The following is a 230,686-nucleotide window of genomic DNA, read 5'->3' on the forward strand; positions in this document are numbered from 1 at the left end:
ACGCGAGTGGTGTAAGCCTTGGTGATGCCCAGGATGTAGTCCAGGAACATCGGGCCAACGCCCGAACCGGTCGCAACGCCGCCAGCGGTGGTGTTGGAGCTGGTCACGTACGGATAGGTACCGTGGTCGATGTCCAGCAACGAACCTTGGGCGCCTTCGAACATGATGTCCTTGCCAGCGCGACGCAGGTCGTGCAGCTCGGCTGTCACGTCCAGCATCAACGGCTTGAGCAGCTCGGCGTATTCCTTGCACTCGGCCAGGGTCTTGTCGAAGTCGATAGCCGGCTCTTTGTAGTAACCAACCAGCATGAAGTTGTGGTAATCCACCAGTTCACGCAGTTTGGCTTCAAAGCGCGGCATGTTCAGCAGGTCGCCAACACGCAGGCCACGACGGGCAACTTTGTCTTCGTAAGCCGGGCCGATACCGCGACCGGTCGTACCGATCTTCAGCTCGCCACGGGCTTTTTCACGGGCCTGGTCCAGCGCCACGTGGAACGACAGGATCAGCGGGCAGGACGGGCTGATACGCAGGCGCTCGCGCACCGGTACGCCTTTCTCTTCCAGCTTGATGATTTCACGCAGCAGGGCGTCGGGAGCAACCACGACACCGTTGCCGATCAGGCATTGCACGCCTTCGCGCAACACGCCCGACGGAATCAGGTGCAATACGGTTTTTTCGCCGTCGATTACCAGCGTGTGGCCAGCGTTGTGGCCACCTTGGTAACGCACTACAGCGGCAGCATGTTCGGTCAGCAGATCAACGATCTTGCCTTTGCCCTCATCACCCCATTGGGTGCCCAGGACTACGACATTCTTACCCATAACACTTGTCCTCATTCGCGCAAACTTGGTGCCGGCAGCCGCCGGCAGGAAAACTCAAGAAACCAGCGGCACTACTTGCCACAGGCCATTCTGCTGAATCAATTGGCGGTCGCAGTCTGCCTCCAGGGCACCAGCCTGCTGTTGCCCAGGCAACGCCTGAACCACACGCTGGCCTTCACTGCGAAGCTGGCAAACCTGCTGCCAGAGTGCCGCATCGGTGCTGTCTGGCATCCAGATACCACCAGACGGCAACTTGACTTCCGCACGCCCCAGGGTCACCAGGGTTTTCAAATCGGTCGAAAAGCCGGTTGCCGGCCGGGCACGCCCGAAAACAGCACCAATGTCGTCATAACGACCGCCTTGGGCGATGGAGTCCCCAACGCCCGGTACAAATACCGCAAACACTACACCTGTGTGGTAGTGATACCCACGCAACTCGCCCAGGTCAAAGTACAACGGCAACTGCGGGAAACGCACAGACAACCCTTCGGCAATCGCCACCAGGTCGTCCAGAGCTGCCAGCACTTGAGCCGGAGCCTTGGCCAGACGCTCGCGCGCAGCAGCCAGAACTTCGTGACCGCCACACAAACCAACCAAGGCCTGCAGCATGCCCGCCAAATCGGCCGGCAAGCCTTGGGTCAAGGCCGTTACTTCGTCGATCGCCTTGCGTTGCAGGGCGTCGAACAATTGTTGTTCCACTTCAACCGACAGGTTGGCCGCACGGGCCAGACCACGGTAAATACCAACATGCCCCAGGTCCATGTGCACATCCGGCACATCGGCCAGTTGCAGCATGGCCAGCATCAGGCTGATCACTTCAACATCGCTGCTCGGGCTTGCATCGCCATACAACTCGGCGCCCAGCTGGATCGGGCTGCGCGAGGATGACAGTGCACGCGGTTGAGCATGCAGCACGCTGCCGGCGTAGCACAGACGGCTCGGGCCTTCACGACGCAGGGTATGCGCATCGATACGCGCCACTTGCGGCGTGATGTCGGCACGAAAACCCATCTGGCGACCCGTTTGCGGGTCAATCACCTTGAAGGTACGCAAGTCGAGGTCCTGGCCAGCCCCTGTCAGCAGGGACTCCAGGTATTCGATATGCGGGGTCACGACGAACTCATAGCCCCAGCTCTGGAACAGATCCAACACCTGACGGCGCGCCACTTCAATGCGGGCAGCTTCAGGTGGAAGTACTTCTTCGATGCCATCTGGCAAAAGCCAGCGGTCTACCGTTGCCATTACGCCATTCCCCTGTGATCCGGGCGGCCAGCCAGCAGGCGAGCCTTGAGTAAAGCAGAACGTGGCTGCGTCTTGAACGCGCACAGCAAAAAAGCCTGAACGACAGGCTCGCACATTCCTCGAAAATTCTGCCGATGCTGTAACAGCCATTCGGACAATCAAACATGCAGACGCAAAAAAGCCGGGAATTTCCCGGCTGCCGCATCATACACCCGTTTTCTAAAAGGATCACCCTGCGAGGCCATTTGACCGCCAAGCGGAGTGAATCAGGGCCTGTGATGAACATGCCAACCCTTCTGAAAACAGTGTGGGAGCGGGCTTGCTCGCGATGGCATCAACTCGATTTAGCAGACAGACCGAGTTGCTTGCATCGCGAGCAAGCCTGCTCCCACAGGCTTGAAGCGCTTTTACTGCTGCGAAGGCTTGGATTTTTCCAGGTAGCGGAAGAAATCGCTGCTTGGGTCCAGAACCAGCACATCGTTCTTGCTCGCGAAGCTTTCGCGGTAAGCGCGCAGGCTGCGATAGAACTTGTAGAACTCCTGATCCTGGCCATAAGCCTTGGAGTAGATCGAAGCTGCCTGGGCATCGCCATCACCGCGTGCTTCTTCGGACTGACGATAAGCTTCAGCCAGCAGAACACGACGTTGACGGTCGGCGTCAGCACGAATGCCTTCTGCCAGTTCGTTACCCTTGGCCCGATGCTCGCGTGCTTCACGCTCACGTTCGGTGCTCATACGTTCGAAAACGCTGCGGTTTACTTCTTTTGGCAGGTCGATGGCCTTGACGCGAACGTCGACCACTTCAATGCCCAGCTCTTTTTCAGCCATTTTGTTCAACGATGCAGTGATGTCAGCCATCAACGCATCACGCTCACCCGACACTACTTCGTGCAGGGTGCGCTTGCCGAACTGGTCACGCAGACCGGATTCCAGACGACGCGACAGACGTTCGTCAGCAATCTGTTTCATGCCCGAAGTTGCGGTGTAGAAGCGCTCGGCATCTTTCACACGCCACTTGGCGAAGGCATCAACCATGACCGCTTTCTTTTCCAGCGTCAGGAAACGCTGAGTCGGCGCGTCCAGCGTCATCAGGCGGGCGTCGAACTTGCGCACCTGGTTGACGTAAGGAATCTTCACATGCAGGCCCGGCTGAACGTCAGCCTGGACCACACGGCCAAAGCGCAGCAGTACAGCACGCTCGGTTTGCGAGACGATGTAGAAGCTGTTCCAGGCAACGATCCCCACGACAACAGCAACAATAAGGGCAACCAGCGATTTATTGCTCATCAGCGGCTCTCCCTGGTGCGCGGTTGTGGCGGCAGATCCGTGCTGACGTGCGAGCCGGAATCAGTATTGCTCGCTGCGGCTGCCGAACCCGTTGCCGGGGTGCTGCCATTACGGCCTTCGATCATTTTGTCCAACGGCAAGTAAAGCAGGTTGCTCTGGCCGTTTTTGTTACCGGTCACGAGTACCTTGCTGGTGTTGCTGAAGACTTCCTGCATGGTGTCCAGATACAGACGGTCGCGGGTCACTTCAGGATTTTTGCGGTACTCGGCAACCAGTTTGGTAAAGCGGTCAGCCTCACCCTTGGCGCGGGAAACCACTTCATCACGGTAGCCGTTGGCATCTTCGATGATGCGCTGGGCCTGACCACGTGCTTCCGGTACAACGCCGTTGGCATAGCTTTCGGCCTGGTTGCGGGCACGCTGCTCGTCTTCTCGGGCACGGATCACGTCATCGAAGGCTTCCTGTACTTCACGCGGTGCGGCTGCGTTCTGTACGTTGACCTGGGTCACGGTGATACCGGTCTTGTAGGTATCGAGGAAACGCTGCAGGCGTTCCTTGATTTCCACGGCCATTTGCTCACGGCCTTCGGTCAGCACCTGATCCATCGACGTGGAACCCACGACGTGACGCAAGGCGCTGTCGGTCGCCTGCTGCAAGCTGACTTCCGGTTGATCAACATTCAGCACGAAGTCGCGCAGGTTGCTGATCTTGTACTGCACGGTCAGCGGCACTTCGACGATGTTTTCGTCTTCAGTCAGCATTTGACCCTGCTTGGTGTACGCACGCTCACGCGTCACGTTCTCCATGTACTTTTTGTCGAACGGCGGGAAGTAGATATTCAGGCCCGGCCCAACGGTGTCGTAGTACTTGCCCAGGCGCAGCACCACGGCTTGCTCCTGCTCATCGACTACATACACGGCGCTGTAAAGCCAGGCAGCCGCCAGCACGACGAGGCCGATGCCGAGCAGACCGTAGCCGGCGCCCTTGCCATTCGAACCACCCTCACTGCCGCTGCCGCCAGTACGTTTTTTCCCACCACCGAACAACCCATTCAGGCTTTCCTGCAGCTTTCGGAAGGCCTCGTCGAGATCTGGTGGCCCCTTGCGGTCGCCATTTTTAGGGCGTTTGCCACCCCAAGGATCTTGATTGTTCGAGTTGCCACCCGGCTCATTCCAAGCCATAGCGCTCTCCATCTGATAAAGCAAAGACGCGCCCACGGCGCGCCGACCAATGCTACAGAATGCCTATCACAGCGGCACGACCGCTTTGCGAGGCTTTTATTGCAAAGTGTGTTCTTCGATGAATTCCAGCGGCTGCATCCCTTCGCGGCTGACCAAGCGATTGAGCTCGGATCGCGGCAGGCGTACGTCCAACAGACTGGAGCCCTCATCGTCATGCTGTTCTTTTTGCACAACCCCCAGTTCGAAGAACTGTGCACGCAGTCGAGCAAAACGTTGCGGCAAGCGCAAGGTGCCCACGAACAAATCATTGCCCAGCAACTCGGCGATGGCCTGCTCAAGCAACTCCAGCCCTTGACCATCACGGGCCGACAACCAGACCCGCTGCGGCTTGCCATCGGCATCACGCTGGATCTGCGGCTCGACACCTTCAAGCAAATCGATTTTGTTGTAGACCTCGAGAATCGGCAAGTCCTGCGCACCGATTTCGCCCAGTACCACCATCACCTGCTCGATCTGCGCCATGCGCTCAGGCTCGTGCGCATCGATCACATGCAGCAGCAGATCGGAATTGCTCGACTCTTCGAGCGTAGACCGGAATGCTTCAACTAGCTTGTGCGGAAGATGACGAATAAAGCCCACGGTGTCGGCCAGCACGATCGGCCCCAGGTCACCCAGATCAAGGCGGCGCAGGGTCGGGTCTAGCGTGGCGAACAACTGGTCGGCGGCAAAGACGTCAGAGCCGGTGACCTTGTTGAACAGCGTGGATTTACCGGCGTTGGTATAGCCCACCAGCGACACTGTAGGAATATCGGCGCGTTGACGCCCTCTACGGGACTGCTCGCGTTGACTGCGGACTTTTTTCAGACGGGCTTTGATCTGGCTGATGCGCACACGCAACAGTCGGCGGTCGGTTTCGAGCTGGGTTTCACCCGGCCCGCGCATGCCAATGCCGCCACCTTGACGCTCAAGGTGAGTCCAGCCGCGTACAAGACGCGTGCTCATGTGGTCAAGCTGAGCCAGTTCGACTTGCAGCTTACCCTCATGGGTACGGGCGCGTTGAGCGAAGATATCGAGAATCAGCCCGGTACGGTCAAGCACGCGACACTCGAAAACACGTTCGAGGTTACGTTCCTGACTGGGCGTGAGTACGTGATTGAAAATCACGATGTCGACCTTCTCGGCCTTGACCAGATCGCGCAACTCCTCGACCTTGCCACTGCCAATCAGGTATTTGGCCGATGGCCGATGACGCGGCACGTTAAAAAACGCGACGGTATCGGCGCCAGCCGACACAGCTAACTCCTGGAACTCCTGCGGATCTTCGCGCGCCTCAGGGTCCTGTCCTTCCAAGTGAACGAGGATCGCTCGCTCACCACCACCGTGGCGCTCAAAGAACAAAGGATGCTCCTATTTAGGCATTACCTGGTTCAGCGTCTGCCAGATCCGATTCGGTTGCGCTAGGCAGACGAATTGGACGTACTGGTACGACTGTCGAAATTGCGTGCTTGTAAACCATTTGGCTGACGGTGTTTTTCAGCAGGATCACGAACTGGTCGAAAGACTCGATGGTCCCCTGCAGCTTGATCCCGTTGACCAGATAGATGGAAACGCCAACCTTCTCTTTACGCAAAGTATTCAAGTAAGGGTCTTGTAGCGAATGCCCTTTTGACATATGCCGCACTCCTGTAAGGATAAAAAATAGAAACAAAAATTAGATGACCGCTGTCGCCACATCCATAGGATAGACGGCATTTGCCAAGACTCAGCTCAATATGGAGACCGATTCCAGGTATTTCAAGGCTCGTGGCAGATTGTCGCAGTCCAGACTGTCAAGCCAATGCAAATCATTCCAGCTGCGCAACCAGGTGAACTGGCGCTTGGCCAACTGGCGCGTGGCTATGATGCCGCGCTCCTGCATCTCGGCCGCTGTCAGCTTGCCGTCGAGGTAGTCCCAGACTTGGCGGTAACCCACTGCACGTATAGACGGCAACCCGGCATGCAGGTCACTTCTGTTGCGCAGGTTTATGACCTCGTCAATGAACCCCTGTTCCAGCATCTGCCCGAATCTTAGTGCAATTCGCTCATGCAGCACCTGACGGTTCGCCGGAGCGATGGCCAGATTCGCGACAGTATAGGGCAATTGGCTGTGCCCAGAAGCCGCTGCTTTAGTCGTTTGTTCAGATTGTTTTTGCCGATGGGCCGTCACGCTCATGCCGCTGACCCGATAAACCTCAAGCGCCCGGGTCAGACGCTGCGGATCATTGGGGTGAATTCGCGCGGCAGACTCCGGATCTATGGCTGCCAACTGATCGTGCAGGGCCTGCCAGCCAAGGCGCTGCGCCTCTTCTTCAAGCTGCGCGCGCACCTCGGGGTCCGCCGGAGGCATGTCGGCCAGGCCGTCAATCAGTGCCTTGTAATAGAGCATGGTGCCGCCCACCAGCAGCGGGATATTGCCTCGCGCCGTGATCTCGGCCATGGCCTTGAGCGCATCGCGACGAAAATCGGCCGCCGAATAGCTCTCGGCCGGGTCGAGAATGTCGATCAACTGATGCGGGTGAGCCGCCAGAATTTCTTTCGACGGCTTGGCAGTGCCGATGTCCATGCCGCGATAGACCAGCGCCGAGTCAACACTGATCAGCTCGCACGGCAGCACCTTGCTCAGCTCGATGGCCAGGTCGGTCTTGCCGGCGGCCGTCGGCCCCATCAGGAAAATAGCCGGGGGTAAAGCGTTGGAACCTGTCATCAGCGACCGCGCAAAAAGAGTTTGTCCAAGTCGTCCAGGCCCATTTGGGTCCAGGTGGGACGACCATGATTGCACTGACCGCTGCGCTCGGTGTTTTCCATGTCACGCAACAGACCGTTCATTTCCGGGATCGCCAAACGGCGATTGGCGCGGATCGCACCGTGGCAGGCCATGGTGCCGAGCAACTCGTTGAGGTGCGCCTGGATCCGGTCACTGGTGCCGTATTCCATCAGGTCGGCCAGTACGTCGTGAACCAGTCGCTGGGCCTCGGCCTGCTTGAGCAGGGCCGGGATCTGGCGGATGGCCAGGGTTTCCGGGCCAAGGCGCTGCAACTCGAAGCCCAGGCGCTGGAACCACTCGGCGTGTTCTTCGGCGCAATCGGCTTCCCGCTGGCTGACCGCAATCGATTCCGGCACCAGCAGCGGCTGACCACTCAGGCCTTCACTGGCCATGGCGATTTTCAGACGCTCATACATGATCCGCTCATGGGCCGCGTGCATATCCACCAGCACCAACCCCTGGGCGTTTTCCGCGAGGATATAAATGCCCTTGAGCTGGGCCAGAGCAAAGCCGAGCGGCGGAATATCACCTTGCCCGTCCGGCAGAGGCGCGGCATTGGCCTCAGGCAATGGTGCGAAAAACTCGCGATAGGCATTGCGCGCTTCTTCAACGGGCACCGGGGGCGCGGAGGACTGCGGACGGTATTGGTACTGATAGCCCGCACCAGCGCCCGAACCTGCCACATGCGGTGACGGGGCCGACTGCGGCTGCTCCAGCACATTGGCCGCCAGACGCATTTCACCCTGCGGGCCGAATTCGCCAGCATCCAGCCCCGTCGGGCGCTCGGCCCCGGGCACCGGCGCTGGTGCGGCCAGTTGGTCTTCGGGACGAACGTCACCCAGAGCACGGTGCAAAGTGCCATAGAGGAAATCATGCACCATGCGCCCGTCACGGAAGCGTACTTCGTGCTTGGTCGGGTGTACGTTGACGTCGACCACCGAGGGGTCGACCTCAAAGAACAGCACAAAGGTCGGGTGGCGACCATTGAACAGCACATCGCGATACGCCTGGCGCACCGCATGGGCCACCAGTTTGTCGCGTACTGCGCGGCCATTGACATAGAAGTACTGCAAGTCCGCCTGACTGCGGGAAAAAGTCGGCAAACCGACCCAGCCCCACAGGTGCAAACCATTGCGTTCAACCTCGATGGGCATTGCCTGTTCCAGGAACGCGGAGCCGCACACGGCCGCCACACGCCGGGCGCGGGCAGTATCGTCGCGGGCTTCGTGCAGGTTGAGGATGGACTTGCCGTTGTGGCGCAAATTGAACGCCACATCAAAACGTGCCAGCGCCAGGCGCTTGATCACTTCCTGCAGGTGATCGAATTCGGTCTTTTCGGTTTTGAGAAATTTGCGCCGTGCCGGGGTGTTGAAAAACAGGTCGCGCACTTCAACCGAGGTGCCCACCGGATGCGCAGCCGGCTGAACCCGGGGCGCCATGTCGCGGCCTTCGGTCTCGACCTGCCAGGCCTGATCGGCACCACGGGTGCGCGAGGTCAGGGTCAGGCGCGCCACGGAACTGATGGAAGCCAGCGCCTCACCGCGAAAGCCCAGGCTCATCACCCGCTCAAGGTCTTCCAGATCACGAATCTTGCTGGTGGCGTGACGGGCCAGCGCCAACGGCAAGTCGTCGCTGGAAATTCCGCTGCCATCGTCACGTACCCGCAGCAGCTTGATCCCGGCCTGCTCCACGTCCACATCAATGCGCTTGGCACCCGAATCGAGGCTGTTTTCCAGCAGTTCCTTGATCACCGAAGCCGGGCGTTCAACTACTTCGCCCGCAGCGATCTGGTTGGCCAGGCGCGGGCTGAGCAATTCAATCCGCGCGCTGCTGCTCAATGCTTCATCACTCATTACTGTGCCGCCAGGGCAGTTGCCGGAATATTCAGGTTCTGGCCGACCTTCAGCTCATCGGTTTTCAGGCTGTTGCTCGAGCGCAATGTCGCCACGCCCACTTGATAGCGTACAGCGATCATCGCCAGGGTTTCGCCGGGGCGAACCGTGTGTTCGCGGGCACCCTGGGCGATTTTGCCGGTGTCACGCAGCCAGGCGATATAAGTGCCCGGCGGCGGATTTTGCTGGAAGAACTGGCGTACGCCGCTGCTGATCGAACGGGCCAGCGCTTGCTGGTGACTGCTCGAAGCCAGCTTGGACGCTTCGTTGGAGTTCGAGATAAACCCGGTCTCGACGAGAATCGACGGAATGTCCGGCGACTTCAGCACCATAAACCCGGCCTGCTCCACGCGCTGCTTGTGCAGCGGGGTGACCCGACCTATGTTGCTCAGCACTTTTTGCCCGACGTTGAGGCTGGAGGTCAGCGACGCGGTCATCGACAGGTCAAGCAATACACCCGCCAGCATGCGGTCCTTGTCATCGAGGCTGACGTTGCCTGCGCCACCGATCAGGTCGGAGCGGTTTTCGCTGTCGGCCAGCCAGCGCGCCGTCTCGGAAGTCGCGCCGCGTTCAGACAGGGCAAACACCGAAGCACCAAAGGCAGCCTTGGACGGTGCAGCATCGGCGTGGATCGAGACAAACAGGTCGGCGCCTTTCTTGCGGGCGATTTCGGTGCGGCCACGCAGCGGGATAAAGTAGTCGCCGGTACGCGTCAGCTCGGCCCTGAAGCCTTTCATGCCGTTGATCTGGCGCTGCAGTTCTTTGGCAATCGCCAACACCACATCTTTTTCACGCTGGCCAGCCGAGCCCGAGGCCCCCGGGTCTTCACCGCCGTGGCCGGCATCGATCACCACCACCACGCTGCGTTTACCGCTCGGGATCGGCGGCAATTTAACGTCGGGTTGCGCGGGCGTCACCGGCACCACCGGCACCGTTGCCACGTTGGTGGCCGGCAGGCTTGGCGCCAGATCGGCGCCCTGGTCATACAGGTCGACCACCAGGCGGTTGCCGTACTGGGCATTGGGCGCCAGAACGAAACTTTTCGGGGTCACGGCCTTTTTCAGGTCGATAACCACGCGCAGGTCGGTGGGGGTACGCTGCGCCGAGCGCATGCTGGTGATTGGCGTATTGGCTGTTTGCACATTCAGCGGCCCGCCCAGGGTCGCGCCATTGATGTCGATGACCAGACGATCAGGTGCGGTCAGCGTAAACACACTGTGCTGCACCGGCCCGGTAAGATCAAAAACCAGTCGAGTGTTATCCGGCGCCCGCCATAGACGCACGCTCTTGACCTGGGTTGCGGCCACAGCATTGAATGCCATGACACTGAGCAACACACCCACCACACTTGCTAACGCGCGAAAGCGCATACCAAACCCCATCATTATTTGTATTCCGGCGCCAATGCGGCACACCAAGACTCGCCACGAGAACCTTGGGGCGTCAGCGTCAGCAAACGCCCGGTGTTATGCGGCCTAATGGTAATGGTCAGGTCAGGCTTTGGCAAAAAGCCTGCACCTTTATCGGGCCACTCGATCAAGCATAGGGCGTCTTCGTCGAAATAATCGCGAATCCCCATATATTCCAGCTCTTCCGGGTCGACCAGCCGATACAGGTCAAAGTGGAAGGCCCGAATATCGCCAATCTCGTAGGGCTCGACCAATGTGAAGGTCGGGCTTTTGACCGAACCCGTGTGACCAAGGCCGCGAATCAGGCCACGTGACAGGGTGGTTTTACCCATACCCAGGTCGCCGTCGAGAAAAATCAGGCCGTGACCTTGAGTGACAGTGGCCAGGCGCGCGCCAAATGCGGTCATGGCCTCTTCGTCGGCCAGTTGTAGTGTTATTTCGTGCACGGTGCGTGTTCCTCCAACAACTGACGAATGACTGGAATCAAATCACTGGCCGCCAGCCCACGGCCCAATTGTCCTTGTTGCTCACCGGCGCGGGCATGCAGCCACACCGCCAGGCATGCGGCGTCATAAGCGCCCAACCCCTGAGCCAGCAGCGCGCCGATCACGCCTGCCAGCACATCCCCAAGACCGGCCGTAGCCATTGCCGGATGGCCGTGACTGCAAATGGCCAATTCACCATTGAGCCCTGCAATCAGACTGCCTGCACCTTTAAGGACGCACACTGCTGAGTATTTTTTAACCAACGCCCTGGCCGCAGCCGGTCGATCGGCCTGTACCTGCCCGGTGCTGATACCCAGCAAGCGTGCGGCTTCACCCGGGTGCGGGGTCATCACCGACCCTGGTGCCAGCGTGATGACTGCGTTGGACAACAAATTAAGCGCATCGGCATCCCACACCTGCGGCATTTTTGCCTGTGCCGCGGCCGACAACAGACTGCGCCCCCAGGGCGCCTGCCCCAAACCCGGTCCCACCACGACCACCGAAGCCTGCGCCAGTACGCCCATCAACTGGTTGGCCGACGATACGCCGAGCACCATCACCTCGGGCACCCGCACCAGCGCAGCAGGCACGTGCTCGGGGCGCGTGGCCAGGGATACCAGGCCAGCGCCACAGCGTAGTGCAGCCTGGGCGCTGAGGGTAATCGAGCCGCCAAATCCACGATCGCCACCCACCAGCAGCACATGCCCGAACTGGCCTTTATGGGCGCTCGGGGCTCGTCGAGGTAGTGGCGCCAGATTATCTGCGCTAAGGGCTTGGGGGTCGGCTAACAGGTGTTTGGTCTGCGGCATGCGTGTTTGGCTCCGATGTCTGGCAGAATTATACGCATCTCAGCTCCGGTTTCTCTTGTCCCATGCCTGCTATTACTGCCGACCTCCCCGCTCTCGCCCGATCCATCAAGGAATGGGGCCGCGAGTTGGGCTTTCAACAAGTCGCCATTGCCGGCCTCGACCTGGGAGAACACGAACACCATCTGCAACGCTGGCTGGAAGCCGGCTACCACGGCGACATGGACTACATGGCCGCCCACGGCAGCAAGCGTTCACACCCGCAAGAGCTGGTGCCCGGCACAGTGCGCGTGATTTCCCTGCGCATGGACTACCTGCCCGGTGACACTCATATGGCGCAGCTGCTGGCCCAACCGGAAAAAGCCTACGTTTCACGTTATGCCCTGGGCCGCGATTATCACAAGCTGATCCGCAAGCGCGTGCAACAACTGGCCGACCGCATCCAGAAGGACATTGGCCCGTTTGGCTTCCGCGCCTTTGTCGACAGCGCCCCGGTACTGGAAAAGGCCATCGCGCAACAGGCGGGTCTGGGCTGGATCGGCAAGAACACCCTGGTGCTCAATCGCAAGGCGGGCAGCTACTTCTTCCTGAGCGAGCTGTTTGTCGATTTGCCGCTACCGGTCGACGCCCCCCACGAAACCGAACACTGCGGGCGCTGCACCGCCTGCCTGGACATCTGCCCCACCAATGCCTTTGTCGGGCCTTATGTGCTGGATGCGCGCAAATGCATTTCGTACCTGACCATCGAGCTGAAAACCGCGATCCCTGAAGAATTGCGCTCGATGATCGGCAACCGGGTATTCGGCTGCGATGACTGCCAGATCGTCTGCCCCTGGAACCGTTTTGCCCGCACCACCGCAGAAGGGGACTTCAAGCCACGGCATAACCTGGACAATGCCGGCTTGGCCGAGCTGTTTATGTGGGATGAAGACACATTCCTGAGCAGCACCGAAGGTTCGCCGCTACGCCGGGCCGGGTACGAGCGCTGGCTGCGCAACCTGGCTGTGGGCCTGGGTAATGCGCCGTCGACGATCCCGGTGCTGGAAGCCCTGAATGCGCGGCGTGACTACCCGTCGGAGCTGGTGCGCGAGCATGTGGAGTGGGCGCTGACACAACACGCCAAGCGGGCCTGAGCCAAGCCCGCTGCCACAGTTGCTTAATGCTCGTCGTTATAAACGAACTTGGGCATTTCCCAGTTAAAGCGGATCGCCAGCAAACGCAGCAGCAGCCCGCCGAACAAGGTGACGAAAATCGCCTGTTCGTTGGGCATTTCCAGATAAGTACACAACAAGAAACACCACGCCGCAGCAAACGAAACGCTGGCATACAGCTCGCGACGGAAGATCAACGGAATGTCGTTGCAGAAGATGTCACGAAGGATGCCGCCAAAGACCCCGGTAATCACTCCGCTCACCGAAGCCACCAGCATGCCCTGGCCCATCTCCAGCGCGGTCATGCAGCCGATCAGGGTAAACGCTACCAGCCCCAGGGCATCAAGCACCAGAAACAGCGAGCGCAGATGACGCATCAAGGGCGCGATAAAGATCGTCACCAATGCAGCGAACGTGGTCAGTACCAGGTATTCCGGGTGTTTGACCCAGGTCAGCGGGTAGTGCCCCAACAGGACGTCACGCACCGAACCGCCGCCTAGCGCGGTGACGCAGGCAATCAGCACCACGCCGAACCAGTCCATGCCCCGACGCCCGGCAGACAGCGCGCCGGTCATGGCTTCGGCAGTAATGGCAACTAAATAAAGCATCAGCAACATGGCAGCGATCCTTGCAAGAAGGCGCGCAGTCTACTCTCAGTTGGCATTGGCACCAAAAGCGGGCAACAAATACTGTTCTTTGTGGGAGCGGGCTTGCTCGCGACGGCTTCGCTGCGGTTCGGTAGATGTACCGAGTCGCTTGCATCGCGAGCAAGCCCGCTGCCACAGGGGGATCAACGGCAGCTTAGAATTTGATGAAATGCTTGCGGTAGTGTTGCAGCTCGGCAATCGACTCGCGAATGTCGTCCAGCGCCAGATGCGTACCCTTTTTCACCAGGCTGTCGCGTACTTCCGGCGCCCAGCGTGCAACCAGTTCCTTGAGCGTCGAAACGTCCAGGTTGCGGTAGTGAAAGTAGCTCTCCAGGGCTTTCATGTGGGTGTACAGGAAGCGGCGGTCCTGGCAGATGCTGTTGCCGCAGATCGGCGATTTGCCTTTGGGTACCCACTGTTCAAGGAACGCGATGGTCTGCGCTTCGGCTTCGGCCATAGTGGTGGTGCTGTCCTTGACCCGCTGGGTCAGGCCGCTGCCGCCGTGGGTGCGGGTATTCCACTCGTCCATGCGCGCCAGCACGGCATCACTATGGTGGATGGCGATGACCGGGCCTTCGGCCAGGGTATTGAGGTTGCTGTCGGTAACGATGGTGGCCATTTCAATAATGACGTCGTTGTCAGGGTCCAGACCGGTCATTTCCAGGTCGATCCAGATCAGGTTCTGCGCGTTTTGCATAATGGCCTCCAGTGCTTAGGTGCGCAGTTTAGCTTAGGCACGCGGCCCTCGTGCTAAACTCCCCGGCGTTTTACCCTTCTTATCGTTTTATCAACACGGAACACCCATGGCCAAACGCCAGCTCAACCGTCGTCAGAATTGGCGCATCGAAAAGATCCAGGGCGAGCGCGCTGCCCGCGCCGCCAAACGCGAATCCAGTGCCGTCGAAGCGCTTGAAGGCGGCGATTTAGGCCCCGAGCAACTTGGCCTGGTGATCGCGCACTTTGGTGTGCAGGTCGAAGTCGAAGCCCAGGAAGGTGAGCTCAAAGGCCAGATGTTCCGTTGCCACCTGCGCGCCAACCTGCCCGCTCTGGTAACCGGTGACACGGTTGTGTGGCGCGCCGGCAATCAGGGCATCGGCGTTATCGTCGCCCAGTTGCCGCGCAAGACCGAGCTGTGCCGCCCTGACAGCCGTGGCCAGCTCAAGCCGGTTGCTGCCAACGTCGACATGATCGTGATTGTGTTCGCGCCCATGCCCGAGCCGCACGCCAACCTGATCGACCGCTATCTCGTCGCTGCCGAGCACGCCGGGATTCGCCCGCTGTTGCTGCTCAACAAGGCTGACCTGATCGACGAGCAGAACGCACCGGCGCTGAATGCGTTGCTGGGGGTTTATCGTCAACTGGGTTATCCGGTGCTGGAAGTGTCGGCCCATCACGGCGATGGCATGCAGCAGTTGCAAGCGCAACTGGACGGCCATATCAGTGTGTTTGTGGGTCAGTCGGGCGTTGGCAAGTCGTCCCTGGTCAACAGCCTGCTGCCTGAGGTCAACCTTCGGGTCGGGCCGCTCTCGGAGATTTCCGGCCAGGGTACGCACACCACGACCACGGCGCGCTTGTTCCACTTCCCGGGCGGCGGCGATCTGATCGACTCCCCGGGTATTCGTGAGTTCGGCCTGGGCCACGTCAGCCGTGCCGATGTCGAGGCGGGGTTCATCGAGTTCAACGACCTGATCGGCCGTTGCCGCTTCCGCGACTGCAAGCATGACCGCGAGCCGGGCTGTGCATTGCTGATGGCCCTGGAAGATGGCCGCGTGCAGCAACAGCGCATGAACAGCTATCGCTCGATCATTGCCAGCTTGCCTGAGTCGAGTTACTGATTCAGGCCAGAAGCCCCCTCACCCCAACCCTCTCCCGGAGGGAGAGGGGGCAAATTGTCAGTGCTCTTGAAGCCGCGTGCGCTCAGTCCCCTCTCCCTCTGGGAGAGGGTTAGGGTGAGGGCGGCGGGTCGTCAAACAGATTCAGCTTCTGCCGTTCTTCATGCATCGGCAGTGGCTGTTTGTCGGCGGGCAGCTTGATCGGGTCAACTGGCGCCTTGGGCAGTTCCTGGGGCTTGACTGACTCCGCACCCTGCTCGCCTTCAATCGCCTGCTGGGCCTTTTTGTTCAGCACCACAATGTCGATACGACGGTTGACCGGATTATTGGGGTTAGCCGTGTCGAACAGCACTGACGAGGCATAACCCACCACCCGCGCAATCTGCCCTTCCGGGTAGCTGCCCGCCACCAGCGCACGCCGCGCAGCATTGGCACGGTTGGCCGACAACTCCCAATTGCCGTAATCACCGCCCCCCGCATAAGGCATGGCATCGGTGTGGCCGCTGATGCTGACCTTGTTGGGTACTGCCTTGATGGTGTCGGCCATGGCCAGCAAAATATCTTCGAAGTACGGTTTGAGCCGTGCACTGCCCACGTCAAACATCGGCCGGTTTGCGGCATCCATGATCTGGATACGCAGGCCGTCCGGGGTGATTTCAAACAGCAACTGATCCTTGAACTTGCGCAGCTGCGGGTTTTCTTCGACCTTGTTCTGCAACTCCTGCAACAGCAGTTCGAGGCGCTCTTTCTCGACCTGCTCGGCCATGCTTTCAACCTGCTCGGCATCTACCTTGATCTTGTCGGGCTGGGGCTGCAGTTTTTCTTCAGGGTTGAGGGTGTTGTCCGGCGCCAAGGCCGGAGTGCCGCCCAGGTCGATGACGTAGGGCGTGCCGCTTTCGCTGAATCCGATCGGATCTTTGAAATAACCACCAATGGCGATCTTTTGCTCGGGCGTGGCCGCCGTCATCAGCCACATCACCAGAAAGAACGCCATCATCGCCGTGGCGAAGTCGGCAAAGGCGATTTTCCAGGCGCCACCGTGATGGCCTGCGGCGTAGCGCTTGACGCGCTTGATGATTATGGGCTGGTTGTTTTCCATAAATCAGCGACCACGAACCACTTGTTCCAGCTCGGAAAAACTGGGCCGGTGCTTGGGGTACAGGACCTTGCGACCAAACTCGACCGCCAGCGACGGCGGCATGCCTGAGGCCGAAGCCACCAGCGAGGCCTTGATCGATTCATACACGTTGAGTTCTTCCTTGGCATCGTGAGCCAAAGACGTCGCCAACGGACCGAAGAAACCATAGGCCGCCAAAATACCGAAGAAGGTACCTACCAGCGCGGCGCCAACGTGCATGCCGATGGCCGCCTGATCACCTTCGCCCAGCGAGGCCATGGTCACCACAATACCCAGTACCGCGGCGACGATACCGAAACCCGGCATGCCGTCGGCGATACCGGTAACGGCGTGGGAAGGATGCTCCAGCTCTTCCTTGAGGTTATACAGCTCCATGTCAAACAACCCCTCAAGCTCGTGGGGGGCCATGTTGCCCGAGGACATGATGCGCAGGTAATCGCAGATAAACGCGGTCATGCGCTCATCTTTAAGGACAGTGGGGTATTTGGCGAAGATAGGGCTGGCGGCCGCGTCTTCAATGTCGCTCTCGATGGCCATCATGCCTTCGCGACGACTTTTGTTGAGAATCTCGTAAACCAGGCCCAACACTTCAAGATAAAAAGCGTGGGAGAAACGCGAACCGAACATGCCCAGTGATTTTTTGATCACATGCATGGTCATGTAACCGGGGTTGGCTTGCAGGAACGCACCGAAGGCCGCACCGCCGATGATCAAAACCTCGAACGGCTGGATCAGCGCCCCGATTTTGCCGTGGGAAAGTACGTATCCGCCGAGCACACTCGCGAACACGACGATGATGCCGATAATTTTAGCCATAGATATAAAAGTACTTCTTGGGTCGGTTCAAGGTCATATTCCAGCGTAGCTAAAACTCTTCTTCTCCTTATCGGCGAATCTGCGCCAGACTATAGCCGGTAGAGCCGAAAAGCCATTCGACCCCCAGATTGGATGATCATCGCGTCCTCATTATGGCCAACGAAACCCGCGCACCGATATCAACACCCACCACCCTGGATGCCTGGGTTGCACACCTGGACGCCGTCGATCTGCCGATCCCGCAAACCAGCCATGCGCGGGTCTTCAAGACCCTCAACGACAGTCGCCGCTCGTTACGCGAAATTGCCGAGGTTATGCAGGACAGCCCGGCGCTGGCCCTCAGACTGATCCGCGAGGCCAACCAGCAAGCCCAAAGCAGCCTGAGCGAGCCGGCCGAGAGCCTTGAAGTGGCGATCAACCGCCTGGGCCTCAAACGCACCCAGATGCTGCTTGAACATGTGCCGGCGCTGGCGATCGAGGATATCCCGCTGGCCTACCGACAAATCCAGCTGATCAGCCAGCACGCCGCACAACAGGCCATTGGCCTGTTCGGCAATCGCCTGGCGCGGCTCTGGCAGGAAATCTACTGGAGCAGCCTGCTGTTTCTGTCACCGCTATGGGCCCTGGCACTGACCCACCCACTGCTGCTCGAAACCTGGGAACGGCGGGTGGTCGGGCACAATGAGTGCGCCAGTAAAGTCGAGCGCCAGCTTTTTGGTGTGCCACTGTTTGATATCTGCCGCAGCCTGGCCGAGCTGTGGCGTCTGCCGGGGTGGGTGATGCAAGGTTATACGGTGATCACCGAAGAGCGCCGCACCCTGGTCAGGGTGCTGCATATCGCCCGCGACACCCATCACCCCCTGCGTCAGCAACAACTGCTGGACGCCGACCCGGCCCTGCGGCGCTGGCTCAACCAGCCTGCCAACAGTGTGTTGCTGGCCAACTGCCTGGCGCTGTCAGCCCAGCAGGGCTGGGACACACCGCACAACCTGCGCTGGCAGTACGTCACCAGCCTTTACCTGCAAATGCCCCTGGACGAAGTTCAGCAGCAGGCACACCAGCAGGCCGCGAGCAGCGCGCGCTATCACTCCAGCCCCGACCTTTGGCATCCGGCCCAGGCATTGCTCTGGCCGTGGGACTCACGCCGCAACGGGGACAATTCGCAGGCAGCCCCGCCTCCCTCGGCCGAGGCACTCGTCGCCTGGCGCAAACATTGCGGGCAGCTGCTGGAGCAACCCAGCGCATTCAGCAACCCGATGCATCTGAGCACCTGTGCCCGCGAAGCCTTGCAGGCGTGCGGCATGCGCCGGGTGATGATACTCACCCCCGACAAGACCTCGACCAGCCTGAGCGTCAACCAGATTGCCGGCCTGGGCAGAACCGCCTTCGACCTGACCGTCAACATCAGTGACAGCACCGCGCTGCAACGCCTGATGATGCAACCTGCACAAGTGCGCCTGACGCCCGAAAACAACGCGGTGATCTCCGCAGTCTTGCCCTACAGCCTGCGCAGCCTGTTCCCCGGCGAGCATCTGCTGCTACGCTCGCTGAGCAATAACGGTCGCGTGGTCATGCTCATACTGGCAGACCAGGGCGGCGGGCCATTTTCCGAAACCAGCGTGCAAGCCTTTGGCAAAACGGCCCAATGCATCGAGAAAGCCTTGAATACCTTTAGTAGTCGCGGGCGCTAGCGCTACAATCCCCCCTTTTTGCTCTGGAGGCTTCCTATGCCTGGCTTCTCTGGCTTGCCATTAGTGATCGAGCCCGGCGACCTGCTCGCCCGGCTCGACGCACCCGAACTGATCCTGGTTGACCTGACCAGTGTTGCACGCTACGAGGCCGGGCATATTCCGGGCGCCCGTTTTGTCGACCCGAAACGCACGCAACTGGGCTTGCCACCGGCACCCGGCCTGCTGCCGTCGCAAGCGTCACTCGAAACCCTGTTCGGCGAGCTGGGGCACAATCCCGACGCGGTCTATGTGGTCTATGACGACGAAGGCGGCGGCTGGGCCGGGCGGTTTATCTGGCTGCTTGATGTAATCGGGCACAAGGCATACCACTATCTGGACGGGGGCATTCACGCCTGGATTGGCGAAGGCTATGCCCTCAGTCAGGACGTGCCTGCCGCCGTCAATGGCCCGGTGGCGCTGACCTTGCACGATGAACCTACTGCCACCCGCGAGTACCTGCAAAGCCGCCTGGGCGCCGCCGACCTGGCGATCTGGGATGCACGCAGTGCCGCCGAATACAGCGGCGAAAAAGTGCTGGCGGCCAAGGGCGGGCATATCCCCGGGGCCAAGCATCTTGAGTGGACCACCGGCATGGATAAAACCCGTAACCTGCGTATCCGCCCGGACATGGCGCAGATCCTCAAGGATCTGGGCATCACGCCAGACAAAGAAGTGATTACCCACTGCCAGACCCACCACCGTTCCGGCTTTACCTATCTCGTCGCCAAGGCGCTCGGTTACCCGCGCGTCAAAGGCTACGCCGGCTCCTGGGGCGAATGGGGCAACCACCCCGACACCCCCGTCGAGCTACCTGTAAAAAATTAAGGACCTTGAATGAAAAAGCGTTTGTTCCTCCTCAGTCAGTACCTGTTGCCGCATCACCTGCTGTCACGCCTGGCCGGCTGTATTGCCGAATGCCGCGTACGCTGGTTCAAGAATGCGTTCACCAGCTGGTTCGCCAAGCGTTATCAGGTAGACATGTCCCAGGCCCTGGTTGAAGACGTGACCGCCTACGAGCACTTCAACGCCTTCTTTACCCGCGCCCTGAAAGACGGCGCCCGCCCGCTGGATCAAACTCCGGGTGCGGTGCTAAGCCCTGCCGATGGCGCGGTCAGCCAGCTGGGCCCGATCGAACACGGCCGCGTGTTCCAGGCCAAGGGCCACAGCTACAGCGTGCTGGAGCTGGTGGGTGGCGATGCTGCAGTAGCAGCCCAGTTTATGGGCGGCGAATTTGCCACCATCTACCTGTCGCCCAAGGACTACCACCGCGTGCACATGCCACTGGCGGGCACCCTGCGTGAAATGATCTACGTGCCGGGGCGCCTGTTCTCGGTCAACCAGACCACCGCCGAAAACGTGCCGGAGCTGTTTGCCCGCAACGAGCGTGCGGTGTGCATTTTTGACACCGAGCGCGGCCCGATGGCCGTGGTATTGGTCGGTGCCATGATCGTGGCATCCATTGAAACCGTGTTTGCCGGTCTGGTTACCCCGCCGAAACGCGAGCTGAAAACCTTCCGTTACGACGAAGCTGCCCGTGCGCCGATCCACCTGGAAAAAGGTGCCGAGCTGGGTCGTTTCAAACTGGGTTCGACGGCGATCGTGCTGTTTGGCGCGGATCAGGTGAAATGGGCCGAAGGCCTGACGGCAGGAACGCCGGTGATGATGGGTCAGAAAATGGGTGCATCGGCGCACGCCGAATAACCCATAACCCTGTGGGAGCGGGCTTGCTCGCGATGCTGGCAACTCGGTGCATCTGATTCACCGAGGTGATGCAATCGCGGGCAAGCTCGCTCCCACAGGTCATTTACAGGGGGGCTCAGCCCTGGCTGTTACGGTCACGCTGACCGAGCAGGTACAGCACGCCATCCAGGCCCAAAGTCGAAATTGCGTGCTTGGCCGATTTCTTGACCAGCGGCTTGGCACGGAATGCCACACCCAGCCCGGCAATCGCCAGCATCGGCAAATCATTGGCGCCATCACCGACCGCAATGGTCTGCTCCAGGCTCAAGCCTTCCTTTTGTGCCAGTTCGCGCAGCAAATCTGCCTTGCGCTGGGCATCAACAATCGGTTCGACCGCAACACCGGTCACCTTGCCGTCCACCACTTCCAGTTCGTTGGCAAAGACATAGTCGATGCCCAGCCTGGCCTGCACTTGTTTGGCAAAGTAGGTGAAACCGCCTGACAGGATCGCAGTTTTGTAACCCAGACGCTTGAGCTCGGCGAACAGCACTTCAGCGCCCTCGGTCAGGCGCAACGAAGCACCGATGGCATCCAGCACGCCCACGTCCAGGCCCTTGAGCAGCGCCATGCGCTCCTTGAAACTGGCCTTGAAATCCAGTTCGCCAGCCATCGCGCGCTCGGTGATGGCCGCCACTTGATCCCCCACGCCTGCCGCCTTGGCCAGCTCGTCGATCACTTCAGCTTCGATCAGCGTCGAGTCCATGTCGAACACCGCCAGGCGGCGATTGCGACGGAACAGGGTGTCTTCCTGCAGGGCGATATCCACGCCCAGCTCCTGGGCCAGGTTGAAGAAATCGGCACGCAGCGCGTCAACATCCACAGGCTCGCCACACACACGCAGCTCGATGCAGCTTTTGCTCGACTCGGTCGACGCATCCAGCGGCACGCGACCGGACAGGCGATCCGTCTGCTCAATGTTCAAACCGTGCTGGCTGATCACCGATGTCACGCGCTGCAGCTCATGGGCGGTCACCTGGCGGCTCATCAGCGTGACCACATGCCGGGTCTGGCTTTGTTCGTGGACCCAGCGCTGGTAATGCTCTTCGCTGATCGGGTCGAAACGCAGCTGCAAACCTTCCTTCGCGATTAAGGGCTGCAGGTCCTTGAGCACTGCCGAAACCAGCTCGGCTTGTGGAATTTCGACCAGAAAACCCAATGACAAAACGCCATGGATGGCGGCCTGACCGATGTCGAGAATATTCACACCATTGCTGGCCAGTACACCGGTAATGGCCGCAGTGAGACCCGGACGGTCCTCACCTGTGATGTTTATCAGGACGATTTCGCGCAAGGCACACCCCCATTCGCTAAAAAAAACGCATTCTACCCACTTTCAGTGACCATCGGGCACCGCCAAGGCTTTGCCGCCCTCAGGCCGCTCGCTATACTGCGCACCAACTTAACGGACTAAGAGCCGCGCTCAGTGAACCGGCCATCGCCTGTCAAAACCGATAACTTCTTCCTGCTGATCTTCCGGGCCCTGCGCGATCGCCGCGTTCCGCTTGCTCTGCGTATCGCCAGCCATAACGTGATCCTGGTCGCCCTGGCACTGGTCATCTATGCCGTGGTCATGGGCCTGCAATTCAAGCAGGCCATGCACGAACAGGCCGACGCCCTGGGGCAGAGCCTGACCACGCAAACCGCCACCTCGGCGACCGAGCTGCTGGTGTCAAACGACATCCTCAGCCTCAACGTGCTGCTCAACAACCTGACCAAAAACCCGCTGGTGGCCCACGCGGCCATTTATAGCGTGGATAACCGTATCCTCGCCGAAGCCGGGCAACGTCCCAAAAATGGCCTGCTGGGCGAAACCGAGGGTGTGTATCAAACCAAGATCACCTTTCAGGATGTGACCGCTGGGCATCTGCGCATCAGCCTGGACATGCACCAGTTCGAGCAGCCGATGACCATCAGCCTGCAAAGCATGGGCATTTTGAGTGCCATCCTGCTGGCCCTTGCCCTGGCCTTAAGCTTGCGTCTGGGCCGTCATATCACCACGCCCCTGCTGCAACTGCGGGTATGGCTGCGCGAACCCGATCCTTACACCCCGGCCATCCAGCGCCAGGATGAGATCGGCGACCTGGCTCGTCAGCTCCACACCCGCCTGGCCCCTCCGGCACCAGAGCCTGAGCCAGAACCAGAAGAAGACGACTACGACGACAGCGACTACGAAGAGGCCGAAGACAACGAGCCGAGCTTTGAAGTGCGCAACCTGAGTGACCCGACGTTCGATGAGACTGCAGCGGCACCTGCGCCCAAGGCTGCACCTCGACAGTTGGTGAGCACCGAAGAAGACGAGAACGACGACGAAGACCCGTTTGCCGACCTGCGCGACACCAGCACGGCGAGTGCCGCGCCGGTTGCCCTGGCCAAACCAAAACCGGTCGCATCTGCGGCGCCGCAACCGAGTGCCGTACTCGCGGTGCAACTGGGGGCACAGGAGCAATTGCGCCGCCTGCCCCGCGCCCGATTGATGGAACTGCTGGAACGCTATCGTGATTGTCTGAACCAGGCAGCCTCGCTATACCAAAGCGAACTGCATACGCTGAACGATGGCAGCACACTGATGCTGTTCCACAGTGAAGACAGCGGCGACGACTACCTGACCAACGCCATTTGCTGCGGCGAGCTGCTGCGTGCATTGGGTCACGCCCTGCAAATCGAAGTGGCAGACAGCGGCATTACCCTGCAATTGCAACTGGGCCTGGTGCTGGGTGAAGGCCTGAGCGGCATGAGTCAGATTGACCTGCTGCTGACCGAAACGGCGCAGGATGCACTGGCCTTGTCGCAACACAGCCGCAACCTGTTGCTGGTAGAGCGCAAGATCAGCGATGACCCGCTGATCCGCCAGCGCGCCCGAATCCGCCCGATTGCCAGCCCGGAAGGCGCCTGCTGCGTAGAGCGCCTGATGGAGCCTTATCCTTCGATGCTGGAGCGCCAGCTGGCGCGGATGCATGAGAGTCGCGGGTAGCCAAAGCCAAGAGCACCCTCACCCTCTCCCGGAGGGAGAGGGAACTGATTGGGGGATGCTTGTGCTCTATTGCAGCCTGACTGATGGGCAGTGAATCCAAAAACCACATGATCAGTCCCCCCTCCCTACGGGAGAGGCGTGGTGAGGGGCTTTTGACCTGCCATAAAAAATCCCGCACATGTGCGGGATTTTTTTGTTTCTGGCCACAGCCTCAGAAGCGGAAGATTTCCATATCCGTGCGTATCGGTGAGGCCATCGGGATACGAGGTTTATCCGCACCCTGCTTGGGGGCTGCCTTGGACGGCGCCTTGGGCGCTTCCACCAGAGGCGGCTGGTTGGCCAGAGGCTTGAGTGCCACCGCCAATTGCTCGCTCAACTGTTGCAACAACTTGCCCTGAGCCTTGACCTGGTCCGCCGTACTGCCCCCGTGCGGCTGCTCCAGGTGCACGATGCGGTTGTCACGCACTTGCCCGCGACGGTCAATCAAGCGCCATTGTGCGTCCAGCACTGCAGGCAGATCCTTGCCCGAGTCCAGCCGAGTGATCGACAACAACACTTGCACATCCGGGCTGAAGCCCGCAGGTGCCGGGGCCTGGACCACACGCTGGCTGTCCAGGCGCCATGCCAGTTGGCGCACCAGCAGCTGGTCGATATCTGCCGACAGGCTACCCGCCCATCGTCCGTCAGTCGCAGCGCTCAAACTGCCATCAGGCTGGCGTTGCAGCAAGGTTTCGCGTTGCAGGTAGTCGGCCACGCTGATCGGGCCAAGTACCACAGCCATGCCGGCGCTTTGCGCGGGCTGGCCGGGGCTGCCGCTGTCCAGCTGGTACAAGGCCGCTGGCTGGTGCGTGCTGCACCCCGCCAGACCCAACACACCGGTCAGCAACGCAATTAAAGGAAGGCGTAGAACGTTCATCATTCCATCCAGGTGGCCGCCTCAGGGCGAGCCGCAGTGTAATTCTCGAAAGGCTCGCAAAGCACATTGCCATAAGCCGTGCCGCTAACGCGGCATATCATCCGCGAATATTGGGCATGACTCCAGCGCTGTCGCGCCGATCTGCGCTTAAAAACGCAGGCCGGGCGCACTAAACAGGCTTAATTGGGGGTTTCTACCAACAAGGCATCCACACGCTGGAACCCACGAGGCAGTTTGTTGCCACGACGGCCACGCTCACCTTTGTAGTGTTCCAGGTCATCCGCCTTGAGCGTCAAGGTACGCTTGCCCGCCTGCAATACCAATGCGGCATTGTCTGGAAGTACCGCGATGTCGGTCACGTACTCTTCGCGACTGGCCACGCGGTCGCCGGGTATGCCGATGATCTTGTTGCCCTTGCCCTTACCCAGCTGCGGCAGGTCGCTGACTTTGAAGATCAACAGGCGCCCTTCAGTGGTTACCGCCGCCAGCCAGTTGTGCTCGCGATCGGACACCGGCCGCGGCTGCATCACCTGCGCGCCTTTGGGCAGACTGAGCAGCGCTTTACCGGCCTTGTTCTTGGCTTGCAGGTCTTCACCCTTAACCACAAAACCATAACCGGCATCGGAGGCGATCACGTACAACGCGTCGTCTTCCGGCAACAGCACGCACTCGAATGTCGCGCCCGGAGGCGGGGTCAGACGACCGGTCAGCGGTTCGCCCTGACCACGGGCCGACGGCAAGGTGTGCGCAGCCACTGAGTAGCTGCGCCCCGTGGAGTCGATAAACACCGCAAACTGGTTGGAGCGCCCGGCAGCGGCGGTTTTGTAACCATCCCCCGCTTTATAGGACAGGCCGGTAGCGTCCAGATCGTGGCCTTTACCGCAACGTACCCAGCCTTTCTCCGAGAGCACCACCGTGACCGCTTCAGTCGGCACCAGCTCGTTTTCCGACAGGGCCTTGGCTTCTGCGCGGGCCACGATTGGCGAACGACGATCATCGCCGTAGGTTTTGGCGTCTTCCAGCAGTTCAGTGCGCACCAGCTTTTTCAGCTTGGCTTCGCTGCCCAGCAGGGCTTGCAGCTTGGCTTGCTCTTTACGCAGCGCATCCTGCTCGTCGCGCAGCTTCATCTCTTCCAGACGGGCCAGTTGGCGCAGGCGCGTATCAAGGATGTAATCAGCCTGGGTTTCACTCAGGGCAAAGCGTGCAATCAGCTCGGCCTTGGGGTGTTCCTCGGTGCGAATGATATGGATCACTTCATCGAGGTTCAGGTAAGCGGTGAGCAAACCGTCCAGCAGGTGCAGGCGGCGCTCGACTTTATCGAGGCGGAACTGCAGGCGGCGGCGCACGGTGTTGACGCGGAACTCCAGCCATTCAACCAGCAGGGCGCGCAGGTTTTTCAGCTGCGGCTTGCCGTCCAGGCCGATGATATTGATGTTGACCCGGAACGTGGACTCAAGCTCGGTGACAGCGAACAAGTGCTGCATCAGCTCGTCGAGATCGACCTTGTTGTTGCGCGGAATGATGACGATACGGCACGGGTTTTCATGATCGGACTCATCGCGCAGGTCGGTTACCATCGCCAGCTTGGTCGGCTTGGCCTGCATCAGCGCGGCGATCTGCTCCAACACCTTGGCACCCGACACCTGATGCGGCAGTGCAGTGACCACGATGTCGCCGTCTTCGATGTGATACACCGCACGCATGCGCACCGAACCACGGCCGGTCTGATAGATCTTCAGCAGGTCGGCGCGCGGGGTGATGATTTCAGCTTCGGTCGGGTAGTCCGGGCCTTGAATGTGTTCGCACAATTGCTCAACCGTGGCTTTCGGCTCGTCGAGCAAACGCACGCACGCCGCCGCCACTTCACGCAGGTTGTGCGGCGGCACATCGGTGGCCATGCCGACGGCGATGCCGGTGGTGCCATTGAGCAGGATATTGGGCAAACGTGCCGGTAAAACCGCAGGTTCGTCGAGGGTACCGTCAAAGTTCGGTACCCAGTCCGCCGTGCCCTGGCCCAATTCGCTGAGCAGGACCTCGGAGTAACGCGACAGGCGAGCTTCGGTGTAACGCATGGCGGCGAACGACTTGGGATCGTCCGGCGCACCCCAGTTGCCCTGGCCGTCGACCAGGGTGTAGCGATAGCTGAACGGCTGTGCCATCAGCACCATCGCTTCGTAGCAGGCCGAGTCCCCGTGAGGGTGGAATTTACCGAGCACGTCACCGACGGTACGCGCCGATTTCTTGTGCTTGGAGTCAGCGTCCAGGCCCAACTCGCTCATGGCGTAAACAATACGCCGCTGTACGGGCTTGAGGCCGTCGCCGATATGCGGCAAGGCCCGATCCATGATGACGTACATGGAGTAGTTGAGGTAGGCCTGTTCGGTGAAGTCGGCCAGTGACCGGCGTTCTACACCGTCCAGGCTGAGATCAAGGGAGTCGCTCATGCGGACCTCATTCAGTTCGTTGTCTGGCGCAGCAGCATGGTGCCGCCGCGCTGGGTAAATTCAAGTTTGTTCAGCGCACTCATGCCCAGCAGCACCTGCTCGCCGTCCAGCCCGGGGGCCGCTACAGCTCGCACATCGCGCAGCACAATGGCGCCCAGCTGCAGGCGATCGATGCGGGTCTGGTAGCCCTGGGTGCGGCCATTGGCGGTGCTCAGGGTCACCGGGAGGCCCTTGGGCAGTGCCAGTTGCCTGGCCAGATCCAGCGGTACTGCCACATCGGTGGCACCGGTATCGAGTAAAAATTCCACCGGCACGTTGTTGATCCGGCCACTGGCTACGAAATGGCCCTGCACGTTGCCGAGCAGTTTGACTTCGATATAACCCTCGCCTTGCTGCGAGGTCACTTCGGTATTGGGGTTTTGCTGACGCTGTTCCCAGCGCCCGAAAAACTGCGTGGCCAGGTACAGGCCCGCGCACCAGGCCACGATCATGAAGATACGCCCCACGCCTTTGCCCGGTGCTTGCTGGCTCATTGTTTGGCACTCCAGCCACCTTGCGGTGCAGCAAAGCGCCAGACGATGGGACGTTTTTCGCCATCGGCGCGTCTATGGCTGCCGTTGTCGACCCCGACCCAGGCGCCCTTGGCATCCAGGCTCAGGGCCTCGGTGTTGCCATAGCCGGTGTTGTAACGCCGGGCATCGGTTAGGGCATCATTGGCAAACGACCAACAGCGTTCGATCTCGCCCGTATTCGGGGTACGCCGGCAAATACGATAGGCCATGCGCTCAAGGGTAAACAGCTTGTCCTCAAACAGCGCCAGGTCGGCAAAGTCCTTTGCCTGGGCCTTGGCGTTGAGTTGCGTCGGCGGCTGTTCAAGACCGCCTTCGCTCATCAGCACGCAACCGTTTTCGCAGTCCCATACACTCTGTTTTTTGCGAATAGTCAGCAAGCCACGGCGCTCACGCTCGGCCGCCAGCCATATCTGATTACCCTGCGGGTTGACGGCAATCCCCTCAAACAGCGCATTGAAATGCAGCAACATGCCGCTGGCACGGGCCTGACGCACCAGCGCCGGGTCGATTTTAAGCCATGAAGGCGCCCCGGCCTGAGGGATTTGCAGTACCGCTGCATGGGACTCACTGACCACGAACCGGTTGCCCGCCTCATCGCAACTGATCCCTTCAAAGTCCAGCTCGCCGCCGCGCAACGGGCTGATGGCCTTGCCCATCATGCGCACGCCCCACGGCAAGCCGCTTTCCGGCGCTGGCGGCACATCGACAGGCAAGGCTTCGGCCTGCCACAGAGACTCGCGGGTATCGAGGCGATAAATCTGATCATCATCACGATCAGACACCGCCCACAGCTCACCCGAACATAATGCCAGCCCGGACAGATTGCCACCGCGCATGCCTTCAACCGGATGCTCTGACTGCAACGCCAGTTCTGGCCAGGTATCGGCCATGACCGGCGCAGCACCCAAACAGAACAAGCCCAGCAAGGCACTGCGCATCAGGCCAGCACCTGCGCCAGGTTGCCTTTGGATTCGAGCCAGGACTTGCGGTCACCGGCGCGTTTCTTGGCCAGCAGCATGTCCATCATTTCTGACGTGGCGGCGAAGTCTTCAAGAGTGAGTTGCACCAGGCGACGGGTGTTCGGATCCATCGTGGTTTCGCGCAGCTGTGGCGGGTTCATCTCACCCAGCCCCTTGAATCGTGTGACTTGCGGCTTGCCGCGTTTTTTCTCGGCGACAAGACGGTCAAGAATGCCGTCGCGCTCGGCTTCGTCCAGGGCGTAGAAGATCTCCTTGCCCAGGTCGATGCGGTACAGCGGCGGCATCGCCACATAGACGTGACCGGCATCCACCAGCGGGCGGAAGTGCTGCACAAACAATGCACAGAGCAAGGTAGCAATGTGCAGGCCGTCGGAGTCGGCGTCGGCAAGGATGCAGATCTTGCCGTAACGCAACTGGCTCATATCGGCCGCGCCCGGATCGACACCGATGGCCACAGCGATATTGTGCACTTCCTGGCTCGCCAGCACTTCGCTGCCGTCGACTTCCCAGGTGTTGAGGATCTTGCCGCGCAACGGCAGGATCGCCTGGAACTCCTTGTCCCGCGCCTGCTTGGCCGAGCCGCCTGCAGAATCACCTTCCACCAGGAACAGCTCGGAGCGCATCGGGTCTTGCCCGGCGCAGTCCGCCAGCTTGCCCGGCAAGGCCGGCCCCTGGGTAATGCGCTTGCGTTCGACCTTTTTACTGGCCTTGAGCCTGCGCCCGGCGTTGTTGATCGCCAGTTCGGCCAGTTGCATGCCCAACTCGGGGTTGGCGTTGAGCCACAGGCTGAAGGAGTCCTTGATCACGCCCGAGACAAATGCCGCCGCCTCACGGGATGAAAGACGCTCTTTGGTCTGACCCGAGAACTGGGGTTCCTGCATTTTCATCGACAGCACGAACGCAATGCGCTCCCACACATCTTCAGGCGCCAGCTTGACACCCCGCGGCAGCAGGCTGCGGAACTCGCAGAACTCGCGCATGGCATCGAGCAAGCCCTGGCGCAGGCCGTTGACGTGGGTACCGCCCTGGGCCGTAGGGATCAGGTTGACGTAGCTTTCCTGCACGCTGTCGCCGCCCTCGGGCAGCCACAGCAAGGCCCAGTCGATGGCTTCCTTGTTACCGGCCAGGCTGCCGCAGAACGGCTCGTCGGGCAGGCGTTCAAATTCGCTGACTGCATCGACCAGATACGAGCGCAGGCCGTCTTCGTAATGCCACTCGACCTTTTCGTTGGTGTTTTTGTCTTCGAACGTAACCAGCAGCCCCGGGCATAGCACGGCCTTGGCCTTGAGCACGTGCTTGAGGCGGCTGACGGAAAACTTGGGTGAATCGAAGTATTTCGGGTCCGGCGCGAAGTACACGCTGGTGCCGGTGTTGCGTTTGCCCACGGTGCCGATAATTTCCAGATCGGTGGCTTTATAGCCATCGGCAAAGGTCATCTGGTACTCGTTGCCGTCACGCTTGACCTTGACCCGCACCAGCGTCGACAGCGCGTTGACCACCGAGATGCCCACACCGTGCAGGCCACCGGAGAACTGGTAGTTCTTGTTGGAGAACTTGCCGCCCGCGTGGAGCTTGGTGAGGATCAGCTCGACGCCCGGCACACCCTCTTCAGGGTGGATGTCCACCGGCATGCCGCGCCCGTCATCGCTAACTTCCAGCGAATGATCGGCGTGCAGGATGACGTTGACCGACTTGGCGTGACCGGCCAGGGCCTCGTCGACGCTGTTGTCGATGACTTCCTGGGCCAGGTGGTTGGGCCGGCTGGTGTCGGTATACATGCCGGGGCGTTTGCGCACCGGGTCGAGGCCCGAGAGGACTTCGATGGCGTCGGCGTTATAAGAGCTAGCGCTGGGAGTGGCCATAGGGTCTCGTCGTTAGTCGTAAGTGAAAAAAAGGGCCATTCGACGGGCGCCTTAAAGGGCCGCGAAGTCGATGGTTTCAAACTGTTCGGCGCCGATCCCTGCAAAGTTCAGCAAGTCGGGCAGCTGCTGGGCAAAGCCCTGATAACTGTGATCACCGCCCGCCTCAATACGCAACGTACATGCCGCGTAGTACTGTTCAGCGTAGCGGTAGTCCAGGGTTTCATCGCCTGTCTGCAACCACACCTGACAACGCTGCGCGTCCTGAGGGGCTGGCACTTCAAGTTCTGCCAGCGCCTGCACGTGATCGAGGGTCAGTTCCCAGGTTTCGCCGCTGTAGTGATTGGTTTGCGTGCCCAGATAGCCGTCGAACATCCGGTGCGGGCTGACGGCCGGATTGATCAGCAAGGCCTTGAGGCCGTATTGGCGGGCCAGCCATGTCGCATAGTAGCCGCCGAGCGAGCTGCCGACCAGCAATGGGCTGCCAAGCTCACTGATTACGCCCTGCAATTGGGCAATGGCCTGGCGCGGATGATGGTGCAGGGCAGGCACCCGCAGTTGCCCGCCAAGGCCCATGCCGTGCATAGCCGACGTCAACTGCATGGCTTTCTTGGACTCGGGGGCACTGTTGAACCCGTGGATATACAAGATGGAACCTGACATGCGATGACCCCCGAAGACCCGTTAAGCTGAACACAGCAACAATAAAGGCGCGCAGTTTAGCCTGACTCAGGGGCAATGACTCGCTTCAAGATAATTCAGTAATTGTTGGCGCTGTAATCCGGCTCAAAGGTGAAATCCGCCAGGCGCGACACGCCGGTTTGCAGAGTGCCGTCCGGTTGCAAGCGCAGCCAGCGATAGCCCGGTGCCTCGCCGCTGACCTTGAAGTCTGGGCTGCCCACCGCGAACTGGATGCAGGTAGAGGGCGTGGCCAGCAATCGAACGTCGTTGCGCTGCTGGTCGAACGCCTGATGAACATGCCCCCACAGTACCGCCCGGGCCTGGGGATAACGGTCCATGACCGACCAGAATTCTTTGGCATTGCGCAGACCGATCGGCTCCAGCCACGGGCAGCCCACCGACACCGGGTGGTGATGCAGGCACACCAGGTGATGGCGATCGGGGGCTTCGCTCAAGGACTGGGCCAGCAATTGCAACTGATCGTCCTCCAGGTAACCGGGGGTGGAGTGGGGAACAGCCGAGTTGAGCAGCGTAATGCGCCAATTGCCAATATCGACCACCGGCTCCAGAAGACGGCTTTGCACGGCCGCTTCACGCATCTGCGCAACTTGATCGTGGTTGCCGGGGATCCAGCGGCCAAAGGGTGCCAACGGCGCGGTCAGTGTGCGAAAGCGTTGATAAGCCTCGACACTGCCGTCCTGGGTCAGATCACCAGTGGCCAGCAGGCCGTCAATATGCGGCTGCTCGGCCTGCACCAGATCAATCACTTGCTGCAGGCTTTGCGCGGTCTTGAGCCCCAGCAGCGAGCCATCCGCTTCTGCAAACAGGTGGCTGTCAGAGAGCTGCACCAGCAGCACCGGGTCTTCGGTGGTCAGCGTGGATACATTCGGCAAGGTGGCTCTCCCGGGGAGGGTCAGTGAATGGCGCGATTATGCCATTGAGTATGGCCATTATGGGAGTAAGCGCCTTGATCCAGAGGCCAGTTTTTTGGTGCGCTTGCCAGGATTTCAGCGCACATCTGCGTACTCATGGCCACAGGCCAGGCAATGACTTAGCCACTCACCCAAAAACACATTGAGCTGGGCCTTTTCGTCGGGCTGGTGCATGGCGATATTGGGGTAGGGATAAATGCTGCGAAAACGCCGCGCATGCTCGGCCGCGATCACTTCGGCCATGCGCGCATCGTGATACACCTGCACCTGCAATTGAGGCACCGGCAACCACGGCAAGCTGTGCTCCTGGCTGACACGCAAGGTGCTGGTGTACGGGCAATCGAGGATCACCTCCAGCGTCAGCACGCCCAGCATCTGATCGCCCTGGGTCACGGCAATCTGGCGCGGGCCGGGTTGCTCGCGCATTTCGGGCAACAAACGCATCAGACGCGCATAGTTGGCCTCGCAAGCGGCCTGCAGCCCGATCAGATCGACCCGATAACGATCGCGAACCCCATTTACGACCATAACCCCCTCACTTCAGCGCGATTAAGCGCCAGCCATTGCAGGGCAATAATGCTCGCTGCATTGGAAATACGCCCATCACGTACTGCTTGCAGCGCATCTTCGTACGCCCATACCGTTACACGAATATCTTCTGCCTCTTCCTCCAGACCATGCAAGCCCCCGACGCCCTCAGTGCTGCAACGCCCGAGATAGAGATGAACAAACTCGGTGCTGCCCCCCGGCGACGGGAAGTAGCGAGTGATCGGCCACAACGACGAGAACGTCAGCCCGGCCTCTTCCTCACCTTCACGGTGAGCCACTTCCTCGGGCACTTCAGCCTTGTCGATCAGCCCGGCAACCAGCTCGATCAGCCAGGGCGTGTCAGTCTTGCCCAGGGCGCCGACGCGGAACTGTTCGATCAGTACCACTTCATCACGCTGCGGGTCGTAGGGCAGCACACAGACTGCATCATGTCGTACAAACACCTCACGACTGATCTCGCGACTCATGCCTCCGGCAAAGAGTTCGTGTCGCAGATGCACCCGATCAAGCTTGTAAAAACCCTGATAACCGTTCTCGCGCTTTACGATCTCGACGGTGCTTGGCCTGGCCTTGGTGATGTCAGTCATTACAAACCCCTTGCTGGCGAATTTCACCGTGGGCGGACCCTCGGCATCGCGCATCCTAACGCGCCAGAGACTGCGGATGCAGCCTCTTTTCTAACACGGGGATAGACGGATCGCCTGCAAAACAACTCTAATTGGCTCTACATAAGCTTAGTGGCGAACCGATGCCCATGCTGGCAGTCGAACCACCATCACTCCCCCACTCTTCCGACGATGAAGGACGACCATGTCGCTTTTAAAGTTTGCTTCCATGACTTGCATCGCCCTGACCCTGGGCGCTTGCCAAAGCGTGTTCCAGCCTGCGGTGCAAAAGCCGTTGGCGTTTGCCAATGACGCTTCTGAGCAAGTCAAGGCAGGCTGCACCGGCCAGGAATGCCCGCTGGTGAACATCGATACACTGCATTTTCCCGACGCCCCCAAGCTCGATGCGCTGATCGAAAATCGCCTGTTGCGAATGACCGTCAATTCGCCTGAGGACAAACTGGCGCCCTCGCTCAACGCCTATCGCGAACACTTCCTGCGTACGGCCGACAGCCGTAACAGCACTTATTTGCAGGCCAAGGTACGCGAGCAGCATGACGGTCTGGTGATTGTCGAGCTTTCCAGCTACCTGGATACCGGGGGCGCCCATGGCATGCCGGGCCGCGGCTTTATCAACTACTCGCGCTCACAGCAAAAGGACGTGACCCTGCAGGACATGCTGCTGCCGGGCCAGGAACAGGCTTTCTGGGGTGCAGCCAAAGTGGCTCACAACAACTGGCTGATCAGCAGCCATTACGGCAGCGATCCGGAGTTCGTGAAAAACTGGCCGTTCGAGAAAACCCCGCATGTGGCGCTGCTCAAAGACAACGTAGTGCTCAAGTACGACGTGTACAGCATTGCGCCGTACTCTGAGGGCCATGTTGAGTTGAAGATTCCGTACTCGCGTTTGAACGGGATTTTAAAGCCAGAGTGGTTTCCGGGTCGCGGGTAACGCCAACCGCCCCTGTGGCAGCGGGCTAGCTCGCGATGGGATCGATACGGTTTCACTGGAAAACCGCGTCGCCAGCATCGCGAGCAAGCCCGCTCCCACAGTGTGCTAGGCCGTTTTTGACCCGCGCCCCAACAGCCACTGCAACCCGCCGGCCAGCAACAACGCGGGCAATGTTGCGCCTACATCCGGCAGCACGTTCGCCAGCAGGTGATAAGTCAGCACCCCGCCCAGCCAGGCCAGCAGCGTCGGCCAGCGCCACAACTCAGGCGCAACCCGGGCACTGCGCTGGCGCAGGATAAAGTGATCCACCAGCACCACGCCGAACAATGGCGCGAACACCGAACCAATCAGCAACAGAAAGTTCTGGTACTGCGCCAGCGGCGCAAAGCAGGCGATCAAGGTGCAGACCACGCCGATGGCCAGGGCCAGATGCTCGACTTTCAAACGCAACAGAATTCCGCCTGACACCGCCGCCGAGTGAATATCGGCAAATGCGTTTTCCGACTCATCGAGCAAAATCAGCAGCAGCGGAATCCCCAGCCCGGCCCCTGCCAGCGCCAACAGCAGCGCATTCACTTCACCACTCGGGGCGAATGCCAGGGTGTAAGCCACACCCAGGCTCATCAGCCAGAAGTTACCGATAAAGAAGCCCAAGGCCGTGCCGCCGAACACGTTTTGTGCACGCTTGCCGAAGCGTGAGTAATCCGCAATCAGCGGCAACCACGACAGCGGCATGGCAATGGCAATGTCAAAACCCACTGCGAACGGCAGCGAACCATCGCCTTTTTGCGCCCACAGCGCTGGCAGGTCAGCTTTGGCAAACAGGTTCCAGGTCAGCCATAGACAGGCCGCCAGCAGTAACCAGATACCCCATTTGCGCAGAATCTTGCGCACAAAGGTCAATGGCCCGCTCACCGCAAGCAAGGTGGCCAAGGCGCCGAACAACAGCGTCAGCAACAGGGGGTTGCTCAACAGGCTGCCTTCGCCAAAAGCCCGGACGCCAAGCAGGCTGGCCGCGTCGCGCATCACGATGATTTCAAACGAGCCCCAGCCGATCAATTGCAACACGTTGAGCATGGCCGGGAGCATGGCACCGCGACTGCCCAGGCTGAGCTTGAGCGCAGCCATGGACGAAAGGCCGGTATCGCTGCCAATCACACCGACCGAAGCCAATAGCGACACGCCTACCAGCGTGCCGAGAAAAATCGCCAGCAATGCCCCTGACAGTCCCAGCCCCGGCGCAAGCAACGCGCCGGTCTGCAACACCATCAGGCCAATGCCGAGGGAGAACCACAGGGAGAACAAATCGCGACCACCGAATGCACGCCGGTCCAAAGGAACAGCAAGGTCGGGAGAGTAAGTACCGGGTGTGTTCAAGGAATGAATCCCACAAAGAGAAAACCGCCTAAAACCTGTGGGAGCGGGCTTGCTCGCGATGCAATCAACTCGGTGCATCTGAATCACCGAGGTGCTGCAATCGCGAGCAAGCCCGCTCCCACAAGGGGACTGCTTACATCACACTTTTTTGTACAGCTGACTGCCTTCCTGCTTGAAGCGCTCGGCCTGTTCGGCCAGGCCTTTGGCCACATCCACGTCGATGGCATCTATGCGCTGGTTGGCGGCGTAGATACGAACTTCCTGGGTGATTTTCATCGAGCAGAACTTCGGCCCGCACATGGAGCAGAAATGTGCGACCTTGGCCGAATCCTTGGGCAAGGTTTCGTCGTGATAGGAGCGCGCCGTGTCCGGATCCAGGCCGAGGTTGAACTGATCTTCCCAACGGAACTCAAAACGCGCCTTGCTCAGGGCGTTGTCGCGGATCTGAGCGCCTGGATGACCCTTGGCAAGGTCGGCAGCATGGGCCGCGATCTTGTAGGTGATGATCCCGGTCTTCACATCATCCTTGTTCGGCAGGCCCAAGTGTTCCTTGGGCGTCACGTAGCAAAGCATGGCGCAACCGAACCAGCCGATCATCGCCGCACCAATGCCCGAGGTGATGTGGTCGTAACCCGGCGCAATGTCGGTGGTCAGCGGGCCGAGGGTGTAGAACGGCGCCTCGTCACAGCACTCCAGCTGCTTGTCCATGTTCTCCTTGATCAACTGCATCGGCACGTGGCCAGGGCCTTCGATCATGCACTGCACGTCGTGCTTCCAGGCGATCTTGGTCAGCTCGCCAAGGGTTTCCAGCTCGCCGAACTGCGCCGCGTCATTGGCGTCGGCAATCGATCCCGGACGCAAGCCATCGCCCAGCGAGAAGCTGACGTCGTAGGCTTTCATGATTTCGCAGATTTCGTCGAAGTGGGTGTAAAGGAAGTTTTCTTTGTGGTGCGCCAGGCACCACTTGGCCATGATCGAACCACCACGGGACACAATCCCGGTCACGCGCTTGGCGGTCAGCGGCACATAACGCAGCAGCACACCTGCGTGGATGGTGAAGTAGTCCACGCCCTGCTCGGCTTGCTCGATCAGGGTGTCGCGGAACAGCTCCCAGGTCAGGTCTTCGGCCACGCCGTTGACCTTTTCCAGCGCCTGGTAAATCGGCACCGTACCGATCGGCACCGGCGAGTTGCGGATGATCCACTCACGGGTTTCGTGAATGTGCTTGCCGGTGGACAGGTCCATGACCGTGTCCGATCCCCAGCGAATGCCCCAGGTCAGCTTGGCCACTTCTTCTTCAATTGAAGAGCCCAGCGCACTGTTGCCGATATTGCCGTTGATCTTCACCAGGAAGTTGCGACCGATGATCATCGGTTCCAGCTCAACGTGGTTGATGTTGGCCGGGATGATGGCGCGGCCGCGGGCGATTTCATCACGCACGAATTCGGCGGTGATTTCTTTCGGGATGCTGGCGCCAAAGCTGTGGCCCGGATGCTGCTGGTCAAGCAAACCGGCGGCGCGGGCTTCCTGCAGCTTCATGTTTTCGCGGATGGCGACGTATTCCATCTCGGCGGTGATGATGCCCTGACGCGCATAGTGCATCTGGCTGACGTTAGCACCGGCCTTGGCCCGACGCGGGTTCTTCACGTGGGCGAAGCGCAGTTTGGTCAACTCTGCATCTTCAAGGCGCATCTGCCCAAAGTTGGAGCTCAGGCCCGGCAGGCGCTCGGTGTCGTCACGGTCGTCAATCCACGCCGAGCGCACATCGCCCAGACCTTTGCGCACATCAATTTGCACCGACGGGTCGGTATACGGGCCCGAAGTGTCGTAGATCAATACCGGGGCGTTCACTTCACCGCCAAAATCGGTAGGTGTGACATCCAGGCTAACTTCACGCATCGGCACCAGAATGTCCGGGCGCGAACCCTGTACGTAGACTTTTTGCGAGCGGGTAAACGGCTTGACCGACTGCTCATCGACCTTGGCCGAATCACTGAGATTGATCGCGTTTTTTGGTTTTGTACTCATCACGGCTCTCCAGACTGCATCCAGGCGGATTGTCGGAGGGAGAACCTGAAAAATGTACGGATGCACCCAAGGACTGGGTGCTGAGTGACGGCCTCGAATGATTGATCATTTTTTGACCAATCAATCCCGGACAGCACTCAAGAGGACTCGCCGGGAGACGAGAAATCTTGTTCCCTACGCAGGCGTTAACCTGATCAGGTTCAACGGGATCCGAAATTATTCGATCTCAGCCTCATAGCAAGGCACCCCGACAAGAACGCGCCCAGTCTAGAGAAGAGTGAGGCAGAACGCCAACCCCTCAATCAATGGCGTGATAAAAGGCGCAAGAACGGCATTGTTGCAAGGTGCCACCACTACTACACTCGCTACTTCTTGAAACCGCGAGTCGGACTCGGGCTTTCATTTTTCGCATTCTTGAACTAGGGATCGCTCATGCTGCGCAAACTATCACTGGCTATCGCCGTGTCTTGGGCGTCCAGCGCAATGGCGCTGGAAACCACCGCCCCATTGTCCAGCCAAAACGGCCTGGTCAGCGTTTACCACGAAGCGGTCGACAACAACGCCGACCTGGCGGCGGCCCGCGCCGGTTACGAGGCGCAAAAGGAAGTGGTGCCCCAGGCCCGTGCTGGCTTGCTGCCCAACCTGTCAGGGGGGGCCGAGTCGAGCAACGTGCGCACGGCCATCGACCAGCCATCGCTGACCACCACCCGCAGCGCCGTGGTCTATCAGGCCACGCTGGCACAGCCGATTTTCCGGATTGACCGCTGGTTCCAGTTGAAAGCCGCCGAATCGATCAACGAACAGGCTGCACTGCAACTCTCGGCCACCGAGCAAAACCTGATTCTGCAAAGCGCCAATGCCTACTTCTCGGTACTGCGCGCCCAGGACACACTGGCGGCGACCAAGGCCGAAGAGGCCGCGTTCAAGCGCCAGCTGGACCAGTCCCGCGAGCGTTTTGACGTGGGTCTGTCGGACAAGACTGACGTGCTGCAATCCCAGGCCAGCTACGATACGGCGCGGGCCAACCGGATGCTGGCCCAGCGTCAGGTCGAAGACGCTTTTGAATCGCTGATCACCCTGACCAACCGCCAGTACAATGCGATTGAAGGCATGCGTCACACCTTGCCGATCCTGCCGCCGATGCCCAATGACGCCAAGTCATGGGTAGACACCGCCGCGCAGCAGAACCTCAACCTGCTGGCCAGCAATTACGCAGTAAACGCCGCCGAAGAAACCCTCAAGCAGCGCAAGGCTGGCCATGCGCCAACCCTCGATGCCGTGGCACAGTACAAAACCGGCGACAACGACGCTTTCGGTTTGAGCAACCCCAACGCCCTGAACCAGCGTTACGGCGGCGACGTGTCCCAGCGCAGCATCGGCGTGCAGTTGAATATCCCGATCTATAGCGGCGGGCTGACCAGCTCCCAGGTGCGCGAGTCGTACTCGCGCCTGGACCAGACCGAACAACAGCGTGAAGCCTTGCGCCGCCAGGTGGTGGAAAACACCCGCAACCTGCACCGTGCGGTCAATACCGACGTTGAACAGGTGCAGGCACGCAAACAGTCGATCATCTCCAACCAGAGCGCACTGGAAGCCACGGAAATCGGCTACCAGGTGGGCACACGCAATATCGTCGACGTGCTCGACGCCCAGCGCCAGCTGTACAACTCGGTACGTGATTACAACAACAGTCGCTACGACTACATCCTCGACAACCTGCGCCTCAAGCAGGCTGCAGGAACGTTGAACCCGGGGGATCTGGAAGCGCTGTCACATTATTTGAAAGCCGACTACAACCCGGACAAGGACTTTCTGCCACCGGACCTGGCCAAGGCCGCCGAAGCCAATCTGCGCTCGCCGGGCAACTGACTTTCGCGCAATTTGATTGGCTGACATATCCAGCTAACACCGTTCCTTGAACGCTCCAGAAGTTAATACGGCATCGGTCGTATGACCTTCTGGAACGCAACACAGGAACGCTCATGCCTACAGTCCCCTCGCCCTCCCTCGCCCTGCCCGAAAATGCCGTACGGGCACAGTTCGCCAACCCGCCCCCACTCACAACGGTCGCCCGGCAAATGCTCGCAGCGGCCATTGCACAGCGCTATCCCTCACTGCGAATCAGCCTCGAACGCACCCGCCTGGCCGTGCCCAGGCCCGGTGGAGGCTGGTCGCTGGAGCCGTTCATGCCCCGGGTGCTGGATTACCTGGGTAGCGGTGTCACGCTGGATTTAAGCCCCGTCAACACACAACCCTACTACCTGACCGATAACGCCCCCGACTGGCTCAAGCCCGATGACGGTGAGCTGGATATGCAGGTTATCGAAAGCCTGGTCAAGGAGCTCCCCTGGCGCCTGCCCGTCGGACTGCAGAATGCACTGCACCAGTGGTGGACAAAAAAAACCGATACCGGCACCAGCCGCTGGCGGTGGCTCAGCGATGTGATGCGGGACACCCTGACAATTGGTGCAATTCGGCAAACCGGTCTGAACCCGGCCGCCCTTGCTGCCATCAACCAGGTCATCACCACGCCTGACCTCGAAGAGCGTATCCGCCTGTATGGCGAGAACGCTGTGCGCGCCTATTGGCTCGAAGCCACCCTGCTGAATCCTGAGGTGGTTTACTCCGGGCTCAATACAAGGATTGCTCTGGTCACCCGAAACCAGGTGCTGATGTGCAAAGCTGACGGCGACACCCTCACCTTTAAAAGCATGGCCACACTGGGTCAGGCCTGGGCCAGGAAAATCATCAGCTCGTACACCGTAAAAGAAATTCGCATGAAGCAATTTGAGCTGGAGGGTAATTTTTTCGATGCCAGCGCCGCCGCCATTCTGAACCGGCAACTTGAACGCACAGCCACGCTAAAAGTGCCGTCCAGTATCGGCTGGCAGGCACTGCAAAGGGTTTACAGGTCCATCACGGATACCTCGGCATACTTTGCCGACGCGCCCAAAGCCACCTTGCAGAGCCTTACAACGGTCAAAAACCACTTGCCCGAATGGCTGAATAACGCGTCAGCGGCCAGCATCGCACGCTATCGCCATTACAGCCTTGCCCTGTATGCCGCCAAACAGGCCAGCGAAGGCAAGACCTACCTGTATGGCATCAGCGACATCCACACCTATGCCGCCGACGCGTTGCACTGGCAAATGCGCGCCGACCAGCGACAATTCGAGCAAGATATCCCCATGCAAGAGCGCATGGATCAGTTTGCACCCAATGATATCGAGCTGACTTTTCTGTCCGCCACCGGCCTGCCCGGGACCATCGGCATCGTGGAGAGCACCACCATGAGCCTGACCGAGCTGTCCCTGAAAAATCTGATCGGTCGGCCCGAAGGTGCACTCAGCCTGCGCCATCGCCTGGGGGAGCCACTGCCAGGATGGTTGACGCCCGACTACATCACCCGACGCGGCGGGCTGATCGAAAAGGTCGATATCGGCAGGGTGTACCCCAAGTATCTTGAAAACGCACTGTTGAGCAACACACCCGACGCCCTGGTGCGCGAAAGGTTTTTCGCCACTCAAACCAGCGTGCAACTGCCGATGGAAGCGCTGGAACTGAGCCTGAAAAAACAAAATGGCCTGACCCCGCTGGGCGCCCGCCATGTGGCCGCAGTGGTACACACCTGCGCCGCTGAGCAACAGGTCGAAGGACTGGCAGTGGTCATTCGTCATTTGGCCCTGCTACGCCACCCCGAAGCCCTGCCCGACATTGTGGGCAACATGTTTATCATCGAGCCGGCCAACGTCGAGTATGGGCCACATGTGCTGTACCGGCCTTTTTACTCGCCATCACTGCTGGAGTTCAGCACCCGCGACGCACTGCTGGACGCCATTGTCGAGCCCTCGCCTCTGCAAACCAGCGTACTGACCTGGTTGAGTGACATTGCCCGTCCGATCTACGACAACGGCGGCTTCAAGGAGCCACATTACCTGCGCTTCGGTTTGGGCAGTGAGTTCGCTCCGATTGAACGGCCGGGTCCTGCCAGGCTGGCCACCAACGGCAGCGACGAGTTACTGCAATTTCTACAGAACGGCCAGTTGATGCAGTACCTCTTTGGCTGTAATGCCAGGGCGCTGGTGGAGCAGGCGAACACAGATTCGGTGTCCAATACGGAAAGCCGCTGGGGGGTGCTACTGGAAGGTGGCAGCCTGATTTTCAACAGCCTGTTGCTGCTGCCGGGCTTGCCACCCCCCATCATGCTGACCGGCGGTTTGCTGAGTGTCGCGAAACTGGCCAGCCAGGACATCCCCGCTCTTGCCAGCAGTGACGCCGCGACTCGCGAGCTGGCAGCCGCCGATGTATTGCTTAACCTGGGCATGTTGCTGTTCCACCAGTCCCAGACGGCTCTGCAGAAACTCACACCACTTCCAGAAGGGTTAATGAGCAAGGCCTTGCGAGCGCAGGCGCCGGCCCGTATCGCCGAAATCTGGCCGGAGCCGGAGCCGCCCAAAATTGTCACGGGCATCGTGGCCCTGCCCGGCGAGTTGCCTGGTGCCCGCAGCACCGAGCTGGACTTGGGCATCGCCAGCGCCAGCGATCGCCTGACTGCCAGCAGACGCGAGCTGTTGGCCAGTTTCAAGGTGGCGCGACCCGAAACTTTACCGCCTCCGATACCCGACGGCCTGTTCAAGGGGCTTTATTTAATTGATCAGAAGTGGCACGCCTTGCTCGGTGAAGGGCTGTACCCCGTGCACATCGACAGCGAAGATAATGTCGCCATCTCTTCAAGCACCGATATCAATCGCATTGGCCCGAACCTGAGAACGGATGGTAAAGGTAATTGGTTTGTAGACACCCGCCTGCGTTTACAGGCTGGGGGCCTCTCCAGACGCATAGCGTCCCTGCAAGCGCAAAAAGCCCGGCGTAAAAGTGAACTGCAAACACAGCTGACTGACTTTTACCCCCTTGAAGCTCCGCGGCAGAAGGCCGTTGATATCACCCACAGCGCCCTGAGAAGTGCAATGGCAGACCCACGCTTCACTGCCGAGCAGCTCGCCGCTTTACGCGAGAGGCTCAAAACCGCACTGCACGCGGAGTTGAGCGGTTACCAGGCATTGCTGGCCACTGCTGAGGAACGCAGCAAGCTTGATATCCCCTTTCACGAAACGATCGTGATTTCCATGCTGGAGAAGTCCTTCGACAACCGGATCATCTCCCTGGTTGTCTCGGCAAACGAACAAAGAGCCCTGATCAACAAGTGGCCGCAGTTCAATGCAGAGGACGCTGATATCGAGGCCGCGGTACAGGCAGACCCCCAGGGGTATGCACAGTCAAACCGCGAGCAGGTGGCAATCAACGAGATCACGATAGAACGTATCGAGCAAAGAGACGGCTATCTGGAGCAGTTGTACAACTTCGGCGAAGCGGGCATCGCTGCCGCTACCGAACTGGCCCGTTCAATACCTGCGGCTGGACATACCAGCCTGACCCTCAAGGGTTTTCAGCTCGACTGCCTGAAACAGGCCAGCTCCACCCCCTCCGCAAGCAGTCTCACAGAAGAAAGCCTTGATAGCGCCATTGACCCGCTCAATGAGCACACCCACACCCATAACCAGCTCAATACTCTGGAAATCGACGCTGACAAACGCCTGGAGGTACTGGACAGCCTGGTGGAGAACTACGGCCAGGCGCTGGATGCCCTGGAAGGCATTGGCTTGATGTATGCCGATGAACTGGATCCCGAGTACTTCAAAAAACTTCGTCTGTTGCTGACAGAGCTCTATCAGGATGTCACCCGCCAACTGGCGGCCGAGATCAAGCCGCCCCCGCAGCCCCCCGCACAAAGACCTGGAAAGCGCACACCACCTGCCGCTGGCAGTCGCTCCAAAAAAGTGATTCATGTCCGTGGCAAGGGCAAATTGATCGGCGAACTCCGGCCCGCAGACAACGAATGGCTGAGTGATGTCATTGAAATCCGCTCAGACTATGACGAGCAATTACTGTCGACTTATTTGCAGCACGAGGACGAATGGATCGAGATTAAAACCGTGCGTACTGAATCACCGCGCACACGGGCACTGAATATCATCAAGGGTGATGCGCGCAAACTTTACGCCTTGTCCGAGTGGCATCTGCACAAGGCCACAGTGCACAGCATGAGTACCCGCTACCCGCAGGAAGTCGAGGAAGAACTCATTCGCGAAGCCAATAAGCTCGACAAGCTGGCCACTGAACTGCACTTGGCCCTGCAGACCCAAGCCGAGGATTCAAGGTCCCAGGACGATCAGACCCTGATCGACAGCATGCGCAGTGCTGCCCAAAAAATGATCAGGGAAGGCAGGGAGATGCGCATCAAGTTGAGCTTCGAACTGCCGCCGACCCATGGCAACCTGCAGTACCTGATTGATGAGAAACAGGTCCAGATAGCGGGGCTAGGCAAGCGCATCCCGTTAACCGGTGAGCGGCAGGATTACATGCAGGAGTACGCCGTCAACGACCGCCAGGGCAGCCCGCTGTGGTATGCCCATTTTCACTATGACGAGGCCCATACCCCGAAAGCGAACTACACGGCCGCTCACTTGAAGACAAAAGAGCAGCGAAAATTCAGCTACATCGTCCAGCTGGACAAGGCTAAAACTGCCCCTGCCATCGTAAACGTGCATCGCGGCCAGATTGGTAAAGACCTGGCCGAACGCTGGTTTCTGCCACTGGCCGACTAGCGCGACATCAACCGTCCCAGGCCATCGAGCAACCGCTGCAAGGCGCCCTGATTGCGCTGCATGACTTTAAGGCCCGCCTGGCCCATGCGCCGGGCGTCTTGCGGCAACTCGAACAAGCGCTGTACCGCCAGCGCCAGCCCTTGGGCGTCGTCCACTTCTTCCAGTGCTCCGGCGTCGCGCAGCATCGCGCTGATTTCCAGAAAGTTGAACAGATGTGGCCCGCTCAACACCGGTTTGGCCAGCGCCGCCGGTTCCAGCAGGTTGTGCCCGCCATTGGGAACCAGACTGCCCCCCACAAAAGCGGTGTCTGCCAGCGCGTACAAAAACAGCAATTCACCCATGGTATCACCCAGCATGACCTGGGTACTTGCGGTGACCGGCTCGCCACTGGAACGGCGCACCGTGGCAAACCCTTCGCGCTGGCACAGCTCGAATACCTGATTGAAGCGCTCCGGGTGCCGAGGCACCAGCATCAGCAACGCATTGGGGTAATGGCCAAGCAATTGCCGATGGGCCGCGAGCACAATCTCGTCCTCCCCCTCGTGGGTGCTGGCTGCAATCCATACCGGGCGAGCCAGAGCCTGCCACTGCTCACGCAGCTCCCGGGCATCGACCAGCAGCTGGGGGTCGATGGTCAGGTCAAACTTGATCGAGCCGGTGACCTCAACGCACTCAGGTCGTGCACCCAATTGACGAAAGCGCTCGGCTTCGGTTTCGGTCTGCACCGCAATCAGGCTCATTTCTTCCAGCATGGGCCGGGTCAGGCGGGCGAAGCGGCCATAGCCCTTGGCCGAGCGTGCCGACAAGCGGGCATTGGCGAGCGCCACCGGTATGCCGCGCTTGGCACACTGATGGATATGATTGGGCCACAACTCGGTTTCCATGATGACCGCGAGTTTGGGTTGCACGCGATTCAAAAAGCGCGCGGCCGCCCACGGCAAGTCGTAAGGCAGGTAGCAATGCTGAATACGCGGCTCATTCGCGAACAGCGCCTGGATCCGCTCGGACCCGGTGGGTGTCATACACGTCACTGTGATTGGCAGCTGTGGGTAACGTTTTAGCAGCTCACGAATCATCGGCGCGGCAGCGATGCTCTCGCCCACCGAGACCGCATGCACCCAGATCCCCCCCGGCTGCAGGGTCGGCAGATTCAAGGCGAAACGCTCACCAATACGCCGGGCATAAGCGGGCGCCTTGCGCGCCCGCAGCCACAATCGAATCGCCACCAGTGGCAGCCCCAGATGAAACAGCAAGGTGTAGAGAGTTCTATTCATGGGTGCGGAGTTTACTTGAAAAAGTATTCACGATGATGGCACCGAATACTCCCTACCCTGTCGCAACCAGAACGCACTACACACTTTCACAACTACTAGAATGCCTTGCTGCTAAATTGCCCCGCTCCACACTCAGGACTCCACCATGAACGCCTACTATTACCTGGCCATTGCCATTTGCGCCGAAGTCATCGCCACCGTCTCCATGAAAGCGATCAAGGGTTTCAGCACACCGCTGCCGCTGATCCTGGTGATTGCCGGTTACGCCACGGCATTCTGGATGCTGACCCTGGTGGTGCGAACCATTCCCGTGGGCGTGGCTTACGCGGTGTGGGCGGGTATGGGCATTGTGATGGTGAGTGTCGCAGCGCTGTTTATCTACGGGCAAAAACTCGACATCCCGGCCATGCTCGGCATGGGCCTGATTGTGCTGGGGGTGGTGGTGATTCAACTGTTCTCGAAAACAGCGGGGCATTGAATCCAGCAACGAAAACACCACACCTCGTTCCTTCGGCAGCTGCTACGCAGGTTTACAGGCTCAGGCCAGGTTGTGGATCAGGCTGTATACTTGCGGTCTTTGTCTTTAAACGCCGAGGTCGCCCATGCCATCTGTTATTTCCACCGACGTGCTGATTGTCGGCGCTGGGGTTGCCGGCCTTTGGCTCAATGCCCGCCTGCGTCGCCAGGGCTTCTCCACGATTGTGATCGAGCGTGAAAGCCTGGGGGGCGGGCAGAGTGTGAAATCTCAAGGCATCATTCATGGCGGCGCCAAATATGCGCTGCACGGTGCCCTGACCGGGGCGTCCGAAGCCATCGCCGATATGCCGCGCCGCTGGCGCGAAGCCCTGGCCGGCGACGGCGAACTCGACCTGAGTGGTGTGCGCCTTCTTTCCGAAGCCCATTACCTGTGGTCGCCGGGCACCCTCGCGGGCAACCTCACCAGCTTTTTTGCCAGCAAGGCCGTGCGTGGCCGGGTCGATCAGGTCAAGGGCGACCAGTTGCCCCCGGCCCTGCAAGATCCACGTTTCAAAGGCAAGGTGTATCGCCTGGCGGAGCTGGTAGTCGACGTCCCGAGCCTGATCGAGCGTCTGGCGGAGTTGGCGGGGGATGGCCTGCTGGCCGGGAAGGTGATTGAACCGCTGTTTGACAACGACGAACTGATTGGCCTGCGGGTCGACGGTCTGGAGATTCACGCCCAGCGTATTGTGTTCAGTGCAGGTGGCGGCAATGCCGAGCTGCTGGCCAGTGTCGGCATCAGCGTTCCGGCCCAGCAACTGCGCCCGCTGCATATGGTGCTGGTCAAGGGGCCCAGCCTCAAGCCGCTGTACGCCCACTGCCTGGGCGGTGGGCCCAAGCCACGCATTACGGTAACCACTCACCCCGCGGCCAATGGCGAGTGGGTGTGGTATCTGGGCGGTGATATCGCCGAAGCCGATGGCGTGGCCCGCGAACCTGCCGAGCAAATCGCCGTGGCGAAAAAAGAGCTGGGCAACCTGCTGCCCTGGGTTGACCTGAGCCAGGCGCAGTGGGCCACGTTGCGGGTCAACCGTGCCGAGCCTGCGCAGTCGGGGCTGGTACGCCCGGACAACGCTTTTCTCTCGGACCAGGGCCGTCTGCTGGTCGGCTGGCCGACCAAGCTGGCACTGGCACCGGACTTCTCTGACCGGGTGCTGCAAGCGCTGGAGCACGACGGAATCAAACCGGGCAATGCACCGGCCCTCCCTCCGCTGCCACGTCCACCCCTGGGAAAAACCGCGTGGGAGCAACTGTTGCCATGAGCCAGCCAACCCTGCACGACTTCCATCGCCCGCTGGGCAGTACCGGCCTGCTGGTTTCGCCACTGGGGCTGGGCACCGTCAAGCTGGGTCGCGACCAGGGGGTCAAGTACCCCAGCGGCTTCAAGATTCCGGATGATAACGAAGCGCAGATGCTGCTCAAGCTCAGCCGCGATCTGGGCATCAACCTGATCGACACCGCCCCCGCCTATGGCCGCAGTGAAGAACGCCTTGGCCCGCTATTGCGTGGTCAGCGCCAGGACTGGGTGATCGTCAGCAAGGTCGGCGAAGAGTTTGTCGACGGCCAGTCGAGTCATGATTTCAGCGCCGCACATACCCGGCGCTCGGTGGAACGCAGCCTGCAACGTCTTGAAACGGACTTTATCGATCTGGTGCTGGTGCACTCTGACGGCAATGACCTTGCGGTTCTCAATGAGTGCGAGGCCTACGAGACCCTGGCCGAACTCAAACGCGAGGGCAAGATTCGCGGTTTCGGCTTGTCGGGCAAAACCGTTGAAGGAGGGCTCAAGGCCTTGGAAACCGGTGATTGCGCGATGGTCACCTACAACCTCAATGAACAGGCCGAGCGGCCGGTGATCGATTACGCCGCGGCCCACGGCAAGGCCATTCTGGTTAAAAAGGCGCTGGCCAGCGGGCATGTGTGCTTGAGCCCTGGGGTCGATCCGGTGCGCGCCAGCTTCGAACTGGTGTTTGGCCATCACGGGGTTGCCAGTGCTATTGTCGGCACCATCAATCCGCTGCACTTGGCCCATAACGTGGCGACCGTTGCGCAGGTTCTGCGTAAAACCTGAAGCCGCCGACGCGGCCGACCCCGACGCAAGGAGGAGCCGACATGCCGCGCATGCTGATCCGCAAGAACCCCAGCGACTTCAAAACCCTGCCGTTATTTGTCGAAGCCACGCCAGAGGGCTTGAGCTATCAAAGCATCGGCATGCCGTTGAACTTCGCGCAGACCCTGCTAAAGCGCCGCCCGGTCAAGGTTGCCGATAATGAGCGTTTTTCGCTGGAGCTGGCCAACCTTGGCGTATCCGTGCGACTGACCATGAGTTGGCAAGGTCGCGACTACTGGGTGCTGGTACGTCAGCGTCGTCAGGATCGGGGCGATGTGGTGCTCAAGCTGATCTCTGGTTACGTGCCAGCCCACGAGGTCAGCCTGCCCCTGCACACAGCCATCCAGGAGATTGCCGAAGAGTGCCTGCTGGAAACCCCCGAAGGCTGGCTGAGCGGGCGGTTCAATGAAACATGGCTGCCTGCGCCCTACGCCGCCGCGCTGCATTACCGCGAGGCCATGCCCTTTCGCCTGACCCCCCTGTCCGGTGCGACACGGCCTGTAAGCTGTGGCAGCCAGCCCTTGCTGGAGCGGCCACGGACCTACGTGCACTTGCCGACAGCATCGCTGCAACTGATTTACGACCTGCGTCTGGAAGTGCCCAAAGAGGCCAAGTCCCTGAGCCTTTTCCATGTCGAAGAGCGGCTTGAAGGGGATCAACTGGTAGCGCGGCTGGACCGCAAGCGCCCGGATCTGTACCTGATCCCGCTCACGGAAGGCCGGCCCTGCGCCGAGTTATACACCCTGAGCAAAGACCGCCTGCAACCTGCCAGTACCCGTGGCGTGCGGCTGGCCGAGAGCTTTGCACCGCAGGACGGCTGGGTGGTCCATGACGAGCGGATTCGCTGGAAGGATTGGGTTCGGCAACAGGGTTTGACCCCGCCCAAACCCGAGTCACGGTTCAAGCGCCTGACCGGCAAGGCGCGGCAGATATTCAGGAAGGTGGTGAAAAAGTCTTAGATACAAATGTGGGAGCGGGCTTGCTCGCGATTCAGACAACTCGGTTTTTCAGTTAGACCAAGTCGACCCGATCGCGAGCAAGCCCGCTCCCACAGGGGGTGTGCGGTCGATCACTGACCGCGAATTTTCTCGACAATGGCTGTGGTCGAGCTGTTTTCAACCAGCCCCAACACTTTAACCGTACCGCCATAGGCGGCCACGATATCGGCGCCAACCACCTGATCGATGCCGTAATCACCGCCTTTGACCAGCACGTCAGGCTTGACCTGAGCCAGCAGATTTTCCGGCGTGGCTTCAGGAAAGCTGATCACCCAGTCCACGGCGCCCAGACCGGCCAGTACCGCCATGCGACGGTCCACACTGTTGATCGGACGACCCGGGCCTTTGAGGCGGCTCACCGAAGCATCATCGTTGACTGCAACGATCAAACGATCGCCCTGGGCCCGCGCTTGCTCCAGATAGGTCACATGCCCGGCATGCAAAATATCGAAACAACCATTGGTGAAGACGATTTTTTCGTTGTGCGCCCGCGCATCTTCGATGGCCAGCAACAGCTGATCGAGGCTCAGCACACCACGCTCCGACCCTTCTGAGCGCTGGATCGCCCGACGCAGTTCCGGCGCACTTATGGCTGCCGTACCCAGCTTGCCGACCACAATACCCGCCGCCAGATTGGCCAGGGCCACGGCGTGGGGCAGTTCCTCACCGGCAGCAATGGCTGCGGCCAGGGTTGAGATGACGGTATCGCCAGCCCCTGTTACGTCAAACACTTCTCGGGCACGGGCCGGCAGGTGCATGGCGGCAAAGCCCGGACGCAACAGGGTCATGCCATGTTCGCCACGGGTCACCAGCAAGGCACCCAGGTCCAGATCTGCCATCAGCTTGGCGCCCTTGGCCACCAGGTCGGCCTCGTCGGTGCAACCACCGACGATGGTTTCAAACTCACTGAGATTTGGCGTAATCAGGCTGGCGCCACGGTAGATCGAGAAATCCTTGCCCTTGGGATCGGCCAGCACCGGAATGCCCCTGGCACGTGCGGCCTGGATCAGCACCTGATGGTTTTTCAGGGCACCCTTGCCGTAGTCGGACAGCACCAGCACCTTGATGCCTTCAAGCAGGTTTTCAACTTCAGCGCCCAACGCCAGGGCGTCGGTGGCAAACGGTTCTTCGAAATCGATACGCAGCAATTGCTGGTGACGGCTCATGACCCGCAGCTTGACGATGGTCGGCTGGTGCGCAATACGCTGGAACAGTGCACGAACACCCGCACCCTTGAGCCGGTTGGCCAGGCTGTCGGCGGCTTCGTCGTCGCCGGTCACCCCCACCAGCGAGGCAGGCGCGCCCAGTGCAGCGATGTTGAGCGCAACGTTGGCAGCGCCGCCCGGGCGGTCTTCGATTTGCTCGACCTTGACCACCGGCACCGGCGCCTCAGGGGAAATCCGTGAGGTCCCGCCATGCCAATAACGGTCGAGCATGACATCGCCTACCACCAAGACAGGGGCTTGATCGAATCGCGGCATGGACAACTTCATGGACAACCCACATACAAAATGAACAGGGGCGCGATATTAACACAGGGTGAACGCAGGTCAGTTCACGGTATTAATCGCAGCGAATGAGAATCAGACATGAGCTACAAGACTCAAGATGAAGATTCCCCGTGGAGGCAGGCCTGCCTCCACAGGTATCAGTATAGGCCTCAGGCGATATCGCCGGAGACCTCAGGCGCATCAAGCCCCATCGAGTGCAAGCGTGCGTAGTAACCGTTTTGCGCCATCAGCTCGGCATGGGTACCGCGCTCGACAATCTGGCCCTGATCCATCACCAGAATCAGATCGGCTTTCTCGATGGTGGTCAGCCGGTGAGCGATCACCAGCGTGGTGCGACCTTTCATGACGTGGTCGAGTGCCGCCTGGATATGGCGCTCGGACTCGGTATCCAGCGCCGAGGTGGCCTCATCCAGGATCAGCAGCGGTGCGTTTTTGAGTAACGCCCGGGCAATTGCCAGACGCTGACGCTGACCGCCGGAAAGCAGCACGCCGTTCTCACCGACCTGGGTGTCCAGGCCTTGTGGCAATTGCTCGATAAAGTCCATCGCGTAAGCATCACGCGCGGCTTTTTCGATGTCGGCACGCGGGGCACCCGCCAGGTCACCGTAGGCAATATTGTTGGCCACGGTATCGCTGAACAGGGTCACATGCTGGGTTACCTGGGCAATATGACGGCGCAGGTTGAGCAGACGGTAATCTTCGATTTCAACACCATCGAGCAGAATTTCGCCCGCTGTGTGGTGATAGAAACGCGGAATCAGGTTCGCCAATGTCGACTTGCCACTGCCGGAACGCCCCACCAATGCCACCATTTGCCCCGGTTCGGCCGAAAAGCTCACGTCCCTGAGCACCTGACGGTCGGTGTCCGGGTAGGTGAAGCTCAGATTGCGCACTTCCAGACGGCCAGTGACGTGGTCGCGCTCAACAGTGCCGGTATCGACCTCCGGTTTCTCATCCAGCTGTTCAAAGATGCTTTCGGCACCCGCTACACCCTTCTGGATCGTCGAGCTGACTTCAGACAGCTGACGAATCGGCTTGGGTAACAGGCCGGCCAGGGTGATGTAGGCGATCATGTCGCCAGGCGACGAGTCACCACGAAGGTAAAGCACCAGGAACATCAGGATGCCCATAGCTACATAGATGACCAGTTGCAGCATCGGGGTATAGATAGCCCCGGTGCGGGTCATGCGCAGTTGCTTGTCGGTGTTGCTCTGGCTCGCCTGCAGGAAGCGCTTGCGCTCATACGCCTCACCGCCAAAGCTGCGCACAACGCGGTAGCCCTGGATGGTTTCCGAGGCAACGTGGGTTACGTCACCCATCGCAACCTGAATCTTCTTGCTTTGCTTGCGGAATTTTTTGCTGGCTGTGCTCACCATGACCGCAATCAGTGGCAAGATCGCGACCATAACCAGCGTCAGGCGCCAGTTCATCCACAGCAACGAGCCAAACAGGAACACGACTGTCATGCCTTCACGGATCACCACCTTGATCGCATCGGTGGCAGCACCGGTGACCATGGTCACGTTGAAGGTAATACGGGAGATCAGATGGCCCGAGTTGTGCTTGTCGAAATAGCGGTTGGGCAAGACCAGCAGGTTGTTGAACAGCTGAACCCGCAAGTCGTGTACCAGGCCCAGGGAGACCTTGGCCAGGAAGTAGTTGCCCAGGAAGGACCCCAGGCCCTGCCATGCGGCGATCAACACAATCAGGATCGGCACGACCTGCAACAGGCGCAGATCACGCAAATAGGGAACGGAAGGAAACAGCACTGCGTCCGGATTGGACAGGCCATCGACGAAATACTTGAGGATGTAACCAAGCATTGGCTGGGTCGAAGCGAAAATAAGAAACCCGACGATACTCAGCAGGAACAGGCCGACATAAGGCCGGACATAGCTGAGCAGGCGCAGATATATCTTCAAGCTCGATTCGCTTGTGCTGGGGCTGGATTCGGTCATATCACGCGGCGGTTAGTAAAAAAGGAAGCTGACTTTATCACAGCTTCTCTGGTGTACTGACTGCCGCTTGTAGCCCGGCCTCGTGGGGCAGTAAAAACGACACTACAGGGCCAGTGCGCTAGTATGGCCGTCCAAAATCTGGAACGAACCTTTCAGCATGCAATTGAGCTACTTAAATTATTCAAAACAACGGGTGTTTGATTTCATTTGCCTATGGCTGCTGCCTGTCGGCCTTTTATTACTTTTATCCGACCTTTATTTTCTGCCTGGACGAAGCCTGCATCACAAACTGTATTACGGGCTGTTCAGCATTCCGACCCTGATTGCCCTTGTCTTGCGGCCCAAAGAACTCCGGGACATCTTGCGTGAACCGTTGATCGCAGGCTTCCTGCTGTTTGCTGCCTGGGCCATGGTCAGCCTGATCTGGAGCAACACCGAGGAGAGCATTCTCGGCCTGTTCAAACCCCCGCTGCACCTGTTCATGCTGTTCGCGGGCGGTACATTGCTGGTCAAATACCGCAGTGACAGCCTGCAGCCGGTCATTTTTGGTGCCGCAGTCATTGCCCTGGTCGCGACCCTGTACAACCTGTACATGTTCTACCCCAACCATGATCCGCAACTGCGGATGATCGGAGCCGGTGCGTTCGACAATCCGCTGCTCAGCTCCCACGCATTCGGGTTCTTTTGCATCTACTGGCTAACCCTGGGCATGACCTGCAAGCGCCCGCCAGCCCTGTTTGTGGCCATTCCCGCCTTTGTCATCATGTTCGTCGCGCTGATCGCCACCGGTTCCAGAACTCCACTGGTGGCCATCGTGATGGCTATGGTCTGGCTCAGCTTCATCTGCTGGAACCGGCGCTCGCTGGCCCTAATAAGTATGCTGGCCATCGGCAGCGTGGTGGTGGCGGCACTGTTCTGGGACATGCTCGTCGGCCGTGGCAGCTCGTTCCGCTTTGAACTGTGGCAAATGGCGCTGGACTTGATCGCGCAAAACCCGTGGATCGGCCATGGCTATGACGCGCACTTGTCCCTGACGCTGTCCGAGCACCCCGAGTACCCCCTGAGCGAGCCCCATAATTTTTTCCTGGGGGTACTTTTCTACGTCGGTTTGCTCGGCCTGCTGCCCTGGTTGTTCATGCAGGCCTGGGGCCTGTACAGCAGCTGGCGTCACCGCGTGCAGCCGTTGTTCATCCTGGCCTCCGCCTGGCTGGTATACGGTATCGGTGCCGGCCTGACCGAGGGTGGAGGGATCATCTCGCGCCCCAAGGAACACTGGTATCTGCTGTGGATCCCGCTGGCCCTGATCGCCGCACTGAATATCGGCCTGCGCCTCAAGACCCTGCGCGACAGGCCGGTTCACCGCCTGTCCGATGCCGCCTTCAATACCCTTGCCAGCCATGCCCAGGTGATTGAAGAAGATGGCTTGGGCCCCAAGGTGCTGCGCCTGCAAAACGGCAACTTCCTCAAGTTGTTCCGCGCACGCCGCTGCTATACCTCGGGCAGCTTCAACCCTTATTCGGAACGTTTTGCCGTCAACAGTGAGCGCTTGCAGGCGATGGGCATTCCCGCGCCGAAAATCCTCGACCTGTTTCAGTTGCGCAATGGCAGCACTGCCGTGCTGTACCAACCACTGCCCGGCCAGACCCTGCGCCAGGTCATGCAGTCGATGGGTTCGCCGGCCATGCGCCAGGCCCTGGTCGAGCGCTTCGGCAAGTTCCTGGCGATCCTGCATGACAAGGGCGTTTACTTCCGCTCACTGCACTTGGGCAATGTGTTGTTGATGGACGATGGCGAGTTCGCCCTGATCGATATCGCCGACATGCATCTTTATCCTTCGGCACTGCGCATAGCCCTGCGCCAGCGCAACTTGCGGCATATGCAACGCTACCCCGAAGACCGTCGCTGGCTGTTCGAAGAGCAACTGCCCGAACTGCTGCAAGGTTATGCCACCCTGGCTCCCGCCCCTGCCGTTACAAGCCTGCGCAACCAGGTTATGGCACTTGCTCAAACCAACGCACCTTGAGCCTGGACAGCAGTAACCCCTTGTGGGCGGTGCTGGCCTATGGCCTGGCGATCATGACGTCAGCATTGCTGCTGCGGTGGTCGCCGACCATCCAGCGCAATCTGGAGCACTCAGCTCAAGGCCGCTATAGCAGTGTTGATGGCTTGCGCGGCTATTTGGCCTTTGGTGTGTTCATTCACCATACCGCCATTACCTGGGTGTTCCTGCATACCGGGGCATTTGAAATGCCCTCGACCCGGTTCTACGCCCAGATCGGCCTGGCCAGCGTGGCCTTGTTTTTCATGATCACGGCCTTTCTGTTCTGGGGGCGTTTGCTCGAGAAAGGCCGTGAATACGACTGGCTGGCCTTCGCCGTGTCCCGGGTTTTCCGCCTGTACCCGCTATATTTGCCGCTGATGCTGCTGGTGATTGTCAGCGTGTTCTACATCCAGGACTGGACACTCAAGGACACCCCGCTGGAGATTGCCGGCCAGATACTGGCCTGGCTGTTTTTTGATCGCCCGGACATCAATCAATTCCCGCAAACCGGCGGGCTGATTGCCAACGTCACCTGGACCCTGAGCTACGAAGTGTTCTTCTATATGGCGTTGCCGCTGTTCGGGATGGTGTTTCTGTACCGCAGCGACTGGCGACAGACTGCACTGTGCCTGATCGCCATCTATGCGCTGTATCAGGTGGTAGGTTGGGAGCACTCGCTGAAAAAGCACATTCTGATGAGCTTTCTCGGTGGCGTGGCCGCGGCGTACTGGGTACGCACGCCCAGGCTGCTGGCCTGGAGCCGGACGCCCGTTGCAGGGGTCATTGCATTGGTTGTGCTGATGGCCGTGCTGACCCTGTTCCGCAAGAGCTTTGCGTTCTTCCCGCTGCTGTTGCTTACCCTGGCGTTCTCGATCATCGCCTCCGGGCATACGCTGTTTGGCGCATTGGCCAAGCGCAGCATTCGCTGGATGGGTGAAATCAGCTACAGCACCTACCTGTTACACGGCTTCCTGATCTGGCTGATGTTGCAACGCCTGCCACTGGGGCTGCCACTGGATACCAGAGAGCCGCTGGTGTTCCTGCTGCTGGCGGCCCTGAGCAGCTGCCTGCTGATTGTGCTCAGCAGCCTGAGCTTCCTCTACATCGAGAAGCCGGGCATGGCCGCAGGCAAAAGGGTTGTGCGCCGACTGCGCCGGCGTACCCGGACAACCTCACAGGTCGAGCCGGAATAACCCCTCGCACGCCGTCAGTCTTTTTCCAGGGGTGAGAAATACAGCCGCCCCAGCCCACGCCAGGTTTTGCCCGTCCAGCGCTTGAACGGAATCTGCGCCAACAGCTCGCGAGCCAGGGCACGATTGCGGTTGGCCGTTTTCAGGAACATGGAATTGAGGAACTTGTAGCGCACCTCGTCGTACAGCGGGTGATCGCTGAACTGGGCATAAATGCGCAGAATGCTGTCGATCATGAACCGGTGGTTCTTGTACGAGTTGGTCGCGTGCTTGCGATAGCGCGCCATCACCACGTTCAGGCCGTCGATAAAGTACCCTGCATGGGTAATCTTCAGCTCGATATACAAGTCTTCCAGGCGAATGCTCGGGTCAAACCCCCCTACCTTGTCCAGTGCTTCACGGCGGATCATCAGGGTCGGCGCAGGCGGATACGGTTTGCGCTCCAGGAACATGTCATCGAAGTCCAGGCGCCGGAACGGTACATCACGGCGCTGGCGTTTTTCCGGGAACAGGTTGCCATTGGCATCGATCAACTCGATATTGCCCGCGCAAATACCTACTTCCGGCTTGCCATCCATGTAGGCAACCTGCACCGCGATACGGTCCGGCATCATGATGTCATCGGAACCGAAGGGCACGATCAGGCTGCCCTTGGCCCGGGCAATCGCACCATTGAGGGTATTGGTCAGGCCCTGGTTCTGTTGCACTCGAAAGTCGAAACCATGTACCGCCTGCAAACGCTGGATACGCTCCACGCTGTCATCAGGCGAGCCGTCATCGATCACCAGCAATTCGATATTGGGATAAGTCTGATCCAGAACGCTCTGGATGCTTTGTTCTATGTAGGGCCCGTGGTTGTAGGAGGCGATGATCACCGTCACCAGGGGTTGCAAGTCAGTCATGGGTGTTCCTTACGGGCCTGGCGCAGGCCCGAGTCGATCAGGTCCAGATACTCCTGGCGGAATACCTCAATGTCGTGGTTTTGCTGCAAGTAGCGGAACGCCTGCTCGCCCTTGGCTCGCAAAGCGTCGTCCGACAGGGCCAGGTACTCGTCCAGCGCTGCGGTGAGCGTTGCCACGTCGCTGGGCTTCACCGCCAGGCCACCCGCCCCTTCAATCAGCGGCAGCATGGCCGGCACATTGCTGGCGATCACCGGCAAGTGCCCACTCATGCCTTCGAGCAGCGCCAGCCCCAGGCCTTCGGCCAGTGAAGGCATGGTCCAGATATCAAAAGCACGCACGTACTGCAGGGCGTTCTCCTGGAAGCCCAACAAATGCGCACGACCATCGAGCCCCAGTTGCCCGATCTGCTCGCGCAAACGCGACTCCTCGCGGCCGGCACCAATAATGGCCAATTGCGCGTTCGGGTATTTGTCTTTCAATGCCGCGAAGGCTTGCAGCAAAAAGCGGTGGCCCTTGATAGGCACCAGACGTCCCAGCGCGCCGATCATCCGCGCATCCTGATCGAGGCCGAGCTTTTCACGCGCCTGCTGGCGTGGCAGCTGCAGGGCTTCGGCCTGCTCGATATCGATGGCGTTGGTGATCGCGTAAGTATTGGCGACGGTGAAACCGCACTGGCAGTCCAGCAGGTACTGTTTGACCGCAGGCGACACGCCGACAAAGCGCCAGTGCTTGTCGATCAGGCGCTTGGCCTGGCTGCGCCGGTAAAAACGGTCGTACTCGCCAAACCCGTGGGAAATACCCACGCACAGCGGGATTTTCAGCCAGCGGTTGAGCTGCAGCATCATGTTCACCGGCTTGAAGCGGTTGCAGATCACCACATCAAACTGCTCTTTGCGGCAGAACTTGTACAACGCCCACATGGCGCGCAACCGCATGCCCTTGAGCGACTTGTCGCTGAACTCGAAATACACCGAGTGGTCGGCCTTGCTCACTGGCTCGCCCGGCCCCGGGCGCCCACGCAAAAAGGCCGCCGTGATCTCGTAATGCTCACGGGGCAATGCGCGTACGATCTGCTCGGCGAGGTCGGCAAAGTCATGGGACTTGACGTTGTAGTCGGGCTGCAATTGCAAAACCTTGGAACGCTTCATAACTCTCCCCGGTGAAATCCGGTGGCATCAATAACCCAGGCAGGCTCTGCCGCCAGACGCTGGATTGCAACTGGATCGGGAGCAGGCAGCTTGGCCCACTCGTTACGCTTCCAACACACGAAGTGAAAGTAAGGAAAGGTGTGATCGCCGTCACGATCGTTTTTCAATATGCCGTTTTTCCAGAACCACTTGCCCGGGAAATTTTCCGTGCCGTCATGCCACTTAATGCAGCCGCCGGGGGTACTGAAGGCCTCGGTAAACTCACTGGTGCGACGCAGCGGGTTGAACTTGCCCACCAGCTCGAACAGCGGTTTGGGCAGGTTCTTGCGCCACAGGAAGATCCGGCTGAAGGCACCTTCATCCAGCGCATGATGCTGATTGTCAGTAAAGCGCTGCTGCCAGTCCTTTATCCGCATGAACAGCTCGCGCTTGCATGACGTATTGCGCATCAGGCACAAATGCCCCGCGACCCGGCGTTCGTGGGTTGAAAACAGGTCATAGCGGGCCAGCCGCTCGGCGGTGAAATAACTGCGCAGGTCTCCGTACACCAGATCAATATCGCCGAAGGCCCAGAAATCATAGCCCTGCAGACGATCTTCGTGGATATAGCCCAACGCCGGCTTGATATCGCACAGTTTATAAGCCTCTTTGGGTGCGAAATTGATCTTCAGGCGCTCAGAAACCTTACGGCAATAGTCGGTAAAGCTGATCGATTCAACGGTCACATTGGCCGGCAGATTTTCAGGTACCCCACAGTCGCTGAAAAATAGCCAGTTAATATCGGGATTGTGCCGACAGCTTTCTAGGAAAAACGGCATCCAGAACGGCCAGCGGCCGAAGTACGGGATCACAAATAAAATACGCGGTGATGGTTTTATCACAGGGAACTCAATGTAAAGGTCGAGATTAGGGTCAATGCTATGACCGCTTTTTATATGTGCTTATTATTTTAGTTGCCAAAACAGCTCATGACGCCTGACGGCCTTGCGGAAAAACTCATTCTCGCCATAAGGCGATGGCTTTCTGCCTGCCAGGAGTTGCTGTATCGATCGTCTAATCCTGCGCTTGAGCGCAGCCCGTGGCTGCAGGTCATGCATCATCCCCAGCGCCATGGCCTTGTCGCGTTGCTGTGCAAGGCTCAACGGCAGGCTGCAAGGGCGCAGGCTGAGCGTGGCATCGAACACCGGCGGCAAGGCAATGCCGTCACCGCTGTTACCCATCGGCCAGCGATCGTTGTCATGCAGGTGGTTGGCGTAGCCGAGCACCGTGGTCGGCTGCCACTCCAGGCCTTCAAGGGCCTCGATGACAGCGTCATGGGCACAGATATGGTCCGGGTGCGGGTCGATTGACGGGTGCGGAAGCACGATCACTTCAGGGCGCGCGCGCAGAATCAATGCACGCAAGTCGGCCAGCAGGTTATGCCAGGTCGGCGCGCCGTCCTGATCGGCGGGCAACGGGAACAGGTTGAATTGGCGGAATACGCGAATGTCGCTCAAATCGGCCTCGCGCGAGGCCATCGGCTGATCGGGAGCGCCCTGCATGGCGGGCAATTGCAGGCAAAAATAACCCAATTGCGCGCAATGGGCTTCAGGCACCCCGGCCCAGCGCGGTACGACCATGCTGTCCCAGGCGCGCAAACGGCCCTTGAGGCGGGCGGCCTCTGCCCGTGGCAGGCCCATTTGCTGATAATGCCCGGCTTCGATTTCGCCAGCGGTCAGGGTCACGATCCAGGCTTCTTTGGCCTGGCTGTACAGGCCAAACGCGGCCAGCTCAGCATCATCGGCGTGGGGTGCGACAACCATGATCCGCTGCTGGCGATAATCGGGTTGACGGAAAATCCGCAGTTCAGGTTGGCCCAAAACGCGGCAGTAGCGCCCGCGCACACGCAACTGCCCCGCGACCAGCGCCTGCGCACAACCACTCACGTTCAGGTAGCGCTGGCCATTCACGCCACGCTCGAAAGTTTGCCGGTCCGCCGACTCGCCACCCGACAGTTGCACATACGGGTCAACAAAGCGTCCCAGCCAGCCACTTTTAACCTTGACCTCCAGGATCAGGGTTTCATCTCCTGCCAGTTGCAGCGGGTGCTCCGCTACCAGCTTGTCGCCCTCAAGGCGCACCGCCGGCTGCTCGCTGCCGGCCGGGAAGCTGTACTGGTAATCGTCCTTGGGCGAATAGAACAGATGATCGGCAAACCATGCTTCATGGGCCACCCAGCCCAGCACCGCCAACACCGGCGGCAACCACCAGGCCAGCAACACGCCACTGGCAATCAGCACCAGCAGGCCGATCAGCAGGCCAATACGCTTGTTGCGCCGATGACGCTTGAGAAGTTGCTGTTTGCGCGAGGCGGGTTGGCTCATGGCTAGGCTCTTGTGATTGATCTCTCGTGGGAGCGAACCTGTTCGCGATGCAGGCACTGCGGGATGTTAAAAAACGCAGTGATACCATCGCGAGCAAGTCCGCACCTACAAGATTTGTGTTTCAGACTTTGAACACGGGCACCGGGTTGCACCAACGCTCTTTGTATTCACGGTCGGCGCGGCCGAACGAGAAGCGCAAAGGCTTGTTGAGACTGCGGGCCTGCTCCCAGGCAGATTGGGTATTGATAAAACTCAACACGCTGCCAGGGCTGAATTCACGGGTCTGAGGGTCAACACCGCCATTGACGTACTCGACACTGATCCACTCGGGCGACTCAGCGCGGTACACCAATTGAATCGCTATCGGCGCATCGTTGAGGAAAATCACCGAGCCGATCAACAGCTCGCGCAACAGTTCGATGACCTCGGCCATCCGCTCGGCCCCTGTGGCAACAAAGCCCCAGCGGCGCAAAAACAGATCGCAATAAATGCTTGCCAGCTCAACGCTGGAAAACTCCGAAACCGGGCGCACTACCCCACCCGCCTCCTCCAGCAAACGCAGTTCGCGGCGCTGGTTGTAGCGGAATTTTTTCGACAGTTCTTCCGGCGTGCGAGCCATCGCCAACTGCTCGGCTTGCGGCAGCAGATTGCTGAAACGGCCCTCATTGAGCTGCGACAGGTAGCGTGCTCGATGACGCAAAGGCGCCGCTGCATCCGCAGCTGCGGGCAGGATCAGCTCGGCGTTGCCCAGATCGAACAGACCTTTTTTGCCATGACGCTTGAGCACATCCTTGGACAAGGCCAGATCGCGCCCCCAGGTCGGGATCGCCGCCTTCAGCTTGCCGTCCTGCTCCCAGGCAAGATAACGCACAGGAATACCGGCCAACTGCGCCAGACGTTCAACGACCATCGGGTGGGTAGCGACGCTGCCGCCAAAACGCTGCCAGGCATCGGCATAAGTGCCGGAATCCACAACGCTCCAGCCGCGCTCACGCCAGCCTTGAAATCGATTGAGCATCAGGACTCCGCAATCAGGTCGGTGACTTGCGCCAAGTGCCAGAAGGTATTGCGCACCGCCCGATCACTAAAACGTTCGTGCAAACGCTCAAGCATCAGTTCGGCGCAAGCCATGCGCTGCTCATCATCGAGTTGAGCCAGGTGCTGCAGGCCCTGGGCCAGATGCTCGGCATCGCCCAGCGGGAACAAAATCCCCACGCCCTCGACCACTTCTTTGGCACCGCCACAGGCCGTTGCCAGCAACGGCACACCGGCAGCCATAGCCTCAAGCAGCACCATGCCAAACGGTTCGTGATCAGAGCTCAACGCAAACACGTCAAAGGCCCTGAAATAGCGGCGTGCATCAGGCACCTGGCCCAAAAACAGCACCTGATCGCCGATCCCCAGCTCATTGCTCAGCTCTTTGAGATCCTCCTCCAGACGCCCCTTGCCCATAATGACCAGTTGGCTGTCAGTCGGCAGATTGGGCAACGCCAGGGCAAAACCGCGAATCAGCGTGGCCTGGTCCTTGTCCGGATGCAGGCGACCGACGTTGCCGACAATAAAGCCATCCACCGACAGCCCCAACGCTTCGCGCGCCGGGGTGCCAGACAATTGCCCGGCCTGGACCGCATCGATATCGATACGGTTATAGAGCGTGTTGATACGCCCGGCTGGCCACTTGGGCAGGCACTTGCGCATGTCGTCACGCACCGCGTCGGAAACACCGAGCAGGCTCAGGCGCTTGCGAAACAGGTGGGCAAACAGCTTGCGGCTGCGACGCTGATAATCGCCAAACGCATGATGCACGCCGATCACCGGCAAGCCGGTGGCCAACAAGGCGATATAAATCGGCTTGAAGCGGTGGGCGATGCAAAAACTGAAATTGCGCGAGGCTGCGATCTTGCGCAGCCTGGCGATGGCACCCAGCTTCAGGCCACGAATGGCCCTGGAGCTGAATTCCATAAAGATCACTTCATCAGACGCACAGCCTGCTGCCACTTCAGGGTCGGTTGCCCCGGTCAGGAAGACCGTGGTGACCTTGTACCCGGTACCGGCAAACAGGCTCGCGTACTGGCGCGCACAGTCCAGGAACGGCCCGTCATAGCCGTGGCAGAACTGCAGCACATGACGCTCAGTCGAGCGATTCATAAGTCTCAGCGCCGTCTTTAACCACCAGGATGTCTTCCATGATCAGGTACTGCAGATCGGAACCGAAGAACATGTTCAGCGCGTCAGTCGGCGAGCAAACCATAGGCTCGCCACGACGGTTAAGCGAAGTGTTCAGCGAAACGCCGTTACCGGTCAGCACTTCCAGCGCCTTCATCATGTCGTAATAACGCGGGTTGTATTCGCGCTTGAGCACCTGGGCGCGGGAAGTGCCATCTTCATGGACAACCTCCGGCACGCGGGTTTTCCACTCTTCAGCCACTTCGAAAGTGAAGGTCATGAAGGGTGCCGGGTGATCGACCTTGATCATCTGCGGGCCTACGGTGTCGAGCATCGACGGGCAGAAAGGCCTCCAGCGCTCGCGGAACTTGATCTGTTCGTTGATGCGGTCTGCCACGCCTTCGCTGCTCGGGCAACCGATGATCGAGCGACCGCCCAATGCACGCGGACCGAACTCCATGCGCCCCTGGAACCACGCTACCGGGTTGCCATCGACCATGATCTTGGCGATGCGCTCCGGGGTGTTTTCGATGCGGCGGTAGGCAGGTTTGCCAGGGTGACGGGCACAGGCCGCGATCACGTCTTCGTTGCTGTACGCAGGGCCGAGGTAGACGTGTTCCATCTTCTCGACCGGCACGCCGCGAGCGTGGGATACATACGCCGCTGCACCGACTGCGGTACCGGCATCACCGGACGCAGGCTGTACGAACAGTTCTTTGACTTCCGGGCGAGCAATGATTTTCTGGTTCAGCTTCACGTTCAACGCGCAGCCGCCCGCAAAGGCAATCTTGCCGGTTTCCTTGAGGATATCGCCCAGGTAGTAGTCGATCATCTGCAGCGACAGTTTTTCAAACAGCGCCTGCATGCTGGCCGCGTAGTGGATGTACGGCTCGTCGGCGATATCGCCTTCGCGCTTGGGCCCCAGCCACTCGATCAGTTTTGGCGAGAAGTAGAAGCCCTTTCCGTTCTCTTTGTAGCGACGCAGACCGATCACGTTGGCGTATTCGGTGTTGATCACCAGTTCGCCGTTTTCGAACGAGGCCAGACGCGAGAAGTCGTACTTGCTGGCGTCGCCGTACGGCGCCATGCCCATGACCTTGAATTCGCCATCGAGCATCTCGAAACCGAGGAACTCGGTGATTGCACCGTACAGGCCACCCAGGGAGTCCGGGTCGAAGAACTCCTTGATCTTGGTGATCTTGCCGTTTTCGCCGTAGCCGAAGAAGGTCGTGGCGTACTCGCCCTTGCCATCGATGCCCAGGATCGCGGTTTTCTCTTTGAAACCCGAGCAGTGGTAGGCGCTGGATGCGTGAGCCTGGTGGTGCTCGACCGGTTCGATCTTGATTTTCTTCGGGTCGAAGCCCAGTTGCTCAAGACAGAACACGATCTTGTTGCGGTAGCGCTTGTAGCGCCGGTTGCCCATCAGGATCGCGTCAAGGGCGCGGTCCGGGGCGTACCAGTAGCGCTTGGCGTAGTGCCAGCGAGCCTTGCCGAACAAGCTGATCGGAGCGAACGGGATCGCCACCACGTCAACGTCGGAAGGTTTGATACCCGCTTGTTCAAGACAGAATTTTGCGGACTCGTAGGGCATGCGGTTCTTTGCATGCTTATCGCGTACGAAGCGCTCTTCTTCAGCCGCCGCTACCAGCTTGCCGTCGATATAGAGGGCTGCGGAGGGATCATGGCTAAGGGCGCCGGACAGGCCAAGAATCGTCAATGCCACTGGATTAGCCTCTTTTGAATGCAGGCAGGCGGCGGGCGCCTGAAAAAATGATGCGTTCCTCGCAGTTCGAGAAACAGCTAAAGAGCGGGATTATAGCGTAAAGACGCCCGCAGTGACCCTGCACGATTTGCCACGCCCTATTGCGCGCCCTCATCTGCAAAAAAATCGCCGGGCCACATATATGTAGCCCTAACACCCGAACGTTTTGGGATTTCCTGTGGATACACCGACGTACGCGTCAATAGACAGGAACGACCCCATGCCCAGTGCACTCGCTAACCTCAAAGACGCAGAGCGCGAACTGCTCGTGCTGCGCAATGCCTTGCCCAACCTTGATCTGTCGCTGGATCACTGCCTGCGGGTATTTTTTCCGCGGTTGCCCGCTGACACCTGCACCGACTTTCTTTTCATCAATGAAGAGATCGCAGCCCAGCCTGGCCAAAACCCCACTATCACCAGCCAGTCGGTGACTGCCCTGATAGACCAGTGCTACCTGACCGGCCAGATCCCGACCTTCGTACAGGGTGCCACCCGCGTCTACAACTACGCCTATAGCCTTGACGAGGAGGATCGAACGGCCGGGGTATCCGCCCCTGAACTCGAAAAATACCTTGAGTTTGTCGTCCGCTCCCCGCAGTTGTGTGTGAGGGATGCCCTTAACGACTTCTGGCGCACACCCCACAAGGACCTCAATGGGCAAGCGCCCAAAGACTGGCTGTCGCAATTTGCCCACAGGCTGATCCGCGCAGAAGCCTCCGTGCGCCACGAGGACAGCACCTTCAGCCCCACCGCCCTGGACATGATCAATCAGGTACTCCCTGATGCCAGCCCATCTCCCGCGCCAAAAACGCCCGGCCCCTACGGCTTTTACACGCTGGCACTCAGCAGTCGTCTCATGCAAAGGACTGCAGTGCTGCACGGCGCCTTCGTGATTACCACGAAACACCTGCCCCTGATCTCAGCCAGCGTGCAGGACAAGCGCACTGCCCTGGATCCCACCCCGCGGCCTTCAGTGCTTTACCTGCCGAACACTGGCCTGGAAGTGTTCGATTCACTCGCCGCCCTCAGCCAGGAACTGACGACCCGGCTCAACGATCCTTACCAGCGTGAAACACTGCTCACGTGCGTACTCACCGAAGATCGGGAGCGCGCCCTGGCCCATGAGCAAGTCGACTACAGCCCGGTTGCAGACAGCGCCATAGCTACCGTCTTCAGCGATCAATTGATCAACAAACAAAAAAGCGACATGCACCATGCCTGGTCGGTGGCACGCAATCTCAAGCAAGACACATCCCTCGATCAGCTATCCGACTGCGTCGACCAATCCCTGGCTGCAAGCCTGCCCCTCAATCCCGCCAACATACTGCGCGGGCGCTATACCCGATTGCTGGAAAGCCAATTGCCCGACTGGTTGAAGACTGCTTCAGACAGCCAAAAAACCCAGTGGCGGCTTGCCGTTGAGCGCCTTAATCACGAGCGCCTGGCGGCAGAATCCGACGACGCCCAACCCCTCAGCGAAATCGGCCGCAAACATACACTGCTGGGTTATGCCCGCCTTCAGTTACAGCAACAGATCAAAAAAGACCACGGCATAGACGTCGACCCGGACGAGATCTTCATCTCGACCACTGAAGCCCTGCGCACCGGCCCCTTGATCAACCCTGTCAGTGGTTCCGGGTTTCCTGCAGGCATGAGCCTGGGCAGAACCGGGCCGATCATCAGTTACCACACCACACGCCGTAGCCTGAGTGAGATGGCGCTGTCCAATGTCGGTATCTGGGACGTCACTTTCGCCCTCACTGCACAAGTCAAGGATGGAGCGGGCCAGAAACATGCCGTGCTGACCAGCAGCTATCTGAAAACGCTGGTGCGCCAGCTGGATATTGGCGAGCGCTACAAAAAAAATCTCAAGGAGCTACTGGTCAACTCCAGCCAGGCCCAATGGCGCAAGGAGCGCTATGTCGCTTTTAAGCAGGCACAACTGAACCTGGACTTGCTTGAAGCCACGCTGGCGGGTGCGCTGACCACCCAACAGGTGTCATGGGTCAGGGCTGCGCTTGAGCAGCCCGTAGAGAGCAACCGTGCACAAATCAACGGTGAGCAGGTCAAAGTCCATCTGCTGATGTTGCGCTATAAACCACTACCGGGTTTGCTGGTGTTCAGCGCCACCGGCTCCGGGCAACTGCTGTGCTACACCCCCGGCGGGCCTGAGAGCCGCTGGTTCCTGGTTGCCAACTCACGCAACGAGCTGGGCCAGATCCTGTCACGGCCTATTTGGCGAGCCTATGTGATGCGCCACGTGACACCGGCGCAACAGCCGTATATCAAGCCGCTGCTGGAGCGGGGACTGAGCGAGGCCAATCTGCAACTGCAGGGCATCAGCCATGACCTGCTCGAAGCGTCCTACGACACCGAGGCCTTGCACGCCATCCGCGATGCTGACGAGCAGTCGACTTCTACCTGGGAAAGCAACGTAAACACTGCCAAAGAGGCCGTACTGACGGCAATCGACATCCTGTCTTTCGCATTGCCCACCCGAGTGCTGCTGCCCATCGTACTGGCGCGATTTATCGCTCAGATCATCAGAGGCCTTGATGCCCTGCAGCGCGACGAAAAACACGAAGCTCTGCTGCACTTTATGGAGTCCATCACCTACCTGACTGACGGCGCCTCGGACTTTACCGGCTCAGCCGTATTCGGCAATTCGATACGTCAACGCGCAAAACAGCCCGTACCCTCGTTGAGTCCTGCAGCTGCCAGCCATTATCCCGGTGCCAGGCTCAGGCTGCGCACGGGGGATGAATACGGTGCAGGTGTGTATGAAGCGCCCACTGCCAATGGTCAGACCGCCTGCTACACCAAAAACACAAACGGCAGGTTCTATCGCAGCCAGTACGACAACCTGGACAACACCTGGCGCGCACTGGATGAGCGCAAACCCAACGCACCGTACAGCATCCCCTTGCGTGAACTCTCGGCCGGGCAATGGGATGTCGATCCAACAACCCCTTTGCTCAAACAAAAGCCCGGCATTGAAAGGGTAATCGACAACGCGCGCGTCAGAGGCGTCGATCTCAGCCGTTACACCCCTGACGAGCAGGGCATCTATCGCATAGACAACATGCGATATATCAAGCAGGACAGCGACGTGTTCGAAGTCTACAGCGGCTGGCTGGGCCGCAACTGGTACTTGCAACCGCAATCGAGTTCAAGCGCTGGCGCAAGCGCCAGCTTCAAGGTCCGGCGCACCGCAGGCCGCTGGCAAATCAAGCACAGGCTGGCGGACAACAGCAAACGCTGGGTGCCTCTGACGGGGCATCTCACCGAGTTGACTGGCGATGTACCCCACCTCAAATACAGTGACTACGACATGCCCGCCGAGTACCAGGAAGCACTTCGGGACATCACCGAGAACCATCGTTCAGTACTCGATGGCATCACTGACTTTATGGATTTTGCGTCCGAGCGCAGCCTTGCCCACCGGGCATTCAAGGAGCTGCGGATCAAGCTGCTCGCGGATGCCAAGGCCTACTTCCTGACAAAACCTGCAAAACCCCGGGCCACCCGCCCGCAATTACCTGGCAACGTGCAGGAACAAGCGTTGATCAACCACCTGTTCGAGCAGTCAGATGGCATCGTGTGGGGTGAAACCCACTCTCACCAATCGAGTAAAAAGATCCTGATCGACAACATGGCCGAGTTTGCCAGACACGACGTAAAGGTCCTCTACATGGAGCACCTGCAAAGCGACCTGCACCAAAGCCTTCTGGATGACTACTTCCAAAGCGGAAAAATGCCGCTCAGGTTGAACAAATACCTTGAGGATCAGGATTTTGGTCATCAGATCAACCCCTCCAGCCGCCATACCTTCAGCCAACTGGTGCGCGAGGCCAGACGGCATGGCATCAGGGTTATCGCGGTTGACTGCTCGGCCAGTTACTACCCGAAAAGCACACCGAGCGAAACGCCCTGGCTAAACCGTTATGAAATGTTCAGCTACTTTGCCTCCCGTACGATTCGCGCTCATCAGGCCCAAAACCCAGGAGGCAAATGGATAGCCCTGACGGGCAACTCACATGCCAACACCTTTGAGGGCATATCGGGGCTGGCCGAACTTGAAGGGGCGATATCCGTGCGAGTATCGGATTCAGCCCCGGGCACCAGCCGCGGCTTGCGTCAGGACATCGGTGAAATCATCCCCGCGGATAACAAACATGCTAACTACCGCTTTTTGAAAAACGATTACTGGCTGCAAATCGACATTCCAGGCACAAAGCCCCATTTACCAGCCCTCTCCCCATCGCAAACCAATAACAGGCTACCGGCTCCGGGGTTCTTCCGCCTGGACAGCGCATCCCCTCAAGGCGCCCAGTTGATACATCGCTCAAATAACCACGAAATTGTGCATACCCCTTTGAGAACCGACGCCAATGGTCAGATTTTTATCGAACGTGAAAGCTGGCCAACCATCCACCAAAAACGCTACGACACCCTCAAAGACCTGATCCATGGCTTACAAGACATCAACATGACCCAAGTGCAATAACCCCGCGCCCGACGCTCATCACGTTCAAGACAGGGACGGCTCAGCGCGTCCTTGTCACTTGTTTTGCTGGATATCCGCACCTCAGCCGCTAAACTGCGCGCCCTCTGCTAGCCTCCCCCCGTCGCCCTGGACGGGTCGCGTCACACGGAACCCGATTTGCCCATGAAATATTTCACACCTGCTCACCTTGCCCTGTTACTGCCAGGCCTGTGCCTGGCACCTGTCGTCTGCGCCGAAACCCTGGAGCTGGATCCCAGTGTCATCACCGGCTCGCGCAGCGCCAGCCCGAGTTTTGACCTGCCGTACTCGGTGGACAGTATCAATCAGGAGCAAATCCAGGATGGCCAACTGGGCATCAATGCATCCGAGGTGCTGTCCCGTGTACCGGGGCTGGTGGTGCAAAACCGTCAGAACTATGCCCAGGACCTGCAAATATCTTCCCGTGGCTTTGGTGCCCGCTCGGCGTTTGGGGTGCGCGGCATCAAGCTGATTGCCGACGGCATACCGGCCAGCACCCCCGACGGCCAGGGCCAGGCTGCAACCTTCAACCTCGATACCGCCGAGCGCATTGAAGTGCTGCGCGGCCCGGCGGCAACCCTGTATGGCAGTAACGCCGGTGGCGTGATTCAAATGTTCTCCCGCGACGGCGAGGGCCCGCCGCGCATTGGCGCCGAGACTCTGGTCGGCAGCGACGGCATGAGCAAGAACCACCTGACCGCCGAGGGCGCCACCGACGACGTCGGCTTTGTGCTTGATGCCTCACGCATGGACACCGACGGCTACCGCGACCACAGCGCCGCACGCCGGGACCAGACCTTCGCCAAGCTCAACCTCAAGCCCGACGAAGACAGCAAGCTGGCGCTGATCTACAGCAGCCTTGAGCAAAACGGCACACAGGATCCGCTGGGCCAAAGCTGGGAAGCCTACAAGGCCGACCCGCGCTCGGTAACGCCCAATGCCATTACCTACAACACCCGTAAGAGCATCGACCATCAGCAACTGGGCCTGAACTACGAGCGCTATATCGGTGACGCTACCCTGCAGGTCAATGCCTATACCGGTACGCGCAGCGTTATTCAGTATCTGGCGATTCCGCCCACAGCAGCCAGCAATAAACAGGGCGGCGGTGTCGTGCAATTCGATCGCAAGTTCTACGGCGGCAGCCTGCGCTGGATGCAACCGGTCTACGGTGTACCGGGCGATCTGACCCTGATTGGCGGCCTGGACTTCGATCAGAGCCAGGACAGCCGCCACGGTTATCAAAACTTTATCGGCAGTGAGCTGGGGGTCAAAGGCGCACTGGTGCGTGATGAGGTAGATACCGCCCGCAGTCTCGACCCGTATGTACAGGCCAACTGGGCGTTGGACAACTGGACGGTACAGGCCGGCTTGCGCTACAGCACCATGGAGATGGACGTCGATGATCAATTTTTGAGCAACGGCGACGCCAGTGGCACCAAGCGTTACGAAAAGGCCACGCCATCCGTCAGCGTGATGTATGCCTTTACCCCCGAGCTGCATGGTTATATCAGTGCAGGCAAAGGCTTTGAAACGCCGACTCAGGCCGAACTGGCATACTCGCCCAGCGGCCAGGGCTTCAATTTCGGCCTCAAACCTTCCGAGAGCACCCAATATGAAATGGGCCTCAAGGCGCAGCTCAACAATACGCGGATCAATGCGGCCATATTCCAGATCACCACAGAAGATGAACTGGTGGTGCTGAGTAATACCGGTGGCCGTACGACCTACCAGAACGCCGGCCGCACCTTGCGCCGGGGCTTTGAACTGGGTGTAGAGAGCCAGCTCGCAGAACACTGGACCTCAACCCTCGCTTACACTCGCCTGCAAGCCACCTACGACAGCGACTTCGCCAGCACCAGCGGTACCGTAGACAAAGGCAACTACCTGCCGGGCGTACCGCAGACCACGCTGTTTGCCGAGGTGAACTGGAAGCCGGCCGACTGGGTCAGTACGGCTATTGAAGGCATGTACCGCAGCAAGGTATATGTGGAAGACACCAACACCGCCAAGGCAGCACCTGCTTATACCGTATTCAACTGGCGGGCGAAGTTTGAACAGAAGATCGAGCACTGGACCTTCCACCAGTCCTTGCGTCTGGACAACCTGCTGGACCGTCAGTATGTGGGTTCGGTGATTGTCGGCGACTCCAACAGCCGCTACTACGAAGCTGCGCCGGGCCGCTCGTGGTATGCCGGAGCCGGGGCGCAGTACAGCTTCTGACAGCACGGGCACGCCCCTGTGGGAGCGGGCTTGCTCGCGAAGAGCATTCGCGAGCAGGCTCGCTCCCACAGAAAGTCCTGGCTAGGCTTCAGTCAGGGTTTGTCGGCAATCGCCCGTCAATCACCTGATACAACGCACTGCCCACCGGCCAGTTGCGCATAAAGCGTGCACGATCGCGGGCGTACGCTGAAGCGAAGCTGCTCGATGAGCGATGCTGGCACATCGAATCCAGATCAATCAGCGCCCAGCGCCCGTCATCCCAGAACACGTTATGGCCCTTGAGGTCACCGTGGCTGATACGCTCGCGGATCAAGTCGGCAAACAGCTGCTCCAGTGCCACCAGCTCGGCTTCGGGCGCATTACCGTGCTCAACATAGGGCGCAAAGCGCTCGATGATGTCCGGCCCTGGCAAGTACTCGGTCACCAGGTACGCCTTGCCCCGCAACCACAAAAACCGAGTTTCCAGCAGCGCCAATGGCTTGGGCGTGGCAATCCCCAAAAACGCCAGACGATTGCCTTCACACCATGAATGCCAGGCCCGGCTCGGGCGCCAGAAACGTTTGAGCCAGTGGGCAAAGCCCTTGATGTTATAGCGCTTGACCACCAGCATGCGGCCCGCCACTTCAACCTTGCCGACACTCGCCGCGCCACCGGTCTTGTACAGATGCCCCTGATCAAGCAACGCATCAGCCCTGGCCAAAACGGGCAACATCGCCGGCTCTTCTTCGCGCAGGACGGCACGCAAGGCAAACGCCCCGCGGTGCACGCTGAACAATGAGCAATCACGGCCAACCTTGTTTAAAAAGTCATTCAGGCGCCAGGCACGGACTTTCTCGACCTGCTTGAGCAGCGCTTCAAGCGGCAAGGCATGCTCGCCGTTGCTCAGCAGGTAGTGCACGAGTAATTCTTCGATAAACGGCTCAAGGCTTTTGGGCAACTGGGCAAAAAACACGCCGAGGTTTTCCAGCACTTTTTGCCGCGACAGCGGTTTGCCTGCCTCTTCGACACAGATGCCTGCACCATCGATCAAATACAGCTTGCCGTCCTGACGCAACAGGTTGTCCAGATGCAGGTCTTCCTGCCACAGACCCTTGCGGTGCATCTGCCCGATGGCAGTCAAAGCCTCGGCAAGTACGGCCACTTGTTCATCAGCCAGCACCGGCAACGACGCGACTGCATCCCAGGCATCGCCCAAGCTCTGAGCGCCCTCCAGGTACTCGAACAGCAACCAGCCCCCCTCACCTTCCTGCAAGCCATCGGCCAGCAGTTGCGGCGTGGTCAAGCCTTGTTCAGCCAGCAGACGCACCCCGGTCAGCTCGCGCTGAAAGTTGCGCGCAGCCTTGTTGCCGACCATCATCTTGGCCAGCACGGTACGCCCGCGCCACACCCCGGCACCGACATAACGCTGGCCCGGCAATACCCGCAGCAAGGTCAGCAGTTGCAATTGCGCAGGCCCTGCTGCGTCGGCCAGTTCGATACTCAGCGGCAAGCCTGGCGCACGGCCAGCCTTCAGCAGTTCGGACAAACGCATCAGCGCCCCCCTTTTTGATTGCGCCGCACATACAGTCGCGTCAGCCAGGCATCGACCAAGGAACTGTCGACGGGCTGTTCCAGATAAGCAGCGAGCAAGGCGCGCACCTCTGCTTCGCTCCAGACATCGGCCCGACGCAACAACGGCTCAATGTCCTTGACCCTGTCCCGCTGGCCCAGCAACAAGGGCCGGGTTTTTTCCAGATCGATCAATTGAGCGCGATACCCCCCCGCGCCATCGGCCTGCAGGAAGATATGCTTGGGGTAAAAACAACCATGCACCTGCCGCGCAGCGTGAAGCCGACGAGCCAATTGGCCGCATTCGCGCAAAATCGCCTGCTGCTGCTCTGTGGTCAGTTGCGGCCATTGATCGAGCAGCGAATCGAGGTCATTCCAACCGTCCAGCGCACGGGTCATCAGCACTGCACGACGCTCGCCCGGCACTTTTCGCTCACCAAAAAACACCGCTTCCAGCGCAGGAATACCTATGTGCTTATAGCGCTGAATATTACGGAATTCGCGGGCAAAACTCGGCTCGCCCAGCGGACTGTGCAGCGTGCGCGTAAGGTAATTGCTCTGACGCTTGAGGTAATAGCCCTGACCTTCAAGATCCATGCGAAACACGCTACTCCAGCCACCACCACTGGTATTGGGCTCGTCCACCGCTTCCAGCTGCACGGCCCACAGGGCATCAAAGTCAGCCAGGCCATTGCGCTCAAGCAATGCCCGGTCGGCGTCTGCCATAAAGTCTGTCATTCCCGGCCCTCGAAAAAACGCACGATATGACGGACACGTTCCTTATCCGCCGCATTGAGCGTCGTGCGCCCGGTGTATTGAAAATAGAAACGCAAACGCTGGGTGTAGGACAAATGGTACTTGGCCACTTTATCGAGGCACGCCAGGTCTTTGGTGATGCGGTATTTGAGCCAGAAGCCGCGCCAGAAATCGCCGTTGGGGCAATCGATCAAAAACAGCTTGGGCTGCTCATCGATCAGCAAATTGCGCCATTTCAGGTCGTTATGGGTAAAGCGATGGTCATGCATGGTCTTGGTATAACGCGCCAACTGACGGCTGACACAATCTACCCAGGCACGATCCTTGAGCAGCGGATCATGGTTGTCCGCCAACTCTGACAAATCCCGGGTATTGGGCAGTTCGCGGGTGATCATGGCGCCACGGGAGTAGGCGAACCCACTGCGTTCAAGGCCCCAAGCCACCACCTCGGCCGTGGGGATACCCCACTTGGCGAAGCGCTTGAGGTTCTGCCATTCGGACTTGACCCGCGGGCGGCCCAGATAACGGCGCAGGCCCTTGCCGGCCCCGGTGTAGCGCTTGACGTAATAATTCACGCCATCGCGCTGCACACGGATGACTTCCGATAGCGGATCGCGCGTCAGATGCTCCCCCTGCAAGGCAAATACTGCCTCCAGACTGCCAAAATCAGACGCCAACGCACTGTAAGCAGGTTCCAGATTCCAACCCGCCATTACAGTGCATCTCCATAACGCTGTTTGCGTTCGTAGAGTTTGTTCGCCTTGCCTTCGAGCCACGCCAGCAGGCGGGCTTCTTCGCGCAGGATCTGGCGCAGGGGCATCTGGAAGTAACCGCGCAGGAAGCGCAGTTTGTCCCGCTGGGTCAGGCCGATATCCAGGGCCGAGAAATACAGTGCCGCCAGATCCTTGTTGCGCCAGCGCTTACTGATCACGGCGCGAGTCTGGGCGCGGTGCAGATCGATCACCGACAGGCGGAAGTTGTCTGCGGTCACCGGTTTGTCGGTGTGCAGCAAGAAATGGCAGATATAGCAGTCACGGTGGTTGACCCCGGCACGGTGCATCATGCCGGTCATGCGCGCCACTTCAGCGATCAGCGCATGCTTGAGCCTGGGCTGCGGTGGCTGCTTGACCCAGTTGAGGCTGAAGTCTTCGAGGCTGACCGTCGGCGCCAGTTCTTCGGTGATGATGAAGGAATGCTGGGCTGCCGGGTTGTTGCCCTTTTCGCCGTAAGCCACGGCCGTCATGGTCGGCACACCCACTTCGTGCAGGCGCTTGATCGCCCGCCACTCCTGGCCGGCGCCAAGAACTGGCAGCTTGGCCGTCAGCAGGTTCTTGAACACTTCACCCCAGCCAATGCCACGGTGGATTTTCACAAAGAAACCGCGCCCGTCGACTTCGGTACGCAAGGTACGCCGGCCTTCCAGTTCGCGGTAAACCTCGCCTTCCAGACGCTCGACTTCGGTGAACGCATCGCGCCCTGCCCACAAGCTCTTGAACGGTTCGGCAAGAATCAGTTTCATCAGTGTTGCTCCGCCAGAATCACATCCGCAGCGTGCTGCGGCATGCTGTAGAGGTCGGCCGTCTGCGCGTAGGCCAGGCCGTTTCGGCTCCAGGCCGCGCGCGCAGTGTCGTCGGACAACATGTGTGTCAGGTATTCATTGAGTTGCGCCTGCTCGAACGGCTCGTCCAGTACCCGACCGCAATCGGCGTCGCTGATGTAATGGGCGTAGCCGCAAACAGCGCTGACCAGCACCGGCAAACCGGCTACCAGTGCCTCAAGCAATACAGTGCCGGTGTTTTCGTTGTAGGCCGGATGAATCAGCAAATCGGCGCCCAGCAGGAAGCGCGGGATATCACTGCGCCCCTTGAGGAACTGCACATGATCGCCCAAACCCAAAGTGGCACTCTGCAATTGAAAGACTTTGGGGTCGTCCTGGCCGATTACAAACAATTTCGTACGTTTTTTGAGCTCACCCGGCAAGGCCGCCAGCGCTTTGAGGCTGCGATCCACACCCTTGGTCTTGAAGCCCGAGCCAATCTGCACCAGCAGCAAGTCGTCGTCTGCCAGATTGAATTCACGTCGGAACTCGGCGCGAATCTCGGCGGCATTGTCCGGCGCGCGGCGATCCAGGGCGATACCCGGTGGCAGCAGATGGAAACGCTCCAGCGGGGTGTCGTAGTGTTTGATGAACAGCGGCTGCTGGACTTCGGAAATCATCAGGATTTCAGTCTTGGCGTCCTTGGCGAACACCGCGCGCTCGTACTCGGCAAAGTGCTTGTAGCGTTTGAAGAAGCGATAAAACGAATGACGCAGGTTTTGCGCCTTGTCTTCAAAGCAGCCGTCCGCCGCGTAGTACACGTCCAGCCCCGGCATCTTGTTGAAGCCGATGAGCCGGTCTACCGGGCGCTTGGCCAGATCGGCCTGCATCCAGGCGAGCATTTTTTCATTGCGGGTATGGTTGTGGAACGCCTTGACCGGCGCCACCAGCACTTCGAATCCGGGCGGGATATCGCCTTCCCAGATCATGGTGTAGACGCGGATTTGATGGCCGCGCTTCTGGCATTCCAGCGCAATGCGCATGAAATCCCGTTGCAGCCCACCAAACGGAAAGTATTTGTACAGCACAAAAGCCAGTTGCATCAGCGCAGTTCCTCAGCCAGTAACAACGTGCTTAATCGACTCGCGACACGCTCAGGGTTCAAACGGGTGAAGCACAGTGGCCACTCGTTTTTCAGATCAAACCGCTGCTGATCCTGTGCAGTCGGAGTGTAGGTGCATTTTTTCTGCAGGCATGGCGCACACGGAAAATCGCTGGCCAGGTGGATTTGCACCTTGCCATAGGCCCCGGTCAGGCCCGGATTGGTAGGCCCGAACAAAGAAATGGTCGGCACATCCAGTGCAGCGGCCAAATGCCCTAACCCGGTGTCGACTGCCACGCAGGCACTGGCACTGGCCAGTACCTTGGCGACCCCGGCCAGATTCAATTTGGGCAGTACCACGGCATTATTCAAGCCATTGGCAATGCGTTCGGCCCGGGCTTTTTCAGCCGGATTGCCCCACGGCAGGCGCACTTCGACGCCCAGATGGCCCATGCGCTGGGCCAGATCGCGCCAATAGACTTCGGGCCAGTGCTTGGTGTCCCAGGTGGTGCCATGCAAAAACAGCACGAAGGGCTTTTTGCGCGGCAGCTCAACCAGTTTTTCGACATCCAGGCCGTAATCGCCCAGCCCTTTGGGCAGGTCGTAGCCCAGCGCGACCGCGAACAACTGACGCAGACGCTCAACCGCGTGCTGCCCGCGGGCTACCGCCAGGCGGCGCTGGTAAAAGCGGCTGGCCAACGGCTCACGGGCAGAGTCTTTATCCAGCCCGGCAACCGGGGCTTTCACGTAGCGGGTCAACCAGGCACTTTTCACCAGGCCCTGAGCGTCGATCACCAGGTCGTATTTTTCGGCGCGCAGGCTTTGCTTGAAGCGGCTCCACTCGCCGCTCTTGAGGGTCTGCCAGATATTTTTGCGCCAGCGGCGGATCGCCACCGGAATCACCTTGCCCACCGCGGGGTGCCAGGTCGGGATTTCGGCAAAGCCCTCCTCCACAACCCAGTCAAAGGTGATGCCCGGAATCGCCCGCGCCGCATCGGTCAGCGCCGGCAAGGCATGGATCACATCCCCGAGGGATGAAGTTTTGACCAACAGAACGCGCACCTAGTTAACCTCGACCGGTGAACCCTGCAGACGCTGCAAGGCTTCAATCACCGGCTGCGGCATCAGTTCGCGCAGGCAATTGTAGTGGCCAAAACGGCAGGTACGGTCAAAACAGGGGCTGCAATCGAGGCCCAGCCGCACAATTTCGACCTTGTCCGCCAAGGGCGGGGTAAAACCTGGCGAAGTGGAGCCGTAGACCGCCACCAGCGGGCGGTTCAGCGCAGCGGCCACATGCATCAGCCCGGAATCGTTGGATACCACGGCATCTGCACAGGACAACAGGTCGATGGCTTCGGCCAGTGAGGTCTCGCCGCTGAGGTTGACCGACTCTTCGCGCAGCCCCGGGATCAGGCGCGAACGGATATCTTCGCCTACCCCGTGATCGTTTTTGGAGCCGAACAGCCACACTTGCCAACCTTCGCGGATCTTTTGTTCGGCAACTTTGGCGTAGTGCTCGGACGGCCAGCGCTTAGACTCGCCAAATTCGGCACCCGGGCACAGCGCCAGCACCGGACGATCCAGCTCCAGGCCGAACTTGGCCAGTGCGCCGGCACGGCTTTGCGGGTCAATCTGCAAATCAGGGCGCGGGTACGGCTTGGGCAGGTCGGCCCCAGGCTCATAGGCCAGGGCCATAAAGCGCTCGATCATCAGCGGGTAGCGCTCTTTGTCGAGCTTGCGCACATCGTTGAGCAGGCCGTAGCGGAACTCGCCGCGCCAGCCGGTACGTTTGGGAATACCCGCAAAAAATGGCACCAGGGCCGATTTAAGCGAGTTGGGCAACAAGATTGCCTGATCGTATTGGCCCTTGAGGGACTTGCCGATCTTGCGTCGCGTGGCCAGTTCAAGCGCGCCGTGGCCGAGCGGGAAGCTCAAGGCCTTGCGAACTTCAGGCATGCGCTCAAGGATGGGCCGGCTCCACTCGGGAGCCAGCACATCGATTTCGCACTGCGGGTGGCGCTGCTTGAGGCACTGGAACAGTGTCTGCGCCATCACCATGTCACCGACCCAGCTGGGCCCAACGATCAAAATATTCATAAGTTTCCATAAACAAGCAAGGGAGGCATTCGCCTCCCTGCTGTGATGCTATGCCGACATTACTTGACCAGTGTACGCCACTCTGGATGGTCCGTAGTCTTGCCGGTCACCAGGTCAAAGTAAGCCTTTTGCAGTTTTTCGGTGATCGGGCCACGGCGGCCGATCCCGATTTGACGCCCGTCGACTTCGCGAATCGGCGTCACTTCAGCGGCAGTGCCGGTAAAGAACGCTTCGTCGGCGATATACACCTCGTCGCGGGTGATGCGTTTTTCAACAAACTTGTACCCCAGCTCGGTGGCCAGGGTCAGGATCGTGCTGCGGGTAATGCCGTTCAGGCACGCAGTCACGTCCGGGGTGTAGATCACGCCATCCTTGACCAGGAATACGTTTTCACCCGAGCCTTCAGCCACAAAGCCTTCCGGATCGAGCAACAGCGCTTCGTCGGCTCCGCCGGAAATCGCTTCCTGCAGGGCCAGCATCGAGTTGATGTAATGGCCGTTGGCCTTGGCCCGGGTCATGGAGATGTTCACATGATGGCGGGTAAAGGAGCTGGTACGCACCTTGATTCCGACTTCCAGCGCTTCGGCGCCCATGTAGGCACCCCAGCTCCAGGGGGCGATGATCACGTGCACCTTGAGGCCGGTGGCGCGCAGGCCCATGGCTTCGGAACCGTAGAACACCATCGGGCGGATATAGGCGCTGTCGAGGTTGTTTTCACGCACCGCTACGCGGGTCGCTTCGTTGATTTCGTCTTTGCTGAACGGGATCTTCATGCCCATGATGTGGGCCGAATCGAACAGACGGTCAGTGTGCGCCTGCAAGCGGAAAATCGCCGCGCCCTGCGGGGTTTCGTAAGCGCGCACACCTTCAAACACGCCCATGCCGTAGTGCAATGTATGGGTCAGCACATGGGTCGTGGCATCACGCCACGGCACCAGCTTGCCGTCATACCAGATCACACCATCACGATCAGCCATCGACATCATTACGCTCCTCAAAGAATCCAGCACCCGCACCACGAGGCGGCAGGCAAATTGGACGGGCCTTATGGACCCGCCGGATACGTTCTTACAGCTTTAACTCTGTGTGTGAGCCAGCAAATCAGCTCAATCCTAGCTCGGACCAGATGCGCCGTACGTGTTGGCGTTCGACCACAAATTGATCCCCCGTGACCACCCCGGCTTCCTTCTGCAAGGCTTGCCGGTGGGCGACGGCGCGAAAGGCCTTGTAAGCCTCGCGCAACAGGCTGGCATCGGTGGCGGGCATCAGCCCGACCTGCTCCAGCCCTTCCAGAATGCGGATATTGTCGGTGTAGCGCAGTAACGCCGGGTGTTCCCTGGACCACGCCAGGGCCGCGTATTGCACCATAAATTCAATATCGACGATACCTCCGGCGTCCTGCTTGAGGTCGAACGGCACCGTTGCCTCGAAGGCGTTTTCTGCGGTTCCGGCAGCGGTAATACGGGTGCCCAGGTTGTCGCGCATCTTGGCCCGCATCTCGCTGACCTCCTGACGCAAGGTCGGCAAATCCCGCTCGCGGCCCAATACGCTCGCGCGCACCTGTTCAAAGGCCGCGCCCACCTGTTTGCAGCCCACCAGCACGCGGGCGCGCACCAGTGCCTGATGCTCCCAGGTCCAGGCTTCGTTTTCCTGATAGCGCTCAAAAGCACCTAGCGAGCTGACCAGCAACCCCGAAGCGCCTGACGGGCGCAGGCGCATGTCGACCTCATACAACTGCCCGGAGTTGGTCTGCGCCGTGAGCAAATGGATGATCCGCTGGCCCAGACGGGTGAAAAACTGCGCACCGTCGATGGGCTTGGCGCCATCGGTTTCAGCATTCGGGTCGCCATCGTGGATAAACACCAGGTCCAGATCCGAGCCATGCCCCAGCTCGATGCCACCGACCTTGCCGTAGCCGACAATAATAAAGCCGGGATCGCACAGGCTGCCGTCGGTGCGCTGTGGCGTGCCGTACTTGGCCACTGTCTGGCGCCAGGCCAGGGCCAGCACCTGCTCCAGAATGGCCTCGGCCAGCCAGGTCAGGTAATCGCTGACCTTCATTAAAGGCAGGCTGCCGGAGATTTCCGATGCCGCGACCCGCAAACGGTGGGCCAGCTTGAAGTTGCGCAAGGCTTCCATCTGCTGCTCAAGGTCGTCTTCGGGGATACGCGTCAGGCGTTCACGCAACTCGGCGGCCAGCTCAGGGGCCAGCGGCGGCTTGAACAAACGGCGCTCGTTGAGCAACTCGTCGAGCAGCAATGGGAAACGGGTGATCTGCTCGGCGATCCACGGGCTGGCCGCGCACAGCGTCAGCAAACGGCGCAAAGCATCAGGGTTTTCGGTGAGCAACACTAAATAAGCAGAACGCCGGGCCACCGCCTCGACCAGCGGCAGCACCCGCTCCAGCACCAGATCAGGGTTGGCGTGCTCAACGGCTTGCGCCAGCAAGCGCGGGATAAAAGCATCCAGACGCTCGCGCCCCAAGCGCTGCATAGAGCGCAGTTGCGGACTGGAACGCAGGGCCGCCAGTTGTTTCAGGGCTTTGGGCGCATCGACAAACCCGGCCTCTTCCAACTGCGCGCAGGCTGCGGCATCGTCCTGGACCTCTTCCCACAGCGGCAACCACTCACCACCGACAATCAGCTCGCCTTCGTCGATGACCTCTTCTTCATCAGGGTCAGCAATAACCTGACGGAAGTGCCAGTCAATACGACCACGCCACGCCATCAGCTGTTCATGGAATGCGGTCCAGCTGTCAAACCCCATCATAAAGGCAATGCGGGCCTGATCCTGCTGATTGTCGGGCAGCATTTGAGTCTGGCGGTCGGCAATGGCCTGGATTGCATGCTCGGTGTAACGCAGGAACTCATAACCTTCGCGCAGTTCGCCGACCACCTCTGCAGGCAAGTAGCCCTGGCCTTCCAGGATGGTCAGGACTTTCAGCAGCGGCCGTTGTTGCAGGCTCAGATCGCGGCCGCCGTGAATCAGCTGGAATGCCTGGGCGATAAACTCGACCTCGCGGATACCGCCCGCCCCCAGCTTGATATTGTCAGCCATGCCTTTGCGCCGCACTTCCTGCTGGATCAACTGCTTCATGGTGCGCAGCGCTTCAATCGCGGAAAAATCGAGGTAGCGACGATACACAAACGGGCGTAACAGGCTGAGCAACTGCGCGCCCATCACCTGATCACCGGCCACGACCCGGGCCTTGATCATGGCATAACGCTCCCAGTCACGGCCCTGATCCTGGTAGTACTGCTCCAGCGCGTTGAAGCTCAACACCAGCGCACCGGATGAGCCATAAGGACGCAGGCGCATGTCGACGCGAAACACAAAACCGTCGACCGTCATCGGATCCAGCGCCTTGATCAGGCGCTGGCCCAAGCGGATAAAGAACTCCTGATTGTCCAGCGCCCGCTTGGCCCCCACGGTTTCGCCGCCTTCAGGGTAGGCAAAGATCAGGTCGATGTCTGAAGACAGGTTCAGCTCCACGGCGCCGAGCTTGCCCATGCCCAGGATCACCATCGCCTGCGGCTCGCCACTGCGATTGCCAATGGGTGTGCCGAACTGCTGGCAATGACGTTGATACAGCCAGCGATAGGCCTGATCGATGCTGGCATCGGCCATGTCCGACAGATCGCGACAGGTTTCGATCAGGTCGGCCTGACGATTGATATCGCGCCAGATAATCCGCACTTGCTGGCGGGTGCGCTGACGACGCAGTGCGCGGCCCAGTTCGTCATCGCTGGTTGCGGCCTGCGCGGCAGCAGCAATCTGCCCGCACAACTCGCCGGGGGCGAAGGTGCGGTCCAGCTCACCCGAGCGCGCCAGTTCGAGCAACATCAAAGGGTCACGCAAAGACTGTTCTATAAAGAAGTCGCTGGCTGCACTGACCCGGCTGAACGCCGACCAGCGCTCGGGCGACCAGTCATCGAGCCCGTGCCCGTCCTCAAGCCCGGCGACTGCCGTGCGCCACGACTGCTCGGCACGGCTGGCCAGTGGCTGTAAAAGACCGGGAATTGGAGCAAGCGACGGGAGGCTCATGGTCTATCCTTGATCGGCTATGGTGTTGCCGAGTACGGTGACAGGAAGAAACAGCGGTTTAATCCGACTGTCGAACAAAGGTTATAAATAGCTGTAAGATCATTTTGTTTAGCATCAAGCCAGCAGATCACCGGCTTATTGCAGATAAAAGCACCAACAATATCGATTTTTCGCACAACGAAACAGGTGGCCATCAGGACCATTCCTGTAGTTTTACTACTGCATGACACACTCGAAAGGCTGAAATGGCCGACGATTTGTAGTAAAACTACACGCCGCTGGAATCAACCTCCGGCCATCCAAGAATTTATGTCGTCTGCCCACAAGGCCAGTCGCAAACTCAGGCAACCGATTCTGGAAGCCTATCCGCCCTGGAGCAAGCCATGCAAGACCTCGATCCCGTCGAAACCCAGGAATGGTTGGACGCCCTGGAATCGGTTCTCGACAAAGAAGGCGAAGACCGCGCTCACTATCTGATGACCCGTATGGGTGAGCTCGCTACCCGCACCGGTTCGCAGCTGCCGTATGCCATCACCACGCCTTATCGCAACACGATTCCCGTAACCCACGAAGCACGCATGCCTGGCGACCTGTTCATGGAACGCCGCATTCGCTCGCTGGTACGCTGGAACGCCATGGCCATGGTGATGCGCACGAACTTGAAAGATTCTGACCTGGGCGGTCATATCTCCAGCTTCGCTTCCAGCGCAACCCTGTATGACATCGGCTTCAACTACTTCTTCCAGGCCCCGACCGACGCACACGGCGGCGACCTGATCTACTTCCAGGGTCACACCTCGCCAGGCGTTTACGCCCGTGCGTTCATGGAAGGCCGCATCAGCGAAGAACAAATGAACAACTTCCGCCAGGAAGTGGACGGTCAGGGCCTGTCGTCCTACCCGCACCCTTGGCTGATGCCTGATTTCTGGCAGTTCCCGACCGTATCGATGGGCCTTGGCCCGATCCAGGCGATCTACCAGGCGCGCTTCATGAAGTACCTGGAAGCCCGTGGCTACATCCCTGCTGGCCAGAAAGTCTGGTGCTTCCTGGGCGACGGCGAGTGCGACGAGCCGGAATCCCTGGGCGCAATCTCCCTGGCAGGCCGTGAAAACCTCGACAACCTGATCTTCGTCATCAACTGCAACCTGCAGCGCCTCGACGGCCCGGTTCGCGGCAACGGCAAGATCATCCAGGAACTCGAAGGCGTGTTCCGCGGCGCTCAGTGGAACGTAACCAAAGTCATCTGGGGCCGTTTCTGGGACCCGCTGCTGGCCAAAGACGTCGACGGTATCCTGCAACGTCGCATGGACGAAGTCATCGACGGCGAGTACCAGAACTACAAAGCCAAAGACGGCGCGTTCGTACGTGAACACTTCTTCAATACGCCGGAACTCAAGGCGATGGTTGCCGATCTGTCCGATGACGAGATCTGGAAGCTCAACCGTGGCGGCCACGACCCGTACAAGGTCTACGCGGCGTACCACGAAGCGGTCAACCACAAAGACCAGCCAACCGTTATCCTGGCCAAGACCATCAAGGGTTATGGCACCGGCGCCGGCGAAGCGAAAAACACCGCGCACAACACCAAGAAGGTTGATGTTGAAAGCCTGAAGCTGTTCCGCGATCGTTTCGACATCCCGGTCAAAGACGACGAAATCGAAAACCTGCCGTTCTTCAAACCGGAAGCAGGCAGCGCCGAAGCCCGTTACCTGAGCGAGCGCCGTGCCGCACTGGGCGGTTTCGTACCTCAGCGCCGCGCACAGAGCATCAGCATTCCGACCCCGCCACTGGAAACCCTCAAGGCCATCCTTGACGGCTCCGGCGACCGTGAAATTTCCACCACCATGGCTTTCGTGCGGATCCTCGCGCAGCTGGTCAAGGACAAGGAAATCGGCCCGCGCATCGTTCCGATCATCCCGGACGAAGCCCGTACCTTCGGTATGGAAGGCATGTTCCGCCAGCTGGGCATCTACTCCTCTGTCGGCCAGCTCTACGAGCCAGTCGATAAAGACCAGGTGATGTTCTACCGCGAAGACAAAAAAGGTCAGATCCTCGAAGAAGGCATCAACGAAGCAGGCGCCATGAGCTCCTTCATCGCCGCCGGTACTTCGTACTCCAACCACAACCAGCCGATGCTGCCGTTCTACATCTTCTACTCGATGTTCGGCTTCCAGCGTATTGGCGACCTGGCCTGGGCCGCTGGCGACAGCCGCACCCGTGGCTTCCTGATCGGCGGCACCGCCGGGCGTACCACGCTCAACGGTGAAGGCCTGCAGCACGAAGACGGTCACAGCCACATCCTGGCCGGTACCATCCCGAACTGCCGCACCTTTGATCCGACCTACGGCTATGAGCTGGCGGTGATCATTCAGGACGGCATGAAGAAGATGACCGAAGAGCAACAGGACGTCTTCTACTACATCACCGTCATGAACGAGTCCTACCAGCAGCCAGCCATGCCGGCCGGTGTCGAGGAAGGCATCGTCAAGGGCATGTACCTGCTCGAGGAAGACACCAAGGAAGCGGCGCACCACGTTCAGCTGATGGGCTCCGGCACCATCCTGCGTGAAGTCCGTGAAGCGGCGATCATCCTGCGTGAACAGTTCAACATCGGCGCTGACGTATGGAGCGTTACCAGCTTCAACGAACTGCGTCGCGACGGCCTGGCCGTAGAGCGTCACAACCGCCTGCACCCTGGCCAGAAGCCTCAGCTGAGCTACGTTGAAGAGTGCCTGACTGGCCGTAAAGGTCCGGTGATTGCCTCTACCGACTACATGAAGCTGTTCGCCGAACAGATTCGCCAGTGGGTACCGGTCAAGGAATTCAAAGTGCTGGGCACTGACGGTTTCGGCCGCAGCGACAGCCGCAAAAAACTGCGTCACTTCTTTGAAGTAGACCGTCATTTCGTGGTGTTGGCAGCCCTGGAAGCACTGGCTGACCGTGGCGATATCGAACCTAAAGTGGTGGCAGAAGCCATCGTCAAGTTCGGCATCAACCCGGAAAAACGCAACCCACTGGACTGCTGAGGAGAATATTTGTGAGCGAACTCATTCGAGTACCTGACATCGGCAGCGGCGACGGTGAAGTCATCGAGCTGTTTGTAAAAGTCGGCGACCGTATCGAAGCCGATCAGAGCATCCTGACCCTGGAATCGGACAAGGCGAGCATGGAAATCCCTGCTCCCAAGGCCGGTATCGTCAAGAGCCTGAAGATCAAGCTGGGCGACCGCCTGAAAGAAGGCGACGAACTGCTGGAACTGGAAGCCGAGGGCGCCGCTGCGGCGCCTGAAGCACCGGCCCCTGCTGCAGCTCCTGCTGCGGCCGAAAAACCTGCTGCTCCTGCTGCCGAGGCCCCTGCGGCCCCGGCTGCACCTGCCGCTGCTACCATCCAGGACATTCATGTCCCGGATATCGGCTCGTCGGGCAAAGCTAAAATCATCGAAATCCTGGTCAAGGCCGGCGATACCGTTGAGGCTGATCAATCCTTGATCACTCTCGAGTCCGACAAGGCCAGCATGGAAATTCCATCGCCAGCCGCCGGTGTGGTTGAGAGTATTTCGGTCAAGCTGGATGACGAAGTCGGCACTGGCGACTTTATCCTCAAGCTCAAGGTTCAAGGCGCTGCGGCACCTGCTGCTCCTGCCCAGGCCGCTGCTGCTCCAGCACCGGCAAAAGCTGAAGCACCTGCAGCCCCGGCACCTGCTGCGAAAACCGAGGCTGCTCCTGCCCCGGCCGCCGCGCCTGCGCCAAAAGGTGGCAAGGTTCACGCCGGCCCTGCCGTGCGTCAACTGGCCCGCGAATTCGGCGTCGAGCTGAGTGCAGTCACTCCGAGCGGCCCGCACGGCCGTATCATCAAGGAAGACGTGCAGGCGCACGTCAAAGCCATGATGCAAAAAGCCAAGGAAGCACCGGCCGCCGGCGCAACCGGTGGTGCTGGCATTCCGCCGATCCCTGCTGTCGACTTCAGCCGTTTCGGTGAAGTGGAAGAAGTGGCCATGACCCGCCTGATGCAAATCGGCGCGTCGAGCCTGCACCGCAGCTGGCTGAACATTCCGCACGTGACTCAGTTCGACCAGGCTGACATCACCGAGCTGGAAGCCTTCCGCGTCGCGCAAAAAGCCGTCGCAGAAAAAGCCGGCGTGAAACTGACCGTACTGCCTCTGCTGCTCAAGTCCTGCGCGCACCTGCTCAAGGAAATGCCGGACTTCAACAGCTCGCTGGCGCCAAGCGGCAAAGCGATCATCCGCAAGAAGTACGTCAACATCGGCTTCGCCGTTGACACCCCGGATGGCCTGCTGGTACCTGTGATCAAGAACGTTGATCAGAAGAGCCTGTTGCAACTGGCTGCTGAAGCCGCTGCACTGGCCGCCAAGGCCCGTGACAAGAAGCTCACCGCTGACGACATGCAAGGCGCGTGCTTCACCATTTCCAGCCTCGGTCACATTGGCGGCACCGGCTTCACGCCGATCGTCAACGCACCGGAAGTGGCGATCCTCGGCGTATCCAAGGCAACCATCCAGCCAGTCTGGGACGGTAAAGCCTTCCAGCCGAAGCTGATGCTGCCACTGTCTCTGTCCTACGATCACCGCGTGATCAACGGCGCTGCTGCTGCACGCTTCACCCAGCGTCTGAGCCAGTTGCTGGGCGACATCCGCACTATCCTGTTGTAAGCCACGCCCCGGCCTTCGTCACTGAAGGCCGGGGTAGCGCACTGTTTTCCGAGCGCCACGCTCGTACCTCAACCCCGCCATTTGGCGGGGCTTTTTTTTGCCTGCGATTTGAAGAGCCCCTCACCCCAACCCTCTCCCGGAGGGAGAGGGAGCTGATTGGCGGTGTTTTTGAAGTTGCGTGCGCTTAGGCCCCTCTCCCTTTGGGAGAGGGCTAGGGTGAGGGGCTTTTCTGACACTCGCTGCCCTTCAAGCACTACACCCAGCGCTGAATCCATGAATGGGTCAACCACCCAACCTTTTCTACCGTTAACCAAAGGAATTGAACCACGCGATTGCCATCGCCCAAACATCAGAAAGGATTTCGATGTGATCCCACCCACCGTTGGCCCGATAGTGGGCTTTACCACTTCACAGCACGCGCGCATTTTTGTCCGCGGCGAACTCGACAAAAACAACGCCGTCTTCGCCGGTATCCGGCATCGCAAGGCTGGCGACAGCCAGTGGTCTGTCGGTGTGTTTTCAAGACTGAGCCCTGAGTTCGACATGTCCGATACGCTGGTCTTGAACACTCTGCACAGTGATACCCGCTACGAATACCAGGCTGGCTGGTTCGCCACCGCAAACCCCGGGCACACGACTGAAACCGTCAAGCAGATCCCGCTTCAATGGCCTGCCACGGTATACAGCTTCAAGACCGACTCAACTGCACGCAACCGTACTCGCCGATATGTCGTTGGCTCTTGCCGCTACCTCAGGCTCACGGCAGGCATCCCTTCTGCTCCGCACCTAGGGGACGAAATCTTCGGCAACATCCATGCACTGACCCGCCAGCAAAGCATTGATGCTGTGGTGATGGCCGGCGATCAGGTGTATGTCGATGACCTGAATATTGTGGCCCCGGACCGCGACTACTCCAGCATCACCCGAAAATACCGCGCCGCTTTCACACAACCCCATATCCGCAAGCTAATGGCAGGCACTGCGACCTACATGATCCTCGACGACCATGAAATCGAAGATAACTGGCCAGCCAATCGGGATACCGGAGATAAAACGCTCTACAACAACGCCATGAGAGCTTACGAGGCTTACCAGTGCAGCCATGGCCCGGCCCACGACCTGCTGCCCGACGGGCGCATCAACCGCAACCTGTCCCGCTACTGGTACAGGTTTGCCAACGCTGACATCGACTGGTTCGTCATGGATTGCCGCACCGAGCGCACCCTTACGGGGCGTGACAAACGCATGATCGGCGTCACTCAGGAACAGGCACTGCTCAAATGGCTGATCAACAGCAACGCCAGGGTCAAGTTCATCGTCAGCAGCGTCATGCTTATGCCCGACCAACGGCGCGACAATGACGGCTGGAAGGCCTTTGCGGCGCAGCGCAACCGCATCCTCGAAACCATTCGCAGCAACGCCATCAAGAACGTGGTGTTCGTGTCGGGCGATATTCATGGCTCGCTCTGCTGTCATCTGACCCACGACAAAAGCCCGGACTTTATCGTACACAGCGTGGTGTCCTCACCCCTGTGCAATACCAGACTGCTGCCGTACGCGAATGTCAGAGACCTGCTCGTCAACGCCCCCTTGACCAGCGTGGGCACAGGCACTTACTCACTCAAGCTCAACAGTCGAGTGGTCAGCGAAGACAACTTCGTCTGCCTGAGCATTAGCGGCCAACAACTCAAGGTTGATTTTCACAATAAAAAGGGCCGGATTATCGAGTCCGCAACTGTTGAGCTTAAATAAGCTGCAAACCTTGCCGATCGGCCTGCAGGAAATCCCCGACCGGCCGATAAGCCCTTATAGCACTTAGCCTTTATGTTCACTTGTCAGCACGCCGAGCATGATGCAACCTTGCCGTCTACCACAGAGACAGGGTGACAGCCTGTGCGCAATCCGCATTTGTGAAGCGAGTGCCCCAATGAAAAGCCAGCCTGATGCTGCCCCGCGCCTGGCAGCCGAGGTCGTGACCCAGCTCCCCGTACCTTCCAGGCTCGGCATGCTGCGTTTCGAACGGCTTAATGAAGCCAGCTGGGCCATGCTCTATCTCGACCCGCACTGCGAGCGCCAATTCGGCATGCCCGCGGCAGACTTGTGCGCGCTGGTTGGCTCGCCCTACGCCAGTCTGATGGAACCCCGCGCCCGCTATCACCTGCACGATGCAATCGAGCATCAGCTCAGGACCAGCCACCACTACGTTGTGCATTACACCCTGCACACCGCCCTGGGCCCACTGAACCTGATGGAGCTGGGCGAGGCCTACAAACAGCACAATCGACATTTTTTGCGCGGCTATCTGCTGGCCATTGAAGACAGCGCTGCCAGCCCTTCGCCCGCCCCGGTGGCCGAACTTGAAACACAAAACAGCCGCCTGCAGATCGCCCTGGCGCTCAACCAGCGTACCCAGGCGGATCAACTTCAGCATCTGGAGCGCGTGCGTGCCCAGCAGGACTTGATCCTGCGCCTCGCCCGCCATCGCTACAGCCAGCACAATTCGCTGCAAGAAGCCGCCGAGCTGATCACCCGCAGCGCCTGCGATATCTATCAAATCGATGGTGCCAGCCTGTGGAATCTTGAAGGCAACCGGTTGCTGCCTGTTTCGGCGTTCGAACGCGAGACCCAGGCCCATGTCGCGCAAGACATCTTCGATGCCAGCCATTTCCCCGACTACCTGGAAGCCTTGCACACCAGCCGTTCGATCGACGCGCCGAACGCCAGCCGCGACCCGCGCACCCGCGAACTGGTGGCCAGCCTGGGCCGGCACGAAGCCAATGCCATGCTCGACGCAGGTATCCGCATCGACGGTCAGGTGGTGGGCGTCCTGTGCCTGGAGCAGGTCGGCAGAACCCGCGCCTGGCAAGCGGACGAAATCGCCTTCGCCGGCGAGCTGGCCGACCAGTTTGCCCAAGTCATCAACAACCACAACCGCCGCGCCGCCACCAACGCCCTGCACCTGTTCCAGCGCGCTGTCGAACAAAGTGCCAACGCCTTTTTGCTGGTCAACTGCGATGGCGTGGTGGAGTACGTAAACCCCAGCTTTACCGCCATCACCCAATACAGCACCGAGGAAGTCCAGGGCCATAAACTGTCCGAGCTGCCCGCTCTGGAAAACCTCAGCGAACTGCTCTTCGATGCTCACTCCAGCCTGAGCAAAGGCAACAGCTGGCAGGGTGAATTCAAGAGCCGACGCAAAAACCTGGAACCCTACTGGGGGCAGATGTCGATTTCCAAGGTGTATGGCGACAACCGTGAGCTGACCCACTACATCGGTATTTATGAAGACATCACCGAGGCCAAGCTGGCGCAGCAGCGCATCGAACGCCTGGCCTACACCGACAACCTGACCAACCTGGGCAACCGCCCGGCCTTTATCCGCAACCTCGATGAACGCTTCGCCCGCAACAGCAACACGCCGGTGTGCCTGTTGCTGGTGGACATCGACAACTTCAAGCGCATCAATGACAGCCTTGGCCACCAGACCGGCGACAAGCTGCTGATCAGCCTGGCCCGGCGCCTGCGCAACAGCCTGAGCGCCAGCGATGGGCTGGCGCGCTTTGCCAGTAACGAATTCGCGGTATTGCTGGACGATACTGACCTGACGACCGGACAGCAAATTGCCAGCCAGTTGCTGATGACCCTCGACAAGCCGATGTTCGTCGATAACCAGCTGATCAGCGTCACCGGCTCGGTCGGGGTAGCCTGTGCGCCCTTGCATGGCCGGGATCCGCAAACCCTGATGCGCAACGCAGGCCTGGCGCTGCACAAGGCCAAGGCCTGCGGCAAGCACCAGGTGCAGGTATTTACCGAAGCCCTGAATGCCGAAGCCAGCTACAAACTGTTTGTCGAAAACAACCTGCGCCGCGCCCTGACCCAGAACGAACTTGAGGTGTTCTACCAGCCCAAGCTGTGCCTGCGTACCGGACGACTGCTGGGCATGGAAGCCCTGCTGCGCTGGAACCACCCTAAAAACGGCATGATCCGCCCCGATCAGTTCATCAGCGTGGCCGAAGAAACCGGGCTGATCATCCCTATCGGCAAATGGGTCGCCCGCCAGGCGTGCCGGATGAGCCGGCAACTGAGCCTGGCCGGGCTGGGCAGTCTGCAAGTAGCGATCAACGTGTCGCCCAAGCAGTTTTCCGACCCGGACCTGGTTGCCTCGATTGCCAGTATCCTCAAGGAAGAACAGTTACCGGCTGCGCTGCTGGAGCTGGAGCTGACCGAAGGCTTGCTGCTGGAAGCCACCGACGACACCCGCCTGCAACTCGACCAACTGAAAAAACTGGGCCTGACCCTGGCCATGGACGATTTCGGCACCGGCTACTCATCGCTCAGCTACTTGAAAAAATTTCCGATCGACATCATCAAGATCGACCGCAGCTTTATCAAAGACATCCCCGACAACCAGAACGACATGGAAATCACCTCCGCCGTGATTGCCATGGCCCACAACCTCAAGCTCAAAGTGGTTGCCGAGGGCATAGAAACCGCTGCACAGTTGGCATTCCTGCGCCGCCATCGCTGTGATGTAGGCCAGGGTTATCTGTTCGACCGACCTATCCCCGGCAGCGAACTGATAGAAAAACTCAAACGCTACCCGCGTGGCCCACTGGCCTGACAGCGCCGTAACACTCGGGCACACTAGCAGCCTGACTTCCTACACTCTGACTGAGAGGACATGAAACATGGTCTTGCGCTCGGAAATCCTGGTGAATAAAAACGTGCTACCCACTAAAGAACAAGCCCTGCCCGGCCGTGAAACTCACGTACAACTGCCGGAAACCCACTACGTCACCGGCCAGCCGCTACTTGGCCCGTTCCCGATGAACGTGGACTTCGCGATTTTTGGCCTGGGTTGCTTCTGGGGCGCAGAACGCAAGTTCTGGGAGCGCGAAGGCGTAGTCAGCACCGTAGTGGGCTATGCGGGCGGCTACACGCCGAACCCGACCTACGAAGAAGTCTGCTCGGGCCTGACCGGCCACACCGAAGTGGTGCTGGTGGTCTACGAACCGGAAGTGGTCAGCTACAAGCAATTGCTGGCCATGTTCTGGGAACTGCACAACCCCACCCAGGGCATGCGCCAGGGCAACGACATCGGCACCCAGTATCGCTCGGTGATCTACTGCACCACCCCTGAACAGCTTGAGCAGGCACTGGAAAGCAAGAAGGTGTTCCAGGCGGAACTGGACAAGGCCGGGCTGGGCACCATCACCACTGAAATCGACCAGGCGCCAACGGTGTACTTCGCCGAGGCATACCACCAGCAGTACCTGGCGAAAAACCCGCAGGGTTATTGCGGTATCGGCGGCACCGGTGTGACCTGCCCGATTTGATGTAGCACAAAAAACGGTGGGAGCGGGCTTGCTCGCGATGCAAGCGACTCGGTGTTTCTGTTACACCGCATCGCCTCGATCGCGAGCAAGCCCGCTCTCACATTGGTTTTCAGCTATTTTCCGCAATCAACCATTCCATCTGCCAGCCACCCTGGGTTTGACCCAGTTTTTTGGCCAGCCACGGCAACAGTTCGCGCAGCTCTTCTTCGAGACCCCAAGGCGGGTTGGCGATCGCCAGGCCCGAACCATTGAGGCTGTTGGGCGTATCCAGCGGATGCACGAACAACTCCACCTGCAGCAACTTCGGTGCACCTGAACCTGCCAGGTCCTGATAGAAACGACGCAACTGGCGCTTGTCCTTGATCGGATACCAGATCGCTACAACGGTCTGGCGCATGCGACTGATCGCGTCTTTCAACGATTCGGCGCAGCGCTTCATTTCGTCGAGTTTCTCGAACGGCGGGTCGATCAGCATCAAGCCACGCTTCTCAGCCACCGGCAGCAAAGCACGCGGCACATGCCAGCCTTCGCCCAAATGCACCGCTACGCGGCGATCACCCTTCATGTTGTCTTTGAGCAATACACCGTCTTCGGGGTGTTTCTCGTTCAACAGCACACGGTCCTGGGAACGGGTCAGGCGTCGCGCCCACTCCGGCGAGCCCGGGTAATAGCGCAACTCGCCATCCGGGTTCATCTTGTGCAGTACTTGCATGTAGTCATCAGTCACTGCAGGCAGGTCTTTCTGCCCCCACAACCGTGCAATGCCTTCAAGGTACTCGCCCGTGCGGTTGGCCTGATCGCCCTTGAGGTCGTACAGACCAATACCGGCGTGGGTATCGAGATAGGCAAAAGGCTGCTCTTTGCGCGACATCAGGGCGATGAGGCGGGTCAAGACGATATGTTTGAAGACGTCGGCGTGGTTGCCGGCGTGGAAGGCGTGACGATAGTTCATGGTTGCTCCTGCGCAGGAGGCGAAGTTTACCTTGTACGCAACCTGACGTCAGGTCGCGGGCGTTTTTTCCGAGATACGGTGAGCAACGCCCAGGCAAAAAAAACGGCCCGTCTCACCTGGAGACGGGCCGTTTTTGAACACTTCAAGGTCAGCGCAAGCGCTTCTCTGATCAGCTGTTTTGCTGGAAGTCTTTTTCAGCAGCGTCGAAACGCTCGATCATGCCTTTGCTTGGGCCTTTGCCCGCAAGGCTTGCCAGCACAATGGCCAGGCTGCCCAGGATAAAGCCCGGGATGATTTCGTACAGGCCAAACAAGGCGAAATGCTTCCACACGATCACGGTAATGGCACCGACCAGAATACCGGCCAATGCACCATTACGGGTCATGCCTTTCCACAGTACAGAGATCAGTACTACTGGACCGAACGCAGCACCGAAACCTGCCCACGCGTAGCTCACCAGACCCAGCACACGGTTCTCCGGGTTGGAGGCCAGTGCAATGGCGATCAGTGCAACCACCAGCACCATGATCCGGCCAACCCATACCAGTTCCAGCTGGGAGGCATTTTTACGCAGGAAGGACTTGTAGAAGTCTTCGGTCAGGGCACTGGAGCACACCAGCAACTGGCAGCTCAGGGTACTCATGACCGCAGCCAGAATGGCCGACAGCAGCACACCGGCAATCCACGGGTTGAACAGCAGCTTGGCCAGTTCAATGAATACGCGCTCTGGGTTTTCGGTCACCGGCCCGGCCACTTCAGGGTGTGCCGAGAAGTAAGCGATACCGAAAAAGCCTACAGCGACCGTACCGGCCAGGCACAGGATCATCCAGGTCATGGAGATGCGACGCGCCTTGGCGATCGACTTGACCGAATCAGCGGCCATGAAACGCGCCAGAATGTGCGGTTGACCGAAGTAACCCAGACCCCAGCCCATCAGCGAGATGATGCCGATGAAGGACGTGCCCTTGAGCATGTCGAAGTTGCTTGGGTCGTTGGCCTCGATGGCCAGGAACGTGGTGTCTACGCCACCCGTGGCCAGCAGCACGATGATGGGCGTCAGGATCAGCGCGAAGATCATCAGGGTGGCTTGAACCGTGTCGGTCCAGCTCACTGCCAGGAACCCACCGATAAAGGTATAGGCGATGGTCGCCGCAGCACCGGCCCACAAGGCGGATTCGTAAGACATGCCGAAGGTGCTTTCGAACAGACGGGCGCCGGCCACAATGCCGGAAGCGCAGTAGATGGTGAAGAACACCAGAATCACGATGGCCGAGATGATCCGCAGCAAACCGCTTTTGTCTTCAAAACGGCTGGAGAAGTAATCCGGCAAGGTCAGCGCATCACCGTTGTGCTCGGTCTGTACCCGCAGGCGACCGGCAACAAACAGCCAGTTCAGGTAAGCGCCGGTCACCAGACCGATGGCGATCCAGCTTTCCGACAAGCCGGACATGTAGATCGCACCCGGCAAACCCATCAACAACCAGCCGCTCATGTCGGAGGCACCGGCGGACAATGCAGTGACAACGCTGCCCAGGCTACGGCCACCGAGAATATAGTCAGAAAGGTTGTTGGTGGAGCGATAAGCCATCAGGCCAATCAGCACCATTGCCGCAATATAGATCACGAACGTGATCAGGGTTGGGTTACTAACACTCATTGATAAAGCCCTGGCATTGTTTTTATGTTTAGCGGCGGTCTGGCCGTACGCTCACAAACGTCCTGTTTGAGACGATTAACCCTGCCGCGCATTTATGACTGATGTTTCCCCAGGAAATCCATCAGCCGATGAACCAATCTTCTGTAGGAGGTTGCACCTTGGGCGCGAATGCTATGCAACAAAGCAAATCGGGTGCAACCAGTTTCTGCGAGCCAAGTTGCACCTTGTCGCCTTTTCGTCTCAATTCGGAGTTTTTGCGCCTTTTCGGAGCAAAGACCCTACCAAACCAAACAGAAAGCACCACAGCAGGGCACTGATTTCACCCCGCCTGAATATTCCTGACGAAGCGTCGACCAATCCACAAAAAAACGGGTTGCACCTAGTTGCACCCGTTTCGGCGCAGCGCTAATCTTGCCGCCAGCTGCTGCCACGCAAATGTGGCACCCATGAGGATAAAAAAATGGCTACCACCACCCTTGGGGTCAAACTTGATGACCCGACCCGCGAGCGCCTCAAGGCCGCCGCGACCTCGATTGATCGCACGCCACACTGGCTGATCAAGCAGGCAATCTTCAATTACCTGGAAAAACTCGAGGGTGGTGCAACCCTGACCGAGTTGAGCGGTATCCCTGGTTCTGCCAGCGATGACGCCGACGAAGTACAAGCCGACCACGCGCATCAATGCTTCCTGGAGTTCGCAGAAAGCATCCTGCCGCAGTCCGTACTGCGCGCTGCCATTACTTCGGCGTACCGTCGCCCGGAACCCGAAGTAGTGCCCATGTTGCTGGAGCAGGCGCGACTGCCAGCCCCTATGGCCGAAGCCACGCAAACCCTGGCGGCCTCGATTGCCGAAAAATTGCGCAACCAGAAGAGCGCCGGCGGCCGTGCCGGTATCGTGCAGGGCTTGCTGCAGGAGTTTTCCCTGTCGTCCCAGGAGGGCGTGGCCCTGATGTGCCTGGCTGAGGCGCTGCTGCGTATCCCGGACAAAGGCACCCGCGACGCCCTTATTCGCGACAAGATCAGCACTGGCAACTGGCACCCGCACCTGGGCAACAGCCCGTCGCTGTTCGTCAACGCTGCGACCTGGGGTCTGTTGCTGACCGGCAAGCTGGTGTCGACGCACAACGAAGCAGGCCTGACCTCCTCCCTGAGCCGCATTATCGGCAAGAGCGGCGAGCCGATGATCCGCAAGGGCGTCGACATGGCCATGCGCCTGATGGGCGAGCAGTTTGTCACCGGCGAAACCATCGCCGAAGCCCTGGCCAACGCCACGCGCTTTGAAGCCAAGGGCTTCCGTTATTCCTACGACATGCTCGGCGAAGCCGCACTCACCGAACATGACGCACAAAAGTACCTCGCGTCCTATGAGCAAGCCATCCACTCGATTGGCAAAGCCTCCCACGGTCGCGGCATCTATGAAGGCCCGGGCATTTCCATCAAGCTGTCGGCCCTGCACCCGCGCTACAGCCGCGCCCAGTACGAACGCGTGATGGACGAGCTGTACCCGCGCCTGTTGTCGCTGACCTTGCTGGCCAAGAAGTATGACATCGGTCTCAATATCGACGCCGAAGAAGCAGACCGCCTGGAAATCTCTCTCGACCTGCTCGAGCGCCTGTGCTTCGAGCCGCAGCTGGCTGGCTGGAACGGCATCGGCTTCGTGATTCAGGCTTACCAGAAGCGCTGCCCGTATGTGATCGACTACGTGATCGACCTGGCTCGCCGCAGTCGTCATCGCCTGATGATCCGCCTGGTGAAGGGCGCGTACTGGGACAGCGAAATCAAACGCGCCCAAGTCGAAGGCCTGGAAGGCTATCCGGTCTACACCCGCAAGGTGTACACCGACGTGTCCTACCTCGCTTGTGCGAAAAAGCTGCTGGCCGTACCAGAAGCCATCTACCCGCAATTCGCCACCCACAACGCCCAAACGCTGTCGGCGATTTATCACATTGCCGGTCAAAACTACTACCCGGGTCAGTACGAGTTCCAGTGCCTGCACGGCATGGGTGAACCCCTCTACGAACAGGTTGTAGGCAAGGTTGCCGAAGGCAAGCTGAACCGTCCGTGCCGTGTGTACGCCCCAGTGGGTACCCACGAAACACTGCTGGCTTACCTGGTGCGACGCCTTCTGGAAAACGGCGCGAACACCTCGTTCGTTAACCGTATCGCCGACCACACTATCGCAATCCACGAGTTGGTGGCCGATCCGGTCAGCCAGATTGAACAAATGGCCACGACCGAAGGCGGCTTCGGCTTGCCGCACCCGCGCATCCCGTTGCCGCGTGATCTGTATGGCAGCGAACGCGCCAACTCCAGCGGCATCGACATGTCCAACGAACACCGCTTGGCGTCGTTGTCCTGCGCCTTGCTGGCCACGGCCCATAACGACTGGAAAGCCGCGCCGATGCTCGGTTGTGACTCCAGCAACGAAGCGCCGGCGGCGGTGCTCAACCCGGCCGACCTGCGTGATGTGGTGGGTCATGTACAAGAAGCCACCGTTGAAGACGCCGATAACGCTATCCAGTGTGCCCTGAGCGCCGCACCGATCTGGCAGGCCACCCCGCCCGCCGAGCGCGCTGCGATCCTGGAGCGCGCCGCCGACCTGATGGAAGGCGAGATCCAGCCACTGATGGGCCTGCTGGCCCGTGAAGCTGGCAAGACCTTCGCCAACGCTATCGCCGAAGTGCGCGAAGCAGTGGACTTCCTGCGCTACTACGCGGTGCAGGCCCGTAACGACTTCACCAACGATGCCCACCGCCCGCTGGGCCCGGTGGTCTGCATCAGCCCGTGGAACTTCCCGCTGGCCATCTTCAGCGGCCAGGTGGCTGCAGCATTGGCTGCCGGTAACCCGGTACTGGCCAAGCCTGCCGAGCAAACCCCGCTGGTTGCCGCACAAGCCGTACGCATCCTGCTCGAAGCTGGCATCCCGCAAGGCGTGCTGCAATTGCTGCCTGGCCGCGGCGAAACCGTCGGCGCACGCCTGGTGGGTGATGATCGCGTCAAAGGCGTAATGTTCACCGGCTCCACCGAAGTGGCCCGCCTGCTGCAACGCAATATTGCCGGTCGCCTGGATGCCCAGGGCCGCCCTATCCCGCTGATCGCCGAAACTGGCGGCCAGAACGCCATGATCGTCGACTCTTCGGCCCTGACCGAGCAAGTGGTTATCGACGTGGTGTCTTCGGCCTTCGACAGCGCCGGTCAACGTTGCTCGGCACTGCGGGTACTGTGCCTGCAAGAGGACTCGGCAGATCGCGTCATCGAAATGCTCAAAGGTGCCATGGCCGAATCGCGCATGGGCAACCCCGAGCGCTTGAACGTGGACATCGGCCCGGTGATCGACGCCGAAGCCAAGGCCGGGATCGAGCAGCATATCCAGGGCATGCGCGACAAGGGCCGCTCTGTGTACCAGATGGCCATCGCCGATAGCGAAGAATGTAAACGCGGCACCTTTGTCATGCCGACCCTGATTGAACTGGAAAGCTTTGACGAGCTGGAACGCGAGATCTTCGGGCCGGTGCTGCACGTGGTGCGCTACAAGCGCAAAGACATCGACCAGTTGATCGCACAGATCAACGCTTCGGGTTATGGCCTGACACTGGGCGTGCATACCCGTATCGACGAAACCATTGCCAAGGTGGTCAACAACGTCAACGCCGGTAACGTCTACGTCAACCGCAACATCGTTGGTGCAGTGGTCGGCGTGCAACCGTTCGGCGGTGAAGGCCTGTCGGGTACCGGCCCGAAAGCCGGTGGCCCGCTGTACCTGTACCGCCTGCTGTCGACCCGCCCGGGCAATGCAATCGAGCAATCGTTCGCCAAGGTCGATGCCGTGACCGCACCGGACACCCAGGCCCGCGAGGCCATGAGCAAACCGCTCAGCGCCCTGCAAGCCTGGGCAACCAGCAACCAGCAACCAGCACTGGCCGAGCTGTGCACCGAGTACGCTGCACACTCGCAAAGTGGCATCACGCGCCTGCTCAACGGCCCGACCGGCGAACGCAACAGCTACGCCATTCTGCCGCGTGAACATGTGCTGTGCCTGGCTGAAGTTGAAAGCGACCTGCTGACCCAACTGGCTGCCGTTCTGGCCGTGGGCAGCTCGGCGGTACTGCCGCAAAGTGAACTGGCCAAGGCCCTGCTGGCCCGCCTGCCTGCAGAGGTGCAGCCACGCATCACACTGGTCGCGGACTGGACCAAGGACGAAGTGATCTTCGACGCCGTCCTGCACCACGGCGACTGTGACCAGTTGCGTGACGTGTGCCAGCAAGTGGCACAACGCGCAGGCGCCATCGTTGGCGTACAGGGCCTGTCCCAGGGCGAAACCAATATCGCCCTGGAACGCCTGGTGATCGAGCGCGCACTGAGCGTCAACACCGCTGCTGCGGGTGGCAACGCAAGCCTGATGACCATCGGTTGAGGATGTGATCGGGCAATAAAAAACCGGGCACCCGAAAGGGTTGCCCGGTTTTTTTACGCCATGAACTCAACGTTGGCTCATGAATTCCATATAGCCAACGATGGCCATCAACAACGTGCCGGCCACCATCCAGGCAAAATTAGCCCAGCTCAGGGCCTTGTTGACGCTGCCCTGCGGGTCACCCGCCAGCATATTGATTGCGCGCTGGGCCGCCACCAGCATTGCACAACAACCGGTGATCAGTACTGCATTGGTGAACAACACATAGACCGCATCCGCGGGCCGGGTAAACAGCGTGGACACCAGCACCGAGAACATGACCAGCAGCATAATGAGCAGGCCTCTGGTCTCGGGTTGCCAAAAATAGCAGCGCCCTGTCCTGTCGAGGCCGTTCTGAACCACTTCAAACAGCGGCAGGATAAAAAATGGCCAGAGCGCAGCGCGCAGCAACGGCGCGATCGGCGCCCCGGTTTCCGCTTTGTAGGACGCCCAGTTGCGATATGACCAATAGACCATGTACCCGCCTGCCGTAAGCCCATACAGCAGCAGAAACTTGCTGACAGACACGACATAAAGGTTGATTCGTTTGTCGTCACACCACGGTGTTGTCTTCGATAGCCTGTTGCCAGCCTCAGTAGCAGGGTTCATGTCATGTCCGTGCGCAAGTGGGAGGCCGCAGTACACACAATTTACCTAATATAAAAATGCAGTGAAAATCCCATTTTTTTGTAAGAAAGGCCTTCAGTCCTACTCGACAGGCCCAAACACCTCCAGGGTGTAATCCATTCAAAACCTTTTTTGACAGCCCGCCAATGGCGCAGGTTAGAATCGATGGCACGCAGGCTGCATGCCAGGTCTGCGCCCTGTCTTTTTTAGCTTTCTGGAGTACTGCCTTTGAATGCGACGACCATCAACAGCCTGTTCTTGATCGGCGCGTTGCTGGTAGGCGCAAGCATCCTGGTAAGTTCTCTGTCCTCGCGCCTGGGCATCCCGATACTGGTCATCATCCTTGCGGTGGGCATGACCGCAGGTGTCGATGGCGGCGGCATCATTTTTGACAACTACCCCACGGCCTATCTGGTGGGCAACCTCGCTCTGGCGGTGATTTTGCTCGACGGCGGCTTGCGCACCCGGGTTTCCAGTTTTCGCGTGGCGTTATGGCCCGCGTTATCGCTGGCCACGGTGGGGGTGATGATCACCACGGGGCTGACCGGGCTGATGGCCGCCTGGCTGTTTAATCTCAACTTGATCCAGGGTCTGCTGGTTGGCGCCATTGTCGGCTCCACCGATGCCGCCGCAGTGTTCTCGCTGCTGGGTGGCAAAGGCCTGAACGAGCGGGTTTCAGCCAGCCTCGAAATCGAGTCCGGCAGCAACGACCCGATGGCGGTATTCCTCACCGTCACCCTGATCGACATGCTCGCCAGCGGTGAAACAGGCCTGCACTGGAGCCTGTTGCTCAACCTGGTGCGTGAATTTGCCATCGGCGGCACGGTCGGTCTGGCAGGCGGCTGGCTAATGCTGCAAATGGTCAACCGTATCAACCTGGCCAACGGCCTGTACCCGATTCTGGTGATCGCAGGCGGGCTGGTGGTCTTTTCCCTGACCAACGCCCTGCACGGCAGCGGCTTTCTCGCGGTCTACCTGTGCGGCCTGGTGATTGGCAACAGTCCGATCCGCAGCCGTCATGGCATTTTGCATATGCTCGACGGCATGGCCTGGCTGGCCCAGATTGGCATGTTCCTGGTGCTGGGCTTGCTGGTCACGCCACACGACCTGTTGCCCATCGCCATTCCAGCACTGGCACTGGCCCTGTGGATGATTCTGTTTGCCCGCCCGCTGTCAGTGGTAGTGGGGCTGCTACCTTTCAAAGCCTTCCATGGACGCGAAAAAGCCTTTATCTCATGGGTAGGCCTGCGCGGTGCGGTGCCGATCATTCTGGCGGTGTTCCCGTTGATGGCCGGGCTGCCCAATGCGCAGCTGTATTTCAACCTGGCATTCTTTATCGTGCTGGTATCTCTTCTGGTGCAAGGCACCAGCCTGCCGTGGGTCGCCAAGCTGCTCAAGGTGACCGTACCGCCTGATCTGGCCCCCGTGTCCCGTTCAGCCCTTGAAGTGCATGTCACCAGCGAGTGGGAACTCTTTGTTTATCGCCTCGACGCACAAAACTGGTGCATCGGTGCGGCCCTGCGTGAACTGAAAATGCCCGACGGCACCCGTATCGCCGCCCTGTTTCGCGATAAAAAACTGCTCCATCCGTCGGGTAGTACCACGCTTGAAGTGGGTGACCTGCTCTGCGTCATCGGCCACGAACACGACTTGCCTGCCTTGGGCAAACTGTTCAGCCAGCCCCCGAGCCGTGGCCTGGACCTGCGTTTCTTCGGCGACTTCGTGCTCGAAGGCGACGCCCAGCTGGGCGCTGTGGCCGCCTTGTACGGCCTGAAGCTGGACGGCATCGACCCGAACACCTCACTGAGCAGCTTCATTGCCCACAAGGTCGGCGGCGCGCCGGTGGTCGGCGACCAGGTGGAGTGGAACAACACCATCTGGACGGTTGCAATGATGGAAGGGAACAAGATCGCCAAAGTGGGCGTCAGATTCCCCGAAGGAAGTGCACCGGGCCCGGGGCTGTTCCTCTAAACTCCAACTTTCCGCCCTTGTCTGACCGGTATCTATGCCAACTCTGCGCACGTTCATCGCCACCGTCCTGCTCGGCCTGAGCCTTTGTGTCGGCACGCTTCAGGCTGCCGACCCGCCTACCGCCGAAGCGGTGCAGCAAAGCCTGGACAAAATTGCCGAGCGCAAACTGCCGGACGCCGACCAAAAAGCCCTGCAGGCGGTGCTCCAGCAGACCCTGACCCTGCTCGACAGCAAAGCCGATTACGAACAGCGCCTGAACGACGTCAAACAACAGATCAACGATGCCCCTCGCCAGACTGCCGAAAACCAGCGCGAACTGGCCAAAATCAAGGCCAGCAAACCCATACCCGTAGCCCAGCGCTACAGCGAGCTGTCCGTGCAGCAGCTGGAACAACTGCTGGCGGAACGCACCACGCAACAGGGCGAGCTGCAAAAAGCCCTGGCTATCGCCAACAGCCAAAGCATTGCCGCGCAGACCCGACCCGAGCGGGCCCAGGCCGAGATCAGCAACAGCCAGACCCGTATCCAGCAGATCAACACCACCCTGAAAACAGGACGCGACAATGGCAAGTTGCTTACCCCCGATCAGCGCAACCAGCTCAACGCCGAAGCCGCCTCGCTTAACGCACTGATTGCCCTGCGCCGCCAGGAACTGGCTGGCAACAGCCTGTTGCAAGATCTGAGCGGCAGCCAGCACGACCTGCTGCTGGAAAAAACCACGCGCCAGGACCAGGAAATCCAGGACCTGCAAACCCTGATCAATCAAAAGCGCCTGGCCCAGTCGCAGCAGACCGTGACCGAGCAATCCATCGAGGCGAAAAAGTCCGGCAGCAGCAGCCTGCTGGCGACCGAAAGCGCGATCAACCTCAAGCTCTCCGACTACCTGTTGCGCAGCACCGATCGCCTCAACGAGGTGACCCAGCAGAATCTGCAAACAAAGCAACAACTGGACAACGTTACCCAGAGCGACCAGGCCCTGGATGAGCAGATCAACGTGCTCAAGGGCAGTTTGTTGCTGTCCAAGATACTTTATAAGCAGAAGCAAGCCCTGCCGCGCCTGCAAAAAATGGACAAGAATCTGGCAGACGAAATCGCCGATATCCGTCTGTACCAGTTTGAAATCAACCAGCAGCGCGAGTTGATCAGCAACCCCACGACTTACGTCGACAACCTGCTGTCCACCCAACCTGCCGACCAGGTCACACCGCAACTGCGCAAAACCCTGCTCGAACTGGTCAACACCCGCAGCGATCTGCTGGACCGCCTGAACCGCGAACTAAGCTCACTGCTCAACGAATCGATCACCCTGCAACTGAACCAGAAACAACTGCTCAGCACCGCCCAAAGCCTGCGCGCCACGCTGGATGAGCAAATGTTCTGGATCCCCAGCAACAAGCCGCTGGATCTGGAATGGCTGGAAACCGCACCGCGCCAGCTTGAGCAGCAAATCACCACCCTGCCCTGGGGTTCCAGCGTCAGTGAACTGGCAGAAGGCCTGGTGCAACGTCCCCTGCTGTTCTTGCCGTTTTTGCTGGTGGTCGTGGCGCTGCTGTGGAAACGTCGCTACCTCTACAGCAAATTGAACAAGATCCATCAGGACATCGGTCACTTCAAGCGTGACAGCCAATGGCACACGCCGCTGGCAATATTGATCAACATCTTGCTGGCGATGCCCATTTCATTGGCGCTGGCCTTGTGCGGCTACGCCTTGCAAACCGATGCCCGGGGCATGAATGCCAATACGGGCGCGGCGTTGATTCAGATGGCCGAGGCCTGGCTGGTGTTCTACACCGCTTACCGGATTCTGGCGCCGGGTGGCGTGGCCGAACTGCATTTTCGCTGGGAAAAACCGTTGGTCGCGTTCTTGCAGAACTGGATCCGCAAACTCGGTTTTGTGGTCCTGGCCCTTGTGGCCGTCGTCGCCTTTGCCGAGCAACAACCGGCTGCGCTGGCCGACGATGTCCTGGGTATTCTGGTGGTGCTCAGTTGCTATGCGGCCATGGCCTGGCTGCTCTGCCGCCTGTTGCTCAACGACTTTGAAACAGCAACAAAAGCCTATCGCCTGCGCAAGTTGCTCGGTTTTGCCTTCGCCCTGCTGCCGCTGGCGCTGTTTGTGGCGGTGTGTTTTGGCTACTACTACACCGCGCTCAAGCTCAGCGACCGCCTGATCAATACCCTCTATCTGCTGATGCTCTGGCTGGTGGTCGAAGCGGCGTTTGTCCGTGGCCTGGCAGTAGCGGCACGGCGCCTGGCCTACCAGCGTGCACTGGCCAAACGCCAGGCCGCCAAGGAAGCAGGCGAAGGCAACGATACGATTATCGAAGAGCCGACCCTGGACATCGAACAGGTCAACCAACAGTCCCTGCGCCTGATCCGCCTGGCCCTGCTGGCTGGCTTTATCGGCATTCTGTACTGGGTGTGGGCTGACTTGATCTCGGTTTTTTCCTACCTGGACAACATCACCCTCTACGAATATACCAGCGGTACCGGCGCCAATATGAGCATGGTGCCCATCAGCATCGGCGACGTGATAGGTGCGCTGGTCATCATCGGCATCAGCATCGCGCTGGCGCGTAACTTGCCCGGCCTGCTGGAGGTGCTGGTGCTGTCGCGCCTTGATCTGGGCCAGGGCAGTGCTTACGCAACTACGACCCTGCTGACCTACGTGATCATCGGCGTAGGCTTTGTCTCCACCCTGTCGACACTGGGCGTGAGCTGGGACAAGTTGCAATGGCTGGTTGCGGCACTGTCGGTAGGCCTGGGCTTCGGCATGCAGGAAATCTTCGCCAACTTTATTTCCGGGATCATGATCCTGTTCGAACGCCCGGTACGGATCGGCGACACCATCACCATCGGCAATCTGTCAGGCACCGTGAGCAAGATCCGCATCCGGGCCACCACCATCACCGACTTCGACCGCAAAGACATCATCGTCCCGAACAAGACCTTTATTACCGGGCAACTGATCAACTGGTCGCTTACGGACACCATCACCCGTGTGACCCTGAAGCTGGGCGTCGATTACGGCTCCGACCTCGACCTGGTCAAGCAGTTGCTGCTCAAGGCTGCGCAAGAGAACCCGCGGGTGCTCAAAGACCCGGAGCCCCATGTGTACTTCCTCAACTTCGGCCAAAGCACCCTCGACCACGAACTGCGCATGCACGTACGCGACCTGGGCGACCGCAACCCGGTGATCGACGAGGTCAACCGCTTTATCAACCGCGAGTTCAAGAACCACCACATCAACATCTCCTTCCAGCAGATGGAGGTGTACCTCAAGAACCTGCAGGGGCAAGAATACAAACTGGTGCCCGTTGGGCCGGAAGTCCCGCCCGAGCCGACACCACCACCGCAAAAGCCGCAGTTGGGCAAGCTCGACTGACGCAAGTCCGATGCAACCTCTGTGGGAGCTGGCTTGCCTGCGATGCAAACGAATCGGTTTAACCAACCAAGCCCGTTGATGCCATCGCGGGCAAGCCCGCTGCCACGATCCGCCACTGTTCACTGGAGACGGTCATTGAAAGCCCTCGACGAACTGACTTTTGATAACCGCTTTGCCCGCCTGGGTGATGCCTTCTCGACCCATGTGCTGCCTGAGCCCATCGACGCACCGCGTGTTGTGGTAGCCAGCGACGCCGCCCTGGCACTGCTCGACCTCGACCACGCTGTCACCCAAGACCCTGTATTTGCGCAACTGTTTGGTGGCCATACCCTGTGGGCCAACGCCGAGCCTCGGGCGATGGTCTATTCCGGTCATCAGTTCGGTTCTTACAATCCGCAACTGGGCGATGGCCGCGGGTTACTGCTGGGTGAGGTGTATAACGACGCGGGCGAGCACTGGGACCTGCACCTCAAGGGCGCCGGCATGACCCCTTATTCGCGCATGGGTGATGGCCGCGCCGTACTGCGCTCCTCGATCCGCGAGTTTCTCGCCAGCGAGGCACTGCATGCACTGGGCATCCCCAGCAGCCGAGCCCTGTGTGTGATCGCCTCCGACACCCCGGTGTGGCGCGAAACCCAGGAGCGCGCCGCCATGGTGCTGCGCCTGGCACCCAGCCATATACGCTTCGGGCACTTCGAGTATTTCTACTACACCAAGCGCCCCGAGCAGCAAAAGCTATTGGGTGAGCATGTGCTGGCGATGCACTTCCCCGAGTGCCTGGAGCAACCCGAACCCTATCTGGCCATGTTTCGCGAAATCGTCGAACGCAACGCTGAACTGATCGCCAAGTGGCAGGCCTACGGGTTTTGTCACGGTGTAATGAACACCGACAACATGTCGATCCTGGGCATCACCTTTGACTTCGGTCCGTTCGCCTTCCTCGACGACTTCGACGCCAACTTCATCTGCAACCATTCCGACCATGAAGGGCGTTACTCCTTCAGCAACCAGGTGCCGATCGGCCAGTGGAATCTGAGTGCCCTGGCCCAGGCATTGACGCCGTTTATCAGCGTTGAAGCCTTGCGCGAAACCCTGGGGCTTTTTTTGCCGCTGTACCAGGCCCACTACCTCGACCTGATGCGCCGCCGGTTAGGTCTGACCAGTGCCGAAGACACCGATCAACACTTGGTCGAAACCTTGCTGCAAAAGATGCAAGGCAGCAGCGTCGACTACAACCTGTTTTTCCGGCGCCTGGGGGACCTCCCGGCAGAACAGGCGGTAGCACGGCTGCGAGACGAATTTGTCGATCTCAAGGGTTTTGACGAATGGGCCGCGCAGTACGTGGCCCGGGTTGCCCGAGACGGCGCAAGCGATGAAAGCGTCCGGCGTGAGCGCATGCACGCGGTCAACCCGCTGTATATCCTGCGCAACTACCTGGCACAAAAGGCCATCGATGCGGCTGAGGCCGGGGATTACAGCGAAGTGCAACGCTTGCACACGGTATTGACCCAACCGTTCACCGAACAACCGGGCATGGAAGGCTACGCCGAACGCCCGCCGGAGTGGGGCAAGCATCTGGAAATCAGCTGCTCGTCGTGATGCAAAACCGGTAAATATACTGTTGCCGGTTTTGCCCGCTCCCACAGAACCGAGGCCGGTCGCCAGTCGTCGGCCCACATACCAGCCACAGCGTGGCGCACGCCGTCAGCCTCAGATAAACATATCCACAGGCACTTTGAAGTAATCGGCCAGCCAGCGAATCTGCCGTACGTTGAGCTGGCGTTTACCGCTGAGGATTTCGGACACCACAGACTGGGTGCCGACACCTGGCAAATCGCTTTGCGTCAGCCCGTGTTCCTGCATCACCGAGCGCAGCACATCGACGCCGCTGACCTTGGGCATCGGTCGATGCTCTAGGTCGTAAGCCTCAACCCAGTCACCGATGATGTCCACCAGGCTCATCAAGGGGTTGGTCTCATCATCGCCTATCAAGTCGGTCAACGTATCAAGGGCGGCGACCAGCCCGTCGTAATCGGCTTCGTTTTTCGGTTTGCGCAGCAGCGGCGCCACGAATTGCCAATGCTCTGCTGCCTGTTCGACCAATGCGTTCATGGTGCTGATTCCTTCCATTTGCCCTTGTCATAGTCACGGTGATCCAGCACATGACGGATGTAGAGGCGCTGTACCCGGTAACGCACCACGGCGATCAACCGCAGTTTGTTACCACCTATATTGAAAACATGAAACGAACCCACCTTGTCGGTGGCGGGGAAAAACGACCTCAACGCGGCGAAGTCTTCAGGGCTGAGGACTTTGATCTTGCGATACCACTCATCCAGTGCGCTCGCCGATTGCGGCCATTGTGCTTTGGCTTCCCAAATTCGTTTTGCTGTAATCACTCGCATGCAATGTCCTTATCGCATCTTGCTATGAAGGCTAAACCCGAACCCTGGCAATCGCAACTTGCGATAACGATCGCCAGACCAGCGGTGCAAAGCCCGGGGGGGGGGGGTTTACAGCCTAGATAGAGACCTGGTGGCCGGCTTGAGCACATTGTGAGCAGATACGTCATGGGGGGTGGCGGCCCAGGTGTTCATCTGCTGAACTGCACGCCATCAATCTGGAGTCGCTGCGACAGGCGGCACCAATGGCCACTTCCAAGGAGCTCTCCATGACCGAACCGCTGCTGATCCCCTGCCCCCACTGCAACGGCCTGAACCGCATCCCCGGCGATCGCCTGGGTGAGCACCCCAAATGCGGGCGCTGCAAAAATGAAGTATTGCTGGCCAGGCCCTTCGATTTGCAGCAAACCGATTACGCCAGCCAGATCAAGGGCGACCTGCCGCTACTGATAGATGTATGGGCCGAGTGGTGCGGGCCCTGCAAGGCCTTTGCTCCGGTATTTGAGCAGGCCGCCCGCCAACTGCTGGGCAAGTGTCGGCTTGCCAAGCTCGACAGCGAGGCCAACCAGCACCTGGCGGGGCAACTGGGCATCCGTTCGATACCCAGCCTGATCCTGTTTAAAAATGGCCGCGAAATCGCACGCCAGAGCGGTGCGTTGCCATTGCAGCAACTTGGCGCCTGGCTGCGCAGCCAAGGCATCAGCGCTTAAGCGTTCTGATCCAGGTAATCGTGCAACTCCACAAACTGCTGGGTCAGCTTGTGCCTCGGGTCGAAGTGAATCAAAGGCTGGCAGGCCTGATGCGACTCACGCATGCGCACTGAGCTGCTCAGGTACATGGGCAGCACCGGCAACCCCTCGGCAATCAGCTCATCAAGCATTTGCTGGGGCAGGCTGGCCCGGGCCTGAAACTGGTTGACCACGATGCCCTCGACCAGCAGGTCTTCATTGTGGTCTTCCTTTAGCTCAGCGATTTCAGCCAGCAGGCCATAGAGCGCCTGACGTGAAAAACTGTCGCAATCGAACGGAATCAGCACACGATCACAGGCAATCAACGCCGATACCGCGTAAAAATTCAGCGCGGGTGGAGTGTCGACATAAATGCGGTCATAGTCTTCAGCCAGCTCGTCCAGCAACTTACGCAACTTGTTGATCTTGTGCTTGGCCTCAAGCTTGGGCTGCAAATCGGCCAATTCACCCGTAGCCGTCACTACGTGCAAGTTTTCAAAGGGTGTTTCGTAAATATCGACCCGGTTTTTCTTCGAGCCCACGCCCGCAGACAAGGTGTGTTTAAAGAACTCGGCAATCCCCATAGGGATATCATCGCCGGTCAGTCCGGTCAGGTATTGAGTAGAGTTGGCCTGGGCATCCAGATCCACCAACAACGTGCGATACCCTTCGCTGGCGCTAACCGCAGCCAGGTTACACGCGATGCTGGATTTACCCACACCGCCTTTCTGGTTAAACACCACGCGACGCATTTCAAAACCTCCGTGTACCTATGAGTGTCCGAGTGTAGATGCCCTTTGCGCGGCTTAGCTACCTTGCTAAGAAATGCCCTACATCAATCGAGAATATCTCCATAAAAACAAACGAATAAATCTCTCAAATAAAATCCATTGATCCTATTTTTCTAAATTCCCAGAAAAACCACACTGGGGCTGTAAGCAATATTTGCTACGAACCAACTGCACCGGGATAATATCGCCCCTCTGTATCAAGTGCGGCGTCGATCGGTGTCCACTTTCGCATCAAGGAAGCCTGCAAGGGCGGGATGAACTCCAGTGATCAATTTCAATATCGCCGCGTGGCGCGCCTGGGCTCCAGGCCTCGACACCGTGGCCGATTGGCAAGCCTGGAGCCAGCACCCCTGTGTACTTGCTGCCAACAGCGCAGCACCCGATGTCTCATTTTTACCCGCCATGCAACGGCGCCGCCTCAGCCGCCTGGCTCGCATGGCATTCTGCGTCGGCTGGCCATTGGCCGAAGGCCGTGAAGCATTACCGCTGGTCTTTGCCTCGCGTCACGGTGAAACCCCGCGCACATTCGACATACTCAGCGACCTTGCGGCGGATCAGCCCTTGTCCCCCACGCAGTTCAGCCTCTCGGTGCATAACGCCGTGATTGGCCTGTGGTCGATCATGCGCGGCGAAACCAGCGAAATGACCGCTATTGCTGCCGCCGGAGACGGCCTGGAGCACGGCCTGATCGAAGCCTGCGCCCTGCTCAATGAAGGCGCGCCCGCCGTGTTGCTGATCATCACCGAAGAGCAGCCACCCGAGGCCTATGCACGCTGTATCAATGACGTGCCCTTCCCTTATGCCGTGGGCCTGCTGCTGACCCCGGGCGAGCAATGGCAGGTTTCACTCGCCAGTGGTACCGCAGGCATAGAACAAGCTCAATGGCCCCATGCCCTGAATCTGTTGCGCCAACTGCTCGATAAGCAGCAGAGATCATTCCAGCACACCTGGAAAAACCGCGTGTGGAACTGGCAGCACAGCCTGTGAGCGCCCGCCGTGATGCTTATGCCTGGCGCTTGATCGCCACTGCCATCAGCTTTGCACTGTTCGGTATCGGTTGCCTGTGCCTGCGTCTGGTGATTTTTCCGGTGCTGAGTTGCCTGCCGGGCGATGCCACGCGTCAGCGCGAGCGTGCCCGTTTTACCGTCAGCCGCCTGTTCTGGCTGTTTATTCGCACCATGGCGCGCATGGGCGTGCTGACCTATGACGTCCAGGGTGCCGAGCGGCTAGGCCGCCCCGGGCAGATGATCATCGCCAACCACCCGTCGCTAATCGATGTGGTTTTTTTGATCGGCCTGGTGAGAAACGCCAATTGCGTGGTCAAACAGAGCCTTTGGCAAAACCCGTTTACCCGTAGCCCTGTGCGTGCGGCGCAATACATCAGCAATGATGGCAGCGTAGACATGCTCGATAACGCTGCGGGGGCGTTGCAGCAAGGCCAGACCCTGGTGATTTTCCCGGAAGGCACGCGTACCCGGCCAGGCCATGCGCCATCCTTTCATCGCGGGGCCGCCGCGATTGCACTGCGGGGTGCGAAGATCCTCACGCCGGTGGTGATCAAGGTCAGCCCCACCACGCTGACCAAGGCCGAGCCCTGGTATCGCATACCCGAGCGTCGCGTGCACTTCAGCTTTCGGGTCGGTGCCGATATAGATCCACATACATTTTCCGCGCTTGGCCCGCCGCCCAAAGCCTCGCGCCTGCTCAACGACTTCGTGCATGACTATTTTATTAAGGAGCTCGCCACAGATGAGCGATCTGAAAAACGATATTAAACAGCTGATCATCGATGCCCTGGGCCTCGAAGACATCAGTGTCAGCGACATTGGCGACGATCAAACCCTGTTTGGCGACGGCCTGGGGCTGGACTCGGTCGACGCACTGGAGCTGGGCCTGGCGATTCAAAAGACCTACGGCATCAAAATAGACGCCGACGCCAAAGATACACGCAATCATTTTTCCAACGTGGCCAGCCTTGCGGCTTTTGTCACCGCCAAACAGGCAGCCTGAGACCGAACCATGCAAAACCGTGACGACATTTTCAACACCCTGCGCGACGCTCTGGTCGAACTTTTCGAACTGGAACCCGAACGCATCACCCTGGACGCCAACCTGTATCAGGATCTGGAAATCGACAGCATTGACGCTGTCGACCTGATTGACCATATCAAGCGTAAAACCGGCAAACGAATCGCCGCTGAAGAATTCAAATCGGTGCGTACCGTCAATGACGTGGTCGAGGCGGTTTACCGCCTGGTTCACGCTGACGCATGAACCGCCTGATTGGCCTCGGCCTGTTGCTGGCCGGACTGATGTACCCCTTTGCGGTGTATTTCGGCATGGCCCATTTCGCCCCGTGGCAATTCGCGCTGCTGCTGGGCAGCCTGTGGCTGGCCCGCGCCCTGACCGGCGAACGCCGCCCGGGCAGTCTGTTGATGGCGGTGGTTGCATTGATGTTCTGCGCCTTGCTGGGGCTGTTCAACAGCCCGGCACTGTTGCGCTGGTACCCCGTGCTGGTCAGCACGTTCATGCTTTGCCTGTTCGGCCTGAGCCTGAAGTACGGGCCGCCAATGATCGAGCGGCTGGCGCGGTTGCGCGAGCCCGTGCTGCCCGATATTGCAATTGATTACACGCGGCAGGTGACCAAGGTCTGGTGCCTGTTCTTCATGCTAAACGGATTAGTCGCAGCCTCCCTGACGCTGTGGGCGCCGCTGAGCTGGTGGACGTTATACAACGGCCTGATCGCCTACGCGCTGATGGGGCTGCTGTTTTTCATTGAATGGCTGATACGACAAAAGGTAAGAGGCCGGGCATGAATTGGATAAATCTTGAGCACCTGCTGCTCAAGGGGCACGCAGATCGCCGGGTCAGCGTTGACCCCGAGCTGAACCACGACACCCTGCGTGAACGGGCCCTGCGCCTGGCGGGCGGCCTGCAACAGCGCGGCGTGCGACGCGTTGCCGTACACCTTGAAGATGCCGCCGAGCTGGCGCAGGCCTTGCTCGGTGCCTGGCAGGCCGGAGTCAGCGTGCTCTTGCCCGCCGACCTGCAAGCGCAAACCCGCCTTCGATGGGACAGCCAGGTTGACCTGTGGATAACTCAAAGCGAAGAGTTGCAGGACCTGTACGCCGATCCTCTGCCTGCAGCGCAACTGGATCTGGACCAGTGCCAGCTCAGTTTGTGCACCTCGGGCTCCAGCGGCGAACCCAAACGGATCGACAAAAGCCTGCGCCAGATGGCCAACGAGGTTCAGGCACTGGAGCAACTGTGGGGTGCTGATCTGGGTGATGCATGCATTATTGCCAGTGTGGCGGCGCAGCACATCTACGGGCTGTTGTTCCGTGTGTTGTGGCCTCTGTGCGCAGGCCGCAGCTTTGTACGCAAACAACTGGCCTTCCCTGAAGACATGCAACGCGCCAGCCGTGAGCACGCTGCTTTTGCCTGGATCGCCAGCCCGGCCTTGCTCAAGCGCATGGCCGACAACCTCGACTGGCCGGCGTTAAGCTCGGTCCGCCGAGTATTTTCTTCTGGCGGCGCCCTGCCCGAAGAAGCAGCCCGGACGCTGTTCGAACGCCTGGGCCAGTGGCCGACCGAGATCCTCGGCAGCTCCGAAACCGGCGGTATCGCCTGGCGTCAGGGGCAACACCTGTGGCAGCCCTTTGCCGATGTGCAATTGAGCCAGAGCAGTGACGGCGCCTTGATCATCGCCTCTAGCTACTTGCCCAAGGGCCATGTCGAACACACGGCTGATGCCGCCCGTATTGAAGCCGACGGGCGATTTGAGTTGCTCGGGCGACTGGATCGCATCGTCAAACTCGAAGAGAAACGTATTTCCCTGCCAATGCTGGAGCAGGCGCTGGTCTCCCATGACTGGGTAGCCGAAGCCCGCCTGGGCGTGGTGCATGACAAACGCGCCTCACTGGGCGCCCTGCTGGTGCTCAGCGCCAGTGGCCTCTTTGCCCTGCGCGAACAGGGGCGCCGAGCCCTGACCCACACCCTGCGCCAGCACTTGAGTCAGCACTGCGAAGCCGTGGCCTTGCCGCGCCGCTGGCGTTTGCTGCGCCAGTTACCACTCAACAGCCAGGGCAAGCTGCCACAGGCCCGGATCGATGCATTGTTACTCGCACCCCGGCCCAAGCTGCCGGAAGTGTTGAGCCAAAGCGAAGACGCCGGTCAGTGGACGCTGAACCTGTCGATCCCGCCGGACCTGGCGTTCTTCAGCGGCCATTTCCCCAAAACACCGGTGTTGCCGGGTGTGGTGCAAGTGGACTGGGCAATGGTGTTGGGCCAGCAACTGCTCGACCTGCCGCCGCGTTTTGCCGGGATGGAAGTACTCAAGTTCCAGCAACTGGTGCGCCCCGGGGACGCCATTGAATTAACCCTGCGCTTTGACAGCGAACGCGCAAAATTGCACTTCGCCTACCGCAACGCCACTGCACCCTGTTCCAGTGGTCGCATCGTGCTGGAGGCCCCCTGTGGATAACAGTAATAGTCCCGTGCATAACCCCTGCGCCGTGATCCCGGTGTACAACCACGAAACCGCCGTGCCTGGCGTGGTCGCGGCCCTGCGCGCCGCCGGTTTGCCCTGTGTGCTGGTCGACGACGCCAGCAGCCCCGCTTGCGCCGCTGTTCTTGGTGAGCTTGCCCGTGGCGAAAACATCTTCCTCATTCGTCTGGCCGTCAATCAGGGCAAAGGCGGCGCAGTCATGGCCGGTCTTCGTGAAGCCATGCAACTGGGCTTTACCCATGCCCTGCAAGTGGATGCAGATGGCCAGCACGATCTGCGCAACGTCGCTACTTTCATGCGGGTTTCACAGCAAAACCCTGCAGCGCTGGTCTGCGGTTACCCACAATACGATGCCAGCGTGCCCAAGGGCCGCCTGTATGCGCGTTACCTGACCCATGTGTGGGTGTGGATCAACAGCCTTTCATTGCAGATTCCCGACTCGATGTGCGGTTTTCGGGTCTACCCGCTGGCGCCGACCCTCGCACTGATCAACTCGGTAACGCTGGGCAAGCGCATGGATTTCGACCCCGAGATCCTGGTTCGCCTGGCGTGGCGCAACCAGCCGATGTGCTGGCTGCCGACCCAGGTCCACTACCCGCAGGACGGTCTCTCGCACTTTCGCCTGTTCCATGACAATGCGCTGATTTCGAGCATGCACACCAAGCTGTTTTTCGGCATGTTGATACGCTTGCCGGGCATCCTCTGGAGGCGCTGCAAAGCATGAATGAACCTCAACAGCATTGGGCTGCCCACAAAGAGCGCGGCAGTTTCCGGCTGATGAAGCTCACCGCCCTGGGCGTCAGGTTGCTGGGCCGACGTGTGCTCAGCCCGGTGCTTTACGCCATTGTGCTGTACTTCTTTGTGTTCGGCGGCCGCGCACGACGCAGCATCTGGCAATACCAGCAGCGCCTGGCCGACTGGAGCGAGCAAAGCGAGTTGCGCCCTACTCGCTGGCGGGTATTCGGGCAATTCATGGCGTTTGCCGACGCCCTGCTCGACAAGCTCGATGTATGGAATGGCCGTCTCAAGATCGAAGACATCGAAATCGTTGACCCCGCGCTGCTGCGCAATCAACTGCGCGGCGAACGCGGGCAGATGCTGGTAGGCGCCCACTTGGGGAACCTTGAAGTCTGCCGTGCGCTCGCCGAACTGGGCGAGCAGGTGACCATGAATGTGCTGGTTCACACCCGGCATGCCGAACACTTCAACCGCCTGCTGGGCGAAGCCGGGGCCAGCCATTTACGGTTGATTCAGGTCAGTGAACTCAACCCGGCGGTGATGCTGCAACTCAACCAGCGCCTGGAAAACGGCGAATGGCTGGCCATCGCCGGTGACCGCGTACCACTCAATGGCGGGCGCCATATAGAGGTCGGTTTCCTCGGCTATACGGCAGCATTCCCCCAAGGCCCGTGGTTGCTGGCAGGACTGCTCAAATGCCCGGTCAATCTGATGTTCTGCCTCAAACACAAAGGCCGTTATCGAGTCATCCTCGAACCCTTTGCCCGCGAAGTGGTGTGGCGACGCAATAACCGCGAGCAGGTGATCGACGACTGGGCCACGCTCTACGCCGACCGCCTGGGCTACTACTGCCTGCAGGCACCGCAACAATGGTTCAACTTTTACCCTTTCTGGAAGACCGATGACGACGCATCCGCATGAGCCAGTAACCTTCGGCCAAACCCCGTTGCGCATTGAAGACGTGCTGGCCCTGGCCAATCGTCAGGCGCCAACGCGGCTGCAGGACGACCCCGACTACCGCGAGCGCATCGCCAAGGGCGCGCGCTTTCTCGACTCGCTGCTGGACAAGGAAGGCGTGATTTATGGCGTAACCACCGGCTACGGCGACTCCTGCGTGGTTGCGGTGCCGCTGGAGCACGTCGAAGCCTTGCCCCGCCACCTCTACACCTTCCACGGTTGCGGCCTGGGCAAATTGCTCGATGCGCAAGCCACCCGCGCGGTGCTTGCGGCACGCTTGCAGTCGCTGTGCCACGGCGTGTCGGGGGTGCGCATAGAGTTGCTGGAACGATTGCAGGCCTTTATTGCCCACGACATCCTGCCACTGATCCCCGAAGAAGGCTCGGTGGGGGCCAGTGGCGACCTGACGCCACTGTCTTACGTGGCCGCAACCCTGTCGGGCGAACGCGAAGTCCTGTTCAAGGGCGAGCGCCGCCTTGCAGCAGATGTGCACCGGGAACTGGGCTGGACACCGCTGGTACTTCGGCCCAAGGAAGCGCTGGCACTGATGAACGGTACCGCCGTGATGACCGGCCTCGCCTGCCTGGCCTATGCCCGCGCCGACTACCTGCTCAAACTGGCCACGCGCATCACCGCCCTCAACGTGGTGGCGCTGCAAGGCAACCCCGAGCACTTTGACGAACGCCTGTTTGCCACCAAGCCGCACCCGGGACAAATGCAGGTCGCTGCCTGGATCCGTCAGGACCTCGCCATCGATACCCCCACCGCACCGTTGCATCGCCTGCAAGACCGCTACTCGCTGCGTTGCGCGCCCCATGTGCTGGGCGTGCTGGCAGACAGCCTGAGCTGGCTGCGCGGGTTTATCGAGACCGAACTCAACAGCGCCAACGACAACCCGATCATTGACGCCGAAGAGGAGCGCGTACTGCACGGCGGGCACTTCTACGGCGGCCATATCGCCTTTGCGATGGACAGCCTCAAGACCTTGGTGGCCAACGTCGCCGACCTGCTCGACCGCCAGCTCGCCCTGCTGGTGGACGTACGCTACAACCACGGCCTGCCGAGCAACCTGTCGGGCGCCAGCGCAGAACGGGCAATGCTCAACCACGGCTTTAAAGCGGTGCAGATAGGTACCAGCGCCTGGACTGCCGAGGCATTGAAAAACACCATGCCGGCCAGCGTCTTCTCACGCTCCACGGAATGCCATAACCAGGACAAGGTGAGCATGGGCACCATCGCCGCTCGTGATGCGATCCGCGTACTGGAGTTGACCGAGCAGGTGGCAGCGGCCACCTTGCTGGCTGCCCATCAGGGCGTTTGGCTGCGCAGCCGTGCCGAAGACGCTCGCCCGTTGCCGCCGGCGCTGGCGCAGATGCATGCCGAACTGGCCAAAGATTTTGCCCCCGTGGTTGAAGACCGCGCCCTGGAAGCCGAACTGCGTTTGTGCCTGAGCCGCATCGCCCAACAACACTGGAGGCTGCATGCGTAGTAAAGGGGTTTTTCACGTTGATACCGAAGTGTTGGTGCCGTTTTTCGACATCGATACCATGCACGTGGTGTGGCACGGGCATTACGTCAAATACCTCGAAGTGGCGCGCTGTGCGCTGCTTGACCATATCGGTCACAACTACACGCAGATGCTCGAAGCGGGTTATGCGTGGCCGGTGATCGACATGCAGTTGCGTTATGTCCGCGGCGCCACGTTCGGCCAGCGGATCAACGTGCGCGCCAGCCTGGTGGAATGGGAGAACCGCCTGAAGATTAATTATCTGATTAGCGATGCGGTCACGGGTGAGCGTTTGACTAGGGCAGTTACAGTGCAGGTGGCAGTTGAAATTGAGAGCCGGGAGATGCAATTGGCCTCGCCTGGGTGTTTTGTGCGGGCTGTAGAGCGGGTGCTGTCATGAATGGATCAAAAGCCCCTCACCCTAGCCCTCTCCCAAAGGGAGAGGGGATTGACCGCGGCGCACTCAAGAACTCAGCCATTCTGCCCCCTCTCCCTCTGGGAGAGGGCAAAGGCCGCACCCGTCTCTCATTGCTGTTCGCCGCCTTGCTGTTCACCCCACTGGCCCACGCCTTCGACCTGCAACAACTGAGCGAACAACTGGCCAAGCCCCAGGTGATCCACGGTGATTTCATCCAGGAAAAACACCTGCGCGCGCTGCCCAAGCCACTCACCAGCACCGGCACATTTGTCCTGGCCAAGGACCACGGCCTGCTCTGGCAACTGAAAACCCCGCTGCAACAGGATTACCGCATCAACGCCCGGGGCATCGCCCGACGCGACGGCACGCAATGGCAGATGCTCCCGGGCAAAAGCGCGGGCGCTGAGCAGAACCGTTTGTTCCTCGCTGTTTTGCAAGGCGACAGCAGCGGCCTGCAACGTGATTTCGACCTGCAATTACAAGGCGAACCCAGCCGCTGGGCGCTGACGCTGACACCACGTTCACTGCTGCTCAAGCAAGTGTTCACCCGGATCAATATTGAAGGCGGCGAGCTGGTGCAACGTATCGAACTGCAAGAAGCCCAAGGTGACAGCACGCTGCTAAAAATGCCAAACAGCGTCGGCAATCAACCCTTGAGCAACGCGGAGCAAAACGACTTTGCGCAGTGAGCGCTGGCTGCCACGGGCCTTTCTGGTTCTGTTGCTGGCCGTGATGGCACTGGCTGGCTGGCAGTGGCGCCACGGTGCGCCGCTGTCGGCCAACCTGATGGAGCTGGTGCCGGGCGACACACCGGATGCGCTGGAGCTCAGCGCCGAACAGCGCATGCAAGAGCCCCTGAACCGCGAAATGCTGGTGCTGGTCGCCAGTGCAGACCGTCAGCAGGCGATCGCCAGCGCTCAACAATTGGGCGAGCAATGGCAAGCCAGCGGCCTGTTTGAAAAGGTCCAGTGGGACCTGCAAGCCGACCTCCCGGCCCTGCGCGAGCAACTGCTGCGCGGGCGTCTGGCGATGCTCTCGAACGCCGACCGTACCCAGTTGATCGAACACCCCGAGGCCTTTATCCAGCAGCGGGTGCAGGCGTTGTTCGACCCCTTTACCGGCTTTAGCCTGGTGCCCAGCCAGGATGACTGGCTGGGCCTGACCGGTCGCATTCAAAACAGCCAGCCGCAACGCGGTGCGGTGCAACTGGACATTGGCAGCGGCGCCCTGATTGCCGATGCCGACGGCAAAAGCTGGGTGCTGTTGCGCGCCCGTACGCAAGGCAATGCATTCGATATGAAGCTGCCTCTGCGGGTCGCCGAACTGCTCGAACAGAGCCGTGAGCAGGTCGCTAAAAACGACGTGCAATTACTCGCCGCCAGCGGCCTGCTGTATGCCGCCAGCGGGCAACAACAAGCCAGCCGGGAAATCACCTGGGTCGGCGGTGGTGCAACGGTGGGTATTTTGCTGCTGTTGCTGCTGGCCTTCCGGCGCTGGCGCGTGCTGCTAGCCTTCGTTCCAGTGCTGGTGGGCATGCTGTTTGGCGCCGTGGCCTGTGTCGCGTGGTTTGGCAGCATGCACGTGATGACACTGGTGCTGGGCTCCAGCCTGATCGGCGTGGCGGTGGATTACCCCCTGCATTACCTGTCCAAAAGCTGGAGCCTGAGACCCTGGCGCAGCTGGCCCGCCTTGCGCCTGACCTTGCCCGGTCTGAGCCTGAGCCTGGCCACCAGTTGCATCGGTTATCTGGCGCTGGCTTTCACGCCCTTCCCGGCGTTGACACAAATCGCCCTTTTTTCCGCGGCCGGGTTGATCGGCGCTTACTTGAGTGCGGTGTGCCTGCTGCCGGCGCTGCTCAAAGGCGTCGAGTTGCGTCCTGCGCAATGGCCACTGAACATTGCGCAAAGTCTGCTTGATGCACGCGCAGCACTGCTGGAAAAAGTCCCGACGGCTGCGCTGCTGGCACTGCTGCTGACCTTTTGTGCCGCCGGCTTGTGGCAGCTCACCAGCAAAAACGACATCCGCCAATGGGTCGGCGCCCCGCCACAGTTGATGAACGAAGCCCAGGCCATTGCGCGCATCACCGGCTATCAGCCAACCAGCCAGTTCTTTCTGGTACGCGCCGACAACGAACAGCAATTACTGGAGCGCCAGAGCAGCCTGAGCCAGCGCCTGGAACAGTTGATCGGCAGCGGCAAGTTGCAAGGCTTTCTGGCCCTCAACCAACTGGTCAGCCAGCCCGGCGAGCAACAACGATTGCGCGCCGCCCTCAGCGCGCTGCCTCAACACTGGCAGCCGCTGCTGGCGCTGGGCGTACCCGAAAGCGCCTTGCAAACCGAGCTGGCGCAGTTGCAAGCCTTGCCCGATCAGTCAATCGACGATGCGCTGGCAGGCCCGTTGGCCGAACCATGGCGAGCACTATGGCTGGGCAAAAATACCGACGGCGTCGCCGCGATGGTCAGCCTGCAAGGTTTAAATGATGCCAGCCTGTTGCGTGCGCAAACGCAGGACTTGCCCGGTGTGAAACTGGTGGATCGCCTGGGGGACTTGAACAAAGTGTTTGCGGCCACACAAATCAGCGCTGCTGAGTTGAAGCTGTTGTCATGCGCGCTGATCGTCGTGCTATTGATCGCTCCGTTCGGCTTTGGCGGAGCATTGCGCATCGTTGCGCTGCCGCTCCTCGCCGCCCTGTGCAGCCTCGCCAGCCTTGGCTGGCTGGGCCAGCCGCTGACCTTGTTCAGCCTGTTCGGCTTATTGCTGGTCACCGCCATCAGCGTCGACTACGCGATCCTGATGCGCGAGCAAATCGGTGGTGCGGCCGTCAGCTTGCTGGGCACCTTGCTGGCCGCCCTGACCACATGGCTGTCGTTTGGCTTGCTGGCGGTGTCGAGTACACCGGCGGTGAGCAATTTCGGCTTGTCGGTGAGCCTGGGGTTGGCGTTCAGCTTTATCCTCGCCCCCTGGGCCGGTAAACAGGAGCATAAGCCGTGTTGACGGGTCTGTTCTGGCTGCTGGCGTTAGTCCTGTTTGCGCTGGCCACTCACGTGGGTCGGCGCTTTCGCATGATCCCGATTGTCAGCCAGTTGTTGCTGGCGTCCATCGGTTTGCCGTTGCTGATGCTGTTCTGGATCGAGCCGCACTGGCAGCTCAACGGTGCGCAACTGGTGGCGCCGGTCTGGCTCAAAAGCCTTTACAGCCTGAGCTTCGCCCTGTTGCTGGGGACCATTTTGAGCGACGTGATTGATCTGCGACTGGACCGCCAGAGCCTGAAAATCGCCCTGCCCAGCTTTGCCGTGCCCTTCGTCAGCGGGCTCGCCTGCGCCGTCTGGCTGTTGCCCGAGCAACCCTGGCTGAATTCGCTGGCCGTGGGGCTGGTGTTTGCCATCACTGCCATCCCGGTGCTGTACCTGTACCTGCGCCATATCGACTACCCGCCTGCTGCCTCCCGTCGCCTGGTGCAAAGCGCAATTGTGATCGACCTGACCTGCTGGAGCCTGTTCGGCCTGGCCCAGGGCAGCCTGAACCTGAGCAGTGTATTACTGCCGCTGGCCGGGGCTTTATTGCCGCTGCTGATGCGCGGCCTGCGCATTCGTCAGCCGCTGTGCTACAGCCTGAGTTTTTTCGCACTGTTGGTGGTGGCTGAACATTACCGCCTCAATGCGTTGATATTTGGCGTCGGCTATCTGGTCTGCATGGCATGGCTCAAGGTACCGCTGGTGATGCCGTTAAAGGCCGTGTGGCTTGAGCGCATGCAGACCACGCTGGCGATCCCGCTGATTCTGACGTTCGGCATTGTGCAGATTGATGTACACAGCGCCCTGGGCCAGATAAGCCCGCTGCAACTGGCGGCCCTGTTGCTTCTGCCGATGGCCAGCAAACTGCTGGGCAACTGGCTCGGACTGAGCTGGGCCACGCCCTCGTTTGCAGGCGCCAGCCGATGGCGTGAAAGCCTGCTGCTGAACATTCGCGGGTTGAGTGAGATCGTATTCCTCAACTTGCTGCTGCAACAACAGCTGATCAGTCCCGCGTTGTACTTCGCGTTGATACTGATGAGCCTCATCGCCACGCTGCTGCCGGCGCTGGCGGGTATGAGCAACCCCCCCTTGAAGTCTGCCGTGGTACCCGGCAAGGAGCGCCTGTGTCAGGAATAGAAATGGAACGTCGTCAGGTTGTAGTCATCGGTGCAGGACCGTCCGGCGCCATTGCCTCGGCCCTACTTAAACGCAAGGGCCACGATGTGCTGGTTATCGAGCGCCAGCACTTCCCGCGCTTTTCGATTGGCGAAAGCCTGCTTTCGCACTGCATCGACTTCATCGAAGAAGCGGGCATGCTGGACGCGGTGCAGGCCGCCGGCTTCCAGCTGAAAAACGGTGCTGCCTTCGCCTGGGGCGAGCAATACAGCGCCTTCGATTTTGGTGACACTTTCAGTAACGGCAAACCCACCACCTTTCAGGTGCAACGCGCGGACTTCGACAAACTGCTGGCCGATCAAGCCGCGCTGCAAGGTGTCGAAATCCGTTATGGCGAAACCGTGATCAGCACGGATATCGAGCGTGCCAAACCGCTCCTGCACATTGAGCGCGAAGACACCAGCCGCTATCAGGTTGAAGCTGACTTCATTCTCGACGCCAGCGGCTACGGCCGCGTATTGCCGCGCTTGCTCGACCTTGAAGCACCGTCGAACTTTCCGCTGCGTCAGGCGGTGTTTACCCACGTGGAAGACCGTATCGATTACGCAGGTTTTGATCGCAACAAAATCCTTATTACCACCCACCCGACCCAGCGCGACATCTGGTTCTGGAGCATCCCGTTCAGCAATGGCCGCACGTCGGTGGGCGTGGTGGCGGCAGCCGGGCATTTCGAAGGCCGCAGTGAAAACCTCGACACCTGCCTGCGCAGTTTTGTCGATGAAACCCCCAGTCTGCAACGGGTGCTGGCCAATGCCGTATGGGACACTCCGGCCCGTACCCTGGGCGGTTACTCGGCCAACGTCAAAACCCTGCACGGCCCCGGTTTTGCACTATTGGGCAACGCTGCCGAGTTCCTCGACCCGGTGTTCTCCTCGGGCGTAACCATCGCCATGCGTTCGGCGAGCATGGCGGCGGGCGTGCTGCACCGTCAGTTGCAAGGCGAGGCGGTGGACTGGCAAAGCGAGTTTGCCGAACCGCTCAAGCGCGGGGTCGACACCTTCCGTTGCTATGTTGAAGGCTGGTACGCCGGCACCTTCCAGGACGTGATCTACCACCCCGGTAGCCAGCCGCATATTCGCAGCATGATCAGCTCGATCCTGGCCGGTTATGCCTGGGACGAAAGCAACCCCTTTGTCAGCGAGTCCAGGCGCCGTTTGCGCATGCTGTCGGATATCTGCGCCACGGAGCCCGCATGAAACCTCTGAGCGATACCTACGTTGAAGAAACCCGCCTGGGGTTCTGGTTCTTGCGCAGCCACACCTGGCAGCACCATGTACTGCGGGTGGCCATCAATGACCTGCGCAGCCTGTTCAGTGATGAACTGCCAACCGCGCCGGTGATCCTCGATGCCGGTTGCGGCCAGGGCAAATCGTTCCAGTACCTGGACAAAACCTTCGCACCGAAGCGCCTGATCGGCCTCGATGCTGATCCCCTGAGCCTGCACTTGAGCGCCGAAGAAGCCCGGCGTCAGGGCATCGACATTGAGCTGATCGGCAGCGATTGCGCCGAGCTGAAGGTGGCCGATGACAGTATCGACATCCTGTTCTGCCACCAGACTTTTCATCACCTGGTGCAACAGGACCGGGCATTGGCCGAGTTCTACCGGGTGCTCAAGCCCGGTGGTTACTTGCTGTTTGCCGAGTCCACCGAAGCCTATATCGATACCTGGGTGATCCGCTGGCTGTTCCGTCACCCCATGCATGTGCAAAAAAGCGCAGCGCAATACCTGGAGATGATCCGTGACCAGGGCTTTGAATTTGAGCCACAGAATATCTCCTATCCTTACCTGTGGTGGAGTCGCTCCAAGGACTTCGGCCTGTTGGAGCGGGTTGGCTTGCTAAAGCCAAAACCGGTGGGCCAGCGTGATGAAACCCTGGTCAACGTGGTGGCGCGCAAACCCCAATCCCCTGTGGGAGCGGGTTTACTCGCGACAGGATCGCTGCTGTGAATCAGATGAACCGAGTTGCCTGCATCGCGAGCAAGCCCGCTCCCACACGGATAATGTTTGTGTGGTTAGTGATGTGCATGCTGCTCAGTAGCTGCACCAGCTTGCCGCTGCCCAGGAAAACGCCAACCCTGGCCCTGCCCATGCAATTGCATATCCAGCGCGAGCAGGCCGAACAACGGCAAGACTGGTTGCTGGTGATCCAGCAGCAAGGACCTGCCCTACGCTGGTCGCTGATGGACCCCCTGGGTATTCCGCTGGCGCGCCAATTACTGCAAGACGGAACCTGGCAGGCCGACGGTCTGTTGCCGCCCAACCCCGAGGCCCGCGAACTCTTCGCCGCGCTATTGTTTGCACTGACACCGGCAACTGAGCTGGCGGACAATTATCCACAAGCAAAAACTGCGGCTGACTTGCGAGTTATTGAACAGCGCTGGCAAGTGCACTACCAGCAACCCGAGGCATTTCGCATCGATATGAAGGGCGATCTGCATTACACAATCAGCCCGCTGGAGGCCGCCCCATGACTGCTTACCTCAACGCACTGGGCGTGGTCTGCTCTCTGGGCCGAGGCCCCGCCGAAGTGGCGAGCAAACTGTTTGCCGGTGACTGCTCGGGCATGCAGCGGCAAAGCGGCTGGGTGCCTGAACGCTCGCCGACCATCGGCGCGGTAAGCGGCGAACTGGCAGCGATCCCCGCTGGGCTCGAACAGCAAAACAGCCGCAACAACCGACTGTTGCTCGAAGCCGCATTGCAAATACAGGGCGATATTGAGCAAGCAATCGCTACCTTCGGCCGCGATCGTATTGCCATCGTGCTGGGCACCAGTACCTCGGGCATTGATGAAGCCAGTCAGGGCATTGCCCATTACCTGCAGCATCAGCAGTTCCCCGCTGATTACAGCTATCAGCAACAAGAGCTGAGTGCACCGGCCACGTTCCTGGCCGACTGGCTGAACATCAGCGGGCCGGCCTATGTGATCTCCACCGCCTGTACCTCCAGCGCCCGGGCGCTGATGAGCGCCCAGCGGTTGCTGGACATGAACCTGTGCGACGTAGTGATGTGCGGCGGTGTCGACACGCTATGCAAATTGACGCTCAACGGTTTTTCGGCGCTGGAGGCGGTGGCGGATGAGCGCTGCAACCCGTTTTCGGTCAACCGTCGAGGCATCAATATCGGCGAAGCGGCAGCGCTGTTCTTGATGAGCAGGCACCCCGCCAACGGCCACACCATCGCTCTGCTCGGCGCAGGCGCCAGCAGTGACGCGCACCATATTTCCGCCCCGGAGCCCAGCGGCCGCGGCGCCGTACAAGCCATGCACAAAGCCTTGGGGCGCGCGGGTTTACAGCCCGCTCAGATCGGTTACCTGAACCTGCATGGCACCGCCACCCAGCACAACGATGCGATGGAAAGCCACGCCGTGTCGCAGGTGTTCGCCAACGGTGTGCCGTGTTCGTCGACCAAACCCATGACCGGCCATACCCTGGGTGCGGCTGGCGCGCTGGAAGCTGCCTTCTGCTGGCTGAGCCTGAGCCACGGTGGTGCTTTGGCGCCCCATGTCTGGGACGGCCAAGGCGACCCGGCGCTGCCGGCGCTAAACTGGGTTACCCCCGGCCAGACCCTCGCACCCGCCCCACAGCGCTGCCTGATGAGCAATTCGTTTGCCTTCGGCGGCAATAACGTCAGCCTGATTATCGGAGAGGCCCCATGATTGACTGGCCACTCGCCGAACTGCTGCCCCACGCTGGCGACATGATCCTGATCGATCAGGTCCTGGCGTTTGATGAAGAGCAGATTGAAACCCGCCTGATCGTAAAAGCCGGCGGCCTGTTCAACCGCGAAGACGGTAGCCTGCCCGCCTGGGCAGGCATTGAGTTGATGGCGCAAAGCGTCGCGGCCTACGCCGGTTGTCGCGCCCGCTTGCAGGGCCGCCCCGTGGCGCTGGGCTTTTTGTTGGGCACACGTAAATTTGAATGTAACGTCGAACATTTCCCGCTCGGCGCCCCGCTGCATATCCACGCCCTGCGCTCACTGGAAGACGACAACGGCATGGGCGTATTCGAGTGTCACCTCACCGGCCCCGGTATCCATGCCAGCGCCCGCCTGAACGTGTTCCGTCCGCCCCAGGCTGACACCTACCTTGCTCAAACACCCCGGGAGACCCGCCATGACTGAGTCCATTCTGGTCACAGGTTCCAGCCGTGGCATTGGCCGCGCCATCGCCTTGCGCCTGGCCCAAGCCGGCTTCGATCTGGTCCTGCATTGCCGTAGCGGCCGCAGCGAAGCCGATGCCGTCATGGCCGAAGTACACGCCTTGGGTCGCAGTGCCCGGGTGTTGCAATTCGACGTATCGGATCGCACCCAATGCAAAGCCATCCTGGAAGCCGACGTTGAAACCCACGGCGCCTACTACGGCGTAGTGCTCAATGCCGGCCTGACTCGCGACGGCGCCTTTCCAGCGCTGAGCGAAGACGATTGGGACGTGGTGATGCGCACCAACCTCGACGGCTTTTACAACGTGCTGCACCCGGTGATGATGCCGATGATCCGCCGCCGCGCAGCCGGGCGTATCGTCTGCATTACTTCGGTCTCGGGCCTGATCGGCAACCGCGGGCAGGTCAACTACAGCGCTTCCAAGGCCGGTTTGATCGGCGCCGCCAAGGCTCTGGCCATCGAGCTGGGCAAACGCAAAATCACCGTCAACTGCGTCGCGCCGGGGCTGATCGACACCGCCATGCTTGACGAAAACGTACCGGTAGACGAACTGATGAAAATGATCCCCGCCCAACGCATGGGCACCCCCGAAGAAGTCGCGGGGGCGGTCAACTTTTTGATGTCGGCCGAAGCGGGCTATATCACCCGCCAGGTGCTGGCCGTCAACGGAGGGTTGTGCTGATGAAACGCGTCGTTGTCACCGGCATGGCCGGTATCACCTCGCTGGGCAGTGACTGGGCCAGTATCGAAGCCAACTTTGTGGTCGGGCGCAGCGGTATCCGGCGCATGGACGAGTGGGACCGCTTCGCTGAACTTAACACCCGACTGGCCGGCCCCATTGATGACTTTGTGGTGCCCGCCCACTGGACCCGCAAGCAACTGCGCAGCATGGGCCGCGTGTCGCGGCTGGCCGTCGGCGCTGCAGAGCAGGCCCTGCAGGACGCCGGCCTGCTCGACAACCCGATCATTCGCGACGGGCGCATGGGCGTAGCCTGCGGCTCGTCCACCGGCAGCACCGACGAGATCATGGCGTTCGGCAATATGCTGCTCAACTCGGTGGCAGACGGCCTCAATGCCAACAGCTACGTACGGATGATGCCGCACACCACAGCGGCCAATATCAGCATCTTCTTTGGCCTGACCGGGCGCCTGATCCCGACCTCCAGTGCCTGCACCAGCGGCAGCCAGGGGATCGGCTATGCCTACGAGGCCATCAAGTTCGGCCGCCTGCCGCTGATGCTCGCCGGCGGCGCCGAAGAACTGTGCCCCACCGAAGCGATGGTGTTTGACGCGCTGTACGCCACCAGCCTGAAAAACGACGCCCCGCACACCAGCCCACGCCCCTACGACAGTGGTCGTGACGGCCTGGTGATCGGCGAAGGCAGCGGCATGCTGGTACTCGAAGAGCTGGAACACGCACTGGCCCGTGGCGCCCATATCCACGCAGAAATCGTCGGCTTTGGCAGCAATGCCGACGGCCAGCACACCACCCGCCCGGAAGTCGGCACCATGCGCCGGGCGATGGAACTGGCACTGGAAGACGCCGGTATTGGCGCGGATGCCATCGGCTATGTAAACGGCCACGGCACCGCCACCGAACAGGGTGATATTGCCGAGACACTGGCCACCAGCGAGCTGTTCGGCAAACACATGCCCATCAGTTCGCAGAAGAGCTTTTTTGGCCATACCCTGGGCGCCTGTGGGGCGCTGGAATCCTGGTTCAGCATCGAAATGATGAACCGCGACCGCTACGTTCCCACGCTTAACCTCGATAAAGTCGACCCGCGCTGCGGCGAACTGGATTACCTGCGTGACGAGTTCCGGGTGATGCACAACGACTACGTGATGAACAACAACTTTGCCTTTGGCGGAGTCAACACATCGTTGATCTTCCGTCGCTGGGCCTGATACCTGTGGAACCCATGCAATGACTTACCTGCTGCGCATTACCTTGATTGCCCTGGCCCTGCTGACCACCGTGTCCTGCACCAGCAAACCCGTGTTCACCCCCGACCGCACATTACATGCCTCGATCAACAGCGACCGTGCGCAAATGCAACAGGCCATCGTCAAGGCCCTGGTCGGGCGCGGCTGGACAGTGCAAAAAATCACCCCGCAACTGGTGCAGGCGCAGATCACCGTGCGCGGGCAATACCACGCTGAAATCGACATTCCGTACAGCGCCGATCACTACCGGATCCAGTACCGCGACAGCAGCGGCCTGGACTACAAGGACGGCAAGATTCACAAGAATTACATTCGCTGGGTGCGCCTGCTGGATCGCGATATCGTGCGCGACCTCAAGGACAATCAGAACGAACGCACGGCCAAACAGCTGTCTGAAGCGGCGCGGGTAAAACCGTTGTAACCATCAGAAACGACAAAGGCGCCTTTCGGCGCCTTATTCACAAACAGACTGGCTTGTCATAGCACTGTGTCTGTCCGGCTCTGTAATGGCTGGTTTCCCAGGATTCTCAGAGTCTCACAAGCCCCTTGCGGGTACGAATGGACTATTACTCGCGCTAAGCGTTTAGGCAACCAGCATGACGCCCGCTTATCGTTTCTGGCCGCTCTTTTACAAGCTCAAAGCGCAGCGGACAGCCGATGTTTACGAATAACCACGATGGCCCTGACCTTGATCATTCCGGCACTTCATAGCCTCTGAAATCACAAATAAGTACGCTGCCTTCTTTCGGTTGATATTGAAGTGACATTGACTGGACCCGTGCTTAAAGAAGCGATTTTGCGCAGCTTTACTTTCAAGTTTCCAAGCGTGTTTTATAACTGCGCGTTTCGCAATTCTCGGCCAAACCGCAGCCCCTGCGGGCCATATTTCTTTCATTCGCAGGACATAACCTGCAAGGCCTGAACCGCGATGTAGCGCTGGCGATGGTGCATCTGATCCATCAGGCTAAAACGTCTGTGGATAAGTGACTGGCCCGGTAATACACGCTCCCAAAGCTACAACTATCGGGCGAGAGTGATACTTCCTTCGGTGCTTTGGCGATAAATCGTGTAAGGCAGCACCACCGTGTCAGCAATGGCGGAAGGCACGAAATCCAGAAGCCTGAGTGGTAGCAAGGCAGACGCTGCAATATCTTGTGAAACAGTAGGGGATGGCCCGTGCAGAATACACAGACCGTATGACACGCCACTGTAAACCCGGGGCACGGAATCACAGTAGGTTTTCCACTCTTTAAGATTACGACGCGTTACTTCATCACCACGCAATACCGTATTGGTCGTTCCACAACCGCTGAGTGCCAAGCATAAGCCAGCGAGCACTGCGTAACCTTTATGGGCCATGATCAAATCTCGATGTCAGGGGTTAATAACCTAACGACAAACGTGCACAAAAGGCGATCACCTCCCGGCATCGATTTGTTAAGAGATTTTTCGCCAAGAGGGAATCTTGCGCGCCAACATTTACCGGGCAGCGACGTCCGAGGGTCATATCTCTTTCATTCGCAGGACGCTTCCTAGAGAATCCTTGGGTCTTGCGCCTGTCTCTTTCGATCGCTAGCCTCCGGTACGTCATCCCCCATGGTTGACCGGGCGTGCAAGTCCGATTGAGATTTGAGTATCACCGCCAGAAACTCTGCTTTATGGCGGCTGTACGTGGGAGGTCTTCGGATCTGCCGGGTTTTGCTCCTATCTACCGGTCTTGCACACCCGCGTACAGCTGCCACCCTCTTTGTGTGCAAGCAAATGGTGACAGCTTCCAATTCGTATAGATGGAGACTCACCATGACTACACACGATCACGAACAAACCCTCGAACACACCGATGAACTGCTGCGCTGCGCCATCGCCACGGCCTATGCGTCGGCCGATAACCTGCAAGGCCTGAACCGCGATGTGGCGCTGGCGGTGGTGCATCTGATCCATCAGATCAAAGCGTCTGTGGATAAGTTGCTGGCTCGCTGATCAGCCCTGCCCTCACCCCAAACCTCTCCCTCCGGGAGAGGGCTAGGGTGAGGGGTGCACCATCTTGCGCGTCAGCAACTGCGCAAACGCGGTCGCCATCGGTGATGAGTGACCCTTGCGCTGCACCAGCCACACCGCCGTATTGGCATCGGTATCCAGCAACGGCCGATAAACCACACCCTTGATACGCATATGTTGGAACGACGCCGGCAGCACCGACACCCCCAACCCCGCCGACACCAGCCCGATAATGGTCATGGCCTCCCCCGCCTCCTGGGAGATATGCGGGCTGAACCCCGCCACCCGCGCCAGGCTGAGCAATTGCGCGTACAAGCCGCTGCCATAGCTGCGCGGGAAGAATACAAAGGGTTCGTCCGCCAATGCCGCCAGTTGCAAACCATCCTCGCTGCCTTCGGCCAGCGGGTGATCGGCGCGAATCACGGCCACCAGCGGCTCGCGAAACAGTTCAACAACATGCAACGAATCCGGCAACGCCAGCGGCCGCATGATCCCGACTTCGATGGACTCATCCACCAGCCCCTCGGCCACTTCGCGGCTGCTCATTTCCTTGAGGTCCAGATGCACCGCCGGGAACGCCTGGCGAAAGGCAAAAATGGCCTGGGGGATACTGGAGTTGAACGGCGCCGACGAGGTAAAGCCAATTTTCAATTCACCCAGCTCACCCAACTGCGCCCGCCGGGCCACGTCGGCGGCTTTGTCGACCTGGGCCAACACCCGCCGCGCCTCCTCCAGAAACAAGCGTCCGGCTTCGCTCAGGGCAACCCGACGATTGGTTCGCTCGAACAGCCGTGCCCCCAATTCCTGCTCAAGCGCCTGAATTTGCTGGCTTAGCGGTGGCTGGGAAATGCCCAGCACCTGCGCCGCCCGACCAAAGTGAAGCTCTTCGGCCACGGCAATGAAGTAGCGCAAATGGCGCAGTTCCATACAACCTCCATTAAGTCGTAAAACCTATTAAACAGGTCGAATTATATATTGGAAAGAATCGTTAGCCGCCTATATTCTTTTGTCATTGCCGTTCGGCTTTACCCCTATTTGAGGTCCCCGTGAAAACTGCCGCTGCACCCCTGGCCCACGAAATCCCGCCGTCCGCGCTGGATGATGTTGTTACCCAACTGAATGATGTATTTATCGAGAAAGGCACGCCGATGTTTATGCGCACGGTGCTGGCCCTGTTCTCGGGTGGGTTCGCAACCTTTGCCCTGTTGTATTGCGTGCAGCCGATGATGCCGGTGCTATCCCATGAGTACGGGATCAATGCCGCTCAAAGCAGTCTGATTCTGTCCGTGGCCACGGCGATGCTAGCCATTGGCCTGCTGATTACCGGGCCCATTTCCGATGCCTTCGGGCGCAAGCCCGTGATGGTGTTTGCGTTGTTTAGTGCCGCGCTGTTTACCCTCCTCAGTGCCCTGATGCCGACCTGGGAAGGTGTACTGATTACACGGGCGCTGGTAGGGCTGTCTCTTAGCGGGCTGGCTGCGGTAGCCATGACCTATCTGAGTGAAGAAATCCACCCGCAGCACATCGGCCTGGCCATGGGCCTGTATATCGGTGGCAACGCCATTGGCGGCATGAGCGGTCGTCTGATCAGCGGTGTATTGATCGACTTTGTCAGTTGGCACACCGCGATGTTGGTGATTGGCGCGCTGGCGCTGGTGGCCGCGGTGGTGTTCGTGAAAATCCTCCCCGAGTCGCGCAACTTCCGCCCGCGCTCGATGAATCCGCGCAGCCTGCTCGACGGTTTCACCATGCATTTTCGCGATGCCGGGCTGCCCTGGCTGTTTCTCGAAGCGTTCCTGCTGATGGGGAGTTTTGTCACCCTGTTCAACTACATCGGCTACCGCCTGCTGGCCGAGCCGTACAATATGAACCAGGCACTGGTAGGCTTGCTGTCGATCGTCTATCTGTCGGGTATCTACAGCTCGGCACAGATTGGCGCACTGGCCGACAAACTGGGCCGTCGTCGCGTACTGTGGGCGGTGATTGTGCTGATGCTGGCCGGGATCGCGCTGACCCTGCTCACACCCATTGCGTTTGTGATTATCGGCATGCTGATGTTCACCTTCGGCTTCTTCGGCGCGCATTCGGTGGCCAGCAGCTGGATCGGCCGCCGGGCAAGCAAGGCCAAGGGGCAGGCGTCGTCGCTGTACCTGTTCAGTTACTACGCCGGATCGAGCGTAGCTGGCACCCTGGGTGGTGTGTTCTGGCATCTGGCGGGCTGGAACGGCATCGGCTTGTTTATCTCCAGCATGCTGGTGATTGCCCTGCTGGTAGCGCTGCATCTGGCCCGGCTGCCAGTGCTGCCGGGAAACGCAAAGAACACGTAACTCCCTGCATCTGCGGCTACAGGCACTACCTCAATTCGGGTTGTTGATCTGTAGCCGTGCCTGGAGGCTGGTACCACGTTTTTCCAGACTCAGGCTTTCGAAGCCTGCACCCTCCAGTTCAATACGATTGAGCCAGCCCAGCACCGCAACCGCATCCCCGTTCAGGGAGATGCGTACAACACCGCCATCCATTTCAAACTGCTCAACGCTCAACCCGGAGTCTGCGGCACTGTCGCTCAAACGCGAGACCAAGGGCTGTTCAGCACCCCTGGCAATGGATCCGGGGCGTGCCTGCCGGACTTCACCTTCGAGTGCCAGCTGCTTGAGGTACAGCGCCCGGGCCGCATCCAGACGTTGTTGAGCCGGTAACCACAGCCCGTAGACGCTGAACACAATCAGTAGAAATACCGCCAGCACACCGCACAACTGGCGGTCTCGAGGCGGCAGGTGCAACCAGCGCTCACGCACAAACGTCTTCATGATTCATCCCTGAGGGTCAGCATGGCCTGCACCCGACTGCCCTGCTGGCTCGCATTGCCCAGCGTAATCGGCAGTGCGCTTTGCACGCCTCGCTCGCGTAATTGCTCAAGCTGGGCAAAGCTGCCGACCGTGAGGTTCAATACCCAACCGATGCTTGCCCGCCACTCCATATGCTGCACTTCGACACTGCTGGCGCCAATCACCTGCTCGGTCAGTTGAAGCAACCGTGCCATATGCCCTCCTTGTGCACCCGTGGCGCGCTGCTGCATTGCCTTGAGTTGTGCGGACAGGTCCACAATACGGGTTTGCGCCGGGTACAGGGTTTTGAACCGCTCCTCGCTCATGACATAAATCCGCGCCGCTTCCCCCTCCAGAAAACTGCTGCGCAGGTGGGTAAACCCCAAGGCCAGCGTAAACATCAGCAGTGCCATTACCCTGAGTCGCCGCCACGGCCAACCCCGCACCTGACGCCGAAACTCACCTTGGAGCAAGTTGATTGCATCTTCCGGAAGTGCGTCCCAGTCAATTTTTCGCGCCGTCAATGCGGTGGGCAAACCGGATTTAACCAACTCCAGCCCCACCAGGGAGACGGCCAGCCGGAATTCAAGCGTCCCGCCAACCAACCAGCGCCCACACCACCATTGCATACATGCTTGATCGCGAGGCAACAGATCCGCATCCACCTGCGCGCTGACGATAGTCAAGCCGCGTTCATGGAGCTGGCACAGCAACGTTCTAAATCGCTGTTTGTGAGTGATCAGCAAGGGATAACGCTGCTGCGTATCCACCGGCCCGACGGCGAAGTGCAGTTCGTCCAGATCATCGGCCAGTTGATCTTCGACGGCAAAAACCAGGGCCTGTGCGGTGGGCCTACGCTTGCCCGGCCAGGGTTCGGTCAGCACCCAGCTGCACATTTCCATGGGCAGGACCAGTGCGACGCTCCGGCCTTTCAGCCCGGCTGCAGCTTCGCTCAATGAGGTTTCTGTCGGCGACTGAGCATCGTGCCAGACGAATACAGGGGCGTTGTCATAATCAATCTCGACACTGTGGGCAAAACCCTTGGCGGTGAGGTAAAGCCAGCTGTTCATACAAAGGGCTCGCGGTGTCGGGGAGCTAAAAGGCGTCGCTGCAACAAGTGCCATTCGCCGGTATGAGGATCGCGGACCACATCGCTTTCAAGCCGCAAGCGACTTTGCCCAAGGCGCACATCGGTGGTGATCCGAAACCAGCGACTGCTGATGCCCAGACCCGCAGCCTGAACACCCAACCCGATCAGCGCCGGGGTGAACGTGAAATCCTGAACACTGGCATAGCCTTGCAGCGGCCGGGTAGTTACCAGCGCGCGCGCCAGCTCAGGCGTCACGCCTTCCAGCGTTGCAAGGAGAGTGGCAGGCGCAGTGTTTATGTTCAGTACGGCATCCTTGCCCAACAGCACGATCCACGGCTGCATACGCATGTACCACTGGCTGTCGACACCGGGCAGCACACGCAACTGGCTGATATCACTCAAACTCTGGCCCTGCAGTACGCTGGCATCCAGCGGGGTCAATTCAAGCAGGGTTTGCAGGCGCATCCAGCGTTGCTCCATCACATCGCTGGCGGGACCTTTGGCCAATAAGGGGCTGATGTTGAATCGCCCGGCGAGGTCTTCAATTACCACGTCGATTTGTCCATCGTCGATGCGCAACTGTGGCTGGCTGCTGGCCCAGGCCTGGCCAGAAGCAACGGCGACCATGGGGTCGCGGATCAGGGTACGCAAGTGTTCACGGGCCCAGGTCTCGCCCGCAAATGCCAGGGTGCGCAGTTGCAACTGGTGGATCTGCTGGGCACTGCTGTTCAGGGCCAGACGATGGCTGCGCAACATGCCGGCGGTGATCAACAACGCCAGGCTCATCACCAGCAACACGGTGATCAGGGCGATCCCTCGCTGGTTGCGGCGCATCACGTGCCCCCCGTCAATAACAGCACACGGCGTACACCGTCGAAGCGACCCACCGACAGGTTTAACTCCAGGGCGTGCTGCGCAGTTTTGGGGGCAGAAGCACCTGCACTGTGCCAACCCGTCTTGCGATTGAACAACCGCCAGCGCACCTCGCGCACATCGCCAAGCAGTTTTTGTTGTTGCAGTTGCGCGCCCTCCTCCAGCCCGCGGCTAAAGCGCCAGAGCACACCATCCTTGAGCTGGTAACTGACATCCTGCACTTCACTGCGCGGCAGGCCCAACGGGTTGCGCCAGTTGACGCGGCGCACTTCGAGTTTATCGGGGTACAGCACGACACCCGGGCTTTGGGCTGAACTCTGGGCCTGCAAAACATCGCGTTCGATCATCGCCACCGCCCTCTGCAAGCTGCGCAGGGCCTGCTGTTGTGCCGTGCTGCTGCGCTCGACACGTACAACTGCGTCAAAGAGTCGCCAGCAGCCAAGACCCAGCAAGGCGAAAATGGCAATGGCAATCACCAGTTCGAGCAGGGTAAAGCCGGCCTGGGGCTTATTCATGGCTGAACGCCAGCCAGTGGGTCACAGACTGTACCGCATGCTCGCTGCCCGCCGGGCTGACACTCAACTCTACCCGCAGCAGGCCTGTACCGGGCTCGGCCGTGATGCGTCGACTCAGGCGCCAGTCACGCCGGGCATAGGTCACATTGAGGGTTTGTAGCCCCAAGGCCGGAGGAGCAGTTTGCAGCTGCATTTCATTGAGGTGGTTGTCCGCCAGCCATGCGCCCAACAACCTTGCCTCGACCCTCGCACTCTGGCCCAGCACATACTGGCAGGCAGACATGACCGCCGCCGCCAGGATGGCAAAGATGGCGAGCGCAATCATGACTTCCAGCAGGGTGAAACCTTTATCAGCCTTCATGGGATGCCTGCGCCACAACAACCAGCGCGTCGCCAAGGCCGTCGCTGACGATACTTCGCCAGCGCCGGGGCGGACTGTCGACGTGCAGACTGAAAGCGGTGTTTTCATCGCTGCTCAACCACATTAACTGCGGTGCTTCTGCCATAGGTATAAGGGGCTGCGAGCGCCCCTCCACAGTCAGGGCAAGGGCCAGTCCGTAAGGCAACTTCACCCGGGCATCAGCCGGCTTCCAGGCATCACGTTCAAAGCGCATCACCTGATAGGCCCCGGGCTCAAGCCGCAGGCCATATTCCCGGCCATCCAGAACCGCTTTCTCGCGTAAACCGTGCATAACGCCCAACAGGACATCGGCTTCCTGTCGAGCGTTGCGGCTGTTGTTGTCACCCAGACTGATACGCACCATTGAAGCGAGCACACCCACCAGCACAATGACCACCAGCAACTCGATCAGGGTAAAGCCCGACGCCCGCCTGCGCATGGCTCAGTAGCTCCAGTTGCCGATGTCTGCCGCGCTCCCTTCACCGCCGGGTACGCCGTCTGAACCCAAGGAAAACAGATCGTAATCTGTCGAACGGGTACCCGGGCTCAGGTATTGATAAGGCGTGCCCCACGGATCCAGTGGCAGCCGCTTGAGGTACCCCTGCGGGTTCCAGTTTTTTACCACCGGGCTGCCGGCCGGGTGCTTGCTCAAAGCCTCAAGGCCCTGCTGGGTCGAGGGGTAGCTGAAGGTGTCGAGGCGATACATTTCAAGGGCTGTGGCAATGGCCTGAATATCAGTGCGCGCAGCGGTCACCTTGGCCTGATCCGGGCGGTTCATAAACTGAGGCACGACAATGGCACCGAGCACACCAATGATGACTACCACAACCATGATTTCAATCAGGGTGAAGCCCCGTTGCTTGGGTTTTGAAGCACTGTTCATAGGTCAATTCACCAGTTGATTGAGGCCAAGAATCGGCAAGAGAATGGCCATGACGATCAGCAGCACCACGCCACCCATCAGCACCAGCATGATCGGTTCAAACAGGCTCACTACCAGGGCGATACGGGCGGCGAGGTTTTTTTCCTGTTGCTCGGCGGCCCGCGCCAGCATGCTGTCCAGCTCGCCGGCACGTTCGCCACTGGCAATCAGATGCAGCATCATGGGCGGGATATCACCACTGCGCTCCAGCCCTCGAGCCAGAGTGCCGCCTTCGCGGACTGAGCGGGCAACGTCGAGCATGCGTTGGCGTATGGCCAGGTTACTGATGACCGTGGCCGAAATTTCCAGGGCATCCACCAGTGGTACGGCACTTTTGCCCAGTATCGCCAGGGTGCTGGCGAACCGTGCTGCTTCCATTGCCCTCAGCACCCCGCCCACCAGCACAAGGTTGAGCAACAGCACATGCCAGCGCAGCTTCAGCCGCGGCTGACGCAGTGCCCAACGGGTCGCGCCGCAGGCAACCAGCAGCACGATAAAAAGCAACGCGCCATAACTGCGCAGACCATTGCTGATGGCGATCATGGCTTGTGTCAAAACAGGTAATGGCTGGCCACTGTTGATGAAGATCTTGACCACGTCGGGTACAACGTAGCCGAGCAGGAAACCGACAATCGAGAACGAAGCAACCAGCAAGATCAGGGGATAGACCAACGCCAGCTGGATTTTCTGGCGCGAGGCCTGACGGGCTTCGGTGTAGTCGGCCAATTGCTCCAGGACGAGCCCCAGGTGCCCGCTGCGCTCGCCTGCAGCGACCGTGGCCCGGAACAGTTCGGGGAAAGCGCGGGGGAACACCGCCAACGTGGTGGCCAAGGCATGACCTTCCAGCACCCGGCTGCGCACAGCCGCCAGTAAATGGCTAACCCGACGCTTTTCACTTTGAGCCGTGACGGCGCTCAAGGCTTCTTCGAGGGGCAGGCCGGCATGGATCAGAGTGGCCAATTGACGGGTGAGCAGCGCCAGATCCGTGCCCCCCAGACGGGTGCCGGACTGCGCATGGCTGTCCTTCTGCCGATTTTTTCTGGCCTCACCCAGATGGCTCAGGCGCAGGCCCCGCTCACGTAAAAGCTGGCGAGCATGGCGGGCACTGTCAGCCTCTTGAAGCCCCCGGCAATTGCGCCCGTTGGCGTCCTGCGCGCGATACTCAAAAGCAGGCATGCTCAGTCCTCCTGAGTGACACGCAGCAGTTCGTCGAGGCTGGTCTGACCGTCAAGCACCCGCCGTTGGCCATCTTGAAACAGCCCGCAGGATAACTTTCGCGCTTCGCGGATCAGTTCCGGCTCGCTGGCGCCCTGATGAATCATCCCGGCCAGGGCCGGGGTGATACTGACCAGTTCGTAGATACCGGTACGACCGCGATAACCTTGCCGGCAGTGTGTGCAGCCCCGAGCCCGGAACAGGATCGGCCAGGCCTCAGGGTCAAGGCCAAGCCGTGCCCTGGCGACCGGGTCGGCGGCGTACGGGGTTTTGCAGTCCACACACAGCGTGCGCAGCAGCCGCTGGGCCAATATGCCCACCAGAGAAGACGACAACAGATAGGCATCCACCCCCATGTCTACCAACCGGGTGACGGCGCCAATGGCGCTGTTGGTGTGCAGGGTCGACAGCACCAGATGCCCGGTCAACGAAGCTTGTACGGCGATTTCGGCGGTTTCATGGTCACGGATCTCACCGACCATGACCACGTCGGGGTCCTGACGCAGAATCGCCCGCAGACCTCGGGCAAACGTCATGTCAGCCTTGGTGTTGACCGGGGTCTGGCCGATGCCGGGAAGGTGATATTCCACCGGATCTTCGACAGTCAGAATATTACGGCTCTGGTGATTCAAATGGCTAAGCGCAGCATACAGGCTAGTGGTTTTGCCCGAGCCGGTCGGGCCCGTGACCAGAAAGATCCCATGGGGGCGCGCAAGAATGTGTTGAAACCGACTCAGGGTCTCGGCGGGCATGCCCAGGCACTGGAGATCCAGGCGCCCGGCCTGTTTATCCAGCAGACGCATGACTACCCGCTCACCGTGTGCAGAAGGCAGGGTAGAAACTCGCACATCGACTTCATGCCCGGCCAGACGCAAACTGATGCGGCCATCCTGGGGCACGCGTTTCTCGGCAATATCCAGGCGCGCCATCACCTTGATCCGTGATACCAGCAGACTGGCCAGTTCGCGTTTGGGCCTGAGCACTTCACGCAGTTGGCCATCAATGCGCATGCGCACGGACAGGTAGTGCTCAAAGGTTTCGAGGTGTACGTCCGAAGCCTTCTCACGCATGGCTTCTCGCAGCAGGGCATTGATCAGGCGAATGATCGGGGCATCGCCTCCTGCTCCAGCAGATCTGCGGTTTGCGGTACTTGCTCGGCCAGGCTCATCAGGTCGAGTTCGTCGTCCAGCCCTTGGGCTACTTGCTCGGCCGCGCTTTGGCCAGCGCTATAGGTGCTGGCCAGCCGCTCGCTGAATTGTGCATCGGTGAGTGTGCTGACCTTTAATTCAGCCGTTGCCCAGCGCTGTGCTTCGGCCAACGCGGTCAATGGTGTGTCGGCACGAAGCAACAGGGTGGCAGGCGTGGATGAGGTGTCCAGCAGCACCCCGAAACGCCGGGCAAAGCCGAAAGGCAAACGCTCACCTGGCGATGTCATGGTCGACCTGCTTCAGGTGGGCGACGGTTATCTTGCGTAGGGGTATCGAACATTTGATGTGCATTGTCGGGCAACAACCGCGAGCTTTTGCCCTTGGGACCGCTCTCATCGAGCTTGCGCAAAGCGTTGTAACGGCTTTCGCTGATTTCACGCAGATCATTCTTGCTGCGCACAATGGTCGGACGCAAAAAAACCATCAGGTTGGTTTTGGTACGGGTGTCTTTGTTCCAGCGAAACAGGGCGCCCAGGTACGGAATGTCTTTAAGTAAAGGAACGCCACTGACCTGGGTTCGCACGCTGTCCTTGATCAGCCCGCCAATCACGATGATTTCCCCGTCTTCGGCCAGGATGGTGCTTTTCAAGGCGCGTTTATTGGTGATCAGATCGGTTGACTCGACACCCTGCAGTGAAGGGGCTATCTCGGAGTTTTCCTGTGCAACTTCCAGACGCATCAAGCTGCCTTCATTGATATGCGGCTTGACCTTTAGGCTGATGCCGATGTCCTGACGCGTCACCGTGGTAAAGGGGTTTTTGGCGTTTTCACCAGAGCCTGTATAGGAGCCAGTTTTGAGCGGCACGTTTTGGCCCACCAGGATCTCGGCTTCCTGATTGTCCAGGGTCAGAAGGCTCGGCGTGGACAACACATTGTTGTTGGTATCGCTGGCCAACGCTGAAACCAGGACGTTGAAACGGTCGTTGCCAACCTGCAGCACGGCACCTTCTGGAAGTTTGATATTACTTTGGGACAACGCACCAATTTGAATTCCGGTGCCCGGGAAGGTAATACCGCCTCTGCCTCTGCCTGCGTTGACACCCCATTGCACGCCGAGGGTTTTCGCAATATCCCCGGAAACTTCAACAATAGCGGCATGGATCAACACTTGTGAGCGCGGCTGATCCAGTTCGCGCACGATATTTTCCAGGGTACGAACCTGCGCAGGCTCAGCCATGATCACCAGTGCGTTCTGGCTTTCATCTGCCGCTACCATCACTTCGCGGGTTGATGCTTTCTGGGTACTGCTCTCCAGGGCCATGTCCTTTTTCAAACCCGGGCTTACTGATTCCAGTACTGCGGCCAATTGCTTGGCATCGCCATAGCGAAGACGCAGCACCCGTGAGTTTTCCTGCTTGATGCTGCCCGGAGCATCGAGAGAGCGGGCCAGTGCACTCAAGCGCTTGCGCGCTGTTTCGTTGCCAATGATTACCACGCGATTGGTCGATGTGTCGGCGATCACTCGACTGTTCGAACCCGCATCCTTTTTGTCCAGCGCTTGCTCCATGATCCTGGCAATGTCGCTGGCCAGACCATGTTTGAGCACAACCACCGAATGGCCGGAACGCGCACCTGAATCCAGCTGGCGAACCATTTCGACAAGGCGCTGCGTATTGGCTGCAGTGTCGGTAATGATCAGCGCGTTGGCCGAAGCAGAAGGCCCGACGTAACCACTGCTAGACACCAGTGGTCGCAACAGGCCAGCCAGATCGGCCGCGACGCTGCCATTCAGTTCGATGACCCGTGTGACAAAGGCCTCTGCCTCAACCGCTTTCGCATCAGCGCTGCCAGCCCGTGCTTTTGCCTCGGCGGCAGGGATGATCAGTAAACGATCACCTTGGTCAATCACCGAGAAGCCGTGGGCATCGAGCACAGAGTAAAACAAGCGACGTACGCCTTCGCGGTCCAGCTCTTTTTCGGAAATAACCGTGACCCGGCCCTGAACCCTGGGATCAAGAACCACGGTGGCGCCGAGTATCGATGATATTTCCTGCACGACGTCGCGCAGTTCGGCCTCTTTCATCGCCAGTTTCCAGTACTGCTTCTGGGCCCACGCCGGAGATTGCAACAGCAACCCTGCGCACAGCACACAACAGGTAAAAAGAGGGCCGAAAACGAAGGCACCGGGCTTGGTCATGGGCATTTTCTAAAGTTTCCCGGTCGATGGCCGCAGGTAAAAAGTGGTCTCCTGCGAGGTCGTAGCTGGAGCAGTGGATAAGGGCAATACATACTGGTTTGGCGGTTTAAGGGTCAGGTACTCTTCACGCCCATTGCGCCATAGCACCACATGGTCCATCTCGATACGGCGCAGGACACTGCCACCCGGCAAAGGCTCACCTTCCGAGTAGAAACGTGCCGACTGTGCATCGGCCAACAAGGCTTGAGAGGAGCCCTGGCTCGCAACAAAGCTCGCACGCAACTGCAATGGCTCAGCACTCGGTACCCGACGGTCTTGAGTGACAAGCCCGAATAACGTGGCGATCGCTTCAGGCTTGAAAAGCCCGGGAGCCGGAGGATCTGAAACATTCAAGGGTGCGAGTTCCGATTGCATATGGATAGAGTGGCGATACCCTTGTTCTTGCCACACCAAATAACTGCCATAGACCAAGATCAATGCCAGCGACGCCCATACAGATGAAAAGCAGTGTTTGAGTACTTGAATCGAACTGTTCATGACTGTCTCATGACTGAATTGCTCTACCCTGATAAAAAACACCGCTGCGTCAGATGGCAAGTGGATAACTATCAACCTGCACACACATCAACACGCAAATCCCCCTCTAAAAAACAGGCTTAAGCTAAACAGTACCGAACAACTTCACTCCAAAACCCGGCGCCCCCTTACTTAAACAGTCAGGAGCTATCATTGCGACTTGTTTCTAGACCAAGGTAACTTTCCAGCAAGAGCCACACCCGGATCACAATGAGTGGTCTACGGAGCGTATTGCAAGCAGCAGTCCGAATGTAGGGCGGTTATCACTAATACACCCTCAAACTGCGAGCGCTTGAAAGTGCAACAACCAAGAACTCACCCTGGTACATTTATTATTAAAAAACCCAAAAACAACCTTACCCTGAATAACAGAACGTTGTGCGCAGAATGCAAGCCCGATAACACTAATCAGCCTTTTATAACACCAACCTTATTTATACAAAGGCGAAGGCTAATTTTCACTGGCATGAACAATTATTAATGTAAGGCCAGCCCTCTTGAATCTGTAGGTTTTGTCTCTAACTCCCCTACATTTAGTGTCGGCAGTCATACTAATGACTACGCAATAAATGAAAATACCCCGACATGTCGGGGCATTTTTTAATCTGCTGGAGCTTACTGGTGATATTGACCGGAGAACTCATGCACCGCACTGATAAACGCACCGGCGTGCTCGGGTTTTACTTCCGGGGTAATACCATGGCCCAGGTTGAACACATGGCCCGAGCCGTTGCCGTAGCTGGCCAGGATGCGCTTGACTTCGGTGCGGATGGCCTCCGGGTTGGCGTACAGCACGGTCGGGTCCATGTTGCCTTGCAGGGCAACCTTGTTGCCGACACGACGGCGGGCTTCGCCCAGGTCACAGGTCCAGTCCAGGCCCAGTGCGTCGGCACCAGCATCGGCGATGCTTTCCAGCCACAGGCCACCGTTTTTGGTGAACAGAATGACCGGCACCTTGCGACCTTCGTGTTCGCGGATCAGGCCGCTGACGATTTTGCGCATATAGGCCAGGGAGAACTCCTGATAGGCCGCAGCCGACAGGTTACCGCCCCAGGTGTCGAAGATCTGCACCGCCTGCGCGCCCGCCAGGATCTGGCCGTTGAGGTAAGACGTAACCGACTGCGCCAGCTTGTCGAGCAGCAAGTGCATGGCTTGCGGGGTGTCGTAGAGCATGGCCTTGGTTTTACGGAAGTCCTTGGAGGAGCCGCCTTCAACCATATAAGTGGCCAGCGTCCACGGGCTGCCGGAGAAGCCAATCAATGGCACACGGCCATTGAGCTCTTTGCGAATGGTGCTGACGGCGTTCATCACGTAGCCGAGGTCTTTTTGCGGATCCGGGATGGGCAGCGCTTCGATGTCGGCCAGGGTGCTGACAACCTTTTTGAAGCGCGGGCCTTCACCCGTTTCAAAGTACAGGCCTTGGCCCATGGCATCGGGGATGGTCAGGATGTCAGAAAACAGGATGGCCGCATCCAGCTGCGGGAAGCGGTCCAGAGGCTGCATGGTGACTTCACAGGCGAATTCGGCGTTCTTGCACAGGCTCATGAAATCGCCGGCCTTGGCGCGGCTGGCGCGGTACTCCGGCAGGTAGCGACCGGCCTGACGCATCATCCAGACAGGCGTTACGTCTACAGGTTGCTTGAGCAAAGCGCGAAGGAAACGGTCATTCTTGAGAACAGTCATGTCAGCATCCGGAAAAAAAGTGGGGGCATTTTCTCAGAGACGGACGCAAAAGGCACGGCAAGTGCCGTGCCTTTTATCTATCGGGTCGATTTGCCGCGGTGGAACGTGCTATTTGGCAACACCGCGAAACAACTGTGGGAGCCGGCTTGCTCGCGATACAGACAACTCGATTGATCAGCAGACCGAGTTGATCCCATCGCGGGCAAGCCCGCCCCCACAGGGAATCGGGTTACACGCCCAGGTAATCCATGATCCCTTCAGCCGCAGTACGGCCTTCGAAGATCGCGGTCACTACCAGGTCGGAACCACGCACCATGTCACCACCGGCAAAAATCTTCGGATGGCTGGTCTGATGCTTGAACTGCGACTGCTCTGGCGCAATCACGCGGCCCTGGCTGTCGGTCTGGATCTCGAACTGCTCGAACCACGAGGCCGGGCTCGGACGGAAACCAAAGGCGATAATCACGGCGTCTGCCGGAATGATCTCTTCAGAACCCGGGATCGGCTCCGGGCTACGACGGCCACGGGCATCCGGCTCGCCGAGACGGGTCTCGACCACCTTCACGCCTTCCACTTTGCCTTCACCGACAATGGCGATCGGCTGACGGTTGTAGAGGAACTTAACGCCTTCTTCCTTGGCGTTCTTCACCTCTTTGCGCGAGCCCGGCATGTTGGCTTCGTCACGACGATAGGCACAGGTTACTGATTTGGCGCCCTGGCGAATCGAAGTCCGGTTGCAGTCCATGGCCGTATCGCCGCCACCGAGCACCACAATCTTTTTGCCTTTCATGTCGACGAAATCTTCCGGCGACTTTTCAAAGCCCAGGTTGCGGTTGACGTTGGCAATCAGGAAGTCCAGCGCATCGTGCACGCCCGGCAGATCTTCACCGGCAAAACCACCTTTCATATAGGTGTAAGTGCCCATGCCCATAAACACGGCGTCGTACTCGGCCAGCAACTGCTCCATGCTGATGTCCTTGCCGATTTCGGTATTGAGACGGAACTCGATACCCATACCGGTAAACACTTCGCGGCGATGGCTCAGTACGGTTTTTTCCAGCTTGAACTCGGGGATGCCGAAGGTCAGCAGACCACCGATTTCCGGGTTCTTGTCGAACACCACCGGGGTCACTCCGCCACGCACCAGCACGTCGGCACAGCCCAGGCCTGCAGGCCCGGCACCGATAATGGCGACACGCTTGCCGGTGGGCACGACCTTGGACATGTCCGGGCGCCAGCCCATGGCGAATGCCGTATCGGTGATGTATTTCTCCACCGAACCAATGGTCACCGCGCCAAAACCGTCGTTGAGGGTGCAGGCGCCCTCGCACAGACGGTCTTGCGGGCACACCCGCCCGCACACTTCGGGCAGGGTGTTGGTCTGGTGCGACAACTCGGCGGCGGCGAGGATATTGCCCTCGGCCACCAGCTTGAGCCAGTTGGGAATGAAGTTATGCACAGGGCATTTCCATTCACAGTACGGGTTGCCGCAGCCCAGGCAGCGGTGGGCCTGTTCGGCCGACTGCTGGGGTTTAAAAGGCTCGTAGATTTCCACGAACTCTTTCTTGCGTTGACGTAACAGTTTCTTCTTCGGATCTTTGCGCCCGACATCGATGAACTGGAAGTCGTTACTCAGACGTTCAGCCATGGTTAAAACCTCATCAAACTTTTCAGGCGCATATCACTGCGGGTTGGCACGGATGCTGGAAAGCAACGATTTCAAGCTGGCAGCCTTGGGCTTGACCATCCAGAAACGACGCAGGTAATCATCGAGGTTTTCCGAGAGGTTGCGACCCCACTCGCTGTTGGTTTCCTCAACGTATTCGTCCAGCACGTGTTGCAGGTGATTACGGTAGGCCTCCATCGCTTCGCCACTGATCCGCTGGATTTCCACCAGCTCGTGGTTAACCTTGTCGACGAAGGTGTTGTCCTGATCCAGCACGTAGGCGAAACCGCCGGTCATGCCCGAGCCGAAGTTGTAACCGGTTTTACCCAGCACACAGACAAAACCGCCAGTCATGTATTCGCAGCAGTGATCGCCTGTGCCTTCCACCACGGTGTGGGCACCGGAGTTGCGCACCGCGAAACGCTCGCCCGCCGTGCCCGCTGCAAACAGCTTGCCGCCGGTGGCGCCGTACAGGCAGGTATTGCCGACAATCGCGCTGTCCTGAGTTTTGTAGACGCTGCCTGCAGGCGGGACTATCACCAGCTTGCCGCCGGTCATGCCTTTACCTACGTAGTCGTTGGCATCGCCTTGCAGGTACATGTGCAAGCCACCGGCGTTCCACACACCAAAGCTCTGACCGGCAGTGCCTTTGAAGCGGAAGGTGATCGGTGCCTTGGCCATGCCCTGGTTGCCGTGAGTACGGGCGATTTCACCCGAGATACGCGCACCGATGGAGCGATCGCAGTTGCAGATGTCGAGGTCGAACTCGGCGCCGCTCATGTCGTTGATCGCCGAACGCGCCATGTCGAGCATCTGCTCGGCCAGCAGGCCCTTGTCGAACGGAGGGTTGCGGTCTACCTGGCAGAATTGCGGCTTGTCGGCCGGGATATGGTCGCTGCCCAGCAATGGCGTGAGGTCCAGGTTGTGCTGTTTGGCAGTCTCGCCCTGGAGGATTTCCAGCAGGTCGGTACGCCCGATCAACTCTTCCAGGGTGCGCACACCCAGCTTGGCCAGCCACTCGCGGGTTTCTTCGGCCACATAGGTGAAGAAGTTGACCACCATATCGACGGTGCCGATGTAATGGTTTTTACGCAGCGATTCGTTTTGCGTCGCAACGCCGGTCGCGCAGTTGTTGAGGTGGCAAATACGCAGGTATTTACAGCCCAGGGCGATCATCGGTGCGGTGCCGAAGCCGAAGCTTTCAGCGCCCAGAATTGCTGCCTTGATCACGTCGAGACCGGTTTTCAGGCCACCATCGGTTTGTACCCGCACTTTACCGCGCAGGTCATTGCCGCGCAGGGTCTGGTGGGTTTCGGCCAAACCGAGCTCCCACGGTGCGCCCGCGTACTTGATGGAGGTCAGCGGTGAAGCGCCGGTGCCGCCGTCATAACCGGAGATGGTAATCAAGTCGGCATAGGCCTTGGCCACGCCAGCGGCGATGGTACCTACGCCCGCTTCAGCTACCAGTTTCACCGACACCAGTGCTTTCGGGTTGACTTGTTTCAAGTCAAAGATCAGCTGCGACAAGTCCTCAATGGAGTAGATGTCGTGGTGCGGCGGTGGCGAAATCAGGGTCACACCCGGTACGGCGTAGCGCAGTTTGGCGATCAGGCCGTTGACCTTGCCGCCCGGCAGTTGCCCGCCCTCGCCCGGCTTGGCGCCTTGAGCAACCTTGATTTGCAGCACTTCAGCGTTGACCAGGTATTCCGGTGTCACACCGAAACGACCAGTGGCCACTTGCTTGATCTTCGAACTCTTGATGGTGCCGTAACGCGCCGGGTCTTCGCCGCCTTCACCGGAGTTGGAGCGTGCGCCCAAGCGGTTCATGGCTTCAGCCAGGGCTTCGTGAGCCTCTGGCGACAAGGCGCCCAGGGAAATACCGGCTGAGTCGAAACGCTTGAGGATCGAGTCCAGCGGTTCGATATCGTCGATCGACAGCGGGGTATCGAGGGTCTTGACCTTGAACAGATCGCGGATCATAGACACTGGACGCTGGTCGACCAGTGCGGTGTATTCCTTGAATTTGCTGTAGTCGCCCTGCTGCACGGCGGCTTGCAGAGTGGCCACCACGTCAGGGTTGTAGGCATGGTATTCACCACCATGCACGTACTTGAGCAGGCCGCCTTGCTGGATGGGCTTGCGCGCACTCCAGGCCTCGGCTGCCAGCAGCTTTTGCTCGGCTTCAAGGTCGACGAAACGTGCGCCCTTGATGCGGCTTGGCACGCCACGGAAGCTCAGTTCGCAAATTTCTTCGGACAGGCCGATGGCTTCGAACAGCTGCGCACCACGGTACGAAGCGATGGTCGATATGCCCATTTTCGAGAGGATCTTGAGCAGACCTTTGGTGATGCCTTTGCGGTAGTTCTTGAACACCTCATAGAGGTCGCCCAGTACTTCACCGGTGCGGATCAGGTCGCCCAGCACTTCGTAGGCCAGGAACGGATAGACCGCCGAGGCACCGAAGCCGATCAGCACCGCAAAGTGATGCGGGTCACGGGCAGTAGCGGTTTCAACCAGAATGTTGCTGTCGCAACGCAGGCCTTTTTCGGTCAGGCGGTGATGCACGGCGCCCACAGCCAAAGAGGCGTGAACCGGCAACTTGCCCGGTGCGATATGACGGTCGCTCAGAACGATCTGGGTGCGACCGGCGCGCGCTGCTTCTTCGGCCTGATCGGCGATATTGCGCACAGCCGCTTCAAGACCGACGCTTTCGTCGTAGTTAAGGTCAATGATCTGACGCTCAAAGCCCGGCAGGTCGAGGTTCATCAGCGAGCGCCATTTTGCAGGCGAGATCACGGGCGAACTGAGAATCACACGGGAAGCGTGCTCAGGGGATTCCTGGAAGATGTTGCGCTCGGCACCGAGGCAGATTTCCAGCGACATGACGATGGCTTCACGCAGCGGGTCGATCGGCGGGTTGGTGACCTGCGCAAACTGCTGGCGGAAGTAATCGTAAGGTGTTCGCACACGCTGGGACAGCACGGCCATTGGCGTGTCGTCCCCCATCGAACCTACCGCTTCGTAGCCTTGCTCGCCCAACGGACGCAGCACCTGGTCGCGCTCTTCGAACGTGACCTGATACATCTTCATGTATTGCTTGAGCTGATCGACGTCGTAAAACGCCGAACCGTGGTCGTTGTCTTCCATGGTCGCCTGAATGCGCAGGGCATTCTTGCGCAGCCATTGCTTGTACGGGTGGCGCGACTTGAGGCGGTTGTCGATCGAGTCAGTGTCCAGCACCTGACCGGTTTCGGTGTCCACGGCCAGGATCTGGCCAGGGCCGACACGGCCTTTGGCGATCACGTCTTCCGGCTTGTAGTCCCATACGCCGATTTCCGAGGCAATGGTGATATAGCCGTTGGTGGTGGTCACCCAGCGCGCAGGGCGCAGGCCGTTACGGTCAAGCAGGCAGACCGCGTAGCGACCGTCGGTCATTACCACGCCGGCGGGGCCGTCCCACGGTTCCATGTGCATGGAGTTGTACTCATAGAACGCCCGCAGGTCGGGGTCCATGGTTTCAACGTTCTGCCACGCCGGTGGAATCAGCATGCGTACGCCACGGAACAGGTCGATACCGCCGGTGACCATCAGCTCCAGCATATTGTCCATGCTGGAGGAGTCCGAACCCACGCGGTTGACCAGCGGGCCGAGTTCGTCGAGGTCACCGATCAGATCGTTGGCAAACTTGGTGCGACGGGCCTGGGCCCAGTTGCGGTTACCGGTGATGGTGTTGATTTCGCCGTTGTGGGCGAGAAAGCGGAATGGCTGAGCCAGCGGCCATTTCGGCAGGGTATTGGTGGAGAAGCGCTGATGGAACACGCAGATCGCGGTTTGCAGGCGCTCATCGCTCAGGTCCGGATAGAAGGCGGTGAGGTCCGCCGGCATCATCAGGCCTTTATAAATGATGGTCTTGTGGGAAAAGCTGCAGATGTAGTGATCGCTGTCTGCCGCGTTGGACACCGAGGAACGGCGACGGGCACTGAACAGTTTGATGGCCATATCCTGATCGCTCAGGCCGTCCCCACCAATAAACACTTGCTCGATCTGCGGCAGACGCTCCAGCGCCAGACGACCCAGAACGCTGGTATCGATGGGCACTTTGCGCCAGCCCACCAGTTGCAGGCCAGCGGCAAGGATCTCGCGATTCATGTTGTCGCGGGCCGCCTCGGCCTTGATCGGATCCTGGTTGAAAAACACCATGCCGACCGCGTATTGCTTGGGCAAATCGGCACCGAACTGCTCCTTGGCGGTTGCACGCAGGAACAGGTCAGGCTTTTGAATCAGCAGGCCACAACCGTCACCGGTCTTGCCGTCTGCGTTGATCCCACCGCGGTGGGTCATGCAGGTCAGGGCTTCAATGGCGGTTTGCAGAAGGGTATGACTGGGTTCGCCCTGCATATGGGCAATCAGGCCGAAACCACAGTTATCCTTGAATTCATCGGGGTGGTACAGACCTGCTTTCATAGACACTTTCTCACCAGGCTGCCCTTAAAAAGGGCAAATTTCTTTTAATTCAACCACTTGCTTCCCGCGCTGAACGTACGCCAGCTTGGCAGGGGCAAAAGGGTGGTCATTCTACACACCGTCACAAAGACCCACAAATTAAGCGGCGTTATACCGTAAATTCATGTCGCATTTATGAAAGGTTTAAAGCGATTGCTCGTGCTAGTCAAAACATTTTTGATGTTGACTGCTACACGGCGCAGACACCACAAGGCACACGGCTGTTAAGGCCGCATGCACAAGCAGGATTTTTGATGGACTAGAACGGCGACCTGGGTAAGGTCGCCGGATCATCAGCGAGCTGCAGCCAGCTCTTTTTGGACGCTGGCGACAGTGCGAGGCCAAGGTTTACCAGCCTGCGTCTTCGCTGGCAAGTTCTTGATTGCTGCAGTTGCTGCAGCATGGCTTGGGAAGTTGCCATAGGTGACGACGTACAGCGGCTTGCCATTCAAGGTTTTCTTGAAGTAACGAGCATCACCGCCCAGTTCTTTGGCGACATTTTGCGCAGACGCTTCAGAGCTGGTGCCGACGATCTGCACCACATAGTTATTGGCAGGCTGGCTGGCGTACCAGCTACCGCCTGGTGCGGCCTTAGCCAGGCTAACCGGCTTCTCGGCCGGTTTGACCACTGGTTTGGCTGCCGGGGCCGGGGCAGGCTTGGCCACTGGCGCAGGCTTGGCCGTGGCCACGGTAGGTGCCGGTGCTGGTGCCGGGCGTGGCGTGGCTACGGGCGCAGGGCCCGCTGGCACGCCAACCGGTGGCGCGGTGGTGGTGACGGTCGGTGGCGAAGCAACGCCGCCGTCGACCGCAGGCACACCGCCATCGTCGCCCTCGGAGATACCACCGGCCGCTTCAGCCAGCGGACCACGCATCACCGGCTGAGACTGCCCCACCAACGGCAACGGCATCGGCTGCGAAGAACCGGCGAAATCCACCGACGGCTTGGCCCCGCCATTGGGTGTGGCCTGCCCCAGCTGTGTCTGTTCGGCATCCGGCGCAACAGGCGCCTTGCCACGGCCCGGAATCAAAACGGCAGCAGCGACAGCCACTACCACTACTGCACCAATGGCCAATACGTGTTTCTTCGGCATCTTGAACCCCATACTTGGACGCTTGACCGCTGAGCGGCTGGCAATCATGGCTTCGATCATTGCATCACGGGCGACCTGGTTGATAATCCCGGGCCAGCCTTCAGAGCTCTCGTGTATATCTGAGATCTGCTGAGCGCTAAAGAGTTCGATCCCGCGCCCGGCACCTTCAAGGCGCTGGGCCAGATATTCGCGGGTTTCTTCGAGGTCATAGGGCTGCAGGTCGACCACATGGAAGCGTTCTTCATCAGCGCTCAGCTCCTCAAGACCGGCAATCATCGACGGCTCACCGAACAAGAACACGTGCGGACGCCCCTCTGGCGTACCCGCAGCCAGCGCCAGCAAGGCTTGCAGCGCAGACTCATCGAGCTGTTCGGCATCATCGACCAGCAGGTAGACCTCTTGCCCCGTAAGCGCCAGTTGCACCACTTGCGCCAGAATGGAGCCCACGTCAGGGCGCGCCACATTCAGGGTTTGCGCCACTTGCTGCAGGATACCGGCGGCATTGCCGGCCCCACGCGCCGAGACCACGACACTTTGCACCGACTGCTTGTTGGTACTCGCCACCAACGCCTGGCGCAGCAAGGTTTTGCCGCTGCCCTCAGGCCCGGTGACCACCAGCAGCAACTGGCTGTAGCGGGCAAGGTGATGCAACTGCCCCAGAACCGGCTTGCGCTGGGCCGGGAAAAACTTGAAGCCCGGAACCCGCGGTGCAAAGGGGTCGTGGGTGAGCTGGAAGTGACCGAGGAACGCCTCGTCGGCATGCAAACTAGTCATCGGGATCTTATTAACCTTTAAGCTGAGCCAGCGCGCGGTAATCCGCACCCAGCGTGGCTTGTAGAACCTCTTGTGGATAATCGTCAGTCACTGTGGCTTCGCCCATGCGGCGCAACAGCACCAGACGCATACGACCGTCGATCACTTTTTTATCAACTGCCATGTGTTGCATAAAGTCGGCCGGGGTCATTTCGACGGGCGGCACCACTGGCAAACCGGCACGCTGAAAGATCCGGATACCTCGATCACGCTCGGCATCGGTGATCCAGCCCAGGCGGGCAGACATTTCCAGTGCCATCACGGTGCCCGCAGCGACGGCCTCGCCATGCAGCCACACGCCGTAGCCCATATGGGTTTCGATGGCATGGCCAAAGGTATGCCCCAGGTTGAGCGTTGCACGCACACCCGCTTCGCGCTCATCGGCGCCGACCACTTCAGCCTTGGCCGCGCACGAACGCTGGATCGCGGCAGTCAGGGCCGCCTGGTCCAGGGATCGCAGCGCATCCATGTTGTCTTCAAGCCAGGTCAGGAACGGCTCATCGCATATCAGGCCATATTTGATGACTTCAGCCAGCCCTGCGGACAATTCGCGGGCAGGCAGGGTGTTGAGGGTCTGGGTGTCGATCAGCACAAGGTTGGGCTGATAGAAGGCACCGATCATGTTCTTGCCCAAAGGGTGGTTGATCCCGGTTTTGCCGCCCACGGACGAATCGACTTGGGACAACAAAGTGGTCGGCACCTGGATAAAATCGACTCCGCGCTGGTAACAAGCAGCAGCAAAACCGGCCATGTCACCGACAACACCGCCACCCAACGCTATCACCGTGGTGCGTCGATCATGACGTGCTGTGAGCAGGCCATCGAAAATCAGCTGCAGGGTTTCCCAATTCTTGAACGACTCGCCATCGGGCAGGATGATCGGCAACACCGAGAACTGCGCGAGGCTACGCGTCAAGCGCTCAAGATAGAGTGGCGCGACCGTTGTATTGGTCACAATCGCCACCTGGCGCCCGGCGATATGCGGAGCCAGCAACTGCGGCTGATCCAACAAACCTTCGCCAATATGAATCGGGTAGCTACGCTCGCCTAGATCAACCTTCACTGTCTGCATGAAACCCCGCGTTGAAGCACGGCGCCAGCGCCCTGCTTCGCAATTATCAAGTGATGGCATGCCGTAAAAAGGCATGCTCGGCGCCGAGAATAGCGCATTTCGTATCGCACTTTAATGGTCTGTGCAGCGACTACCGGGGAGGAAGCTGGGCCAGGCGCTCGAGGATATCGAGCACCACCATGCGCGGCGGCCGCTCATCGGTTTCAACCACCAGGTCAGCAATTTCACGATAAAGCGGGTCGCGCACAGCCAGCAGGTCGCGCAGGATTTTTTCCGGGTTGGCATTGCGCAGCAGTGGCCGGTTGCGATCACGGGAGGTGCGCGCCACCTGCTGCTCGATGGAGGCGTGCAAATACACCACGCGCCCACCATTGCGCAGGGCTTGCCGGTTTTCCGGGCGCATGACCGCGCCACCACCGGTGGCCAGCACAATGCCATTTTCATGGCACAGCTCGACAATCATGGCTGTTTCACGATCGCGAAAGCCCGGCTCGCCTTCTTTATCGAAGATCCACGGGATATTGGCACCCGTGCGCACTTCAATTTCCTTATCGGAATCTTTGAACGGCAGGTGCAGCTCTTTGGCCAGCAAACGTCCGATGGTGCTTTTTCCAGCCCCCATTGGCCCAACAAGAATCAAATTTCGCACAGAATCAATGACTCACAGCAATCGCCTGGTTGTTCATGATACGCGGAGTCAGGAACACCAGCAGTTCGGATTTTTTTTCCAGGACAACGTCTCTACGGAAAAGTCGGCCAACATACGGCAGATCGCCTAAAAATGGCACTTTATCTACCACTTTGCTTTGAGTTTTTGAGAACACTCCCCCAATCACGATGGTTTCACCGTCCTTGACCAGCACCTTGGCCCTGACCTCGTTCTTCTTGATGGGCGGTACATCCTGCAGCCTGCTCATGTAATCGGGCTCATCCTTGGTCACTACGACGGCCATGATGACGCTGTTGTCCGGAGTGATTTGCGGCGTCACCTCCAGTGACAATGAGGCTTCCTTGAACGAAACCGATGTAGCCCCGGTTTTGCTGGCCTGCTGGTAAGGAATTTGGGTGCCTTTAAGAATTTTGGCGGTTTCCTTATCCGCAGTAACCACTTTGGGTTGCGAGATGATTTCCCCATTACCGGTTTTTTCCATGGCCGTCAGTTCCAGGTCCAGCAACACATTGTTGGTGATGAAGGCGATGCCCAAGCCCGAGGTATTTCGCGAAACACCCAAATCAACAAAGGGCGCACTAACGTTGCCAGGGGCAGCCCCGGACGCCGCAGGCTGGGTAATACCACCGGCTTTCCAGAGGCCACCATTGTTTAGCGCTCCCCCCCAACGCACACCCAGGCTTTTTTCGAAGTCCACGCCTGCCTCGACAATCCAGGCTTCGATCATCACCTGACGCACTGGCACGTCCAGTTGAGCCACGATGCGCCGCAGCTCCTCCAGCCGTTCACTCGATTCATAAGCAATGATGGTATTGGTGCGTTCATCCACCGTGATCGTGCCCTGCCCCTCGATGCCGGGCTGCCCGCCGGTCACTGACTGGAACAGCATGACGATATCTGCCGCCCTGGCGTAATTGACTTGCACCAACTCCCGACGCAAAGGCGCAGGCTCAGGGCGCTCGCGGGCTGCGATCTCTTCCAGGGGCGCGATCAACAACACATTACCTTCAAGACGCTTGCCCAACCCCTTGCTCTCAAGCACCAGCTCCAGCGCCTGATCCCAAGGCACATCCTGCAAACTGAGGGTTATGCTGCCCTTTACGGTGTCGCTGACCATCAGGTTGAACCCGGTAAAATCCGCCAGCGATTGCAGTACCGTGCGTACATCAAGATTCTGCACGCTCAGGGACATGGGCTCGCCCACATACTGCGAGCGCTTGACGGATGATGGCGCGGCCTGCCCAGCCGCCAGCATTGACTGCGAATTCAGCGCACTCCATAGCGCCAGTACGCAGACCGGTGAAATCCTTTTCATGGTGTTTATCCGTTAAGACTGTTGATTTAAAGGAATCGTCAGGGACCTTTCCAACCAACCGCCCCGACCATCGGAAATCAGTTCAAATACTTCAATCTGGTGCGCCTGGATCGAAGCAATCTGGCCATTGTTGCGCCCCAGGTAATCCCCCACTTTCAAGCGATGAATAACACCATTGGCCCGCAGCAAGGCATTTGCCTGCGATTCACTGGACAGCATGCCAACCATCTCGAACTGCTCCAGATCAAAGCCTTCCAGAAACTGCCGGGGCCGGTCCGCGTCAAGTTCATCGCCGGCAAGGCTGACCTGCCAACTGCCGTCCCCTCCCCCCCCTATAGCCTGAAAAGGATTGCGCAAACCCATCGATCCATAGGCAAACACAGGCCCGACACTGATCACGGGGAGCGGCTCAATGGCGTTGCTCGCATGCCCCTGCGTAGCCTGTAAATAACTGTGCAGGTCTGCGGTAGTCTGCGGGCTGTCACACCCTGCCAGGCTTGCCAGCAATCCGGCGCCAAACACTCGCAAACAAACACCCATGGGATCAGTCCTTGATCGTGGTTCGGTAGGCCTTTGCCAGCAGCGTCATGCGCAGTTGACCATCACCGGTACCGTTGCTCGGCGCAAGGCTGAGGTCATGCAAGGTGACAATGCGCGGCAGGCTGGCCATGGCGCTGACGAAGAGGCCAAGTTCGTGATAGCCCCCGACGAGGGTCATCTGCAGTGGCAGTTCGGCATAGAACGTTTGCAGGACTTCAGGGAGCCACTGAATGTGCTCGACCAGCAGACCATTGCTCAGACCCAACCGCGAAATCTCATCCAGCAATTCGGGCACTTGTGCCTGAGCGGGGAGTTGTTTGAGCAACGCACTGAACCCGGCTTCCAGCCTGTGAACTTGCATCCCATAAGCATCCAGATTGGCAACCTGTGCGACCCTGGATTCAAACTCCGCCTTCAGCGTGGTTTGAGTCTCGTGCAACTGTTGCAACCGGGAAGAAGGCAGTTGAAGCAGCAGCGCATGACCCGACACCAGCACCAGGCCCAGCCACACCAGAGCCACGGTTGTTTTGCGGGCTGGCGACCAGGCGCCCATGTTACCCGGGGCCAGTTCGCGCAGGTCGAAATTGCGCAGGCTAACGAGCCAGTGCGCAGGTATCACAATGCCCCCCCGGAAGGGGTATGTCGGGCCTCACGCACCGTCATCTGAAACAGGCGCTCCTGCCCGCCTGCCTGGGCAGGGTCTGCCTTGACGTCATTGAGTTGCGGCGTATCCAGCCAGTGCGAAGCATCGAGATTTCGCATCAGCTGGGCGACAAGGTTGTTGGACTGGGCAATCCCCGTGATGACAATGGTGCCCTCGGTCATTTTCACGTCGGTGAAATGCACACCTTCCGGCAAGCTGCGCGCCAATTGTTCCAAAATGATCCCGCTGCTCGACCGGCTGCTCTGCAACATGCCTATGGTTTGCATGCGTTCAAGCAATTGCTCCCGGCGCACTTTCAACTGGTCGATCTGCTCCGCACGCCCATCCAGCTGGAACGTGGTACTGCGGATCAGGTCATTGCGCTCCATCTGCTCCTCTACCAAGGTGTCGATAAAGTGGTCAGCAGCAAACAGGCCGGCCACCGCCAGCAAAGACAGGGCCACCAGCACCATCAAAAAACGTTTGCGCCGCTTTTCACGCAACAACGCGCGCCAGGGCAACAAATTGATTCTCGCCATTAATCAAACCCCCTCAAGGCCAGACCGCAGGCAGTCAACAACACAGGGGCATCGCAAAGCAAGGCTTCAGGGGTGAGTGAGGGATCGAGGTCCATCAACGCAAACGGGTTGGCGATGCGTGTCGGCGTGCCAAGACGGGATTCAACCCGCTGAGCCAGCAGCGGATCCATGGCAGCCTCACCGGCCAATACGATCAGGCCGATCCGCCCATCAACTCCGGAGTCGGCAAACAGCCCAAGCTCTCGCTCCAGCTCTTCGACAATCGTGGTTTCGAATGCTTGCGCCCCTGCAGTGGCCTGCCCGCAAAGCAGCTCCCGGACGTAAATGACCTGACCCTGCTGCACGATGCTCAGCAGGATTGTATGGGGTGCAAAATCGACCACGGCCACGGCCCCGTTCAGTGCCTGGCCTGCAGTCATTGCCTCAACGCCCCGCACCAGGGCATGAGCCTGCACGGCAACCACCCGCGGGACCAATCCCGCACCGGTCAAGACCGAACAATGCCACTCCAGTGCTTCCTGGCGGCACGCCACCATCAGCACGCGGGCCGGCCCGGTATGGTTCGACGGGTGATCCTGGAGCTCAAAATCCAGTGCCATGTCATCCAGTGCATAAGGTATGTACTGCTCAGCCTCAAACCGCACATGAAGCTCAAGCTCTACTTCGCTCAAGCCTGCCTCCACCTCCAGGCTTTTGCAGATCACCTGACCATCGGGCATCGCGATAATGGCGTCCCTGGCGATTACCTGGGCCTTTTCCAGCGCCCTGAGAAGCACTGGGACGACACTTTTGGCCTCTGCGCCGGTCTGATCATTCACAAGCCCGGCTGGCAGGGGTTCCATGGCATAGGACTGTAGCTTGAACCGGCCCTGTGAACGGCTCAGCTCGACGAGCTTGATCGACTGCTGGCCGATTTGTACGCCGACACAGCGCTGACGTGTTTGAGGAAATAATCCGGGCACCTTTGTTTTCCCTAATGCAATCCGTAACTTACGGAGGGTAAAAAATGAGATCCGTTCAAAACCTGTTCTGACATGCGGCTCATGACGTTCATGAGCGAAAAATGCTTATAATGCCGGGCGTTTTTTCCGTATCGTCGACCCGGCGCAACTGCGCACTACCCTGACGTGCAAACCCATTTCTTGATCTGGAAATCCAAAAGCCTTGATTCGTCTGCTGAAGTTTTTCGGGTGGTCTTTCGTTGCCGTGTTCTGCGGGCTGTTGCTCGTGTTGAGCGGCGCGTTTCTCTATCTTAGTCCTGGCTTGCCGTCTGTAGAGTCGTTGAGAAGCATCCAGTTGCAGATTCCTTTGCGGGTCTACACCAGCGACGGAAAGTTGATCGCAGAGTTTGGCGAAATGCGCCGCTCACCGATCAAGTTCGCCGACATTCCGCCCAATTTCATCAATGCCCTGCTTTCTGCAGAAGATGACAATTTCGCCAATCATTACGGGGTCGACCCCAGCAGCCTGATGCGTGCCGCTACCCAGTTGGTAAAAAGCGGACACATACAATCAGGTGGCAGCACCATCACCATGCAGGTGGCGAAGAACTATTTCCTCTCCAGCGAGCGAAGCTTTTCGCGCAAGACCAACGAAATCCTGCTGGCTCTCGAAATTGAACGCGAGCTGACCAAGGACGAGATCCTTGAGCTGTACGTGAACAAGATTTACCTGGGCAACCGCGCTTACGGTATCGAATCCGCAGCTCAGGTTTACTACGGCAAATCGATCCGCGACCTGAGCCTGGCGCAGATGGCGATGATCGCCGGCCTGCCCAAAGCCCCTTCACGGTTTAACCCTCTGGCCAACCCGGTGCGCAGCAAAGAGCGCCGCGACTGGATCCTGGGGCGTATGTACAAGCTGGGTAAAATCGATCAGGCCAGCTATCAAGCGGCGATCGCCGAGCCGGTCAACGCCAGCTATCACGTGCCAACGCCGGAAGTGAGCGCCCCCTACATCGCCGAAATGGCCCGTGCCGAAATGGTCGGCCGTTATGGCAGCGAGGCGTACACCGAAGGCTTCCGTGTGACTACCACGGTGCCGAGTGACCTTCAGGAACTGGCCAACACCGCCGTTCATGAAGGCCTGATTGCCTACGACCAGCGTCACGGCTACCGTGGCCCCGAGTCACGCCTGCCGGGCAAGACCCTGGCCGTATGGACTCAGGAACTGGCCAAGCAGCGCCCGATCAGCGGTCTTGAACCGGCCATCGTGACCCAGGTCGACAAGGACGGCATTCAAGTACTGACTCGCACCGGTGAGGCGCACGTCGCCTGGAACACCATGAAATGGGCACGCAAGTTCCTCAACACCAACAGCATGGGGCCGATGCCCAAACAGCCTTCGGATGTCGCCCAGGTCGGTGATCTGATTCGCGTACAACCGCAGACCGACGGCAGCTACAAATTCAGCCAGGTGCCCACCGTGCAAGGCGCACTGGTATCCCTGGATCCGGACAACGGCGCCATTCGCGCGCTGGTGGGCGGTTTCGCCTTTGAGCAAAGCAACTACAACCGGGCGATGCAGGCCAAGCGCCAACCGGGCTCCAGTTTCAAACCGTTCATCTACAGCGCCGCACTGGATAATGGCTACACCGCCGCCACCCTGGTCAACGACGCACCCATCGTGTTTGTCGATGAATATCTGGACAAGGTCTGGCGCCCGAAGAACGACACCAACACCTTCCTCGGCCCGATCCGCGTGCGTGAAGCACTGTACAAGTCGCGCAACCTGGTCTCCATCCGCTTGCTGCAAAGCCTGGGTGTCGACCGCACCGTCGACTACATCAGCAAGTTCGGTTTCAACAAACAGGACTTGCCGCGCAACCTGTCGCTGGCCCTGGGTACTGCCACCCTGACGCCAATGGAGATTGCCACCGGCTGGAGTACATTCGCCAACGGCGGCTACAAGATCACGCCGTATCTGATCGACAAAATCGAAAGCCGCAATGGCGAAACCCTGTTCGTGGCCAACCCGCCAAGCGTGCCTAAAGCCGACAGCAAGGATGTGCCGCCTGAAGCCGCAGCGCTGACCGTTGACACCATCAATGCCGCACCGGGCCTGCCCACTGTCGAGACGCAAGCAATAGCCGAGCGGATTGTCGACGGGCGCACCACGTACATCCTCACCAGCATGCTGCAGGACGTGATCAAGCTCGGCACCGGCCGCCGCGCCCTGGCGCTGGGCCGCACCGATCTGGCAGGTAAAACCGGTACGACCAACGAATCCAAGGATGCGTGGTTCTCAGGATACAACGCCGACTATGTGACCACTGTTTGGACCGGTTTCGACCAGCCCGAAAGCCTGGGCCGTCGCGAATACGGCGGCACCGTCGCGCTGCCGATCTGGATGACGTACATGGGGGGCGCGCTCAAAGACAAGCCTGCGCATACGCAGCCAGAACCCGAAGGCATCCTCAGCTTGCGGATTGATCCGTCCAGCGGCCGTATCGCGTCTCCAGGCACCCCTGGCGCCTACTTTGAACTGTTCAAGAGCGAAGACACACCGCCCACCAACAGCGAACTGGGCAACAACGTAGCACCGGGCAGCCCGCTGCCGGCAGATGACGGCGCCCCAATAGACCTGTTCTGATCAACAGGGCTGCACGTTGCAGAGCGCCCGAGCGCTTGCAACGTGCAGCCTGGCAGGCTCAAGCAAGCAGGTGATCCACAGGCACACCCCCTGCAAACAGCTCATCGATCGGCGCCATCGCCAGTTGATCGATACGCGTGCTCTCGCTGTGAGACTCCCAGCGCTCCAGACTTTCAGCCAGCACACCGGGCTGTTGCGCATACTGCCCATACACATCTGCCCGGGTCGGCACCCGAAACCTCAGCAGGTACAAGCGCTTGCGGGTTTTATGGACATTGCTCATTTCGCGCATGAGCAGGTTCATGGCTTCTACCTGCTCTTCAAACGTACCGCCCGCACAGGTCATTACCTCACGGTACTTAACCCGCAGTTGCTGCGCGACGTGTTCAAGCGCCTGATCCACGAACAACACCTCACGCTCGGTCACCAGTGAACACCGGGCCTGCAGCGCTTGCTGGCTGCGGCGCAAAACCGCCCAGCAACTGGGAATATAACTGTCGATCATAAACGGCTGGCCTGCATCGACCCGTGGCTTGAGCCCACCCTCTGATTCGGGTGCTGCACTTTTTTGCTCAAGTACCGCATGGCTGACGGCATGCTGGGTGATCGTCTTGCTAAGCGGATCCCACAGGACATGCGACCTCATCTCCTGAGCAAACTCCAGCGGCATAAAGTGGCGCAAGGTTCCGTGATGCTGATAAGGCTCTGCGAGCAAACGGCTCAGGCCCGCCACAAACACGCCAAAACCTGCGGGTACGTTCACGAAACTGAGTACCGTGCCTGCACAACAGGCCGACAATGGGCGGTTCATCCAGCTGCCGGGCACCCCGGGGACAGGATCGTTATGGTTAACCATGCGCTGATGCACCAGCCCCTGTGCCGCGCGAACAAAGGTTGCGTCCGCTGCGCGAGGGGCTCCGTACGTGTAGAGCTGCACCTCACAGGCCCTCAGCTGGATCAACATTTGGGCAAGGATCAAACCGATAGCCCCGCCCTGGCTGTGTCCGCAAATCAGTACGGCTTGCCCCCAGTGGAACTTGTCCATGTACCTGTCAACAAGCTCGTAAGCCTGCCTGGCGGCGTCGTAAAAACCGCCATGTACCTGGCCCTCACCCTCTTCAAAGGGTACTTGAGGGGCCTCTGCATCCTGTGACAAATCAGACCAGGTACAGGTGCTATGAACGGCAACCAAGACAACTTTATCGTTATGGCTCACAAAAACTTGTGCACCTGCGCCTTGAGCCCCAAAACGGATATCTCCGCGATAATGCACTGAAGACGGAGTTTCCTGAGCCATTCCGCAAAGCGGGTCATTGGCCGGGTACAGCACGGGGTCGAAAGGCACAATTTCCAAACGCGCCGAATACGGCACATCTTCATATAAAGGGTAATAGGACTTTGCCTGTTCCGGGCTGGCCCGCCAGCCCATCATGCTTGCCTCCCCAAAGGGATCTTGCACACGCGACATGCGGGCCGGCCCAGCAAATGAGCAGTTGCCCAGGGTGGCCATCAACGCCAATTGATAGAGATTGAGCGCACAAAACTGCGGGTCCGTGGACAGCAGCGGGCACAAGGCCCGCAAGGGACGCACCTGCAGCACCGTATGACGCCCCTCTGCAATATGCACACCGAGCGGGCCACGCTCGACCGGGAACAGGCTCCCGTCCTCAGGCGGCAAATGAGAAACATGCTCGACCAGATGCCGCACTTCAATCTGGTAATAGTCACTGTCGGGATCAATGCATGGCGGCTTGCTCTGCGGGCGCGCACCGCTCCTGTCGAGGAAGCGGGTGCGCTCCGCCCTGACCTGAAGCTCGGTGATCTTGAGAGGGTAATGCGTTCGACCCATCAACCGCGAATACAGGCCATTGCTGGCGTCATGCAACTGCCTGAACATAAGCGCAAATGGCCCTTCAACGCCCTTGCGCACCCTGCCAACCCCCGAGGCATCCAGACGACCGCCGTGCCGTCTACCTCGCTGATCAACCAGCTCAAAGGCCAGCCCTGCATAGGCGGTACTCACCCCCTGGTCGTCAATCAGTTGAAAGCGGGTCTGACTGTAACGGCTTTGACGAAGGCGAGTGAACATCCGTGATTCCTATAAAACGTCCTATAAAACAGAGGGCACACTTCAGAATTCTTCAGAATTCAGAACAGGCTCCCCTCGGAACAAAGGAATGAAATTAACGGAGGCTCGAAAAAATTAATGTAAGACAATTCCTATTTTGTAGAAGGGTTAGGCTTATTTTGTAGATCCTTTCGTGCCCGTTTCGCAGAAAACAAAAAAGCCCCGACGCTTTACAGCGCCGGGGCTTTTTTATGACGCTACACAGCCTTAGCCGTTGAAGACGTCATCCACGCTTTTGAGCGGGTAGTTTTTCGGGTATGGCAGGGTTGCAACACCGGTCTCGATGGCAGCCTTGGCCACTGCATCGGAGATCAGAGTGATCAGGCGTGCATCCATTGGTTTCGGGATGATGTATTCACGACCGAATTCCAGCTTGATACCGCCGTAAGCGTCACACACTTCTTGTGGCACTGGCAGTTTGGCCAGTTCACGCAATGCGTTGGCTGCAGCGATTTTCATTTCTTCGTTGATGCGCTTGGCGCGAACGTCCAGGGCACCACGGAAGATGAAAGGGAAGCCCAGCACGTTATTGACCTGGTTCGGGTAGTCCGAACGGCCAGTGGCCATGATCACGTCGTTACGGGTGGCGTGAGCCAGCTCCGGGGAGATTTCCGGATCCGGGTTCGAGCACGCGAACACGATCGGGTTAGGCGCCATGCGCAGCAAGTCTTCAGCGCTCAGCAGGTTCGGACCCGACAGGCCAACGAACACGTCTGCGCCGTCCATGGCATCAGCCAGGGTGCGCTTCTCGGTAGCATGGGCGAATGCCGACTTGTACTGGTTCAGGTCGTCACGGCCGGAGTGGATCACACCGGTACGGTCGATCATGTAGATGTTTTCGATGGTTGCGCCCATGCTCACCAGCAATTTCATGCAGGAGATGGCAGCAGCACCGGCGCCCAGGCAAACGATCTTGGCTTGCGCCAGGGTTTTGCCAGCGATTTCCAGGGCGTTGATCATGCCGGCCGCGGTCACGATAGCGGTGCCGTGCTGGTCATCATGGAATACAGGGATATCGCACTGCTCGATCAGAGCACGTTCGATCTCAAAGCACTCAGGTGCCTTGATGTCTTCGAGGTTGATGCCGCCGAAGGTGATGGAGATGCGTTTTACGGTGTCGATGAAAGCCTGTGGGCTCTCGGAATCAACTTCGATGTCGAAAACATCGATACCGGCAAAGCGCTTGAACAACACGCCTTTGCCTTCCATAACAGGTTTGGAGGCCAATGGGCCGAGATTACCCAGGCCCAGGATAGCGGTGCCATCAGAGATCACGGCTACCAGGTTGCCCTTGCCGGTGTACTTGTAGGCCAGTTCAGGGTCGCGGGCGATTTCGCGCACTGGTTCGGCTACACCCGGGCTGTATGCCAGCGCTAGATCGCGGGCAGTAGCGGTAGGTTTGGTAAGCTCGACACTCAGTTTGCCTGGACGTGGCTGGGCATGGTATTCGAGAGCGGCAGTTTTCAAATCAGACATGTGGGCATTCCGCTTTTTTTGCTGTTGGACAGACGAATCGCCGAGCATACGCGTGTCGCAAAGTCCCGACAAGACTGACCAGTCAGCAGTGTCAAGGCCTTTACCTTACGACTTTGGCCCAAGAGCCGCGCCCCACAAGGGCTGGAGTGTCCACAATCTGTATTTAAAATTGTCTACAATTTTTAGCGAGCAATGACTTTAAGCATTCCCGGATGAGTTAAAGGCAACATCCAGCGTGCCTGCCCGGCCTTCACGCCTGCACGCTGCGAACGATCCAGAACCCAACCTCTGGCCTCGACTTGCGCACCTTGCAACCTGGCCAGTTGCTTTTGATCGAAAGTGGGCAATTGCCTGAGCGCAATGTTCAACACCAGGCCGCCTTGCAGGTCGATCCAGAGCCCGCCCTGATTGCGCCGGACCTGACTGACCGTGCCACTCACCAGGGCGAAACCCGAGCGACGGATTTGTTGCGGCGCCAGCACCGGCGACTGCCGCCAAAGGCCCAGACGAGCCTTGCGCGCACTGCGCTCGGCGGCTTGCTGACAGTCAAGCAGCGCCACATTCGGCGCGATAGCCACCTGAAATCCCAGGCCGTCAGCCAGCAATCGGGCTTCAAGGTTGCTGCCATCGGCACCAAATACATGGGCCAGGGTGCGACCATAACGATCCCGGGCCTGTTTACCTGCCAGCAACCCGACACGGCCATCGCTTTGCGCCACCAGCGTTTGCAGGCGCTTGCGCGCCGCCTCGGCAAAGGGCTCGGCGGGCCGGCCTTTTTTGCCCGTCTCCGGGGCATTGAGGCCGATCATGCGCACGCTGCGGCCATCCTTGAGACGCAGGGTGTCGCCATCGGTCACCCGCTCCACCGTGGCGTAGGCCACAGCCCCTGGCGCCGGGCACAACGGCGCGGCCGAAACACTGGCCAGCCAAATCGCAGGCACAAAAAAGGCGCCCGCAAGGGACGCCTTTTTCAATAACCTGGCCAGACCCAAAAGCCTGCCCATGGTCATGCGCCTTACTCGGCGGCTTTTTTCGTAGCGCCGAAAGCACCGAAACGAGTTTTGAAGCGATCAACACGACCGCCAACGTCCAGAGTTTTCTGCTTACCGGTGTAGAACGGGTGGCACTCGTTGCATACGTCGGTGCCCAGTGGCTTGCACAGGTTCGAACGAGTTTCGAACTTGTTGCCGCAGCTGCAAGTTACCAGGATTGTTTCGTACGCTGGATGGATATCGGCTTTCATGGGGTATTCCTCTAGCGTGCCGCCACTCAACACCATTGTTGAATACCGCACGTAAAATTAGGGCGCCGATAATACCAGACCTTTGCATTGACGCAAGCGGCAAAGCATGATCCGCCTGCAAGTTTCACAGTTCATTGACCTGCCTTTTAGTCCCGCGCGGCGTTGTCTGCTAGGCTCCGGGCCATCTTTGCCGTTCATCACTTGAGAGCCCCGCGTGCCCGACGCCATTTTGCGCCTTGCCCTGCCTTCCCCCTTGCGCCGCCTGTTTGATTACCGGGCGCCTGCTGGCGTGCTGCGCAGTCAATTACAGCCCGGCATGCGCCTGCGGGTACCGTTCGGACGACGGGAGATGATTGGCATACTGGTCGAGGTGGTCGACCACAGCGAAGTACCAGCCGAAAAGCTCAAGCCCGCCATCGCCCTGCTCGACGCCACGCCGCCGCTGCCCGCCTCTTTATTCAAGCTGTGCCTGTGGACGTCGCAGTACTACCAGCACAGCCTGGGCGACACCCTGAGCTGGGCGTTGCCAGTATTGCTGCGCCAGGGTGAGCTGGCCGAAACGCGCCAGGAACGATTCTGGCAGATTGCCCCGGGCGCCCGGCTTGACGACCCCCGTGTTGCCCGCGCTCCACGCCAGCGTGAAGCACTGGCCACCCTCGCCCAGCACCCCCACGGCGTGGCGCATCAACTGTTAAGCAAGTTGATGCTGAGCAAGGACAGCCTCGACCTGCTGCTGGCCAAGGAGCTGGTCACTGTCGAGATCCGCCGCCATGCACCCAGTGAGCGCCATGAACATTGGCTGGCTCAGCCCGAGTTGCCGCTCAACGACGAGCAACGCGCTGCCTACGAAGCGATTCGCGCAGGTTTCGACCACTTCCATGCCTTCCTGCTGGCCGGGGTCACTGGCAGCGGCAAGACCGAAGTGTATTTGCAATTGATCCGTGAAACCCTCCAGGCCGGCAAGCAGGCGCTGGTGCTGATCCCGGAAATCAACCTGGGTCCGCAAACCCTGGCCCGCTTCGAACAACGCTTCAATGCCCGTATTGCGCTGGTGCATTCTGCGGTCAATGACCGCGAGCGCCTGGAAAGCTGGCTGGCAGCCCGTGATGGCGAAGCCGACATTATTATTGGCACGCGTTCAGCGCTGTTCACCCCGATGAAAAACCCGGGGCTGATCATTATCGACGAAGAGCACGACGGCTCTTATAAACAGCAGGAAGGTTTGCGCTACCACGCCCGCGACCTGGCACTGGTGCGTGCCCGGCAGGAAAACATCCCCATCGTACTCGGCTCCGCAACGCCATCACTGGAAAGCCTGCACAACGCCTACACCGGCCGTTACGGCTTGCTGCGCCTGAACGAACGTGCTGGCGGGGCCAAACAGCCTCGTTTTCTGCGCCTGGATGTGAAAAGCCGTCCCCTGGACAGCGGCATTTCCGGGCCGATGCAACAGGCCATCGGCCAAACCCTCGCTGCAGGCCAGCAAGTACTGGTGTTTTTGAACCGTCGAGGCTTCGCGCCGACATTGCTGTGCCATGACTGTGGCTGGATGTCTGAATGCCAGCGCTGCGATGCGCGCATGACCGTTCATCAGCGCTCTGGCGAGCTACGCTGCCATCACTGCGGCTACGTCGAGCGCGTTCCGCGCAACTGCCCGCAATGCGGCAAAGTCGACCTGCGGCCTGTAGGTGCCGGGACTGAGCGCGCCGAAGAGCGGCTGGGGATTTTGTTCCCCGACTACCCGGTACTGCGGGTAGATCGAGACAGCACCTCGCGCAAGGACGCGATGAACCAACTGTTTGCCACGATCCAGAAGGGCCAGCCGTGCATACTGATCGGCACACAAATGCTCGCCAAAGGCCATCACTTCCCCCGGGTGACGCTGGTATCGATCCTGGATGCCGATGGCGGCCTGTTCTCCGGCGACTTCCGCGCCAGCGAGCGCATGGCCCAGCTGATCGTTCAGGTCGCGGGCCGGGCCGGCCGGGCTGAAGAGCCGGGCAAGGTGATTATCCAGACCCATCTGGCCGACCACCCGCTGCTGATCCAACTGACCGAGCAGGGTTACTTCGCCTTCGCCGAACAGGCCCTGAGCGAACGCCGGGCGGCAGGACTGCCGCCTTTCGCCCATCTGGCGCTGCTGCGCGCAGAAGCCCACAAACCGGGACAAGCCGAAGGTTTTCTGGATGAAGCCTGCAGCGAGGCTGAACGCCTGCTGGGTGAGCTGAACCTGGGGGGTATCGAGTTGCTCGGCCCCGTGCCTGCGCCAATGGAGCGCAGGGCCGGACGCTATCGTGCTCAACTACTATTACAGGCCAATGCCCGTGCACCGCTGCATCGTTTACTGAGCCAATGGCTGCTGGTCCTTGAGCAAATGCCCAGCGGTCGTCAGGTGCGCTGGTCGCTGGACGTGGACCCGGTAGACCTTTATTGAGTCACCTCATGACCCCCGTGGGAGCGGGCTTGCTCGCGATGCAGACGACGCGGTACAACTTGAAAACCGCAGCGATGCCATCGCGAGCAAGCTCGCGCCCACCGTTTTGAAGTAATAACCGAACACCGCAGATCCATAACCCGCCTGCTAAGGTTGGCAAGGCCGACCTTGCAACGGATAATACCCAGTTTTTCCACCTGCGCACTGAAGCGCTACCGCGCTTGCGGTCGAAAGAGAAGACCATGAAAGACACCATTCGCCAGCTTATTCAACAAGCCCTAGCTCAACTCGTCACAGAAGGTGTGTTGCCTGAAGGCCTGACGCCAGCGATTCAGGTGGAAAACGCCCGTGACAAAACCCACGGCGACTTCGCCAGCAACATCGCCATGATGCTGGCCAAGCCTGCGGGTATGAAACCCCGTGATCTGGCTGAAAAAATCATCGCGGCACTGCCCGCCGATGAGCAGATCAGCAAAACCGAAATCGCCGGCCCTGGCTTCCTGAATTTCTTCCAGAACACCCAGGCCCTGGCTTCGCGCCTCGACGCGGCCCTGGCTGACGAGAAAATCGGTGTACGCAAGGCCACCCCGGCCATGCGTACCGTGATCGACATGTCCGCGCCCAACCTGGCCAAAGAGATGCATGTGGGCCACTTGCGCTCCACCATCATTGGCGATGGCGTGGCCCGTGTACTGGAATTCCTCGGCGACGAGGTGATTCGCCAAAACCACGTAGGCGACTGGGGCACCCAGTTCGGCATGCTGATGGCCTATCTGGAAGAAAACCCGATCACCAGCGACGAGCTGTCCGATCTGGAAAACTTCTACCGCGCCGCGAAAAAACGCTTTGACGAGTCCCCGGAGTTCGCCGACCGTGCCCGTAGCCTGGTGGTCAAGCTGCAAGCCGGTGACCCGGACTGCCTGGCGCTGTGGACCAAGTTCAAAGACATCTCACTGTCGCACTGCCAGAAAATCTACGAGCAGTTGAACGTTAAACTGACCATGGCTGACGTAATGGGCGAAAGCGCCTACAACGACGACCTGATCAACGTGGTCAACGACCTCAAGGCCAAGGGCATGCTGGTCGAGAGCAACGGCGCCCAGTGCGTGTTCCTCGACGAGTTCAAGAATGCCGAAGGCGAGCCGCTGCCCGTCATCATCGTCAAGGCCGACGGCGGCTATCTATACGCCACCACTGACTTGGCAGCCATTCGCTATCGCAGCGGCGTATTGAAAGCCGATCGCGCCCTGTACTTCGTCGATCAGCGCCAGGCCCTGCACTTCCAGCAGGTGTTTGCGGTTGCGCGCAAGGCCGGTTTCATCACCCATCCGATGGAAATGGAACACATGGGCTTCGGCACCATGAACGGCGCCGATGGCCGTCCATTCAAGACCCGTGATGGCGGTACGGTTAAACTCATTGACCTGCTCAACGAAGCCAAAGAACGTGCCTACACGTTGGTTAAAGAGAAAAACCCGGAGTTGCCTGAAGACGAACTGCGTGCCATCGCCAAAGTTGTCGGCATTGGCGCGGTGAAATACGCCGACCTGTCCAAGCACCGCACCAGCGACTACAGCTTCAACTTCGACTTGATGCTGAACTTTGAAGGCAATACCGCACCTTACCTGCTGTACGCCTACACCCGCGTTGCGGGCGTGTTCCGCAAACTGGGCAAGGGCTTTGAAGAAGTGCAGGGCCAGATCGTGCTTGAAGCCCCGCAAGAACAGGAACTGGCTGCCAAGCTGGCGCAGTTCGGCGAGGTGCTGAACAACGTGGCCGAAAAAGGCACGCCTCATACCCTCTGTACTTACCTGTACGAAGTGGCCGGCCTGTTCTCCAGCTTTTACGAGAACTGCCCGATCCTGAGCGCCGAAGACGAAGCACAGAAACAGAGTCGCTTGCGTCTGGCGGCACTGGCAGGCCGTACCCTCAAGCAAGGCCTGGAACTGCTGGGTCTGGAAACCCTGGAGCGCATGTAAGTTGGCCGCCAAGAAGAAACCAGTACCCAAGCGTGGTGCCAGCCGGTATCAGGCGCCCGCCAAAAAGCCGATCCCGGGCTGGCTATGGATGGCCATCGGCCTGACCGTGGGCGCCTTTATCGTGTTTCTGATGAAGCTCGAACCCGGCCAGGGTGATGACGTCAAACGGGTCAAGCAGGAGCAGCAGAAAGCCACGAAAGTGGCCGAAGCCAACAAGACCGCGCCGAGCCCGACTCAGCCGGCCAAGCCCAAGTACGACTTCTATACCTTGCTGCCCGAGTCTGAAGTGCTCGTGCCGCCAGAAGCCGTGCCCGAGAAGACCCTGCCTACACCACAAACCGCGCCGCTGGCACCGGTAACACCGGCTGAAGCAGCCAAAATCGACACCGCCCGCGCCCAGGCAGCCTTGAGCGGAATCACTCCGCCTCCAGCGCCACCTGTCGTCAAGGCGGCACCGGTTACCAAGTTCTTCCTGCAAGCGGGCTCGTTCCGCAAACAGGCCGATGCCGAAAAAGTACGCGCGCAAATCATCCTGCTGGGCCAGACCGCTACGGTTGAAGCCGGCACGGTGAAAGACGAAACCTGGTACCGGGTGCTGGTTGGCCCGTTCAGCAATCGCGACCAGTTGACGGTGGCCCAAAAGCAATTGGCGGGCGGCGGTTTCAACAACCTGTTGTTGCAACAGCGCCGCTGACAGCAGCCGCTCCCACGGGATTACGCTACACCCTGTGGGAGCGGGCTTGCTCGCGATGGCATCACCGCGATCAGCCTGACACTGCGGGTCGTCTGCATTTCGAGCAAGCCCGCTCCCACAACATCTTCGCCAAATCCTGCCTCCCCGTTCATCCCCATTCCCTCCCCGCTGTTGAAAAATCCGCGACAACCCCCATATGTATTTCCATCAGGCATTTTCGCCCCGCTGCGTGGAGACTCTCCCTTGACCACCATCGTTTCAGTACGCCGCCACGGCAAAGTCGTCATGGCTGGCGACGGCCAGGTTTCTCTTGGCAATACCGTGATGAAAGGCAACGCGAAAAAAGTCCGTCGCCTCTATCACGGCCAGGTCATCGCCGGTTTCGCCGGTGCCACCGCTGATGCATTCACCCTGTTCGAACGCTTTGAAGGCCAGCTTGAAAAGCACCAGGGCCATCTGGTTCGCGCCGCTGTCGAGTTGGCCAAAGAATGGCGTACCGACCGCTCGCTGAGCCGCCTGGAAGCCATGCTGGCCGTAGCCAACAAGGACGCATCCTTGATCATCACCGGTAACGGTGACGTGGTTGAGCCTGAAGACGGCTTGATCGCAATGGGTTCGGGCGGTGCATTCGCCCAGGCAGCGGCCCGTGCCCTGCTGATGAAGACCGAACTGTCGGCCCGCGAAATCGCTGAAACAGCACTCGGTATTGCTGGCGATATCTGCGTATTCACCAACCACAACATCACTATTGAGGAGCAGGACCTCGCTGAATAAGTCACCTGCCGGGCCGCTTCAACGGCCCGTTTGTGAACCTTGATTCTGCTAGAGGAACGCCAATTATTATGTCCATGACTCCCCGCGAAATTGTCCACGAACTCAATCGCCACATCATCGGCCAGGACGACGCCAAGCGCGCCGTTGCCATCGCGCTGCGTAACCGCTGGCGCCGGATGCAACTGCCGGAAGAACTGCGCGTTGAAGTGACGCCAAAAAACATCTTGATGATCGGCCCTACCGGCGTCGGTAAAACCGAGATCGCCCGTCGTCTGGCCAAATTGGCCAACGCACCGTTCATCAAGGTTGAAGCGACGAAGTTCACCGAAGTTGGCTATGTAGGCCGCGACGTCGAGTCGATCATCCGTGATCTGGCTGATGCTGCAATCAAGCTGCTGCGCGAACAGGAAATCGTAAAGGTTCGCCACCGTGCCGAAGACGCCGCCGAAGAGCGCATCCTCGACGCCCTGCTGCCTCCTGCCCGCACATTCGGCGAAGAAGCCGCCGTACCGCAGGATTCCAACACTCGCCAGCTGTTCCGCAAGCGTCTGCGTGAAGGCCAGCTGGACGACAAGGAAATCGAAATCGAAGTCGCCGATGCTGTTGGTGTGGACATCTCCGCGCCGCCTGGCATGGAAGAAATGACCAACCAGTTGCAAAGCCTGTTTGCCAACATGGGCAAAGGCAAGCGCAAGAGCCGCAAGCTGAAAGTCAAAGAAGCCCTGAAAATGGTGCGTGACGAAGAAGCCGGTCGCCTGGTTAATGACGAAGAACTCAAGGCCAAGGCCCTGGAAGCGGTCGAACAGCACGGTATCGTGTTTATCGATGAAATCGACAAAGTGGCCAAGCGCGGTAATGTCGGTGGCGCCGATGTGTCCCGCGAAGGTGTGCAGCGCGACCTGCTGCCGCTGATCGAAGGTTGCACCGTCAATACCAAACTGGGCATGGTCAAGACCGACCACATCCTGTTTATCGCCTCCGGCGCGTTCCACCTGAGCAAGCCAAGCGACCTGGTGCCCGAGCTGCAAGGCCGTCTGCCGATCCGCGTTGAACTTAAGGCGCTGTCGCCACAGGATTTCGAACGCATCCTCAGCGAGCCGCACGCTTCGTTGACCGAGCAATACCGCGAGCTGCTGAAAACCGAAGGCCTGAACATCGAGTTCATGCCTGAAGGCATCAAGCGCCTGGCCGAAATTGCCTGGCAGGTGAACGAGAAAACCGAGAATATCGGTGCCCGCCGTCTGCACACGCTGCTTGAACGTTTGCTCGAAGAAGTGTCCTTCAGCGCCGGTGATATCGCCAGTGCGCAGAATGAGGAGCCTATCCGCATCGACGCCGAATACGTCAACAGCCACCTGGGCGAACTGGCCGAGAACGAAGACCTCTCGCGCTACATCTTGTAAGCCCTTTGCACCTGTAGCCGCTCTCAGCGGCTACAGCGCTTGTGCAATGACCTAAGGTTATGACCATGATCCCCAGTGCCATCAACCTGCACAAAGCTTCTAAGACCCTCACCCTCAAATACCCGTCCGGCGAAGAGCACCACCTGCCGGCCGAGTTTCTGCGCGTGCACTCGCCGTCTGCCGAGGTTCAGGGCCACGGCAATCCGATTCTGCAATTTGGCAAGATCAATGTCGGCTTGAGCAAGATCGAACCCGCAGGCCAGTACGCGTTGAAACTGACCTTCGATGACGGTCACGACAGCGGGCTGTTTACCTGGGACTACCTCTACCAACTCGGCGTGCGCCAGCAAGAGCTGTGGGCGGATTACTTGCAGGAACTGAAAAAAGCCGGCAAGTCCCGCGACCCTTCGGTGTCGGTGGTCAAATTGATGCTCTGAGCCGGCTGCAGCTTTTTTGTAGCCGCTGAGGCGCGCGTAGCGAGGCTGCGCCCGGCGGCGAAGCCGTCGTAGAACCATCCACTCCGGTTATTCAGATGCACTGCGTTTACCGGATTTACGACGGCTTCGCCGCCGGGCGCAGCCTCGCGCGGCTCGTCAGCGGCTACAAAGTGGAAGTCGTTCCCTTGGCATCAACCGCTGGCGCTTTAGGCGCTACTGGTTTCTTGGCCGCAGGTTTTTTGGCGGCCGGTTTGGCGGCTGCTGGCTTGCTCGCGGCCGCAGGAGCTTTAACAGCAGCGGGCTTGGCTGCAGGTTTGGCCGCAGGCTTGGCAGCCGCTTTGGCAACCGCAGGTTTTGCCGCAGCCTTGGCCGGTGCCGCCTTGCTCGCAACCGGCGCCTTGCTGGCCGCAACTTTGGCAGCCGCCGCAGTCAGCTTCTCGATATGCTTGGTCAGGGTCTCGACCTTGGCATGCAACGCCTTGACCTCATCACGGCTGGGGACACCCAAGCGGGTAATGGCGCTATTAAGGCGCTTGTCGAAAGCCTCTTCGAACTCGCCCCACTTTTCCAGGGCCAGATCCTTGACATCTTCAACCCGCGAGCGCGCGGACGATGTCGATGATTTAACGCCCTCGGCCACTTTGTGCCCGGCATCCTTGGCCAGTTTTTCGGCCTTTTCGCCATCCTTGACCAGGGTGTCGAAGAGCTTGCTGCCATCGGTATCAATTTTCGAGTACACACCCAAACCAGCCAGCCAGATTTTTCGTGAGTACTCTTCCACCTTGCCTACCCAGGTGTTGCTGTCTTTAGCAGTCGGTTTTTTCGCAGCCATCGTGTTCCCCTCAATGTCATGTCGCGACGCCGGTGAGCAGGATCGTCGAATCATCAAGATGAACAAAGGTGCTCACCTGCATCAGGTTTAGACGTTAAACCGCCTTGTATCAAGGGCGCGGCCGCTATTAGACCGGCAACACGACTACGCCAGCGCCTTATCCAGCGAGCGTTCGATTTCCGACTGGATCATGCCGCTCATCGCCGACATCAACAGGCCCAGTTCCACATCGACCTTGACGTTGTTGTCGCTGATTAGCAGGGTGCCATTCACTCCCGAGCGCTTCAGTTTTACCGTGTCGCCCGCCCAGGTAGGGGTCAGGCCATACTGGCTGGCCAGTTTCTCGACCAAAGGACGGGCTTTCTCACGTGCGGCCTCAAGGCCCAGACTGTGGGTACGTTCAACGCTGATACGCGCCATGGCGTGGCTCCTGATAAATAAAGCCGCCACTATACATTCACCCTCGCCAAGACAAAGCCGGCCACCGGGATTAGAATGGCCAGCATTCTCTTTTGGTGACAGCGATATGACTGATCAGCGCAAAGGCAGCGATGCCGAACCCACCACTCACTTCGGCTTCAAAAACGTACCGGAAAGCCAGAAGGCCGAGAAAGTCGCCGAGGTTTTCCACTCTGTAGCCGGCAAATATGACCTGATGAACGACGTTCTGTCAGGCGGCATGCACCGTCTGTGGAAGCGTTTTACCATCGAGCTGTCCGGTGTACGCCCGGGCAACAAGGTGCTGGACATCGCTGGCGGTACCGGCGATCTGGCCCGCAAGTTCTCCCATCTGGTTGGCCCTACCGGCCAGGTCGTGCTGGCTGATATCAACGCGTCCATGCTTAAAGTCGGCCGTGACCGCCTGCTGGACAAGGGCGTAGCCGGCAATATCGAGTTCGTTCAGGCCGACGCTGAAAAGCTGCCGTTCCCGGACAACTATTTCGATTGCGTGACCATCGCTTTCGGCCTGCGCAACGTGACCCACAAGGAAGACGCCCTGCGCTCCATGCTGCGCGTGCTGAAGCCGGGCGGCCGCCTGTTGGTACTGGAGTTCTCCAAGCCGACCAACGCGCTGATGTCCAAGGTCTACGACACCTACTCGTTCGCTTTCATGCCGATGGTGGGCAAGCTGATCCTCAACGACCCGGAAAGCTATCGCTACCTGGCAGAATCGATCCGCATGCACCCGGACCAGGAAACCCTGAAGTCGATGATGGTCGAGGCCGGTTTTGACCGCGTGACCTATCACAACATGACCTCAGGTATCGTCGCCCTGCATCGCGGCATCAAGCCCTGATGTTGCTGCGCGGCCTTCTCGCCAGCGTCGAACACGGCGTCAACCGCGTATTGCGGCTGGACAGCACGGCCCTGGCGCGTTTGCGCCCCTTGACCGGCAAGTTGATTGCCGTCGATTGCGCCAGCCCTTCGCTGCACCTGTTTATTCTGCCCAGCGAAGAAGGCCTGATGCTGGCGAGCCAATGGGCAGCCGAGCCTGACTGCACCCTGCGCGCGCCTGCCTCCAGCCTGTTGCGCCTTGCTCTGAGCAAGGACAAGAGCGCCATCCTGCACAGCCCTGAAGTCGAACTCGAAGGCGACAGCGCTGTGTTGATGGAATTGGCGGCGGTGCTGCAAGACCTGGAACTGGATTGGGAGTATGAACTTTCGAACTGGATCGGGCCTGTGGCAACGGCATTGATCGGTGGCCATGTACGCAGCCGCGCCAACTGGTATCAACAAGGTTTCGCCAGCATCAACCAGAACCTGGCCGAATACCTGAGCGAAGAAGCCCGCACTTTGGTCGGAGAACGTGAGGCGCAAGCGCGCTTTGACGAGCTGGACCAACTCAAACTCGACCTGGATCGCCTTGAGGCGCGCTTCGAGCGCCTTTGCCGATCCCTCAATTCCAGCGATAACGCATGAAGCTGCTTGCCATACGCCGTTTGTTCCGCATCCAGCGCGTCGTCATTCGCTACCGGCTCGATGACCTGCTGTTCGCCCTGCCCTTGCCGTGGTGGATGTTGTCCCTGCGCTATGCACTGCCGTGGCGCTGGTTCCCGCGCAAAAAACTGGAGCTGAGCCGCGGTGCCGCCCTGCGCCTGGCGTTGCAGGATCTGGGGCCGATTTTCATCAAGTTCGGCCAGATCCTTTCGACCCGCCGCGACCTGCTGCCCGCCGATATCGCCGATGAGCTGATGCTGCTGCAAGACCGCGTACCGCCGTTTGACCCGCAGTTGGCAGTCAAGCTGATCGAAGAACAGCTAGGTGCCCGGATCAGTGAAGTGTTCAGCCGTTTTGATATCGAACCACTGGCCTCGGCCTCGGTGGCCCAGGTTCACTCGGCCAAACTCAAGACCGGCGAAGAAGTGGTGGTCAAGGTTGTACGCCCGGGCCTCAAGCCGATCATCGGCTCCGACCTGGCCTGGCTGTTTATCCTCGCCCGCACTGCCGAGCGTTTGAGCGCAGACGCCCGCCTGCTGCATCCGGTGGATGTGGTCAGTGACTACGAAAAAACCATTTACGACGAACTCGATCTGTTGCGTGAAGCGGCCAATGCCAGCCAGCTCAAGCGCAACTTCGAAGGCTCGCCGCTGATGTATGTGCCGCAAGTCTACTGGGACTGGTGCCGCCCGAAAGTGTTGGTGATGGAGCGCATCTACGGGATCCAGGTCACCGACCTTGCGGCCCTGGCCGATCAGCGCACCGACATGAAAATGCTAGCCGAACGTGGCGTGGAGATTTTCTTCACCCAGGTGTTCCGCGACAGCTTCTTTCATGCCGACATGCACCCCGGCAACATTTTTGTCAGCACCGTGAACCCGTGGGCCCCGCAATACATCGCCATCGACTGCGGCATTGTCGGCAGCCTGACCCCCGAGGACCAGGACTATCTGGCGCGCAACCTGTTCGCCTTTTTCAAGCGCGATTACCGGCGCGTGGCGCAGTTGCACATCGATTCAGGCTGGGTACCGGCGCACACCAAGCTCAACGAGTTTGAAGCGGCGATCCGCACCGTCTGTGAGCCGATCTTCGAAAAGCCGCTGAAGGAGATTTCCTTTGGCCAGGTGCTTATGCGCCTGTTCCAAACTGCGCGACGCTTCAATATGGAAGTTCAGCCACAGTTGGTGCTGCTGCAAAAAACCCTGCTCAATATCGAAGGCCTGGGCCGCCAGCTGTACCCCGACCTGGATTTGTGGAGTACCGCCCAGCCGTTCCTTGAGCGCTGGATGCGTGAGCGCGTCAGCCCCAAGACCCTGCTGCGCAACCTGCACAGCCAGGTCGAGCAGATCCCGCATCTGGCCGGCATGACCCGCGACTTGCTCGAACGCATGTCGCAGCCCCATGCCCATAACAAACAATTGGTCGTGCGCGAACCCCGTGACAGCTGGTTCCTGCGCCTGATCGGTGCCGGGCATCTGGCCGCTGGCGCATTACTGGCCAGTATTGGCCCGCTACACACTGCAGGCTATTGGCCTGCCGGCATAATGCTGGCCGTGGGCTTGTATCTGATCGTGCGCCGATAGCCAGCCCCGGTCGAGGCTGGCAAACTGTTAATTCACCAGGCCTCAGCCACAGGGCTGAGGCAGGTTGTCGGAGTCGAACATGAAAGACTGGCTGGACGAGATCAAATGGGACAACGACGGCCTGGTGCCGGCGATTGCCCAGGACCACAAAACCGGGCGCGTACTGATGATGGCCTGGATGAACCGCGAGGCACTGAGCCTGACGGCAACCGAGAACCGTGCCATCTACTGGTCACGTTCCCGTGGCAAGCTGTGGCGCAAGGGCGAAGAGTCCGGCCATGTGCAAAAGCTGCATGAAATGCGCCTGGACTGCGACGCCGACGTGATCATCCTGATGGTCGAACAAATCGGTGATATCGCCTGCCATACCGGCCGTCAGAGCTGCTTCTACCGCGTGTACGAAAACGCCGAGTGGAAGATCGTCGACCCGGTACTTAAAGATCCGCACGCCATTTACCAAGCAGGGCACTCCCATGACTGACACTCTGAGCCGCGTAGCCCAAGTGCTCGAAGCGCGCAAAGGCGCAACCCCGGACAGCTCCTATGTGGCCAGTCTGTACCACAAGGGCCTGAACAAGATTCTGGAAAAGGTCGGCGAAGAGTCGATCGAGACCATCATCGCCGCCAAGGACGCTGCCATCAGCGGTGATTGCAGCGATGTCATCTACGAAACAGCCGATCTGTGGTTCCATAGCATGATCATGCTGGCCCAGCTGGGGCAGCATCCTCAGGCCGTACTGGATGAACTGGAACGTCGTATCGGCACCTCCGGCCATGTGGAAAAAGCCTCGCGGCCGTCCACCTAACCCTTATTTGCAAAGGAACAGATCATGGGCATTTTTGACTGGAAACACTGGATCGTCATTCTGGTAGTCGTAGTCCTTGTCTTCGGCACCAAAAAACTGAAAAACCTGGGCACGGATGTCGGCGAATCGATCAAGGGCTTTCGCAAGGCCATGAACGACGACGAAAAGCCTGCCGAGCCCGTGGTTCCACCTGCGCAGCCAACCGCCGCGCCGCAGCCGCACACCACTTCGACCCTGAACGAGCCGCACACCATCGACGTGCAGGCGCAAAAAGTCGAAGAGCCGACCCGCAAAGACGTGTGAGCCAAAACTAATGTTCGGTATCAGCTTCAGTGAACTGCTGCTCGTCGGCCTGGTGGCCCTGCTGGTGCTCGGCCCCGAGCGCTTGCCGGGTGCTGCACGCACGGCGGGCCTGTGGATCGGGCGCCTGAAACGCAGCTTTAATGCGATCAAACAGGAAGTTGAACGGGAAATCGGCGCGGACGAAATACGTCGGCAGCTGCACAACGAACATATCCTGTCGATGGAAGAGGAAGCCAAGAAAATTCTGGCTCCGCTGCAGGACGCTGTGAAGCCGTTAACGCCCACCGAGCCACCTGTCAGTACCGCTCCCGTCGCACACCCAGAGTCTGCGAGCGCTGCGCCCGTGACCCTGAGCAAAACCGCGTCCGCCCCTGCGCCGCAACCGGCAGCGCCACACGACCCCACCCTGCCACCGCGAGCCCCTTAAGCGCATGAGCGATAAGCCTGAACACGACCAGCCAATGCCGCTGGTTTCGCACCTGACCGAGTTGCGTACCCGCCTGTTGCGCTGCATCGCGGCGATTTTCATCATTTTTGCCGGGCTGTTTGCCTTTACCCAGCAGATCTACACCCTGGTCTCCACGCCGCTGCGTGAATACCTGCCGGTGGGTGCAACGATGATCGCCACCGACGTGGCCTCGCCGTTCCTGACCCCCCTCAAGCTGACCATGATGGTCTCGCTGTTTATCGCCATTCCGGTGATCCTGCATCAGATCTGGGGGTTTATTGCACCGGGCCTGTACAAGCATGAAAAACGCATCGCCGTGCCCCTGCTGGTGTCGAGCATTTTCCTGTTTTACGCCGGCATGGCCTTTGCCTACTTCCTGGTATTCCCGCTGGTGTTCAAGTTCTTCGCCGCTGCCACCCCGGAAGGGGTTGCGATGATGACCGATATCAGCAGCTACCTTGATTTCGTCATGACCCTGTTCTTTGCTTTTGGCGTGGCCTTTGAAATCCCCGTAGCCGTAGTGCTGCTGGTGTGGATCGGCATCGTCGATGTGCAATACCTGCGCAAGATCCGCCCCTACGTGATTATCGGCTGCTTCGTGGTCGGCATGATCCTGACCCCGCCCGACATTTTCTCGCAAACCTTGCTGGCGATCCCGATGTGGATGCTGTTTGAAATCGGCATCCTGTTTGGCAGCCTGGTCAGCAAAAACAAGCGTGGCGATGACTCAGACGAGCAACCGGCCGATAACGACGCCCAACCGCCAGCACCACAAGCGTGAACCTGCTGCTCCTCGAAGAGGCTGATTTCATTGCCGCCGACCGCGTGATCCTGCGTGACCGGCGCCTGACGCATATGCAGGAAGTTCACCGTGCTGCAGTGGGCGACAGCCTGCGCGTGGGGCGCATTGGCGGGCTGATGGGCAGCGCCGAACTGGTGCGTCTGGAGGCCAAAGAGGCTGAGCTGGTTATCCACAGCCTGGACCTGCCGCCACCCGCCAAACTGCCACTGACCCTGCTGCTGGCGCTGCCGCGCCCGAAAATGCTGCGCCGGGTGCTGCAAACCGTAGCCTCGATGGGTGTGCCCAAGATCATTCTGGTCAACAGCTACCGGGTTGAAAAAAGCTTCTGGCAGACACCGTTTCTGGAGCCCGAAGCCATCCGCGAACAGTTGATCCTGGGGCTGGAGCAGTCCCGTGACAGCGTGTTGCCCGAGGTCATCATCGAAAAACGCTTCAAGCCGTTTGTCGAAGACCGCCTGCCGGCGCTGGTGGAAGGCACCCTGGGCCTGGTGGGCCACCCGGGGGATTACCCGGCCTGCCCGCGCGGGCTGGATGAGGCCGTAACCCTGGCCATCGGTCCTGAGGGTGGCTGGATCCCCTACGAGATCGACTTGCTGGCCAAGGCGGGCTTGCAGCCAGTGCAACTGGGCGCACGCATCCTGCGGGTCGAAACCGCCGTCACGGCGCTGCTCGCCCGCCTGTTCTAGACCGCTCTGCAGGGCGCTGCGGGCGCATTCCAGCCCCGCAGCAGCCCCTGACATTTGTGTAGCCTCTTTTCCTCCTTAAGATTTGCTCGCTCGAGCCGATGCAGTAGCACTTCAATATCACTCAAGAAGCCATGGACGGCTGTTATCGATGCCAATCGATCAAAAAAAGGAACTCGTCCATGAACCATTGGTTGACTGCCACACTAGGCAATATCAGTGTCAATCGTAAGCTCGGCCTGGGCTTCGGCCTTGTGTTGCTGCTGACCCTGCTCATCACCATCACCGGCTGGAAGGGGCTGACCAGCGTGATTGAGCGGGGCGACAAGCTGGCCAATATTTCCCAGGTCATCGCCCTGATCAAGGATTTGCGCATTGCCCGCGTCACCTACGACAAGAACAACGGTGAAAACGGCCCGGGCGAGGTCAATGACCTGCTCAACAAGATCGGTAACCAGCTGGTCGCCGCCAACAAGCTGATGGTCCAGGCCAATGACCTGAGCATGAGCAAGGACGAAATCAGGGCCGTCGAGCAGTACAAGAGCATCTTCGCCACTATCGATGAGGCGACCCGGGCACGCGAAGTCAGCAGGGCCAAGCTCGGTGCAACATCCGTCGCCGCCCTCAGCCAGATTGCCGGGATCGAAAAGGACGTGCTCCAGAGTGAAAACCTGGCCGAGTTCAACAGCGTCAACCAGGTCAACCGGTCGCTGTTGCAGGCCCGCTTCGAGGTGCGCGGCTACACCCACACCGGCGACATCGATGCCGCGGTGCCTGCCGTGGAAGCCATCGATCAAGCGCTGGCAGAACTGGCCAGCCTCAGTAAGCGACTGCCCGCTACCTATGCCCCTCAATTCGAGCAGGCCATCGCTTCGCTGAAGAACTACCGCGCTGCCTTTATCGACTTTCGCGATTCCCAAGTGAATAGCGACAAGCAATTATCACAACTGCAAGTACTGGGCGATGCACTGGTCGACCTGAGCAACAAACTGTCCCTGTCACAACTTGACCAACGGGATATCGATACCCGACACGCCAAAACCGCGCTGCTGGTCTGCGCATCATTGGCACTGGTGCTGGGCATTATCGCGGCCTGGATCATCACCTGGCAGATCGTTACGCCCTTGCGCGACACGCTCAATATTGTCCGGGCCGTGGCAGCCGGTGACCTCAGCCAGAGCCGCCCGACAACCCGCCGTGACGAACCCGGCCAGCTGCAGCAGGCCATTGAAGTCATGCGCGGGGGCTTGCACGAACTGATCTGCGGGATCGGCGAAGGCGTTAGCCAAATTGCCAGCGCAGCGGAGCAGCTGTCTGCCGTTACCGGGCAAACCAGCGCAGGGGTCAACAGCCAGCGCATCGAAACCGATCAGGTCGCCACTGCCATGAATGAAATGGCCGCCACCGTGCATGAAGTCGCGCGCAATGCCCAGGAAGCGTCCAAAGCCGCGATCACCGCCGACCTGCAAGCTCAGGAGGGTGACACCGTGGTGGCCCAGGCCGTTGAGCAGATTGGCCGCCTGGTGGCGGAAGTGCAGCTATCCACTGATGCAATGGCACATCTGAAGCACGAAAGTGACAAGATCGGTAGCGTACTGGATGTCATCAAGGCTGTTTCGCAACAAACCAACTTGCTGGCCCTCAACGCCGCAATTGAAGCCGCCCGTGCCGGAGAGGCAGGTCGTGGTTTTGCCGTGGTGGCCGACGAGGTACGCAGCCTGGCGCAGCGCACGCAGAAGTCCACGGAAGAGATTGAAGTGCTGATCACGGGCCTGCAAAACGGTACGCAACAAGTATCCAGCAGCATGGACAGCAGCCGGTTGCTGACGGACAGCAGTGTAGAGTTGACCCGGCGGGCGGGTGAGTCTTTGAGCACCATTACCCGTACCGTATCGACCATTCAAGGTATGAATCAGCAGATTGCGGCCGCGGCCGAGCAACAAAGCGCGGTGGCCGAAGAGATCAACCGCAGTGTGGTGAATGTGCGCGACGTGTCAGAGCAAACTGCCACCGCCAGCAAGCAGACCGCCGCCTCCAGCATTGAACTCGCACGGCTAGGCACACAGCTGCAAACCCTGGTGGCCCGTTTCAAGGTCTGACCAGGAGCGGTGCGACTTTCGTCACACTAACGGCAACTGTCCTTCAGTTCCGGGCCACGACGCCGATGACCTGATACCCCTCCAAGGAGTATCACCATGTACCGTCAGCTGGCCCAACTGCTGGGCAATATCAGCGTCAACCGCAAACTCTGCCTGGGCTTCGGCCTGGTGCTGGTGCTGACCCTGCTGATTGCCGGCACGGGCTGGAACGGCCTGGTCTCGGTGATCGACCGGGGCGACAAGCTGGCCAACATTTCGAAAATCATCAGCCTGACCAAAGACCTGCGTATTGCCCGCCTCGAATATGAACGCCAGCCCGGGGAAAGCGCACTTGCCGGCGTTACCAACCAACTGAGCGAACTGGACAACGCACTGGCGTTGTCGCGCAAACAACTGACCTCTCCCGACGACCTGGCCCTGGTTGAGCAGCAGCTCAACGCCGTGGCGGAGTACAAACGTGCCTTCGCCGACCTGATCCAGGGCACCCAGGCCAGTGATCAAGCCGTTGAACGCATGCACCAGCAGGGCAATGTCCTGATCGAGCAAAGCCAGAAGCTCTCGACCCTGCAGGCCACCAAACGCAACAACGAAAGCCGCCAGGCTACCAACCTGCTGATCGGCTGCACACTGCTGGCACTGGTACTGGGCATCATTGCTGCCTGGGTTATTACCCGCCAGATAGTCATACCGCTGCAACGCACCCTCAAAACCGTTGAGCGCATTGCAGCAGGCGACCTGACCCACGACCACCCGACCGACCGCCGCGACGAGCTGGGCCAGCTACAGCAAGCCATACAGCGCATGACTGCCGGCCTGCGGGAGTTGATTGGCGGTATCAGCGACGGCATAACGCAAATCGCCAGTGCCGCCGAAGAACTCTCGGCGGTCACCGAGCAAACCAGCGCCGGGGTCAACAACCAGAAGGTCGAGACCGATCAGGTCGCTACCGCCATGCACGAAATGGCGGCAACCGTGCAGGAAGTGGCGCGTAATGCCGAAGAAGCTTCCGAGGCTGCGCTCGCGGCCGACCAGCAGGCGCGTGAAGGCGACACAGTGGTCGCGCAGGCCCTGGCCCAGATCGAGAAGCTGGCCATCGAAGTCGGCCACTCCACCGACGCCATGGGCCATCTCAAGCGCGAGAGCGACAAGATCGGCAGTGTGCTTGACGTGATCAAGTCCGTGGCCCAGCAAACCAACCTGCTGGCGCTCAACGCGGCGATTGAAGCGGCACGGGCGGGTGAAGCCGGTCGCGGCTTTGCCGTGGTGGCCGATGAGGTACGCAGCCTGGCGCAACGCACGCAAAAATCCACGGAGGAGATCGAAGAGCTGATTGCCGGGCTGCAAAGCGGCACCCAGCAGGTCTCCAGCAGCATGGACAGCAGCCGCGCCCTGACTGACAACAGCGTTGAGCTGACCCGTCGAGCAGGCGAATCACTGGGCAATATTACCCGCACGGTGTCTACGATTCAGGGCATGAACCAGCAGATTGCCGCAGCCGCCGAGCAGCAGAGCGCGGTGGCGGAGGAAATCAACCGCAGTGTATTGAATGTGCGTGATGTGTCTGAGCAAACCGCCGCCGCCAGCGAAGAGACAGCAGCCTCCAGCGTTGAACTGGCGCGCCTGGGTACGCATTTGCAGACATTGGTGGGGCGGTTCAAGGTTTAGAAACCTCTGCCCCTGTGGGAGCGGGCAAGCCCGCTCCCACAAAAGCAGGCAGGCCGTGCTCTTAAAGCACCTGACGCAAAAACGCCTGGGCGCGCAGGTCTTTGGGCGAGGTGAAGAAATCTTCCGGGGCGGAATCTTCCAGTAACTTGCCGTGGTCGAAGAACAGCACGCGGTTCGCCACTTCACGGGCAAAGCCCATTTCGTGGGTCACGCAGACCATGGTCATGCCTTCGCGGGCCAGGGTCTTCATCACGTCCAGCACTTCGCCGACCATCTCCGGGTCGAGCGCCGAAGTCGGCTCGTCAAACAACATCACCTTGGGTTCCATCGCCAGCGCACGGGCAATTGCCACACGCTGTTGCTGGCCACCCGAGAGACGTGACGGGTACTCATTGGCTTTTTGCCCGATCCCGACCTTGTCCAGCAATGCCCGGGCCTTGGCTTCGCGCTCGGTCTTGCCACGCTTGCGCACAACCTTCTGCGCCAGGCACAGGTTTTCCAGCACGGTCATGTGCGGAAACAGGTTGAAATGCTGGAACACCATGCCGACTTCACGCCGGTAGGCGTTCACGTCGGTCTTGGGGTTGGCCAGATCCAGGCCGTCGATGCTGACGGATCCCGAGTCGAAGTCTTCCAGGCCGTTGAGGCAGCGCAGGAAAGTCGACTTGCCGGAACCCGACGGGCCAATCACCACCAGCACTTCGCCCTGGGCGACGGTGGTGCTGACGTTGTCCACGGCGCGCACGATATGGCCGCGGGTGTCGAAGACTTTTACCAGTTCGCGAACTTCAATCACTTTGCGCGAGCCTCCGCTCAAGCCGGCTGGCGAAATGCGACAGCGGCAGGTTGATCAACAGGTACAGGCCCGCTACGCAGAACAGGATTTCGAACGGCGAAAACGAGGTAGTGATGACTTCCCGACCGCTTTTGAGCAGTTCGGTAATGGCAATCACCGACACCAGCGAAGTGTCCTTGACCAGGCTGATAAATTGCCCGGCCAATGGCGGCAGCACCCGCTTGAACGCCTGCGGCAACACCACATAGCGCATCGACTGGCTGCCGTTGAGGCCCAGCGAGCGGGCCGCTTCGTTTTGCCCGCGAGCAATGGACTGCACGCCCGAGCGGATGATTTCAGCCACATACGCACCGGTGAACAGCGACAGCGCGGCAATACCGGCAAATTCGCGGGACAGGTTGAGTACGGTGCCGATAAAGAAGTAGAAGATAAAAATCTGCACCAGCAACGGCGTGCCACGGACCAGTTCGACGTACAGTGTCGAGAGGTCGCGCAGGGTCGGGTTGTTCGATAGCCGGCACAGGCCCGTAACCAGCCCGATAATCAAGCCCAGTACGCCAGACACCAGCGACAGCCAGACGGTCGTCCACAGGCCCCACAGCAGCGGCCCCGCAGCCCAGTGGCGGTTGACGCCGATCACATCGCCTTCGTCGACTTCGTCACCTTCGGCCAGTTGCAGGCTATTGCCGGCAACGCTCACCCGTTGTTCATTGCCATCATCACCGCGCAGCAGCACTTCGGCAGTGTCGCCCTTGCGTACCAGTTCGATGATGGTCGAGTGCTCAGCAGCCCGCTGGGCTTCTTCGGCCTGATAAGCGAAATACTGGGGGACGCGGTTCCAGCGCCATTCGTAAGACATCAGCGAGGTGGCGTAATACAAAGCCCCCGCCAGGCCGATGAGCACCAGCACGGTCAATACGTGCCAGGGCCACTGGGCTTTTTTTTGTTTGATCACTTTCAGGTTCCACGTCTTGTATCGCTAGGGAGGCCGTCATCGCGGGCAAGCCCGCGATGATTCAATCAGCCTTATTCCATGTCCTTGAGCCAGGCGGTGTCTTTGAACCACTTGTCATGGATGCGATCGTAAGTGCCGTCTTCGTGGATCTGGTGCAGGAAGTTGTTGATGAAGTTGATGCTGTCGTAGTCACCCTTCTTCAGACCGAAGGCCAGTGGCTCGTAGGTGAATGGCTGGTCAAGGAACACCAGTTTGCCGTTACCGAACTTGTTGACGGCTACAACGTTGTAAGGCGCGTCGTATACAAAGGCATCAGCCTTACCGTTAACCACGTCCAGCACACCTTCAGGCTCGTTGTCGTAGCCGTGGTACTGGGCTTTGGACATCAGCTTGCGGGCGATCATTTCGCCGGTGGTGCCGATTTTCGAGGTCAGGCGGTATTGCGGGTCGTTGAGGTCTTTGTAGGACTTGATCTTGTCAGCCAGTTCCTTGCGTACCAGCAGGGTTTGGCCCACAACAATGAAGGGTTCGCTGAAGTTCAGGCGCAAGTTGCGTTCCTGGGTCAGGGTCATGCCGCTGCCGATCATGTCGAACTTGTTGGTCATCAGGGCCGGGATGATGCCGTCGTAACCGGTAGACACCAGCTCCAGCTTGACACCCATGGACTTGGCCATCGCTTTGAGCAGGTCAACTTCGAAGCCAATGATCTGGCCACGCTTGTTGGTCATTTCAAAGGGCATGTAGGTAGGGTCCATGCCCACCTTTAAGGTGCCACGCTTGACCGCATCATCAATTGCGCCTGCATGGGCTGCGCTGATCGCCAGCAGTGCAGTGACACCGCACAGCAGTTTCGAGACAAACTTCTTCATCATCAACTCCCCCTCACCTACTCAATTAAGGTGTTGGCCTGCGGCTGGCTTGAAGCAAAAAGCCAATAAAGCCGGGCGCTCACCCATTCGAAAACGGATGCTAACTCACTGAGGGTTGTGAGACGAGTTTTGAAACAGAAAAGGCCAATGGCTGGGGGATACAGTCACTGTGGGAGCGGGCTTGCTCGCGATACAAGCGACGCGGTGCAACAGGTATTACGAGGTGATGCAATCGCGAGCAAGCCCGCTCCCACTTAAAGCGGAAACGGGTTGCTCACGAAGGATCAAGCTGCAGGCTGCAACGGCAACAGCGGTGCGTGAGGGTCGGCAGCAACCGACTCACGCCAGGCGTTCAGCCAGCCTTCGTGCCCCTCGCTCCACACCAGCGCATGCAGGCGTGCAAGGGCAACCGGGTCGCTCAACAACTGCATGCGCTCGTTGTTGGTAACGCCCTCTGGACCGACTTTGAGTGCATGACGCACACGCTCGGTACGCAACCACTCAATCGGCTCGGCTTCCCGGTGACGCGAGGTCGCCAAAGCACAGGCCAATGCGTTCTGCTGCGGATCAACCACGGCCCGGACAAAACCGTCATGCAGCGCATGGTAGCGATTTTCATGGGTGTATTCGGCGGTAGCCGACAACTCACGGGGCGGCGCATATTCCTCAGGAATCAGGAACAGGCTTTCGTCACGGGTCTTGAGGCCCAGTTTCACCCGACTGGAGATCACGGAAACCGGGATCGACAACATCAGTGAACCGACAATCGGTACCAGCCACCACAAAAAGCTCGGGTTCAACCACAGCACCAATGCAGCCCATGCAGCACCCAGCAGGGTTTGCGGGCCATGACGGCGTACGGCTTCGCTCCACGGCGTGGAGTCGTCGTCACGCTGTGGCGAGTTCCAGGTCGCCGCCCAGCCCAGAAACGCGGCCAGTACAAAGCGGGTGTGGAAGATCATGCGCACCGGTGCCAGCAACACCGAGAAGAGCATCTCAAGCAGCATCGACAGCGTTACTTTGAACTTGCCACCGAACTCTTTGGCACCCTTGGCCCAGATCAGAATGATGCTCAGCAGCTTGGGCAGGAACAACAAGACGATGGTGGTGGAAAACAGCGCCACGGCTTTTTCCGGGTGCCACTGTGGCCACAACGGGTACAACTGCCGTGGTTCCAGGAAGTACTGTGGCTCCATCAGCGTGTTGACCGCCAGCAGGGCCGTCGACAACAGCAGGAAGAAGAACCACAACGGTGCCGACAGGTACGACATCACCCCGGTCAGAAACACCGCACGGTGCACCGGGTGCATACCCTTGACCAGAAACAGGCGGAAGTTCATCAGGTTACCGTGGCACCAGCGACGGTCACGCTTGAGTTCATCCAGCAGGTTAGGCGGCAATTCTTCATAGCTGCCCGGCAAGTCGTAGGCAATCCACACCCCCCAACCGGCACGGCGCATCAACGCGGCTTCCACGAAGTCGTGGGACAGGATCGCGCCCGCAAAAGCGCCTTTGCCCGGCAGCGGCGCCAGGGCGCAGTGCTCGATAAACGGCTTCATGCGGATAATTGCGTTGTGACCCCAGTAGTGGGATTCACCCAACTGCCAGAAGTGCAAGCCGGCGGTAAACAGCGGGCCGTACACACGGGTGGCGAACTGCTGCATGCGCGCATACAGCGTGTCCATGCCCGAGGCTCGTGGCGCGGTCTGGATGATACCGGCGTCCGGCGTAGCTTCCATCAGGCGTACCAGGCTGGTCAGGCACTCACCGCTCATCACGCTGTCTGCGTCGAGCACCACCATGTACTTGTAATCACCGCCCCAGCGACGGCAGAAGTCGTCGAGGTTGCCGCTTTTACGTTTTACACGGCGGCGGCGACGGCGGTAGAAGATCCGCCCGAAGCCTTCGGTTTCGCGGCATACATCCAGCCACGCCTGTTGCTCGGCAACGCAGATATCGGGGTCGTTGCTGTCACTGAGGACGAAGAAGTCGAAGCGGTCCAGGTCGCCGGTGGCGGCCACCGACTCGTAAGTCGCGCGCAAACCCGCGAATACACGGGTGACGTCTTCGTTGCAGATCGGCATCACCAGCGCGGTACGCGCTTGTTCCGGGATCGGTTCATTACCGGCGCTGGCGCCGGAAATACGGTATTTGTCGTGCCCGGTCAGCAGTTCCAGAAAGCCCATCAGGGCGGTCCAGAAACCCGCCGACACCCAACAGAACAGAATCCCGAACAGGATCAGGATGCTGGTTTGCAGGGCATAGGGCAGCACTTGCTGGGCCGTTTGCATCAACGGCTGGTGCAATACTTCTTCAAGGTCAACGAACGACCAGCCCTGGTACGGCATGATGCCTTTCATGTACCAGCCCGCAACGATGGTCTGGCCGAGCATCAATACCAGCAGGATGTAGCGGCGGATCGAACCCACCGTACGCCAGCGGGCCTTGGGCAGGACGCGTTCGTCGATTTCCGGCTTGGGCGGGTTGCTGCGTCCGGTCAGGCGCCGCCAGCCACGCACCAGGATATTGGTGCGCCATGGCTCTGGCACTACCTTGGTACGGCGAATCGGCGGCGTAGCCTTGAGCATGACCCGGCCGCTGGCGTCGAGGGCGAGCATTTCTGCTTCCTCAAGTTCAGCCGCCGAAGTCAGGTTCAGACGCGTGCCCACCGAAGCCTGAGCGGCCTCGGCAGCATCCACGTCGCTCTGCGCCGACAAGCGCGCATGCAACTCGGCGAACGAGGTGCAGTTCGCCAGTTCCGCGCGCTGCTCATCGCTCAGTGGTAAATGCGCCAGGTACTCGCTGAGCGAGGCCGGGTGGGGCTGAGCATTACTCATCGGCTGGCAACTGGTAGCTCCAGGTCTCGGTCAGCACTTTTTCAGTCTTGACCGGCTCCGGAGTGGCTGGGGTCGCTTCAGGCGCCTTGGCGTCCTTGGCTGCGTGGTCTTTCTTGTCCTGTGCCTTGGCCGCAGCTTTCTCGGCTTTGGTCTCAGGTGCCTTATCCGCTTTGGCGGCCGCAGCCGGCTCAACGTCCTGGACCAGCGCTGCACGCATTTCCGTGGCCTTGCTCGGGTCTTTGATTTTCAACCGCAGGGTCAAACGCCAGCCCTTGGTTTCAGGGTTGTAACGCACGTTGTTTTCAACCAGTTCGGCGTTGTCACCCACACTGACCTGGCTGCGCACAGCAGCATTTTCCGGCAGAGCCTTGAGGGACGGGCCTTCGAAGTCCACCAGATACGCCACACTGCCGTCTGGTTGGCGGATCAGGTTGGATTGCTTGACGTCACCGGTCGAACGCAGGGTCTGTTGTGCCCAGGCGCTGTCGGCCGGGTGCAGAGCTGCTTCATCCATGGTCCAGTGCAGGCGATAAGCGAAATCAAACGGCTTGAGCGGCTCCGGCAGGGTGTCCGGGCTCCAGAAAGCAACAATGTTGTCGTTGGTTTCGTCAGCGGTTGGAATTTCTACCAGGTCAACCGAGCCTTTGCCCCAGTCGCCCTGTGGTTCGATCCAGGCGCTTGGACGCTTATGGTAGTTGTCATCCAGGTCTTCGTAGTGGCTGAAATCACGGCCACGTTGCAGCAAGCCGAAACCACGCGGGTTTTCAACGGCGAAGTTGCTTACCGACAAGTGTTTCGGGTTGTTCAGCGGACGCCAGATCCACTCGCCGTTACCGGCGTGAATGGCCAGGCCCGACGAATCGTGCAGTTCGCGACGGTAGTTGAGGACCTTGGACGGCTGGTTGGCGCCAAACAGGTACATGCTGGTCAGCGGAGCGATGCCCAGCTTGCCTACCTTGTCACGCAGGAACATCTGCGCTTTGACGTCCACTACCGTGTCCACGCCCGGGCGCAGGGTAAAGCGGTAAGCACCGGTAGCCCGTGGCGAGTCCAGCAGGGCGAAGATCACCAGATGCTTGTCGTTAGGTTTGGGTTTTTCGATCCAGAATTCGGTGAAGCGCGGGAACTCTTCGCCCGACGGCAATGCCGTGTCGATCGCCATACCACGGGCCGACAGACCATAGATCTGGCCCTTGCCCACAACGCGGAAGTAACTCGCGCCGAGCATGGTCATGATCTCGTCCTGTTTGTCCGCCTTGTTGATTGGATACAGCACGCGGAAACCCGCCCAACCGAGGTTTTCGGTGGCTTTAGGATCGAACTTGACGTCACCGAAGTCGAAACGGCTCGGGTCGTACTTGATCTCTTCAACCGTGGTGGCGGTCACTTCGTTGATTTTCACCGGCGTGTCGAAATGCATGCCCTGGTGATAGAAGGACAGTTTGAACGGGGTTTTGTCACCCGCCCACTGGGCCTTGTCACGGTTGAACTGGATTTTCTGGTAGTCCGCGAACTTCATGTCGCGGAATTCCTTTGGCAAATTGCTGCGCGGCGCTTGGTACTTCTGCTCGGCGAGGGTTTTAGCCTCAGCCGCCACGTCATCCAGACTGAATGCCCACAGTTGACCCGCACCGAACAAGCAAAAGAGCGCAGAGCCCGTCACCAGTGCGTTACGCAACCGCTTGGCAGACATTTTTGGTGCATTTAATGGACTAACAATCACGAGCAAACCTCGCCGAAAACAGATGATGAAACCAACGGCCAGCGATCTAAATGCCAGGTTGGCGAGCACTGTTCCGACCGTCAAAGGAATAAATGATTCCCCGGACGTGTCGGATTAGTCTCTGTGTAGCGCAGGATTATCTAGTAGCCCGCGTTACAACGCATCTACTGTCAGCAAGTATTTCTCGCTAAACCCCCCTGTTTTCAGACGAAAACACGGTTTTTCAGGGTTTTAGGTTTGTAACAAAAATGTCACAGGGCCATCATTGATCAAATGCACCTGCATATCAGCGCCAAAACGCCCCGATTCGACGCTGGGGTGAAGTCGTTTTGCCGCTTCAAGCAGCTGATTGAACAACGCCTCGGCCAATGCCGGTGGTGCTGCCGTGGAAAAGCTCGGACGCAGGCCGCTCTTGGTGTCTGCCGCCAGGGTAAATTGCGAAACCAGCAGCAAACCGCCGCCGATATCGGCCAGTGACAGGTTCATTTTGCCTTCGGCATCGCTGAATACCCGATAGTTGAGCAGCTTATGCAGCAACTTGGCGGCGCTGGCTTCGGTATCCCCGGGCTCGACGGCAACCAGCACCAGCAAGCCCTGATCGATTGAACCGACAATCTCCCCCGCTACCTCTACCCGCGCGCCACTGACGCGCTGCAACAGCCCCTTCATGCTTCGTCAGGCTGCAAGTTGAGCAGACGACGGGCCATTTGCTCGGTGGCGCGCACCAGGGCGTCGGTAATGCCAGGCTCGGAAGCGACGTGCCCGGCTTCACGGATGATTTGCAGCTCACTGCCCGGCCAGGCCTGGTGCAGCTCCCAGGCGTTATCCAGCGGGCAGATCATGTCGTAGCGGCCATGCACGATCACGGCCGGCAGGTGGGCAATCTTGTGCATGTCCCGCAGCAGCTGATTGGGCTCAAGGAACGCGTTGTTCATAAAGTAATGGCATTCGATACGGGCAATGGACAATGCCCGGTGCGGGTCGCAGAAGCGCTCGACCACCTGCGGGTTGGGCCGCAGGGTGGCGGCGCGGCCTTCCCAGGTCGACCATGCCTTGGCCACATGCATCTGAGCAATCTGGTCGTTGCCCGTGAGGCGCTTGTGAAAGGCACTCATCAGGTCGTCACGCTCTTCCTCAGGGATCGGCGCGATATAGTCCTGCCAGTAGTCGGGGAAAATCCGGCTGGCCCCTGCCTGATAGAACCATTCGATTTCCTGCGGCCGCGCCAGAAAGATCCCACGCAAAATCAGGCCATGTACTTGCGCTGGATGGCTTTGCGCGTACGCCAGTGACAGGGTCGAGCCCCACGAACCGCCGAACAACACCCACTTGTCGATGCCCAGGTACAGGCGAATCCGCTCCATATCGGCGACAAGATCCCACGTGGTGTTGCTGTCCAGGCTGGCGTGCGGTGTCGAGCGACCACAGCCGCGCTGATCAAAGGTGATGATGCGATACAGGCCCGGATCGAAATAGCAGCGGCTGTTGGCATCGCAACCCGACCCCGGCCCGCCGTGGACAAACACCACCGGCAGGCCGTCTGGCGAACCGCTCTCGTCAACGTAGAGCACATGCGGGCCATCGACCGCCAGTTCATGCCGGGCGTAGGGTTTGATCTGCGGGAACAAGGTCTGCATTACGCACTCCAGGGAGGGGTCGAAAGAGATTGCCGTCAGGCATCATAAACCCGATTGGAGGTATTGAGCATGCCCTTACTAAAAGGATGGGGTTTGGATCGGTGGCGCGCCTCCAACCCTCTCCTGTAGGGCGAGGGGGGCTGATTGTCGGTGTTCTTGAGGCCGCGCGCACTCTGTCCCCTCTCCCTCCGGGAGAGGGCTAGGGTGAGGGGCTTTTGACTTAACGTTCCCGGCCCCACTCAATAATCCGCGCCAACAATTGCTTGAGTACCACCCGGGTCGGTGCCGCAAGGTCTTCGCGATAGTTGAACGGCTCGAACTCTTCCATATAGGTGCACTGCGCCAGTTCCAGTTGCACAGCATGGATGTTGTCCACCGGACTGCCGTAATGACGGGTGATATGGCCACCCTTGAAGCGTCCGTTCAGTACATGACTGTAGGCTGGATGCTCGGCACAAATGGCTTCAAGATCGCGGGCCAGCGTCGGATCGCAACTGGCACCATTGAAGGTGCCCAGATTGAAGTCCGGCAGACGGCCGTCAAACAGATGAGGGATTTGCGAACGAATGGAATGCGCATCAAACAGCAGCGCATAGCCAAACTCGTCTTTCATGCGTTTGAGTTCCTGTTGCAAGGTCTGGTGATAGGGTTTCCAGATCTGCTCCAGGTACGTCGCACGCTCCTCTTTCGTAGGCACCAGCCCTTCACGAAACAATGGCACGCCATCAAATAGCGTGGCCGGGAACAAACCTGTGGTGGCGCCCACATACATCGGCGCATCGTCCTGCGGGCGATTGAGGTCAATCACAAACCGCGAATACTCGGCTGCCAGGGTGCTGGCACCCAGCTCGCTGGCAAAGTCGTACAGCTGCGGGATATGCCAGTCGGTGTCCGGCAGGCTTTGCGCCTCAGGGATCAGCCCGGCCTTGACTGCCGGAGTCAGTTTCAGACCAGCATGGGGCATGCTGATCAGCAACGGCACGCGGCCTTGTTTGAATGTCAGAACCTTGTCCACAAGCTTTCTCCTAAAGCGTTACGTCAACGCCGCTACGCACGACGCGTTTGTCCAGATCACCGCCCAGCCAATAAGCCAGGTCTGCCGGACGATCAATGTTCCAGGCGACAAAGTCGGCCACCTTGCCGGGCTCAAGCGAGCCGTGGGTCTCGCCCATGCCCAATGCCGTTGCCGCGTGCAGGGTGACCCCGGCCAGGGCTTCTTCGGGGGTCATACGGAACAGGGTGCAGGCCATGTTCAGCATCAGGCGCAACGACAGTCCCGGCGAGGTTCCCGGGTTGAGGTCACTGGCAATGGCGATTTTTACCCCGTGCTTGCGCAGGGCCTCCATCGGCGGCAACTGGGTTTCACGCAAGAAGTAAAACGCACCAGGCAAGAGCACGGCCACGGTGCCGGAGGCGGCCATGGCAATGGCGTCTTCTTCGGTCATGAATTCCAGATGATCGGCCGACAGCGCCTGATAGCGCGCCGCCAAGCTGGAGCCATGCAATGAAGACAGCTGCTCGGCGTGCAATTTGACCGGCAGGCCCAATTGCTGCGCTACCTTGAACACCCGCTCGACCTGGGCCGGTGAGAACGCCAGGTATTCGCAGAACGCATCCACAGCGTCCACCAGCCCTTCGGCCGCCAGCGCGGGTAGCATCTCGTTGCAGATATGCTCGATATAGTCATCGGCGCGATCCTTGAACTCCGGCGGCAAGGCATGGGCGGCCAGGCAGGTGCTGCGCACCGTGACCGGCAACGCTTCGCCAAGACGGCGGATCACCCGCAAAATTTTGCGTTCACTCTCCAGGCTCAGGCCATAACCGGACTTGATCTCGACACTGGTCACGCCATCGCGCAGCAAACACCGCAAACGCTGACGGGCACTGTCGAACAACTCGTCCTCGCTGGCCGCGCGGGTCGCACGCACAGTGCTGGCAATACCGCCTCCGGCCGCGGCGATTTCGGCATAGCTCACGCCTTGCAGACGCTGCTCGAACTCACCGCTGCGGTTGCCGCCAAACACCGTGTGCGTATGGCAATCGATAAGCCCCGGCGTTACCCACGCGCCTTCAAGGCCGTGGGTTTGCCCATATTCGCCCGTCGGCAACTGCTGACGCGGGCCAAGCCACTCAATGTAGCCGTCACGGGTGACGAGGGCGGCATCCTCGATGATCGAGTACGTGCCGTTGGCCATTGTTGCGACATTGCAGTGCTGCCAAAGGGTTTTCATCGCGTCACTCCGTCAATGATCAAAAACTCAGGAAAGCTCGGGAGCCACTTCAATTGCCCGACCCGCTGCAGGTTTTACCCACAGCAGATAAGCCACAACCAGCATGAGAATCCAGACCACACCTACCATTAGCGCGGCTTGTGTCTCAGGGAAGTAACCCAGTACGCCGAAGATAAACACCATGAACACAATGGCGGCAATCGGCGCATACGGCCAGAACGGCACCGGGAACTTGAGTTCGGCCACTTGTTCACGGGTCATGGAACGACGCATGGCCACCTGGGTGACCAGAATCATCAGCCATACCCATACCGTGGCAAAGGTCGCAATCGAGGCGATTACCAAAAAGATGTTTTCCGGGATCAGGTAGTTAAGCACCACACCCACCAGCAAGGTGGCGCCCATTACCAGCACGGTCATCCACGGCACGCCGTGTCTGGAAATTTTGGCAAAGCCCTTGGGCGCCTGCCCTTGCTGGGCCAGCCCGTACATCATGCGGCCTGCACCGAAGATGTCGCTGTTGATCGCCGACACTGCCGCCGAGATCACCACAATATTGAGGATGGTGGCCGCCGAGCTGATACCCAGACTGTCAAAGATCTGCACAAACGGGCTGCCCTGGCTGCCGATCTGAGTCCACGGGTAAATGGCCATCAGTACAAACAGAGTCAGTACATAGAACAGCAGAATGCGCAGCGGCACCGCGTTGATCGCTTTAGGGATCACACGCTGCGGGTCTTTGGCTTCGCCAGCGGTGATACCAATGATTTCAATGCCGCCAAAGGCAAACATCACCACGGCAAACGAGGCGATCAAACCGCCCACGCCATTGGGCATGAAGCCGCCGAAGGACCACAGGTTGCTGATGCCGGTCGCCACCGCATCGGAGCTGCCCGAGGTGCCAATACCAAACAGCATGATGCCGAAGCCGGCCAGGATCATCGCCACGATGGCAGCAACCTTGAGCAGCGACAGCCAGAACTCCATTTCACCGAAGACTTTAACGCTGCACAGGTTCAGGCCGCCAATCAGCAGCACGATGCCCAGCACCCAGATCCAGCGCGCCACTTCCGGGAACCAGAAGCCCATGTAAATACCGAACGCGGTGACATCGGCCAGACACACGATGATCATCTCGAAGGCATAGGTCCAGCCGAGAATAAAGCCCGACATGGGCCCTAGATAGGTGCTGGCGTAGTGACCGAAGGAACCGGACACCGGATTGTGCACGGCCATTTCGCCCAGTGCGCGCATGACCATGAAGACCGCCGCGCCACCAATCAGGTAAGCCAGCAGCACAGCAGGTCCAGCCATTTGGATGGCAGCGGCTGAACCATAGAAAAGACCCGTCCCGATCGCTGAACCCAGCGCCATGAAACGGATGTGGCGAGCGGAAAGCCCGCGTTTCAAACCTTGAGTCTGGTTTTGCATTTCGCGTCCTTGATTATTTTTGTCGGCGAAAACAGAGACGCAGAGAGCCCGTAGGCCCTCTGCGTTTTTTTGGATTACAGGCTTGGCAGAACGTGTGCAGGCAGCAGTGCGTTCAGGCAACGGGACGCCAGCAGTTGCATGGCGATTTCGATGTCCGGTGCGAAGAAACGGTCTTTTTCATAATGCGCGACTTTGCTGCGCAGGGTGGTGCGGGCGATTTCCAGCTTGGCGGACGTTTTCAGGCCATCACGCAGATCCAGGCCCTGGCACGCGGCCAGCCATTCAATGGCCAGAACACCGCGAACGTTTTCGGCCATTTCCCACAGACGCTTGCCCGCAGAAGGCGCCATCGATACGTGGTCTTCCTGGTTGGCCGAGGTAGGAATGCTGTCCACGCTATGCGGGTGGGACAACGCCTTGTTCTCGCTGGCCAGGGCCGCAGCCGTTACCTGGGCGATCATGAAACCGGAGTTGACGCCGCCATTGGCCACCAGGAACGGCGGCAGTTGCGACATATGCTTGTCCATCATCAACGAGATGCGACGCTCACTCAGCGAACCGATTTCGGCAATGGCCAGGGCCATGTTGTCGGCTGCCATCGCCACTGGTTCGGCGTGGAAGTTACCGCCAGAGATCACGTCGCCCTGTTCGGCAAATACCAGCGGGTTATCCGACACTGCGTTGGCTTCAATGCCCAGCACTTCGGCGGCCTGACGGAACTGGGTCAGGCAGGCGCCCATGACTTGTGGCTGGCAGCGCAAGGAGTACGGGTCTTGTACCTTGTCGCAGTTTTTGTGCGACTCGGACACTGCGCTGCTGGTGCCCAGCAGATCGCGATAAATCGCCGCCGCGTCGATTTGACCGCGTTGGCCGCGGGCAGCATGAATGCGTGGGTCGAACGGCGAGCGCGAACCCAGAACGGCTTCAACGGTCAGGCCGCCACAGGCCATCGCAGCGGCAAACAGGTCTTCGCCTTCAAACAGACCGCGCAGAGCGTAGGCCGTCGATACTTGAGTACCGTTAAGCAGGGCCAGGCCTTCCTTGGCAGCCAGGGTCAGCGGCTCAAGACCGGCTTGTTTCAAGGCAGTGACGGCATCCAGCCACTCGCCTTTGTAACGAGCCTTGCCTTCACCCAGCAGCACCAGGGACATATGCGCCAGGGGTGCCAGGTCGCCCGATGCGCCCACCGAACCTTTGAGCGGAATATGCGGGTAAACCTCGGCATTGATCAGGGCGATCAATGCATCGATGACCACGCGACGAATCCCGGAGAAACCACGGCTCAGGCTGTTGACCTTGAGCACCATGATCAGGCGCACCAGATCATCGCTGATTGGCTCGCCGATACCGGCGGCGTGGGAAAGCACCAGGGAACGCTGGAGGTTTTCCAGGTCTTCGCTGGCGATTTTGGTCGAAGCCAACAAGCCAAAACCTGTATTGATACCGTAGGTGGTGCGGTTTTCGGCAAGGATCTGCTCAACGCACGCCACGCTGGCATCGATCTGCGCCGAGGCGCTCGCGTCCAGGCTGAGGGTAACCGGCTGCTGATAAATGTCACGCAGTTGGGCAAGGCTCAGTTGGCCGGGGATCAGGTTTAACTCAAGCACGTTAATACTCCTTCACGCGTGTTACCGAAAATTATAGAAATCTTTAACAACCATGTGGGAGCGAGCCTGCTCGCGAAGGCCGTTCGCGAGCAGGCTCGCTCCCACGGGAGACCAGAGGTCAGCCGTTGATCATCGGCAGGTTCAGGCCCTGCTCGTTGGCGCAATCGATGGCGATGTCGTAACCGGCATCGGCGTGACGCATTACACCGGTGGCCGGGTCGTTGTGCAGGACACGGGCGATGCGCTCAGCCGCTTCGTCGGTACCGTCACACACGATCACCATGCCCGAATGCTGGGAGAAGCCCATGCCGACGCCGCCGCCGTGGTGCAGCGACACCCAGGTCGCGCCGCTGGCAGTGTTGAGCAAGGCATTGAGCAGTGGCCAGTCGGACACGGCATCCGAGCCGTCCTGCATGGCTTCGGTTTCGCGGTTCGGGCTGGATACCGAGCCGGAGTCCAGGTGGTCGCGGCCAATCACGATCGGGGCCTTCAGCTCGCCGCTGCGCACCATTTCGTTGAACGCCAGGCCCAGCTTGGCACGCTGGCCCAGGCCGACCCAGCAGATACGTGCCGGCAGCCCCTGGAAGCTGATGCGCTCGCGCGCCATGTCCAGCCAGTTGTGCAGGTGAGCGTCGTCGGCGATCAGCTCCTTGACCTTGGCATCGGTCTTGTAGATATCTTCGGCATCCCCCGACAGCGCGACCCAGCGGAACGGCCCTACACCACGGCAGAACAGTGGGCGGATATAAGCAGGGACAAAACCCGGGAAGTCGAAGGCGTTTTCTACGCCAACTTCTTTAGCCATCTGACGGATGTTGTTGCCGTAGTCGAAGGTCGGCACGCCAGCTTTCTGGAATGCCAGCATCGCTTCAACGTGCTCACCCATTGACGCTTTGGCAGCTTTGACCACAGCAGCCGGATCGGTCACGGCGCGGTCGCGGTACTGCTCCCAGGTCCAGCCTTTTGGCAGGTAGCCATTCAGCGGGTCGTGGGCGCTGGTCTGGTCGGTGACCATGTCCGGGCGCACACCACGGCGAACCATTTCTGGCAGCAGTTCAGCAGCGTTGCCGCACAGGGCAATGGAAATCGCTTTGCCTTCAGCGGTGTATTTGGCAATACGCGCCAGTGCGTCATCCAGGTCCGCGGCTTGCTCGTCGACATAACGGGTGGCCAGACGGAAATCGATACGGCTTTGCTGGCATTCGATGTTCAGCGAGCAGGCACCGGCCAGAGTTGCTGCCAGCGGTTGTGCGCCGCCCATGCCGCCCAGGCCTGCGGTCAGTACCCACTTGCCGACCAGGCTGCCGTTGTAGTGCTGGCGACCGGCCTCGACGAAGGTTTCGTAGGTGCCCTGGACGATGCCCTGGCTGCCGATATAGATCCAGCTGCCGGCGGTCATCTGGCCGTACATGGCCAGGCCCTTGGCGTCGAGTTCGTTGAAGTGCTCCCAGGTGGCCCAGTGCGGTACCAGGTTGGAGTTGGCGATCAGTACCCGTGGCGCGTTGCTGTGGGTTTTGAACACGCCGACCGGCTTGCCCGATTGCACCAGCAGGGTTTCGTCATCGTTGAGGTTGGTCAGGCTTTCGACGATTTTGTCGTAGCACTCCCAGTTGCGCGCTGCCCGACCAATACCGCCATACACCACCAGTTCAGTCGGGTTCTCGGCCACTTGCGGGTCGAGGTTGTTCATCAGCATCCGCAGGGGTGCTTCGGTCATCCAGCTTTTGGCAGTGAGCTGGGTGCCGCGGGCGGCGCGGATCTCACCATCACGGTGACGGGTGAACTCGGCAGGCGATTTTGGGGTAGTTGAAGTCACGGGTAACTCCTCAGCGTTGGGCAGATGCGTCGGGTGTGAGAAGAGGATCGACGCACACTTATGTACTTGTACATACAAGCATATGCAAGTTAGCGGCCAATCTGAAAATTTTCCTGATGAAAAAGCTGCAAGCCACGGAAATAAAGGTGCGCAACCGCAAGAGAAGGTTCTTGGTGGAGAGGGAGAAATTAGCGAGGGGTGTTACTGAAGTAGATGTGTGCGCTGATTTGGGGCGTTTGGTAACGCATGTGTTCTGTGGGAGCGGGCTTGCTCGCGATCGCATCACTGCGACCCGCCAATAAACCGAGTCACCTGCATCGCGAGCAAGTCCGCTCCCACCTGATCAGGACGGTGTCAGACCGCGCTCAACTCAATCACGCAACACAGCCCGGTTAGCGTGATTTCCAGCAACTCGCGATTGCCGCTTAGTTGCAGGCAGTCGTAGCGGCCCAGGTGTTCATGGCAGGTGTTACCCAGGCCAACATGCACCTGCTCGCCCGCACTGAACACCAATACGGTCTGCGCCGAACTGAACAGGCGTTGCGGGACGGTTGCATCCAGCCATTGCAGACGTGCTGCGTAGCGCTGCGGGGCGTAGATCAGGTTGAAGTCACGGATCGGCCCATCAATCAGGGTGCAGGAGACGGTGCTTTCACCCTTGAACGCATATGCATCAAAGGGTAACAGTGCCCGCGTGCTCGCCCCGTCAACTTGCAAGTTCATGCCCGCGCCTTGCAGCACGCTGATAATCCGCTGATAACCCTCAAAACGCGAAAAGCCACCTGATTCGCCAATATCGGCAATCGACAGGCGCCAGCCAAAACCGACAAGGCCTTCACCTGCGTCACGGGTGATTTCTTCAGTGCTGCCGCCGCCGTTTTTCCACGGCATGCGTGGATAATCGACGGCACGTAAAACAACGGGCTGGCTCATTTATTGAAGCGTCCTTCAAGACGATGACGGGAACCGGGGTGGATCAGCCGGGCGGCGGTCACAGGCTGACGGCCCGACCAGGTGCGGCGGCGAATCAGCAGGCACGGCTCGCCTGGCTCGATTTGCAGCAACTTGCACTCTTTGGGGTCAGCCAGAATCGCTTCGACCACATGCTCGCCTTCGGTCAGCGGAGCGACCTGAGACAAATAGGCATACGGTGTTTGCAGGGTGAAATCCTGCTTGAGGTAGTCCGGCGCCACCTGTGCATTCACGAAACGGTCCTCGATTTGCACGGCAATCCCGTTTTCGTAATGCACGATCAGGGAATGAAAGACCTTTTGCCCTTCACGCATATCGAGCACGGCGGCGCGTTCCGAGCCGGCCATTTCTTCACCCAGGCTGATGACCTTGCAGGTGTGAGTGTGCCCGCGGGCAGCAATTTCATCAGCGATGTTGTTGACTTCAAACAGCGCGGACTGTGTCTTGGGCTCGGCCACAAAGGTACCGACACCCTGCATGCGCACCAGCAAGCCGTCGGCGGTCATTTCACGCAGCGCACGGTTGATGGTCATGCGGCTGAAACCCAACTGGGTCACCAGTTCGCTTTCAGATGGCACACGGTAATGCGGCGGCCAGTTTCCACTCTGGATCTGTTGAGTGATCATTTGCTTTACGCGGGCGTAAAGCGGGGCCGGGCTGTCGCCCATGTGGGCGGCCAGCGGGGACACGACAGGCGGAGTCGACACAGGCAATCCTTGTTCATGAGTAAAGGGCGTAGCTTGCCGGAGTTTACCGGGCAGGCAAACGTCTGTATATGTATATACAAATAACAAGCTTTGGGGTACCGAACCGATGTCTGTCTTCTTTGCCGAGCGCGCCCTGCTACCGACTGGCTGGTCTGCCAATGTCCGAATCGAGGTGGGTGCCGATGGTCGCCTGACACAAATTACAGCCAATGCCGACGCGCACGGGGCAGAACGTTTGAGCGGCCCGCTGTTGCCGGGCATGCCGAATCTGCACTCTCACGCGTTCCAGCGGGCCATGGCCGGTTTGGCCGAAGTGGCGGGCAACCCCAATGACAGCTTCTGGACGTGGCGCGACTTGATGTATCGGCTCGTCGGAAAAATCAGCCCTGAACAACTCGGCGTCATTGCCCGTCAGTTGTACATCGAGATGCTCAAGGCCGGTTACACCTCGGTGGCGGAATTCCATTATGTCCATCACGATCTGTCAGGGCAGCCCTATACCAACCCGGCTGAGCTGGCACTGCGAATTAGCGAAGCTGCACGCTCCACCGGCATTGGCCTGACGTTGCTGCCGGTACTTTATAGCCACTCGGGTTTTGGCGGCCAGGCACCCAACGACGGTCAGCGGCGCTTTATCAACAGCACCGAGCAATACCTCAAATTGCAGCAACAGCTCAAGCCGCTACTGGCGCAACAGCCAGCGCAGACCCTGGGGCTGTGTTTTCACTCGTTACGCGCCGTTACTCCCGGGCAAATAAACGCAGTGCTGGGCGCCAGCGACACAACCTGCCCGGTGCATATCCATATTGCCGAGCAACAAAAGGAAGTCGACGACTGCCTGAGCTGGAGCGGCAAGCGTCCGATCCAGTGGCTATATGACAATGTCGAAGTCGATTCGCGCTGGTGCCTGGTGCATGCCACCCACGCCAACGCAGACGAAGTTCAACTGATGGCGCAGAGCAAGGCCGTCGCCGGATTGTGCCTGACCACTGAAGCCAACCTGGGTGACGGTATTTTCCCGGCGGTGGATTACCTCGCTCAAGGCGGGCGCATGGGCATCGGTTCGGACAGCCATGTATCACTGAGCGTGGTCGAGGAACTGCGCTGGCTGGAGTACGGCCAACGTTTGCGCGACCAACGCCGCAACCGGATGTATAGCAGTGATCAGCCGATGGTCGGGCGTACGCTGTACGACGCCGCCCTGGCGGGTGGTGCACAAGCGATGGGGCAACCAGTCGTTGGCTTGGCCGTTGGTCAACGCGCCGACTGGCTGGTGCTTGACGGCAACGACCCGTACCTGGCCACCGCACAGGACGACGCCATTCTAAACCGCTGGTTGTTTGCCGGCGGCGACCGCCAGATACGCAACGTGATGGTTAACGGCCAATGGGTAGTTCGCGACGGGCATCATGCCGATGAAGAGGCCAGCTGCCGCGACTTCACCCGTGTGCTACGCGAGTTGTTGGGGTAGGTGCATAACACCTTGTGGGAGCGGGCTTGCTCGCGATGGCTACGACGCGGTCTATCTGTCAAACCACGGCGATCCAATCGCGAGCAAGCCCGCTCCCACAACACCCACAGGTAGTTGGATTACAGACCGTTCAGATGCTTCGCAGCCCAATCGCGAACCTCGGCATAGGGATAATTTTCCAACGCTGCAAACCCCGGAATGGCCCGCGCTTTCATCTTGGTGAACATCGGCACACTGATCCCGCATAAAAACCGGGTCAGGCGTTCTGCCGGGGGATAACTTCCTGCGTATTCCTGATGCCTGTGGATAAAAGCGCCACACAGTGCTTCAACGTTTTTATCCACAAGCGGCGCCAGCGCGGGGGGCTCCGGTAAACGCGCCACCTGTCCTGCGCATACCGAGCAATGCCCGCACTGCCGAGGTGCCTGGTCATCGCCAAAATACCGGGCCAGTCGGTAGCTCAGACAGGTATCACTGGCAAACAGCGCCAGCATTGCGTGAATCCGCTTGATCTCGCCGCTCTCGTGGGCACAGAAGTAAGCATGCAGCTCCTGGCTTAATGCCTCGGCATCAAAATCGCTCACCAGCAGGCTGTAGACGTCGGTCATCTGCTTGCTTTCAAGCTCGATCCAACCCTTCTCCTGAAAATAATCCAGCGCTTTGACCACCCGATTGCGATCGGCCTGATGCTGCTCGTACAGGGTGTCGAAATTTACCGTGGCCCAGGTTCTGGCGCGGGTGGAGGTCTGAATGATGGCCGAGACAAATTGCTGACGTTCACCTTCGAATTTGGCCAGTAATACCTCGGGCTCGATCAGGAATTTGAAACGATACTCGGCAAAGTAGGCATAGCGCGGTGCTATCAAGCCGCGCAACTCCAGCTGCACCAGCAAGGTTTTAAGCGGTAGCTGACGAATATTGCTCTGATCGGACAACGGCAGCAGCATAAATTCCCACTGCCCTTCAGGTATTGCTCCACGCAACTCCTCAAGTACACAGCGAATACCCGCAAGCTCGGGCGTGTCGCCATACACAAAGTTTTCCAGCACGTTAAGGCTGTCGCGGTTGGCCAGCACCAGACAGTCGGAGGGCTGGCCATCACGCCCGGCGCGACCGATTTCCTGGCTATAGTTTTCAATCGATTTGGGCAGGTCGAAATGCACCACATTACGGATATCGCTTTTATCGATACCCATCCCGAAGGCGATGGTGGCGACGATGCAGTTCAGCTGCCCGCCCATGAACTGGCGCTGAATGCCCTCGCGCTGCTCATGGGGCAAACCGGCGTGATAAGCATTGGCACTGATACCGTGCTGGCTGAGGTGCTCGGCAATCTGCTCGGCGGTCCGTTGCAATGTGACATAGACGATGCTCGGCTGGCCGATGCGCCCGTTCATCCACTGCACCAGGCGCTGGCGCTTTGCCGCGCCGCTGACCGGCTCAACCCACAGGTTGAGGTTGGCGCGATAGAAGCCGGTGGTGATCACATCCGTCTCGGCAATCGCGAACTTGGCCTGCATGTCCGCGATCACATTGGGCGTGGCGGTCGCTGTAAGCAGCAAGGCTTGGGGGATATTGAACTGGCGCTGGTAGTCTGGAAGTTTCAGATAATCAGGGCGAAAGTTATGCCCCCATTCAGAAATACAGTGGGCTTCATCCACCACCAGCAGTGAAATCGGTACTTGCTGCAAAAAGTTACGGAAGCGCTCGTTTTTCAGGCGCTCGACCGAAATCATCAGGATCTTCAATTCGCCCGCCTTGGCCCGGGCCATAACGGCACTGGCGTCCTCACGACTTTGCGCGGAATCAATACTGGCGGCGGCAATGCCGTGGCGCTGCAAAAAAGCCAGTTGGTCCTGCATAAGAGCCAACAGCGGCGAAACCACCAGCGTCAGGTGGGGCAACAGCAGCGCCGGCAGTTGATAACACAACGACTTGCCCGAGCCCGTGGGGAAAATCGCTGCCGCCGAACGCCCGGCCAAAACAGCACTGACCACCGCCTCTTGCCCGGCACGAAATTGTGGATAACCGAAAACCTGTTCCAGGGTGTTGTACATCACTGTCACTCCATTGACCGCCACACGCGCAAAACTTTAACGCCAAGTTTGCAGACGATCGAGAAAAGGTCGGGGCAAATTGAGAGAGGATGATACAGGTGTGTTTTGAAATTACCCGATATCACTAGTGCAGACGCTTCTTCGCGGCGATATAGACAGCATGGTCATCACGGCGACCGACACCAAGCACCAGAACTATCAGACGGTTATCAATCACTTCATACACCAGCCTCACCCCGCTGGCACGCAGCTTGATTTTGTAACAGTTCGGCATATTCCTGAGCCCGACGGCCGGAACCTTTGGGGACAACAAACGGCACTTGAGCTTCTTTAGTAGCTGGATCTGGAGCACCTTATCCAGCTTTTCCAGCTCCTTTTTTGCTTCAATTTCGAACTCAAGGGTATAAGTCTTGATTGCATCTGCCTGCGACTCAGTTTTTCTCGGCAGTTGCGATGAGCTCATCAATTTCGACCTTGATTGTAGGATTGCCACGCCGCTCTTTGACCAACCTGGCCAATTCAGCGTCGTCGATCATCTCCAGCAACAGCTCGTAGCGCTCAGGGGAAAGAATATAAAACGCAGGTTCGTTACGATTGAGAATGACCATTGGGTCACCACCGCTTTCACGATAAGTACCCATAGGGTCTTTTTTCAGATCTGTTACTGACGCAGCGACTTTAGCGAGCATGGCGAATGTCATGATATGGCCTCATGCCTATGTATACGGAAAGACTCATCTGCTAAATCTGTAAGCTGCTGAGCCAACACAATCAAGCACTAAAAATAGCACTTTTAACAGCGCCATAAAAGACACTCCAACAAACGCTCACACTGAAAATCGGGACAATGAATAATGAACCTCGCCCCAGACCTCCCGGATACCCCAACCCTGCGTGAGCTGCTGCAGCTGCTGCACGAAGAAATCGGCTTGCCGGAACACAAGACCATCAGCCTCAAGACCGCGATCAATGCTGATTTGGGCTGCAATGGCGCGGATGCCCAGCATTTGATAGAAGCCCTGGAAGAACGTTTTGGCCTGGAACTGGCGGACTACGATGCCTATCGCTATTTCCAGCCCGCCGGTAATGACCCGCACCTCAAGCGCAAGGCCAAGGGTCGGGAAAGCAAAGTACCGCTGACCATCGGTATGCTCTACGCGGCGATCTGCAGCGGACAGTGGGATACCCAAGGCCTGGAGGCCTAGGCATGTGGGAGCAGGCTTGCTCGCGATGCAGACGCTGCGGTTTTGTCTGATTCACCGCCGCGATGCCATCGCGAGCAAGCCCGCTCCCACAGGATGTATACCCACAGAAAAATTCAGGCACAAAAAAGCCGCCTTTTCAGGCGGCTTTTTTGTGGATCAACACACTGACCGAATACTTACGCCTTCGGGCCGGCTGCCTTGATCGCGTCGCTGACGTCGAACTTCTTGAAGTTCTCTACGAACAGGCCGGCCAATGCTTTGGCAGCTTCGTCGTAGGCAGTTTTGTCAGCCCAGGTGTTGCGCGGGTTGAGCAGAACAGTCTCAACGCCCGGTACGGCTTTAGGCACGTCCAGGTTGATGATGTCCAGGTGCTCGGTTTCAGCGCCGATCAGAGCACCGCTCTGGATCGCAGCAATCACCGCACGGGTGGTCGGGATGTTGAAGCGCTTGCCAACGCCGTAGCCACCGCCGGTCCAGCCGGTGTTAACCAGGTACACCTTGGAGCCGAAGCCACGGATGCGCTTGATCAGCAGCTCTGCGTATTCACCGGCCGGACGCGGGAAGAACGGTGCGCCAAAGCAGGTGGAAAAAGTCGACTTGATGCCGCTGCCTGAACCCATTTCAGTCGAGCCCACCAGTGCGGTGTAGCCAGACAGGAAGTGGTAGGCCGCTTGCTCTTCGCTGAGGATCGACACAGGTGGCAGTACGCCTGTCAGGTCGCAGGTCAGGAAGATCACAGCGTTTGGTTCGCCGCCCAGGTTCTTCTCGGAACGCTTGGCAACGTGCTCCAGCGGGTAAGCGGCGCGGCTGTTCTGGGTCAGGCTGACATCGGCATAGTCAGGGTGACCGGCAGCGTCGAGCACAACGTTTTCCAGAACAGCGCCGTGCTTGATGGCTTTCCAGATAACCGGCTCGTTCTTCTCCGACAGGTCGATGCACTTGGCATAGCAACCGCCTTCGATGTTGAACACCACGCCTTCGCCCCAACCGTGTTCGTCGTCACCGATCAGGTAACGGCTTTCATCGGCGGACAGGGTGGTTTTACCGGTACCGGACAGACCGAAGAACAGGGTCACGTCGCCTTCTTCGCCAATGTTGGCAGCGCAGTGCATCGGCAGTACGTCAGCAGCAGGCAGCAGGAAGTTCTGTACCGAGAACATGGCTTTTTTCATTTCACCGGCGTAACGCATGCCGGCGATCAGCACTTTTTTCTGGGCGAAGTTGATGATCACGCAACCGTCAGAGTTGGTGCCATCACGCTCAGGCACGCACTCGAAGTTGGCCACGTTAAGCACTTGCCACTCATCACGACCGGCAGGGTTGTACTTGGCCGGGTTGATGAACAGGCAACGACCGAACAGGTTCTGCCAGGCAGTCTGGGTGGTCATTTTCACGGCCAGGTAGTGGTCTTCGGAAGCACCTACATGCACGTGGGAAACGAAATGCTCTTGCGCGTTGTTGAACGCCTCGACGCGGTCCCACAGGGCATCGAACTTGTCGGCCGGGAACTTGCGGTTGATCGGGCCCCAGGCAATGGCAGCCTGAGTGGACGGTTCTTCAACAATGAAGCGGTCAGCCGGCGAACGGCCTGTACGGTGGCCAGTTTCGACAACCAGTGCGCCATTGTCGGCAAGCACGCCTTCACCACGGTTCAGGGCTTCTTTGACCAGATCGTCGATGCTCAGATCGGTGTACACGGCGTTATTAGCTTGCGTCATGAGGTTCCCCGTCGGCCATTGGCCGAGTGCGCCAAACGTTTTGTAGTAGAAAAGTTTGCACTACTACCGCGAAAAAAGTGGGCCGGATTATGCCAGAAAACCCCAAAAAGAGTAGGCCCCACCTGTCAGAACCGCGCAAGAACGGGCTTTGACAGGTGTTTTACCTGAGCTGAAACGTTTTAGTGATGAGTGCCCGAAGGGGATTCAACACCTGCGCCAGCGAACAATTGATCGACATCTGCTGCATCAAACAGGTAACGCTCGTTGCAGAACTGGCAATCGATTTCGATATGACCGCCATGCTCGGTCACCAGATTGAGCGCATCGGCATGACCCAGGCTGGTCAGGGCATTGCCCGAACGCTCACGGGAGCAACTGCACTTGAATTCAATGGCCTGATTATCAAACAGGCGCACGGTTTCTTCGTGATACAAACGGTGCAGGATGGTCTCGTTATCCAGCCCCAGCAGCTCTTCTGATTTGAGCGTATCGCCCAGCATCAGCAGGCGGTCCCAGCTGTCGACGCGCTCGTCTTCATCCTTGACCACATCGGCAGGCAACTGCTGCAGGAACATGCCCCGCGCACGCTGGCCATCAGCAACCAGCCAGAAGCGGGTCGGCACTTGCTCGGACATCACGAAGTAATTGGTGAAGCAGTCAGCCAGGGTTTCGCCGTTCAGGTCCACGATGCCCTGGTAGCGCTTGCCGACCACCGGATCGATGGTAATGGCCAGTACGCCGTTGGGCAGCAGGTCAGCCAGCGTGGCATCGGCAGCAATCTGGTCGGCGTCAAAACGGGCCAGGCCGCGTATTTCCCGGTCGCTGGTGCATTCGATCATCAGCAGCGGCACCGGGCCTTCGGAACGGGCCTGCAGGCTCAGCAAGCCATCGATTTTCTGGTTGCCCACCAGCAACGCAGCCGCAGCCATCAGCTCGCCCAGCAATTGCTGGACCGGCTGTGGATAAGCGTGCTTGGCCAACACGTCAGCGTAGCTGTGCTCCAACGAGGCCAGTTCGCCGCGGGCGTCGCTGGTATCGAACATAAAGCGTTGTGTGGCATCGGTTTTGTGTAAGTCGGACATAAGAATAGAGTTCTGAATTGGTGACAAAATGTGTAAGCGCCATTAAATATCGTGCAGGTCTGATGACCCTATATGGCGCCATACCTGAATGATTACAAGCCATGCAGCCACGGACTCGACGTACGGCTTGCGGGCCCTGGCCAGCTCACTCGCCCCCACTGGCGTCATGAAACTGATGCAGTTGGCGCCGCTGCTTCTTGGTCGGTTTGCCATCAGTCGTGATGCCCATGGCCCCGGATTTGCGCATGGCAGCCGCGTTTTCGCGCTTGGCGATGCTTTGTTCGGTTTCGGCGTACAGCAATTGGGCTTCAGGGGCGCCACGGCGGACCACAGACAGCGCTTTGACTTCGACAGTGCGCTCTTCAAGGCCAACACGAATTTGCAGTTCATCGCCCAGGCGAGGTTCTTTGCTCGGCTTGCAGCGCTCACCCCGGCAATGCACCTTGCCGCTTTCAATCGCGGCCTTGGCCAGTGCCCGGGTCTTGTAAAAACGCGCCGCCCAGAGCCACTTATCCAGGCGAACCTTGTCGTCCTCTTCCTGCTTTTGCGCCACTGGAATTCCTCTTCACTTGAATAGTCAGAACTGTACTACTACTTGCAATGAACAACTGAAGCATTCGTCCCGATAGAATGCCTGCCTGCCGAGTAGCGGACACGCAGATAACTGTCGCCATTTGCTGAATATTCTGCGTGAATGCTCTTTGTACATTGCCAAATCGGCATCGCCGATTGCTTTACCTGCAGGGTTCCTCCTGCGGCCTGAATACGTTAATCGCTGGTTACTTATATTGAAGACTTTTGATCACTTGACCGTTGTCGGTCTGCGCGAGTGGGTGGCGCTTCCCGATTTGGGAGTCGCCGGCCTGCGCGCGAAAATCGACACCGGTGCCAGTACTTCCAGCCTGCACGCTACCGAAATCGAGCCTTTTGTGCGCGACGGTGTCGAGTGGGTACGTTTCAATGCCCACCTGGGCACCCTGGTACAACTGCGTCACCGTCACTGTGAAGCGCCTTTGGTGGCAATTAAAACCATTAAAAGCTCCAATGGCCACACCCAGGTTCGCTATGTGATCCGCACCGGCCTGGCGCTGGGTGATAGGGTCTGGCCGGTCGAGTTCACCCTCGCCTGCCGCAAATCGATGCGTTATCGCTTGTTGCTGGGCTCAAAAGCGTTGATCGACGGCCAATTGGTCGTCAACCCTGCACTAAAATATGTACAAGACAAGCCGGAATTCCCGGTCACTACTACCTCTGCCACAGGTGTTGCATGAAGATCGCTGTGCTGTCGCGTAACCCGCGTCTGTATTCCACTCGTCGTCTGGTTGAAGCCGGTACCGAACGAGGCCATGAGATGGTAGTGATCGATACCCTGCGCGCCTATATGAACATAGCCAGTCATAAGCCGCAGATTCACTATCGCGGCAAGCCGCTGGAAGGCTTTGATGCTGTGATCCCGCGCATTGGCGCGTCAGTCACGTTCTATGGCTGCGCAGTGCTGCGCCAGTTTGAAATGATGGGCGTGTTTCCGCTCAACGAATCGGTGGCAATTGCTCGCTCGCGGGACAAATTACGTTCGTTGCAGCTGTTGTCCCGGCGTGGCCTGGGTTTGCCGGTAACCGGTTTTGCCCACTCGCCGGATGATATTCCCGACCTCATCGAAATGGTCAACGGCGCCCCGCTGGTCATCAAGGTGCTGGAAGGCACCCAGGGCATCGGCGTGGTGCTGTGTGAAACCGCTACCGCCGCCGAGTCGGTGATTGAGGCCTTTATGGGCCTCAAGCAAAACATCATGGTGCAGGAATACATCAAGGAGGCCGGGGGTGCCGATATTCGCTGCTTCGTGGTCGGTGACAAGGTGATCGCGGCCATGAAACGCCAGGCCAAACCTGGAGAGTTCCGCTCCAACCTTCACCGGGGCGGCAGCGCCAGCCTGATCAAGATCACCCCCGAAGAGCGCATGACCGCCATTCGTGCGGCCAAGGTCATGGGGCTGAGTGTGGCGGGTGTCGATATCCTGCGCTCCAACCACGGCCCGCTGGTGCTGGAGGTCAACTCATCGCCAGGCCTGGAAGGCATTGAAACCACCACCGGCAAGGATGTGGCCGGGATTATCATCCAGCACCTGGAAAAAAACAGCAGCCCGCATATGACCCGGACCAAGGGCAAAGGCTGACAGCGCATCAACCCTTGGGTGAGCAGACTTGTTGTGGGAGCGGGCAAGCCCGCTCCCACAGGGTCAAAGCTATACCGCCCCTCTTGGCAACATAAGCCCCAGCGGCAAACGTACACGGGCTTCAAGCCCTCCGCCGCTGCGGTTACGCAGCTCGACATTGCCACCATGCATGGAGGCAATCCGCTTGACGATCGCCAGCCCCAGCCCCGTACCTTTACCGCCACGGGCACGGTCACCGCGGATAAACGGGTTGAAGATATCTTCCAGCTCCGCAGGATCAATCCCTGCCCCCCGGTCCATCACACTCAGCACCACATACGGCGCGCTGACATCACCCGATACGTAAGCCGCAACCTCCACGTCTTCGCCAGCATGGTGCAAGGCATTGCCGATCAGGTTGTTGAGCAAACGCTTCATCGATACCCGACGTAGCGCAAACGGCTGAATCGGCTGCAGACGCAGGCGCACCTGCTCTCCGTTCTGGTTATAGGGTGCCACCACTTCACGGATCAATTCACACAGATCAACCTCTTCAACCGGCTCGTCACGGCCGTCACGGATAAAGGCCAGGAACTGGTCGAGAATCGCGTCCATGTCCTCAATATCACGCACCATGTCGTCGGTCAGGTCGTTGTGGTTGCCCATCAGCTCCAGAGACAGACGCAAGCGGGTCAGCGGGGTGCGCAGGTCATGGGACACGCCTGCAAGCATCAGTTCTCGCTCGCGGCCCGCCTGTTCGACGTCTTCAGCCATCTGATTGAAGGCGCTATACACCTCCGTCATTTCGCTGGGCGTGTCGCCGACAGGCAAGCGCACGCTGCGCCCCTGCCCCAACTGGCGAGCTGCATACACCAGACGCTTGAGGGGCTGATTAAGCTGGCTGACGAAAATCCACGCCGAAGCAGTGGACAACAAGCCGATGGCTAAAAACCAACCCAGTACATTCCAGATTTTTTGCCCACGCAGAGGATGCGGATATAAAGGCACTTTCAACCAGCCATCCCCCAGGCTCGGGGCACGCACCCACAGCGCAGGGGATGTGTGCATACGCAAGCGCACCTCTGTATCGGGGCCAAGCTCGGCCTGCATCTGACGCTGATAAATCTCGCTGTAAGGCCAGTGCTGTTCACCCTCGGGTACACCTCCGCCCACGACGCGAACCAAATCAACGGCATCGATGATCTTATTGCGGTTTTCCTCATCGGCGGCCCAATAGGCACGCAGGGTCAGCGCCACGCCGTGGCTGTACTGGCGGTCAACCAGCACGTCCTCGTTCATAAGCAGATAAACCAGCGTCAGGGCCTTGGAAAACAGCACAACAATCAGGACAAGCCAGAGTGTGCGCGAGAAGAAACTTTGGGGGAACCAGACAGGGGTTTTCATAGACAGCCGCTTTTATACTTTGCAGGAGCGAGCCCCGAGGCCCGAAAAAAAGATAAATCGCGAGCCACACGGTACCAGACAGCACCAGTGCGACTCGCTCCTACAAATGATCTGTCATTTGGTTGCGTTGCCATCCGGCACGAACACATAACCCACGCCCCAGACGGTCTGGATATAGCGGGGCTTGGACGGATCCGGCTCGATCATGCGGCGCAAACGGGAAATCTGGACATCGATTGAACGCTCCAGCGCATCCCACTCACGACCACGGGCCAGGTTCATCAGCTTGTCGCGGGTCAATGGCTCGCGGGCATGCATGACCAGGGCTTTAAGTACCGCAAACTCACCCGTGGTGAGCATGTGAACTTCGTCGCCACGTTTGAGTTCGCGGGTTGCCAGGGACAACTCGTAATCACCGAATGTCACGCTTTCGTCTTCGCTACCCGGCGCACCCGGCACCGGCGGCGCCTGACGACGCAATACCGCACGCACACGGGCCATCAGCTCATCGGGGTTGAAAGGCTTGGCCAGATAATCGTCGGCACCCAGTTCCAGGCCCTTGATACGGCTAAGTTCATCACCTTTGGCTGTCAGCATGATGATCGGCACGCGATTGCCCGCTGCACGCAAACGGCGACAGGCTGACAGGCCGTCTTCGCCGGGCAGCATCAGATCCAGCACCACAAGGTGGTACATTTCGCGGGCCAGCCGACGATCCATGTCCGCTGCATTGGTCACGGAAGTGGCGCGATAACCCTTGCTGGAAAAGAAACGTACCAGCAAGTTGCTCAGCCCAGGATCATCATCAACGATAAGGATTTTTTCGCCTTCAGACGTTTGTGCAGTGCTGCTCATTAGGATGCTCCTGTGATCTCGGCGCGCATTATGGCTCAGCCGCTGCGATACGCATTGTGTGCATTGTTAGCAGATTTTTCTTCCTTAAACATTAGACCAGGTAATGAGACCACCGCGCGCAATCCCCTGAATCCGGGAACGCTGGTTATAATGCGCGGCCTTTTGTGTCGGGCAATCTCGAACTTTCAATGGTTGTGCCAGTATTTATTTTTTCAACATCTGGCGTAATCAGCTGACTTCACGGGTCAACAGGCTGCCCTTTTGGCCCAGGCAGCGGCCCCTTCCGGGCTGCTCAACCAGCCTCGCAAGCCTTCAAGCCCGGGCCTGCGAGCCTGCATCACATTTTGTCAGGTGGTTTTATGGACAGCATCAACAGCCGCATCGCCGAAGAACTCGGCGTGCGCCCGCAGCAGGTCGAAGCGGCCGTCGCTCTTCTGGATGAGGGCTCCACCGTACCCTTCATCTCGCGGTATCGTAAGGAAGTGACCGGCAGCCTGGATGACACCCAGTTGCGTCACCTCGAAGAGCGCCTGCGCTACCTGCGCGAACTCGACGAGCGGCGCGTCAGTATCCTCGCCAGCATCGAAGAACAAGGCAAGTTGACCCCCGAACTGGCCCGCGACATCAAACTCGCCGACACCAAGACCCGCCTTGAAGACTTGTACCTGCCGTACAAGCAAAAGCGCCGCACCAAGGGCCAGATCGCCCTGGAAGCCGGCCTCGGCGAGCTGGCAGACGGCCTGTTCAACGACCCGACACTCACGCCAGATGCCGAAGCTGTCCGTTTTGTCGACACCGAAAAAGGTGTGGCTGACGTCAAGGCAGCCCTTGATGGCGCCAAGTACATCCTCATGGAGCGCTTCGCCGAAGACGCCAGCCTGCTGGACAAGCTGCGCAGCTTCCTCAAACAGGAAGCCATCCTCAGCGCCCGCGTGATTGCCGGCAAGGAAGAGGAAGGCGCCAAGTTCCGCGATTACTTCGAGCACGATGAACCGCTCAAAAGCATGCCATCGCACCGCGCACTGGCGATTTTCCGCGGTCGCAACGAAGGCATTCTGAGCTCGTCGCTCAAAGTCGGTGAAGAATTGCCCGGCACGATGCACCCTGGCGAAATGATGATTGCCCAGCGCTTCGGTCTGGAAAATCAAAACCGCCCGGCTGATAAATGGTTGAGCGAAGTGGTGCGCTGGACCTGGAAGGTCAAGCTCTACACCCACCTCGAAACCGACCTGCTGGGTGAATTGCGCGACGCCGCTGAAACCGAAGCCATCAATGTATTCGCCCACAATCTGCACGACCTGCTGCTGGCCGCGCCGGCTGGCCCGCGCGCCACCCTGGGCCTGGACCCGGGCCTGCGCACCGGTTGCAAGATTGCCGTGGTCGATGCCACCGGCAAGCTGCTGGAGTACGCCACCGTGTACCCGCACGTGCCGCACAACAAGTGGGACCAGACCATTTCGGTCATGGCCGCCCTGTGTGCCAAGCATTCGGTCGATCTGATTGCCATTGGCAACGGCACTGCCAGCCGCGAAAGCGACAAGCTGGTCATCGATCTGATGAAAAAATACCCGGCCCTGAAAGTCACCAAAGTGATGGTGTCCGAGGCCGGTGCTTCGGTGTACTCGGCATCGGAACTGGCAGCCAAGGAATTCCCGGATCTGGACGTTTCGATCCGTGGCGCCGTATCGATCGCCCGCCGCCTGCAAGACCCGCTGGCCGAACTGGTGAAAATCGACCCTAAATCCATCGGTGTCGGCCAGTACCAGCACGACGTGTCTCAGCTCAAGCTGGCACGCGGCCTGGACGCTGTGGTTGAAGACTGCGTGAACGCCGTGGGCGTGGACGTGAACACGGCTTCGGTAGCACTGCTCGCGCGAATTTCGGGCCTCAATGCCACACTGGCGCAAAATATCGTGGCTCACCGCGACGAAAACGGTGCATTCAAAACCCGTGCAGCGCTGAAAAAAGTCAGCCGTCTGGGCGAAAAAACCTTCGAGCAGGCGGCAGGTTTCTTGCGCGTGATGAATGGCGACAATCCGCTGGACAGCTCGGCGGTTCACCCCGAAGCCTACCCGCTGGTCAAACGCATCGCTACGGACACCGAGCGGGACATCCGCTCGCTGATCGGCGACGCCGGGTTCCTCAAGCGTCTTGATCCGAAGAAATTCACCGACGAGACCTTCGGCCTGCCGACGGTGACCGATATTCTCCAGGAGCTGGAGAAACCAGGCCGCGACCCGCGCCCGGAGTTCAAGACCGCCGAGTTCCAGGAAGGTGTCGAAGACCTCAAGGACCTGCAACTGGGGATGATCCTGGAAGGCGTGGTGACCAACGTGACCAACTTCGGGGCTTTCGTCGATATCGGCGTGCACCAGGACGGTCTGGTGCATATCTCGGCCTTGTCCGAGAAATTCATCAAGGACCCGCGCGAAGCCGTTAAAGCCGGTGATGTGGTCAAGGTCAAGGTCATGGAAGTCGACATCCCGCGCAAACGCGTAGGCCTGTCGATGCGCATGAGCGACACCCCGGGCGAGAAAATCGACGGTGCTCGCGGCGCACGTCCGGGCTCGGCCCCGCGCCAGCAAAGCTCGGCACCGCGCAAGGAGAGCGTTGCCGCCGCACCGACCAATAACGCCATGGCCTCGTTGTTCGCCAACGCCAAACAGTTGAAGAAACGCTGATGGCCCTCCCGGACGGCCTGACCCAGAGCGCCTTCAGCCAGTTGCTCGGCTGCCGCGTGCAATCGCTGGAAGACGGTGTGGCGCATGTAGCGCTGAGCCTGGAGCCGCAATTGCGCAACCGCGCCGGCAAGTTGCACGGTGGTGTGTTGTTCAGCCTGGTGGACATCAGCATGGGCCTGGCCTGTTCCAGCACCCATGGCTTCGATCAGCAGAGCGCGACCATTGAGTGCAAAATCAACTACATCCGCGCGGTGGCTGAAGGCGAAGTGCTATGTATCGCCAAGGTCATCCACCCCGGGCGACGCACGCTGGTCGTCGAAGCGGATGTGTTGCAGGGCGACAAGCTGGTCGCAAAAGCACAAGGCACGTTCGCTGTCCTGTAGCGGCCAACGGCTGATTTGAGTTAATTTCGGCACTGCCAATGCAGTGCCGAAATGCGCTTGGAGCGCCGCGGCGCCGAATCAGGGACGGAACTGAGCGATGCCAACAAAACCAGGCGACCACGCCAGTTTCAACTTCACCCTTGTAGACCGTCCTGACCACCCCCATATTGGGGCGACTGACGCGTGAAGGAATCCAACTTGAGCCAACTTCTCAACCGCCGCCTGGCTCTGCTCAGCGAGCGCGCCAACCTCTCTCTTCTGGAGCAGTGCCTGCACGGCATCGAGCGCGAATGCCTGCGCGTCACGGCCGATGCTCGCCTGGCGCAAACCCCGCACCCGGAAGAACTGGGCTCGGCCCTGACCAACGATCAAATCACCACCGACTATTCCGAGTCGCTGCTGGAGTTCATCACCCCGGCCCTGCCTGATCCGGCGCAGACGCTGGCCAGCCTCGACAAGATCCACCGCTTTGCCTACAGCAAGCTCGGTAACGAGTTCCTGTGGAGCCCTTCGATGCCGTGCCCGTTGCCGGCCGAAGAAGACATCCCGATTGCCTACTACGGCACGTCCAATATCGGACAGCTCAAGTACGTTTACCGCAAGGGCCTGGCCCTGCGCTACGGCAAGACCATGCAGTGCATTGCCGGCATCCACTACAACTTCTCCCTGCCAGAGGCCCTGTGGCCAGTGCTGATGCAGGCAGAGGGTTTTGTCGGCACCGAGCGCGATTATCAGTCCGACGCCTATATCGCCCTGATTCGTAACTTCCGTCGCTACAGCTGGCTGCTGATGTACCTCTTCGGTGCTTCGCCTGCGCTGGATGCGGGCTTTTTGCGCGGTCGTTCGCACCAGTTGGAGCAACTGGACGCCGACACGCTCTACCTGCCCTATGCCACCAGCCTGCGCATGAGCGACCTGGGCTATCAGAGCAACGCCCAGGCAGGCCTGACGCCGTGCTACAACAACCTCGACAGCTACACCGACAGCCTGCGCAAGGCAGTGGCCACACCTTATCCGCCGTATGTAGAAATCGGTACGCACAAGGATGGCGAGTGGGTGCAGTTGAACACCAACATCCTGCAGATCGAAAACGAGTACTACTCCAACATTCGCCCCAAGCGCGTGACCTACACCGGCGAGCGGCCGATCCAGGCCCTGGTGTCCCGTGGCGTGCAGTACGTTGAAGTGCGCCTGCTGGATATCAACCCGTTTCTGCCGGTGGGCATCGATTTGCCTGAAGCGCGTTTTCTGGACGCCTTCCTGCTGTATTGCGCGCTGCAAGACAGCCCGCAGTTCGACAGCGCAGGCTGTGGCAGCTGCTCTTCCAACTTCCTCAGCGTAGTCAAGGAAGGTCGCCGTCCGGGCCTGCAATTGCAGCGTGATGGCGCAGCCGTTGACATGAAGGAATGGGCTACCGAGCTGCTGGAAAAAATCGCGCCGCTGGCCGCCTTGCTCGACCAGAGCCAGGGTGGCGATAACCACAGCAAGGCAGTCGACGAACAGCTGGCGAAGATCAAGGACGTGTCGCTGACGCCGTCTGCCAAAGTGCTGGCCAGCATGGCCGAGCACAAGGAGAGCTTCGCTCAGTTCTCGATGCGCCAGAGCCTGGCCCATGCCGAGTTCTTCCGCAGTGAACCGTTGAGTGCTGAAGATCAGGCTGCGTTTGAAGAGAAAGCGCGCAAGTCACTGCTCGAGCAGGCCGAGACCGAACAAACGGAAGAAGGCGACTTCGACCTGTTTGTGGCTTCGTACCAGGCGAGTATTTTGGCGATCAGTAACTAGGCAGATCAAAAGCCCCTCACCCTAGCCCTCTCCCGGAGGGAGAGGGGACAGACCGGTGGTGTTCGTGCGAGCGCGGGCGGTCAGTTCCTACGCCCACTGAGGCAAGGGACGGCTTACGGGTTTTACAGCAAAGCGTACTGTGCACCGTCACTGAAAAAACAGTGACCGGGCCTGGAAACCCGGGTAACAATATTCGCCTTAATGCCATCAATCCCTGTTTTTATGTGCTATGGCGGCTGTACGCGGGAGGTCTTCGGACCTGCCGGGTTCCTATTGTCCCGGTTTCCAGCCTGCGTACAGCTGCCACCTTCGCCTGGAAACGAAAGTGACAGCTCTTAATTACTTTAGGAGCGCGCTAAATGGCTGATCATCCCCCAATCAAAACTCTCGGCACTGTCACCTTCGGCCCCTGCGGCCAAGACAACCACGAGCTGTTCCGCGTCAACCCCGACATACCGCTGCGCCAGGCGCTGGAGCAGGTGTCGGCGTTGCTTTATTGCGCAAAAAAACTGGCGCTGGATGCCGCGCTGGACAAGAACTGCGAGCGCCATGCCTGGGCTTCACATTACTTGTGCGACATGGGCAAGGCGGTAATAGATGATGTGTGTTTGCGGGAGTTTTGACGGGGCTTGTTGAGCACCGCAGTTGCAGTTATCCGTAGCAGCTGACGAGTGGAACGAGGCTGCGTTCGGTTGCGCAGCGACCGTAAAACCAGAGTTCCAAGTTTAACTGGCACACCACGGTGTTTGACTTTACGACGGCTTCGCCGCCGAACGCAGCCTCGTTCCACTCGTCAGCTGCTACGAATCTTCTCCAGCCCAGAGCCTGAACAGCTGGCGCCTTACAGCGCTTTCTCAAAGATCTTCGAGTTACGCTGGTAGTTGTACAGCGACGCCCGCGCCGCCGGCAGGCGCTCTACACCGCTAGGCTCAAACCCGCGCTCACGGAACCAGTGAGCAGTGCGCGTGGTTAACACGAACAAGGTTTTCAGCCCCTGGGCACGGGCGCGGTTTTCAATACGTTCGAGCAACTCATCGCCACGACGGCCATGACGGTACTCCGGGTTCACCGCCAGACACGCCAGCTCCCCCGCATCCGAATCGGCAATCTGGTACAGCGCCGCACAGGCGATGATCATGCCTTCGCGCTCCACCACACTGAACTGTTCGATCTCACGCTCCAGCACTTCACGCGAACGACGCACCAGGATCCCCTGCTCTTCCAGCGGGCTGATCAATTCAAGCAGGCCGCCGACGTCTTCAATCGCCGCCTCCCGCGTAACTTCAAATTGTTCTTGCGCCACCAGCGTACCGCCACCGTTACGGGTGAACAGCTCGGTCAACAGCGCACCGTCTTCGGCATAACTGACGATATGGCTACGAGCCACGCCGCCACTGCAGGCCTCGGCGGCGGCTTCCAGCAATTCGGCCTGGTAGTCACTGCCCAGACGTTTCATATGCGCCGGCACCTGTTGTGGACGCAACTCACGCACCAACCGCCCTTCGGCATCGAGCAAACCCGATTCAGCACCAAACAGCAGCAGTTTGTCCGCCGCCAGGTCGATGGCGGCACGGGTGGCGACGTCTTCACAGGCCAAATTGAAAATCTCACCGGTGGGCGAGTAACCCAAGGGCGACAGCAGCACAATCGAACGCTCATCGAGCAGGCGGTTGATGCCCTTGCGGTCCACCCGGCGCACTTCGCCGGTATGGTGAAAATCCACACCGTCGAGCACGCCGATCGGCCGCGCAGTGACCAGGTTGCCGCTGGCTACGCGCAGACGCGAACCCTGCATCGGCGAAGACGCCATGTCCATCGACAAGCGCGCTTCAATCGCAATGCGCAGTTGCCCGACAGCATCGATCACGCATTCGAGCGTTGATGCATCGGTGACACGCATGCCCTTGTGGTAATACGGCACCAGGCCACGCGCCTCAAGGCGGCTGTCGATCTGCGGGCGCGAACCGTGGACCAGCACCAGACGCACACCCAGGCTGTGCAACAGCACCAGGTCGTGGACGATATTGCCAAAGTTGGGGTGTGCCACACCGTCGCCAGGGAGCATGACAACAAAGGTGCAATCGCGGTGGGCATTGATGTAGGGAGACGCGTGACGCAGCCAGTTAACGTAATCGTGCATAACCAGAGCCTGTAGAAAATAAATCGCCTAAAAAGGGCTAGAACAGCAAACGCACAACGGGCTGATGGCTATCGTCGAAACATTGTTGGCAACACGCGGCTCTCCTTGTGGATAAATCGTATGGGTATCTTCACTATTTCAGACAATAGTGTTCGATCAATTGAGTCAGTAGACGTACTGTCGGCTGCAAACGTGACATTTCCAGGTATTCCCCTGGTTGATGCGCACAGGCGATGTCACCCGGGCCCAATACCAGCGTTTCGCAACCAAGCTGCTGAAGATAAGGCGCTTCGGTGCCAAACGCTACTGCTTGCGCACGATGCCCGGTGAGGCGCTCAGCCACGCGCACCAACTCGGCATCGGCATCCTGCTCGAAGGGCGGCACTCCGGCGGCAATGGGCGCGAAATCGATCTTCACCTGATGACGCTCGGCCAGGGGTTGCAGCTTGCTGCGGATAATGGCCCGCAGCGCATTCGGGTCCATGCCCGGCAGCGGGCGCAGGTCGAATTCCAGGGAACACTGCCCGCAAATCCGGTTGGGGTTGTCGCCGCCATGGATACAGCCAAAGTTAAGGGTCGGTTGCGGCACGCTGAACTGCGGATTGCGGTACTCATTGAGCCACTGCTGACGCAACCCCTTAAGTTCGCTGATCGCGTCGTGCATGGCCTCCAGCGCGCTGTGGCCCAGGCTTGGGTCGGATGAGTGACCGCTCTGCCCGAGGATCTCGATGCGCTCCATCATCACGCCCTTGTGCATGCGGATCGGCTTGAGCCCGGTCGGTTCACCAATCACCGCAGCACGGCCCAGCGGGCGACCAGCTTCGACCAGCGCCCTGGCCCCGGCCATCGAAGTTTCTTCGTCACAGGTGGCCAGAATCAGCAGTGGCTGCTTGAAGGGCTGATCGAGCAAAGGCCGCACTGCTTCGATCACCAGCGCAAAAAAGCCCTTCATATCGCAACTGCCAAGGCCAACCCAGCGGTTATCCACCTCTGTCAGCTTGAGCGGATCGGTCTGCCACAGCGCTTCATCGTAGGGCACGGTGTCGCTGTGCCCGGCCAGCACCAGCCCGCCGGGGCCACTGCCAAAACTGGCGAGCAAATTGAATTTGCCGGGGCTGACCTGCTGGATATCGCAGTTGAAACCCAAATCGCCAAGCCAGCTGGCCAGCAAATCGATCACCCCGCGGTTGGACTGATCCAGTGTCGGCTGGGTGCAACTGACCGACGGTACGGCGATCAAGGCAGCGAACTGCTCTTTCATGGAAGGTAAGGGCATGCGCTGACTTCCTGTAGGCGGGGCGAGGCCCATCATAGAGCTATCTGCGCCGCAGAATAAACCCTCGCGGCCCGCCGGGGCGGCGAGTCCTGTACACTGCACGGCCTTGGCAGCCACACTTTTTCCCGGCTGCGCAACCGTTCCTGGATTTTCCGGCCATGCAAAAAGAAACCGAAATCAAACTGCGCGTCAGCCGCGAAACCCTCGCCGCCTTGCGCGAGCACCCTTTGCTGAAAAAGCGCAACAAAAGTGGCTGGGAAAGCCGTGAGTTGTTGAACCAGTACTTCGATACACCTGAGCGCGACCTGGCCAAGGCCAAGGTTGCCCTGCGCCTGCGCCGTGATGGCGAAGACGTGATCCAGACCCTCAAGACCCGCGGCGAAAGCGTTGCTGGCCTGTCCGTACGCAACGAGTACGACTGGAACCTGCCCAAAGCCAAGCTCGATATCAAGAAGCTCGACGGCGAATGCTGGCCACAAGAGCTGGCCGAGCTGGACAAAAAAACTCTCAAGCCCATTTTCACCACGGATTTCGTACGCGAACGTGCTGAAATTTCCTGGGGCCGTGGCAAAGCCAAAGTGGTCATCGAAGCCGCTCTGGACCTGGGCCATGTGATTGCCGGCAAGCAGAAGGAAGAAATCTGCGAGCTGGAGCTCGAACTGCGCGAAGGCGAGCCGTCTGCCCTGCTGGAACTGGCCGCCGAACTGGCCGAGAAGCTGGCCCTGATGCCGTGTGATATCAGCAAGGCCGAGCGCGGCTATCGCCTGTTCGACGCCAACAGCTACGCCGTCACCCTGCCAGCCCCGGTGCTGGCGCCAGAAACACCCCTGGACGATGCCTTCGCCGCCCTGGCCTGGCACTTGCTGGGCAATAGCCAGCGCCTGGCCGAGCAGTATCGCTTCAATGGCCACTGGCGTTTGCTGCAAGACTGGGTTCAGCAATTGATCGACCTGCGTGCACTGGTCAGCAGCCTGGGTCAAGCCGCACCACGTCAGTCCACCAGCGCCTTGCGCGCTGCGCTGGACGCCCTGCTGGAAGACTGGCGCCCGCTGGTGCAGATCGGTCAGGACGACGAAGATGTGCGCAAAGCCGCACCGGAGCAGTTCCTCGAGGAACTGGAAGACCCGCGCTGGGGCCAGTTCTCCCTGAACACTTCGCGCTGGTTGATGGAGCGCAGCTGGACTGTGGACCGTGGCACCACCCGGGGCAACCGCCAGGGCGCTGCGCAGCTGCAAAGCTGGTTGCCACGGTTGTTGTCGGACGAAGCGATTGCCTTGCGTCTGAACCGCTACCAGCAGCAACCCGAAGACCTGGCCGAGCAACTGCCGCGCATCGAGCGTATTCAGGCCTGGCTGCGTCTGGCGCGTAACGTGCTGGAAATCCCGGAACTGGACCGTCTGTACGGCGAGATGAACAAGCTGCAGGAACTGGCCAACCTGCCGATTTCTGAAGACGCCGAGAGCAACGACGAACTGCTCAACGCCCGCAAGCAGCAAGCCATCGCCGTGTACCAGAACCGCGCCTGGAAGACCCTGCTGCGCGCTTAAGCGCCCGGCCTGTGTCCCTCAGCGCCTGCTGAGGGACATTCCTGCCTTACTTCGTGCCCTTGGGCATGTCCGCATCTGGCGTGCGCCAGATCAAGCGTGTGGTGTCATAGCCCTGCTGCTGGGCCTTGCTGAGCAACTCATCACGGGTTTGCTGATCAACCTGCGGTTTACGCGACAGCAACCACAAGTATTTACGATCGGGATTGCCTACCAGCGCCGTGCTGTAGTTGTCGCCCAGGTACAACACCCAGTAATCGCCCTTGGTCACACCCGGCAAAAGGGTCGATACCCAATTGTCGAACTCGACCCACAGCTTGTCGGTCTTGCCCTCCACTTGCGGCGTTGCCGTGCCCCTGGCCTCCTCCCACTTGCCCTCTGCGGTGCGGCAACGGTTCAACACCGCCACGTCCCCATCGGGCTTCAAGCTGTAATGGGCTTCGGACTGCGCGCAATTGCGCTGAAAGAACATCGGCAACCGCGCCAATTCATACCAGGTGCCCTGATAGCGCTTGAGGTCGACACTGGAGACGGTGTTGGGCGCCAGCGAATCGCTGCTGGAACTTGCACACCCGCCCAATAACAGCGCAGCCCCGAGACTGACTAAAAGACGTTTCATCGTAAACGCTCCTGATCGGTCTTACTTCAAACCCTGGCCAGAGAAAATCAGCACTTTGTCGCCTGCGTACTGCACGCTGATAAAGCTCTTCTGATCGCCCCAGGTGCAGCTCGACATGCCCAGCGCGCCGGAGCAATCGGTCGGGGTGCCCAGCAACTGCTCGACTTCGGCCTTGGTCATGCCGGTCGACAGTTTCGAGTAGTTTTGCTGATTGATTTTGCTGCACGCGGCCAGCAAGACACAGAACGACAACAACGCCAGAGAACGCAACTTCATGGAAAGCTCCTGAGAAAGAAAGTCGGCAGTGCCGCTTGATCCAAGCTTAGAAGAGAAAAGCGCAGGCTGGTTCCCGCAGGACGCAGGGATTTATTTCAGGAGGGATAACAACAGTGGGAACGGGCTTGCTTGCGATACAGGCAACCCGGTATGCCTGACATACCGGGTCGATGCTATCGCGAGCAAGCCCGCTCCCACAGGGGCTTACGCTTTGTGGTAAGCGGTGATGCGTGCGACTTCTTCTTTCGAGCCCAGGTACACGGCTACACGCTGGTGCAGGCCTTCTGGCTGGATGTCGAGAATGCGCTGATGGCCATCAGTCGATGCGCCGCCAGCCTGTTCCACCAGGAACGACATCGGGTTGGCTTCGTACATCAAACGCAATTTGCCCGGCTTGGACGGCTCACGGCTGTCGCGCGGGTACATGAACAGACCACCGCGGGTCAGGATACGGTGCACGTCGGCAACCATGGCGGCAATCCAGCGCATGTTGAAATTCTTTTTCAACGGACCTTCTTCACCTGCCAGCAGTTCGTCAACGTAGCGCTGTACCGGGGCTTCCCAGTGACGCTGGTTGGACATGTTGATGGCAAATTCCTGGGTAGCGTCAGGAATGGTGATGTCTTCGTGGGTCAGTACGAAGCTGCCCATTTCGCGGTCCAGGGTAAAGCCTTTGACGCCGTCGCCCAGGGTCAGAACCAGCATGGTCTGCGGGCCGTAGATGGCGTAACCGGCAGCGACTTGCTGAGTGCCTGGCTGCAGGAAGGCCTTTTCATTCAAAGGTTCGTTCTGGGTCAGGTATTCGTTCGGGCAACGCAGTACCGAGAAGATAGTGCCAACTGGTGCGTTGATGTCGATGTTCGACGAGCCGTCCAGCGGGTCGAATACCAGCAGGTACGCGCCTTTCGGGTATTTGCCCGGGATCTGGTAGGCATTGTCCATTTCTTCGGACGCCATGCCGGCCAGGTGACCGCCCCATTCGTTGGCTTCAAGCAGGATCTCGTTGGAGATCACATCGAGCTTCTTCTGCACTTCACCTTGCACGTTTTCGGTGCCCATGCTGCCCAGAACACCACCCAGGGCGCCTTTGGATACGGCGTGGCTGATCTCTTTGCAAGCACGCGCCACCACTTCGATGAGGAAACGCAAATCAGCAGGCGTGTTGTTGCTGCGGGTCTGCTCGATCAAATAGCGACTCAGGGTAACGCGGGACATGTAAGGCTCCGAACAAGGGGGAGGGGGCGAAAAACCCGCGCAGTTTAGCGCGTGTTGCCGTGCAAATCTTCTAATCAGACTCAGAACTGGCCGAACGGGTTCCAAAACAGCCACCAGAGACCCTGTGGGAGCAGGCTTGCTCGCTCCCACAGCGCGTGAAACTTCCTACAACGCTTTCCAGATCTCGGTCGCGTATTCGCGAATGGTCCGGTCCGATGAGAACCAGCCCATGCGTGCCGTGTTCAACACGGATTTGCGCCACCACTCTTCCCTGTCGTGCCACAGGTGCTCCACGCGCATCTGGGCATCCCAGTAGGCATCGAAGTCGGCACACACCAGGAACCGGTCATATTCGATCAGCGAATCCACCAGGCCGGTGTATCGCGCAGGGTCGTCGTGGGAGAACACCCCGCCACGAATCGCCTGCAACACGTCATTGAGCCTGTGTGAGGCCGCGACATCCGGTGCTGCATGGAACTCGCCATTGCGCTTGCGCGCTTCGACCTGCTGCGAGCTCAGACCAAAGATAAACATATTGTCGGCACCCACCCGCTCGCACATTTCGACGTTGGCGCCATCCATTGTGCCAATGGTCAGCGCGCCGTTAAGGCCGAACTTCATGTTGCTGGTGCCCGACGCTTCGTAGCCTGCCGTGGAGATCTGTTCGGACAAGTCAGCCGCCGGAATGATGCTTTCGGCCAGGCTGACGTTGTAGTTGGGGATAAACACCACCTTGAGCAGACCGCGTACGGTGGGATCGTTGTTGACGGTACGGGCGATGTCATTGGCCAGTTTGATGATGAGTTTGGCCTGTTCATAACTGGCCGCCGACTTGCCGGCAAAAATCTTCACCCGTGGCACCCATTGGTTGCCCGGCTCGGCCCGAATGGCCTGATACAGCGCTACGGTGTGCATCAGGTTGAGCAGTTGGCGCTTGTACTCGTGAATCCGTTTGACCTGCACATCGAACAGGGCTTCAGGGTTGACCACGACCCCCAGGCGCTCATAAATCAGCGCCGCCAGGGTGCATTTGCTTTGCAGGCGCTGTTCGGCGAAGCGTTTGCGAAAATCGGAGCGCTCGGCAAAAGGCTCCAGCCTGATCAGTTTGTGTTCGGTTTCATCAAGCACATCCGGGCCCAGCACATCCACCAGCATGGCGGTCAATGGCGGGTTGGCCTGGAACAGCCAGCGGCGGAAGGTCACGCCGTTGGTTTTGTTGTTGATGCGCTCCGGGTAGAGCTTGTGCAACTCGGCGAACACGGTGCTGCGCATCAATTGCGTATGCAGCCCGGAAACGCCATTGACGCTGTGGGAACCGAGAAATGCCAGGTTGCCCATGCGTACCCGGCGGCCGTGGTCTTCCTCGATCAGCGAAACGGCACGCAACACGTCAAAATCATGAATGCCCTTGGCCCGCAGCGCATCGATATGGTGTGCGTTAATCAGGTAGATGATCTGCATATGGCGCGGCAACAGCCGCTCCATCAAGCCCACAGGCCAGGTTTCCAGCGCTTCCGGAAGCAACGTGTGGTTGGTATAGGACAAGGTGTCGACGGTGACCTGCCACGCCGCATGCCATTCAATGCCGTGCTCATCAACCAGGATACGCATCAGCTCGGCCACGGCGATCGAGGGGTGGGTGTCGTTGAGCTGGATCGACACATGCTCGGCCAGGTTCAGCAGCGTCTCATGGACGTGCAGATGGCGGCGCAGCAGGTCTTGCAACGAGGCCGAGACAAAGAAGAATTCCTGGCGCAGACGCAGCTCCTGGCCAGCCTCGTTGCTGTCAGCCGGGTACAGCACGCGGGAGATGCTCTCGGCCCGTACCACTTCGGCCACCGCCCCCAAATGATCGCCTGCGTTGAAGCGGCCCAGGTTCAGATCGTGCAGGGCCCTCGCCCGCCACAGACGCAGGGTGTTGACGCTGGCCCCGCGCCAGCCCACAACAGGCGTGTCATAGGCAATAGCCCGCACCGTCTCGCCCGGCCACCAGATCTGCCGCAGCTGGCCTTGTTCATCCTGTTTGGTTTCAACCGAACCGCCAAAACCCACCGAGTACAGCACTTCAGCACGCTCGAACTCCCACGGGTTGCCGAAATCCAGCCAGTTCTCGGTTTGTTCCTGCTGCCAGCCATCGACAATGCTCTGGCGAAACAGCCCGTGCTCATAGCGGATGCCATAGCCGTGGGCGGCAATGCCCAGGGTCGACATGCTTTCCATAAAGCACGCCGCCAGCCGACCCAGGCCACCATTACCAAGGGCCGCGTCCGGCTCCAGGACACGGATGCGCTCCAGATCCACGCCTAGCTCGCCCAGTGCCTCACGCGCCACCTCCAGCAACCCCAGGTTGCTCAGGCTGTCGTACAGCAGGCGACCGATCAGAAACTCCAGCGACAGGTAGTACACCCGTTTCTGGTCCTTGCGATAAATCTGCCGGGTGCTGTCCATCCAGTGCTCGACCATATGGTCGCGGGCGGCCAGGGCTATGGCCTCAAACCAGTCATGGTCAAACGCGTGTTCCGGGTCCTTACCCACCGCGTAAGTCAGCTTGGCTACTACAGCGGCACGGAAAGCCGCCACCTGTGCGTCACGAACAAGCGGTTCTTGGGGCATCGATACAACCTCAATCGAGATGGGGCGATTTGAAGAGCGAGTGGTGTCAGCCTAGACGCTTCAACAGAAACCAAGTGCTTTGATTCGGGCTTTTTTCGGCGATTATTTAAAAAAAGCTGACAAAGTGAATGCCGCCCCAAAACGAGGCACATTCGCAGTTGAACGCTTTAAAACATGGCTCTGATCGAAAAACCGGCAAATGGTTGTTCACTCCTTCAGCAACCCCGGTATGATCGCGCGCCCTGATGCACGCTGGAATACAAGTCTGATGAAGTCCAACCTGATCGCCGCCGCGGAAATCGACCGTCTCGATACCTGGGCCAAATACTCCGCGCCCATGTGCGGCTCCTGCATTTCCAGCTGCTGCACCTTGCCGGTCGAGGTCAAAATCAAAGACCTGATCCGCATCGGCATCGTTGACGAGTTCGAGATGGGCGACCCGCCGAAGAACATCGCCAAGCGCCTGCAAAAGGAAGGGATCGTTGAGCGCTTCAACCAGAAGTCCGGGATTTTCACCCTGCAGCGCATGAGCAATAACGACTGCCTGTACCTGGACCGCAAATCGCGCATGTGCACGATTTATGAGATTCGCCCGGATACCTGCCGCAACCATCCGCGGATTGGCCCGCGCCCAGGTTACTGCGCGTATGTGCCCAAGGCCGTTGAGCGCAAGAACAGCAGCGTCAAGCTGATGGATTTTTAACCTGCAGCGTAGAATCGACTGACAGATCGCTTCGCGGGCAAGCCCGCTCCCACAATTACCACAGCCCCCTGTGGGAGCCGGGCTTGCCCGCGATGGCCTGTACGCAAATGACCTGACAGACCGCGCTCGCCGCAGCACGGGCAACGATGAACGAGTCAAATCCCGACCATAAAAAAACGCCCCCGACCGCAAGGTCGGGGGCGTTTTTGTAACCGCTAACTAAGTAACTTAGTTTTTGGCCTTTTTAGCAGCGCGGGTACGCTCGCCTTCGTCCAGGATCTTCTTACGAAGACGGATGGACTTAGGAGTCACTTCGCACAGCTCGTCGTCCTGGATGAATTCCAGAGCCTGTTCCAGAGTGAAGCGAACAGGTGGAACCAGAGCGATGGTTTCGTCTTTACCCGAAGCACGCATGTTGTCGAGCTTCTTGCCCTTGGTAGGGTTAACGCCCATGTCGGTGTCACGGCTGTTCAGACCAACGATCTGACCGTTGTAGATCTCTTGACCGTGCTCAACGAACAGCTTGCCACGCGCCTGCAGGGTTTCCAGGGAGTAGGTCAGCGCCTTGCCAGTTTCAACCGATACCAGAACGCCGTTCTGACGGCCGGACATGTGGCCCGACTTCATCACGTCGTAACGGTCGAAGATCGAGGTCAGGATGCCAGCACCGTTGGTCAGGGTCAGGAACTGGTTACGGAAACCGATCAGACCACGAGCAGGGATGTTGTATTCCAGACGCACACGGCCTTTGCCATCCGGCACCATGTTGGTCAGGTCGCCCTTACGCAGACCCATCTCTTCCATCACCTTGCCCTGAGATTCTTCAGGCAGGTCGATGGTGACGTTTTCGAACGGTTCGTGCTTGACGCCGTCAACCAGGCGGATGATCACTTCTGGACGACCAACGCCCATTTCGAAGCCTTCACGACGCATGGTTTCGATCAGTACGGACAAGTGCAGCTCGCCACGGCCCGATACTTTGAATTTGTCAGCCGAGTCGCCTTCTTCAACGCGCAGAGCAACGTTGTACAGCAGCTCTTTGTCCAGACGTTCCTTGATGTTACGGGAAGTCACGAACTTGCCTTCTTTACCGCAGAAAGGCGAGTCGTTTACCTGGAAGGTCATGGAAACGGTTGGCTCGTCAACGGTCAACGGCTTCATCGCTTCAACGTTCATCGGATCACACAGGGTGTCGGAGATGAACAGCGAATCCATACCGCTGATGCAAACGATGTCGCCTGCCGAAGCTTCTTCAACGTCTACACGGTGCAGACCGTGGTGACCCATCAGCTTCAGGATACGACCGTTGCGGCGCTTGCCGTCAGCGTCGATGGCAACAACCGGGGTGTTCGGCTTGACGCGACCACGAGCGATACGGCCAACACCGATAATGCCCAGGAAGCTGTTGTAGTCCAGTGCCGAGATTTGCATCTGGAACGGACCGTCACGGTCTACGGCTGGTGCTGGTACGTTGTCGACGATCGACTGGTACAGCGGGGTCATGTCTTCAGCCATGTCGGTGTGGTCAAGACCAGCAATACCGTTCAGGGCAGAGGCGTAAACCACTTTGAAGTCCAGCTGTTCTTCGGTAGCACCCAGGTTGTCGAACAGATCGAAGATCTGGTCCAGAACCCAGTCCGGACGTGCGCCCGGACGGTCAACCTTGTTGATGACCACGATTGGACGCAGGCCGGCTTCGAAAGCCTTCTTGGTCACGAAACGGGTTTGCGGCATAGGGCCGTCTTGAGCGTCAACCAGCAGCAGAACGGAGTCAACCATCGACATTACGCGTTCAACTTCGCCGCCGAAGTCGGCGTGGCCCGGGGTATCCACGATGTTGATGTGGTAGCCGTTCCAGTTGATGGCGGTGTTTTTCGCCAGAATGGTAATACCGCGCTCTTTCTCCTGGTCGTTGGAGTCCATTACGCGTTCGTCGTTAAGCTCGTTGCGCTCCAGGGTGCCGGATTGACGCAAGAGTTTGTCTACCAGGGTGGTTTTACCGTGGTCAACGTGAGCAATGATGGCGATGTTACGTAGATTTTCGATCACTTGTGTATCTCGATCAGAGGATTCGGTGTGCTGACTGAGTCCAGGCAGCGATTAACAGTAGAGTCCGTGCAAGCCGTTACAGCTTGACGGCGGCGTCGGGGGGCCGGTGACGCAGGCCACAGGCATACAGCCCCGGGCTCTTAGCTCGGTCGATAAACGCGCACATTGGCATGTCCCTCACTGAGCAAATGGTGAGCATGCAGGCGACTCATCACGCCTTTGTCGCAATACAACAGGTACTGACGGGTGTCATCCAGTTCCTTGAAGCGGCTGTTCAAAGCATAGAACGGCAACGCTTGTACTTCGATGCCAGCCAGTTCCAGCGGTTGATCTTCCTGAGCATCCGGGTGACGGATGTCGATTACGATCTGGCCCGCCAGCACTTCGCTGACTTCTTCGACTTGCAAGTCCTGGCCCAATTCATCGATTACCCGATCAATCGGCACCAGTTTGGCCCGCTCGAGCGCACGCTCAAGCACGGCCATATCAAACTGTTGTTCTTCATACTCCACGCGGTTGCGCTTGGCGTGGGTCTTGGGGTTGACCGAAATCACCCCGCAATATTCAGGCATATGCTTGGCGAAGTCAGCCGTACC

General features: G+C 59.4%; 189 protein-coding genes, 2 pseudogenes and 1 riboswitch (2 of these 192 cut by a window edge). Of the genes and pseudogenes, 79 read left to right on the top strand and 112 right to left on the bottom strand.

All coding sequences use genetic code 11. The features are described from left to right. The 11 genes from V6L81_RS00900 to V6L81_RS00950 all read right to left on the bottom strand — a co-directional run. On the bottom strand, positions 1–821 hold the 5' portion of the coding sequence (locus V6L81_RS00900) for an adenylosuccinate synthase (protein ID WP_016783309.1). Its footprint begins 469 nt before the window's first position; 821 of the gene's 1,290 nt are visible here — the first part of the coding sequence; it begins with the start codon at positions 819–821; the stop codon falls past the left edge of the window. Positions 822–875: 54 nt separating this feature from the next. Then, positions 876–2,063, bottom strand: coding sequence for an ATP phosphoribosyltransferase regulatory subunit (locus V6L81_RS00905; RefSeq protein ID WP_095000956.1), 1,188 nt, complete (start codon positions 2,061–2,063; stop codon positions 876–878). Between the two features lie 407 nt (positions 2,064–2,470). Beyond that, positions 2,471–3,349 carry a protease modulator HflC gene (gene hflC / locus V6L81_RS00910; protein WP_095000955.1) on the bottom strand — a complete coding sequence of 293 codons (879 nt, stop codon included), beginning with the start codon at positions 3,347–3,349 and terminating at the stop codon, positions 2,471–2,473. Then, positions 3,349–4,530 carry an FtsH protease activity modulator HflK gene (gene hflK, locus V6L81_RS00915; RefSeq protein WP_095000954.1) on the bottom strand — a complete coding sequence of 394 codons (1,182 nt, stop codon included), beginning with the start codon at positions 4,528–4,530 and terminating at the stop codon, positions 3,349–3,351. The genes hflC and hflK overlap by 1 nt, the downstream gene beginning before the upstream one ends. Positions 4,531–4,626: 96 nt before the next feature. Further along, on the bottom strand, positions 4,627–5,928 hold the full coding sequence (gene hflX, locus V6L81_RS00920) for a ribosome rescue GTPase HflX (protein ID WP_095000953.1): 1,302 nt from the start codon (positions 5,926–5,928) through the stop codon (positions 4,627–4,629). Between the two features lie 13 nt (positions 5,929–5,941). After that, a complete protein-coding gene (gene hfq / locus V6L81_RS00925; protein ID WP_016783304.1) occupies positions 5,942–6,202 on the bottom strand; it encodes an RNA chaperone Hfq in 261 nt (86 codons plus the stop codon). A 90-nt stretch (positions 6,203–6,292) separates the two neighbouring features. Further along, positions 6,293–7,273, bottom strand: coding sequence for a tRNA (adenosine(37)-N6)-dimethylallyltransferase MiaA (miaA, locus tag V6L81_RS00930; protein WP_095000952.1), 981 nt, complete (start codon positions 7,271–7,273; stop codon positions 6,293–6,295). Continuing rightward, positions 7,273–9,171 carry a DNA mismatch repair endonuclease MutL gene (mutL, locus tag V6L81_RS00935; RefSeq protein WP_165446536.1) on the bottom strand — a complete coding sequence of 633 codons (1,899 nt, stop codon included), beginning with the start codon at positions 9,169–9,171 and terminating at the stop codon, positions 7,273–7,275. The genes miaA and mutL overlap by 1 nt, the downstream gene beginning before the upstream one ends. A 14-nt stretch (positions 9,172–9,185) precedes the next feature. Continuing rightward, a complete protein-coding gene (locus V6L81_RS00940) occupies positions 9,186–10,607 on the bottom strand; it encodes an N-acetylmuramoyl-L-alanine amidase (protein WP_198417412.1) in 1,422 nt (473 codons plus the stop codon). 2 nt (positions 10,608–10,609) lie between these two features. Further along, a complete protein-coding gene (gene tsaE / locus V6L81_RS00945) occupies positions 10,610–11,080 on the bottom strand; it encodes a tRNA (adenosine(37)-N6)-threonylcarbamoyltransferase complex ATPase subunit type 1 TsaE (RefSeq protein WP_016783300.1) in 471 nt (156 codons plus the stop codon). Beyond that, on the bottom strand, positions 11,068–11,928 hold the full coding sequence (locus V6L81_RS00950) for an NAD(P)H-hydrate dehydratase (protein WP_317757285.1): 861 nt from the start codon (positions 11,926–11,928) through the stop codon (positions 11,068–11,070). Before V6L81_RS00950 ends, tsaE begins: the two co-directional genes overlap by 13 nt. Positions 11,929–11,990: 62 nt before the next feature. On the opposite strand from V6L81_RS00950, the gene queG reads away from it, so the two are divergent. Next, the gene (gene queG, locus V6L81_RS00955; protein WP_095020195.1) at positions 11,991–13,058 is read left to right on the top strand and encodes a tRNA epoxyqueuosine(34) reductase QueG; all 1,068 of its coding nucleotides are present in this window, start codon (positions 11,991–11,993) and stop codon (positions 13,056–13,058) included. 23 nt (positions 13,059–13,081) lie between these two features. Here the strand turns inward: queG and V6L81_RS00960 are convergent, their stop codons facing one another. Both V6L81_RS00960 and orn read right to left on the bottom strand, forming a co-directional pair. Continuing rightward, complete coding sequence (locus V6L81_RS00960) at positions 13,082–13,693, bottom strand: trimeric intracellular cation channel family protein (RefSeq protein WP_019826256.1); 612 nt, start codon at positions 13,691–13,693, stop codon at positions 13,082–13,084. Between the two features lie 184 nt (positions 13,694–13,877). Beyond that, a complete protein-coding gene (gene orn / locus V6L81_RS00965) occupies positions 13,878–14,420 on the bottom strand; it encodes an oligoribonuclease (protein ID WP_086799078.1) in 543 nt (180 codons plus the stop codon). A 106-nt stretch (positions 14,421–14,526) separates the two neighbouring features. On the opposite strand from orn, the gene rsgA reads away from it, so the two are divergent. Further along, positions 14,527–15,558, top strand: a complete 1,032-nt coding sequence (gene rsgA, locus V6L81_RS00970) for a small ribosomal subunit biogenesis GTPase RsgA (RefSeq protein WP_095000948.1) — start codon at positions 14,527–14,529, stop codon at positions 15,556–15,558. 109 nt (positions 15,559–15,667) lie between these two features. Here the strand turns inward: rsgA and motB are convergent, their stop codons facing one another. After that, positions 15,668–16,654, bottom strand: coding sequence for a flagellar motor protein MotB (gene motB, locus V6L81_RS00975; RefSeq protein WP_095000947.1), 987 nt, complete (start codon positions 16,652–16,654; stop codon positions 15,668–15,670). A 3-nt stretch (positions 16,655–16,657) separates the two neighbouring features. Then, on the bottom strand, positions 16,658–17,509 hold the full coding sequence (gene motA, locus V6L81_RS00980; protein ID WP_095000946.1) for a flagellar motor stator protein MotA: 852 nt from the start codon (positions 17,507–17,509) through the stop codon (positions 16,658–16,660). 152 nt (positions 17,510–17,661) lie between these two features. Here motA and V6L81_RS00985 point away from each other — a divergent pair, with 152 nt between their 5' ends. From V6L81_RS00985 to asd, 3 genes are read left to right on the top strand one after another with little or no spacing between them, the layout of a single operon-like run. Beyond that, positions 17,662–19,200, top strand: coding sequence for an HDOD domain-containing protein (locus tag V6L81_RS00985; protein ID WP_095000945.1), 1,539 nt, complete (start codon positions 17,662–17,664; stop codon positions 19,198–19,200). Between the two features lie 36 nt (positions 19,201–19,236). After that, on the top strand, positions 19,237–20,064 hold the full coding sequence (locus tag V6L81_RS00990) for a rhodanese-like domain-containing protein (RefSeq protein ID WP_095017684.1): 828 nt from the start codon (positions 19,237–19,239) through the stop codon (positions 20,062–20,064). Between the two features lie 9 nt (positions 20,065–20,073). Next, positions 20,074–20,940, top strand: coding sequence for an archaetidylserine decarboxylase (asd, locus tag V6L81_RS00995; protein ID WP_338660418.1), 867 nt, complete (start codon positions 20,074–20,076; stop codon positions 20,938–20,940). 115 nt (positions 20,941–21,055) lie between these two features. Here the strand turns inward: asd and serB are convergent, their stop codons facing one another. Then, positions 21,056–22,270, bottom strand: coding sequence for a phosphoserine phosphatase SerB (gene serB, locus V6L81_RS01000; RefSeq protein ID WP_095000944.1), 1,215 nt, complete (start codon positions 22,268–22,270; stop codon positions 21,056–21,058). A 132-nt stretch (positions 22,271–22,402) separates the two neighbouring features. Between serB and V6L81_RS01005 the strand changes: the two genes are divergently transcribed. After that, positions 22,403–23,950: an AhpA/YtjB family protein gene (locus tag V6L81_RS01005; RefSeq protein WP_095000943.1), complete on the top strand. Its 1,548-nt coding sequence runs from the start codon at positions 22,403–22,405 to the stop codon at positions 23,948–23,950. A 211-nt stretch (positions 23,951–24,161) separates the two neighbouring features. Here the strand turns inward: V6L81_RS01005 and V6L81_RS01010 are convergent, their stop codons facing one another. From V6L81_RS01010 to V6L81_RS01050, 9 genes are all read right to left on the bottom strand, one after another. Next, positions 24,162–24,866, bottom strand: a complete 705-nt coding sequence (locus tag V6L81_RS01010; protein ID WP_179292897.1) for a membrane integrity-associated transporter subunit PqiC — start codon at positions 24,864–24,866, stop codon at positions 24,162–24,164. Positions 24,867–25,045: 179 nt separating this feature from the next. Continuing rightward, positions 25,046–27,310 (bottom strand): DNA topoisomerase IV subunit A, encoded by a 2,265-nt coding sequence (parC, locus tag V6L81_RS01015; protein ID WP_095000941.1) that lies wholly within the window; start codon positions 27,308–27,310, stop codon positions 25,046–25,048. An 11-nt stretch (positions 27,311–27,321) separates the two neighbouring features. Beyond that, on the bottom strand, positions 27,322–27,843 hold the full coding sequence (locus tag V6L81_RS01020; protein ID WP_095000940.1) for a TIGR02281 family clan AA aspartic protease: 522 nt from the start codon (positions 27,841–27,843) through the stop codon (positions 27,322–27,324). After that, on the bottom strand, positions 27,840–28,820 hold the full coding sequence (locus V6L81_RS01025) for an esterase-like activity of phytase family protein (protein WP_130872276.1): 981 nt from the start codon (positions 28,818–28,820) through the stop codon (positions 27,840–27,842). The genes V6L81_RS01020 and V6L81_RS01025 overlap by 4 nt, the downstream gene beginning before the upstream one ends. Beyond that, positions 28,820–30,724 carry a DNA topoisomerase IV subunit B gene (gene parE / locus V6L81_RS01030; RefSeq protein WP_095000938.1) on the bottom strand — a complete coding sequence of 635 codons (1,905 nt, stop codon included), beginning with the start codon at positions 30,722–30,724 and terminating at the stop codon, positions 28,820–28,822. The genes V6L81_RS01025 and parE overlap by 1 nt, the downstream gene beginning before the upstream one ends. Positions 30,725–30,775: 51 nt before the next feature. Beyond that, the gene (locus V6L81_RS01035; protein ID WP_095000937.1) at positions 30,776–31,384 is read right to left on the bottom strand and encodes a YqiA/YcfP family alpha/beta fold hydrolase; all 609 of its coding nucleotides are present in this window, start codon (positions 31,382–31,384) and stop codon (positions 30,776–30,778) included. A gap of 95 nt (positions 31,385–31,479) precedes the next feature. Further along, on the bottom strand, positions 31,480–32,295 hold the full coding sequence (gene cpdA, locus V6L81_RS01040; protein WP_095000936.1) for a 3',5'-cyclic-AMP phosphodiesterase: 816 nt from the start codon (positions 32,293–32,295) through the stop codon (positions 31,480–31,482). A 114-nt stretch (positions 32,296–32,409) separates the two neighbouring features. Beyond that, complete coding sequence (locus V6L81_RS01045) at positions 32,410–32,862, bottom strand: DUF1249 domain-containing protein (protein WP_338660419.1); 453 nt, start codon at positions 32,860–32,862, stop codon at positions 32,410–32,412. Beyond that, a complete protein-coding gene (locus V6L81_RS01050) occupies positions 32,853–33,470 on the bottom strand; it encodes an NUDIX domain-containing protein (RefSeq protein WP_095001096.1) in 618 nt (205 codons plus the stop codon). Before V6L81_RS01050 ends, V6L81_RS01045 begins: the two co-directional genes overlap by 10 nt. 223 nt (positions 33,471–33,693) lie before the next feature. Between V6L81_RS01050 and V6L81_RS01055 the strand changes: the two genes are divergently transcribed. Further along, positions 33,694–34,440, top strand: a complete 747-nt coding sequence (locus tag V6L81_RS01055; RefSeq protein ID WP_095023821.1) for an RsiV family protein — start codon at positions 33,694–33,696, stop codon at positions 34,438–34,440. Positions 34,441–34,545: 105 nt separating this feature from the next. Here the strand turns inward: V6L81_RS01055 and cytX are convergent, their stop codons facing one another. Together cytX and thiC are read right to left on the bottom strand one after the other, a co-directional pair. Then, positions 34,546–35,817 (bottom strand): putative hydroxymethylpyrimidine transporter CytX, encoded by a 1,272-nt coding sequence (gene cytX, locus V6L81_RS01060; RefSeq protein WP_179291745.1) that lies wholly within the window; start codon positions 35,815–35,817, stop codon positions 34,546–34,548. A 138-nt stretch (positions 35,818–35,955) separates the two neighbouring features. Further along, the gene (gene thiC / locus V6L81_RS01065; RefSeq protein ID WP_095000933.1) at positions 35,956–37,845 is read right to left on the bottom strand and encodes a phosphomethylpyrimidine synthase ThiC; all 1,890 of its coding nucleotides are present in this window, start codon (positions 37,843–37,845) and stop codon (positions 35,956–35,958) included. 154 nt (positions 37,846–37,999) lie between these two features. After that, positions 38,000–38,105: riboswitch (TPP riboswitch) on the bottom strand. Positions 38,106–38,277: 172 nt separating this feature from the next. Between thiC and V6L81_RS01070 the strand changes: the two genes are divergently transcribed. Next, positions 38,278–39,714 carry a TolC family outer membrane protein gene (locus V6L81_RS01070; RefSeq protein WP_095017688.1) on the top strand — a complete coding sequence of 479 codons (1,437 nt, stop codon included), beginning with the start codon at positions 38,278–38,280 and terminating at the stop codon, positions 39,712–39,714. 113 nt (positions 39,715–39,827) lie between these two features. Beyond that, positions 39,828–44,510 carry a dermonecrotic toxin domain-containing protein gene (locus V6L81_RS01075; protein WP_095020189.1) on the top strand — a complete coding sequence of 1,561 codons (4,683 nt, stop codon included), beginning with the start codon at positions 39,828–39,830 and terminating at the stop codon, positions 44,508–44,510. Here the strand turns inward: V6L81_RS01075 and waaA are convergent. Then, on the bottom strand, positions 44,507–45,784 hold the full coding sequence (waaA, locus tag V6L81_RS01080) for a lipid IV(A) 3-deoxy-D-manno-octulosonic acid transferase (protein ID WP_095017690.1): 1,278 nt from the start codon (positions 45,782–45,784) through the stop codon (positions 44,507–44,509). The two genes, V6L81_RS01075 and waaA, sit on opposite strands and share 4 nt — an antisense overlap. Positions 45,785–45,929: 145 nt before the next feature. Here waaA and V6L81_RS01085 point away from each other — a divergent pair, with 145 nt between their 5' ends. The 4 genes from V6L81_RS01085 (at position 45,930) to V6L81_RS01100 (ending at position 49,369) form a co-directional block, all read left to right on the top strand. Next, on the top strand, positions 45,930–46,262 hold the full coding sequence (locus V6L81_RS01085; protein WP_095000929.1) for a multidrug efflux SMR transporter: 333 nt from the start codon (positions 45,930–45,932) through the stop codon (positions 46,260–46,262). Positions 46,263–46,386: 124 nt separating this feature from the next. Beyond that, positions 46,387–47,562, top strand: a complete 1,176-nt coding sequence (locus tag V6L81_RS01090; protein WP_338660420.1) for an FAD-dependent oxidoreductase — start codon at positions 46,387–46,389, stop codon at positions 47,560–47,562. After that, positions 47,559–48,371 (top strand): aldo/keto reductase, encoded by an 813-nt coding sequence (locus V6L81_RS01095; RefSeq protein WP_338660421.1) that lies wholly within the window; start codon positions 47,559–47,561, stop codon positions 48,369–48,371. Before V6L81_RS01090 ends, V6L81_RS01095 begins: the two co-directional genes overlap by 4 nt. Before the next feature lie 41 nt (positions 48,372–48,412). Beyond that, on the top strand, positions 48,413–49,369 hold the full coding sequence (locus V6L81_RS01100) for a metal ABC transporter ATPase (RefSeq protein ID WP_338660422.1): 957 nt from the start codon (positions 48,413–48,415) through the stop codon (positions 49,367–49,369). 110 nt (positions 49,370–49,479) lie between these two features. On the opposite strand, the gene hldE is transcribed toward V6L81_RS01100, so the two are convergent. Together hldE and msbA are read right to left on the bottom strand one after the other, a co-directional pair. After that, a complete protein-coding gene (hldE, locus tag V6L81_RS01105; protein WP_095000925.1) occupies positions 49,480–50,901 on the bottom strand; it encodes a bifunctional D-glycero-beta-D-manno-heptose-7-phosphate kinase/D-glycero-beta-D-manno-heptose 1-phosphate adenylyltransferase HldE in 1,422 nt (473 codons plus the stop codon). Between the two features lie 167 nt (positions 50,902–51,068). Beyond that, positions 51,069–52,877, bottom strand: a complete 1,809-nt coding sequence (gene msbA / locus V6L81_RS01110; protein ID WP_095000924.1) for a lipid A export permease/ATP-binding protein MsbA — start codon at positions 52,875–52,877, stop codon at positions 51,069–51,071. A gap of 157 nt (positions 52,878–53,034) precedes the next feature. Here msbA and V6L81_RS01115 point away from each other — a divergent pair, with 157 nt between their 5' ends. Further along, complete coding sequence (locus tag V6L81_RS01115) at positions 53,035–54,900, top strand: bifunctional O-antigen ligase/aminoglycoside phosphotransferase family protein (protein WP_138738627.1); 1,866 nt, start codon at positions 53,035–53,037, stop codon at positions 54,898–54,900. Between the two features lie 2 nt (positions 54,901–54,902). After that, positions 54,903–56,111: an acyltransferase gene (locus V6L81_RS01120; protein ID WP_232527670.1), complete on the top strand. Its 1,209-nt coding sequence runs from the start codon at positions 54,903–54,905 to the stop codon at positions 56,109–56,111. Positions 56,112–56,125: 14 nt separating this feature from the next. On the opposite strand, the gene V6L81_RS01125 is transcribed toward V6L81_RS01120, so the two are convergent. The 7 genes from V6L81_RS01125 to V6L81_RS01155 all read right to left on the bottom strand — a co-directional run bounded on the left by V6L81_RS01125 (position 56,126) and on the right by V6L81_RS01155 (position 64,410). Further along, positions 56,126–57,010 (bottom strand): glycosyltransferase, encoded by an 885-nt coding sequence (locus V6L81_RS01125; protein ID WP_095000921.1) that lies wholly within the window; start codon positions 57,008–57,010, stop codon positions 56,126–56,128. Next, positions 57,007–58,158 carry a glycosyltransferase family 4 protein gene (locus tag V6L81_RS01130; protein ID WP_338660423.1) on the bottom strand — a complete coding sequence of 384 codons (1,152 nt, stop codon included), beginning with the start codon at positions 58,156–58,158 and terminating at the stop codon, positions 57,007–57,009. The genes V6L81_RS01125 and V6L81_RS01130 overlap by 4 nt, the downstream gene beginning before the upstream one ends. Beyond that, a complete protein-coding gene (locus V6L81_RS01135; RefSeq protein WP_170943714.1) occupies positions 58,155–59,039 on the bottom strand; it encodes a DUF6625 family protein in 885 nt (294 codons plus the stop codon). The genes V6L81_RS01130 and V6L81_RS01135 overlap by 4 nt, the downstream gene beginning before the upstream one ends. A 63-nt stretch (positions 59,040–59,102) precedes the next feature. Next, positions 59,103–60,521, bottom strand: a complete 1,419-nt coding sequence (locus V6L81_RS01140; protein ID WP_338660424.1) for a PIG-L family deacetylase — start codon at positions 60,519–60,521, stop codon at positions 59,103–59,105. A 121-nt stretch (positions 60,522–60,642) separates the two neighbouring features. Continuing rightward, positions 60,643–61,539: an antimicrobial resistance protein Mig-14 gene (locus tag V6L81_RS01145; RefSeq protein ID WP_095020182.1), complete on the bottom strand. Its 897-nt coding sequence runs from the start codon at positions 61,537–61,539 to the stop codon at positions 60,643–60,645. Continuing rightward, positions 61,539–62,669 carry a glycosyltransferase gene (locus tag V6L81_RS01150; protein WP_095000916.1) on the bottom strand — a complete coding sequence of 377 codons (1,131 nt, stop codon included), beginning with the start codon at positions 62,667–62,669 and terminating at the stop codon, positions 61,539–61,541. Before V6L81_RS01150 ends, V6L81_RS01145 begins: the two co-directional genes overlap by 1 nt. Next, a complete protein-coding gene (locus tag V6L81_RS01155) occupies positions 62,653–64,410 on the bottom strand; it encodes a carbamoyltransferase (RefSeq protein WP_338660425.1) in 1,758 nt (585 codons plus the stop codon). Before V6L81_RS01155 ends, V6L81_RS01150 begins: the two co-directional genes overlap by 17 nt. Before the next feature lie 259 nt (positions 64,411–64,669). On the opposite strand from V6L81_RS01155, the gene V6L81_RS01160 reads away from it, so the two are divergent. Then, a complete protein-coding gene (locus tag V6L81_RS01160) occupies positions 64,670–68,956 on the top strand; it encodes a membrane-targeted effector domain-containing toxin (RefSeq protein ID WP_338660426.1) in 4,287 nt (1,428 codons plus the stop codon). A 162-nt stretch (positions 68,957–69,118) separates the two neighbouring features. Further along, the gene (locus V6L81_RS01165; RefSeq protein ID WP_338660427.1) at positions 69,119–71,197 is read left to right on the top strand and encodes a TonB-dependent receptor; all 2,079 of its coding nucleotides are present in this window, start codon (positions 69,119–69,121) and stop codon (positions 71,195–71,197) included. Positions 71,198–71,285: 88 nt separating this feature from the next. Here the strand turns inward: V6L81_RS01165 and V6L81_RS01170 are convergent, their stop codons facing one another. The 9 genes from V6L81_RS01170 to glnE all read right to left on the bottom strand — a co-directional run bounded on the left by V6L81_RS01170 (position 71,286) and on the right by glnE (position 82,281). After that, the gene (locus V6L81_RS01170; protein ID WP_337859384.1) at positions 71,286–72,728 is read right to left on the bottom strand and encodes a lipopolysaccharide kinase InaA family protein; all 1,443 of its coding nucleotides are present in this window, start codon (positions 72,726–72,728) and stop codon (positions 71,286–71,288) included. After that, complete coding sequence (locus tag V6L81_RS01175) at positions 72,728–73,483, bottom strand: lipopolysaccharide kinase InaA family protein (RefSeq protein WP_338660428.1); 756 nt, start codon at positions 73,481–73,483, stop codon at positions 72,728–72,730. The genes V6L81_RS01170 and V6L81_RS01175 overlap by 1 nt, the downstream gene beginning before the upstream one ends. After that, entirely contained in the window at positions 73,480–74,214 is a 735-nt protein-coding gene (locus V6L81_RS01180; RefSeq protein ID WP_095000910.1) for a lipopolysaccharide kinase InaA family protein, read from the bottom strand. Before V6L81_RS01180 ends, V6L81_RS01175 begins: the two co-directional genes overlap by 4 nt. Beyond that, positions 74,214–75,020 carry a lipopolysaccharide core heptose(I) kinase RfaP gene (rfaP, locus tag V6L81_RS01185; RefSeq protein WP_095000909.1) on the bottom strand — a complete coding sequence of 269 codons (807 nt, stop codon included), beginning with the start codon at positions 75,018–75,020 and terminating at the stop codon, positions 74,214–74,216. The genes V6L81_RS01180 and rfaP overlap by 1 nt, the downstream gene beginning before the upstream one ends. Continuing rightward, positions 75,020–76,141: a glycosyltransferase family 4 protein gene (locus V6L81_RS01190; protein WP_095000908.1), complete on the bottom strand. Its 1,122-nt coding sequence runs from the start codon at positions 76,139–76,141 to the stop codon at positions 75,020–75,022. Before V6L81_RS01190 ends, rfaP begins: the two co-directional genes overlap by 1 nt. Then, complete coding sequence (waaC, locus tag V6L81_RS01195; RefSeq protein ID WP_095000907.1) at positions 76,141–77,202, bottom strand: lipopolysaccharide heptosyltransferase I; 1,062 nt, start codon at positions 77,200–77,202, stop codon at positions 76,141–76,143. Before waaC ends, V6L81_RS01190 begins: the two co-directional genes overlap by 1 nt. Next, positions 77,203–78,237: a lipopolysaccharide heptosyltransferase II gene (waaF, locus tag V6L81_RS01200; RefSeq protein ID WP_095000906.1), complete on the bottom strand. Its 1,035-nt coding sequence runs from the start codon at positions 78,235–78,237 to the stop codon at positions 77,203–77,205. Positions 78,238–78,296: 59 nt separating this feature from the next. Next, positions 78,297–79,220: a branched-chain amino acid transaminase gene (locus V6L81_RS01205; protein WP_095000905.1), complete on the bottom strand. Its 924-nt coding sequence runs from the start codon at positions 79,218–79,220 to the stop codon at positions 78,297–78,299. 118 nt (positions 79,221–79,338) lie between these two features. Further along, positions 79,339–82,281 carry a bifunctional [glutamate--ammonia ligase]-adenylyl-L-tyrosine phosphorylase/[glutamate--ammonia-ligase] adenylyltransferase gene (gene glnE / locus V6L81_RS01210; RefSeq protein ID WP_095025241.1) on the bottom strand — a complete coding sequence of 981 codons (2,943 nt, stop codon included), beginning with the start codon at positions 82,279–82,281 and terminating at the stop codon, positions 79,339–79,341. A gap of 383 nt (positions 82,282–82,664) precedes the next feature. Here glnE and aceE point away from each other — a divergent pair, with 383 nt between their 5' ends. The 5 genes from aceE (at position 82,665) to msrA (ending at position 92,286) form a co-directional block, all read left to right on the top strand. Beyond that, a complete protein-coding gene (gene aceE / locus V6L81_RS01215) occupies positions 82,665–85,307 on the top strand; it encodes a pyruvate dehydrogenase (acetyl-transferring), homodimeric type (RefSeq protein WP_095000903.1) in 2,643 nt (880 codons plus the stop codon). Between the two features lie 11 nt (positions 85,308–85,318). Then, positions 85,319–86,950, top strand: coding sequence for a dihydrolipoyllysine-residue acetyltransferase (gene aceF / locus V6L81_RS01220; RefSeq protein WP_095000902.1), 1,632 nt, complete (start codon positions 85,319–85,321; stop codon positions 86,948–86,950). 366 nt (positions 86,951–87,316) lie between these two features. Next, positions 87,317–88,702, top strand: coding sequence for an alkaline phosphatase D family protein (locus tag V6L81_RS01225; RefSeq protein WP_138738622.1), 1,386 nt, complete (start codon positions 87,317–87,319; stop codon positions 88,700–88,702). Positions 88,703–88,877: 175 nt separating this feature from the next. Further along, positions 88,878–91,571 carry an EAL domain-containing protein gene (locus V6L81_RS01230; RefSeq protein WP_095000900.1) on the top strand — a complete coding sequence of 898 codons (2,694 nt, stop codon included), beginning with the start codon at positions 88,878–88,880 and terminating at the stop codon, positions 91,569–91,571. A 67-nt stretch (positions 91,572–91,638) separates the two neighbouring features. Next, positions 91,639–92,286: a peptide-methionine (S)-S-oxide reductase MsrA gene (msrA, locus tag V6L81_RS01235; RefSeq protein ID WP_338660429.1), complete on the top strand. Its 648-nt coding sequence runs from the start codon at positions 91,639–91,641 to the stop codon at positions 92,284–92,286. Between the two features lie 109 nt (positions 92,287–92,395). Here msrA and V6L81_RS01240 read toward each other — a convergent pair whose 3' ends face one another. Continuing rightward, complete coding sequence (locus tag V6L81_RS01240; RefSeq protein WP_095000898.1) at positions 92,396–93,238, bottom strand: 23S rRNA (adenine(2030)-N(6))-methyltransferase RlmJ; 843 nt, start codon at positions 93,236–93,238, stop codon at positions 92,396–92,398. Positions 93,239–93,407: 169 nt separating this feature from the next. Further along, positions 93,408–94,895: a sodium/proline symporter PutP gene (gene putP, locus V6L81_RS01245; protein WP_095000897.1), complete on the bottom strand. Its 1,488-nt coding sequence runs from the start codon at positions 94,893–94,895 to the stop codon at positions 93,408–93,410. Positions 94,896–95,355: 460 nt separating this feature from the next. On the opposite strand from putP, the gene putA reads away from it, so the two are divergent. Then, positions 95,356–99,309: a trifunctional transcriptional regulator/proline dehydrogenase/L-glutamate gamma-semialdehyde dehydrogenase gene (putA, locus tag V6L81_RS01250; protein ID WP_095017706.1), complete on the top strand. Its 3,954-nt coding sequence runs from the start codon at positions 95,356–95,358 to the stop codon at positions 99,307–99,309. Positions 99,310–99,375: 66 nt separating this feature from the next. Here the strand turns inward: putA and V6L81_RS01255 are convergent, their stop codons facing one another. Next, positions 99,376–99,957 (bottom strand): hypothetical protein, encoded by a 582-nt coding sequence (locus V6L81_RS01255; RefSeq protein WP_095017707.1) that lies wholly within the window; start codon positions 99,955–99,957, stop codon positions 99,376–99,378. 246 nt (positions 99,958–100,203) lie between these two features. Between V6L81_RS01255 and V6L81_RS01260 the strand changes: the two genes are divergently transcribed. The 3 genes from V6L81_RS01260 to selO all read left to right on the top strand — a co-directional run bounded on the left by V6L81_RS01260 (position 100,204) and on the right by selO (position 106,927). After that, entirely contained in the window at positions 100,204–101,946 is a 1,743-nt protein-coding gene (locus V6L81_RS01260; RefSeq protein ID WP_095000894.1) for a potassium/proton antiporter, read from the top strand. Positions 101,947–101,980: 34 nt separating this feature from the next. Then, positions 101,981–105,328, top strand: a complete 3,348-nt coding sequence (gene mscK / locus V6L81_RS01265) for a mechanosensitive channel MscK (protein ID WP_095017708.1) — start codon at positions 101,981–101,983, stop codon at positions 105,326–105,328. Between the two features lie 135 nt (positions 105,329–105,463). Next, on the top strand, positions 105,464–106,927 hold the full coding sequence (selO, locus tag V6L81_RS01270; protein ID WP_338660430.1) for a protein adenylyltransferase SelO: 1,464 nt from the start codon (positions 105,464–105,466) through the stop codon (positions 106,925–106,927). A 111-nt stretch (positions 106,928–107,038) separates the two neighbouring features. Here the strand turns inward: selO and V6L81_RS01275 are convergent, their stop codons facing one another. Together V6L81_RS01275 and V6L81_RS01280 are read right to left on the bottom strand one after the other, a co-directional pair. Next, on the bottom strand, positions 107,039–107,440 hold the full coding sequence (locus V6L81_RS01275) for a type II toxin-antitoxin system HigA family antitoxin (protein WP_095023804.1): 402 nt from the start codon (positions 107,438–107,440) through the stop codon (positions 107,039–107,041). Continuing rightward, positions 107,437–107,733 (bottom strand): type II toxin-antitoxin system HigB family toxin, encoded by a 297-nt coding sequence (locus V6L81_RS01280; protein ID WP_095000890.1) that lies wholly within the window; start codon positions 107,731–107,733, stop codon positions 107,437–107,439. The genes V6L81_RS01275 and V6L81_RS01280 overlap by 4 nt, the downstream gene beginning before the upstream one ends. Positions 107,734–107,999: 266 nt before the next feature. Between V6L81_RS01280 and trxC the strand changes: the two genes are divergently transcribed. Continuing rightward, complete coding sequence (trxC, locus tag V6L81_RS01285) at positions 108,000–108,440, top strand: thioredoxin TrxC (RefSeq protein ID WP_095000889.1); 441 nt, start codon at positions 108,000–108,002, stop codon at positions 108,438–108,440. Here the strand turns inward: trxC and V6L81_RS01290 are convergent. Further along, a complete protein-coding gene (locus tag V6L81_RS01290) occupies positions 108,437–109,210 on the bottom strand; it encodes a ParA family protein (protein ID WP_095000888.1) in 774 nt (257 codons plus the stop codon). The genes trxC and V6L81_RS01290 overlap by 4 nt on opposite strands. Before the next feature lie 303 nt (positions 109,211–109,513). Between V6L81_RS01290 and V6L81_RS01295 the strand changes: the two genes are divergently transcribed. Genes V6L81_RS01295 through V6L81_RS01395 form a run of 21 tightly spaced genes read left to right on the top strand, consistent with a single transcriptional unit; the run spans position 109,514 to position 128,093 of the window. Next, entirely contained in the window at positions 109,514–110,236 is a 723-nt protein-coding gene (locus V6L81_RS01295; RefSeq protein WP_095017711.1) for a beta-ketoacyl synthase chain length factor, read from the top strand. Next, on the top strand, positions 110,212–111,024 hold the full coding sequence (locus V6L81_RS01300; protein WP_095000886.1) for a 1-acyl-sn-glycerol-3-phosphate acyltransferase: 813 nt from the start codon (positions 110,212–110,214) through the stop codon (positions 111,022–111,024). The genes V6L81_RS01295 and V6L81_RS01300 overlap by 25 nt, the downstream gene beginning before the upstream one ends. Beyond that, the gene (locus V6L81_RS01305) at positions 110,999–111,259 is read left to right on the top strand and encodes a phosphopantetheine-binding protein (RefSeq protein WP_095000885.1); all 261 of its coding nucleotides are present in this window, start codon (positions 110,999–111,001) and stop codon (positions 111,257–111,259) included. The genes V6L81_RS01300 and V6L81_RS01305 overlap by 26 nt, the downstream gene beginning before the upstream one ends. Before the next feature lie 9 nt (positions 111,260–111,268). After that, positions 111,269–111,523 carry an acyl carrier protein gene (locus V6L81_RS01310; RefSeq protein ID WP_095000884.1) on the top strand — a complete coding sequence of 85 codons (255 nt, stop codon included), beginning with the start codon at positions 111,269–111,271 and terminating at the stop codon, positions 111,521–111,523. Further along, positions 111,520–112,065, top strand: a complete 546-nt coding sequence (locus V6L81_RS01315; protein ID WP_095000883.1) for a hypothetical protein — start codon at positions 111,520–111,522, stop codon at positions 112,063–112,065. Before V6L81_RS01310 ends, V6L81_RS01315 begins: the two co-directional genes overlap by 4 nt. Further along, entirely contained in the window at positions 112,062–113,732 is a 1,671-nt protein-coding gene (locus V6L81_RS01320) for an AMP-binding protein (protein WP_150629081.1), read from the top strand. Before V6L81_RS01315 ends, V6L81_RS01320 begins: the two co-directional genes overlap by 4 nt. A gap of 13 nt (positions 113,733–113,745) precedes the next feature. Continuing rightward, positions 113,746–114,480, top strand: coding sequence for a glycosyltransferase family 2 protein (locus tag V6L81_RS01325; protein WP_095000881.1), 735 nt, complete (start codon positions 113,746–113,748; stop codon positions 114,478–114,480). Beyond that, on the top strand, positions 114,477–115,415 hold the full coding sequence (locus V6L81_RS01330) for a glycosyl transferase (protein WP_095000880.1): 939 nt from the start codon (positions 114,477–114,479) through the stop codon (positions 115,413–115,415). The genes V6L81_RS01325 and V6L81_RS01330 overlap by 4 nt, the downstream gene beginning before the upstream one ends. After that, a complete protein-coding gene (locus tag V6L81_RS01335; RefSeq protein ID WP_338660431.1) occupies positions 115,396–116,940 on the top strand; it encodes an aromatic amino acid ammonia-lyase in 1,545 nt (514 codons plus the stop codon). The genes V6L81_RS01330 and V6L81_RS01335 overlap by 20 nt, the downstream gene beginning before the upstream one ends. Beyond that, positions 116,933–117,358 (top strand): thioesterase family protein, encoded by a 426-nt coding sequence (locus V6L81_RS01340; RefSeq protein WP_095000878.1) that lies wholly within the window; start codon positions 116,933–116,935, stop codon positions 117,356–117,358. Before V6L81_RS01335 ends, V6L81_RS01340 begins: the two co-directional genes overlap by 8 nt. Beyond that, positions 117,355–118,065, top strand: coding sequence for an outer membrane lipoprotein carrier protein LolA (locus V6L81_RS01345; RefSeq protein WP_315266784.1), 711 nt, complete (start codon positions 117,355–117,357; stop codon positions 118,063–118,065). The genes V6L81_RS01340 and V6L81_RS01345 overlap by 4 nt, the downstream gene beginning before the upstream one ends. Before the next feature lie 43 nt (positions 118,066–118,108). Beyond that, positions 118,109–120,370 carry an MMPL family transporter gene (locus V6L81_RS01350; protein WP_372241740.1) on the top strand — a complete coding sequence of 754 codons (2,262 nt, stop codon included), beginning with the start codon at positions 118,109–118,111 and terminating at the stop codon, positions 120,368–120,370. Continuing rightward, the gene (locus V6L81_RS01355; RefSeq protein ID WP_095020169.1) at positions 120,364–121,527 is read left to right on the top strand and encodes a sodium:proton antiporter; all 1,164 of its coding nucleotides are present in this window, start codon (positions 120,364–120,366) and stop codon (positions 121,525–121,527) included. The genes V6L81_RS01350 and V6L81_RS01355 overlap by 7 nt, the downstream gene beginning before the upstream one ends. A gap of 2 nt (positions 121,528–121,529) precedes the next feature. Continuing rightward, positions 121,530–122,762, top strand: a complete 1,233-nt coding sequence (locus V6L81_RS01360; RefSeq protein WP_404824648.1) for an NAD(P)/FAD-dependent oxidoreductase — start codon at positions 121,530–121,532, stop codon at positions 122,760–122,762. Further along, positions 122,759–123,514 carry a class I SAM-dependent methyltransferase gene (locus V6L81_RS01365; RefSeq protein WP_095000874.1) on the top strand — a complete coding sequence of 252 codons (756 nt, stop codon included), beginning with the start codon at positions 122,759–122,761 and terminating at the stop codon, positions 123,512–123,514. Before V6L81_RS01360 ends, V6L81_RS01365 begins: the two co-directional genes overlap by 4 nt. Positions 123,515–123,519: 5 nt before the next feature. Further along, the gene (locus V6L81_RS01370; protein ID WP_165446537.1) at positions 123,520–124,038 is read left to right on the top strand and encodes a DUF3261 domain-containing protein; all 519 of its coding nucleotides are present in this window, start codon (positions 123,520–123,522) and stop codon (positions 124,036–124,038) included. After that, on the top strand, positions 124,035–125,222 hold the full coding sequence (locus tag V6L81_RS01375) for a beta-ketoacyl-[acyl-carrier-protein] synthase family protein (protein ID WP_338660433.1): 1,188 nt from the start codon (positions 124,035–124,037) through the stop codon (positions 125,220–125,222). Before V6L81_RS01370 ends, V6L81_RS01375 begins: the two co-directional genes overlap by 4 nt. Then, positions 125,219–125,686, top strand: a complete 468-nt coding sequence (locus tag V6L81_RS01380; RefSeq protein WP_095025232.1) for a hotdog family protein — start codon at positions 125,219–125,221, stop codon at positions 125,684–125,686. Before V6L81_RS01375 ends, V6L81_RS01380 begins: the two co-directional genes overlap by 4 nt. Further along, a complete protein-coding gene (gene fabG, locus V6L81_RS01385; protein ID WP_095000870.1) occupies positions 125,679–126,407 on the top strand; it encodes a 3-oxoacyl-ACP reductase FabG in 729 nt (242 codons plus the stop codon). The genes V6L81_RS01380 and fabG overlap by 8 nt, the downstream gene beginning before the upstream one ends. Next, a complete protein-coding gene (locus V6L81_RS01390; RefSeq protein WP_095000869.1) occupies positions 126,407–127,633 on the top strand; it encodes a beta-ketoacyl-ACP synthase in 1,227 nt (408 codons plus the stop codon). Before fabG ends, V6L81_RS01390 begins: the two co-directional genes overlap by 1 nt. A gap of 19 nt (positions 127,634–127,652) precedes the next feature. Beyond that, complete coding sequence (locus V6L81_RS01395; protein ID WP_095000868.1) at positions 127,653–128,093, top strand: hypothetical protein; 441 nt, start codon at positions 127,653–127,655, stop codon at positions 128,091–128,093. Between the two features lie 599 nt (positions 128,094–128,692). Here V6L81_RS01395 and V6L81_RS01400 read toward each other — a convergent pair. After that, entirely contained in the window at positions 128,693–129,031 is a 339-nt protein-coding gene (locus tag V6L81_RS01400) for a YceK/YidQ family lipoprotein (protein WP_095000867.1), read from the bottom strand. A gap of 441 nt (positions 129,032–129,472) precedes the next feature. On the opposite strand from V6L81_RS01400, the gene V6L81_RS01405 reads away from it, so the two are divergent. Continuing rightward, a complete protein-coding gene (locus tag V6L81_RS01405) occupies positions 129,473–129,652 on the top strand; it encodes a DUF6124 family protein (protein WP_095017718.1) in 180 nt (59 codons plus the stop codon). Positions 129,653–129,694: 42 nt separating this feature from the next. Here the strand turns inward: V6L81_RS01405 and V6L81_RS01410 are convergent, their stop codons facing one another. Next, positions 129,695–130,597, bottom strand: a complete 903-nt coding sequence (locus V6L81_RS01410) for a LysR family transcriptional regulator (RefSeq protein ID WP_095000866.1) — start codon at positions 130,595–130,597, stop codon at positions 129,695–129,697. A gap of 221 nt (positions 130,598–130,818) precedes the next feature. Between V6L81_RS01410 and V6L81_RS01415 the strand changes: the two genes are divergently transcribed. Continuing rightward, entirely contained in the window at positions 130,819–131,997 is a 1,179-nt protein-coding gene (locus V6L81_RS01415; RefSeq protein ID WP_404824670.1) for an MFS transporter, read from the top strand. A gap of 30 nt (positions 131,998–132,027) precedes the next feature. On the opposite strand, the gene gspM is transcribed toward V6L81_RS01415, so the two are convergent. The 22 genes and pseudogenes from gspM to pilM all read right to left on the bottom strand — a co-directional run bounded on the left by gspM (position 132,028) and on the right by pilM (position 156,928). After that, a complete protein-coding gene (gene gspM, locus V6L81_RS01420; RefSeq protein ID WP_095020166.1) occupies positions 132,028–132,477 on the bottom strand; it encodes a type II secretion system protein GspM in 450 nt (149 codons plus the stop codon). Next, positions 132,474–133,565 carry a type II secretion system protein GspL gene (gene gspL, locus V6L81_RS01425; protein WP_095023796.1) on the bottom strand — a complete coding sequence of 364 codons (1,092 nt, stop codon included), beginning with the start codon at positions 133,563–133,565 and terminating at the stop codon, positions 132,474–132,476. The genes gspM and gspL overlap by 4 nt, the downstream gene beginning before the upstream one ends. Further along, positions 133,562–134,419 (bottom strand): general secretion pathway protein GspK, encoded by an 858-nt coding sequence (locus V6L81_RS01430; RefSeq protein ID WP_095017720.1) that lies wholly within the window; start codon positions 134,417–134,419, stop codon positions 133,562–133,564. The genes gspL and V6L81_RS01430 overlap by 4 nt, the downstream gene beginning before the upstream one ends. Next, the gene (locus tag V6L81_RS01435) at positions 134,419–134,973 is read right to left on the bottom strand and encodes a type II secretion system protein GspJ (RefSeq protein WP_095017721.1); all 555 of its coding nucleotides are present in this window, start codon (positions 134,971–134,973) and stop codon (positions 134,419–134,421) included. The genes V6L81_RS01430 and V6L81_RS01435 overlap by 1 nt, the downstream gene beginning before the upstream one ends. Then, positions 134,966–135,334: a type II secretion system minor pseudopilin GspI gene (gene gspI, locus V6L81_RS01440; RefSeq protein ID WP_095000861.1), complete on the bottom strand. Its 369-nt coding sequence runs from the start codon at positions 135,332–135,334 to the stop codon at positions 134,966–134,968. The genes V6L81_RS01435 and gspI overlap by 8 nt, the downstream gene beginning before the upstream one ends. Next, a complete protein-coding gene (gspH, locus tag V6L81_RS01445; RefSeq protein WP_095000860.1) occupies positions 135,324–135,812 on the bottom strand; it encodes a type II secretion system minor pseudopilin GspH in 489 nt (162 codons plus the stop codon). Before gspH ends, gspI begins: the two co-directional genes overlap by 11 nt. Positions 135,813–135,815: 3 nt before the next feature. Then, positions 135,816–136,256 carry a type II secretion system major pseudopilin GspG gene (gene gspG / locus V6L81_RS01450; RefSeq protein ID WP_095000859.1) on the bottom strand — a complete coding sequence of 147 codons (441 nt, stop codon included), beginning with the start codon at positions 136,254–136,256 and terminating at the stop codon, positions 135,816–135,818. Positions 136,257–136,259: 3 nt separating this feature from the next. Further along, a complete protein-coding gene (gene gspF, locus V6L81_RS01455) occupies positions 136,260–137,471 on the bottom strand; it encodes a type II secretion system inner membrane protein GspF (RefSeq protein ID WP_095000858.1) in 1,212 nt (403 codons plus the stop codon). Between the two features lie 2 nt (positions 137,472–137,473). Further along, positions 137,474–138,945, bottom strand: a pseudogene (gspE, locus tag V6L81_RS01460) (type II secretion system ATPase GspE). Further along, positions 138,942–140,855, bottom strand: a complete 1,914-nt coding sequence (gene gspD, locus V6L81_RS01465) for a type II secretion system secretin GspD (RefSeq protein WP_095020163.1) — start codon at positions 140,853–140,855, stop codon at positions 138,942–138,944. The pseudogene gspE and the gene gspD overlap by 4 nt, the downstream one beginning before the upstream one ends. A 9-nt stretch (positions 140,856–140,864) precedes the next feature. Further along, positions 140,865–141,392, bottom strand: coding sequence for a type II secretion system protein N (locus V6L81_RS01470; RefSeq protein WP_095000855.1), 528 nt, complete (start codon positions 141,390–141,392; stop codon positions 140,865–140,867). Between the two features lie 654 nt (positions 141,393–142,046). Continuing rightward, a complete protein-coding gene (gene hemE, locus V6L81_RS01475; RefSeq protein ID WP_095000854.1) occupies positions 142,047–143,114 on the bottom strand; it encodes a uroporphyrinogen decarboxylase in 1,068 nt (355 codons plus the stop codon). A 229-nt stretch (positions 143,115–143,343) separates the two neighbouring features. Beyond that, the gene (locus V6L81_RS01480) at positions 143,344–144,762 is read right to left on the bottom strand and encodes an FAD-dependent oxidoreductase (RefSeq protein ID WP_095000853.1); all 1,419 of its coding nucleotides are present in this window, start codon (positions 144,760–144,762) and stop codon (positions 143,344–143,346) included. A 33-nt stretch (positions 144,763–144,795) separates the two neighbouring features. Next, a complete protein-coding gene (gene gltB / locus V6L81_RS01485) occupies positions 144,796–149,244 on the bottom strand; it encodes a glutamate synthase large subunit (RefSeq protein ID WP_338660435.1) in 4,449 nt (1,482 codons plus the stop codon). Positions 149,245–149,576: 332 nt separating this feature from the next. Continuing rightward, the gene (locus tag V6L81_RS01490) at positions 149,577–151,148 is read right to left on the bottom strand and encodes an AAA family ATPase (protein ID WP_095017725.1); all 1,572 of its coding nucleotides are present in this window, start codon (positions 151,146–151,148) and stop codon (positions 149,577–149,579) included. A gap of 10 nt (positions 151,149–151,158) precedes the next feature. Further along, complete coding sequence (gene aroB, locus V6L81_RS01495) at positions 151,159–152,259, bottom strand: 3-dehydroquinate synthase (RefSeq protein WP_095000851.1); 1,101 nt, start codon at positions 152,257–152,259, stop codon at positions 151,159–151,161. 130 nt (positions 152,260–152,389) lie between these two features. Next, on the bottom strand, positions 152,390–152,908 hold the full coding sequence (gene aroK, locus V6L81_RS01500; protein ID WP_029611693.1) for a shikimate kinase AroK: 519 nt from the start codon (positions 152,906–152,908) through the stop codon (positions 152,390–152,392). Between the two features lie 4 nt (positions 152,909–152,912). Next, entirely contained in the window at positions 152,913–154,244 is a 1,332-nt protein-coding gene (locus V6L81_RS01505) for a type IV pilus secretin PilQ (RefSeq protein ID WP_095000850.1), read from the bottom strand. A gap of 12 nt (positions 154,245–154,256) precedes the next feature. Next, the gene (locus tag V6L81_RS01510; RefSeq protein WP_232527659.1) at positions 154,257–154,751 is read right to left on the bottom strand and encodes a pilus assembly protein PilP; all 495 of its coding nucleotides are present in this window, start codon (positions 154,749–154,751) and stop codon (positions 154,257–154,259) included. 37 nt (positions 154,752–154,788) lie between these two features. After that, entirely contained in the window at positions 154,789–155,403 is a 615-nt protein-coding gene (locus V6L81_RS01515; RefSeq protein ID WP_257010077.1) for a type 4a pilus biogenesis protein PilO, read from the bottom strand. Beyond that, complete coding sequence (locus tag V6L81_RS01520; RefSeq protein ID WP_095000848.1) at positions 155,400–155,966, bottom strand: PilN domain-containing protein; 567 nt, start codon at positions 155,964–155,966, stop codon at positions 155,400–155,402. Before V6L81_RS01520 ends, V6L81_RS01515 begins: the two co-directional genes overlap by 4 nt. Continuing rightward, positions 155,966–156,928, bottom strand: coding sequence for a type IV pilus biogenesis protein PilM (gene pilM, locus V6L81_RS01525; protein WP_095026343.1), 963 nt, complete (start codon positions 156,926–156,928; stop codon positions 155,966–155,968). Before pilM ends, V6L81_RS01520 begins: the two co-directional genes overlap by 1 nt. A 205-nt stretch (positions 156,929–157,133) precedes the next feature. On the opposite strand from pilM, the gene V6L81_RS01530 reads away from it, so the two are divergent. Further along, positions 157,134–159,557 (top strand): penicillin-binding protein 1A, encoded by a 2,424-nt coding sequence (locus V6L81_RS01530; RefSeq protein WP_373557882.1) that lies wholly within the window; start codon positions 157,134–157,136, stop codon positions 159,555–159,557. Between the two features lie 58 nt (positions 159,558–159,615). Here V6L81_RS01530 and V6L81_RS01535 read toward each other — a convergent pair whose 3' ends face one another. The 4 genes from V6L81_RS01535 to rpmE all read right to left on the bottom strand — a co-directional run bounded on the left by V6L81_RS01535 (position 159,616) and on the right by rpmE (position 164,404). Then, a complete protein-coding gene (locus tag V6L81_RS01535) occupies positions 159,616–161,646 on the bottom strand; it encodes a lipase family protein (RefSeq protein ID WP_338660436.1) in 2,031 nt (676 codons plus the stop codon). A 246-nt stretch (positions 161,647–161,892) separates the two neighbouring features. Then, on the bottom strand, positions 161,893–163,161 hold the full coding sequence (locus tag V6L81_RS01540; RefSeq protein ID WP_095000845.1) for a malic enzyme-like NAD(P)-binding protein: 1,269 nt from the start codon (positions 163,159–163,161) through the stop codon (positions 161,893–161,895). A 182-nt stretch (positions 163,162–163,343) separates the two neighbouring features. Then, positions 163,344–164,171, bottom strand: a complete 828-nt coding sequence (locus V6L81_RS01545) for a thermonuclease family protein (RefSeq protein WP_095017728.1) — start codon at positions 164,169–164,171, stop codon at positions 163,344–163,346. A 5-nt stretch (positions 164,172–164,176) separates the two neighbouring features. After that, the gene (gene rpmE / locus V6L81_RS01550; RefSeq protein ID WP_016783180.1) at positions 164,177–164,404 is read right to left on the bottom strand and encodes a 50S ribosomal protein L31; all 228 of its coding nucleotides are present in this window, start codon (positions 164,402–164,404) and stop codon (positions 164,177–164,179) included. A 214-nt stretch (positions 164,405–164,618) separates the two neighbouring features. Between rpmE and V6L81_RS01555 the strand changes: the two genes are divergently transcribed. The 6 genes from V6L81_RS01555 (at position 164,619) to V6L81_RS01580 (ending at position 172,125) form a co-directional block, all read left to right on the top strand. Then, complete coding sequence (locus V6L81_RS01555) at positions 164,619–166,838, top strand: primosomal protein N' (protein WP_095000843.1); 2,220 nt, start codon at positions 164,619–164,621, stop codon at positions 166,836–166,838. Between the two features lie 242 nt (positions 166,839–167,080). Next, positions 167,081–168,817, top strand: coding sequence for an arginine--tRNA ligase (gene argS / locus V6L81_RS01560; RefSeq protein ID WP_095017730.1), 1,737 nt, complete (start codon positions 167,081–167,083; stop codon positions 168,815–168,817). Position 168,818: 1 nt separating this feature from the next. Beyond that, positions 168,819–169,511: an SPOR domain-containing protein gene (locus V6L81_RS01565; RefSeq protein ID WP_095000840.1), complete on the top strand. Its 693-nt coding sequence runs from the start codon at positions 168,819–168,821 to the stop codon at positions 169,509–169,511. 243 nt (positions 169,512–169,754) lie between these two features. After that, positions 169,755–170,285 (top strand): ATP-dependent protease subunit HslV, encoded by a 531-nt coding sequence (hslV, locus tag V6L81_RS01570; RefSeq protein WP_016783176.1) that lies wholly within the window; start codon positions 169,755–169,757, stop codon positions 170,283–170,285. 68 nt (positions 170,286–170,353) lie between these two features. After that, on the top strand, positions 170,354–171,688 hold the full coding sequence (gene hslU / locus V6L81_RS01575; RefSeq protein ID WP_083369675.1) for an ATP-dependent protease ATPase subunit HslU: 1,335 nt from the start codon (positions 170,354–170,356) through the stop codon (positions 171,686–171,688). Between the two features lie 65 nt (positions 171,689–171,753). Continuing rightward, a complete protein-coding gene (locus V6L81_RS01580) occupies positions 171,754–172,125 on the top strand; it encodes a gamma-butyrobetaine hydroxylase-like domain-containing protein (RefSeq protein ID WP_169916155.1) in 372 nt (123 codons plus the stop codon). A 163-nt stretch (positions 172,126–172,288) separates the two neighbouring features. On the opposite strand, the gene V6L81_RS01585 is transcribed toward V6L81_RS01580, so the two are convergent. Further along, positions 172,289–172,957: a phasin family protein gene (locus V6L81_RS01585; protein WP_095000838.1), complete on the bottom strand. Its 669-nt coding sequence runs from the start codon at positions 172,955–172,957 to the stop codon at positions 172,289–172,291. Between the two features lie 144 nt (positions 172,958–173,101). Then, positions 173,102–173,377 (bottom strand): polyhydroxyalkanoic acid system family protein, encoded by a 276-nt coding sequence (locus tag V6L81_RS01590; protein ID WP_095000837.1) that lies wholly within the window; start codon positions 173,375–173,377, stop codon positions 173,102–173,104. 106 nt (positions 173,378–173,483) lie between these two features. On the opposite strand from V6L81_RS01590, the gene ubiE reads away from it, so the two are divergent. The 12 genes and pseudogenes from ubiE (at position 173,484) to V6L81_RS01645 (ending at position 183,284) form a co-directional block, all read left to right on the top strand. Further along, on the top strand, positions 173,484–174,254 hold the full coding sequence (ubiE, locus tag V6L81_RS01595) for a bifunctional demethylmenaquinone methyltransferase/2-methoxy-6-polyprenyl-1,4-benzoquinol methylase UbiE (RefSeq protein WP_095000836.1): 771 nt from the start codon (positions 173,484–173,486) through the stop codon (positions 174,252–174,254). After that, positions 174,254–174,877 (top strand): SCP2 domain-containing protein, encoded by a 624-nt coding sequence (locus V6L81_RS01600; RefSeq protein ID WP_095000835.1) that lies wholly within the window; start codon positions 174,254–174,256, stop codon positions 174,875–174,877. The genes ubiE and V6L81_RS01600 overlap by 1 nt, the downstream gene beginning before the upstream one ends. Further along, positions 174,874–176,478, top strand: a complete 1,605-nt coding sequence (gene ubiB / locus V6L81_RS01605) for a ubiquinone biosynthesis regulatory protein kinase UbiB (protein WP_095000834.1) — start codon at positions 174,874–174,876, stop codon at positions 176,476–176,478. The genes V6L81_RS01600 and ubiB overlap by 4 nt, the downstream gene beginning before the upstream one ends. Positions 176,479–176,557: 79 nt before the next feature. Continuing rightward, positions 176,558–176,959, top strand: coding sequence for a phosphoribosyl-AMP cyclohydrolase (hisI, locus tag V6L81_RS01610; protein ID WP_095000833.1), 402 nt, complete (start codon positions 176,558–176,560; stop codon positions 176,957–176,959). Next, positions 176,952–177,284 carry a phosphoribosyl-ATP diphosphatase gene (locus V6L81_RS01615; protein ID WP_095000832.1) on the top strand — a complete coding sequence of 111 codons (333 nt, stop codon included), beginning with the start codon at positions 176,952–176,954 and terminating at the stop codon, positions 177,282–177,284. Before hisI ends, V6L81_RS01615 begins: the two co-directional genes overlap by 8 nt. Positions 177,285–177,308: 24 nt before the next feature. Further along, positions 177,309–177,587 (top strand): twin-arginine translocase TatA/TatE family subunit, encoded by a 279-nt coding sequence (locus V6L81_RS01620; protein WP_019825245.1) that lies wholly within the window; start codon positions 177,309–177,311, stop codon positions 177,585–177,587. Positions 177,588–177,597: 10 nt separating this feature from the next. Next, on the top strand, positions 177,598–178,014 hold the full coding sequence (gene tatB / locus V6L81_RS01625; RefSeq protein ID WP_095000831.1) for a Sec-independent protein translocase protein TatB: 417 nt from the start codon (positions 177,598–177,600) through the stop codon (positions 178,012–178,014). A 4-nt stretch (positions 178,015–178,018) separates the two neighbouring features. Further along, on the top strand, positions 178,019–178,816 hold the full coding sequence (tatC, locus tag V6L81_RS01630; RefSeq protein ID WP_338660437.1) for a twin-arginine translocase subunit TatC: 798 nt from the start codon (positions 178,019–178,021) through the stop codon (positions 178,814–178,816). Further along, positions 178,813–179,523, top strand: a complete 711-nt coding sequence (locus tag V6L81_RS01635) for a 16S rRNA (uracil(1498)-N(3))-methyltransferase (RefSeq protein WP_095000829.1) — start codon at positions 178,813–178,815, stop codon at positions 179,521–179,523. Before tatC ends, V6L81_RS01635 begins: the two co-directional genes overlap by 4 nt. 179 nt (positions 179,524–179,702) lie before the next feature. Continuing rightward, positions 179,703–180,764, top strand: a pseudogene (locus tag V6L81_RS24165) (methyl-accepting chemotaxis protein); the annotation flags it as partial. 141 nt (positions 180,765–180,905) lie between these two features. After that, positions 180,906–181,619 (top strand): methyl-accepting chemotaxis protein, encoded by a 714-nt coding sequence (locus V6L81_RS24170; RefSeq protein ID WP_371926149.1) that lies wholly within the window; start codon positions 180,906–180,908, stop codon positions 181,617–181,619. 96 nt (positions 181,620–181,715) lie between these two features. Continuing rightward, entirely contained in the window at positions 181,716–183,284 is a 1,569-nt protein-coding gene (locus V6L81_RS01645; RefSeq protein ID WP_095000827.1) for a methyl-accepting chemotaxis protein, read from the top strand. A gap of 61 nt (positions 183,285–183,345) precedes the next feature. Here V6L81_RS01645 and V6L81_RS01650 read toward each other — a convergent pair whose 3' ends face one another. The 14 genes from V6L81_RS01650 to hutC form a co-directional block, all read right to left on the bottom strand. Beyond that, positions 183,346–184,080, bottom strand: coding sequence for an amino acid ABC transporter ATP-binding protein (locus V6L81_RS01650; protein ID WP_095000826.1), 735 nt, complete (start codon positions 184,078–184,080; stop codon positions 183,346–183,348). Next, complete coding sequence (locus tag V6L81_RS01655) at positions 184,073–185,032, bottom strand: amino acid ABC transporter permease (RefSeq protein ID WP_370688616.1); 960 nt, start codon at positions 185,030–185,032, stop codon at positions 184,073–184,075. The genes V6L81_RS01650 and V6L81_RS01655 overlap by 8 nt, the downstream gene beginning before the upstream one ends. A gap of 74 nt (positions 185,033–185,106) precedes the next feature. Further along, positions 185,107–185,904, bottom strand: a complete 798-nt coding sequence (locus tag V6L81_RS01660; RefSeq protein WP_016783160.1) for a transporter substrate-binding domain-containing protein — start codon at positions 185,902–185,904, stop codon at positions 185,107–185,109. Between the two features lie 284 nt (positions 185,905–186,188). Continuing rightward, positions 186,189–188,741: a glucans biosynthesis glucosyltransferase MdoH gene (gene mdoH, locus V6L81_RS01665; RefSeq protein WP_095017735.1), complete on the bottom strand. Its 2,553-nt coding sequence runs from the start codon at positions 188,739–188,741 to the stop codon at positions 186,189–186,191. Then, the gene (locus V6L81_RS01670; RefSeq protein ID WP_095001089.1) at positions 188,734–190,464 is read right to left on the bottom strand and encodes a glucan biosynthesis protein G; all 1,731 of its coding nucleotides are present in this window, start codon (positions 190,462–190,464) and stop codon (positions 188,734–188,736) included. Before V6L81_RS01670 ends, mdoH begins: the two co-directional genes overlap by 8 nt. A 231-nt stretch (positions 190,465–190,695) precedes the next feature. Beyond that, complete coding sequence (gene dtd / locus V6L81_RS01675; protein WP_095000823.1) at positions 190,696–191,133, bottom strand: D-aminoacyl-tRNA deacylase; 438 nt, start codon at positions 191,131–191,133, stop codon at positions 190,696–190,698. Further along, positions 191,130–192,101 carry a prolyl aminopeptidase gene (gene pip / locus V6L81_RS01680; protein WP_095000822.1) on the bottom strand — a complete coding sequence of 324 codons (972 nt, stop codon included), beginning with the start codon at positions 192,099–192,101 and terminating at the stop codon, positions 191,130–191,132. Before pip ends, dtd begins: the two co-directional genes overlap by 4 nt. A 220-nt stretch (positions 192,102–192,321) precedes the next feature. Further along, positions 192,322–193,116, bottom strand: coding sequence for an N-formylglutamate deformylase (gene hutG / locus V6L81_RS01685; protein ID WP_095017736.1), 795 nt, complete (start codon positions 193,114–193,116; stop codon positions 192,322–192,324). Between the two features lie 10 nt (positions 193,117–193,126). Then, positions 193,127–194,332, bottom strand: a complete 1,206-nt coding sequence (hutI, locus tag V6L81_RS01690; protein WP_095000820.1) for an imidazolonepropionase — start codon at positions 194,330–194,332, stop codon at positions 193,127–193,129. Positions 194,333–194,359: 27 nt separating this feature from the next. Continuing rightward, positions 194,360–195,763, bottom strand: a complete 1,404-nt coding sequence (locus V6L81_RS01695; RefSeq protein WP_095017738.1) for an amino acid permease — start codon at positions 195,761–195,763, stop codon at positions 194,360–194,362. A gap of 74 nt (positions 195,764–195,837) precedes the next feature. Then, positions 195,838–197,370, bottom strand: coding sequence for a histidine ammonia-lyase (gene hutH, locus V6L81_RS01700; RefSeq protein ID WP_095000818.1), 1,533 nt, complete (start codon positions 197,368–197,370; stop codon positions 195,838–195,840). A 118-nt stretch (positions 197,371–197,488) separates the two neighbouring features. After that, on the bottom strand, positions 197,489–199,186 hold the full coding sequence (hutU, locus tag V6L81_RS01705; RefSeq protein ID WP_095000817.1) for a urocanate hydratase: 1,698 nt from the start codon (positions 199,184–199,186) through the stop codon (positions 197,489–197,491). Between the two features lie 354 nt (positions 199,187–199,540). After that, positions 199,541–200,119 (bottom strand): HutD family protein, encoded by a 579-nt coding sequence (locus V6L81_RS01710; RefSeq protein WP_095017740.1) that lies wholly within the window; start codon positions 200,117–200,119, stop codon positions 199,541–199,543. Beyond that, positions 200,116–200,826, bottom strand: a complete 711-nt coding sequence (gene hutC / locus V6L81_RS01715; RefSeq protein WP_153326946.1) for a histidine utilization repressor — start codon at positions 200,824–200,826, stop codon at positions 200,116–200,118. The genes V6L81_RS01710 and hutC overlap by 4 nt, the downstream gene beginning before the upstream one ends. Positions 200,827–200,971: 145 nt before the next feature. On the opposite strand from hutC, the gene V6L81_RS01720 reads away from it, so the two are divergent. Further along, positions 200,972–202,336, top strand: a complete 1,365-nt coding sequence (locus V6L81_RS01720) for a formimidoylglutamate deiminase (protein ID WP_307987073.1) — start codon at positions 200,972–200,974, stop codon at positions 202,334–202,336. Between the two features lie 119 nt (positions 202,337–202,455). On the opposite strand, the gene V6L81_RS01725 is transcribed toward V6L81_RS01720, so the two are convergent. The 3 genes from V6L81_RS01725 to V6L81_RS01735 all read right to left on the bottom strand — a co-directional run bounded on the left by V6L81_RS01725 (position 202,456) and on the right by V6L81_RS01735 (position 205,094). Next, a complete protein-coding gene (locus tag V6L81_RS01725; protein WP_338660438.1) occupies positions 202,456–204,393 on the bottom strand; it encodes an ATP-dependent DNA helicase RecQ in 1,938 nt (645 codons plus the stop codon). 124 nt (positions 204,394–204,517) lie between these two features. Beyond that, the gene (locus tag V6L81_RS01730) at positions 204,518–204,856 is read right to left on the bottom strand and encodes a type II toxin-antitoxin system RelE/ParE family toxin (RefSeq protein WP_095031394.1); all 339 of its coding nucleotides are present in this window, start codon (positions 204,854–204,856) and stop codon (positions 204,518–204,520) included. Next, positions 204,825–205,094 carry a type II toxin-antitoxin system Phd/YefM family antitoxin gene (locus V6L81_RS01735; protein WP_169916159.1) on the bottom strand — a complete coding sequence of 90 codons (270 nt, stop codon included), beginning with the start codon at positions 205,092–205,094 and terminating at the stop codon, positions 204,825–204,827. Before V6L81_RS01735 ends, V6L81_RS01730 begins: the two co-directional genes overlap by 32 nt. A gap of 153 nt (positions 205,095–205,247) precedes the next feature. Here V6L81_RS01735 and V6L81_RS01740 point away from each other — a divergent pair, with 153 nt between their 5' ends. Then, positions 205,248–205,598 carry a DUF1493 family protein gene (locus V6L81_RS01740; RefSeq protein ID WP_095017744.1) on the top strand — a complete coding sequence of 117 codons (351 nt, stop codon included), beginning with the start codon at positions 205,248–205,250 and terminating at the stop codon, positions 205,596–205,598. Between the two features lie 176 nt (positions 205,599–205,774). Here the strand turns inward: V6L81_RS01740 and V6L81_RS01745 are convergent, their stop codons facing one another. The 3 genes from V6L81_RS01745 to V6L81_RS01755 form a co-directional block, all read right to left on the bottom strand. After that, complete coding sequence (locus V6L81_RS01745; protein WP_095017745.1) at positions 205,775–207,316, bottom strand: phosphoenolpyruvate carboxykinase; 1,542 nt, start codon at positions 207,314–207,316, stop codon at positions 205,775–205,777. A gap of 179 nt (positions 207,317–207,495) precedes the next feature. Beyond that, positions 207,496–208,398, bottom strand: a complete 903-nt coding sequence (gene hslO / locus V6L81_RS01750; RefSeq protein WP_095000809.1) for an Hsp33 family molecular chaperone HslO — start codon at positions 208,396–208,398, stop codon at positions 207,496–207,498. Between the two features lie 145 nt (positions 208,399–208,543). Then, positions 208,544–208,951 (bottom strand): RNA-binding S4 domain-containing protein, encoded by a 408-nt coding sequence (locus V6L81_RS01755; protein WP_095000808.1) that lies wholly within the window; start codon positions 208,949–208,951, stop codon positions 208,544–208,546. 268 nt (positions 208,952–209,219) lie between these two features. Here V6L81_RS01755 and V6L81_RS01760 point away from each other — a divergent pair, with 268 nt between their 5' ends. Both V6L81_RS01760 and rimK read left to right on the top strand, forming a co-directional pair. Then, positions 209,220–209,669, top strand: coding sequence for an ATP-dependent zinc protease (locus tag V6L81_RS01760; protein ID WP_169916200.1), 450 nt, complete (start codon positions 209,220–209,222; stop codon positions 209,667–209,669). Further along, the gene (rimK, locus tag V6L81_RS01765; protein WP_016783140.1) at positions 209,666–210,571 is read left to right on the top strand and encodes a 30S ribosomal protein S6--L-glutamate ligase; all 906 of its coding nucleotides are present in this window, start codon (positions 209,666–209,668) and stop codon (positions 210,569–210,571) included. Before V6L81_RS01760 ends, rimK begins: the two co-directional genes overlap by 4 nt. A gap of 69 nt (positions 210,572–210,640) precedes the next feature. Here the strand turns inward: rimK and V6L81_RS01770 are convergent, their stop codons facing one another. Beyond that, positions 210,641–211,954 carry an ATP-binding protein gene (locus tag V6L81_RS01770; protein ID WP_016783139.1) on the bottom strand — a complete coding sequence of 438 codons (1,314 nt, stop codon included), beginning with the start codon at positions 211,952–211,954 and terminating at the stop codon, positions 210,641–210,643. A 114-nt stretch (positions 211,955–212,068) separates the two neighbouring features. After that, complete coding sequence (ompR, locus tag V6L81_RS01775) at positions 212,069–212,809, bottom strand: two-component system response regulator OmpR (protein WP_095000806.1); 741 nt, start codon at positions 212,807–212,809, stop codon at positions 212,069–212,071. 359 nt (positions 212,810–213,168) lie between these two features. Between ompR and V6L81_RS01780 the strand changes: the two genes are divergently transcribed. From V6L81_RS01780 to V6L81_RS01795, 4 genes are all read left to right on the top strand, one after another. After that, positions 213,169–215,490: a Tex family protein gene (locus tag V6L81_RS01780; RefSeq protein ID WP_338660439.1), complete on the top strand. Its 2,322-nt coding sequence runs from the start codon at positions 213,169–213,171 to the stop codon at positions 215,488–215,490. Then, on the top strand, positions 215,490–215,873 hold the full coding sequence (locus tag V6L81_RS01785) for a PaaI family thioesterase (RefSeq protein ID WP_095000804.1): 384 nt from the start codon (positions 215,490–215,492) through the stop codon (positions 215,871–215,873). The genes V6L81_RS01780 and V6L81_RS01785 overlap by 1 nt, the downstream gene beginning before the upstream one ends. Positions 215,874–216,071: 198 nt before the next feature. Beyond that, a complete protein-coding gene (gene gshA, locus V6L81_RS01790) occupies positions 216,072–217,655 on the top strand; it encodes a glutamate--cysteine ligase (protein WP_095000803.1) in 1,584 nt (527 codons plus the stop codon). A gap of 359 nt (positions 217,656–218,014) precedes the next feature. Further along, complete coding sequence (locus V6L81_RS01795; RefSeq protein WP_095000802.1) at positions 218,015–218,278, top strand: DUF3077 domain-containing protein; 264 nt, start codon at positions 218,015–218,017, stop codon at positions 218,276–218,278. Between the two features lie 218 nt (positions 218,279–218,496). Here the strand turns inward: V6L81_RS01795 and argA are convergent, their stop codons facing one another. Then, on the bottom strand, positions 218,497–219,795 hold the full coding sequence (argA, locus tag V6L81_RS01800; protein ID WP_095017751.1) for an amino-acid N-acetyltransferase: 1,299 nt from the start codon (positions 219,793–219,795) through the stop codon (positions 218,497–218,499). Positions 219,796–219,928: 133 nt separating this feature from the next. Then, on the bottom strand, positions 219,929–221,071 hold the full coding sequence (gene argE, locus V6L81_RS01805; RefSeq protein WP_095000800.1) for an acetylornithine deacetylase: 1,143 nt from the start codon (positions 221,069–221,071) through the stop codon (positions 219,929–219,931). A gap of 158 nt (positions 221,072–221,229) precedes the next feature. Here argE and V6L81_RS01810 point away from each other — a divergent pair, with 158 nt between their 5' ends. Then, on the top strand, positions 221,230–222,618 hold the full coding sequence (locus V6L81_RS01810) for an inorganic triphosphatase (protein ID WP_095023770.1): 1,389 nt from the start codon (positions 221,230–221,232) through the stop codon (positions 222,616–222,618). A gap of 46 nt (positions 222,619–222,664) precedes the next feature. Here the strand turns inward: V6L81_RS01810 and V6L81_RS01815 are convergent, their stop codons facing one another. The 4 genes from V6L81_RS01815 to V6L81_RS01830 form a co-directional block, all read right to left on the bottom strand. Beyond that, positions 222,665–223,234, bottom strand: a complete 570-nt coding sequence (locus V6L81_RS01815; RefSeq protein ID WP_095000798.1) for a lipocalin family protein — start codon at positions 223,232–223,234, stop codon at positions 222,665–222,667. A 21-nt stretch (positions 223,235–223,255) separates the two neighbouring features. Continuing rightward, positions 223,256–223,510 (bottom strand): outer membrane protein assembly factor BamE, encoded by a 255-nt coding sequence (bamE, locus tag V6L81_RS01820; protein ID WP_016783130.1) that lies wholly within the window; start codon positions 223,508–223,510, stop codon positions 223,256–223,258. 204 nt (positions 223,511–223,714) lie between these two features. Further along, the gene (locus V6L81_RS01825; RefSeq protein WP_016783129.1) at positions 223,715–224,725 is read right to left on the bottom strand and encodes a class 1 fructose-bisphosphatase; all 1,011 of its coding nucleotides are present in this window, start codon (positions 224,723–224,725) and stop codon (positions 223,715–223,717) included. 165 nt (positions 224,726–224,890) lie between these two features. After that, positions 224,891–227,338, bottom strand: coding sequence for a glycogen/starch/alpha-glucan phosphorylase (locus V6L81_RS01830; RefSeq protein WP_095000797.1), 2,448 nt, complete (start codon positions 227,336–227,338; stop codon positions 224,891–224,893). Positions 227,339–227,603: 265 nt separating this feature from the next. On the opposite strand from V6L81_RS01830, the gene V6L81_RS01835 reads away from it, so the two are divergent. Then, positions 227,604–228,041: a YkgJ family cysteine cluster protein gene (locus V6L81_RS01835; RefSeq protein WP_095001087.1), complete on the top strand. Its 438-nt coding sequence runs from the start codon at positions 227,604–227,606 to the stop codon at positions 228,039–228,041. Between the two features lie 228 nt (positions 228,042–228,269). Here V6L81_RS01835 and typA read toward each other — a convergent pair whose 3' ends face one another. Together typA and thiI are read right to left on the bottom strand one after the other, a co-directional pair. Further along, on the bottom strand, positions 228,270–230,090 hold the full coding sequence (typA, locus tag V6L81_RS01840; protein ID WP_016783126.1) for a translational GTPase TypA: 1,821 nt from the start codon (positions 230,088–230,090) through the stop codon (positions 228,270–228,272). Between the two features lie 140 nt (positions 230,091–230,230). After that, positions 230,231–230,686, bottom strand: partial view of a tRNA uracil 4-sulfurtransferase ThiI gene (gene thiI / locus V6L81_RS01845; RefSeq protein WP_095000796.1) — the 3' end only. It continues 999 nt past the right edge of the window; only the last 456 of its 1,455 coding nucleotides appear in the window; the start codon falls outside the window, past its right edge; the stop codon is at positions 230,231–230,233.

Source organism: Pseudomonas bubulae (genome assembly GCF_037023725.1).
Classification (GTDB): domain Bacteria; phylum Pseudomonadota; class Gammaproteobacteria; order Pseudomonadales; family Pseudomonadaceae; genus Aquipseudomonas; species Aquipseudomonas bubulae.

What these genes read in the sequence shown, in the direction of transcription:
- mdoH (WP_095017735.1), bottom strand. Translation starts at nt 188,741, where the DNA reads ATGAGTAATGCTCAGCCCCACCCGGCCTCGCTCAGCGAGTACCTGGCG.
- V6L81_RS01275 (WP_095023804.1), bottom strand. Translation starts at nt 107,440, where the DNA reads ATGAACGCATTGGTCGAACAGGCAGCAGAGCATTGGCAATTCGTGGCG.
- V6L81_RS00960 (WP_019826256.1), bottom strand. Translation starts at nt 13,693, where the DNA reads ATGTTGCTGATGCTTTATTTAGTTGCCATTACTGCCGAAGCCATGACC.
- V6L81_RS01230 (WP_095000900.1), top strand. Translation starts at nt 88,878, where the DNA reads ATGAAAAGCCAGCCTGATGCTGCCCCGCGCCTGGCAGCCGAGGTCGTG.
- V6L81_RS24170 (WP_371926149.1), top strand. Translation starts at nt 180,906, where the DNA reads ATGAATGAAATGGCCGCCACCGTGCATGAAGTCGCGCGCAATGCCCAG.
- V6L81_RS01735 (WP_169916159.1), bottom strand. Translation starts at nt 205,094, where the DNA reads ATGACATTCGCCATGCTCGCTAAAGTCGCTGCGTCAGTAACAGATCTG.
- V6L81_RS01395 (WP_095000868.1), top strand. Translation starts at nt 127,653, where the DNA reads ATGACTTACCTGCTGCGCATTACCTTGATTGCCCTGGCCCTGCTGACC.
- hemE (WP_095000854.1), bottom strand. Translation starts at nt 143,114, where the DNA reads ATGACTGTTCTCAAGAATGACCGTTTCCTTCGCGCTTTGCTCAAGCAA.
- fabG (WP_095000870.1), top strand. Translation starts at nt 125,679, where the DNA reads ATGACTGAGTCCATTCTGGTCACAGGTTCCAGCCGTGGCATTGGCCGC.
- V6L81_RS01615 (WP_095000832.1), top strand. Translation starts at nt 176,952, where the DNA reads ATGACTGACACTCTGAGCCGCGTAGCCCAAGTGCTCGAAGCGCGCAAA.
- V6L81_RS01055 (WP_095023821.1), top strand. Translation starts at nt 33,694, where the DNA reads ATGTCGCTTTTAAAGTTTGCTTCCATGACTTGCATCGCCCTGACCCTG.
- motA (WP_095000946.1), bottom strand. Translation starts at nt 17,509, where the DNA reads ATGGCTAAAATTATCGGCATCATCGTCGTGTTCGCGAGTGTGCTCGGC.
- V6L81_RS01830 (WP_095000797.1), bottom strand. Translation starts at nt 227,338, where the DNA reads ATGCCCCAAGAACCGCTTGTTCGTGACGCACAGGTGGCGGCTTTCCGT.
- miaA (WP_095000952.1), bottom strand. Translation starts at nt 7,273, where the DNA reads ATGACAGGTTCCAACGCTTTACCCCCGGCTATTTTCCTGATGGGGCCG.
- V6L81_RS01305 (WP_095000885.1), top strand. Translation starts at nt 110,999, where the DNA reads ATGAGCGATCTGAAAAACGATATTAAACAGCTGATCATCGATGCCCTG.
- hslO (WP_095000809.1), bottom strand. Translation starts at nt 208,398, where the DNA reads ATGTCCGACTTACACAAAACCGATGCCACACAACGCTTTATGTTCGAT.
- V6L81_RS00950 (WP_317757285.1), bottom strand. Translation starts at nt 11,928, where the DNA reads ATGCCGCAGACCAAACACCTGTTAGCCGACCCCCAAGCCCTTAGCGCA.
- trxC (WP_095000889.1), top strand. Translation starts at nt 108,000, where the DNA reads ATGACCGAACCGCTGCTGATCCCCTGCCCCCACTGCAACGGCCTGAAC.
- V6L81_RS00905 (WP_095000956.1), bottom strand. Translation starts at nt 2,063, where the DNA reads ATGGCAACGGTAGACCGCTGGCTTTTGCCAGATGGCATCGAAGAAGTA.
- V6L81_RS01360 (WP_404824648.1), top strand. Translation starts at nt 121,530, where the DNA reads ATGGAACGTCGTCAGGTTGTAGTCATCGGTGCAGGACCGTCCGGCGCC.
- V6L81_RS01520 (WP_095000848.1), bottom strand. Translation starts at nt 155,966, where the DNA reads ATGGCGAGAATCAATTTGTTGCCCTGGCGCGCGTTGTTGCGTGAAAAG.
- V6L81_RS00990 (WP_095017684.1), top strand. Translation starts at nt 19,237, where the DNA reads ATGCCTGGCTTCTCTGGCTTGCCATTAGTGATCGAGCCCGGCGACCTG.
- ubiB (WP_095000834.1), top strand. Translation starts at nt 174,874, where the DNA reads ATGAAGCTGCTTGCCATACGCCGTTTGTTCCGCATCCAGCGCGTCGTC.
- waaF (WP_095000906.1), bottom strand. Translation starts at nt 78,237, where the DNA reads ATGAATATTTTGATCGTTGGGCCCAGCTGGGTCGGTGACATGGTGATG.
- V6L81_RS01720 (WP_307987073.1), top strand. Translation starts at nt 200,972, where the DNA reads ATGTCTGTCTTCTTTGCCGAGCGCGCCCTGCTACCGACTGGCTGGTCT.
- V6L81_RS01115 (WP_138738627.1), top strand. Translation starts at nt 53,035, where the DNA reads ATGCAATTGAGCTACTTAAATTATTCAAAACAACGGGTGTTTGATTTC.
- V6L81_RS01160 (WP_338660426.1), top strand. Translation starts at nt 64,670, where the DNA reads ATGCCCAGTGCACTCGCTAACCTCAAAGACGCAGAGCGCGAACTGCTC.
- gspH (WP_095000860.1), bottom strand. Translation starts at nt 135,812, where the DNA reads ATGCGCAGGCGGGCGTCGGGCTTTACCCTGATCGAGTTGCTGGTGGTC.
- gltB (WP_338660435.1), bottom strand. Translation starts at nt 149,244, where the DNA reads ATGAAAGCAGGTCTGTACCACCCCGATGAATTCAAGGATAACTGTGGT.
- gspM (WP_095020166.1), bottom strand. Translation starts at nt 132,477, where the DNA reads ATGAAGACGTTTGTGCGTGAGCGCTGGTTGCACCTGCCGCCTCGAGAC.
- V6L81_RS01620 (WP_019825245.1), top strand. Translation starts at nt 177,309, where the DNA reads ATGGGCATTTTTGACTGGAAACACTGGATCGTCATTCTGGTAGTCGTA.
- V6L81_RS01335 (WP_338660431.1), top strand. Translation starts at nt 115,396, where the DNA reads ATGACGACGCATCCGCATGAGCCAGTAACCTTCGGCCAAACCCCGTTG.
- V6L81_RS01085 (WP_095000929.1), top strand. Translation starts at nt 45,930, where the DNA reads ATGAACGCCTACTATTACCTGGCCATTGCCATTTGCGCCGAAGTCATC.
- hisI (WP_095000833.1), top strand. Translation starts at nt 176,558, where the DNA reads ATGAAAGACTGGCTGGACGAGATCAAATGGGACAACGACGGCCTGGTG.
- V6L81_RS01405 (WP_095017718.1), top strand. Translation starts at nt 129,473, where the DNA reads ATGACTACACACGATCACGAACAAACCCTCGAACACACCGATGAACTG.
- V6L81_RS01815 (WP_095000798.1), bottom strand. Translation starts at nt 223,234, where the DNA reads ATGAAACGTCTTTTAGTCAGTCTCGGGGCTGCGCTGTTATTGGGCGGG.
- V6L81_RS01415 (WP_404824670.1), top strand. Translation starts at nt 130,819, where the DNA reads ATGTTTATGCGCACGGTGCTGGCCCTGTTCTCGGGTGGGTTCGCAACC.
- V6L81_RS01545 (WP_095017728.1), bottom strand. Translation starts at nt 164,171, where the DNA reads ATGACCATGGGCAGGCTTTTGGGTCTGGCCAGGTTATTGAAAAAGGCG.
- V6L81_RS01190 (WP_095000908.1), bottom strand. Translation starts at nt 76,141, where the DNA reads ATGCAACTGGCTTTTGTGCTGTACAAATACTTTCCGTTTGGTGGGCTG.
- V6L81_RS01370 (WP_165446537.1), top strand. Translation starts at nt 123,520, where the DNA reads ATGAACCGAGTTGCCTGCATCGCGAGCAAGCCCGCTCCCACACGGATA.
- V6L81_RS01145 (WP_095020182.1), bottom strand. Translation starts at nt 61,539, where the DNA reads ATGCTCAATCGATTTCAAGGCTGGCGTGAGCGCGGCTGGAGCGTTGTG.
- V6L81_RS01315 (WP_095000883.1), top strand. Translation starts at nt 111,520, where the DNA reads ATGAACCGCCTGATTGGCCTCGGCCTGTTGCTGGCCGGACTGATGTAC.
- gspD (WP_095020163.1), bottom strand. Translation starts at nt 140,855, where the DNA reads ATGACCAAGCCCGGTGCCTTCGTTTTCGGCCCTCTTTTTACCTGTTGT.
- rpmE (WP_016783180.1), bottom strand. Translation starts at nt 164,404, where the DNA reads ATGAAAGCCGATATCCATCCAGCGTACGAAACAATCCTGGTAACTTGC.
- putA (WP_095017706.1), top strand. Translation starts at nt 95,356, where the DNA reads ATGGCTACCACCACCCTTGGGGTCAAACTTGATGACCCGACCCGCGAG.
- queG (WP_095020195.1), top strand. Translation starts at nt 11,991, where the DNA reads ATGCCTGCTATTACTGCCGACCTCCCCGCTCTCGCCCGATCCATCAAG.
- V6L81_RS01095 (WP_338660421.1), top strand. Translation starts at nt 47,559, where the DNA reads ATGAGCCAGCCAACCCTGCACGACTTCCATCGCCCGCTGGGCAGTACC.
- V6L81_RS01740 (WP_095017744.1), top strand. Translation starts at nt 205,248, where the DNA reads ATGAACCTCGCCCCAGACCTCCCGGATACCCCAACCCTGCGTGAGCTG.
- waaA (WP_095017690.1), bottom strand. Translation starts at nt 45,784, where the DNA reads ATGAATAGAACTCTCTACACCTTGCTGTTTCATCTGGGGCTGCCACTG.
- parE (WP_095000938.1), bottom strand. Translation starts at nt 30,724, where the DNA reads ATGGCCACTCCCAGCGCTAGCTCTTATAACGCCGACGCCATCGAAGTC.
- ompR (WP_095000806.1), bottom strand. Translation starts at nt 212,809, where the DNA reads ATGAGCAGCACTGCACAAACGTCTGAAGGCGAAAAAATCCTTATCGTT.
- V6L81_RS01795 (WP_095000802.1), top strand. Translation starts at nt 218,015, where the DNA reads ATGGCTGATCATCCCCCAATCAAAACTCTCGGCACTGTCACCTTCGGC.
- pip (WP_095000822.1), bottom strand. Translation starts at nt 192,101, where the DNA reads ATGCAGACCTTGTTCCCGCAGATCAAACCCTACGCCCGGCATGAACTG.
- V6L81_RS01350 (WP_372241740.1), top strand. Translation starts at nt 118,109, where the DNA reads ATGGCACTGGCTGGCTGGCAGTGGCGCCACGGTGCGCCGCTGTCGGCC.
- V6L81_RS01380 (WP_095025232.1), top strand. Translation starts at nt 125,219, where the DNA reads ATGATTGACTGGCCACTCGCCGAACTGCTGCCCCACGCTGGCGACATG.
- V6L81_RS01170 (WP_337859384.1), bottom strand. Translation starts at nt 72,728, where the DNA reads ATGCGTTTGTCCGAACTGCTGAAGGCTGGCCGTGCGCCAGGCTTGCCG.
- V6L81_RS01400 (WP_095000867.1), bottom strand. Translation starts at nt 129,031, where the DNA reads ATGGCCCATAAAGGTTACGCAGTGCTCGCTGGCTTATGCTTGGCACTC.
- rsgA (WP_095000948.1), top strand. Translation starts at nt 14,527, where the DNA reads ATGGCCAAACGCCAGCTCAACCGTCGTCAGAATTGGCGCATCGAAAAG.
- V6L81_RS01290 (WP_095000888.1), bottom strand. Translation starts at nt 109,210, where the DNA reads ATGCGTCGCGTGGTGTTTAACCAGAAAGGCGGTGTGGGTAAATCCAGC.
- hflC (WP_095000955.1), bottom strand. Translation starts at nt 3,349, where the DNA reads ATGAGCAATAAATCGCTGGTTGCCCTTATTGTTGCTGTTGTCGTGGGG.
- V6L81_RS01340 (WP_095000878.1), top strand. Translation starts at nt 116,933, where the DNA reads ATGCGTAGTAAAGGGGTTTTTCACGTTGATACCGAAGTGTTGGTGCCG.
- V6L81_RS01100 (WP_338660422.1), top strand. Translation starts at nt 48,413, where the DNA reads ATGCCGCGCATGCTGATCCGCAAGAACCCCAGCGACTTCAAAACCCTG.
- V6L81_RS01165 (WP_338660427.1), top strand. Translation starts at nt 69,119, where the DNA reads ATGAAATATTTCACACCTGCTCACCTTGCCCTGTTACTGCCAGGCCTG.
- V6L81_RS01090 (WP_338660420.1), top strand. Translation starts at nt 46,387, where the DNA reads ATGCCATCTGTTATTTCCACCGACGTGCTGATTGTCGGCGCTGGGGTT.
- V6L81_RS01810 (WP_095023770.1), top strand. Translation starts at nt 221,230, where the DNA reads ATGCAAAAAGAAACCGAAATCAAACTGCGCGTCAGCCGCGAAACCCTC.
- V6L81_RS01020 (WP_095000940.1), bottom strand. Translation starts at nt 27,843, where the DNA reads ATGAGCCAGCAAGCACCGGGCAAAGGCGTGGGGCGTATCTTCATGATC.
- V6L81_RS01240 (WP_095000898.1), bottom strand. Translation starts at nt 93,238, where the DNA reads ATGAACTATCGTCACGCCTTCCACGCCGGCAACCACGCCGACGTCTTC.
- rfaP (WP_095000909.1), bottom strand. Translation starts at nt 75,020, where the DNA reads ATGAAACTGATTCTTGCCGAACCGTTCAAGAGCTTGTGGGCAGGGCGC.
- V6L81_RS01490 (WP_095017725.1), bottom strand. Translation starts at nt 151,148, where the DNA reads ATGACTAGTTTGCATGCCGACGAGGCGTTCCTCGGTCACTTCCAGCTC.
- putP (WP_095000897.1), bottom strand. Translation starts at nt 94,895, where the DNA reads ATGAGTGTTAGTAACCCAACCCTGATCACGTTCGTGATCTATATTGCG.
- V6L81_RS01645 (WP_095000827.1), top strand. Translation starts at nt 181,716, where the DNA reads ATGTACCGTCAGCTGGCCCAACTGCTGGGCAATATCAGCGTCAACCGC.
- V6L81_RS01050 (WP_095001096.1), bottom strand. Translation starts at nt 33,470, where the DNA reads ATGACTGACATCACCAAGGCCAGGCCAAGCACCGTCGAGATCGTAAAG.
- V6L81_RS01140 (WP_338660424.1), bottom strand. Translation starts at nt 60,521, where the DNA reads ATGAGCCAACCCGCCTCGCGCAAACAGCAACTTCTCAAGCGTCATCGG.
- tatC (WP_338660437.1), top strand. Translation starts at nt 178,019, where the DNA reads ATGAGCGATAAGCCTGAACACGACCAGCCAATGCCGCTGGTTTCGCAC.
- V6L81_RS01505 (WP_095000850.1), bottom strand. Translation starts at nt 154,244, where the DNA reads ATGAAAAGGATTTCACCGGTCTGCGTACTGGCGCTATGGAGTGCGCTG.
- hfq (WP_016783304.1), bottom strand. Translation starts at nt 6,202, where the DNA reads ATGTCAAAAGGGCATTCGCTACAAGACCCTTACTTGAATACTTTGCGT.
- hutI (WP_095000820.1), bottom strand. Translation starts at nt 194,332, where the DNA reads ATGAAAACCCTTTGGCAGCACTGCAATGTCGCAACAATGGCCAACGGC.
- V6L81_RS01745 (WP_095017745.1), bottom strand. Translation starts at nt 207,316, where the DNA reads ATGACGCAAGCTAATAACGCCGTGTACACCGATCTGAGCATCGACGAT.
- V6L81_RS01045 (WP_338660419.1), bottom strand. Translation starts at nt 32,862, where the DNA reads ATGGTCGTAAATGGGGTTCGCGATCGTTATCGGGTCGATCTGATCGGG.
- V6L81_RS00985 (WP_095000945.1), top strand. Translation starts at nt 17,662, where the DNA reads ATGGCCAACGAAACCCGCGCACCGATATCAACACCCACCACCCTGGAT.
- msbA (WP_095000924.1), bottom strand. Translation starts at nt 52,877, where the DNA reads ATGACCGAATCCAGCCCCAGCACAAGCGAATCGAGCTTGAAGATATAT.
- asd (WP_338660418.1), top strand. Translation starts at nt 20,074, where the DNA reads ATGAAAAAGCGTTTGTTCCTCCTCAGTCAGTACCTGTTGCCGCATCAC.
- V6L81_RS01430 (WP_095017720.1), bottom strand. Translation starts at nt 134,419, where the DNA reads ATGCGCCGCAACCAGCGAGGGATCGCCCTGATCACCGTGTTGCTGGTG.
- rimK (WP_016783140.1), top strand. Translation starts at nt 209,666, where the DNA reads ATGAAGATCGCTGTGCTGTCGCGTAACCCGCGTCTGTATTCCACTCGT.
- V6L81_RS01825 (WP_016783129.1), bottom strand. Translation starts at nt 224,725, where the DNA reads ATGTCCCGCGTTACCCTGAGTCGCTATTTGATCGAGCAGACCCGCAGC.
- V6L81_RS01280 (WP_095000890.1), bottom strand. Translation starts at nt 107,733, where the DNA reads ATGCGAGTGATTACAGCAAAACGAATTTGGGAAGCCAAAGCACAATGG.
- gspL (WP_095023796.1), bottom strand. Translation starts at nt 133,565, where the DNA reads ATGAACAGCTGGCTTTACCTCACCGCCAAGGGTTTTGCCCACAGTGTC.
- argE (WP_095000800.1), bottom strand. Translation starts at nt 221,071, where the DNA reads ATGCCCTTACCTTCCATGAAAGAGCAGTTCGCTGCCTTGATCGCCGTA.
- V6L81_RS01330 (WP_095000880.1), top strand. Translation starts at nt 114,477, where the DNA reads ATGAATGAACCTCAACAGCATTGGGCTGCCCACAAAGAGCGCGGCAGT.
- hflK (WP_095000954.1), bottom strand. Translation starts at nt 4,530, where the DNA reads ATGGCTTGGAATGAGCCGGGTGGCAACTCGAACAATCAAGATCCTTGG.
- V6L81_RS01070 (WP_095017688.1), top strand. Translation starts at nt 38,278, where the DNA reads ATGCTGCGCAAACTATCACTGGCTATCGCCGTGTCTTGGGCGTCCAGC.
- V6L81_RS01310 (WP_095000884.1), top strand. Translation starts at nt 111,269, where the DNA reads ATGCAAAACCGTGACGACATTTTCAACACCCTGCGCGACGCTCTGGTC.
- V6L81_RS01150 (WP_095000916.1), bottom strand. Translation starts at nt 62,669, where the DNA reads ATGAATCGCTCGACTGAGCGTCATGTGCTGCAGTTCTGCCACGGCTAT.
- glnE (WP_095025241.1), bottom strand. Translation starts at nt 82,281, where the DNA reads ATGAGCCTCCCGTCGCTTGCTCCAATTCCCGGTCTTTTACAGCCACTG.
- V6L81_RS01600 (WP_095000835.1), top strand. Translation starts at nt 174,254, where the DNA reads ATGTTGCTGCGCGGCCTTCTCGCCAGCGTCGAACACGGCGTCAACCGC.
- hldE (WP_095000925.1), bottom strand. Translation starts at nt 50,901, where the DNA reads ATGAAGTTGTCCATGCCGCGATTCGATCAAGCCCCTGTCTTGGTGGTA.
- V6L81_RS01435 (WP_095017721.1), bottom strand. Translation starts at nt 134,973, where the DNA reads ATGAATAAGCCCCAGGCCGGCTTTACCCTGCTCGAACTGGTGATTGCC.
- V6L81_RS01205 (WP_095000905.1), bottom strand. Translation starts at nt 79,220, where the DNA reads ATGTCGATGGCTGATCGTGATGGTGTGATCTGGTATGACGGCAAGCTG.
- dtd (WP_095000823.1), bottom strand. Translation starts at nt 191,133, where the DNA reads ATGAAGGGGCTGTTGCAGCGCGTCAGTGGCGCGCGGGTAGAGGTAGCG.
- V6L81_RS01660 (WP_016783160.1), bottom strand. Translation starts at nt 185,904, where the DNA reads ATGAAGAAGTTTGTCTCGAAACTGCTGTGCGGTGTCACTGCACTGCTG.
- V6L81_RS01540 (WP_095000845.1), bottom strand. Translation starts at nt 163,161, where the DNA reads ATGTCTGATTTGAAAACTGCCGCTCTCGAATACCATGCCCAGCCACGT.
- tatB (WP_095000831.1), top strand. Translation starts at nt 177,598, where the DNA reads ATGTTCGGTATCAGCTTCAGTGAACTGCTGCTCGTCGGCCTGGTGGCC.
- gspI (WP_095000861.1), bottom strand. Translation starts at nt 135,334, where the DNA reads ATGAAGGCTGATAAAGGTTTCACCCTGCTGGAAGTCATGATTGCGCTC.
- bamE (WP_016783130.1), bottom strand. Translation starts at nt 223,510, where the DNA reads ATGAAGTTGCGTTCTCTGGCGTTGTTGTCGTTCTGTGTCTTGCTGGCC.
- V6L81_RS01175 (WP_338660428.1), bottom strand. Translation starts at nt 73,483, where the DNA reads ATGACAGACTTTATGGCAGACGCCGACCGGGCATTGCTTGAGCGCAAT.
- V6L81_RS01035 (WP_095000937.1), bottom strand. Translation starts at nt 31,384, where the DNA reads ATGTCAGGTTCCATCTTGTATATCCACGGGTTCAACAGTGCCCCCGAG.
- parC (WP_095000941.1), bottom strand. Translation starts at nt 27,310, where the DNA reads ATGAGCGACTCCCTTGATCTCAGCCTGGACGGTGTAGAACGCCGGTCA.
- V6L81_RS01410 (WP_095000866.1), bottom strand. Translation starts at nt 130,597, where the DNA reads ATGGAACTGCGCCATTTGCGCTACTTCATTGCCGTGGCCGAAGAGCTT.
- V6L81_RS01365 (WP_095000874.1), top strand. Translation starts at nt 122,759, where the DNA reads ATGAAACCTCTGAGCGATACCTACGTTGAAGAAACCCGCCTGGGGTTC.
- gspG (WP_095000859.1), bottom strand. Translation starts at nt 136,256, where the DNA reads ATGAACAGTGCTTCAAAACCCAAGCAACGGGGCTTCACCCTGATTGAA.
- hslU (WP_083369675.1), top strand. Translation starts at nt 170,354, where the DNA reads ATGTCCATGACTCCCCGCGAAATTGTCCACGAACTCAATCGCCACATC.
- V6L81_RS01725 (WP_338660438.1), bottom strand. Translation starts at nt 204,393, where the DNA reads ATGTACAACACCCTGGAACAGGTTTTCGGTTATCCACAATTTCGTGCC.
- hutC (WP_153326946.1), bottom strand. Translation starts at nt 200,826, where the DNA reads ATGGGCGACAGCCCGGCCCCGCTTTACGCCCGCGTAAAGCAAATGATC.
- aceE (WP_095000903.1), top strand. Translation starts at nt 82,665, where the DNA reads ATGCAAGACCTCGATCCCGTCGAAACCCAGGAATGGTTGGACGCCCTG.
- gspF (WP_095000858.1), bottom strand. Translation starts at nt 137,471, where the DNA reads ATGCCTGCTTTTGAGTATCGCGCGCAGGACGCCAACGGGCGCAATTGC.
- V6L81_RS01180 (WP_095000910.1), bottom strand. Translation starts at nt 74,214, where the DNA reads ATGGCGGGTTGGAATCTGGAACCTGCTTACAGTGCGTTGGCGTCTGAT.
- V6L81_RS01785 (WP_095000804.1), top strand. Translation starts at nt 215,490, where the DNA reads ATGGCCCTCCCGGACGGCCTGACCCAGAGCGCCTTCAGCCAGTTGCTC.
- V6L81_RS01585 (WP_095000838.1), bottom strand. Translation starts at nt 172,957, where the DNA reads ATGGCTGCGAAAAAACCGACTGCTAAAGACAGCAACACCTGGGTAGGC.
- V6L81_RS01320 (WP_150629081.1), top strand. Translation starts at nt 112,062, where the DNA reads ATGAATTGGATAAATCTTGAGCACCTGCTGCTCAAGGGGCACGCAGAT.
- V6L81_RS01470 (WP_095000855.1), bottom strand. Translation starts at nt 141,392, where the DNA reads ATGAACAGTTCGATTCAAGTACTCAAACACTGCTTTTCATCTGTATGG.
- V6L81_RS00940 (WP_198417412.1), bottom strand. Translation starts at nt 10,607, where the DNA reads ATGGGGTTTGGTATGCGCTTTCGCGCGTTAGCAAGTGTGGTGGGTGTG.
- V6L81_RS01025 (WP_130872276.1), bottom strand. Translation starts at nt 28,820, where the DNA reads ATGCGCAGTGCCTTGCTGGGCTTGTTCTGTTTGGGTGCTGCGCCGGTC.
- V6L81_RS01695 (WP_095017738.1), bottom strand. Translation starts at nt 195,763, where the DNA reads ATGCAAAACCAGACTCAAGGTTTGAAACGCGGGCTTTCCGCTCGCCAC.
- V6L81_RS01125 (WP_095000921.1), bottom strand. Translation starts at nt 57,010, where the DNA reads ATGACTGACTTGCAACCCCTGGTGACGGTGATCATCGCCTCCTACAAC.
- thiC (WP_095000933.1), bottom strand. Translation starts at nt 37,845, where the DNA reads ATGAGTACAAAACCAAAAAACGCGATCAATCTCAGTGATTCGGCCAAG.
- V6L81_RS01075 (WP_095020189.1), top strand. Translation starts at nt 39,828, where the DNA reads ATGCCTACAGTCCCCTCGCCCTCCCTCGCCCTGCCCGAAAATGCCGTA.
- V6L81_RS01375 (WP_338660433.1), top strand. Translation starts at nt 124,035, where the DNA reads ATGACTGCTTACCTCAACGCACTGGGCGTGGTCTGCTCTCTGGGCCGA.
- orn (WP_086799078.1), bottom strand. Translation starts at nt 14,420, where the DNA reads ATGCAAAACGCGCAGAACCTGATCTGGATCGACCTGGAAATGACCGGT.
- V6L81_RS01255 (WP_095017707.1), bottom strand. Translation starts at nt 99,957, where the DNA reads ATGAACCCTGCTACTGAGGCTGGCAACAGGCTATCGAAGACAACACCG.
- V6L81_RS01710 (WP_095017740.1), bottom strand. Translation starts at nt 200,119, where the DNA reads ATGAGCCAGCCCGTTGTTTTACGTGCCGTCGATTATCCACGCATGCCG.
- msrA (WP_338660429.1), top strand. Translation starts at nt 91,639, where the DNA reads ATGGTCTTGCGCTCGGAAATCCTGGTGAATAAAAACGTGCTACCCACT.
- V6L81_RS01580 (WP_169916155.1), top strand. Translation starts at nt 171,754, where the DNA reads ATGATCCCCAGTGCCATCAACCTGCACAAAGCTTCTAAGACCCTCACC.
- V6L81_RS01390 (WP_095000869.1), top strand. Translation starts at nt 126,407, where the DNA reads ATGAAACGCGTCGTTGTCACCGGCATGGCCGGTATCACCTCGCTGGGC.
- V6L81_RS01345 (WP_315266784.1), top strand. Translation starts at nt 117,355, where the DNA reads ATGAATGGATCAAAAGCCCCTCACCCTAGCCCTCTCCCAAAGGGAGAG.
- V6L81_RS01590 (WP_095000837.1), bottom strand. Translation starts at nt 173,377, where the DNA reads ATGGCGCGTATCAGCGTTGAACGTACCCACAGTCTGGGCCTTGAGGCC.
- V6L81_RS01780 (WP_338660439.1), top strand. Translation starts at nt 213,169, where the DNA reads ATGGACAGCATCAACAGCCGCATCGCCGAAGAACTCGGCGTGCGCCCG.
- mscK (WP_095017708.1), top strand. Translation starts at nt 101,981, where the DNA reads ATGCCAACTCTGCGCACGTTCATCGCCACCGTCCTGCTCGGCCTGAGC.
- argS (WP_095017730.1), top strand. Translation starts at nt 167,081, where the DNA reads ATGAAAGACACCATTCGCCAGCTTATTCAACAAGCCCTAGCTCAACTC.
- V6L81_RS01535 (WP_338660436.1), bottom strand. Translation starts at nt 161,646, where the DNA reads ATGTTCACTCGCCTTCGTCAAAGCCGTTACAGTCAGACCCGCTTTCAA.
- ubiE (WP_095000836.1), top strand. Translation starts at nt 173,484, where the DNA reads ATGACTGATCAGCGCAAAGGCAGCGATGCCGAACCCACCACTCACTTC.
- V6L81_RS01730 (WP_095031394.1), bottom strand. Translation starts at nt 204,856, where the DNA reads ATGAGCTCATCGCAACTGCCGAGAAAAACTGAGTCGCAGGCAGATGCA.
- V6L81_RS01130 (WP_338660423.1), bottom strand. Translation starts at nt 58,158, where the DNA reads ATGAAGCGTTCCAAGGTTTTGCAATTGCAGCCCGACTACAACGTCAAG.
- V6L81_RS01480 (WP_095000853.1), bottom strand. Translation starts at nt 144,762, where the DNA reads ATGGCTGAACGTCTGAGTAACGACTTCCAGTTCATCGATGTCGGGCGC.
- V6L81_RS01010 (WP_179292897.1), bottom strand. Translation starts at nt 24,866, where the DNA reads ATGAACGTTCTACGCCTTCCTTTAATTGCGTTGCTGACCGGTGTGTTG.
- motB (WP_095000947.1), bottom strand. Translation starts at nt 16,654, where the DNA reads ATGGAAAACAACCAGCCCATAATCATCAAGCGCGTCAAGCGCTACGCC.
- V6L81_RS01770 (WP_016783139.1), bottom strand. Translation starts at nt 211,954, where the DNA reads ATGAAAACCCCTGTCTGGTTCCCCCAAAGTTTCTTCTCGCGCACACTC.
- aroB (WP_095000851.1), bottom strand. Translation starts at nt 152,259, where the DNA reads ATGCAGACAGTGAAGGTTGATCTAGGCGAGCGTAGCTACCCGATTCAT.
- argA (WP_095017751.1), bottom strand. Translation starts at nt 219,795, where the DNA reads ATGCACGATTACGTTAACTGGCTGCGTCACGCGTCTCCCTACATCAAT.